Annotated in this window: 204 protein-coding genes, 2 tRNA genes and 2 pseudogenes (2 of these 208 only partly in view); 97 read left to right on the top strand and 111 right to left on the bottom strand. The window is 40.6% G+C overall.

Going from position 1 to position 230,686, the window contains the following annotated elements; genetic code table 11:
* Positions 1-389 carry the 5' portion of a 2'-5' RNA ligase family protein gene (locus AWW68_RS03895; protein ID WP_068216784.1) on the bottom strand. Its footprint begins 166 nt before the window's first position, so the window shows 389 of its 555 coding nt (coding positions 1-389); the start codon lies at positions 387-389; its stop codon lies beyond the left edge, outside the window.
* A 64-nt stretch (positions 390-453) separates the two neighbouring features.
* Here AWW68_RS03895 and AWW68_RS03890 point away from each other — a divergent pair, with 64 nt between their 5' ends.
* The 4 genes from AWW68_RS03890 (at position 454) to AWW68_RS03875 (ending at position 6,657) form a co-directional block, all read left to right on the top strand.
* Positions 454-1,671 carry a hypothetical protein gene (locus AWW68_RS03890; RefSeq protein ID WP_068216782.1) on the top strand — a complete coding sequence of 406 codons (1,218 nt, stop codon included), beginning with the start codon at positions 454-456 and terminating at the stop codon, positions 1,669-1,671.
* Positions 1,661-2,854, top strand: coding sequence for a hypothetical protein (locus tag AWW68_RS03885; protein WP_068216780.1), 1,194 nt, complete (start codon positions 1,661-1,663; stop codon positions 2,852-2,854). The genes AWW68_RS03890 and AWW68_RS03885 overlap by 11 nt, the downstream gene beginning before the upstream one ends.
* On the top strand, positions 2,844-4,043 hold the full coding sequence (locus tag AWW68_RS03880) for a hypothetical protein (RefSeq protein WP_068216778.1): 1,200 nt from the start codon (positions 2,844-2,846) through the stop codon (positions 4,041-4,043). The genes AWW68_RS03885 and AWW68_RS03880 overlap by 11 nt, the downstream gene beginning before the upstream one ends.
* A gap of 82 nt (positions 4,044-4,125) precedes the next feature.
* A complete protein-coding gene (locus AWW68_RS03875; protein ID WP_068216776.1) occupies positions 4,126-6,657 on the top strand; it encodes a M14 family metallopeptidase in 2,532 nt (843 codons plus the stop codon).
* 261 nt (positions 6,658-6,918) lie between these two features.
* Here AWW68_RS03875 and AWW68_RS03870 read toward each other — a convergent pair whose 3' ends face one another.
* From AWW68_RS03870 to AWW68_RS03835, 8 genes are all read right to left on the bottom strand, one after another.
* Complete coding sequence (locus AWW68_RS03870) at positions 6,919-8,832, bottom strand: ATP-binding response regulator (RefSeq protein ID WP_068216774.1); 1,914 nt, start codon at positions 8,830-8,832, stop codon at positions 6,919-6,921.
* Positions 8,829-9,311, bottom strand: a complete 483-nt coding sequence (locus AWW68_RS03865) for a Rab family GTPase (protein WP_068216772.1) — start codon at positions 9,309-9,311, stop codon at positions 8,829-8,831. The genes AWW68_RS03870 and AWW68_RS03865 overlap by 4 nt, the downstream gene beginning before the upstream one ends.
* Positions 9,304-10,146, bottom strand: coding sequence for a hypothetical protein (locus AWW68_RS03860; RefSeq protein WP_068216771.1), 843 nt, complete (start codon positions 10,144-10,146; stop codon positions 9,304-9,306). Before AWW68_RS03860 ends, AWW68_RS03865 begins: the two co-directional genes overlap by 8 nt.
* Before the next feature lie 8 nt (positions 10,147-10,154).
* The gene (locus tag AWW68_RS03855) at positions 10,155-10,544 is read right to left on the bottom strand and encodes a hypothetical protein (RefSeq protein WP_068216768.1); all 390 of its coding nucleotides are present in this window, start codon (positions 10,542-10,544) and stop codon (positions 10,155-10,157) included.
* A 5-nt stretch (positions 10,545-10,549) separates the two neighbouring features.
* Positions 10,550-11,179, bottom strand: coding sequence for a peptidoglycan-binding domain-containing protein (locus AWW68_RS03850; protein ID WP_068216766.1), 630 nt, complete (start codon positions 11,177-11,179; stop codon positions 10,550-10,552).
* A 145-nt stretch (positions 11,180-11,324) separates the two neighbouring features.
* Positions 11,325-14,198 carry a TonB-dependent receptor gene (locus tag AWW68_RS03845; protein ID WP_068216764.1) on the bottom strand — a complete coding sequence of 958 codons (2,874 nt, stop codon included), beginning with the start codon at positions 14,196-14,198 and terminating at the stop codon, positions 11,325-11,327.
* 112 nt (positions 14,199-14,310) lie between these two features.
* Positions 14,311-15,846 (bottom strand): hypothetical protein, encoded by a 1,536-nt coding sequence (locus AWW68_RS03840; protein ID WP_089082261.1) that lies wholly within the window; start codon positions 15,844-15,846, stop codon positions 14,311-14,313.
* Positions 15,847-15,979: 133 nt separating this feature from the next.
* The gene (locus AWW68_RS03835; protein WP_068216762.1) at positions 15,980-16,969 is read right to left on the bottom strand and encodes an AAA family ATPase; all 990 of its coding nucleotides are present in this window, start codon (positions 16,967-16,969) and stop codon (positions 15,980-15,982) included.
* A gap of 456 nt (positions 16,970-17,425) precedes the next feature.
* Between AWW68_RS03835 and AWW68_RS19985 the strand changes: the two genes are divergently transcribed.
* The 5 genes from AWW68_RS19985 (at position 17,426) to AWW68_RS03810 (ending at position 33,856) form a co-directional block, all read left to right on the top strand.
* Positions 17,426-29,014 (top strand): PKD domain-containing protein, encoded by an 11,589-nt coding sequence (locus AWW68_RS19985; RefSeq protein WP_089082260.1) that lies wholly within the window; start codon positions 17,426-17,428, stop codon positions 29,012-29,014.
* A gap of 7 nt (positions 29,015-29,021) precedes the next feature.
* Positions 29,022-30,050, top strand: a complete 1,029-nt coding sequence (locus tag AWW68_RS03825; protein ID WP_068216758.1) for a PorP/SprF family type IX secretion system membrane protein — start codon at positions 29,022-29,024, stop codon at positions 30,048-30,050.
* Between the two features lie 67 nt (positions 30,051-30,117).
* Positions 30,118-31,626, top strand: coding sequence for a TlpA family protein disulfide reductase (locus AWW68_RS03820; protein WP_068216756.1), 1,509 nt, complete (start codon positions 30,118-30,120; stop codon positions 31,624-31,626).
* A 24-nt stretch (positions 31,627-31,650) separates the two neighbouring features.
* Positions 31,651-32,139: an asparaginase domain-containing protein gene (locus AWW68_RS03815; protein ID WP_068216754.1), complete on the top strand. Its 489-nt coding sequence runs from the start codon at positions 31,651-31,653 to the stop codon at positions 32,137-32,139.
* 106 nt (positions 32,140-32,245) lie between these two features.
* Positions 32,246-33,856 carry a S8 family peptidase gene (locus tag AWW68_RS03810; RefSeq protein WP_068216752.1) on the top strand — a complete coding sequence of 537 codons (1,611 nt, stop codon included), beginning with the start codon at positions 32,246-32,248 and terminating at the stop codon, positions 33,854-33,856.
* A 717-nt stretch (positions 33,857-34,573) separates the two neighbouring features.
* Here the strand turns inward: AWW68_RS03810 and AWW68_RS20350 are convergent.
* From AWW68_RS20350 to AWW68_RS03790, 4 genes are all read right to left on the bottom strand, one after another.
* Positions 34,574-35,101 (bottom strand): TonB-dependent receptor domain-containing protein, encoded by a 528-nt coding sequence (locus AWW68_RS20350; protein WP_068216750.1) that lies wholly within the window; start codon positions 35,099-35,101, stop codon positions 34,574-34,576.
* Between the two features lie 92 nt (positions 35,102-35,193).
* Positions 35,194-36,744, bottom strand: a complete 1,551-nt coding sequence (locus tag AWW68_RS03800; RefSeq protein WP_068216748.1) for a TonB-dependent receptor — start codon at positions 36,742-36,744, stop codon at positions 35,194-35,196.
* A gap of 209 nt (positions 36,745-36,953) precedes the next feature.
* Positions 36,954-37,268 carry a hypothetical protein gene (locus AWW68_RS03795; protein ID WP_157717518.1) on the bottom strand — a complete coding sequence of 105 codons (315 nt, stop codon included), beginning with the start codon at positions 37,266-37,268 and terminating at the stop codon, positions 36,954-36,956.
* Between the two features lie 51 nt (positions 37,269-37,319).
* On the bottom strand, positions 37,320-38,015 hold the full coding sequence (locus AWW68_RS03790; protein WP_068216743.1) for a LiaI-LiaF-like domain-containing protein: 696 nt from the start codon (positions 38,013-38,015) through the stop codon (positions 37,320-37,322).
* A gap of 121 nt (positions 38,016-38,136) precedes the next feature.
* Here AWW68_RS03790 and AWW68_RS03785 point away from each other — a divergent pair.
* The 7 genes and pseudogenes from AWW68_RS03785 (at position 38,137) to AWW68_RS03750 (ending at position 43,143) form a co-directional block, all read left to right on the top strand.
* Positions 38,137-38,220: transfer RNA gene (locus tag AWW68_RS03785), tRNA-Leu, on the top strand.
* 499 nt (positions 38,221-38,719) lie between these two features.
* Positions 38,720-39,118, top strand: a pseudogene (locus AWW68_RS03775) (RNA polymerase sigma factor); the annotation flags it as partial.
* Positions 39,118-40,380, top strand: coding sequence for a hypothetical protein (locus tag AWW68_RS03770; protein WP_068216738.1), 1,263 nt, complete (start codon positions 39,118-39,120; stop codon positions 40,378-40,380). The pseudogene AWW68_RS03775 and the gene AWW68_RS03770, both read left to right, overlap by 1 nt.
* Before the next feature lie 153 nt (positions 40,381-40,533).
* Positions 40,534-41,322: a hypothetical protein gene (locus AWW68_RS03765; protein WP_068216736.1), complete on the top strand. Its 789-nt coding sequence runs from the start codon at positions 40,534-40,536 to the stop codon at positions 41,320-41,322.
* 14 nt (positions 41,323-41,336) lie between these two features.
* The gene (locus tag AWW68_RS03760) at positions 41,337-41,732 is read left to right on the top strand and encodes an OB-fold protein (RefSeq protein WP_068216734.1); all 396 of its coding nucleotides are present in this window, start codon (positions 41,337-41,339) and stop codon (positions 41,730-41,732) included.
* A 6-nt stretch (positions 41,733-41,738) separates the two neighbouring features.
* Entirely contained in the window at positions 41,739-42,287 is a 549-nt protein-coding gene (locus AWW68_RS03755; protein ID WP_157717517.1) for a YceI family protein, read from the top strand.
* The gene (locus AWW68_RS03750) at positions 42,280-43,143 is read left to right on the top strand and encodes a DUF5777 family beta-barrel protein (protein WP_068216729.1); all 864 of its coding nucleotides are present in this window, start codon (positions 42,280-42,282) and stop codon (positions 43,141-43,143) included. Before AWW68_RS03755 ends, AWW68_RS03750 begins: the two co-directional genes overlap by 8 nt.
* A gap of 100 nt (positions 43,144-43,243) precedes the next feature.
* On the opposite strand, the gene AWW68_RS03745 is transcribed toward AWW68_RS03750, so the two are convergent.
* A complete protein-coding gene (locus AWW68_RS03745) occupies positions 43,244-43,735 on the bottom strand; it encodes a hypothetical protein (RefSeq protein ID WP_068216727.1) in 492 nt (163 codons plus the stop codon).
* Between the two features lie 171 nt (positions 43,736-43,906).
* Here AWW68_RS03745 and AWW68_RS03740 point away from each other — a divergent pair, with 171 nt between their 5' ends.
* Positions 43,907-44,113 (top strand): hypothetical protein, encoded by a 207-nt coding sequence (locus tag AWW68_RS03740; protein WP_068216725.1) that lies wholly within the window; start codon positions 43,907-43,909, stop codon positions 44,111-44,113.
* A gap of 5 nt (positions 44,114-44,118) precedes the next feature.
* On the opposite strand, the gene AWW68_RS03735 is transcribed toward AWW68_RS03740, so the two are convergent.
* From AWW68_RS03735 to AWW68_RS03710, 6 genes are all read right to left on the bottom strand, one after another.
* Positions 44,119-44,865: a peroxiredoxin family protein gene (locus tag AWW68_RS03735; protein WP_068216723.1), complete on the bottom strand. Its 747-nt coding sequence runs from the start codon at positions 44,863-44,865 to the stop codon at positions 44,119-44,121.
* Positions 44,866-44,877: 12 nt separating this feature from the next.
* A complete protein-coding gene (locus AWW68_RS03730; RefSeq protein WP_068216721.1) occupies positions 44,878-49,551 on the bottom strand; it encodes a hypothetical protein in 4,674 nt (1,557 codons plus the stop codon).
* A 59-nt stretch (positions 49,552-49,610) separates the two neighbouring features.
* A complete protein-coding gene (prmA, locus tag AWW68_RS03725) occupies positions 49,611-50,441 on the bottom strand; it encodes a 50S ribosomal protein L11 methyltransferase (protein ID WP_068216719.1) in 831 nt (276 codons plus the stop codon).
* A complete protein-coding gene (tpiA, locus tag AWW68_RS03720; RefSeq protein WP_068216717.1) occupies positions 50,441-51,202 on the bottom strand; it encodes a triose-phosphate isomerase in 762 nt (253 codons plus the stop codon). Before tpiA ends, prmA begins: the two co-directional genes overlap by 1 nt.
* Positions 51,203-51,464: 262 nt before the next feature.
* A tRNA-Asn gene (locus AWW68_RS03715) sits at positions 51,465-51,538 on the bottom strand.
* A gap of 141 nt (positions 51,539-51,679) precedes the next feature.
* The gene (locus AWW68_RS03710; RefSeq protein ID WP_068216715.1) at positions 51,680-52,939 is read right to left on the bottom strand and encodes an NRAMP family divalent metal transporter; all 1,260 of its coding nucleotides are present in this window, start codon (positions 52,937-52,939) and stop codon (positions 51,680-51,682) included.
* Between the two features lie 213 nt (positions 52,940-53,152).
* Here AWW68_RS03710 and AWW68_RS03705 point away from each other — a divergent pair, with 213 nt between their 5' ends.
* From AWW68_RS03705 to amaB, 3 genes are all read left to right on the top strand, one after another.
* Entirely contained in the window at positions 53,153-53,572 is a 420-nt protein-coding gene (locus tag AWW68_RS03705) for an Hsp20/alpha crystallin family protein (protein ID WP_245660203.1), read from the top strand.
* Positions 53,573-53,728: 156 nt separating this feature from the next.
* A complete protein-coding gene (locus AWW68_RS03700; RefSeq protein WP_068216713.1) occupies positions 53,729-55,177 on the top strand; it encodes a trypsin-like peptidase domain-containing protein in 1,449 nt (482 codons plus the stop codon).
* A 142-nt stretch (positions 55,178-55,319) separates the two neighbouring features.
* Complete coding sequence (amaB, locus tag AWW68_RS03695) at positions 55,320-56,864, top strand: L-piperidine-6-carboxylate dehydrogenase (protein WP_068216711.1); 1,545 nt, start codon at positions 55,320-55,322, stop codon at positions 56,862-56,864.
* On the opposite strand, the gene AWW68_RS03690 is transcribed toward amaB, so the two are convergent.
* From AWW68_RS03690 to AWW68_RS03680, 3 genes are all read right to left on the bottom strand, one after another.
* A complete protein-coding gene (locus AWW68_RS03690; RefSeq protein WP_068216709.1) occupies positions 56,861-57,544 on the bottom strand; it encodes an NRDE family protein in 684 nt (227 codons plus the stop codon). The two genes, amaB and AWW68_RS03690, sit on opposite strands and share 4 nt — an antisense overlap.
* On the bottom strand, positions 57,532-58,047 hold the full coding sequence (locus AWW68_RS03685) for a hypothetical protein (RefSeq protein ID WP_068216707.1): 516 nt from the start codon (positions 58,045-58,047) through the stop codon (positions 57,532-57,534). The genes AWW68_RS03690 and AWW68_RS03685 overlap by 13 nt, the downstream gene beginning before the upstream one ends.
* Before the next feature lie 64 nt (positions 58,048-58,111).
* Positions 58,112-58,630 carry a YHS domain-containing (seleno)protein gene (locus tag AWW68_RS03680; RefSeq protein ID WP_245660202.1) on the bottom strand — a complete coding sequence of 173 codons (519 nt, stop codon included), beginning with the start codon at positions 58,628-58,630 and terminating at the stop codon, positions 58,112-58,114.
* Positions 58,631-58,693: 63 nt separating this feature from the next.
* On the opposite strand from AWW68_RS03680, the gene AWW68_RS03675 reads away from it, so the two are divergent.
* Entirely contained in the window at positions 58,694-60,565 is a 1,872-nt protein-coding gene (locus tag AWW68_RS03675; RefSeq protein ID WP_068216705.1) for a sigma-54 interaction domain-containing protein, read from the top strand.
* Here the strand turns inward: AWW68_RS03675 and AWW68_RS03670 are convergent.
* Positions 60,562-61,380, bottom strand: coding sequence for a hypothetical protein (locus tag AWW68_RS03670; protein ID WP_185101190.1), 819 nt, complete (start codon positions 61,378-61,380; stop codon positions 60,562-60,564). The genes AWW68_RS03675 and AWW68_RS03670 overlap by 4 nt on opposite strands.
* A 358-nt stretch (positions 61,381-61,738) precedes the next feature.
* Here AWW68_RS03670 and AWW68_RS03665 point away from each other — a divergent pair, with 358 nt between their 5' ends.
* The 5 genes from AWW68_RS03665 to AWW68_RS03645 all read left to right on the top strand — a co-directional run bounded on the left by AWW68_RS03665 (position 61,739) and on the right by AWW68_RS03645 (position 65,406).
* Entirely contained in the window at positions 61,739-62,827 is a 1,089-nt protein-coding gene (locus AWW68_RS03665) for an ATP-grasp domain-containing protein (RefSeq protein ID WP_157717515.1), read from the top strand.
* Positions 62,808-63,431 (top strand): LysE family translocator, encoded by a 624-nt coding sequence (locus tag AWW68_RS03660; protein WP_084375561.1) that lies wholly within the window; start codon positions 62,808-62,810, stop codon positions 63,429-63,431. Before AWW68_RS03665 ends, AWW68_RS03660 begins: the two co-directional genes overlap by 20 nt.
* Before the next feature lie 13 nt (positions 63,432-63,444).
* Positions 63,445-64,116 carry a Crp/Fnr family transcriptional regulator gene (locus AWW68_RS03655; protein ID WP_185101188.1) on the top strand — a complete coding sequence of 224 codons (672 nt, stop codon included), beginning with the start codon at positions 63,445-63,447 and terminating at the stop codon, positions 64,114-64,116.
* A gap of 79 nt (positions 64,117-64,195) precedes the next feature.
* The gene (locus AWW68_RS03650; RefSeq protein WP_068216697.1) at positions 64,196-64,873 is read left to right on the top strand and encodes a head GIN domain-containing protein; all 678 of its coding nucleotides are present in this window, start codon (positions 64,196-64,198) and stop codon (positions 64,871-64,873) included.
* Positions 64,874-64,938: 65 nt separating this feature from the next.
* Positions 64,939-65,406, top strand: a complete 468-nt coding sequence (locus tag AWW68_RS03645; RefSeq protein WP_068216695.1) for a hypothetical protein — start codon at positions 64,939-64,941, stop codon at positions 65,404-65,406.
* A 237-nt stretch (positions 65,407-65,643) separates the two neighbouring features.
* Here AWW68_RS03645 and AWW68_RS03640 read toward each other — a convergent pair whose 3' ends face one another.
* Complete coding sequence (locus tag AWW68_RS03640; protein ID WP_068216693.1) at positions 65,644-67,143, bottom strand: RagB/SusD family nutrient uptake outer membrane protein; 1,500 nt, start codon at positions 67,141-67,143, stop codon at positions 65,644-65,646.
* 10 nt (positions 67,144-67,153) lie between these two features.
* A complete protein-coding gene (locus AWW68_RS03635; protein WP_157717514.1) occupies positions 67,154-70,315 on the bottom strand; it encodes a SusC/RagA family TonB-linked outer membrane protein in 3,162 nt (1,053 codons plus the stop codon).
* Between the two features lie 227 nt (positions 70,316-70,542).
* On the opposite strand from AWW68_RS03635, the gene AWW68_RS03630 reads away from it, so the two are divergent.
* Complete coding sequence (locus AWW68_RS03630; RefSeq protein ID WP_068216689.1) at positions 70,543-71,280, top strand: lysophospholipid acyltransferase family protein; 738 nt, start codon at positions 70,543-70,545, stop codon at positions 71,278-71,280.
* 90 nt (positions 71,281-71,370) lie between these two features.
* Complete coding sequence (locus AWW68_RS03625) at positions 71,371-72,483, top strand: hypothetical protein (RefSeq protein ID WP_157717513.1); 1,113 nt, start codon at positions 71,371-71,373, stop codon at positions 72,481-72,483.
* A gap of 55 nt (positions 72,484-72,538) precedes the next feature.
* Here AWW68_RS03625 and AWW68_RS03620 read toward each other — a convergent pair whose 3' ends face one another.
* Positions 72,539-73,966, bottom strand: coding sequence for a restriction endonuclease subunit S (locus AWW68_RS03620; RefSeq protein ID WP_068216684.1), 1,428 nt, complete (start codon positions 73,964-73,966; stop codon positions 72,539-72,541).
* Between the two features lie 29 nt (positions 73,967-73,995).
* The gene (locus tag AWW68_RS03615; RefSeq protein ID WP_068216682.1) at positions 73,996-76,164 is read right to left on the bottom strand and encodes an N-6 DNA methylase; all 2,169 of its coding nucleotides are present in this window, start codon (positions 76,162-76,164) and stop codon (positions 73,996-73,998) included.
* Positions 76,165-76,314: 150 nt separating this feature from the next.
* On the opposite strand from AWW68_RS03615, the gene AWW68_RS03610 reads away from it, so the two are divergent.
* Positions 76,315-77,058 carry a tryptophan-rich sensory protein gene (locus tag AWW68_RS03610; protein WP_068216680.1) on the top strand — a complete coding sequence of 248 codons (744 nt, stop codon included), beginning with the start codon at positions 76,315-76,317 and terminating at the stop codon, positions 77,056-77,058.
* On the opposite strand, the gene AWW68_RS03605 is transcribed toward AWW68_RS03610, so the two are convergent.
* The 6 genes from AWW68_RS03605 to AWW68_RS03580 all read right to left on the bottom strand — a co-directional run bounded on the left by AWW68_RS03605 (position 77,055) and on the right by AWW68_RS03580 (position 82,989).
* Positions 77,055-78,431 carry a pyridoxal-phosphate dependent enzyme gene (locus AWW68_RS03605; RefSeq protein WP_068216673.1) on the bottom strand — a complete coding sequence of 459 codons (1,377 nt, stop codon included), beginning with the start codon at positions 78,429-78,431 and terminating at the stop codon, positions 77,055-77,057. The two genes, AWW68_RS03610 and AWW68_RS03605, sit on opposite strands and share 4 nt — an antisense overlap.
* Before the next feature lie 73 nt (positions 78,432-78,504).
* Entirely contained in the window at positions 78,505-79,485 is a 981-nt protein-coding gene (locus AWW68_RS03600; RefSeq protein WP_068216665.1) for an alpha/beta hydrolase, read from the bottom strand.
* 6 nt (positions 79,486-79,491) lie between these two features.
* A complete protein-coding gene (locus tag AWW68_RS03595; protein WP_068216662.1) occupies positions 79,492-80,418 on the bottom strand; it encodes an aspartate carbamoyltransferase catalytic subunit in 927 nt (308 codons plus the stop codon).
* On the bottom strand, positions 80,418-80,966 hold the full coding sequence (gene pyrR / locus AWW68_RS03590; protein ID WP_068216660.1) for a bifunctional pyr operon transcriptional regulator/uracil phosphoribosyltransferase PyrR: 549 nt from the start codon (positions 80,964-80,966) through the stop codon (positions 80,418-80,420). The genes AWW68_RS03595 and pyrR overlap by 1 nt, the downstream gene beginning before the upstream one ends.
* Positions 80,967-81,019: 53 nt before the next feature.
* A complete protein-coding gene (locus tag AWW68_RS03585; protein WP_068216658.1) occupies positions 81,020-82,585 on the bottom strand; it encodes a hypothetical protein in 1,566 nt (521 codons plus the stop codon).
* Positions 82,582-82,989 carry an EVE domain-containing protein gene (locus AWW68_RS03580; RefSeq protein ID WP_068216656.1) on the bottom strand — a complete coding sequence of 136 codons (408 nt, stop codon included), beginning with the start codon at positions 82,987-82,989 and terminating at the stop codon, positions 82,582-82,584. Before AWW68_RS03580 ends, AWW68_RS03585 begins: the two co-directional genes overlap by 4 nt.
* Positions 82,990-83,088: 99 nt before the next feature.
* Between AWW68_RS03580 and polX the strand changes: the two genes are divergently transcribed.
* The 3 genes from polX to AWW68_RS03565 all read left to right on the top strand — a co-directional run bounded on the left by polX (position 83,089) and on the right by AWW68_RS03565 (position 86,225).
* Positions 83,089-84,801 carry a DNA polymerase/3'-5' exonuclease PolX gene (gene polX / locus AWW68_RS03575; RefSeq protein WP_068216654.1) on the top strand — a complete coding sequence of 571 codons (1,713 nt, stop codon included), beginning with the start codon at positions 83,089-83,091 and terminating at the stop codon, positions 84,799-84,801.
* Positions 84,794-85,807 carry a glycosyltransferase family 9 protein gene (locus AWW68_RS03570; RefSeq protein WP_068216651.1) on the top strand — a complete coding sequence of 338 codons (1,014 nt, stop codon included), beginning with the start codon at positions 84,794-84,796 and terminating at the stop codon, positions 85,805-85,807. The genes polX and AWW68_RS03570 overlap by 8 nt, the downstream gene beginning before the upstream one ends.
* A gap of 148 nt (positions 85,808-85,955) precedes the next feature.
* Complete coding sequence (locus tag AWW68_RS03565) at positions 85,956-86,225, top strand: hypothetical protein (RefSeq protein WP_157717512.1); 270 nt, start codon at positions 85,956-85,958, stop codon at positions 86,223-86,225.
* On the opposite strand, the gene AWW68_RS03560 is transcribed toward AWW68_RS03565, so the two are convergent.
* The 8 genes from AWW68_RS03560 to AWW68_RS20035 all read right to left on the bottom strand — a co-directional run bounded on the left by AWW68_RS03560 (position 86,222) and on the right by AWW68_RS20035 (position 92,654).
* Entirely contained in the window at positions 86,222-87,181 is a 960-nt protein-coding gene (locus AWW68_RS03560; protein WP_068216647.1) for a M23 family metallopeptidase, read from the bottom strand. The genes AWW68_RS03565 and AWW68_RS03560 overlap by 4 nt on opposite strands.
* A 31-nt stretch (positions 87,182-87,212) precedes the next feature.
* Entirely contained in the window at positions 87,213-88,133 is a 921-nt protein-coding gene (locus tag AWW68_RS03555) for a M23 family metallopeptidase (protein WP_068216645.1), read from the bottom strand.
* Between the two features lie 756 nt (positions 88,134-88,889).
* A complete protein-coding gene (locus AWW68_RS20040) occupies positions 88,890-89,048 on the bottom strand; it encodes a hypothetical protein (RefSeq protein WP_157717511.1) in 159 nt (52 codons plus the stop codon).
* 70 nt (positions 89,049-89,118) lie between these two features.
* The gene (locus AWW68_RS03545; protein WP_157717510.1) at positions 89,119-89,649 is read right to left on the bottom strand and encodes a hypothetical protein; all 531 of its coding nucleotides are present in this window, start codon (positions 89,647-89,649) and stop codon (positions 89,119-89,121) included.
* Positions 89,650-89,745: 96 nt separating this feature from the next.
* Entirely contained in the window at positions 89,746-90,270 is a 525-nt protein-coding gene (locus AWW68_RS03540) for a hypothetical protein (protein WP_157717509.1), read from the bottom strand.
* Positions 90,271-90,372: 102 nt separating this feature from the next.
* Positions 90,373-90,897, bottom strand: a complete 525-nt coding sequence (locus tag AWW68_RS03535; RefSeq protein WP_068216637.1) for a hypothetical protein — start codon at positions 90,895-90,897, stop codon at positions 90,373-90,375.
* Between the two features lie 14 nt (positions 90,898-90,911).
* Positions 90,912-92,306 (bottom strand): hypothetical protein, encoded by a 1,395-nt coding sequence (locus tag AWW68_RS03530; RefSeq protein ID WP_068216635.1) that lies wholly within the window; start codon positions 92,304-92,306, stop codon positions 90,912-90,914.
* A gap of 198 nt (positions 92,307-92,504) precedes the next feature.
* The gene (locus tag AWW68_RS20035) at positions 92,505-92,654 is read right to left on the bottom strand and encodes a hypothetical protein (RefSeq protein ID WP_157717508.1); all 150 of its coding nucleotides are present in this window, start codon (positions 92,652-92,654) and stop codon (positions 92,505-92,507) included.
* 298 nt (positions 92,655-92,952) lie between these two features.
* Between AWW68_RS20035 and AWW68_RS03525 the strand changes: the two genes are divergently transcribed.
* Positions 92,953-93,270: a hypothetical protein gene (locus AWW68_RS03525; RefSeq protein WP_068216633.1), complete on the top strand. Its 318-nt coding sequence runs from the start codon at positions 92,953-92,955 to the stop codon at positions 93,268-93,270.
* Between the two features lie 171 nt (positions 93,271-93,441).
* Here the strand turns inward: AWW68_RS03525 and argH are convergent, their stop codons facing one another.
* The 8 genes from argH to AWW68_RS03480 all read right to left on the bottom strand — a co-directional run bounded on the left by argH (position 93,442) and on the right by AWW68_RS03480 (position 102,552).
* Positions 93,442-94,773, bottom strand: a complete 1,332-nt coding sequence (gene argH / locus AWW68_RS03520) for an argininosuccinate lyase (RefSeq protein ID WP_068216631.1) — start codon at positions 94,771-94,773, stop codon at positions 93,442-93,444.
* A gap of 154 nt (positions 94,774-94,927) precedes the next feature.
* Positions 94,928-95,938, bottom strand: a complete 1,011-nt coding sequence (locus AWW68_RS03515) for a M20 family metallo-hydrolase (RefSeq protein ID WP_245660201.1) — start codon at positions 95,936-95,938, stop codon at positions 94,928-94,930.
* 407 nt (positions 95,939-96,345) lie between these two features.
* Positions 96,346-97,122, bottom strand: coding sequence for an acetylglutamate kinase (gene argB / locus AWW68_RS03505; RefSeq protein WP_068216626.1), 777 nt, complete (start codon positions 97,120-97,122; stop codon positions 96,346-96,348).
* Positions 97,123-97,310: 188 nt separating this feature from the next.
* Entirely contained in the window at positions 97,311-98,270 is a 960-nt protein-coding gene (locus AWW68_RS03500) for an N-acetylornithine carbamoyltransferase (protein WP_068216624.1), read from the bottom strand.
* A 74-nt stretch (positions 98,271-98,344) separates the two neighbouring features.
* Entirely contained in the window at positions 98,345-99,478 is a 1,134-nt protein-coding gene (locus AWW68_RS03495; protein ID WP_068216622.1) for an aspartate aminotransferase family protein, read from the bottom strand.
* A 251-nt stretch (positions 99,479-99,729) separates the two neighbouring features.
* Positions 99,730-100,683: an N-acetyl-gamma-glutamyl-phosphate reductase gene (gene argC, locus AWW68_RS03490; RefSeq protein WP_068216620.1), complete on the bottom strand. Its 954-nt coding sequence runs from the start codon at positions 100,681-100,683 to the stop codon at positions 99,730-99,732.
* Entirely contained in the window at positions 100,680-101,879 is a 1,200-nt protein-coding gene (gene argG / locus AWW68_RS03485) for an argininosuccinate synthase (protein WP_068216618.1), read from the bottom strand. Before argG ends, argC begins: the two co-directional genes overlap by 4 nt.
* Positions 101,869-102,552, bottom strand: a complete 684-nt coding sequence (locus AWW68_RS03480; RefSeq protein ID WP_068216616.1) for a GNAT family N-acetyltransferase — start codon at positions 102,550-102,552, stop codon at positions 101,869-101,871. The genes argG and AWW68_RS03480 overlap by 11 nt, the downstream gene beginning before the upstream one ends.
* Before the next feature lie 329 nt (positions 102,553-102,881).
* On the opposite strand from AWW68_RS03480, the gene AWW68_RS03475 reads away from it, so the two are divergent.
* Both AWW68_RS03475 and AWW68_RS03470 read left to right on the top strand, forming a co-directional pair.
* The gene (locus AWW68_RS03475) at positions 102,882-103,385 is read left to right on the top strand and encodes an RNA polymerase sigma factor (RefSeq protein ID WP_068216614.1); all 504 of its coding nucleotides are present in this window, start codon (positions 102,882-102,884) and stop codon (positions 103,383-103,385) included.
* A gap of 3 nt (positions 103,386-103,388) precedes the next feature.
* The gene (locus tag AWW68_RS03470) at positions 103,389-104,036 is read left to right on the top strand and encodes a hypothetical protein (RefSeq protein WP_068216612.1); all 648 of its coding nucleotides are present in this window, start codon (positions 103,389-103,391) and stop codon (positions 104,034-104,036) included.
* Here the strand turns inward: AWW68_RS03470 and AWW68_RS03465 are convergent.
* A complete protein-coding gene (locus AWW68_RS03465; RefSeq protein WP_068216610.1) occupies positions 104,026-104,454 on the bottom strand; it encodes a hypothetical protein in 429 nt (142 codons plus the stop codon). The genes AWW68_RS03470 and AWW68_RS03465 overlap by 11 nt on opposite strands.
* A 21-nt stretch (positions 104,455-104,475) precedes the next feature.
* On the opposite strand from AWW68_RS03465, the gene AWW68_RS03460 reads away from it, so the two are divergent.
* Entirely contained in the window at positions 104,476-105,342 is an 867-nt protein-coding gene (locus tag AWW68_RS03460; protein ID WP_068216608.1) for a formylglycine-generating enzyme family protein, read from the top strand.
* Positions 105,343-105,415: 73 nt separating this feature from the next.
* Here the strand turns inward: AWW68_RS03460 and AWW68_RS03455 are convergent, their stop codons facing one another.
* The 4 genes from AWW68_RS03455 to AWW68_RS03440 all read right to left on the bottom strand — a co-directional run bounded on the left by AWW68_RS03455 (position 105,416) and on the right by AWW68_RS03440 (position 108,266).
* On the bottom strand, positions 105,416-106,285 hold the full coding sequence (locus tag AWW68_RS03455; RefSeq protein WP_068216605.1) for a DMT family transporter: 870 nt from the start codon (positions 106,283-106,285) through the stop codon (positions 105,416-105,418).
* A gap of 98 nt (positions 106,286-106,383) precedes the next feature.
* Positions 106,384-106,860, bottom strand: a complete 477-nt coding sequence (locus AWW68_RS03450; RefSeq protein WP_068216603.1) for a YcxB family protein — start codon at positions 106,858-106,860, stop codon at positions 106,384-106,386.
* A 107-nt stretch (positions 106,861-106,967) separates the two neighbouring features.
* Positions 106,968-107,825, bottom strand: coding sequence for a carboxylating nicotinate-nucleotide diphosphorylase (gene nadC, locus AWW68_RS03445; RefSeq protein ID WP_068216601.1), 858 nt, complete (start codon positions 107,823-107,825; stop codon positions 106,968-106,970).
* A 24-nt stretch (positions 107,826-107,849) separates the two neighbouring features.
* Positions 107,850-108,266: a DUF4783 domain-containing protein gene (locus AWW68_RS03440; protein WP_068216599.1), complete on the bottom strand. Its 417-nt coding sequence runs from the start codon at positions 108,264-108,266 to the stop codon at positions 107,850-107,852.
* 126 nt (positions 108,267-108,392) lie between these two features.
* Between AWW68_RS03440 and gpmI the strand changes: the two genes are divergently transcribed.
* Together gpmI and AWW68_RS03430 are read left to right on the top strand one after the other, a co-directional pair.
* Complete coding sequence (gene gpmI / locus AWW68_RS03435) at positions 108,393-109,910, top strand: 2,3-bisphosphoglycerate-independent phosphoglycerate mutase (RefSeq protein ID WP_068216597.1); 1,518 nt, start codon at positions 108,393-108,395, stop codon at positions 109,908-109,910.
* On the top strand, positions 109,907-110,479 hold the full coding sequence (locus AWW68_RS03430; protein ID WP_068216595.1) for a hypothetical protein: 573 nt from the start codon (positions 109,907-109,909) through the stop codon (positions 110,477-110,479). Before gpmI ends, AWW68_RS03430 begins: the two co-directional genes overlap by 4 nt.
* On the opposite strand, the gene AWW68_RS03425 is transcribed toward AWW68_RS03430, so the two are convergent.
* Positions 110,476-111,402 carry a universal stress protein gene (locus tag AWW68_RS03425; protein ID WP_068216593.1) on the bottom strand — a complete coding sequence of 309 codons (927 nt, stop codon included), beginning with the start codon at positions 111,400-111,402 and terminating at the stop codon, positions 110,476-110,478. The genes AWW68_RS03430 and AWW68_RS03425 overlap by 4 nt on opposite strands.
* Before the next feature lie 137 nt (positions 111,403-111,539).
* On the opposite strand from AWW68_RS03425, the gene AWW68_RS03420 reads away from it, so the two are divergent.
* Together AWW68_RS03420 and AWW68_RS03415 are read left to right on the top strand one after the other, a co-directional pair.
* Complete coding sequence (locus AWW68_RS03420) at positions 111,540-111,863, top strand: DUF6787 family protein (RefSeq protein WP_068216591.1); 324 nt, start codon at positions 111,540-111,542, stop codon at positions 111,861-111,863.
* Between the two features lie 49 nt (positions 111,864-111,912).
* Positions 111,913-112,329: a Fur family transcriptional regulator gene (locus tag AWW68_RS03415; protein WP_068216589.1), complete on the top strand. Its 417-nt coding sequence runs from the start codon at positions 111,913-111,915 to the stop codon at positions 112,327-112,329.
* On the opposite strand, the gene AWW68_RS03410 is transcribed toward AWW68_RS03415, so the two are convergent.
* The 3 genes from AWW68_RS03410 to AWW68_RS03400 form a co-directional block, all read right to left on the bottom strand.
* Positions 112,326-112,556 (bottom strand): hypothetical protein, encoded by a 231-nt coding sequence (locus AWW68_RS03410; RefSeq protein ID WP_068216587.1) that lies wholly within the window; start codon positions 112,554-112,556, stop codon positions 112,326-112,328. The two genes, AWW68_RS03415 and AWW68_RS03410, sit on opposite strands and share 4 nt — an antisense overlap.
* Before the next feature lie 41 nt (positions 112,557-112,597).
* Positions 112,598-114,100 carry a sodium:proton antiporter gene (locus AWW68_RS03405; RefSeq protein ID WP_068216585.1) on the bottom strand — a complete coding sequence of 501 codons (1,503 nt, stop codon included), beginning with the start codon at positions 114,098-114,100 and terminating at the stop codon, positions 112,598-112,600.
* Between the two features lie 126 nt (positions 114,101-114,226).
* Positions 114,227-115,300 carry an anhydro-N-acetylmuramic acid kinase gene (locus AWW68_RS03400; protein ID WP_084375560.1) on the bottom strand — a complete coding sequence of 358 codons (1,074 nt, stop codon included), beginning with the start codon at positions 115,298-115,300 and terminating at the stop codon, positions 114,227-114,229.
* A gap of 299 nt (positions 115,301-115,599) precedes the next feature.
* Between AWW68_RS03400 and AWW68_RS03395 the strand changes: the two genes are divergently transcribed.
* The 10 genes from AWW68_RS03395 to rsmI all read left to right on the top strand — a co-directional run bounded on the left by AWW68_RS03395 (position 115,600) and on the right by rsmI (position 124,390).
* The gene (locus AWW68_RS03395; protein WP_157717507.1) at positions 115,600-116,817 is read left to right on the top strand and encodes a hypothetical protein; all 1,218 of its coding nucleotides are present in this window, start codon (positions 115,600-115,602) and stop codon (positions 116,815-116,817) included.
* A gap of 13 nt (positions 116,818-116,830) precedes the next feature.
* Positions 116,831-118,156: a tetratricopeptide repeat protein gene (locus AWW68_RS03390; RefSeq protein ID WP_068216581.1), complete on the top strand. Its 1,326-nt coding sequence runs from the start codon at positions 116,831-116,833 to the stop codon at positions 118,154-118,156.
* 60 nt (positions 118,157-118,216) lie between these two features.
* The gene (gene lptC / locus AWW68_RS03385; protein ID WP_084375559.1) at positions 118,217-118,762 is read left to right on the top strand and encodes an LPS export ABC transporter periplasmic protein LptC; all 546 of its coding nucleotides are present in this window, start codon (positions 118,217-118,219) and stop codon (positions 118,760-118,762) included.
* Positions 118,759-118,977 (top strand): hypothetical protein, encoded by a 219-nt coding sequence (locus AWW68_RS03380; RefSeq protein WP_068216577.1) that lies wholly within the window; start codon positions 118,759-118,761, stop codon positions 118,975-118,977. Before lptC ends, AWW68_RS03380 begins: the two co-directional genes overlap by 4 nt.
* Positions 118,977-120,260 carry a hemolysin family protein gene (locus AWW68_RS03375; protein ID WP_068216575.1) on the top strand — a complete coding sequence of 428 codons (1,284 nt, stop codon included), beginning with the start codon at positions 118,977-118,979 and terminating at the stop codon, positions 120,258-120,260. The genes AWW68_RS03380 and AWW68_RS03375 overlap by 1 nt, the downstream gene beginning before the upstream one ends.
* 81 nt (positions 120,261-120,341) lie before the next feature.
* Positions 120,342-122,447: a peptidylprolyl isomerase gene (locus AWW68_RS03370; protein WP_068216573.1), complete on the top strand. Its 2,106-nt coding sequence runs from the start codon at positions 120,342-120,344 to the stop codon at positions 122,445-122,447.
* Positions 122,448-122,527: 80 nt separating this feature from the next.
* Positions 122,528-122,797, top strand: a complete 270-nt coding sequence (locus tag AWW68_RS03365; protein WP_068216571.1) for a DUF493 domain-containing protein — start codon at positions 122,528-122,530, stop codon at positions 122,795-122,797.
* Positions 122,797-123,477: a class I SAM-dependent methyltransferase gene (locus AWW68_RS03360; protein ID WP_084375558.1), complete on the top strand. Its 681-nt coding sequence runs from the start codon at positions 122,797-122,799 to the stop codon at positions 123,475-123,477. The genes AWW68_RS03365 and AWW68_RS03360 overlap by 1 nt, the downstream gene beginning before the upstream one ends.
* A gap of 5 nt (positions 123,478-123,482) precedes the next feature.
* Positions 123,483-123,713, top strand: coding sequence for a 4a-hydroxytetrahydrobiopterin dehydratase (locus AWW68_RS03355; RefSeq protein ID WP_068216559.1), 231 nt, complete (start codon positions 123,483-123,485; stop codon positions 123,711-123,713).
* Positions 123,713-124,390 (top strand): 16S rRNA (cytidine(1402)-2'-O)-methyltransferase, encoded by a 678-nt coding sequence (gene rsmI, locus AWW68_RS03350; RefSeq protein ID WP_068216557.1) that lies wholly within the window; start codon positions 123,713-123,715, stop codon positions 124,388-124,390. The genes AWW68_RS03355 and rsmI overlap by 1 nt, the downstream gene beginning before the upstream one ends.
* Here rsmI and AWW68_RS03345 read toward each other — a convergent pair.
* The gene (locus tag AWW68_RS03345; RefSeq protein ID WP_068216555.1) at positions 124,387-124,977 is read right to left on the bottom strand and encodes an RNA polymerase sigma factor; all 591 of its coding nucleotides are present in this window, start codon (positions 124,975-124,977) and stop codon (positions 124,387-124,389) included. The two genes, rsmI and AWW68_RS03345, sit on opposite strands and share 4 nt — an antisense overlap.
* Positions 124,978-125,017: 40 nt before the next feature.
* Here AWW68_RS03345 and AWW68_RS03340 point away from each other — a divergent pair, with 40 nt between their 5' ends.
* The 4 genes from AWW68_RS03340 to AWW68_RS03325 are packed head-to-tail and all read left to right on the top strand — an operon-like array spanning position 125,018 to position 129,151.
* Positions 125,018-125,746: a C39 family peptidase gene (locus AWW68_RS03340; protein ID WP_245660200.1), complete on the top strand. Its 729-nt coding sequence runs from the start codon at positions 125,018-125,020 to the stop codon at positions 125,744-125,746.
* Entirely contained in the window at positions 125,743-127,194 is a 1,452-nt protein-coding gene (locus AWW68_RS03335; RefSeq protein ID WP_068216553.1) for a RimK family protein, read from the top strand. Before AWW68_RS03340 ends, AWW68_RS03335 begins: the two co-directional genes overlap by 4 nt.
* Positions 127,191-128,459, top strand: a complete 1,269-nt coding sequence (locus AWW68_RS03330; protein ID WP_068216551.1) for a carboxylate-amine ligase — start codon at positions 127,191-127,193, stop codon at positions 128,457-128,459. The genes AWW68_RS03335 and AWW68_RS03330 overlap by 4 nt, the downstream gene beginning before the upstream one ends.
* On the top strand, positions 128,438-129,151 hold the full coding sequence (locus tag AWW68_RS03325) for an N-formylglutamate amidohydrolase (RefSeq protein ID WP_068216549.1): 714 nt from the start codon (positions 128,438-128,440) through the stop codon (positions 129,149-129,151). Before AWW68_RS03330 ends, AWW68_RS03325 begins: the two co-directional genes overlap by 22 nt.
* Before the next feature lie 3 nt (positions 129,152-129,154).
* Here the strand turns inward: AWW68_RS03325 and AWW68_RS03320 are convergent, their stop codons facing one another.
* Positions 129,155-130,096, bottom strand: coding sequence for a hypothetical protein (locus AWW68_RS03320; protein WP_068216547.1), 942 nt, complete (start codon positions 130,094-130,096; stop codon positions 129,155-129,157).
* An 83-nt stretch (positions 130,097-130,179) separates the two neighbouring features.
* On the opposite strand from AWW68_RS03320, the gene AWW68_RS03315 reads away from it, so the two are divergent.
* The gene (locus tag AWW68_RS03315; RefSeq protein WP_068216545.1) at positions 130,180-130,968 is read left to right on the top strand and encodes an inositol monophosphatase family protein; all 789 of its coding nucleotides are present in this window, start codon (positions 130,180-130,182) and stop codon (positions 130,966-130,968) included.
* A 215-nt stretch (positions 130,969-131,183) separates the two neighbouring features.
* Here the strand turns inward: AWW68_RS03315 and AWW68_RS03310 are convergent, their stop codons facing one another.
* Entirely contained in the window at positions 131,184-132,692 is a 1,509-nt protein-coding gene (locus AWW68_RS03310) for a sodium-dependent transporter (protein ID WP_068216543.1), read from the bottom strand.
* A 134-nt stretch (positions 132,693-132,826) separates the two neighbouring features.
* On the opposite strand from AWW68_RS03310, the gene AWW68_RS03305 reads away from it, so the two are divergent.
* Genes AWW68_RS03305 through AWW68_RS03295 form a run of 3 tightly spaced genes read left to right on the top strand, consistent with a single transcriptional unit; the run spans position 132,827 to position 134,860 of the window.
* A complete protein-coding gene (locus AWW68_RS03305; RefSeq protein WP_068216542.1) occupies positions 132,827-133,165 on the top strand; it encodes an MGMT family protein in 339 nt (112 codons plus the stop codon).
* Between the two features lie 40 nt (positions 133,166-133,205).
* Positions 133,206-134,120, top strand: a complete 915-nt coding sequence (locus AWW68_RS03300) for a mechanosensitive ion channel family protein (protein WP_068216540.1) — start codon at positions 133,206-133,208, stop codon at positions 134,118-134,120.
* 2 nt (positions 134,121-134,122) lie between these two features.
* Positions 134,123-134,860, top strand: a complete 738-nt coding sequence (locus AWW68_RS03295) for a TerC family protein (protein ID WP_068216538.1) — start codon at positions 134,123-134,125, stop codon at positions 134,858-134,860.
* Here AWW68_RS03295 and AWW68_RS03290 read toward each other — a convergent pair.
* Positions 134,850-135,851, bottom strand: coding sequence for a hypothetical protein (locus AWW68_RS03290; RefSeq protein WP_157717506.1), 1,002 nt, complete (start codon positions 135,849-135,851; stop codon positions 134,850-134,852). The genes AWW68_RS03295 and AWW68_RS03290 overlap by 11 nt on opposite strands.
* A 112-nt stretch (positions 135,852-135,963) precedes the next feature.
* On the bottom strand, positions 135,964-137,388 hold the full coding sequence (locus AWW68_RS03285) for a sodium:solute symporter (RefSeq protein ID WP_068216533.1): 1,425 nt from the start codon (positions 137,386-137,388) through the stop codon (positions 135,964-135,966).
* A 180-nt stretch (positions 137,389-137,568) separates the two neighbouring features.
* Between AWW68_RS03285 and AWW68_RS03280 the strand changes: the two genes are divergently transcribed.
* Together AWW68_RS03280 and AWW68_RS03275 are read left to right on the top strand one after the other, a co-directional pair.
* Positions 137,569-138,156 carry a TetR/AcrR family transcriptional regulator gene (locus AWW68_RS03280; protein WP_068216531.1) on the top strand — a complete coding sequence of 196 codons (588 nt, stop codon included), beginning with the start codon at positions 137,569-137,571 and terminating at the stop codon, positions 138,154-138,156.
* 46 nt (positions 138,157-138,202) lie between these two features.
* Positions 138,203-138,700 carry an acyl-CoA thioesterase gene (locus AWW68_RS03275; protein ID WP_068216529.1) on the top strand — a complete coding sequence of 166 codons (498 nt, stop codon included), beginning with the start codon at positions 138,203-138,205 and terminating at the stop codon, positions 138,698-138,700.
* Positions 138,701-138,791: 91 nt separating this feature from the next.
* Here the strand turns inward: AWW68_RS03275 and AWW68_RS03270 are convergent, their stop codons facing one another.
* The 4 genes from AWW68_RS03270 to AWW68_RS03255 all read right to left on the bottom strand — a co-directional run bounded on the left by AWW68_RS03270 (position 138,792) and on the right by AWW68_RS03255 (position 143,354).
* Positions 138,792-139,574: a LytR/AlgR family response regulator transcription factor gene (locus AWW68_RS03270; RefSeq protein ID WP_068216527.1), complete on the bottom strand. Its 783-nt coding sequence runs from the start codon at positions 139,572-139,574 to the stop codon at positions 138,792-138,794.
* Positions 139,571-140,617: a histidine kinase gene (locus tag AWW68_RS03265; RefSeq protein ID WP_068216525.1), complete on the bottom strand. Its 1,047-nt coding sequence runs from the start codon at positions 140,615-140,617 to the stop codon at positions 139,571-139,573. The genes AWW68_RS03270 and AWW68_RS03265 overlap by 4 nt, the downstream gene beginning before the upstream one ends.
* Entirely contained in the window at positions 140,614-141,642 is a 1,029-nt protein-coding gene (locus AWW68_RS03260; protein WP_157717505.1) for a sensor histidine kinase, read from the bottom strand. The genes AWW68_RS03265 and AWW68_RS03260 overlap by 4 nt, the downstream gene beginning before the upstream one ends.
* 161 nt (positions 141,643-141,803) lie before the next feature.
* Positions 141,804-143,354 (bottom strand): hypothetical protein, encoded by a 1,551-nt coding sequence (locus AWW68_RS03255; RefSeq protein ID WP_221405966.1) that lies wholly within the window; start codon positions 143,352-143,354, stop codon positions 141,804-141,806.
* Between the two features lie 426 nt (positions 143,355-143,780).
* Here AWW68_RS03255 and AWW68_RS20220 point away from each other — a divergent pair, with 426 nt between their 5' ends.
* From AWW68_RS20220 to AWW68_RS03240, 3 genes are read left to right on the top strand one after another with little or no spacing between them, the layout of a single operon-like run.
* On the top strand, positions 143,781-144,890 hold the full coding sequence (locus tag AWW68_RS20220; RefSeq protein ID WP_068216519.1) for a hypothetical protein: 1,110 nt from the start codon (positions 143,781-143,783) through the stop codon (positions 144,888-144,890).
* A 47-nt stretch (positions 144,891-144,937) separates the two neighbouring features.
* The gene (locus AWW68_RS03245; protein ID WP_157717504.1) at positions 144,938-145,315 is read left to right on the top strand and encodes a hypothetical protein; all 378 of its coding nucleotides are present in this window, start codon (positions 144,938-144,940) and stop codon (positions 145,313-145,315) included.
* A gap of 48 nt (positions 145,316-145,363) precedes the next feature.
* Positions 145,364-146,059, top strand: coding sequence for an SIMPL domain-containing protein (locus AWW68_RS03240; RefSeq protein ID WP_068216515.1), 696 nt, complete (start codon positions 145,364-145,366; stop codon positions 146,057-146,059).
* A gap of 49 nt (positions 146,060-146,108) precedes the next feature.
* Here the strand turns inward: AWW68_RS03240 and AWW68_RS03235 are convergent, their stop codons facing one another.
* From AWW68_RS03235 to AWW68_RS03150, 18 genes are all read right to left on the bottom strand, one after another.
* Positions 146,109-147,311: a hypothetical protein gene (locus AWW68_RS03235; RefSeq protein ID WP_068216513.1), complete on the bottom strand. Its 1,203-nt coding sequence runs from the start codon at positions 147,309-147,311 to the stop codon at positions 146,109-146,111.
* A 215-nt stretch (positions 147,312-147,526) separates the two neighbouring features.
* Complete coding sequence (locus tag AWW68_RS03230; RefSeq protein WP_068216512.1) at positions 147,527-148,120, bottom strand: 2OG-Fe(II) oxygenase; 594 nt, start codon at positions 148,118-148,120, stop codon at positions 147,527-147,529.
* 101 nt (positions 148,121-148,221) lie between these two features.
* Complete coding sequence (gene atpC, locus AWW68_RS03225) at positions 148,222-148,470, bottom strand: ATP synthase F1 subunit epsilon (RefSeq protein ID WP_068216510.1); 249 nt, start codon at positions 148,468-148,470, stop codon at positions 148,222-148,224.
* A gap of 6 nt (positions 148,471-148,476) precedes the next feature.
* Positions 148,477-149,985 carry a F0F1 ATP synthase subunit beta gene (gene atpD, locus AWW68_RS03220; protein WP_068216508.1) on the bottom strand — a complete coding sequence of 503 codons (1,509 nt, stop codon included), beginning with the start codon at positions 149,983-149,985 and terminating at the stop codon, positions 148,477-148,479.
* Positions 149,986-150,086: 101 nt separating this feature from the next.
* Positions 150,087-151,328, bottom strand: coding sequence for a 6-bladed beta-propeller (locus AWW68_RS03215; RefSeq protein ID WP_068216506.1), 1,242 nt, complete (start codon positions 151,326-151,328; stop codon positions 150,087-150,089).
* Positions 151,329-151,345: 17 nt separating this feature from the next.
* Positions 151,346-151,660, bottom strand: coding sequence for a hypothetical protein (locus AWW68_RS03210; RefSeq protein WP_068216504.1), 315 nt, complete (start codon positions 151,658-151,660; stop codon positions 151,346-151,348).
* A 13-nt stretch (positions 151,661-151,673) separates the two neighbouring features.
* A complete protein-coding gene (locus AWW68_RS03205; RefSeq protein WP_068216502.1) occupies positions 151,674-152,906 on the bottom strand; it encodes a sensor histidine kinase in 1,233 nt (410 codons plus the stop codon).
* A gap of 116 nt (positions 152,907-153,022) precedes the next feature.
* A complete protein-coding gene (locus AWW68_RS03200) occupies positions 153,023-154,264 on the bottom strand; it encodes a pyridoxal phosphate-dependent decarboxylase family protein (protein ID WP_068216500.1) in 1,242 nt (413 codons plus the stop codon).
* Positions 154,265-154,407: 143 nt separating this feature from the next.
* Entirely contained in the window at positions 154,408-155,730 is a 1,323-nt protein-coding gene (locus tag AWW68_RS03195; RefSeq protein WP_068216497.1) for an ABC transporter permease, read from the bottom strand.
* Positions 155,730-156,635, bottom strand: a complete 906-nt coding sequence (locus tag AWW68_RS03190) for an ABC transporter ATP-binding protein (protein WP_068216495.1) — start codon at positions 156,633-156,635, stop codon at positions 155,730-155,732. The genes AWW68_RS03195 and AWW68_RS03190 overlap by 1 nt, the downstream gene beginning before the upstream one ends.
* A 159-nt stretch (positions 156,636-156,794) precedes the next feature.
* Positions 156,795-157,682 (bottom strand): hypothetical protein, encoded by an 888-nt coding sequence (locus AWW68_RS03185; protein WP_068216493.1) that lies wholly within the window; start codon positions 157,680-157,682, stop codon positions 156,795-156,797.
* Positions 157,683-158,240: 558 nt separating this feature from the next.
* On the bottom strand, positions 158,241-159,356 hold the full coding sequence (gene dnaJ, locus AWW68_RS03180) for a molecular chaperone DnaJ (RefSeq protein ID WP_068216491.1): 1,116 nt from the start codon (positions 159,354-159,356) through the stop codon (positions 158,241-158,243).
* A gap of 1 nt (position 159,357) precedes the next feature.
* Positions 159,358-159,945: a nucleotide exchange factor GrpE gene (locus tag AWW68_RS03175; protein ID WP_068216489.1), complete on the bottom strand. Its 588-nt coding sequence runs from the start codon at positions 159,943-159,945 to the stop codon at positions 159,358-159,360.
* 288 nt (positions 159,946-160,233) lie between these two features.
* Entirely contained in the window at positions 160,234-161,229 is a 996-nt protein-coding gene (gene obgE, locus AWW68_RS03170; protein ID WP_068216487.1) for a GTPase ObgE, read from the bottom strand.
* Complete coding sequence (locus AWW68_RS03165) at positions 161,229-161,702, bottom strand: hypothetical protein (protein ID WP_068216485.1); 474 nt, start codon at positions 161,700-161,702, stop codon at positions 161,229-161,231. The genes obgE and AWW68_RS03165 overlap by 1 nt, the downstream gene beginning before the upstream one ends.
* Before the next feature lie 69 nt (positions 161,703-161,771).
* Positions 161,772-162,347: an adenylate kinase gene (locus AWW68_RS03160; protein WP_068216483.1), complete on the bottom strand. Its 576-nt coding sequence runs from the start codon at positions 162,345-162,347 to the stop codon at positions 161,772-161,774.
* Positions 162,348-162,389: 42 nt separating this feature from the next.
* Positions 162,390-162,935, bottom strand: a complete 546-nt coding sequence (gene hpt, locus AWW68_RS03155) for a hypoxanthine phosphoribosyltransferase (RefSeq protein WP_068216481.1) — start codon at positions 162,933-162,935, stop codon at positions 162,390-162,392.
* A complete protein-coding gene (locus AWW68_RS03150) occupies positions 162,935-163,858 on the bottom strand; it encodes a M20/M25/M40 family metallo-hydrolase (protein WP_068216479.1) in 924 nt (307 codons plus the stop codon). The genes hpt and AWW68_RS03150 overlap by 1 nt, the downstream gene beginning before the upstream one ends.
* Positions 163,859-163,937: 79 nt before the next feature.
* On the opposite strand from AWW68_RS03150, the gene upp reads away from it, so the two are divergent.
* The 3 genes from upp to AWW68_RS03135 are packed head-to-tail and all read left to right on the top strand — an operon-like array spanning position 163,938 to position 165,976.
* Positions 163,938-164,585: a uracil phosphoribosyltransferase gene (gene upp, locus AWW68_RS03145; RefSeq protein ID WP_068216476.1), complete on the top strand. Its 648-nt coding sequence runs from the start codon at positions 163,938-163,940 to the stop codon at positions 164,583-164,585.
* Between the two features lie 4 nt (positions 164,586-164,589).
* Positions 164,590-165,528: a calcium/sodium antiporter gene (locus tag AWW68_RS03140; protein WP_068216474.1), complete on the top strand. Its 939-nt coding sequence runs from the start codon at positions 164,590-164,592 to the stop codon at positions 165,526-165,528.
* A gap of 1 nt (position 165,529) precedes the next feature.
* A complete protein-coding gene (locus tag AWW68_RS03135) occupies positions 165,530-165,976 on the top strand; it encodes a hypothetical protein (RefSeq protein ID WP_068216472.1) in 447 nt (148 codons plus the stop codon).
* Between the two features lie 97 nt (positions 165,977-166,073).
* Here AWW68_RS03135 and sdaAA read toward each other — a convergent pair whose 3' ends face one another.
* From sdaAA to AWW68_RS03120, 3 genes are all read right to left on the bottom strand, one after another.
* A complete protein-coding gene (sdaAA, locus tag AWW68_RS03130; protein WP_068216470.1) occupies positions 166,074-166,979 on the bottom strand; it encodes an L-serine ammonia-lyase, iron-sulfur-dependent, subunit alpha in 906 nt (301 codons plus the stop codon).
* A gap of 190 nt (positions 166,980-167,169) precedes the next feature.
* Complete coding sequence (locus tag AWW68_RS03125) at positions 167,170-167,874, bottom strand: LytR/AlgR family response regulator transcription factor (RefSeq protein WP_068216469.1); 705 nt, start codon at positions 167,872-167,874, stop codon at positions 167,170-167,172.
* Positions 167,871-168,896 carry a sensor histidine kinase gene (locus AWW68_RS03120; protein WP_068216467.1) on the bottom strand — a complete coding sequence of 342 codons (1,026 nt, stop codon included), beginning with the start codon at positions 168,894-168,896 and terminating at the stop codon, positions 167,871-167,873. Before AWW68_RS03120 ends, AWW68_RS03125 begins: the two co-directional genes overlap by 4 nt.
* A gap of 167 nt (positions 168,897-169,063) precedes the next feature.
* On the opposite strand from AWW68_RS03120, the gene AWW68_RS03115 reads away from it, so the two are divergent.
* From AWW68_RS03115 to AWW68_RS03100, 4 genes are all read left to right on the top strand, one after another.
* Positions 169,064-169,798, top strand: a complete 735-nt coding sequence (locus tag AWW68_RS03115) for a DUF3108 domain-containing protein (RefSeq protein ID WP_157717503.1) — start codon at positions 169,064-169,066, stop codon at positions 169,796-169,798.
* Between the two features lie 25 nt (positions 169,799-169,823).
* Complete coding sequence (gene hemE / locus AWW68_RS03110) at positions 169,824-170,873, top strand: uroporphyrinogen decarboxylase (protein WP_068216463.1); 1,050 nt, start codon at positions 169,824-169,826, stop codon at positions 170,871-170,873.
* Complete coding sequence (locus tag AWW68_RS03105; protein WP_068216461.1) at positions 170,870-171,280, top strand: hypothetical protein; 411 nt, start codon at positions 170,870-170,872, stop codon at positions 171,278-171,280. The genes hemE and AWW68_RS03105 overlap by 4 nt, the downstream gene beginning before the upstream one ends.
* 299 nt (positions 171,281-171,579) lie before the next feature.
* Entirely contained in the window at positions 171,580-172,896 is a 1,317-nt protein-coding gene (locus tag AWW68_RS03100) for an amidohydrolase (RefSeq protein ID WP_068216459.1), read from the top strand.
* Between the two features lie 166 nt (positions 172,897-173,062).
* On the opposite strand, the gene AWW68_RS03095 is transcribed toward AWW68_RS03100, so the two are convergent.
* The 9 genes from AWW68_RS03095 to dnaK form a co-directional block, all read right to left on the bottom strand.
* Positions 173,063-174,298 (bottom strand): hypothetical protein, encoded by a 1,236-nt coding sequence (locus tag AWW68_RS03095; protein WP_068216457.1) that lies wholly within the window; start codon positions 174,296-174,298, stop codon positions 173,063-173,065.
* A 3-nt stretch (positions 174,299-174,301) separates the two neighbouring features.
* Positions 174,302-174,601, bottom strand: coding sequence for a hypothetical protein (locus AWW68_RS03090; protein WP_068216455.1), 300 nt, complete (start codon positions 174,599-174,601; stop codon positions 174,302-174,304).
* A 44-nt stretch (positions 174,602-174,645) separates the two neighbouring features.
* On the bottom strand, positions 174,646-175,902 hold the full coding sequence (locus AWW68_RS03085) for a hypothetical protein (protein ID WP_068216453.1): 1,257 nt from the start codon (positions 175,900-175,902) through the stop codon (positions 174,646-174,648).
* A 68-nt stretch (positions 175,903-175,970) separates the two neighbouring features.
* Complete coding sequence (locus tag AWW68_RS03080; protein WP_068216451.1) at positions 175,971-176,294, bottom strand: cupin domain-containing protein; 324 nt, start codon at positions 176,292-176,294, stop codon at positions 175,971-175,973.
* Entirely contained in the window at positions 176,294-177,289 is a 996-nt protein-coding gene (locus AWW68_RS03075) for a bifunctional heptose 7-phosphate kinase/heptose 1-phosphate adenyltransferase (RefSeq protein ID WP_068216449.1), read from the bottom strand. The genes AWW68_RS03080 and AWW68_RS03075 overlap by 1 nt, the downstream gene beginning before the upstream one ends.
* A complete protein-coding gene (locus AWW68_RS03070; RefSeq protein WP_068216447.1) occupies positions 177,290-178,486 on the bottom strand; it encodes a pyridoxal phosphate-dependent aminotransferase in 1,197 nt (398 codons plus the stop codon).
* A gap of 5 nt (positions 178,487-178,491) precedes the next feature.
* Complete coding sequence (gene recR, locus AWW68_RS03065) at positions 178,492-179,097, bottom strand: recombination mediator RecR (RefSeq protein WP_068216445.1); 606 nt, start codon at positions 179,095-179,097, stop codon at positions 178,492-178,494.
* A gap of 18 nt (positions 179,098-179,115) precedes the next feature.
* Positions 179,116-179,433, bottom strand: a complete 318-nt coding sequence (locus AWW68_RS03060) for an ATP-dependent Clp protease adaptor ClpS (RefSeq protein WP_394364962.1) — start codon at positions 179,431-179,433, stop codon at positions 179,116-179,118.
* 236 nt (positions 179,434-179,669) lie between these two features.
* Entirely contained in the window at positions 179,670-181,589 is a 1,920-nt protein-coding gene (dnaK, locus tag AWW68_RS03055) for a molecular chaperone DnaK (RefSeq protein WP_068216443.1), read from the bottom strand.
* A 224-nt stretch (positions 181,590-181,813) separates the two neighbouring features.
* Between dnaK and AWW68_RS03050 the strand changes: the two genes are divergently transcribed.
* From AWW68_RS03050 to AWW68_RS03015, 8 genes are all read left to right on the top strand, one after another.
* The gene (locus AWW68_RS03050; RefSeq protein ID WP_068216441.1) at positions 181,814-182,680 is read left to right on the top strand and encodes a lysophospholipid acyltransferase family protein; all 867 of its coding nucleotides are present in this window, start codon (positions 181,814-181,816) and stop codon (positions 182,678-182,680) included.
* Positions 182,681-182,744: 64 nt separating this feature from the next.
* Complete coding sequence (locus AWW68_RS03045) at positions 182,745-184,322, top strand: peptide chain release factor 3 (RefSeq protein WP_068216439.1); 1,578 nt, start codon at positions 182,745-182,747, stop codon at positions 184,320-184,322.
* A complete protein-coding gene (locus tag AWW68_RS03040) occupies positions 184,322-185,050 on the top strand; it encodes an RluA family pseudouridine synthase (RefSeq protein WP_068216436.1) in 729 nt (242 codons plus the stop codon). Before AWW68_RS03045 ends, AWW68_RS03040 begins: the two co-directional genes overlap by 1 nt.
* A gap of 126 nt (positions 185,051-185,176) precedes the next feature.
* Complete coding sequence (locus tag AWW68_RS03035; protein WP_068216435.1) at positions 185,177-185,983, top strand: DUF6503 family protein; 807 nt, start codon at positions 185,177-185,179, stop codon at positions 185,981-185,983.
* Between the two features lie 146 nt (positions 185,984-186,129).
* Positions 186,130-187,197, top strand: coding sequence for a WD40/YVTN/BNR-like repeat-containing protein (locus AWW68_RS03030; RefSeq protein ID WP_068216433.1), 1,068 nt, complete (start codon positions 186,130-186,132; stop codon positions 187,195-187,197).
* 6 nt (positions 187,198-187,203) lie between these two features.
* Positions 187,204-188,193, top strand: coding sequence for an HNH endonuclease (locus tag AWW68_RS03025; RefSeq protein ID WP_068216431.1), 990 nt, complete (start codon positions 187,204-187,206; stop codon positions 188,191-188,193).
* Positions 188,190-193,010 carry a RecQ family ATP-dependent DNA helicase gene (locus AWW68_RS03020; RefSeq protein ID WP_068216429.1) on the top strand — a complete coding sequence of 1,607 codons (4,821 nt, stop codon included), beginning with the start codon at positions 188,190-188,192 and terminating at the stop codon, positions 193,008-193,010. Before AWW68_RS03025 ends, AWW68_RS03020 begins: the two co-directional genes overlap by 4 nt.
* Before the next feature lie 390 nt (positions 193,011-193,400).
* A complete protein-coding gene (locus AWW68_RS03015; RefSeq protein WP_068216427.1) occupies positions 193,401-195,788 on the top strand; it encodes an ABC transporter permease in 2,388 nt (795 codons plus the stop codon).
* Positions 195,789-195,832: 44 nt separating this feature from the next.
* Here the strand turns inward: AWW68_RS03015 and AWW68_RS03010 are convergent, their stop codons facing one another.
* From AWW68_RS03010 to AWW68_RS02995, 4 genes are all read right to left on the bottom strand, one after another.
* Positions 195,833-196,822, bottom strand: coding sequence for a YpdA family putative bacillithiol disulfide reductase (locus tag AWW68_RS03010; RefSeq protein WP_068216425.1), 990 nt, complete (start codon positions 196,820-196,822; stop codon positions 195,833-195,835).
* 62 nt (positions 196,823-196,884) lie between these two features.
* On the bottom strand, positions 196,885-197,325 hold the full coding sequence (locus AWW68_RS03005; protein WP_068216423.1) for a DoxX family membrane protein: 441 nt from the start codon (positions 197,323-197,325) through the stop codon (positions 196,885-196,887).
* Between the two features lie 84 nt (positions 197,326-197,409).
* Complete coding sequence (locus AWW68_RS03000; protein ID WP_221405965.1) at positions 197,410-197,748, bottom strand: potassium channel family protein; 339 nt, start codon at positions 197,746-197,748, stop codon at positions 197,410-197,412.
* Between the two features lie 12 nt (positions 197,749-197,760).
* The gene (locus AWW68_RS02995; protein ID WP_068216419.1) at positions 197,761-198,996 is read right to left on the bottom strand and encodes a M28 family peptidase; all 1,236 of its coding nucleotides are present in this window, start codon (positions 198,994-198,996) and stop codon (positions 197,761-197,763) included.
* A gap of 59 nt (positions 198,997-199,055) precedes the next feature.
* On the opposite strand from AWW68_RS02995, the gene AWW68_RS02990 reads away from it, so the two are divergent.
* The 6 genes and pseudogenes from AWW68_RS02990 to acs all read left to right on the top strand — a co-directional run bounded on the left by AWW68_RS02990 (position 199,056) and on the right by acs (position 207,888).
* The gene (locus tag AWW68_RS02990; RefSeq protein ID WP_068216417.1) at positions 199,056-200,171 is read left to right on the top strand and encodes a TolB family protein; all 1,116 of its coding nucleotides are present in this window, start codon (positions 199,056-199,058) and stop codon (positions 200,169-200,171) included.
* 157 nt (positions 200,172-200,328) lie between these two features.
* On the top strand, positions 200,329-200,676 hold the full coding sequence (locus AWW68_RS02985) for a PadR family transcriptional regulator (protein WP_068216415.1): 348 nt from the start codon (positions 200,329-200,331) through the stop codon (positions 200,674-200,676).
* Positions 200,663-200,857 (top strand): annotated as a pseudogene (locus tag AWW68_RS20430) (permease prefix domain 2-containing transporter); the annotation flags it as partial. The gene AWW68_RS02985 and the pseudogene AWW68_RS20430, both read left to right, overlap by 14 nt.
* Before the next feature lie 39 nt (positions 200,858-200,896).
* Entirely contained in the window at positions 200,897-203,320 is a 2,424-nt protein-coding gene (locus tag AWW68_RS02980; RefSeq protein WP_157717502.1) for an FtsX-like permease family protein, read from the top strand.
* 122 nt (positions 203,321-203,442) lie between these two features.
* Positions 203,443-205,800 (top strand): ABC transporter permease, encoded by a 2,358-nt coding sequence (locus AWW68_RS02975; RefSeq protein WP_185101186.1) that lies wholly within the window; start codon positions 203,443-203,445, stop codon positions 205,798-205,800.
* 189 nt (positions 205,801-205,989) lie between these two features.
* Entirely contained in the window at positions 205,990-207,888 is a 1,899-nt protein-coding gene (acs, locus tag AWW68_RS02970; RefSeq protein WP_068216409.1) for an acetate--CoA ligase, read from the top strand.
* Here acs and AWW68_RS02965 read toward each other — a convergent pair whose 3' ends face one another.
* The 5 genes from AWW68_RS02965 to AWW68_RS02945 all read right to left on the bottom strand — a co-directional run bounded on the left by AWW68_RS02965 (position 207,889) and on the right by AWW68_RS02945 (position 214,624).
* Entirely contained in the window at positions 207,889-208,782 is an 894-nt protein-coding gene (locus AWW68_RS02965; RefSeq protein ID WP_068218433.1) for a DUF72 domain-containing protein, read from the bottom strand.
* A gap of 130 nt (positions 208,783-208,912) precedes the next feature.
* Positions 208,913-210,451 (bottom strand): YifB family Mg chelatase-like AAA ATPase, encoded by a 1,539-nt coding sequence (locus tag AWW68_RS02960; protein WP_245660199.1) that lies wholly within the window; start codon positions 210,449-210,451, stop codon positions 208,913-208,915.
* Positions 210,438-211,025, bottom strand: coding sequence for a D-sedoheptulose 7-phosphate isomerase (gene lpcA, locus AWW68_RS02955; RefSeq protein ID WP_068216407.1), 588 nt, complete (start codon positions 211,023-211,025; stop codon positions 210,438-210,440). Before lpcA ends, AWW68_RS02960 begins: the two co-directional genes overlap by 14 nt.
* A gap of 64 nt (positions 211,026-211,089) precedes the next feature.
* Positions 211,090-212,922: an ABC transporter ATP-binding protein gene (locus AWW68_RS02950; RefSeq protein ID WP_068216405.1), complete on the bottom strand. Its 1,833-nt coding sequence runs from the start codon at positions 212,920-212,922 to the stop codon at positions 211,090-211,092.
* Positions 212,923-212,962: 40 nt separating this feature from the next.
* Positions 212,963-214,624 carry a hypothetical protein gene (locus tag AWW68_RS02945; RefSeq protein WP_068216403.1) on the bottom strand — a complete coding sequence of 554 codons (1,662 nt, stop codon included), beginning with the start codon at positions 214,622-214,624 and terminating at the stop codon, positions 212,963-212,965.
* A 160-nt stretch (positions 214,625-214,784) separates the two neighbouring features.
* Between AWW68_RS02945 and AWW68_RS02940 the strand changes: the two genes are divergently transcribed.
* The 12 genes from AWW68_RS02940 (at position 214,785) to AWW68_RS02890 (ending at position 224,401) form a co-directional block, all read left to right on the top strand.
* Positions 214,785-215,027, top strand: coding sequence for a type B 50S ribosomal protein L31 (locus AWW68_RS02940; RefSeq protein ID WP_068216401.1), 243 nt, complete (start codon positions 214,785-214,787; stop codon positions 215,025-215,027).
* Between the two features lie 72 nt (positions 215,028-215,099).
* Positions 215,100-216,254 carry a GlmU family protein gene (locus AWW68_RS02935; protein ID WP_068216398.1) on the top strand — a complete coding sequence of 385 codons (1,155 nt, stop codon included), beginning with the start codon at positions 215,100-215,102 and terminating at the stop codon, positions 216,252-216,254.
* The gene (locus AWW68_RS02930; protein ID WP_068216396.1) at positions 216,251-217,384 is read left to right on the top strand and encodes a DNA polymerase III subunit; all 1,134 of its coding nucleotides are present in this window, start codon (positions 216,251-216,253) and stop codon (positions 217,382-217,384) included. Before AWW68_RS02935 ends, AWW68_RS02930 begins: the two co-directional genes overlap by 4 nt.
* Entirely contained in the window at positions 217,385-217,855 is a 471-nt protein-coding gene (locus AWW68_RS02925) for an ATP-dependent zinc protease family protein (RefSeq protein WP_068216393.1), read from the top strand.
* Positions 217,827-218,735, top strand: a complete 909-nt coding sequence (gene rimK, locus AWW68_RS02920) for a 30S ribosomal protein S6--L-glutamate ligase (RefSeq protein ID WP_068218427.1) — start codon at positions 217,827-217,829, stop codon at positions 218,733-218,735. The genes AWW68_RS02925 and rimK overlap by 29 nt, the downstream gene beginning before the upstream one ends.
* The gene (hemC, locus tag AWW68_RS02915; RefSeq protein ID WP_068216392.1) at positions 218,735-219,664 is read left to right on the top strand and encodes a hydroxymethylbilane synthase; all 930 of its coding nucleotides are present in this window, start codon (positions 218,735-218,737) and stop codon (positions 219,662-219,664) included. Before rimK ends, hemC begins: the two co-directional genes overlap by 1 nt.
* Positions 219,657-220,589 carry a peptidylprolyl isomerase gene (locus AWW68_RS02910; protein WP_068216390.1) on the top strand — a complete coding sequence of 311 codons (933 nt, stop codon included), beginning with the start codon at positions 219,657-219,659 and terminating at the stop codon, positions 220,587-220,589. Before hemC ends, AWW68_RS02910 begins: the two co-directional genes overlap by 8 nt.
* Entirely contained in the window at positions 220,570-221,466 is an 897-nt protein-coding gene (locus tag AWW68_RS02905; protein ID WP_068216388.1) for a peptidylprolyl isomerase, read from the top strand. Before AWW68_RS02910 ends, AWW68_RS02905 begins: the two co-directional genes overlap by 20 nt.
* A 2-nt stretch (positions 221,467-221,468) precedes the next feature.
* Positions 221,469-222,371, top strand: coding sequence for an SDR family oxidoreductase (locus AWW68_RS02900; protein ID WP_068216387.1), 903 nt, complete (start codon positions 221,469-221,471; stop codon positions 222,369-222,371).
* 152 nt (positions 222,372-222,523) lie between these two features.
* On the top strand, positions 222,524-222,694 hold the full coding sequence (locus AWW68_RS20425) for a FeoB-associated Cys-rich membrane protein (protein ID WP_084375554.1): 171 nt from the start codon (positions 222,524-222,526) through the stop codon (positions 222,692-222,694).
* A gap of 70 nt (positions 222,695-222,764) precedes the next feature.
* Positions 222,765-224,030, top strand: a complete 1,266-nt coding sequence (locus AWW68_RS02895) for a TlpA family protein disulfide reductase (protein ID WP_068216385.1) — start codon at positions 222,765-222,767, stop codon at positions 224,028-224,030.
* Entirely contained in the window at positions 224,027-224,401 is a 375-nt protein-coding gene (locus tag AWW68_RS02890; protein WP_068216383.1) for a hypothetical protein, read from the top strand. The genes AWW68_RS02895 and AWW68_RS02890 overlap by 4 nt, the downstream gene beginning before the upstream one ends.
* A gap of 68 nt (positions 224,402-224,469) precedes the next feature.
* Here the strand turns inward: AWW68_RS02890 and AWW68_RS02885 are convergent, their stop codons facing one another.
* Positions 224,470-225,492 carry an SPASM domain-containing protein gene (locus AWW68_RS02885; RefSeq protein ID WP_068216382.1) on the bottom strand — a complete coding sequence of 341 codons (1,023 nt, stop codon included), beginning with the start codon at positions 225,490-225,492 and terminating at the stop codon, positions 224,470-224,472.
* A gap of 698 nt (positions 225,493-226,190) precedes the next feature.
* Here AWW68_RS02885 and AWW68_RS02880 point away from each other — a divergent pair.
* Complete coding sequence (locus tag AWW68_RS02880) at positions 226,191-227,381, top strand: lipoprotein N-acyltransferase Lnb domain-containing protein (RefSeq protein ID WP_084375553.1); 1,191 nt, start codon at positions 226,191-226,193, stop codon at positions 227,379-227,381.
* Positions 227,382-227,676: 295 nt separating this feature from the next.
* On the opposite strand, the gene AWW68_RS02875 is transcribed toward AWW68_RS02880, so the two are convergent.
* The 3 genes in view from AWW68_RS02875 to tamL are tightly spaced (at most 57 nt apart) and all read right to left on the bottom strand, a layout consistent with a single transcriptional unit that may run on beyond the window.
* Positions 227,677-229,737, bottom strand: a complete 2,061-nt coding sequence (locus AWW68_RS02875) for a glycoside hydrolase family 97 protein (RefSeq protein ID WP_068216380.1) — start codon at positions 229,735-229,737, stop codon at positions 227,677-227,679.
* A gap of 57 nt (positions 229,738-229,794) precedes the next feature.
* Positions 229,795-230,289 (bottom strand): regulatory protein RecX, encoded by a 495-nt coding sequence (locus AWW68_RS02870; protein WP_068216378.1) that lies wholly within the window; start codon positions 230,287-230,289, stop codon positions 229,795-229,797.
* Positions 230,290-230,329: 40 nt separating this feature from the next.
* A protein-coding gene (gene tamL, locus AWW68_RS02865; protein ID WP_068216376.1) for a translocation and assembly module lipoprotein TamL crosses the window boundary here: on the bottom strand, positions 230,330-230,686 show its final stretch. It continues 1,914 nt past the right edge of the window; 357 of the gene's 2,271 nt are visible here — the last part of the coding sequence; the start codon falls outside the window, past its right edge; its stop codon occupies positions 230,330-230,332.

Below are 230,686 nucleotides of genomic sequence, written 5' to 3'. Positions count from 1 at the left end.
GTAATATGCGGATGAAAACCACCAATGTGGACGGCATGAAAGAGGTTTAACTGCTTTTTAGTGGCCTCAAGAAGCTCCATGTTCATGGCTTCTAACTCTTCACATGGTTTAGGCTGAATAAAGATAGTTCTAGGCGAAAAAGCTCCGAATCCATCTAACTCAACATTGAATGGACTGAAGTTGCTTGTTTGTGCAAGTACATTGAGCAGCCTTTCTTCCTTTCGCTCCTTCCATTGAAAAGGCATGTGTAATGTAATGTGTGCAGGAGACCTCAAAGATGCCTTGGAGTTGTACTTCTCCACAAACTCTTTTTTGATAGAAGTAATCTCTCCTGCCAGTGGCTCTGGTGGAATAATAGCTAGAAAATACTTCTGATCTCCCTTCTTCAATTTATACCGCTGGTTTTGATATGATACCCCAAGTCTTTAGTTTGTTCAAAATTGCAATATCCACATGAATACCATTAAAGAAAACCTTCTTTTATTCTTGTTTCTATGCCTCGCCACTTCTTGCGGTAGTAAGAATTCGTCAGAAGAACTTAGTTCAGAGGCATCAAACTACAAGCTAGCTATAACAGACTCAGTTCAGGTAGACATATTTGGTTCTAGCCTTTCTTTGGTAGATGTACACTCCGAATCAGGAGATTTACTGATCATTCAACCAGACCCGCCAAAGTTATGGATAGTTTCTCAAGAGGGAAAAATCAAAGAAACTTGGGAAAAGAGTGGCAATGGTCCTGATGAGATTGGTTCGCACTTGCTTAGTGCGGAGTTTTTTGGAGAGGGGGTGGCCATGATGGGATATATGCGATTGAAAATTTTCGACAAGAACTTTAGGGCCATCGGTTCATATAAGCCAGGCTTCGATCTTCAGGGCATGGTATATATGGGCTACAATCACCTATTAGCCTTTGAAAGTGGTGGTGATGAACAACTGGTAACCTTCTTTGGTGGACCACAAACAGAGCACCATTGGGACTCGCAAGAATTTTATAATGAATACAATGTGCTGGACGTGATTAACCCTAAGCTGGAAGGCGAGATTGAAAATGAGTTAGGAGAAGCCAAGAATGTATTTAAGCCAATTGGCGGCTTTACAGAAGACAGCCAATTTAAAAAGAGTGGAAGGTCTCACATGTACATTATACCAGTTTTTGATGTGCAAGGCAATGAGCTAATCTATGCTTTCGACAGAGATACGGTTCTCTTTAAACGAGAGCTTCCTAGTGGAGAGTTAATTTCTTCAACTCCAATACCCTTCGATCAATTCTATTTATCTAAAGGCTGGACAATGGGTAAAGGTGTAGCCGAGATGAATTCGGGGAATGTTGCTCCCAAAAATAGAAGAGGAAATATTGAGAGGGTATTTCACAGCAATGGCTTTGATGTTATTTTTTATCGATCTGGTTTGCCTTTGGAAACTATTCAGGCTATCACATTGCAAGGAGCTGAAAAAGCCAGAGAAGAATACAGGCTCGATTATTCCAAGCATCTGATTCTTAAGGAAGGTGAGAGAATTAATAAAGATTTAAAGACAACCGATAAAATCTATGCGCCAAGTATTACAGATAACAGCGGTTTTTTATGGGCCAGGCAAAACGTAAACGCCCTAGATAAGGAACCAGACTTGGTCACTTTTTACAAACTCAAAATAGTTCCAGATGAAAACTAAGCACGCACTAAAAATAAAGGTCGTTTTAGCGCTATTGATCCCATTTGTCACATATAGCTGTGGAGGAAGTTCAGCTCAAGATGAATCAGTTGAATCAAGTAATTATAAGCTAGAAATTGTAGACTCACTGCAGTTTGACATAATAACGCCAGTACTCCAAATCGCAGATGTTGATCCGAAGACAGGTAACATATTGGTGATTCAGCGGAGACCCTCTAAGGCCATTATATTTAATTCTGAACTTGAGGTTTTGGTGGAAAAGGAGTTTCTACCATCGGACCCGAAAGGGCCTGGTGCAGCATTAAAGTCGGGTACTTTTTTTGGTGATGGGGTTGCTTTTAATAGTCCGAATAGAGTATCAATCTTCGATGGAAATCTAGAGTTTCAGAAGGTCTTGCGGCCCCACTATGCCTCTCAAATGTTCGATCAGACTAAAAAAGATATCTATCAATTTTCTACTGATTCTGGAGAACCAAGGTTAGTGTCATTTTTTGGCGAGCCTCAAACCGAGTTTTGGGAAGGAATGCAAGAGTTTTATGATGAGTTTAACGTTGTTGATATCGTAGACCCAGCGCAATACTCAGATCCAAGAGATACCGTATTTATGCCGATTGGTGAGCTTACCGGAGATAGCAGGTACAGAAATGGAAAAGCTCATTACTTCCTAAGCCCTGTTTTCGATGTAAAGGAGAATACGCTTCATTATGTTTTAAATGACGACACGGTCTTGTACAGAAGACAACTTCCTGAAGGAGATATTATTGAAAGCTACACGATTCCCTATGACGAGTTTATTCTTTTTGAAGGTTACACAATGGGTGAAGCTGGAGTGGCTGAACAGAATAAGCCTCATGATAGAGAAGGTAAAGTAGAAGAAGTGTATCATGTAGATGGTTTCGATGTAATCTTTTATCACTCAGGCATGAAGTTGTCTCAAATGATGAATTACAGAGAATCTCCAGATCCTCAAAAAGAATTTGAAAGAATAGACTACAAGAAATACCTGATTATTAAAGATGGCAAAAGAGTAAACCTTGAACTCAAGCTGAACCCTAAAATTCAATCTATCCAATTGGCCGATGAAAATGGATTTTTATATGGTTCCCAAAACACCAAAATGCTGGAAGAGGAACCCGAAAAATACACCATCTATAAACTCAAAATAGTTCCAGATGAAAACTAAGCACGCACTAAAAATAAAGGTCGTTTTAGCGCTATTGATCCCATTTGTCACATATAGCTGTGGAGGAAGTTCAGCTGAAGATATATCAGAAAACTCCGCTTCCAATTACAAATTGGAAGTGTTTGATTCGCTTCAGTTTAACCTGCTGACAAAGGATATTTGGGTTGCAGATGTGAATACCCAAACAGGAGATATTTTGGTTATCCAACCTTCTCCTCCTGTAGCATGGATATATGATAAATCTCTTAATGCTAAAACCAAGTTAGAGCTGCCAGAAGATCATCCAGAAGGTGTTGGTAGTTTTATTCTTAGTGCTACTTTCTTCGATAAAGATATAGCTCTTATGGGGTGGAGAGTGGTTAATATCTATGATAAAGAATTCAACTTTAAAAAGTCTATGAGGCCACACTATGGTCCAACTGAATTGTTATCTCTTGGAAAGAAAAACATCTATCAATTCTATAATAAGGATGATAACCCCCAATTGGTTACATACTTTGGGCAGCCTCAAACGGAATTACATGGCCTATTAGAGGCGTACTATGATGAGTTTAACATTGTAGATATAGTTAATCCTGCAATGTCGAAAACTCCTAGAGACACTGTTTTTAAACCTTTGGGTGAACTTACTCCTGACAGTAGATTTAGAAGTGGTAGATCCTTTACGTCTCTTCAACCAAGAATTGATGTTTCTGAAAATTTGCTTTTCTATGCTCTCAACGTAGACACCACTCTTTTTGTAAGAAGTTTGCCTGAAGGTGACATCATTGAATCATATTCCATTCCATTTGATGAATTCATTCTCAATCCTGGAAAACAAATGGGAATGGCTGGTGCAACAAGAAGTGGAGGATCCTTCGGCCACCCGGGAATCATAGATGAAGTATTCCATACGGGTGAGTTTGACCTAATCATTTATCAATCGGGGCTCAAGCGTTCTGTCTTAGATCAATTTGATAGACAATCACCAGACTATTTTGATAAAACAAGAAAGGCGAATTATAGAAAATATCTAATCGTAAAAAATGGGGAGAGACTCAATAGGGATTTAAGGCTCAACCCAAAAGTTAGCAGTATTCAGTTTGTAGATGATGACGGTGTTTTCTATGCATCCCAGAATTTGCAAGCCTTAGAAAAAGAACCCGAAAAATACACCATCTATAAATTGAGAATTGTGGAAGACAATTAGATAGGTTTATGGCCAATCGTACTGAAGGCCTTGGCCTACATTTCATTTTAGATTATCTTCCACACTTTAACTAAAATCTAAAATGAAAAGACTCGCAATTGTTAACCTGCTATTTTTCTTGGCAGTTTCCCTTTATGGTCAGAACCTTAAAAGCCCCGATGAATTTTTGGGCTACGAGTTGGGTACCCGTTTTACACCCAATTACAAGGTGGTAGACTACTTCGAATATGTAGCTTCTGAGCTATCGAATGTAACACATCATAAATACGGTGAGACTAATGAGCTAAGACCACTTGTTACTAACATGGTTTCTTCACAGGCCAACATAGACAACTGGGAGCAAATAAGAACAGACAATTTAAAGCGAGCTAAAATGATGGAAGGGAGCCCTTCCGGAAAGCAAGTAGGTATTGTTTGGTTGAGTTACAATGTGCATGGAAATGAGGCTAACTCTACCGAAACGGCTATGAAAACCCTGTATGAACTAGCCAGACCAAACAATTCTAAGGCAAAAGCTTGGTTGGAAAATACAGTGGTTATTTTAGATCCATGTGTTAACCCGGACGGAAGAGACAGATATTCTAACTGGATTAACCAAGTGGCAGGAACTACGCCAAACCCTCACCCAGAAGCGGCAGAGCACAATGAGCCATGGCCAGGTGGAAGGGCCAACCATTACCTTTTCGACCTAAACAGAGACTGGGCGTGGCAAAAGCAAACTGAGTCTGCGCAGCGAATGGAATACTACCATACCATTATGCCTCACATTCATGTAGATTTTCATGAGCAAGGTAGCAACAGCCCTTATTACTTTGCACCAGCAGCCGAGCCAATTCACGAACAAGTAACAGATTGGCAAAGAGAGTTTCAGGAAATTATTGGCAGAAACCATGCAAAGTATTTCGATGAAAATGGCTGGTTATTCTTCACCAAAGAAAGCTTCGATATCCTTTACCCTAGTTATGGCGACTCATACCCAATGTATAATGGTGCAATTGGTATGACATACGAGCAAGCCAGTTCAGACCTAGCCATTTTAACTGATGAAGGAGATACCCTAAAGCTTTCTGATGCCATTGCTCACCATTATACCACGGGTATGTCTACCGTAGAAATGGCCTCTGAGAACAATGAAAGAATGCTGAATGAGTTCGCTTCTTATTTCGACAAGGCGGTATCTAACCCAAAAGCAAAGTACAAGACTTACGTAGTGAAGGGTTCTAACCACCCAGATAAACTAAGAAAGCTAGAAGAGTTCCTTCAGATCAACCACATCAGGTACGGAAAGTCTTCTACTAAAAAGCCTATTTCTGCATTCAGCTATCAAGCTGGAGAAACAAAAAATGTTTCGGTTGAAGACAGCGATATCGTAATCTCTTCTTTTCAGCCTAAAGCAGTAATGGTGCAGGCGCTATTTGAGCCAGACACTTATGCTAGCATTACTAATACTTATGACATTACAGCTTGGGCGGTGCCTTATATGATGGGCTTAGATGCTTATGCTACTACAGAAAGACTTTCTGTTTCTGACGGAAAACCAAGCTACGCTGCTCCAGAAATGAATGTAGGTTCAAGACCAGCCGCCTATTTGGCCAAATGGGAAACCATGGAAGACGCCAAGTTCTTGGCAGAAATCCTTAAAGCTGGTATTAAACTGCGTTACTCTAACGATGAGTTTACTGTGAATGGTAATGATTATGGCAGAGGCACGCTTATCATTACTCGCAAAGGAAACATGCACTTGGGCAATCGTTTCGATAGTATTGTGAAAGAAGCTGCTACTAAGTTTGGCAGATCGCTGAATTCTACGCCAACTACTTTTGTAGACTCAGGTAAAGATTTTGGGTCTAATGGAGTGCCATTCTTAGAGGCGCCAAGAATTTTGGCTTTGAGAGGCGATGGTGTCTCTTCACTTGGCTTTGGTGAATTCTGGTACTACATGGAGCAAGAGCTGAACTACCCAATTACTATGGTAAATACCGATGATTTCGGGAGGGTAAATCTAGATGATTACGATGTAGTGGTTATGCCTTCTGGTTCTTACGGTTCTATGTTGAATGAAAGAGCAATGGAGGGTTTCAATTCATGGATAAGAAGTGGAGGAACCGTTTTAGCGATTGAAAGAGCAATGAATACGTTCATGGGCAAAGGTGGTTTCAGCCTGAAAAGATATGCTAGCGATGCAGAACAAAAGGCTGCTAGAAATCAGACTGACGAAGAAAAAGAGGCAGCAGCACTAACTCCTTATGCAGAAAGAGGCTCTAGATACGAGAGCTCTAGACTGCCAGGTGCCATCTTTAAACTGAAGGTAGACAATACGCATCCGTTGGGTTATGGGTATGATAATCACTATTTCACCATTAAGAATAACAGCTCTAGATATGCCTATTTGCCAAATGGCTGGAACGTAGGAATTATTGAGTCTGAAGGATCTTACATAACTGGTGTTGCCGGAGAAGATGCTAAGAAGAACTTGGCTAAGTCTATGGTATTTGGAGTAGACAATGTGGGTAGAGGTGCCGTAGTTTATATGGCCGATAACCCACTATTCCGTGCTTTCTGGGAAAATGGAAAACTCTTTGTGGCAAATGCACTGTTTTTTGTAGGGCAGTAGAAATAAGAAGTACAATTGCGAAAGGCTGCTGGTTCTACAAGGATTAGCAGCCTTTTTATTAGTGACAAAAGGAGTTAAAACTATGCACTTTAGTGCATTACGCTTTAGCTTCTAAAAAGCATACTGAAATTTACCATGTACGCCCCAATAATGCTCGGGGTTTGATTGACGTCAACCGTACATTCTCTAAGTCGGCCATTGAAAGCTAGTTTCAGTTGCTTCTAAAACTATGGTGCTTTCAGCCCATAGTGGTTTATTTAGCTATAGACTCTCTTTTACGTTGGCAAGATCGTCTAGTGCCAATAAAACTCGCTCTTTGAAAGGGTTAAAATCATGAGCTATGGAAAACCCTTTAGTAACCTTATCGTGCAGCATTTGTCTTTCTTTAATGAGGCTTTTAATACCTAAGTAGGTAATGCTTGGTTTGAGTTTGTGAAGCACTCTTCTTGCGGCTTCGTGGTCTTCCGTATTGCTAGCCTGTTCTAGCTTGTTTAAGTCTTGTGGTAAGTGCTCTAGAATGGTTTCAATAAGCTCTACAACAAACTCCATATTGTGCTGAGCAGACTCTTTCAAGCTGGTTAGGTCTACAGCTTCTAAAGGAGCTATTTCTGTAAGTTTGAGCATTTGCCTAACCTTAATGGCTAAGGTAGCAGGGTTCACAGGCTTTAAGAGGAAGTTCCAGTCTGTAAGCTCCTCTAGCATAGGATACCTTTCTTTGCTGTCACCAGATAGAAATACGATGGGTATGTTCTGGTTGATGCTTTCAGACTGTCTTAATCTGGTCAACACATTAATGCTTGTGTCATCTCCTAGGTTAATGTCCGAAATAAGAATGTCGTAATGCTTTCTTGCTAGTTCAGCTTTCAGCTGGCTGGCACTAGATACAAAATGGCCTTTGACCTTCCACTGGTTAGCGTGCTCCTTTAAAATAAGGGCGTTCATGGCGTCATCTTCTGCAAAAAGAAAGGAGAATTCGCTTAGGTCTGAATTGTCTTTCGTTGGCTGCTTTCCATTAATACTATAGGTGGCACGTTTTGAAGCTTTGCACTTCAATTCAAAAGACATAGAAGTGCCTTTACCTAGACTGCTTTCAATGCTCAGCTTGCTGCCCATTACTTCTATTAGCCTCTGAGCTATGCCCATGCCCAATCCGGTTCCGCCATACTCGTAATAGCTTTGCCCTTCTACCTGAGCATAAGGTTCTAGAATCTTCTGAATACTCTCGGCAGACATACCAATGCCAGTATCCTTAATGTCAAAGTTGAGTAAGAACTCGTTTTTGGCTGTGGCTTCGGCACTAATTTTTATGGTGATACCTCCCTTTTGGGTGAACTTAATGGCATTTCCTACAAGATTATAAAGCACTTGAGACAACCTAACAGGATCTGCCTCAATGTATTGAGGAAGCGTAGAGTCTATCTCTGCTTTCAGATAGATATTCCGTTGCTTAGAAGCCATTGTAAAGCCTCTAATTATAGAATTAACAACTTCTCTTAAATCGAAGGAGAATTTTTGTAACTCCAGTTTGCCTTCTTCAACCTTAGATAAATCTAGAATATCGTTGATAATGTGGTTGAGATGTTCTGAGGTTGCCTTTATAGAATGCAGGTAGTTTTCAGTTTCTGAAGAATCGGCTTCTTCTAGAAGCTTTACTAAGCCAGATATACTATTCAATGGCGTGCGCATTTCGTGGCTTACTTCTGCAAAAAAGCGCTTTTTGAATTTATGAACCCTCAACAGCTCTTCGTTTTTATAGCCTAAAAGCTGCTTTTCTGCTTCAAGATATTTCTGTCTGATCTCCAGTAGTTCTTCATTAATGGCAGCGTTATTTCTAGACTGCTGAACAGATGAAATATGTGCTCTTTCGTGAGATCTATCTATAATAAACCACTGTATTGTTTTAGTATCTATAAGTTGAAAGCTCATGCTAAAAAGAGCCTCCTTTTGCTCGTGCCACTCTACTAAGTCGAAGTGTAGTGGTTCTTCGGCCTCAAGGTTTTGTAAAACCTCCTGAATGCTCAACAGAAAATCGAACTGATTAAAGATGGGGTGCTCTGCTGAGGTTTGTAAAAGGGTGTCGCAGCTCTCGGTAACTTTTCCCTCAAGATCAAACAGCGTTACTTGGCAGCTTGAGCCTAGTTTCTGAAGTTTGATTTGGTCGAGGTTCTTACTCATTTGGTCATTTTTTGAGTAAGTTCTTCAAAAGCTTCGTTTACTAACTCACCGGTTTTAGCACTAGTAGCAATGGCGTTATAAGGTTGAATTTTGCTGAGCGTTTCGTTCAGTTCTTCAGTAGAAACTAGGTCCTTTTTATTGGCCATTACCAAAATGGGTAAGTCGGGCATTACCTCTTGTAGTGCCTTTATTTCTTGGTGCATGTTTTCATAGGTGGCAGGCCTGGTAATGTCGAATACGTAGAGCGCTCCATGTGCCCCCAGCCTGTAGCTCTTAGGAACTTTTTGTTGGGAGTTTTCGCCAGCAATGTCCCATATCAATAGGTTAACGATAACACCATCTACGGTCAATGTTTTCTTGTCTATCTTCACACCTATAGTGGTAATATATTCCTCAGAAAATTGGCTATGCACAAAGCGCTTAACCAAAGAGGTTTTACCAACTCCAAAGTGACCGATAAGGATTACTTTTTTATTCATTTAGGTCTTCAAAATCTTGAAAATACTCCGCTAGACCTTGCTCAATTACATCGGGCTGAACTTCTTCTTTGTCTGGGTGCTTTGCTTTGTTCAGTACTTTTTCAGAGAAGCTCAGCAGTTCATCATCAATTTTATCTTTAAAGGCTGCATTGAGCTTTCCAGTGCAAACCACTGCAATAAAGAAAGAATTAAAGCTTTTGATGATGATTTTGTAGTTCTGGTAATCGATGCTTTCCAACTCTTGGGCTTCTGTTTCAAAGGCGTCTTCCACAAAAGATTTTATGGCCGTAAGCATGCCTGCTACCATGTCTCTGTCTAGTCCTTCTTTTTTGGTGTAGCTGCCCATGAGCATGCCAGAGTTCTTTTCTATGACATGAATTTCTTCAATTTTAGGCTCTATGAGCTTAGAGAGCATCAGGTCTTTTTGTGGTGTACCTGAAATCCAGGCTTTGATTCTTATCTTCCAGCCCTCCCAACTAAAAGCCATCTCCATTTGAGCGTCTATCTGGTCAGAAAGCTTCTGTATTTCACTGGTGATATACTTTTTAATCATCCGACCTATAATCGGATAAAGCACCTCTACTACTTCGTCTTGAGACTCTTTAATCTGCTTTTTAATAGACTCGGTAATTTGAGGCCCAAAAAGTACTGGAAACTCCCGCTGAATTCTAGCTTCTTGGTCTTGTAGAATAGGGTTTACCCGTTCTTCGAGCTTTTCTCGGGTATTTAGCTCGCTGTCTAGTTGCTCGAGTTTTTGGGCAAGCTCTTTCCTATCTTCCCAATCTTGTTCGAGAAGTAATTTTCTAAGCTGCTGAAAGCCTAAGCCTTGCCCCATTTCTCAGACTATTCTGCTATTTGTTTGCCCATTTCTTGCAACAAAGTGCCTAAGAGCTTACGGTTGAGTTTTCTATCGTCTAAATCGGCAACAGACTCGTCCATATCGGCTCTTAATTGAGTGACTTTCTTGTTCATGTCACTTCTCAGGTCCTGAATTTCGTTGGTGAGAGAGTCTTTAGTTTGATTGATGAGTTTGTTGAGCGCATCTCTGGTTTCGTTCAACTCGGTTTCAATCTCAGTACGGGTCTTTTTAATCAGCGCTTTTATTTCGTTAAACTCTGAATCGTACTGTTGCATGTTTTCACCAAAAATGAGTTGCTTAACCGCTTCAATTTTTGGGTCACCAGACATACCAAGTGGGTTGGCTTGTTTAGCTTCTTCTTCTTTCTTTGCCATAGTATTTATTTCAAAAGTGCTTTTAATGTCGGTTCATCAACCTCTCCGCTAGGGTAAAGGTTGTTTTGTTTTTGAAAATCGATGAGTCTTTGTCTGGTCAGTACGTTAAAGATGCCATCTTCTGGAATACTGTCGCCCTTAGTGTTTAGCAACTTTTGTAGTTCCCAGACCTCAGCACCAGATAGACCAATATTGAGCCCAAGTAAATGACTGTGATTTTCTAGCGTTATCTCTTCTGGGCTTATGCCCATTTCCATTATTAATCTTACTTGTTCTTTACTGTAGCCAGCATTGCGAAGCTCTTGAGAACGGATAAGCTCGTTTTCGAGCATCTTTACGTTCGACTTAAGCCTGTTATAATAGTCTGTGGCTTGGGTAGACTCGTAATTTTCACGGTCCATCATAAGCACATCTATACCATCATTGAACCAAAGCGACCGGGCATAAGTGCCTACATCGAAGGCCAGTTTATAGTATTCCTGAAGAACTTCAGGTTTGTAAAAGTCTGTGTCTATTTCTGATGAAATGGGATAATCATAGTCTGAAGGTGGGTTAAACCTTCTGTCTTTCAAATATTGAACGGCTATGTATGATCCAATTCCGATGATTAAGACTATAGCTATGAGCCTTTTCATAATGGAGTCTTTTTTTCAAACTGCTATAAAAATAAAAGAATTTTGACAGCTTAATGTTTGAAGGTCTATCTATTGCTGTTTAGACATAAAAAAACCCCGATTCCAGAAATAGGAACCAGGGTTCTATATGAATTGAACTTAAGTTCTAGAAAGAATATTTGAACCCAAAGCCAAAGCTCATTCCAGGGCTAAATATTGTAAATGGTTGGTCGTTGGTTTCAAATCCTCTGTATACCTCTTCTCTCTTATCGTTAAGAATATTAGATACACTGAAGTTGAAAGACATGTTTCTTTCAGCACCAAAAGTTTTGTTCAGGTTGAAGTTTAAGCTGTGGAATTGCTCAGCATAAACATCTGGAAACAAACCGCCACCAACAATGAATAAGGTAGAACCTTTAACATTGTAGAATAAACCGGCATCTAAACCAGTTTCGAAGTTCTCGTAGCCAAGGCTTGCATTAATGATGTAAGGGGCTTGGCCAGCCATGTTACGTTTGTTGTCAATCTCTTCACCGTCTTTTTGGAAGGCTAATCTTGAGTTGTACTCGGTATCAGTCATGGTAATTCTAGACTCAACAATGGTTACGTTAGAACCAACGTAGAAATTAGAAAGAGCATCTGAAACGAAAGACAAGTCTTTCTTGAATTCAATTTCTGCTCCAAGCACCTCGCCATCACCTACGTTTCTAGGCTGATATTCAGTACTTGCTTGCTGCTCAGGAATTCTCACTAATTCGATAGGATCTTTGAAAGACTTGTAGAAAGCACTTACTGAAACAATTTCAGAACCAGGTAAGAATATCTCCCATCTAGCATCTAGGTTGTCAATTCTTGTAACTCCCAATTGACCGTCCCAATCGCCATACTGGAATAAACCACCATTGAAAATTCTATTGGTTAGTGGGTCTATAATTTGAGCGAATGAAAGCTCTTTAAAAGAAGGTCTGGCAATGGTTTTAGAGTAAGATAGTCTTACGTTTTGTTCTTCTGTAAGTGCATAAACAAGGTTTACACTTGGAAACAAATCGAAGTCATCGATTACCAATTCATCTTCTAGGTTGTTACCTGTGCCAAGCTGAGCATATTGCACATCTCTACCAGTGTGTCTCTGCTGATACTTTTCTCCTCTAAGACCTACAATGGCTTTGAGTTTTTCTGTAGGGTTCAATTCTGTCGAAACATATAAACCAAGGTTTCTACTGTTTGAATTGAACTCGTTTGAATTAGGTGTACTGTTAGCAGAGTTGTAATAGATAGTTCCATCAGGATAAAGGTTCTGATCTAGAAGAACTCTATTTGGGTCAATACCAAAATCTGGTTGAGCTCCGAAGAACTGAAGGTCATAGCTTAAGATTTCGTAATCTCTTTCTTTATAGATGTAGCTTGCTCCAAACTTGTACTTAGCGTCTCTACCAAAGGCTTGAGTATTGCGCGTAATATCGAATTTGCCTACTAAATTCACTTCTTCTAAGTATCTCCAAATTCTGCTTGGGTTTCCTCCCGCGCCAGCAGAGAATGTAGTGTCAGTATCGCTATAAGTAAAAGCTGTTTTTCTTACGTCTGGGTCTTCTATTTTAGAGAAGGTTGGAGATATTCTCCAATCAATATCCCACTCACCATCTTTTAAGTGGTGCTCACCATTTAATAGAACGTTGGTTAAGCCTCTCTGATTGAATTCAAGGTTATTTGAAAACGCTTTGTAACCAGATTGTCCGATGGCTTCACCATCGTTATCGATGTAAAATTGGCCAGCGCTATTGATGCCATTTTGAAGGTGCATACCCATTAGCTTGTACTTAGAGTTTTCAGTCTTGTACGCTAAACCAGCTAAGGCACCCACTAGCACATTTCTTTCGCTTTCTATACCGTTTTGAACAGTAGCATATCTCAATCCGCGGTCGCTGGCGTTCACTCTTTTTTGGTACTCTCCATAAGTTACATCGTCATAGAAAGTAGAGTTGCTCTTGTAACTAAGTGAGAAAATATATCCCAATTTATTAGCTCCTGCATCAAATTGGTTAGCAGAAGTAAATGAAAGGCTGTAATCCATGAAGCTAGTTTGTGGAGTAGCTCCTAAGGTTTTGTTAAAGCCTTTTAAGAAAGTGTTTACATCTCCGTTGCTGTCACCAGAAAGCGGGCTCGGAATGTTTTCTCTTCTAGCTCCATTAGGAAGTGCCCTATCTCCATTATCGAAACCTAAGAAGTCTGTAGAGCTAGTATTACCCATAATAAAGTCACTATTAAAGTGCATAGAAGGGTTATAAGTAACACTTAAAGAGAAGTCTAAAATTTTATCATCAGGTAGGTCTTTGGTTTCAATATTTACCACACCACCTGTAAAGTCTGCAGAAAGCTCCGCTACAGCCGTTTTGTACACCATCATGTTGTCAATAAGGCTGGTCGGGAAGATATCCATCTGAATACTGTTACGGTCTGGGTCAAGACCTGGGATATCTACATTATTAAGAATAGTCTTAGTATATCTGTCACCAAGACCACGAACGTAAACATATTTGCCACCTTCTACTGAAACACCTGTAATTCTTTTTACGGCATCAGAAGCGTTTGAATCTCCAATTTTCTCGAAGCTAGCAGCAGAAAGGCCATCAACTAAGTTAGAAGCCTTCATTTTAGTAATAGCAACAACCGCTTCAGAGCTTCTAATGGCTTCGGCAGTTACTACTACTTGTCCGAGCTCAGAAACAGCTTCTTTCATTACAATATTGTTGAATACCACTGGTTCTGCTTGCGTAACGGCTACACTATCGATAATGATTGTTTCAAAACCAGCAAAAGAAAACCTAACAGAGTATGTACCAACAGGAAGCTTAATCTCAAACTTTCCATCAAAGTCTGTAATAGCACCAGTTTGAGTACCTACTGCCATTACAGTAGCACCAATAAGTGTCTCACCCGTTCCTTCATCGTAAACGGTTCCTCTTATCACCCCTTGTTGGGCTACTGCTGGTGCAGCAGCCATTAGGAGTAAAAACAAAAAACTTAAGTAAAACTTGTTCATATAGTTAATCAATTAATTTCTCTCGAGTGTGTGATTTGTCTTATTGGAATGCTTTCAAAAAAATAGCTTGATCGCCACTAGGACGATCAAGCCAAATTTCATTTAATCTTTATTAGTTACCAGGCCACTCAGTTGAAGTAGAAGCCCAAGTCCAAGCGAATGCTGAAAGGTCAGCACCGACACCTGTACTAGGAGTTGAAGCTGCAGTGATTCCTGCAGGAACATTTCCTGAAACGTAATCTGCAAGTGAACTACCAGCAGGAATATCTAGCTCAATACCAGTGAAAGTGGTTAAGAAAGTTACATCTGTATCATCTGACTCAGTTCTGTTGATGTCTTGATCGGCAGAGATACCAGTAATGAAGATGTTAGATAAAGTTGCGTTAGTGTTGTTATCTACATTGATTAGATCTGTTGCCTTACGGTCACCAACGGTAGCTACAACTGTACCTTTAGTAATTGTATGGTTTCCATTAATGTAAGTACCTTCTGGTCCATCTAACTCAAAGCAATGAGCTTCTGCAGTATTTGGAGCAATAACTACGAAGTTTTCTAATTTTCCATTCCAAGCCTGATCAGTGTCAATACCGTCATCATTGATGTTCCACACAACTGCATTAGTTACGCTTACAGTACCACCGAAGAACTCAATTCCATCGTCTTGGTTGGCAACAACTTCTACGTTAGAGATAGTAGTTCCAGAACCAACACCACCAAGAGTTAAACCATTGATTTCGTTTCCAGAACCGATGTTTGAACCACCGTGTCTGATAGAGATGTAAGTGATAGTACCAGAGTTATCTTCGTCATCAGAACCACCGTAAAGGCCATTAGTATCTGAAGTAGGAATACCATCAATTTGAACTTCGCTAAGTTGAGCACCGCTCGTTTTGTTTTTAGTTGAGATTTTAGCTTTACCAAGGATGATAACACCACCCCAAAGACCGCTTACATCAGAAGCAAGGTTAGGGCTAGCAAAGTTACCAGCAGCAATATCTTCTGGAGAAATTTCGTCAGCAATTGAAGTGAAGATGATTGGCATTTCTGCCTCACCTGCAGCATTTAATGTACCACCTCTTGCTACAAGAAGAGCAGTAGCGTTAGCACCAGTACCTGCCTGACCTTTTACTACAACACCTTTTTCGATGTTCAAAACAGCACCATCCAATACAGTAATTCTACCTGCAAGAATGTATGTTTTTCCAGTCTCCCAAGTAACGGTACCTGTAATATTTGAAGAAACAGTTACAGTAGTAGCTTCTGCCTCTACAGTAAGTACAACTGTGATGTCGTCAGAGTTACCTTCTGCATCGTTAACAGTAAGTTCTACACTACCACCACCAGCAGTAGTTCCTTCGAACTCTACTATAATAGTTCCAGAAGTGTCGCCAGTATTTAAGTCAGTGATAACTTCTGCATTACCGTTGGTTCCAGTAGCTGTAGAGCTAGCAAACACACCAGGCACAGTAATATCAAATGAAAGTTGAATTTTTTCTCCTACTGTTACAGAAGAAGGGTTTGTAGCAACAGCAGCTATAGTTGGAGCAGCAGCAGATGGCGTAGGCTCGTCATCTGAACATGCAGCTACAACCAAAATAAGAGCCGCAGCTACAAATAGGTTGATTAAACGTTTAACAGAGTTTTTCATGTCTTTGATTAGGTTTAAAATTTGACACAAAAAAACCCGATTGCGCTCAGAAAGCGTTTACGCCTTTGTTAAGAATAGTTGTCATTCCGTTTATTAAAAAGTTAATTGTATTAACGGAATGTTAACTGCGGAATTAATGGTTGATAGGAATCTTTTTAAGCAGCTTTTCTATGATTTGCTCGGTAGAAATACCATCTGCTTCAGCCTCATAATTAAGGATAATTCTGTGGTTCAACACATCAGTGGCTATTTCCTTAATGTCTTCTGGTAATACGTAATCTCTCTGGTTAAAGAAGGCAATGGCTTTTGCAGCAAGGTTTAAGTTAATACTTGCTCTTGGAGAAGCTCCAAACTGCATATAGTAGGCTTCATCGTTTAAGCCATACTCTTTTGGGTTTCTGGTAGCAAAGATTAACTCTATTATATACTTCTCTAAAGATTCAGAAATAGACACTTGGTTTACCTCTTCTCTTATAGAGAATATATCTTCTTTAGTAAGGAGTGTTTCTAGTGATGGCTGAAAGTTCATGTTGGACATTCTACGCATTACCTCTAGCTCTTCTTGTTTAGAAGGATAGTCAACCTTTACTTTCAGCATAAATCTATCTATCTGTGCTTCTGGTAGGCTGTAAGTTCCTTCTTGATCTACCGGGTTTTGCGTTGCCAGTACAAGGAATGGTCTATCTAACTTATAGCTTGTTTCGCCAATGGTTACCGTTTTCTCCTGCATAGCCTCTAGCAATGCAGATTGCACTTTGGCAGGCGCACGGTTTACCTCATCGGCTAAAATTACGTTGGAGAAGATTGGTCCTTTCTTTACTTCAAACTCTGCCTTCTTTTGATTGTAAATCATTGTACCAATCAAATCGGCAGGTAAAAGGTCTGGAGTAAACTGAATTCTCTGAAAGTCTAAATGAAGTACATCGGCTAGTGTATTTACCGTTAGGGTTTTGGCAATACCCGGAACACCTTCTAATAAGATGTGCCCATTGGTGAATAAACCAACCATAAGTCTATTAACCATGTAGCTCTGGCCGACAACTATTTTGCCTACCTCTGCTGCTACTCTGTTGATTTTTTCCTGATGCTCTTTTTTAAGTTCTTGAGAAACTGCCTCTTCCATGATCTTATGCTTAATGCGCGCTAAAATAAAGAATTACCTTAAACCACATACATTATACTTATATGAGTGTTCAATGTTGTTGGTTTTTAGGTAAGACAATGACAAATATGCTATAAATGACTTACCATTGAGAAACCACTGATTTCATTTAACAACAATTAACAGCGAAAAAAATTAGAAATTTTTTCTAATCAATAGATCAGAATTTTGCTGTTCACTCCTTAATTAATCCTAGCATACTGATCTCGTCCCTTTTGTATTTTACATTTTCATTTTTGTTGCCTGAATAAGCTTAACCCCTATAAGTGTTTTTAGGTAAAATACTGAGAGAATAGAAATTGTATAATTTCAATATTGTCCCACCAAGTAGGTCTATTGCTAATACTTCCTCAAAACTATAATTTCGATAGTAGCCAAGCTATTTGATAATGTAATTAGGAATTACCTAAACTGTCAATGACATCGCCTAAACAGTCGTATAGTAGGATTATTTTGCTATTCATCATGCTATTGATGATTGGTGGTGGCGAGCTATATGCTCAGTGTACCAACTCTTGCCCTGTTATAACTAATGTTAACATCAATAGCTGCGAAGGGGTAATTTCCATCAGTGTTACAGGAGATGGCCCTTTTACTTACGACTGGAGAGATAGCGGAGGAACACAAGTATCTACTTCTTTTGTGGCTGGCGGCCTAACGCCAGATAACTACACAGTAGTTGTAACAGATGCCGATGGTGATACGGAAACGGCAACCTATACTGTTACCAATCCACCAAACCTTAATGGATCCGTAGTAGTGAACGATGTTACCTGCCGGGGCGATGCTGATGCTCAGGTGGTGGTTACTATGAACAACGGAAACCCAGATTACTCATGGGAGCTCTTTAATGGAGTGGGGGCATCTATAGGCACTGGTTCTGCGCCTCCTTTTTCAACCACAATTACACTTAATGGACTTGGTGTAGATAATTACACCTTAACAGTTACCGATGACAACGGATGTACTGGAAATATTACCTTTTCAGTTACTGAACCAGCAGATTTTTTAGGATTCTCTATAGGTTCTTCTAATGACGCCACCTGTTTTAACTCAACAGACGGTTCCATTTCTGCCACGGGTACTGGTGGTTGGGGAAACTATGTCTACCAGTGGGAAAGGGTTTCTGATGGCGCTGTTGTAGGAACAAGCGCAACAGTTACAGGTTTGGCTCCAGGAGATTATCGTTTAGTCATCACCGACAGAAACGGAACCGGTTGTACAATTACTACTCCTATTCAAACCATTGGTTCACCTCCTGAAATTGTACCTACCGCTGTGGTTAATGATGCTCAATGTAATGGCGCTTCAGATGGTGCAATTAACCTCTCTGTTACAGGAGGTGTTGGCCCTTTTAGCTATAGTTGGTCTAATGGTGCAACAACTCAAGATATTTCGGGGTTAACAGCAGGAAGTTACACCGTCACAATTACGGATAATGCAGGCTGTTCTGATGTAAGTACTTATGTAGTTGGAGAGCCTGCGGTTCTAACCATCAATCCTAATGTAACTAATGTGGCGTGTTTTGGTGACGCCACTGGTGTGATAGAGAGTAACGTCAGTGGAGGTACAGCTCCTTATAATTATGTCTGGTCTAATGGAGCTACCTCCGCTGACATCTCTTCACTATCTGCAGGAACTTACGACCTCACCGTAACAGATCAAAATGGGTGTTCAACAACCTTAAATAATATTACTGTTACTGAGCCAACATCGGCCTTATCTAAGCAAAGTGATGCTCTGACAGACCCTTCTTGTGCTGGCTATAATGATGGTTCCGTCACTATTACTATGCAAGGAGGTACTGCTCCTTATTCTTACTCTTGGTCTAATGGAGATAATACAGCAACAGCATCTAATCTTACAGCTGGTTTACATACCGTAACAGTTACTGATAATGCTGGATGTACATTTTCGGAGACTTTCACCCTGACAGATCCGCCATCAATTACAGTGAGTTCTAGTTTAACAGAACCTACTTGTAACGGAGCTGCCGATGGTGAAATTACGGTTTCAGCTTCTAACGGAATCGCCCCATACATTTATAATTGGAGTACTGGAGATACTGGCCCTACCATTAGCGGGCTTGTTGCTGGAACATATACAGTTACCGTAACCGATCAGAATGGTGCAGGGTGTACAGTGGTAGAAACCATTAACCTTGGCCAGCCAGCTGTTTTAAATGACAATGCTACAGTAAATGATATTTCATGTAATGGAGCCAATGATGGAAGCATATTTCTTGCTGTAACAGGTGGAACAGGGCCATATAGTTATTCATGGAGTAACGGGGCTACCACTAACAATATCTCTGGTTTAAGTGCAGGGCCTTACTCTGTTACTATAGAAGATGACAATGGCTGTACAATTGTTCGCAACTATAATATTGTAGACCCTCCGGCCATTGGAGTATCTCATACCCAAGTAGATATTCTTTGTAAAGGAGCGTTCACTGGCGAAATAGATATTACCCCATCTGGAGGAACCGCTCCATATACATACTCATGGTCTAATGGAAGTACTGCTCAAGACTTAGTGAATGTGGCCGCTGGTAGTTACACCGTAAGGGTAACTGATGATGAAGGTTGCTTTGTGGATTTAACAGTTACACTTACTGAGCCAGCTACTGTTATGAACTTGTCTGGTACAGAAACCGATGGAACATGTGCTGGATCGAATAATGGGTCTATAGACCTAAGTGTTACTGGAGGAACAGGACCATATACCTATTTGTGGAATACAGGAGCTACTTCCGAAGATATTTCAGGACTTGCACCAGGTAACTACTCTGTTACTGTAGAAGATGCAGGAGGTTGTGTTAAGTCCATTGGGTTTACCATTTCCGAGCCATCTCCAATAACTGTCTCCAAAACACTTAGCAATGTTACTTGTAACGGAAATGCTGATGGAACCATAAGCCTTTCAGTAGGTGGAGGAACAGGTTCTTATACCTACAGTTGGGCAGATGATGGAAGCATTACCACTAAAGATAGAACAGGATTAGGGCCAGGCAACTATACTATTACGGTAGAAGATGCCAGTGGCTGTCTCTATGTTGAGTCTTTCAACATTACGGAGCCAGCAATTTTGTCCTCAACGGCAACACAACTCAATGTTAGTTGTTTTGGTGAAAGTACGGGGTCAATAGATCTTGCGATAAGCGGAGGATCGACCCCGTATACTTTTTTATGGTCTAATGGCGCACTAACCGAAGACCTTACCAATATTCCTGCAGGTAATTATTCAGTAACCATAACAGATGCTAAGGGGTGTACTGACTCTAAGTCGTTCACCATTACAGAGCCAGCCAGTGCTCTTTCAGTTACTAATTCAGTAAGCCAAATTACTTGTAATGGTGCTGCAGATGGAGCTATTAACCTAACTGTTTCTGGAGGTTCAGCTCCTTATTCATATAACTGGTCTCATGGCAGTACAGCCGAAGATCTAAGTAATCTTTCTGCCGGAAATTATACAGTAGTAGTAACTGATGATAAAGGGTGTACTTATACCGAAAGCTTCCTTATAACAGACCCTCCAGTGCTCACACTGACTAAGGTTCTTACAGATGTAGACTGTAATGGAGCTGCGAATGGCACAATTGATATTACTGTAGGTGGAGGCGAAGGTCCTTACACTTTTGCTTGGAGCAATGGTGCAACTACGGAAGACCTTACCAATCTAGGTCCAGGAAGCTATTCAGTAACTGTAACAGATGTAAGAGGTTGCACTATTAGCGATAGTTATACCATCAGTCAGCCAACAGCTTTAGGATTTAGCTATACTTCTGATGATGTTTCTTGTTTTGGTTTTGCAGATGGCGCTATCGATATCACTGTTACTGGAGGAACAGCGCCATACAACTACAGCTGGTCTAATGGTGAGATAACAGAAGATATTAATGCGCTTTCAGTCGGTGACTATACTGTAACAGTTACAGATTTTAACGGATGTACCTTTCAGCAGACTATTGCCATAACTCAACCTGCTGCCCCCCTTTCCGACACTGGAATTGCCACAGACATCAGTTGTTTTGGTGGAAGCGATGGAAGAATTGAATTGAACCCTGCAGGAGGAACAGCCCCATATACTTATTCATGGAGTAATGGAGCTACTACTAAAGACATTTCGGGCTTGGTAGATGGTAACTATCAGGTCACCATTACAGACGACAATAACTGTAGCATAACTAAGAGCTTTACCATTAGCATGCCTCCTGCCATGTTGGCCTCTGGCACACAAACCAACATTCTTTGCAACGGAGATGCTACTGGTGCCATTGACTTAACTGTTTCTGGAGGAACTACTCCTTATACCTATACATGGAGTAATGGAGCCACTACTCAAGACTTGAGCAATATAACAGCAGGTAATTATCAGGTAACCATTTCAGATGCTTCTGGCTGTACACTGGTCAGAAACTTTACCATAACTGAGCCATTGGCACTTTTGGTGGGCGAAAATGTTCAGGATGTTTCTTGCTTTGGCGTGTCAGATGGTTTCATAGACCTCTCTGTTTCTGGAGGAATAGCGCCTTACAGTTATTCTTGGTCTAATGGTGCTACCACTCAAGACCTTTTCAATATTTCGGGAGGAAATTACTCTGTAGACATTACAGACGGCAATGGCTGCGTCACTACAAAGAACTACACCATTGCAGAGCCTGCTAGTGCCTTAGGAGTAACAGGTATTGTGACCGATGAAAATTGCTTTGGAGACAGCCAAGGTGCTATTTCTCTCACCGTTACTGGAGGTACTGCCCCATATTCATACAGTTGGAACCATGGCCCTACCATAAAAGATGTGGCAGGTTTGGGAAGAGGAGCTTACCAAGTAACAGTAACAGATAACAGCGGATGTTCAGTAACGACTAACTATACGATATCGGGCCCAGATGCCTTGCAGCTTTCCGCTGTACCTACTCAAATTGACTGTAATGGAGCGGCCAATGGAGAGTTAGATGTTACGGTGTTAGGAGGAACCGCCCCATATACTTATACATGGAGTAACGGAGCTTCAGTAGAAGATATCAATAACCTTGCTCCAGGTAATTATTCTCTCACTGTTACTGATGATAATGGCTGTACCATCTCTGGTAGTTGGACAATCACACAGCCGCTGGCTATTTCAATTGGTCAGACCACTACACACGTAAGCTGTTTTGGTGCTTCTGATGGTGCTATTGATATTACGGTTTCTGGCGGAATTTCTCCATATACCTACAATTGGTCCAATGGAGCCACTACTCAAGATTTAAATGGAATTTCTGGAGGGAATTATACCTTAACCGTTACAGATGCCAACGGTTGTGTTTCTTCGGGAACTTACACTGTGGTAGAGCCTTCAGCAGCTCTTACGGTCAATGGTAGTGTATCTGATGAAATATGCTTTGGAGATAATCAAGGTGCCGTTAGCCTTACTGTAGCTGGAGGTACTGCTCCTTATACCTATAGCTGGAATAATGGTGCCACCACTAAAGATATTGCTGGCTTAGGCACGGGCACTTATCAAGTTACGGTTACTGATGCTAATGGCTGCTTTGTTCAAACCAATTTCACCGTTGGTGGCCCTGCTGCTTTAACTGCTACTTCGTCACTAACCAATGTTTCATGTAACGGGGCCACGGATGGAGCTATTGATATTACTCCAACAGGGGGTACTGCTCCTTATCTATTTAGCTGGTCTAATGGAGCCACTACAGAAGACATTACTGGTTTAGCTCCTGGCAATTATTTGGTGACTATCACAGATGATAATGGTTGTGCCATTAACCGAAACTATACCATTACGCAACCTACAGCTATCGGTATTACTTCTTCCAAGGCCGATGTTACTTGCTTTGGCGCTGGTGATGGTTCAATTTCAGTAAGCGTAATTGGAGGGACACTACCTTATACTTACAGCTGGTCTAACGGGCAGACTACTAAAAATCTCTCTGGCCTCTCAGGAGGAAGCTACACGTTGACTGTAACAGATGGAAACGCTTGTACATCTACCTTAACTGTAGTTGTAGACGAACCTACAAACCCATTAGCTGCAACAGGTATTGTCACCGATGAAACCTGTTTTGGGGACAGCCAAGGCGCAATTGATCTAACGGTTTCCGGAGGTACTGCCCCATATTCATACAGTTGGAACCACGGGCCGAGTGGCCAAGATGTAACTGGTTTAGCTAGAGGGACATATCAGGTAACTGTAACAGATGCCAATGGTTGCTCAGTGGTAGAGAGCTTTGTAGTATCAGGTCCAGATGCCTTGCAGCTTTCAGCCATAGCTACCCAAGTCGATTGTAATGGAGCCGCAAATGGCGAACTGGACGTAACTGTTTTAGGTGGTACAGCACCATACTCTTACAGCTGGAGCAATGGATCTACCAGCGAAGATTTGACAAGGCTCTCCCCCAATAATTACAACCTTACAGTAACCGATGCTAACGGTTGTACAGTGTCAGGCAGTTGGACAATCACTCAACCGCTGGCCATTTCGGTAGGAGAAAATATAACCGATGTGGCATGTTTTGGAGAGGGTGATGGAGCTATCGATTTAACCGTTTCTGGAGGCGTTGGTGGCTATACTTACTTATGGTCAACTGGTGCTACAACTCAAGATATTTCCGGGCTTTCTGGTGGTAACTATTCTGTTACCATTACCGATGCTAACAGTTGTGTTTCCGTTTACAACTATACGGTAAATGAACCAACAGCAGCCCTTTCAGTAACAGGCTCTGTTTCTGATGAATTATGCTTTGGCGATTCGCAAGGAGCAATTACGTTGACAGTTGGTGGTGGTACAGGACCCTATACCTACCTATGGGATCATGGCTCTACTTCCAAAGATGTTAGCAATTTGGCCAGAGGTAATTATGAAGTTATCGTAACTGATGCCAATGGCTGTTCAGAAACTGCCAATTTTACCGTAGGTGGCCCAACAGCACTTCAGCTTTCAGCAGTAACAACTCAGGTTAATTGTAATGGAGCCGCAAATGGCGCCATTGATGTTACCGTTACTGGTGGTTCAGGACCTTATACTTATCTATGGAACAATGGAGCCACCACTGAAGATATTTCGGGTCTTAGTCCAGGTAACCGATCATTAACTGTAACCGATGCTAATGGTTGTACAGTGTCAGGCAGCTGGACAATCACTCAACCGCTGGCCATTTCGGTAGGAGAAAATATAACCGATGTGGCATGTTTTGGAGAGGGTAATGGAGCTATCGATTTAACCGTTTCTGGAGGCATTGGTGGCTATATCTACTTATGGTCAACTGGTGCTACAACTCAAGATATTTCCGGGCTTTCTGGTGGTAACTATTCTGTGACAATTACCGATGCTAACAGTTGTGCTTCCGTTTACAACTATACGGTAAATGAACCAACAGCAGCTCTTTCAGTATCAGGCTCTGTTTCTGATGAGTTATGCTTTGGCGATTCGCAAGGAGCAATTTCGTTGACAGTTGGTGGTGGTACAGGACCCTATACTTACCTATGGGATCATGGGCCTACTTCTAAAAATGTCAGCAATTTGGCCAGAGGTAATTATGAAGTTATCGTAACTGATGCCAATGGCTGTTCAGAAACTGCCAATTTTACCGTAGGTGGTCCAACAGCACTTCAGCTTTCAGCAGTAACAACTCAGATTAATTGCAATGGAGCCGCAAATGGAGCCATTGATATTACCGTTACTGGTGGCACAGGACCTTATACTTATCTATGGAACAATGGCGCCACCACAGAAGATATTTCGGGTCTTAGTCCAGGTAACCGATCATTAACTGTAACCGATGCTAATGGTTGTACAGTGTCAGGCAGTTGGACAATCACTCAACCTTTAGTAGTATCTGTAAGCAGAACGATTACAGATGTTACATGCTTTGGTGCTTCCGATGGCGCTATCGATTTAAGCGTTTCAGGAGGTATTACACCTTACAGCTATAGCTGGTCTAATGGTGCTACAACTCAAGATATTTCTGGGCTATCGGGAGGTACGTATTCTGTTACCATTACTGATGGTAATGGCTGCACTAGTCTGAAGACGTATGTTGTTTCAGAACCTTCGGCAGCATTGTCTATTTCTGGAACAGTCACAGATGAAAACTGCTACGGAGATAATCAAGGAGCTATTAGCTTGAACGTAACCGGAGGTACTGCTCCATATTCTTACAGTTGGAATCAAGGTTCCATAACAAAAGATATTTCGGCCTTAGGCCAAGGTGTCTACCAAGTAACAGTAACCGATGCCAATGGCTGCTTTGTACAGAGTGACTTTACGGTGTCTGGACCTGCTGTTCTTTCAGCAACAGGCTCAACCACCCAAGTTTCGTGTAACGGAGCAGCAGATGGTGCAATCGATATTGAGGTAGTCGGGGGTACTTCGCCATATACCTTCGCGTGGGGTCATGGCGAAACCTCCGAAGACCTCTCCGGCTTGAGCCCTGGCAATTACGCTGTGGTAATTACCGATGCCAATGGTTGCAGCATTTCCAGAAATTACTCCATTACTCAGCCTAATGCATTGGGAATTACTCATACCGTTACCGATGTAGATTGCTTCGGAGCAAACAATGGAGCTATTTCCGTAAATGTTGTAGGAGGCACCTTGCCATACACCTATTCATGGTCTAATGGAGCTACAAGTAGAAACATTTCATCTCTGGCAGGTGGTAGTTATGATATAACGGTTACCGATGGTAATGGCTGCTCACTTGTTCAAACCATAGTAGTTGAAGAGCCTACAGCAGCTTTATCTCTGAATGCAAATGTTACTGATGAATTATGTTTTGGAGACAATCAAGGTGCTATAGACTTGACCGTTACAGGAGGTTCTGCACCTTATACCTTCCAATGGAATAATGGTTCTTCTAGCGAAGATATTTTCGGTTTAGAAAGCGGTAGCTACTTGGTAACTGTGACCGATAAAAACGGCTGCTCTATTTCAGAAACGTATACTGTTAGTAGCCCTAACATGCTTTCCGTCAGTGGAGCAGTATCTCCCATTTCTTGTAACAGTGCCGATGATGGAACACTGGATATTACTGTTACGGGAGGCACTGGTCCTTATACCTACTCATGGAATCACGGAGAAACTACTGAAGATCTGACAAACCTAAGTCCTGGTACTTATGTGCTTACAGTTACTGATGCCAACGGTTGTATTGCTGCTGGTAATTGGACACTGACTGAACCGCTTCCTCTTACCATTAATCATGTGAAAGAAGACGTTACTTGCTTTGGTGCCGATGACGGATATATCAATCTCACTGTGTCTGGTGGCACACTTCCTTACACTTATGCTTGGAGTAATGGAGCGACAGGAAAAGACCTTACTGGTTTAGCAGGTGGTACTTATGAGGTAACTATTACTGATGCTAGAGGCTGTCAGCAGGTAAAGCAGATAGTTGTAAATGCTCCAACTGCAGCACTTTCTGCCACACCAACCATTGTAGACGCGTTGTGTAATGGCTTGCCAACAGGCGAAGTTCAGTTGGCCGTTGCTGGCGGAACTACACCATATAGTTACCAATGGTCTAACGGCTCTAATCAGCGAGATTTGAAGAATGTTTTCGCAGGAAATTACGCTGTAACTATTACCGATGCCAAAGGCTGTAGCATAGTAGAAAACTATACGGTTGGAGAACCAGATGAGCTAGACGTAACTTTTGACGTTACCAACACTTCTTGCCAAGGCGATTCTGATGGAGCTATTGCAGTTACTACTACTGGCGGAACAGCTCCTTACAACTACGTTTGGTCTAACGGAAGTACCAGCAAAGATTTATCGAACATTGCAGGAGGCACCTATAACCTTACAATTACTGATGCCAATGGCTGTTCCATAACTCGAAGTGTAGAGGTAGACGACTCTAAAAACCTAAGTGTAGAGGTTCAAAAAGCTGATGTACTCTGCAAGGGAGAATCAACAGGGCAGATTTACTTAAATATTGCTGGCGGAACAGGTGTCTATGACATTAGTTGGAGCAATGGAAGTACTTCAGCCGTACTTGAAAACTTACCTGCTGGGGTTTATTCTGCAACTGTTGCCGATGCCAATAACTGTAGCACTTCCGTTACTGTAGTAATATCGGAGCCTTCGGAAGAATTGTCGCTGACCCTTTCAGATTATAAAGACCTTTTGTGTTATGGAGATGACTCTGGTTTTATGAGGGCTAACCCACAGGGAGGTGTTGCGCCTTACACATACCTTTGGAGCAATGGTGCAAGAACAAGCCAGATTTCTAACCTGAAAGCAGGAACATATACCGTAACAGTTACTGATGCCAATGGCTGTATTGTCCAGTCTCAAGCTACCATTAACCAACCCGATAAGCCAATTACTATTTCCTCTCAAGGAAAGTTGAACCTGAGCTGTAAAGGAGATAATGATGGCCGCATAGTAGTAGATGTTGAAGGAGGTACAGGCCTTTATGAGTTTGTCTGGAGTACAGGTGCCAGAACATCTTCTATTGAGAATTTGAGCGTTGGCGATTATACCCTTCGGGTTACCGATGCCAATGGCTGTGTTCAAGAGCGGGTTTTCACCATTAATGAACCAGAAGAACTAACTATTGAAGATGCTTTGGTCAATGAAAGTCAGTGTTATGACGATAGAAATGGATCCATAGAGCTAGATATTAGCGGAGGGGTAGAGCCTTATTCATACCAGTGGTCTACAGGGGCGACCTCAAAAAATCTAATAGGTATTACGTCAGGAGACTATTCAGTACTTATTACCGATGCCAACGGTTGCCAGATTCAGGCCAACTACACTTTAGATGAGCCGGCATTGTTTAGAATGGAGCCAACAATGACAGATATCAGTTGTATTGGAGCCAATGATGCCTCTATTTCTCTCAATATTGAAGGAGGCATTGAGCCAGTGGCAATAAGGTGGAGTACAGGTGAATCTTCCGAAACCATTTCAGAACTAGGGCCAGGAGAATATAACGTGCTAGTAACTGACGATAAAGGTTGTACTATTCAGCAAACGTTCAATGTCATTGAACCACTAGACCTCACTTTAGATGCCTACATAGAAGATGCCACAAGGTGTAATGACCCTAGAAGTGGAAGAGTAAATGTTATTGTTTCTGGCGGTACTGAGCCATACACTTATCGCTGGTCTAATGGTGCTACTACTTCAGAGATTACCGATGTACTGCCAGGCACCTATGTAGTGCGAGTAAGAGATAAATATAACTGCGAAGTCCAGGGTACTTACACTGTTCTTCAGCCAGAACCACTTCAAATAGGGCTAAGTACTGAACCCTACATAGATTGCGAAAACCGTATTGCGGGCATGTTGGTAAAGGCCAATGTAAAAGGTGGTGTTGGCAACTACCGATACGAGTGGTCTAAAGGCAATAGTGTTAACAGTGAAGTGCTAATGACCGAGCCTGGAAGGCTAACCATTGAAGTATTTGACGATAGAGGCTGTTACCAGCAAAACTCTATAGATATAGATGTTCCAGAGCTAGGCGTTGCCGATTTTGAGTACAATGCAGAATCTATTGATCGCACTGGAGACTTAGCCTCTAATGACCCTGTCAGCTTCTTCGATTTATCCGAAGGCGAGGTTATTGATTGGCATTGGGATTTTGGAGATGGCTTCCACTCAGATGAGATTGATCCTATTCACACCTATGATGCACCAGGTACTTACATAGTTCGCTTAGTAGTAACCGATAGAACAGGATGCGAAACCGAGAAAGTATCTGTGTTAGAAATTACCGAAGGCTATAAAGTAATTGTGCCGAATGCCTTCACCCCAAATGGAGATGGAAATAATGACTTCTTCAGGCCTAGAATGCTCGGCTTGGTCAAGTCTAAGCTCATCATTTATAACACTTGGGGCGAAGTAATATTCAGTACCGATGATATTGAAACCAAAGGATGGGATGGCACCATCAAAGGCCGCAAGGCGGAAAATGGAAACTATGTATACAAAATAATTGGCCTCAGCTTCAACGGTTTGAAAGTTGAACGAGAAGGCATTTTCGCGCTAATCAACTGACAAGCCTATGAAAAGACTTTTACTCGCAGCAACCTTTATTATAGCATTATTAGATGCAGTAGAACTTAAGGCACAAGATCCTCAGTTTTCACAATTCTATGCTTCACCTTTATATCTGAACCCTGCACTCACAGGTTCTGCCGATAGAGGTAGAGTTGGGGTGAATTACAGAAATCAATGGCCATCTCTTTCTCATTCGTTTACTACAACTTCCGCCTATCTCGACTATTTTTCTAAGGCAGCCGAAAGTGGTGTGGGAATTATATTCAACGAGCATAGAGAAGGTTTTTTAGACTTTCGTTCTACAGAAATTGGAGGCTTGTATTCCTACAAATTAGAGGTTTCTTCTGGCTTGATTTTACGAACTGGCGTCCAGCTCTCCTACTTTCAAAAAGACTTGAACTTTGAAGATCTAGTCTTCGGAAATCAAATTGATATTGTAAATGGGCAGGTTTATGGCCCTAGTGGTGAGGTATTCGAAAAGGGGGCGAAGGTCGATTTTATGAGTGCCTCAGCTGGTGCGCTTTTGTATACCAACTTAGCTTGGATAGGCTTTTCTACACACCATATCAATGAGCCCAACCAGTCATTTATAGACCAAGAGAGTAGGCTTTCAAGAAAGTATTCTATACATGCAGGGTATAAGCTTATGTTTGCCAAGGGCAGAAGGCTAAGAACTGTGGCTTATCAGTTTCAGGAGCGTTCTGCCACTTTTGCGGTGAACTACAAAAAGCAAGGTGGCTTCAACCAGCTCGATGCCGGAGTACAACTATATTTTCAACCCTTGGTAATAGGTGGCTGGTACAGAGGTATTCCAATTCAGAGTGTTAATAAGGTTTTCAAGAATGAATCGATTATTGCGCTCGTAGGCCTAGAGTTAAACGCAAACCTTTCATTTGCATACAGTTATGACTTTACGGTTTCTCGCTTAGCAGGAGCTACTGGAGGAGCACATGAATTTTCTCTCACCCTCAACTTTGGCAAGGTGGTAAAGCGCACCAGACGCGATACCATTTTGCCTTGTTTTAAATACTAAAAGAATAGTTGTTCCTTTCAATCGTTGTCATTATTTGATAGATTAAAGGAAAAATTAAAACTATTCAATGATGCGCAAACCAGAGATAATCTTCGCTCTCTTTCTCGCCCTTTGCATTTTTGCTTGTTCAGGTAAAAAAGAACCGTACGTTTTGGCGGGTAAGGTGGTTAATACCGATGCAGATTCTTTGTTTATTCAACTACCAGTAGACGGTAAATTTTTCTATCGAGTAAACTCTGTAAAGGTGCCTATTGACAATGAAGGCAACTTTTCTGCAATCATAGACCAAGAGACTTCAGGTTTTACTTCCATCAGTTTCCCTAAAACCAGAGGAAGTATAAGAACATGGATTGAGCCAGGTTATTCAGACACCGTTTTCATTGATTTTGAAGATTTTTCAAAACTCGCATTCACTGGAGACCATGCCGATGCCAATTCATTGCTTAACAATTTCGAGCGAATTCCTTATTTCCATGCGTTTGGTGGTAAGGATGAAAAGTATCAGAAAGACTCTGTGGCTCAACGAGTCTATGATCAGGTGATGGATCTTAATGAAAAAGAACTGGTTGAAATAGATGGATTGAAGGTGAAAGATAAAATCACGGACTCTTTTGCAAAAGCCATGGCCATGGAATCTGACTTACACTGGAAGAGTGTTTTTGCATCTGCTACCTGGCGCCATTACTATTTCAAAGAACAGCTCAAAAGAAAGTCGCCATACAATGATGAATGGAAGGAATTATACCTAAAGATGTTTGATGAAACAGACCTTAATAACCCGGAATACTTGGTGAGCAATTATTACAGAACGTTTGCAGAAGACTATATGAATCTTTACCCAAGGGTGGCGGGCATAGAAGACCAACCAGATACTACCTTGAGTCAAGACGAGCGCATCAGAGCATATCATCAAGACAGAATAGATAACATTAGAGAGAAGCTTTCTGGCGAAAACGAAGAATTGATGTGGTCTTTTTACTTGTATAACGCGGCTATTCAGAAGCAATACGAGAAAGTGATCTTAGATTCTTATGAAGAATTAAAATACAACTATCCCGAAACGTTATACGACCCTGTGCTCAAAGAGCACATAGACCCTATTAGAGCTTATCATACCAAGCTTGAGCAGCCAATGTCTGATAAGATTATAATGATAGAAAATGCCGATGAGTACACCACTTGGGAAGAAATGGTGGAGCCATACAAGGGCGAAGTGCTTTATGTAGACTTATGGGCCACTTGGTGTGGGCCTTGTAAAGATGAATTTGAGCATAAAGAGGGGCTCTATGAGTTTTTAGATGGCAAGCCAATCAAGATACTTTATGTATCGTCCGACAGAGATGAGGCCGAGGGCAAATGGAAAGAGATGGTTAATTTCTATGGTCTGGAAGGCGTTAACATGCGTATTTCTCAAGAACTCTTCTGGAAGATTTGGAAAGATATGCTCGGCAGTAATACAGCAGCTATTCCTCGTTACATCATTGTAGACAAAGAGGGGAATATGATTGTAAAAGAAGCCGCGCGCCCAAGCGAAGGCCAAAAGTTGTATGATCAGTTGGCGAGCTATCTAGAGTAGCAACTTTCTTTTTAACTTCCTCCCGTGAAAATTCTGATTATTCAAACTGGAGGAACCATAGATAAGGATTATCCTAAGACTAATAATGGCTATGCCTTCGAGATAAACGAGCCGGCATCAAAACGCATTTTGGAAAATGCTTTTCCCGGTTTCGAATATGAAATCGTGAGTCTTTTCAGAAAAGATTCTCAGGAAATTACCCGAGAAGATAGAGACAAGCTAAAGAGCTATCTTCTGAACCATTCTGCAGATAAAATACTCATTACACATGGTTCTGATACCCTCATTGAAACGGCCCAATTCGTAGGTAATATTTCAGGCAAGGCCATTGTACTTACAGGAGCTTTTATACCCGAAAGATTTACCAATTCAGATGCTGCTTTTAATATTGGAGTGGCTATTGGAGCACTCAACCTAATGCATGAAGGCACGTTTATTGCCATGAATGGAATGGTTTTTCTGGCAAACCGAGTAGAGAAGAACGCAAATACTGGTATGTTTGAAAAGCAATAACACTCAATGTCAAACACAAGAGGCAACGGTTCAAATTTCGCCTGTTTTAGCAGATTGAGTTGATTTAAGTAGAAAGACACATAAGCATTTTAAGAATAATTGATATATGAAAAAGTTGATTTTCGCGCTGCTATTTTTGGCAGCATTCGCACTAAACGCACAAGATACTCCTCCGCCAAAAAACTGGTTCAACTTAGACCCTGTTAAAGATTCAGTGAATGGGGTGAGTACAGAAAAGGCCTATGAATACCTGAAAGGGAAAGAAAGTAAAAAAGTACTGGTAGCTGTTATAGACTCTGGAATAGACATTGAACATGAAGACCTCAAAGATGTGGTCTGGACTAATGAAGATGAAATTCCTGGTAACGGTATAGACGATGATAACAACGGTTACATAGATGATGTGCATGGCTGGAACTTCCTTGGAGGAAAAGACGGTAGAAATGTAGATAAGGAAACTCTCGAAATCACTCGTGAATACAAAAGGTTGAAGCCTAAATATGAAGGTGTGTCAGAATCTGATGTAAAAAAGGCCGACAAAGAAGAATATGAGTATTGGAAGGAGATTCAAACTTCTTTTGAGAAGACTTATAATGAAGCTAAAGGTCAGGCTATGATGATGGAGAACATCCAATCTCAGCTTATCAGATACAACAAGCTTTTTGAGGCTTACCTTTTAGATGAAGAGATTACTTCAGAAGATATCAATAAAGTGAGCTCTACCGATGAGGTAATTATGAGAGGTAAGCAAATGCTTACTCAAATCTATAACATGACAGACAACTCTCTGTCTTTAGATACGCTCATCTACTTTGTGCAACAAGACATGGAGAACATCAAGAAAGATGCTGAATTCAGTTACAACCTAGAGTTCAATCCTAGAGAAATAGTTGGTGACGATCCGAATAGAATGGACGATATCGGTTATGGAAATAACGATGTAATTGGTAAAAACACAGATAACTTCCATGGTACTCACGTGGCGGGAATCATTGCTGCCACAAGAGGGAATAACTTGGGTATTGATGGTGTAGCCAACAATGTAGAAATTATGGCCATCCGCGCTGTGCCCGATGGTGACGAAAGAGATAAAGATGTGGCCAATGCCATTCGCTACGCAGTAGATAATGGAGCTCAAGTTATAAACATGAGCTTTGGAAAAGGATATTCACCAAATACACAGTATGTGTATGATGCTATTGAGTATGCAGCCAAAAAAGGGGTGCTATTGGTACATGCCGCAGGTAATTCAGCAGAGAATATAGATGAAGCCAATAACTTCCCTAACGATAAATTCGGTAGAAAGAAAGATTGGCCTAACTGGGTAGAAGTGGGTGCTTCTTCTTGGGGTTCTGAGAATAATTATGTTGGCGTTTTCTCTAACTATGGCAAGAAGTCTGTAGACGTTTTTGCTCCAGGTGTAGCTATCTATTCATTAGCTCCTGGCAATGAGTATCAAGACGCACAAGGAACAAGTATGGCATCTCCAGTAACTGCTGGTGTTGCAGCATTGCTACTTTCTTACTTCCCAGACCTTGAGGCAGAACAGATTAAGGATATACTAATGAAGTCTGTAAGAGGTGTTGAAGTAAAGGTAAACGAGCCAGGTACTGGCGAAGAAGTGAAGTTCTCTAACCTTTCTGTTTCTGGAGGAATCATCAATGCGTATGAAGCCGTGAAAATGGCGGAATCAATGAGCCTTAAAGGGAAGAAATAACTCTGAGTAGAGTAACCAGAAATCTGTTGATCAATAAATCAGGAAAATCACCTCTTATATACTGATTTTCTAATTACTGATCTTATTTAAAGAGTATACTTATTAGAAATAGCCCATGGTATAAACCGTGGGCTATTTTTGTATATGCTACAATCGCAGTCCTTATCTCAATCAGAGTCTCTCCTAGAGGACTCTGATTTCGCTTTAGTCAGTGTTTTTACCGACTGCCATAATCGGTGTCCTCACCGATTACTAGAATAGAGATCGAATTGTCAAGGTGTAGACGCCTTGATTGGCTAAGATTCTTTTCCAGAAGTCTCACCTCTAAGTTATTCTGAACGAAGTGAAGAATCTTATCCATTCAGAAAGACATGTATAGCTCGATAAGATGCTTCCACCGATACTTCGGAGCCTCAGCATGACTGTGACCGATGTTTTGGTGGTTGCTAAACCGAGTGCCTTTCACTCGCTAGACTACAAAAAAATGTTGGGATCGATGCCTCAGCGTGTAAGTCATTCTGAACGAAGGGAAGAATCTTATCCATTCAGAAAAACATGTATAGCTCGATAGGATGCTTCCCCCGATACTCTTTCGGTTCTTAGGTGAGATGCAAATCAACCTCACTACAGGTTTGCTGTGAAAATATTTAGCCCACGATTTAAATCGTGGGCTAAATATGCTAGGCTACCTGATTTTCTGCTAGCTGTTCTACTGACCTAGAACTCAAGAATAATTCCTCCATTCATAATGAATCCGTCCATTGGAGCCCAAACTTCTAGCGCTTCAGGGTTCATGGCATTAGAAAGGTTAATGTTCTCAAATCTCGACTGTCTGGTATCAGAGAAATTCTCAAAATTGAGGTAGAGGCTAATGTTCTTAAACTTCCTCAAAGCCATAAATCCTACAATCCAGTAATCATCTGTTTCGGTATAGTCGCTTCTAAATTGCTTCCCTGTATAGTAGCTTTCCAAGCCAATTCTCCATTTTCCATGTTCCTCGTAAACCAGCACAGCTCCAATATTGTGTTTGGCGGTTAACGGTTTTTGGAGCTCATTATTATACCCTAGTTCAGTATCGATAAGCGCATAATTCAGGAACAGCTTAAAGTCTTGGTAAGTCAGCTTCATGTTAGTCTCCAAACCTTTAGAGCTTAGATCACCATTAGCGTTTTGAAAAGCATATGCACCTCCAACTGTCGGGCCAGTCAATACCACAGGGTCGTTTAACTGAGTGTAGTAAAACAACTGATTGAGGCTAAATGTCCATTCATCGCCAATGGCTGTTTTATAGTTAATGTCAAAGTTACCACCGTAAGACTGTTCCGCATCTAAGTTATTCAGGTTGAAAGATTGTAGGCCCTAAAAGAAAGCCTTTCCGTTTCTTCCGTAAAGATGGTAGGCAGTTTATAGCCTAATCCGCCTCCCATTCTGAAAGTCAGTTTTGGATGCGCCTTATACATTACAGAAAGCCTTGGTAAGGTTTGCAAGCCATAGTCTTTACTTTGATCTAACCTAAGGCCAGTTTCCAAAGACCAGTCTTCAGAAAGCTGCGTGTTTTGCTGAATGAAGACACCGGCCGTAAACTGCTCATAGCTTCTGTCACTGTTGCTATCATGGCTCTCGTTAAATCGGTCAGAGTAAATGTTCATACCTACTAACCAGCTGCTTCTTGCTTGACCAAATGAGTAAGTGGCTTCACTGAAAGTAGCGACTTGTTCACCATCGAACCCATATTGAAATTGATGAATACCTCTATCGAAATGAAGCAAGCTATTCTTTAGAGTCAGCCGCCTGTTTTCGTCCCAAGTTTTGGTATAACTCAATTGATAAGACATTCTCCTCGATTCATTTTCTTGAAGATAGTTCTGAGCGTTTGGCTCTCTATCATCTACAGCATTGAGGTTTCCGCCCCATCTGTCTTCAAAAGTTCCATTAAGGGCTAGCCTAAATTCATCGGTTTCTGAAGGCTTAAAGAAAATTGTTGGGTTAAGGGTAATGCTCCTTGTTTCTGGCAAATCAGAAAAGTTATCATCATTGGCATCGTAGGCGGTTTGTCTATGCCCCGAACCAAAAAGGGTGTATGACCATCGGTTTTCAGCAGAGGCGTAGAACGCGTTTAAGGTGGTTCCTCCTGCCGAAGTTTGGTCTACCATTACTTTGGTTAAAGCCTCTTCTTCAGGTCGAATGCTTACGAGGTTAACGAGTCCGGCAATTGCTCCACCTCCATAAAGTGTAGAATTACTTCCCTTAATTACTTCCACCTGTCGCAGGTCTAACGGTGGAATCTGCATAATGCTCAAGCCACCAGAAAAACCACCATAAAGTGGAAAACCGTCTTTCATCAACTGAGTATACCTACCATCTAAACCCTGAATTCTGATGCTCTGATTGGCCGAACTTGGTGAAGTAACCTGCATCTGAATACCTGTGCTTTCGCGAAGCAACATGGCAATATTGGCCGATCTCATTACGGCTTTTTCTTGCAGTTCTTCAGCGCCTAAAAACTCAATTCTTGTAGGAATATCCTCAATGCTCCTACTCGTTCTGGTAGCGGTAACCACCATTTCTTCCACTTCCTCATGGTGATGCTCCATTTTAATTTCTATGGGCATTTTACCTTCATATGGAATTGAATACGTGTTTTTAATAGCTTCATAGCCTACAAAAGAGATTTTAACAGTAATGCTTTCCCCCTCAATATTGTTGATGGTAGCTAAGCCATTATTGTCGGCAATGGCGCCCATAGTAGCCGAAGCGTAGACAGTTGCACCAATCAATGGTTCACCAGTTTCTTCATCGGTTATTTTAAAAGTAATAGAGTTTTGAGCCTGTGCTAAACTGCCAAAAGACAGCAGAAACACGGCTATAAATAGTTTTATAGTGTTCATGTGAATTTTATTAAATGCTAAAAATGGCCTGACTGGGCCGAAATATTCGCTTGAAAAACGAACCGTGACAAATCTCTGACTGAGCTAATGAGTAGATATAGTTTCCTCACGCAGCCCTTTTATTCCCTTACAGTTCAGCTATACTTTAGGGCTAGGGTAATAAACCGCAGCTAAGGTAGAGATGTATGACAGTCAAAGATTTGCAAGAATTATGCTCGCGGGGGTTGCCAGATTTCTCGGCTGTGTTTGACTGGTTCTGAAAGAAGAACCGAAGAAAAATATGCTGAATTGGTAGAATGAGCCAAGTCTACATTAAACGCTTTTTGTGAGATGGTGAAGTTGCAACAGGCGCAGCAGAATGGGGAGCATTCTTCTACATCATCGGCATGAGCATCTTCAACTGGAGCCTGAGCGGTCAGCTCTTGATCATTGATTACATCTTCGCCATAACAGTCGGTGCAGGGCGCCAAACTTACCGCAAAGATGATCAAAGAAAGGCAAAGGCTCTTCTCATGATGCGTCAAAAGTAATCATTAGAGCAATGCAACAGGATAACAATTCTGATTAGAAAAGCGCTAATTAGAAATTTCAGCCCCACCGAAAATAACTAGACCTTTTACTACCAGTCGTTTTGGCGAATCTCCCAATGTGTCTGTGATTAATCTCTTGTCAGACATTCCGCCAAAAATATTGGTAACCCTCATATCTACTTGCCAACCTTTGGGCACCCTGATTTTCGACCCACCAAACATGTAGAAAATCTCAATTTCAGCTGAAGGTTGCTGAATATCGCTCATAGTAAGGTCAATATTAGAGCCTCCAAACACAGCAGTTAAAGACCCTCCTTTAAAGTTTTTAGTATTAACAACTTTGTCGCCTCCGCTAAAAACCGCTATATCTTCCACACGGTCTCCATCATCGGTAGATTGCTCAGAGTAAGGCTCTCCTGCCGCGGGTTTTTGTACCGTTCTTCTTATGAGATGAATTCCTGCAAAGACAAAAATCAATGGCCAGAGTTCCCAAATGGAAATATCTACGCGCATCCAGTCGTCAATTACAAAGATTAGCCCTATCACCAGCACAACTAATCCAGCCTTTCTATTCTGGTCTGAGAGAATTAGAAAACCTCCAATAAGGATGAGAATATTTTCCCACTGAAAAAGGTAGTGTCTCAGTCTCCATGGTATTAAATCAAAGTTGCCGAGTACAGCCAGAGTACCAACTACTATAAAGATGAGGCCAATAAGTTTATTCGTGCTTTCCTTGTTCATGAATTGCGAGATTAGCTAAAAGTAGAAAAAAGCAGGGTTTAGGCAATGGTGAATCTTGCAAAGGCTCCTTGTAATTATTTGAAATAGCTGAATTCTTATTTACTTTTGCCAACCTTTCCAAGCGCACGTGGTGGAATTGGTAGACACGCCATCTTGAGGGGGTGGTGCATTCAGTTGCGTGGAAGTTCGAATCTTCTCGTGCGCACAAAAACCCTGACGAACTCGTCAGGGTTTTTTTATGCCCTTTTTTATTGGTCGCGTAAGGAGTTAAAACTGTGCCCTTTGGTGCAATTGGCTTTAGCTTCTAAAAAGCTTCCTGAAATTTACGATGTACTAATTTTGATTGACATCAATCGCACATTTTCTAAGTCAGCCATTCAAATCGACTTTCAGTTGCTAAAAATATGGTGCTTTCAGCACGTAGTGGTTTTTTCATTACATAACCATCTCTATAATAATAACTTAGGTTATTTTTAATAAAAACTTTCTAGCCACGCAACCATTTCTCCGCTAGGCTAGGTACTACTAAATAAAGGACGGCAAAAGAATAACACCTCATGCCAGAGAAGTTGAACCTTAAGCAACTGATAGAAGGCTGCATAAAGCAGAAGAGAGCCTCGCAGAAAGATCTGTACAAGGCCCTATACAGTTATGCTTTGGGTATTTGCATGAGGTATACCGACTCTTAGGAAGAGGCTCAGGAGGTAATGAATGATGGTTTTATGAAAGTGTTTCAAAGAATTAAGAAATACGATAGGCAGAGGCCATTTAAACCATGGTTTACCAGAGTACTAATTAATACAGCTATAGATCACTTTAAGAAAAAAGAGAAATATGCTTTTGAAACACCTTTAGATGAGTCGGTTGAGCCAGGGTCTGAACAGACTATTGAAGGTAATATGGCCTATGAAGAAATTTTGGAGATGGTAAGAAAACTGCCTCCACAATACAGGGCTGTGTTTAATCTGAGAGCCATTGAGGGCTATCAGCACGATGAAGTTGCAGAGATTTTGGGTATTTCGGTGGGTACTTCCAAATCTAACTACGCAAGAGCAAAGGCAAAGCTGCAACATTATTTAGACGTCTATTTTGAAATTAGCTGATGCAAGAAGAGAGAGACGATATTGGTAAATTCTTTAAGAATCGCTTGAGTGAAAAGGAGTTTCCATTTGAAGAAGAGCAGTGGGATATTCTTGCGAATAAACTTGATGATGCCGGATTGGTTAAAATTCCATTTTGGTTGAGGTTTAGGAAACGAATAGGTTACATTCTTATACCTATACTCACCTTTTTAATAGGTTGGTATTGGCACAAGGTGGCTGAAAAAAGCCATGTACAAGACACCCTACCTGCCAGTAAAGCGCCAATAGAGCTGCCTGTCAATGAGGAAGGTGAGCCAGTGATAACTGAAACGGATGAATTAGGGCAGCAGGAATCGGTTGCGGATTTAGAAACCCAGTCGAAAGCAGTACAGGAAGCAAAACCTAATGCGTTATTGCTTGCAGAAAGAGTTAAACCAGAAGAGGAAACAGAACTATTCAATTCTTCCAGCTTGGTACAGAATAGTAAGTTGAATACAGGCAACGATGAGTTCACGCAAGAAGGAAAGACACTCACGGTTCCACCAATTGGCAATAAAATCCTTTCTTTTTATGAAGTAGCTCCACTGAGTTTACTAGAGTTGAACTTTCCTCCTGCTCAAGTGCAAGGTTGGATTGAACTTCCGAAAGGTGATTCGCTTATGGTGGAAGAAAAGACATTCAATCCGTTTTGGTCTACCACAGTTTTGGTTGCTCCAGACTTCAGCAGCACCAATGCTAAAGACCTCTTCAACAGTTTGGGTCAAACGGTTGGCCTCCAGTTCAATAGACACTCCAAAGAAAAGAGTGTATGGAGTTTTGGACTTTTATTGAATAACAAAATTTATACAGCTGGAAAGGGTGAATATTCACCATCCTTAGGCTATTCAAGGTCTGGTGTGGAGCCAGATTTGACAGATGCTAGGTGCTTGGTATTGGAGATACCAGTGTCTTTTGGCATGCGATTGTTCAAAACGAACAGGGGTTCTGTTTGGACAAACTTGGGGCTATCTTCTTTTCTGTTTTTAACAGAGAAGTATAGCTATTTCTATGATGAGTATGATCCGAGCCTGTCTACAGGTTGGGAGGGTAAAAATGAAAACAAGCACATAGCTGCAGCAGTAGGTATTTCATTTGTCTATGCGCATCAGTTGTCTGAACGTTCATCTCTCATTTTTGAACCGTATTTTAAAACTACTATTCAGCCCGTTGGTCATGGTAATGTCGACTTACTGTCTTCTGGTGTGAATGTAGGCTTCAACTATAAACTTTTCTCTAAAAACTAAAAGCGAGTAATAACAGGAACACTAACCTTCAGTAATTCAGCCTAGCTATTTATCGGTTTTTACGCTAAGTCTTAAACAGCACTTTGGTGCGTATATAAAAATCGAAAGGTAGAGGGGCCGACTGGGAGCGTGTTGTCCATAAAATTTAAGCATATGAAAAAAACGTATTCAATTATCGGTTTACTGACAGTGCTGCTAATAGGAATTAGCTGCGAATCTTCAGTATTAGAGCCAGCTGTTGATTGCAGTAGCAGCACGCTTATTCTAAACTTGGTTGCAAAATCAGATGCCCATTGTGGCCAAGCAGATGGGAGCCTAGAAGTACAAGGAAATGGTGGAGAGGGGCCTTTTCAGTATTCCTTAAATAACGGTTCTTTTCAGTCTGGTGGTTTGTTTACCAACCTAACTTCTGGCAACTACACCGTAAACGTTAAAGATGCCAACGAGTGTACATCTACGCTACAGGTGAGTATTCTTAATGAAGATGGTGTAAACATGAGCACCAATATTGCCGATAGTGGCTGCGGAACTGCTGAAGGCCAAATTGTAATAACGGCAACGGGAGGAGTAGAGCCCTATACTTACAGCATCAATGGCGGAGCCTTTGGGTCTGACAACACTTTTGCTCAGTTAGAAGCTGGTAGCTATACAGTAGTTACAAAAGATGCCTCCAACTGTGAAACTTCAGAAAATGTAACCGTGCTCAGCGGAATTAGCTTCAATAGTAGTGTGGCCCAAATTATATCTAGTAGCTGTGCTACCAGTGGCTGTCATGCTGGTTCTCAAAGCCCAAACTTATCTACCTTCTCCAATATTCAGCAGTTTGCTGATAGAATTAAGGCTAGAACTTCAGCCAAAACTATGCCGCCAGGTGGAGGGCTCTCAGATGCTGAAATAGAGGCTATTGCCTGTTGGGTAAATGATGGTGCCTTAGACAACTAACCCATTCAGTAGCTATGAAAAAGATACTAATAGTTGCTGGCCTTTTGGTGGCCGCGGGTATTGCCTATGGGCTATATGAGTTCAACAGAACAGGAAAAGACACTTCTAAAAAAGCTTCTGATTTTGTGTTGCAAGCCACAGCACTTTCGGCTGCATTTGAAATGGATGAAGTAAAGGCTAACGATGAGTATTTGGATAAGGTGATTGAAGTTGAAGGCGTCTTATTGAGCCAAGAAGTTGGAAACCCGACCATTTTAACCATTAAAGGAACTGATATGGTGAGCCTAAGAGCAGAATTAACCACCAATGAGCAGTTAGAAACCAAGGCAGGAGATTTGGTAAGATTAAAGGGTGTTTGTACTGGGCTCTTGTTGGATGTAGTACTAACTGAATGTGTGATACTAGACTAAATGAACATGAAAAAACTACTTCTTTTATCGATGGCCATTGTGCTAGCTCAGTCTAGCGCAAAAGCACAGTCTAGATTAATAGACAGATCGGGAACAGTGAGTTTCTACTCTTCTGCCCCTATGGAAGATATTGAGGCAACAAATAATTCGGCCTTAGGTATTGTTGAAATTCCTTCGGGAAAGGCAGCAGTTTCCATTCTGATTAAAGGGTTTAAGTTCGAAAAAGCCTTAATGCAGGAGCACTTCAATGAAAACTACATGGAGTCTGATAAGTACCCTAAGGCTACATTTTCTGGACAAATTGCTGACCCTTCAATGCTAGCTAAGCTTGGAAGTTTTCAAACGGAAATCCAGGGTCAGATGACCCTTCATGGAGTTACGAAGGATCTGACAATGCTTTGTCAGTTCAATGTGAGTGAGAAAGAGATTACCGTTAAATCAACATTCAACCTAGTGGTGGCCGATTATGACATAGAGATTCCAAAATTGGTGAGAAATAATATTGCCAAAGAGGTTGAAGTAACCGCCAACTTTAAATTCCAGAGAAATGACTAGATACATTTTTTGTCTATTGCTGCTGTTGCCCTCTGCTATTTGGGCGCAAGAAGATCTACTGGCTATTCTAGATGAAGAAACCGAAGAGGTTGAGACTAAAGTTGAAGCTATTTTTAAAGGTACCAGGCTTATTAATGGGCACACGGTAGAAACCAGAGATAGAAACAATTTAGACTTTATCATTTCGCACCGTTTTGGGAGGTTAAATGGCGGAGCGTATGAGTTTTTTGGCTTAGACCAATCTAACGTAAGGCTTGGCTTGGATTATGGTCTAACGGACAACATCAACCTAGGAATAGGTAGGAGTTCTTTTGAAAAGACTTTCGATGGATACTTTAAGTATGCTTTTGTGCATCAGACCAGCGGAAAGCGCAATGTACCAGTGTCGGCTACTTTGCTGTCATCAATTTCCATAAAAACACTAAGACAGCGCGAGTTTGAAGAGCTTACGTTTAGCCAAAAGATAGCTTATACTCATCAGGTGCTTATTGCCCGAAAGTTCAGTTCTGCTTTTTCTATGCAAGTAATGCCAACGTTAATTCACTTTAATGCTATAGAACCAACGGATGAGCGCAACAATGTTTTTGCAGCAGGTATTGGTGGCCGAATAAAGCTTAATAAACGTGTTTCGTTAAATGCAGAATACTACTATCAGTTTCAGAGAAAAGATCCGCTATCTAAAAATGTGATCGCGATTGGGTTCGATATAGAAACTGGTGGGCATGTGTTTCAGTTGCAGCTAACCAATGCTCAGGCAATGATTGAGAAAGGTTTTCTGGCAGAAACCACAGGCGATTTCTTCAATGGAGATATTCACTTTGGCTTTAATATTTCCAGAACTTTTCAACTGAAGTAAGGTAAAAGAGGATATCTCGCGAGCTATTAGAGTTTCCCTGGATTAACGGGGAATAGCATAACTAATAGCCTGTAAGATATCCTCCTGTATGGTGAAGTAATTACCTATTTATTCTTTTTAGGTAAACTTCTTTACGCTCCATTCGGCCTCTTGAACCTCTTTCGAATTGAACGATATGGCCATCATCCATAAGCCATACATCATCGTCATTACCAAAGCTTACATGTCTGTTGCTCCAGCGATGATTATCCTCATCAAAAATTCTTAATTCTCCGTCTCTGCTAATTGCCCACTCTGCATATTCTGTTTCTCTTTCTCCGAATGCCTCTACCATAATCTTTACCTCTCCGTTGCTTCTGAAGTCCATCCGAATGTCAATCTCTTCTAGAATATCACTGACCAAACCGGTGACAGAGCCTGCTATTTTTCTGGCTAGCCAGTTTTCGTCTTCTAATTCCTCTTCTACCTCATCCAGGTCAATGTCTATGACCATTTGCCATTGACCAATGAGGTCTTTTTCCTTCACTTTAGACTGAGCCAGACTTAATGTGCTGATTGCCAGTAGGCATAATAATAAACTGAGTTTTTTCATGGTGACCTTTTTGTTTGTTGATGCTAAAAAGACGATCATTAGTGAGGAAAGTTACAGGCTGCCGGTCTGCGGGCACTCAGGTGCCTGAATGGCATATAGTAACAATCAGTTCATCTGTACTTGAACTTTAATTTAACTTACCAGTTTATCTTTCAACATAGATTGAGTACGATGAAGGTAAAACTCGTCAAATCAAAATCAGAAGACAGATGGTACTCCAATACCAAGGAGAATTTGTTTGGAAAAACCTTTAAGGTACACTTCTCAGAATTGGCTTCTAAAGACCTACAAAGAAGCGTTTATGAAATTCTTACTGGTAAACATAAGGGTAAGCTTATAGATGTGCGCGATACCCAAATTGTTGTTAAGCTTAAATAGGCCTATTACTTAAGTGCATCTTTCAACTGCTTTCTCAGGGCGTATTTAAGTCCAGGAAAGTAACCTACTTGCGAAAATATTACTTTGCCCTCTTCATTTATAAGCAGGTGTGTAGGGTAACTGAAAATACCATAATCTGTGGCTACCCTTCTGCCATTGGGAAGTAGCTCGTAATTGAATTCATGTGTCTCTAGGAACTTATTTACTCTTGCCACATTGTCTAAACCAATGGCTAAAAATTTGACTCCTTTTGGCTTAAATTCTTCTACTAACTCGTTGAGTTCGGGCATTTCCATTATACATGGCTTGCAGCCGACAAACCAGAAGTTGAGCAATACCACTTCACCTTTTAAGCTTTCTAGGTTTATTGAGTTTCCTACTAAGTTCTGAAGCTCAAAATTATTTGCTTGTTGGTTGAGCATGAAGTCGCTGCCAGTCATATTCTCAAAACGCTTAATCTTCATGGCCTTTGCTTCTTCAGAAGCTTTCTCGAAAATGATGGCCTTAGGGTCGTTTTTACTGTCCGAATAAATTGCGGCTTGGTATTCAACCATCATCAAATAGTTCATTATCTCGCCTTTAGACACTTTCTCTCCAGTGTGTAGGTAGGCGTCTAAACTCATCGGGTCTATTTGAATATTCCGATTTATTGTCATTCGCTTAAGCTCAGACCCTAGAAAGTCGTAAGTCTGTGCTTGGGAAGCAATAGATAAAAGGCATAAAGCCAGAAATGTTAGTGTGAGTTTTTTCATGTAGCAAGTTAATTAGAAACCTTCACCCTGAACAGCTCCTTTTTTCTTGAGTGTTTGATTAGACTCAGAAGCCATCAATAGCTGATAAGGTTCATCAATGCCGAAGTATAGCTTTTTAAAGTCAATTACCCACTGAATAATTCGCTCTTTAGAGCTCGGAATGGTTCTAAAGCTGCCAACTTTACCCTTACCAGTGTTGATGTTAGGAATTTGAGCATTATATGCATCGTTTGAAGAAAATGATTCAAGTACAAAACCATCGTACATAAAGTAATACCAGGTGCCGTCAGTCATTTCTAACAGAAGGTTCATAATATCTCCTTCTGGCGTTTTTCTAATTTCCATGTAGCCGTCTAGCTCCATGTTAAGGTCTACATTAGAGACATTAGATACGCTTATCTTACCCTCGCTGTAAAATGCTTTATTCTCTTGAGACCAGTTTAAATGAATATTACTGATAACTAAATCTTGGTTTAGGAGGCCTCCAGAAGCATTTACAAGGGGTATTGGAAGAGATTGATATGAGTTGTCCCATTTTCTGGTGGCATCATCTCCAATAAACTCTGCTACTCTATATATGAGCTCCGAACGGTCTTCATGGGCCTTCGGTACGCCCAATTTCTCTCCCATTTCTTTAAGGTTGCCAGCAAAAGCAGTTTGCGCTTCTAAAGGCATTCCAAAGGCCATGGTAAACATGGCGTCTACCTCAAATTTGGCAGAGTCTAGGTTGCCTTTTCCTTTTCCTGCGGCCTGAATATTGTTGAGGCTGTTGCCAGCCATAAAGTTTAGCTTACCTTCAAAAGAGACATTCTGAAGCTCTTCATTGTAGCTAAACATGCTCCCAGAGAAATACTGAGATGGGTCTTGCTTCTTGTTAGGGTTATCTATTCTGAAAGAGCTGTTGTTGGCATCGTAATAAAGAACCCCACCACGAGGAACGAAGAAATCATCGTCTACAATGCTTCGTTTTTCTGTGATAAACGACATGTAAGGTTGTTGTTTATCAAAGTGAATTCCCGCATTTAATGGTTGACCTTGTCTTGTTCTAGCCTCATCGAAAGGAATGATGACCTCCTGAATGTCGTCTGCAGAAGAGTATTCGATCCAAATGTTTCTTTCATTCAATTTTTCAAGGTCTACTTTAACAGCTCCATCTAGCTCTAGGGCTTTTTTATAAGCATACATGGTCACTTTTCCCTCATAAATAAAGCCTGGAGAAATTCTAATTCCTTCTTCGGCAGTAACTCTTCCGCTAGATCTCGTGTGTGGGCCATGCTCTTTGTCCTTAGCTATAAATTGAAAATCATCGAACTGTATAGCGAATGTATCTTGCACTGCGTTAATCAGCTCGTAGGTTCCTCTACCTTTAAAGCTGGTCCTAGAGAGTATTTCTATATCTGCATCGTAGAGTCTGTGATACGCTCCGGCAGTGTCCATTAATATGACTGCATTCTTGAGCCTATCAATTTTTGAATTCTCTAGAATGGTAAGCTCCTGGCCTTCTGGTGTAATGAGGGCATCGGCTACCTTAATGAAAGGAATACCAGTAACATTTAGCTCCTTGCTCTCAATGTCATAAACAGCATCTGTGGCCATAAAGGCCAGTGAGTCTAGTCGCTTATTGGTAGAGTAGAAGAAAGATTGTTCCAATGGCACCTCGTCTGGCTTACTCATGGTTACCATCTTATTATTTACATCCCAAACGGCAGAGGGAATTGAAGTTTTAAACTGTGCAAAAGGAAATTCAAGGGCAGCTGCTCCCGCTACTTCAGGCTCAATACTGGCTTGCTGATTTTCTACATCGAAATTGATTCTAACCTCTTCAGAGCTCAGTATCGGTTTTACCGAATTGTCTGCATTGAGTAAAAAGTTACTGTTTCTGGCCTCAAATGCATTGATAGAATAGGCAATGGAGTCTGAGTTTAGAGTTGAGCCTGCTATCTGCATTTCTCCCTTGCCAAAAAGCCCCGTCTTACGCAATGTCATTTCTCCTCTAAGCTTCGCCTGATCTTCAAAAATGCTGAAGGGTTTTTCTTTTTCGAGGTTGCGCAAAATCATGCTGTCTTTCTTAGCCAACCAGTTCATTTCATAGGCTTCTATAGACATAGCTGGGTAAGAAACGGTGTCTATAAAACCTGCCTGTAGGCCTCCCTTAATTCCTTTTTCAGCCACTAAAGAGTCTAGAAACATGGTGGCCCGTTCATTGTCGAAAGTTCCTGTGAGGTAGTCAATAACTCCTGGCGAGGTAATACCATTTTTATCTAACTGCACTTCCCCATACAGCCTACCTCCCGTGCTGTAGAGGTTGTAACCACTATCTGGAATAGCGTGGATAAACCCGAAACTTTTATCGGGCATAATCTTCAAGTTTTCATTGAAGTCTGGGAGAATTCCGTTGGAGTAGAAAGTACCTTCAAAAGCGTATTTCGATGGGTCGGCATCGGCCACACTGTCTAGTTGAAAAGGAGGGACATCAAAATATACCGTGCTGTCGTAAGCACCTTTGAGTACATCTGACTTATCGAAAACCACGCTGGCATTTTCAGATGAGCTGAATATTGGAAACTCCGGCATAGACTTAAGAGCCGATTTATTATTGGGGTCGTTAATGCGCAGAACACCAGAAGTTTTTTCAAGCTGATTGCTTAGTGTTTCACTTTGACCAGCATCCATTTCAACCCTTAATTCTATGGAATCGATCTTGGTTAAGTTTACCAAGAAGCTGTCATATCGAAAGGTAAATTGCTCTCCGTTAAACTGAAAGTTTCCTGCATCTAGGGCACCATCGAATTCAATGTCTCTGTTTTTTAAGACTCTGATTTCTTTATTGGTTGGGGTAATAATTACGTCTAAGGAATCACTGAGCAGAAACTTGTCTACCCCCCTAACTGTCAACACAGAATCTTTAAAGCTGAAGGTGGCGTTGGGTGCGTTGGCAATTACCGAAGAAATAATTAGGTCGTCATAGTCTCTATTGCCTTTGCTAGACTCTAGGTAGTGATAGCCCTTCTCCAGAATTTCTACAGCCCCAGTAACCTCATCGTACTTAACCATGCCACGAGACATGAGCAATTCCATTGCTTTGTTTACCAGACCTTCGTTCAGTTGATACTGCCTGGCCATGGTGCTGGTATAAAATATGCCTCCACTTTTCTTAGCCATGTTGGCTGCGGCTATTAATGGGTGAAAACTGAATATTTGAGACATATCGAAGTACCTGTCGGCACTATAGAAATCTTTAGACTCTAGAGAGAGTGGTACATCTGCTCTGGCAGAATTAATGGTTATGTTCAGTGAGTCACTGTTCAGGTCCCAACTTAATAAGTCGCCAGAAAGGTCCATGTTGTAGTATGAAGACCTGAATGGAGTAGTTTTGTAACCGTCTACGCTAGTCTCCATTTCTAGTAAGTCTTTCTGGTAGTCATAGTTAAACTCTACTGCTGGGTGAAAGATAGAGTCATTGTTATGATACAGAATAACATCGGCCTTGGCTGCAGATACAATAGAGTCTTTGTTGTTGAAGACAAAACCTTTGCTCAGGGCCTTGAACTTCTTTTCGCCATTAACAGTGCCAGATAAAGTGGAGGGCTCGTCATAAGCAGTTTTAGAATAAAAATTCATTCCCTGATAGTTTACCCCTCCTTTAAATGTGAGTTTTTCGGAGCCTAAACCCTTAATTGGAGTGTCGGCATTGTAAGAAATAAACCTCGGATAGGTGCCCTGTAGGCTTCTGCCTGGCCTAATGTTCAAGTCTAAAACACCAGAAATAGGTTGGTCAATTTTTGCTGGTTGTTTGAAGTAAACATCTTCAAATTTGAATTCGTGAGCATTTACAGGAAACTCATATTGCTTTAGCCTTACCTGCATTGCCTCTTTGGGTTGTCCTAAAGTAGACCAGTCTACAAATCCATCTTGACCTCTAAACAGCTTTTGATCGAAAAGGAAAAAACCTTCTGTCCCTATAATCTCAAACGTATCCGACTGACTGGCCAAGATTAAATCGCCTCGCTTTAGATGTATTACTGAACCTAACTCCTTGTACATGTCTAGCATTGGTTCAGTAAAAGGGTCGGTTACCACTTGCTCAGGTTCCTCATACTCTCCTCTGGCTTGCGCTCTCAAGGTCTCTACATCTACTGGCTCAGATTCCTGATAAACAATTGGTTCTTCAGCATTGTAATTATCCTCGCTAAATAGCACCTCGTATTCGGCATTTCTAAAGCTTATAGACTGATATCGGTCTTTGTAAATGGCTTCGTGTTTTAGAAAGGTATAGAGGGTTTCGAAGTAATAGTTCAGATGAATTCTGTCATAAGCTTCAGCTGCTTTCTGAATGGAGTAAGCCAAATTCTCCATGCTTTCTTGGCTGAAATTTCTTTCTTCTTTAGCCAGCTTAAGGCCATCGAGCAGTTCCTTGATATCGTAACGAATACGAACCTTTTTTTGATCTAGGGCAATTAGGGCTTTGAGTAGTCTTTCTTTAGTGGTTGCAGACAACTGATTATTCTGATAGGCCTCAATAAAGAAGTGATACTCTTGCGGAAAGATGGCTGGGTTTTCTGCTTCCACAATCATCTTAACGTTCGGTGGAATAACCAACGAGTCGCCTTCAGTGGCGGTTTGAGCATGTACCGACTGTAAAGCAATAAGCACCAGCAGAAAAGACAACTTTATGCCTTTGAGCATGTTAGTTCGCATTTGGTTATGTTAAAAAACGAAGAAAACGCAAGAATCTTGAATAAACGCTATACTTTCTCTAGTAGTAACGCAACCCAGTTTTTCTCTGTTGTAGATTTAACCTCTTTTAAGCCAAGTTCTGTAGCTAAAGCTATTATCTGCGGTTTGTCGGTTTCGTAAAAACCGCTTAAGAAAAGATGACCATTTTCAGCTAAAAGCTTATTGTATTCAGCCATTTCATCTAGCAAAACATGGGTGTTAATGTTCGCCAGAATAATTTCATATTGCTCTGTTAAATCGAGTTCGTGAATAGTGCCTTGCTTAACAAATTCAGGCTCAATATTATTCAGGCCGAAGTTTTCGAATGCATTTTCAATACACCAATCGTCAATGTCGGTAGCTGCTACTGACTGTGCGCCTAGCTTGGCCGCCATAATGGCTAGAATTCCAGTGCCAGAACCAACATCTAGTATCTTTTTATCTTGATGATCAACTTCTAGCTGAAGAGCTAAAAGCTGGTGAGTGGTTTCATGGTGCCCAGTGCCGAAAGACATTTGAGGGTTAATAATGATCTCATAAGGAACATTCGGCTTTGCTTCATGAAAAGTAGCCCTAACATAGATCTGGTCGCCAACAGCTATGGGGTCATAGTTTTTTTCCCACTCTTCATTCCAGTTTTCTCTCGGAACTTTCTTTAGCTCGTACCATATTCTGGTTTGTTGACGATACCGATTAAATAGCGTTTGCAGAGCTGGGTGATTAAAGGTCTCTTCAGCAATATATGCTTCAAACCCGACTTCGGTTTCCATAAAGGTATCAAAGTCTAGCTCACCCATTTCCGCGATTAGAATTTCCGCAAATGGCGGATCGCAGTGTACATTTATTTGTATAAAGTCCATTAGTAAGACTTAGCTATGTCAATGAAATCGCGAGATTTTAGAGAGGCTCCGCCAATAAGGCCACCATCTACATCTGGCTGTGCTAATAATTCTTCTGCATTGGCTGGTTTCATAGAACCACCATATAGAATCGAAATTCCTTCCGCTACATCTTCACCAAAGTTAGAGGCCAAAGAAGTACGGATGCTCTTATGCATTTCTTGCGCTTGGTCTGAAGAAGCAGTTACGCCAGTTCCGATGGCCCAAATTGGCTCATATGCAATTACCACCTGACTCATTTGCTCTGCAGATAAGTCAAAAAGACTTTCCTTTAATTGATTATTCACGAACTCCACATGTTCGTTGGCTTCACGAGTTTCTAGGCTTTCACCACAGCAGAATATTGGGGTTAAACCTTTAGCTAGTGCAAGTTTTACTCTTTCTGCCAGCTGAGTATTTGTTTCAAAATGATACTCTCTTCTTTCGCTGTGACCTAGAATAACAAAGCTAGCTCCAGCTGATTTGGCCATGTCGGCAGAAAGGTCTCCGGTGTAAGCTCCAGACTCATGCTCACTAATATTTTGAGCACCTACAAAAACAGTCTTTGCGTCTTTAGCAATGGCAGAAACTTGAGATAAATGAATAGCAGGAGTACAAAGCACCAAAGTTACATCAGATGGGGCTTCATCGTTGGCCATGTTTACAACTTCAGAGGCTAATGAAAGGCCTTCTGAAAGGGTTTTGTTCATTTTCCAGTTACCAGCTATTATCTTTTTTCTCATGATTTCTGTTTTGCCTCAAAGATAGAAGAGTTCAAAAGATTTGTTCAACGAAGGAATTGAAAATTAGGACTACGATTGCAGGTAACATCTTCCAAAGGCTGCTCTGTTCTTGTTAAGGGTTTGCTTCTGATGGGTTCGTTGTGAAACTCAAGTCTACTCTTCAAGAATGGAAGAATACTCAACCTAGAATTTGTGGAGTACAGTATTTAAGCTTTGCATAGGCCTATAAACAAAAAAAGCCGGCTAATTAGCCAGCTTTTTGCTCCTCCTCTTGGGCTCGAACCAAGGACCCTCTGATTAACAGTCAGATGCTCTAACCAACTGAGCTAAGGAGGAATATTTCTTTTACCAACTGTCCCGATAGCTATCGGGAAAGGAGGAATTTTATCTTCTATTCAGATCGTTTTCCGAATGGGTGTGCAATATTAGCAGATGCTAATTTATAATGCAAAATGTTTCAGCAGATTTTAGCGAAAATCACACAGAAATAATTCCGAAGTAGACCATTATGTAAATTATGGCGAACACAGTAAGAAAAATTAGGCCAGCAAGAGCCAAGTTTTTCAACCATGGCTTTGGCTTGTATTCGTCCTTAATCTGATCGGACATAATTACTTTATAATTGATGTAGGCGAATACTGGAGCAATTACAAAAGATAAAGTAGTAGCCAGATCTACCAGATCCTTAAGGTTAGAGGCCAAAAGCAAAATGAATATGAAAGAGACTCCCGCAACTATTACCATCATTGCGGTATACAGTGTCTTAACTCCAGCATTTTTGAAGAACATAAGCCGAACTGTTTCGCCCATGGCGCGTCCAAAACCATCTACTACGGTAATGGTGGTGCTAAACATGGTGGAAAATGCGGCAATGGCAATTATAAGGTATGCCCAGTCTCCAATAGCACTGGTGTAGAGCCTTACCACCTGATCTGAAAACTCGGCACTATTACTAGATAGCTCCACACCCGACCCATACATTACGTATGCTCCTAGCGTAAGAAAGCATAAAGCCAAAAAGGCGGTGATGATGTATCCGAAATTGAAATCGAAAAGTATTTCTTTCAACTTAGGTTGATAGCCGGTTTGCTTCATCCTCTCTACCGCCCACAGGCTATTCCAGGTACTCAGGTCAACCGCAGTGGGCATCCATCCCATAAGAGCAATAAGGAATATAATGCCTTCTCGTTCCATTAGTTCTTTCGGAACGAAGCTTTCTATGGGCTGAATTTGACCTTTCCCCAATACCCCAAAGAAGGCCACCAAGGTAGATATAAGGAGTACTGAGCCAATAATTTTTAATAAGCCATCTAGCAAGCTATACTTACCAAAAGCCAGCAGTAGAGTACAAAACGCTAAAATACACCCAGAGAGAATGGTGGGGTCGAAAGACCAACCCATGAGGTTATTGAGCATGCCAGCCGTTACAAAAGTAACTGCTGCCGTAACGGTGAACATAGAAGCTAAGCTCAACAGAAAGTAGACCCAAAGCACCCACTTGCCTTCTTGCTGATAGCCCTCTAAAATGCTCTTTTTTGTAGCTCCTGCATACCTGCTTCCGAATTCAAAGAAGGGATACTTGAACAGGTTGGCTAGAATTATAAAAACAATGAGCTGAAATCCATAGTCCGCACCAGCTCGAGTAGATTGAACTAAGTGCGAAACGCCAATACAGGTGCTGGCAAACAGAATTCCAGGCCCCATGGCCTTGAGTAGGTGTTTTCTATCGAGAGACATTTCAAAAAAATTAATCTTCCTAAAATATGGAAAGTGTTGATGATCTCATAAACAAGTTGGACGGCTGAAAACTGCCAATGTGACCGAATGATCCTCCGAATTTGCAAGAATCAAGACATTATGGCGCAAAAAATACGAAAAAATCGCTTGGTACGATTTTCACATATACTGGGGCAAATGATTGATAAAACTAAAAGCTCAAAAGATATGAATATGATAAAAAGAACCCCAAGCATGTTTGTTCCAAACACAATGGACAAATTTTTCGACAAATTCTTTAATGAAGGTTTAGAGAATGGTGCGAACACTTTTAACCCGAGAACCGATATAGCCGAGACTGAGAAGTCTTTCGAAATTGAAGTAGCGGTTCCTGGTTTCAATAAAAAAGATTTCAACATCGATTTGAATGATGGTCTGCTTACTATCAGTGGTGAAAGAAAGTTTGAGAAAGAGAAAAGCGAGAAGAACTTCTACTCTATTCAGACCGAGTATGGTTCTTTCAAAAAGTCTTTCCAATTACCAGATAATATTGTGAGCGACAAAATTGAGGCAAGCTATGAAAATGGAATTTTAAGCTTGGTAATTCCAAAAGATGAGACCAAGAAGTTAGTGAGTAAGATAACCGTGAAGTAGGTTTGTGTTGTTGAGGTTGATTAGGGGCCACCAGTTTTGGTGGCCTTTTTTCGTGGTGAAAATTGTTAAATGGAGTTAAGAACTGCTTTATTTTGAATAAATTAAAACTTGCGGTTTTACAGAATCGTTATGAAGTCACATTAGAACGGTAAGTGTATGGTTTCGAGAAGACAGTTTTTTCTAGGTTTATTGGCCTCTTCTTTATTAGGAGGCATAATTGTGTTGGTGGGAATGAGCCTTATTGGTTCTGGCGGAAACGGACAAAACATTGGCCTCGGCAATCCTTCAGCAGTAACCACCTCTTTTGGAGAGATAGATAGCTCTACTAAAGACTACATAGTTCCAGAGGGTATTAATTTCATCAAGGCATCTAGGGCAGCAGTTCCTGCGGTGGTTCATATCACAAATACTTCTACCTACAACAGGTCTGGTTCATTTTCGAAATGGTTCGGAAGAGGCGAAAGAACTCGTCAGTCTACTGGCTCTGGCGTTATCATTTCCAAAGACGGATATGTAGCCACTAATTATCATGTGGTAGACGGAGCCGATGAGCTTGAAGTACGCTTAGACGATAATAGAAGATATGATGCGGAGCTAATTGGAGTAGATGAAGACACTGATTTGGCTTTGATCAAAATCAAAACCGACAACCTTCCTTATGTTGAATTTGGTGATTCAGATCAGGTAGATATCGGAGAATGGGTGCTTGCCGTGGGAAATCCATTCGACCTAAATAATACCGTTACAGCAGGAATTGTAAGCGCAAAAGCTAGAAACATCAACCTGATTCAAAGTGGAAGAGAAAGAAACTACGGTATTGAGTCTTTCATTCAGACCGATGCCGTTGTAAACAGAGGTAATAGCGGTGGAGCACTTGTAAACCTTGAAGGTGAGCTTATCGGAATTAACACCGCAATTGCTACCAATACAGGAACTTTTAATGGCTACTCATTCGCGGTACCCTCTATTCTTGTAAAGAAAGTAATGGACGATTTACTTGAGTTTGGCGAAGTGCAGAGAGGCTTGCTAGGAGTTACTATAACAGATGCTGATGGAAGAACAACCGATGAGTTAAGTGGGGTTCTTATTCGCGAAGTAAACCCAGGAGGCGCAGCCGATAAAGCAGGAATAAAGGCGAACGATGTAATTGTGGGAATCAATGAAAGAGCTGTTAGAACCACAAGTGAACTACAGGAGTTGGTGGCTAGACAAAGGCCTGGTGATCAGATTGTAGTTAAGTTCAAGCGTAATGGAAAGCAAAAGGAAACCAATCTTACACTTAGAAAGAAAGATGATTTTGTAGCAGATCTTTCACCAGAAGAAATTCAGTTGAGCTACAAAATTGAAGGTTCTACTTTTATAGACATCAATGATAGAATCAAAAGTAGACTGAGAGTAGATGGTGGCGTGCAGCTACTGGAGTTAGGCGAAGGTGCTTGGAGTGAAGCAGGAATTCTTGAAGGCTTCGTAATCACTAAAGTGGGCGATGTGGACATCGAGAACCTTGAAGAATTTCAGCAGTTGATTGACGCTAAAAAGAGAGACTTCTATGTAATGGGTAAATACCCTGATGGAGAAAAGGAGTATTTCAGAATAAACTGGTAAAATATACTCAAGAATTTTAGCCTCCTTTCTGAAGTATCGGAAGGAGGCTTTTTTATTGTCTGCAGAACCAAGTCGCTCATTTTTTGCAGACCTCTAAAAATACTTGTAATGTTGAGCAAAGAACTAATCTAAGGAAACAGAAATGGAGAATTTTGGTATTGAACAGGTTCTAAAGAACCTGGGAGTTCAAGAAAAAAATAATGGAACATCAACAGGCTCAAAGTCTACTGGAAATGGCGAAGAGTTAAAATCTTACACGCCTGTTACTGGGGCATACATTGCTTCTGTAACTGCAACTACACGTGCAGAATATGACCAGGTGATAGATACTGCACAGCAGGCATTCTTGCAGTGGAGAGATGTAACTGCTCCAATGAGAGGTGAAGTTGTACGTCAGTTCGGAGAAAAACTGAGAGCACATAAAGAAGATTTAGGCAAGCTTGTTTCGTTTGAAATGGGTAAGTCTTACCAAGAGGGCTTAGGCGAAGTTCAGGAAATGATCGATATCTGTGACTTTGCAGTAGGTCTTTCTCGTCAGCTGCATGGCCTAACCATTAAGTCTGAAAGACCAGGACACCACATGCAAGAGCAATGGCATCCGCTAGGAGTAGTTGGAATCATTTCAGCCTTCAACTTCCCAGTTGCTGTTTGGGCCTGGAACACTGCTTTGGCTTGGGTTTGTGGCGATGTTTGCGTTTGGAAACCTTCTGAGAAGACCCCTCTTACTGGTATCGCTTGCCAGAACTTGATCACCGAAACATTGAAGGAAAACGATATGCCAGAAGGTATTTCTTGTCTAATCAATGGTGATTACACCGTAGGTGAAATGATGACTAAAGATGAGCGTGTACCATTGATTTCAGCAACTGGATCAATCAGAATGGGGAAAATCGTTGGGCAAACTGTTGCCTCAAGACTAGGCAAGTCCATTCTTGAGCTTGGTGGTAACAATGCAATCATTGTCACTCCTGAGGCCGATCTGAAAATGACAGTAATCGGAAGTGTTTTCGGTGCTGTAGGAACTGCAGGTCAGCGTTGTACCTCAACCAGAAGAATCATCATTCACGAGTCTATTTACGACAAAGTGAAAGACGCGATTGTAAATGCCTATAAGCAACTTAGAATTGGCAACCCACTAGATGAAACAAACCACGTAGGTCCACTTATCGATACAGATTCTGTGAATAATTACTTGAATGCCATTGAAGCTGTTCAAAAAGAAGGCGGTAAAGTAATTGTTGAAGGAGGGGTACTTGAGGGCGAGGGCTACGAAAGCGGTTGTTATGTAAAACCTTGTATTGTTGAAGCTGAAAACAGCTATGCAACTGTTCAAGAAGAGACTTTCGCACCAATTCTGTACTTAATGAAGTACTCAGGTGATGTGAATAATGCCATTGCTATCCAGAATGGTGTGAAGCAGGGTCTTTCTTCAGCCATTATGACTAACAACGTACAGGAAGCCTATACTTTCCTATCAGCCACTGGTTCAGATTGTGGAATTGCCAACGTGAACATTGGTACTTCAGGAGCAGAGATTGGTGGTGCATTTGGTGGTGAAAAAGAAACTGGTGGCGGACGCGAGTCTGGCTCAGATGCTTGGAAAGGCTACATGAGAAGACAAACCAATACCATAAACTATACTGACAAGCTTCCGCTTGCTCAAGGTATTAAGTTCGACCTAGGCTAAACCAAGCTTTTATGTTGAAAATGGAAAGCGTCACTTTTCTTGTCTAGAGAGGTGACGCTTACTGTTTGTACCCTTCCTTCTCGATTCATTACAAAATCGTTCCAAGCATCTCCCTTACCACCAAACTGGTGGAACTCAAGAATTTCGCCCTGAGAGTAGCTCTCTCTCCCTACCAGCCATTCCTTAAACCACCTTCTTCTTTCATCTCTAACGGGCTGCGGATAAAGCGTAGACGATGACCAAATATGAGGAGTGTTTTTGAGTTGCTGATGATCCAATTCTTTGCCAGACCAAACCAACTGGTGCAGTTTGACTTCATTTCCTGAATGATCTATCAGAACAAGAGTGAATGGTTCTATTCCATCGAAATTATAAAGCTCTACAAAGTCTTTGACTGAATTGATTTCAAAGAATTGCAAAAGCATAATTCCTCTACTAATACGGTATGGTGGTTTATGGCTATGCTTCTCAAAACCACCATTCAATAAAACCAGAGTGAAATTTTCTTTATCTGTGGCAAACCAAGTGCCCCCAGCTTTGGGGTCTTGAGGAAAATATACCAACCTGCCGCCTAGATTCTGAGAGGTGAGTTCGTGTGTTGCCCTTTGAGGGTCTTCATCACGATTAGAAGTAATAATGAAATCTTCTTCGCCCTTAGGCAAGAAAGTTACTGTGCACATGCAAGCTGTTTTTGATACCTAACTGTAGAATAGGCAACACCAAAGTTGGCCGGAAGTTCCACTTCGGTGAAACAGGCGCCAATGGCGATTTTGATAATAGCCATATGATGTATGGCATGTTCAATATTATACTGAAGCTCTCTGAAGTATGAGCTGTTCATAGTCTGATTTTTACCTCCCTCGGCTCCATAATTAACCTGTAGAGTGATCGGAAAATCTTTTGTTATGGCATCAATCTCTTGCTTTAGCGCATGCATCTTTTCTATGGCCAACTGAGAGTTCGACTCAATCACTTTATCATGGCTCCGCTGATCATAGTTCACAAAGCCAGAGGCCGAACCAAGCATCATTAGGTCGAAAAATTCAATAATATGTCTAACATGCTTTCCAATTGTATTGCCCGAAAGCACATTGAGTCGCTCACTAAACTGATCGCCTTTAAGTTGCTTAGAAACGTCTATAAGCTGATTTAAGATAGATTTTGATACTTCTTGAAGTTCCATTTAAAAAAGTCTTGATTAAAATTAGGGCTTTTTGAGAGCTAAAAAAGGGAAATAGTGTTCTGGCTTAGTTTTTAATAATTTTCAACCATTCCATTTCAGCCTTAGGCAGCAGTTCTGTTTCTTCTTTATTCCAAAGTTTGAGAGTGTTTGTAAGCCTGAAATTGTAAAACAAATAGAGCTTGCCATCTACAATCTTGAATGTCTCCGGGTCAATTTTCACCTTGTCTCCATCTGCCATGGCATAAGCACAATAGCCCCCATATTGTGGCTCATATTTAGCTGGGTTTTCAATAAATGCTTGCTTGTTGGCTTGCGAGCTGAAGTAATAAACAATCCCATTATGGTTATAGGCTATTGATTCTTTACCCTTTTCTGCTGAGTCCGCTTTAAAATAACTTACAGGATCGTAACCCTGAATAGCCACGCCTTTCTGCAAATTGTAGTGCTTTTTAGCGTATGGTGGGTCTTGTGCCGAAAGTTGCCAGCTTGAGAGTAGGAGGAGTAAAAAGACGACTTGTTTCATGGTATTTGTTTCGGCAGATAAACGAGAAAACTGTTTGGCGCGGTTGTTCTTAAAGATCATTTGGCCGACAATTCAGGTTGAAATAAGAACAGATTACTTAAATTAATCACGAAATTTCGGGAAATGAAATTCGAGAGTAACATATCGGAGCACCCTCTATTGGCTCAGTTTACTGTTGAGCGCGCCTTGGCTTCTATTTTCTGGATGGATGAAAATGGCAGGATTCACTTTGCCAACGACACTGCCATAAATCAATATGGTTATTCGCTGAAGGAATTTCAACGGCTATCTATTCTCGATATCAATCCAAATTTTGACGAGAAGCGCTATGCAGAAACATGGGCGAAATCTAAGGAAGTTCAGAACCTTAGCTTTGAGTCTAGCCATGTAAAAAAGAATGGTGAGGAGTTTCCGGTAGAAATCTTTATTAATCACATTGAGTTCGAAGGAGAGGCGTACAACGTAAGCTTCATTCTGGATATTTCTCAAAGGCAGAGGCAAGAGCGACTCTTAAAGTCTATAACTGAGGCTACAGCCACCAAAATTGGGACTGACTTTTTCCGCACTTTGGTAGAGCGCATTTCGGAGGCACTAAACGTTCACATGGTTTTAGTTTCGGAATGTACAGATCATACCAAATCGAGGCTTAGAACACTGGCCTTTTATAAAGGAGATGAGATTAAGGAAAATGTGGAGTACGATGTGGCCGGAACCCCATGCGACATTATACTTAGAACCAATGAACCGTTGCTCATCAAAGAAAAAACGGACAAGCAATACACCAGAGAAGCTGGGGTTGAGGGCTATTTTGGTGCGCCTATTACCAACAGAGCGGGCGAAGTAATCGGTCATATTGGTCTTTTCAACAACAAAAAATTGGACCTCTCTCCAGGCGAGCAAGAAATCATTAAGATATTCTCTGATAGGGCTGCTGCAGAAATTGAGCGAAATATTTCTAGCGAAAAATTGCTTTCTGCAATGGAGGAGGTCAAAAGCCTAAAAGACAAACTAGAGGCCGAGAATACTTATTTACAAGAAGAGATTCAGCTAGAACATAATTTTGAGGAAATCATTACCCAAAGCGATCGTTTTAAATCGGTTTTAGCTACCTGTGAGCAAGTGGCAGCAACAGATGCGACAGTTCTGATTCTGGGAGAATCTGGCACAGGAAAGGAGTTGTTGGCAAGGGCGATTCACAATATTTCACCCAGAAGAAATAGGCCTTTAGTAAAAGTAAACTGTGCCGCACTGCCAGCCAATCTGATTGAGAGTGAGCTTTTCGGCCACGAAAAAGGAGCTTTTACAGGAGCTATCAGTCGTAAAATTGGCCGTTTTGAACTAGCCGATCAGGGTACACTATTCCTGGATGAAATTGGTGAGCTTCCACTGGAGCTGCAATCAAAACTATTGAGGGCATTGCAAGAGGGTGAGTTTGAAAGACTCGGAAGCACCACCACTCAAAAAGTAAATGTTAGAGTCATTGCTGCTACCAATAGAAGACTTGAAGAAGAAGTAGAAGAAGGCAGGTTCAGAGCAGATCTGTTTTACAGATTGAATGTGTTCCCTGTATATAGCATTCCGCTTCGCGAGCGAAAAGAAGATATAGCGCTTTTGGTTAAGTACTTCACAGAGCGCTTTGCAGGCAAGCTAGGTAAGCGAATTACCAATATTCCTAAAAGAGCGCTAAACGCACTTTTGGCTTATGAATGGCCTGGAAATATTAGGGAGCTAGAGAATGTAATTGAAAGGGCTGTAATTCTATCGCCCGAGAATAAGCTAGAGCTTGGAGATTGGATTCCTAAAAAAACCAAAGTTTCTAACTCTGTAGAATTAGAAACTTTGGCTCAGTTTGAAAAGAAATATATCCTTGAGGTTTTAAACCGAACATCTTGGAGGGTAAGTGGCGAAAAAGGAGCTGCAAAAATCCTTGGTATGAAAGCCACTACGCTGGAGTCAAGAATGAAAAAGCTCGGAATTAAAAGAGGCTCTGTTTAAAGTTTCAGTACAATATCAATTGCAGGAAAACCTCCCTCAAAGTACATCAAATCTATGGTTAGCTTTTTGGCTATGTACCTTAAGCCTCCCGAGATTATGGCCTCTTCACCAGAAGTTAAAATGTAGTTTTCCGTTAGGAGGGCAACCCTTTTATTCAGTCTGGTAATGCCGCCAATAGTGAGAACTCCACTACTATCAATTTCACCGTTTGCAAAAGCATAACCAGTTCCAACTGTTAAATGATGCTCTTTGCTACCGTAAGTAACTAGGCCATTTATTGTACCAGCACTAAGTTCAGCAAGAGATCCGGCAACCGTTAGGTAAGAAACAGATGCTGCTAAATTAAGCTTTGGTGCTACGGGAATACCATATTTGGCATTGGCAAAAAGTATAGGGTTCCCGCTATATAAGGAGATCAATTCTACTCCTCCAATAACACTCAGGCGGTCAGTTATTCCGTAGCTAACTAAGTTAAATAGGCCATAAATATTCTGATAATAGCCTTCGCCCTTCTCATGCGTATAGGCCGATTGGCCAATAAAGTATCTAGTTGGGTTTGGGTTAGGCATTCTGCCCTTTCCATCTAAATAAACCACTCTTTTAACTTCCGATTGCTGAAAAGTAAGTAGTCCGAGACTAACGCTGTTGATTACGATTTCTGTTTCGTTCTCAGAGATCAATTCACCTGTAATCTCCGATTTGTCTTCTAGATATACGATGACTAGTTGTGTGTCTTTTGAAGAGTTTTGCTCTTGTGCGTGTGTAAAGTTGATGGTTGCCAAAAACAGGCAAATCATCGTGACCATTGTTTTCATTGAGTTTCCTGATATTTCGTGAATATTTATTTGAATCGGTTAAGCTTGATCAATAATGACACCAAAATAGCTAAAGCGGTTGATTTTAATAATCTTTTCTTATTCACGAATATTTGTGTATTTCATGATATATCAGGAAAATGAAATTGATAGTTGTTGTCTTATTTTTAATTAAAAAACTGTATTTCAGATAGTTATATTCATTGTTTTCGCTTTGGCACATCAATTGTCAATTAAGTGACGGTTTTGCAGACGGCAGAATGACATTGTATTGAAAGACACTTATTTCTTGTTGGATGCACATCGTACACAAAGAAACTTCGTAAATCTTGAACCATTGATTACATTCAATTGACTAATGAGAACTAAGCTTCCACTTTTTTGGGTCAAAGTATTCTACTATGAGTACTGGCCATTCTGGTTTTTCTTTCTGCCCATGGTACCCTATTGGCTGTACCTGGCAATGAAAGCCAGGTCTTTGACCTACTTTACTGCGGCTAATCCAGGCATTGAACACAGCGGTGTATTTGGTGAATCTAAGATTGATATTCTTAAGAAGATCGATCCACAGTTCTTACCGAAGACACTCCACTTCAAAGCCTCAGAAGATTGGTTGAAAGTGCTAGAGGCAATAGAAACTCATGGTTTCACCTTTCCCATAATTGCTAAACCAAATGTTGGGGAAAGAGGTAGTCAGGTTGAAAAGATTGAGGATGAAGCAGCTTTAAGGAAGTACATGGAAGCTAATCCGGTAGACTTTCTGGTTCAGCAATTCATCGGCTATTCCTTGGAGCTTGGCGTACTTTACTACCGAATTCCTGGGACAGAAAAGAGAGGCATCTCTTCCATAGTGATGAAAGAGTTTCTCACTGTTACGGGAGATGGAAAGTCTAGTATTAGGCAACTCCTTCAGAAAAATGAGCGATACCATCTCCAGATTAAAAGCTTAGAGAAAAAGTTAGGTGTTAAAATGGAAGAGGTTCTTCCTTCTGGCCAAAGCGAATTACTTCAGCCTATTGGTAACCACTGTTTGGGAACCAAGTTTGTAAGCGGACAGCATCTAATTAATGAGCAGACAGTTGAGGTGTTTCATCAGATAGCCTCTAAAATTGAAGGTTTCAACTTTGGCCGATTCGACCTAAAAGTGAGCTCACCAGAAGATTTAATGAATGGAAAGAATATAAAAATCATGGAGCTGAACGGAGTTACTTCCGAAGCAGGCCATATCTATGATCCGAAGTTCAATCTTCTTCAAGCTTACAGAGATGTGGCTAAAACCATGAAAGTGATGTTTGAGGTGAGTCAGCAAAGCAGAAAGCTCGGAGCAAAAGTTACACCTGCTGGTGAAATGATTCGATTGATTAGAAGTCATTTTTCGAGCAAGCCTAATGTAACTAAATCACCCACTACTAACCTAAGTTTGCCAAATGCTTTGGATGGTATTTAGTAGTTTGCTGTTAGCAACACTCATTAGTTTTGCAGGTTCTGTGCAACTAGGGCCAGTAAACTTTGGTACCATTCATACCGCACTCAATAAGAATAAGAAGTCTGCCATACGATTTGGTTTCGGAGGTAGCCTACCTGAATTGCTCTACTGTGGCCTGGCGTTTGCCAGCGCCAATTTGCTAGACCAGTTTGAAGGCTTTCAAAACACTCTGAAATATTTGACAATTGGGGTACTGCTGATTTTCGGCACCTTTCTGATTTTTCAGAAAAGCTCTTCCACTAATTCTAAACTAAACATGAAAAGTGGTAATGAAGTATGGCTAGGGCTTACATTCGGACTTTTAAATCCACAACTATATCCGTTTTGGTTATTTGTAATTACAAACCTTAAAACGAATCAATTACTCACTTCAGACCATTGGCTGGTTCAGTCGGCATTTGTGTTTGGAGCGGCACTTGGTGCCTTTCTTTTGCAGTATCTCGTAGCAGAATTCACCTCTAGAAAGAGGGAGTTCATTTACATGAGATTAACAAAAAACTATAATCAAATATTGGGTGCAATCATTATTGCTATTGCCCTGATACAACTTTTAATGAATCTGTAGTATGCAAAAGGAAATGAAATATTGGTATCTGAAAAACTTCGATTTGTTTTCAGACCTCAGCAAAGATCAAATCAATGACCTTTCGAGTATTGCCCGTTTTGTGCGAATGAAAAAAGGTCAGGCCATTTACTTTAACAATGAGCCAAGTAAGAAGCTATATTTCCTCATTAACGGAAAGGTAAAAATTAGTGAGATTGATGGTTTCGGAAACGAACTGATCAAAAGTATTGTGCTTGGAGGAGACCATTTCGGTGAAATTTCTAATGCTGCTTATAAACAAACTCAAGAGTTTGCAGAGATACTTTCCAGCGAAGTAATTGTTTGCATCTTCAATCAAGACGAGTTTGAAGTTCTAATGCAGAAACACCCTGTTTTGGCACTTTCGTTTGCCAGAAGAATGGCCGAAAAACTGAGAGGGCTAGAGACCAGATACACCAACTTGGTTTTTAAAGACGTAAAGGCCAGACTTAAATCTTTCATTTTCGATTGGGCCAATAAAGAGGGCAAGCAAGACGAAGCCGGTCTTGTAATTAAGAACTATCTAACCCACGGAGAGATTGCCAACATCATTAGTTCTTCACGGCAAACGGTTACCACACTTATTAATGAATTGAAGGAGGAAGGTGTAATTGTGTATTCGCGCAAAATCATCACCATTCCAAATATTCATGCTTTTGCAGCCTAAGTTTTAGATTTCTTTGGTGTTGATGCAACCTGTAGAAGTGAACCCATGTCTCTCTTCTAGGTCATAAAAACTCAATACCATGAAATACTTATTCACTTTTTTCTGCTTAGTAGCAGCATTATCACTTTCGGCACAAGACACAGAGACTAGAAGCTTAAGGAGTTTCGATGAAATTTCTGTGGCACAAGGCATAGATCTTATTGCTGAAAAAGGCTCTGAAAACTCTATTAGTCTGGAAGTATCACGCATCGATTTAGAAGATGTAATTACTGAGGTGAGAGGAGATAAATTGTACGTAAAACTCTCTAGGGGCAACCACAGAAGTAATAGAGTAAGAGCAAAACTAACCTACACCGATGAAATAGAAGAAATTCACGTTTCTACCGGTGCCGAAGCAGATTTTAGGTCTGAAATTAAAGTGACAGACCTGAAGGTAACTACTTCAACTTCCGGAACGGTGTATCTTAAAACTGAGGCTAAGTCAGTTGATTTAGGAGCTACCACTTCAGGGAGAATTAAAATTCAAGGAACCACTGAAGAAGTCGATGTTTCTGCCTCTACTGGAGGAAGCATTGATGCCATGGACTTAACAGCTAACGATGCTTACGCAAGGGCCAATACCGGTGCAGATATTAGGTTGAATGCTGAAGAGAGATTGAGAGCTAGCGCGGGTACTGGCGGTTCGGTACGCTACAGTGGCAAACCAAGAACGGATGTTAGAACCAACACAGGAGGAAGCGTTAGACGCGGAGGATAATTAGCAATTATGAAGCAGCCATACTGAAAATAGATTAGTATTTTCAGTTTTTAAACGCTTCAGATATGAATAGAAAAGTACTATTTGGAGCCCTTATCGGGCTCTTTTTATTGGCTCCCTCTCTTCAAGCTCAAGACGATATTGCCGAAATAAAGAAAACCATCACCACCATGTTCGATGGTATGAGAGCCGGAGATTCCTCTATGGTTCATTCGGTAATGAAAGACGATGTGATCTTTCAGCGAGTCACTCAAAACAGAGAAGGCAAAGCCGTTGTACAAACCAGCAGCTTCCAAAACTTCCTTAACGCAGTTGGCACTCCTCATGACAAGGTTTGGGACGAGCAAATTGAATTCGGAACAATATCTATAGATGGAGATTTGGCTTCTGCTTGGACTCCCTTCAAATTCTACTTGGGCGGAGTGTTTTCGCACTGCGGTGTCAATTCCTTCAAGCTTTACCGTACAGAAAATGGCTGGAAGATATTCCATTTGGTAGACACCAGCCGGAAAGATAATTGCGCCATGAACTAAAATGAAAAACCCCGACTCGAGGTCAGGGTTTTGCAAGCAAAGAGTTAGGTTTCATCCATTTTTTAAAGACACTGAGTTGGATGATTGCTCAGCACCTTGTTTCATTAAATTCAGGGTCAAAGCTAATGAGGCATTCGACTTAAAAAAACTATTTTTAAAGAATCTTGGATTATAAGGAAAAGAAAAGAGCCGCTTAAAAACGGCTCTTTTCATTTGTTAATATTGAACAGAACAAAATCAAGGATTCTGAACTAGCTCTTTATTTACGTTCATAGCGCTGATTGGCAATAAGAACTGCCATTCTGGAGAACCAGCCGGAACCTCTGTAATTCTTGCCTGAGTTAAGCTAAAGCTTCCTCTCTGAGGTCTGAATAATGGTAGGTCTAAACGCTTTAGATCTAAAAAGTTGAAACCTTCTCCCCACAACTCAATTCTTCTTTGTACCAAAATTTCATTGAGAAGTGCTGCACCAGAATTTAAGCTTATTAAGGCATTCGGATCTCTTTGAGAAACTAAGCTGAATAATGCTGTTCTAGCTGCTAAATCGTTGCCCAGGTGAGCATTTGCTTCTGCTTCTATTAAGATCATTTCATCTGCTCTCATCAGTACAACGTCACCATCGCCAATAGTTCCAGAAGGAAGTGCCTCGAACTTCACGTTCATGTACGGATATTTGGCAAAGTTGCTTGGAATATCTATTGCAGCCATCTCTGCAGGAGTAACTGCCCAAAGACCTTTTCTAACGTCAGTGTCAGCAATAAGATCATACAAATCTGCATTGATACACTTAGGGTCGTTTCTGATGTGAGACGAGCTGTAGTTATAAGACATATAGGCAAAGAATGACGCAAAATACTCACCTTGATCTGGAATAACATGGCTGGCCCAAATCCAAGAAGGAGTATCTTGGCTATTGAATCCGTTGGTCATTTGTGCGCTGGTTGTAGCGCTAAAGCCTTGTCTGGCAGCTTGAGCATAGGTAATGGCATTGGCCCACTCTCCCTTAGTAAGTGCAACTCTTGCTAATACACCATTTACTACATTGGCACTAATCTGCGATTTATCGCTAGCATAAGTTTGTCCAGAAGCAGTAATGTTTTGCAAAGAAGAAGTAAGGTCTGTCTGAATTTGAGCATAAACCTCTTCTACTGTAGATCTAGCTTTAGAAGTACCAATACTATTAAGGTCGTCTAGGTTAATTACCACACCTAGCTGGGTGTTGTTTTGGCCTGGCACATACCTTTTTCCATAAAGTTGAACAAGGTTGAAGTGACCAAATGCTCTATAGAATAAAGCTTGTCCTTTTATGTTCTGCTTTTCAGATTCATCACCTTCAATAGCATCAATAGAATTGATGATGTTGTTGGCGTTTACAATCATGGTATAGTAATAGTCATAAGTATGACGAACCAAAGAGCCAGAGTTGTTTCTGTGGTCAATCCACTGATACGCACTAATGAACCAACCACTACCTCTTTGCGGGTTTACTACATCGCTACCAAGAAAGTCGTAATTGATCATGAAGTTGCCATAGCCAGCCCTTTCACCTTGAGAAGCGCCAGGCATGCTATACATATGTCTGTGCATTCCCTCTAGAGCTGCTCTTTGGTTTTCTATGGTGCCCAATACCTGATCGGCTGCTTGCTGATCAGTAGGGAAGGTGTCTAAATAATCTTCGGCACAAGCACTTACCAGTACTATTGCCAAGAGCATTATAATTCTTGAAATGTATTTCATTGTCTTAGTTTTAGAAGTTTAGGTTAACACCCAAAGTCATGATTCTAGATGGAGGGTAAAGCCCAACATCTTGTGTACCGTTGAATGTTTCTAGCGGGTTCATACCTTTTCTAGCGCTAACGAAGAATAGGTTTTCGGCCGATACGTACATTCTTAGGTTTGAAATACCAAGTGATTGAAGAGATGCCTTATCGAAAGTATAACCAAGGTTAATGTTTCTCAGGTTAAGGAAAGAAGCATCAGTTAACCATCTGTCTGATGTGGCAACAATGTTTACATCATTGTTTACAGATACTTTAGGTACATCAGTGATATCGCCTGGTTGTTTCCATCTGTTGGCAATGTCTATATGAACTGCTGCACCGTCATCTGTACTCATTAAGCTCTGATAGTTGGTATCATATATTTTGCCACCAATGCTATAGGCAAAGAGAACAGATAAATCGAAGCCTTTGAATGAGAAGTTGTTAGTGAATGCACCATACAAGTCAGGAATTGAAGATCCGTTATAGGCAAAAAGCGCATTGTTTTGCTTATTGGTAAGCTGAACACCATCGATAGTAGTAAAAAGGTTGGCTGGTGTTTCTTCAGAAGCTGGGTCATACACATAAAGCGGCTCTCCAGTTGCAGGGTCTACACCCCACCAATCTCTCAGCCAGAAGTCATAGATAGATCTGCCTTCAAGCAATTTTTTCGAACCGCTAATAATACCGTTTTCTCTAGAGTCTTCCGGAAGCTTAGTGATCTCATTGGAGAACATAGTACCGTTTAAGCCAAAGTTCCACTCAAAGCCATTGGTGTTAGATCTTACAATGTCTACGTTCACATCGAACTCAAGACCTTTGTTTACCATTTTACCAATGTTTCTGTTTTGAGAAGTGTAACCAGACTCACGAGCAATTGGCACTGAGAACAATAGGTTGTCTGAGTAACGGTTAAAGTACTCAACAGTACCTCTTACTCTATCCAATACTTCAAAGTCTACAGCAAAGTCTACAGAAGTGTTTTTCTCCCATAATAAATCGCCATTACCCACATTGTAGCTAAAGAAACCAGCATTGTTTGCGTTGTTTCTACCAGCAGAATAGAGTGTTTGAGAAGGATAGTATCCACCAACGTTGTCATTACCTGTTTGGCCATAAGAAGCTCTAACTTTTAATTCGTTAAGCCAACCGAAGCTGTTTAGGAAGTCTTCTTCAGAAACTCTCCAGCTACCACCAACAGACCAGAAGTTACCCCATCTTACATCTCTAGCAAACCTTGAAGTACCATCTCTTCTGAAAGAAACAGAAGCATAGTATTTTTCATTATGAGCGTAGTTTATTCTAGAGAAGAAACCCTCAGTTCTGTATTTATCAATTTGAGAGCTTACAGAAGCAATGGTGGTATAGTTATCTAGTACAGGGTTGTCTAGAACAATGTACCCAGTTTTAGCTGCACTAAAATCGTTTATCTTTTCTCCGTAATTCTCATGTCCCACAAGAATGTCGAAAGAGTTAGCTGCACCAATATCAAACGAGTAGTTGATTAGCTGGTTGAAGTTGGTAGTAATATCGAAGTTGGCACTTTTTGTTGCTCTACCTTCAGGAATATAGTCTCCAACATATGGGTTGCCATAGAACTGACCGTTAAATGTACCAATATCAACACTACCACTAATTTTAATACTTAAGTTTTCAATTGGAGTAAAATCTGCGAAACCAACAGTTCTGAAGAACAAGCTCTCATTGTAGTTGCTGTTTAGCAACATTTCTTCAGGAGCATGACGACCCGAAGTGTTGTTTGGTCTTCTTGGAATGCCAAAGCGAGCATCACCTCTGTCAAAGGCTCTTGAGCCTGTTAATGGGTCAATTATGTATTCTCCGTTGGAATCTATAGCATAAACAGGGAAGATAGGGCCCATTCTTCTTGCATTATAGAAAGCGTTAGCGAAGCCAGACCCGCCACTGGTAACGGTGTTCTGAAGTCTTACGTCTCCAGAGTTGTTCATGCCAATTTTCAACCAATCTAGCACTTTAACATCAATATTGGTTCTTAGGGTATATCTCTCAAAGTCTGAGTTTTTGAATACACCTTTCTCGTCTAGGTAGCCTATTGATGCGTAGTAGTTTACTTTTTCTGTGGCACCTTGAGCGCTGAAGTTATACTCTTGTCTGTAGCCTAGCCTTTCAATTGGGCTGAACCAATCCAGGTCATCTTCAGAATATCTGATAGAAGCATTAGGGTTAATAGAACCATCTGTTCCAATAATTGCATTGTCTGCAACATTGGTAGCGTTGTAGAACAAGAAAGGAATTAGGCCATTAGTAGACTCTGTTGCTGCTTGTTCAGGAGTACGGCCTTGAACTATTAGGTCGTTTCTTCTTGCCTCCCAATAAGTTTGGTAGTAATCTAGAGGTGCTTGTCTATCATATTCTTGAATTCCTCTGGCTGTAATTCCCTGCTTAGTTGAGAAAGAGAATTTTGGAGGAGCACCTTTTTTACCTTGTTTGGTGGTGATGATTACCACACCGTTTGCTGCTCTTGCACCATAAAGTGAAGTTGAAGCAGCATCTTTCAAAGTAGAGATAGACTCAATATCGTCTGGGCTTATCCTGTTGATGTTTCCGCTGAAAGGCACACCATCTACTACAAAGAGAGGGTTGTTGCTACCATTTATTGAACCGATACCTCTGAGCCTAATAGCTGGGTTATCTCCAGGCTGACCTGTTGAGGTGGTTACCTGAATACCCGGAGCAGAACCACCAAGAGCAGAAATAGGGCTAGTTACTGGCCTTTCTTTAATCTTTTCTTCAGTGAGTTGTGACACAGAGCCGGTAATGCTTTTGGTGTCTTGTGTACCATAAGCCACAACAACTACCTCTCCAGCATCTACAACATCTGGTACCATAGAGATATTTATTGTGGTTCGGTTGTTCACCGTTTCTTCAATGGTCCTGTATCCTAAGAATCGGAAAACAAGCACATCGGTGTTAGAGCTAACGCTGACCGTATAACGGCCTTCTTCAGTGGAGATCATACCATTAGTAGTGCCCTTAACAGAAACACTTACACCTGGCAATGCTGCACCGAACTCATCAAGAACAGTACCTGAGATGGTACGGTCTTGCCCCATCAAACTACCGCCTAGCAGTAGCAAAATGAAAGAAGCTAAAAGCTTAGTTTTAAGCATTACAGTTAGTTTAATATTGCCTTTAGACAACCAACTCAAATCACATATACAAGAATGTACACATATGGCTATTAGGTGTTACAGATGGTAAAAAGTGTTGTATGATTGGAAGAATTATTTGAAGTGATAGAAGAAGTTTAGAGGGCGAGACTTTATCTGCTGGTTGGCAAAATTCACTTCGTGCTTATTGTTAAATTCTGACTATTTTAGCGATACATTCACTATGTATGATTAAGAGAATCATTCAGTACATTTACACAGGCTGGTGCGCCTTTGCTTTCGTAGTTCCTATGCTGGTTTTTGCCTTGCCAATGGTTATTCCCATTGTCATTTCTCGGAAGCTAGACAACATCACCTACTTCTTTATTCGTGTGTGGGTTTACATTTTCAGCCTACTTACTGGTATTTGGTTTATCGGTCACAACAAAAAAGTGGTAGACAGAAAGAAGTCATACATTTTTGTAATTAATCATACCTCTTTTTTAGATGCGCCTGCCATTCCCATTGCTATCCCTAGTAGTCTAGTAGCGCTAGGGAAAAAAGAGCTTTCCAAAATTCCAGTGTTCGGATGGATAACAGGCAGATTTGCTGTTTGGGTAGATAGGTCAGATACCGAAAGTAGAAAAGAAGGGAGCAAAAGATTGAAGGAGTTGCTTTCTGGTGGAACATCCGTTTTGGTAGCTCCAGAAGGAACTAGAAATAACACGGATGAACCTTTACTTCCTTTTCGCTACGGCCCATTTAGATTGGCTATAGAATCACAGATTCCAATTATTCCGGTCATCATTCATGATGCGGGTAAACTGATGAAGCGAGGCAGTCTATTGCTTCGCCCAGGGGTTGTGCATTCTTATTGCCTCCCAGAAATATCGGTTGAAGGTCTTACCGAAGATGATCTAGACAACTTGACCCAAAGCACCTATGAGCTGATGAGAAATAAAATCATAGAGCTAGACAAAGGCTAAATAGTTTTGGCACTATTTTCGACAAGTCAAGATCAAAACCAAACATTAAAGCTTATGAACACTTTTTACAAACAACTTCTAATGGGGTTCATGGCGTTGGTATTAATAGGCTGCGCCACTGGGAAAAACGCCTTCGACAAGGGCGACTACGAAACTGCTCTAGATAGAGCCGTAAACCGACTTCAGTCTAACCCTTCTAACAAAAAGGCGCAAGATGTACTGATCGATGGTTACCGAGTAGCCTCTCAGTATCACCTGAAGAGAATCCAGCAAATGAACAGAAGCTCAGACTCCTTCAGGTATGAGTCGATCTATAATGAGTATGCTGCCTTAAACAGATATTACAGAGATATACAGAGATGCCCTGCTTGCTTAGACCTGGTAAACCCTAAAGAGTATTTGCAAGAGCAAGAAGCTGCTGCTCAAAATGCGGCAGAGGTTCAAGTTTCTCTTGGTGAGGATGCCCTAAGCACGAATACCATTGAAGGTGGAAGACAGGCTTTTGGCCACTTCCAGTCAGCTCTTCGATACACTAACAATTTACCAGCAATTGACAGCCTTTTGACAGAGGCAAGAAATATGGGTACAGTTAGAGTTTTGGTTGAACCAATTCCAGTTCACTCCAGAAGTTTGGAGCTTACCAATGAGTACTTTGCCAATAGAATGTTTGAATTCTTAGATGGGTTCAGCAGAGATAGATTCGTTCAGTTCTATTCTCAGGGCGATATGGAGGCTTATGACATAAGCCCGGACCATATTCTAAGCATGGAATTCGATGACTTTGTTCTTGGACAAACTAGAATAGAATCTAAAACCAAAGAGATTAAACGAGACAGCGTAGTGGTAGGTCAGTTCAAAGACAAAGATGGTGTGTCACATGATGTATTTGGTACGGTAAAAGCCGATTTCACTACTTACAGAAAGACCTTGGCTTCTACCGGCATGCTGAATTTCGAGATCAGAGATGCTTACAGCAACCAAGTATTAGTTCAGAGAAAATTGGGAGGCGAAGACATCTGGCAGTACGAGTGGGCCTCATTCAACGGAGATGAGCGAGCGCTGACTAAAGATGAAATCAGAATGTCGAAGCAAAAGGAGGTTCCTCCTCCAAGTCCGCAAGAGTTATTTGCGGCATTTATAGATCGGGTTTACGATCAGGCATTCACGCAGGTACGAACGCTCTATAGAGACACAAGATTATAATTTAAGGCTCCTTCGGGAGCCTTTTTAGCTACAACCGTGAAATACCTTTTCTCATTTAAGAGACTCTCCCTCTGTCTTTTGTTTGTTCCTTTATCCAACGCATAGCTCTTTCCTCATCTTGTTCTATCGCCATTTCTACGGCTTGTTTCGCTATTTCTAGTAAATGCTCGCTTTGTTTTTTACGGTTGAAGCTTTCCTCTACCAAATCTGCTATTTGTTGTTGTTTGTCTTGGTCGATAATTGGGATAACCAAAGTTTTGATGGAGGTTTGAGTTATTAAGGGTTGTACAGACCCTCCAGCTAGTTTTTCAAGTAATAACTGGTAAGGTTGTGATGAAAAAAGGATAGAATAAACATATGGATTGAGATCATCAACCAACTTAAAACAAAGTATATTATCTGAATACACTGAATTGACTAAAGACTCATTAATAACCCCAAATAGACCGATAGTTCCAACCCTTGATGTCAACACTTCATTGAGATTCGCACTACATTGAAATTTTGTCGAGTCTACTGAATAGTTCTCGTCTGGAATTATTTCTCCTTTCGAAATATTAGTGTTTCTGAGATAATATGATGAACCCTTTGATTTAGAAATGTATGAATCAGAATATTCTCCGGTTTTGATGTAATCAATTTGATTACCTAATGTTGAGTATCCGTTTTTATACGAAATAATCTGATTTTCAACATCATCATACTTCACCTGATAATACTCTGCATCCAAACGCCCAGAGCTATCAAAGGACTCTGAAAAGTTTTTGACGTTTACAGGTTCTTGACTGGGTTGGAAATCGGCTAGGTTGAGTTCTTGGAGTAGGAGTTGTTCGGCTTGGGTGTAGGCCGATTTTGAATCAATCAAAAGCTCAAATGCCTTATCAAAGCATTCTTTTAAGTTCTCTTGAAAAGGTTTAGAGAGAAGAGGTATTTCAATTTCTTTTACCTCTTCAGGGTTTACATTTGTTTGATTAATGGATTGTCTAGCTCTCCTCTTAATGTCCCAAACTCCTTGTTTACTATTTAAAAAAGCAGAAAGATATTCTGGAAAGATCAAATCTTCATTCGGTATAAACCTTACAAGATATGATGCAAACACAAAGTCTCGATTGTCCAGCTTTTTATATAAACCTGTCCGCCCAACCCATTCAAATGAATTAGTCCTATTAAAAACTACATCCCGATCATTTAAAGTGAATGTTTTGAGCTCATTTTTTGAAATATCAGCGAATTTTGACACTTCCATATCACAGAGCATGTTATGGATTTCATTCATTCTGTAAATTGGATACCCCACTCCATCTTCATTCATGGCAATGGAAACACCATATTGAGCTTTTTTTATTATGTTACCGATCTTTTCATATTTGAGTTTTGAATTTTTAGCAGGCTCTTTTGTATAAAATTGACTATCAATTCTAAAGTCTTTGTTTAAATATGTTGAGCTAAAATCTTTTTCTTTTATCTCTAGCCCTTCTAACAAATCCCTGTATCGGGACTCATTAAAAGGGCTTAGGGCTTTCCCACAAACGAGAGTTTCTCTTTTTTAGCAAATTCCAGAAATGCTTCTGCTATGCCGTCTTTGGTGAGTCCGTCATGGTTAAAGAGGTCGTGTTTTACCACAAGGTGTCCGTGTGAGTCAAGTAGGTATTCTTCAAGGTTCGAAGGAGTAGAGTCGTAATTGTCTATGGGTTCTGCCACTTGTTCTGAGCCCTCCAAAAGTTCAGAACTTTTGGAGGGTTGTGCGTTTGGAAAATCTTTTTTTCGCACAAAAATCTTTTCACCACTGTTGTCTTTGCTTGACTCTTGCATGGTAGCAAAGAAAATCGGGTAATCTTCTACTTTAGGGCAAAGGGTATCATCCCATTTCTGTACAAAAAGGACAGATGTCTTCGTACCTGTATGTGGTTTGAATACATTGCCATGAAGCCCTACCACTGCTAGAATTCGGCATCTCTCAGCAATGTAGTCTCTAATGGCTTTGTCGGAGCTGTTATTGAATCGTCCCTGAGGTAGTACCACCGCCATACGGCCTCCAGGTTTTAAAAAATCCAGGTTGCGCTCAATAAAGAGAATGTCTCGCCCCACTTTGGTTTGGTACTTGCCGTTGGGCTTTTTACCTAAATCGTATTTCGCAAGAATTCTACTTTCCTTGATGTCGCCTGCAAATGGAGGGTTTGCCATCAGCACATCAAATTGAAAATCACGGCATTCGTAAATCTCTTTTTCCTTCACATAGATTTTACCGTTTCGTTCCTCTTCAATTGTTACTGTTTTTGGTTTGGGATTAGCCAAGTGTTTTCGAATGTTCTTCCAACCGTTACCGTAGACATCATACCAATCCTTGTCATTGTAGTTGTTGTCCCATCGGTCATAGTCCAAGGTGTTCATATGGAGCACGTTAGTTTGTCCGTCACCTGCAATCAAGTTGAGCGTTCTGGCAACACGTACCGCCTTTTCGTCAAAGTCTATCGCAAAAACTTTGTTTTGTACATAATCTGTTTGTTCTGGTAGTTTCTCTTCAGCGGTAAACAAATGACTTTTAGAAAGTCCTTTAGCCTTCAGCTGCTTTTCCCATACATGGAAAATAGAGTGAACGGGGAAACCACAGCTACCAGCGGCTGTGTCAATAACTGTTTCATCAGCTTTAGGATCCATCATTTTTACACACATGTCAATCACAAAACGAGGCGTAAAATATTGTCCCTTTTCACCTTTACTATCCTTGTTGATGAGGTATTCAAAGGCTTCGTCTACAACATCCAGATTAGAATTAAAAAGCTTAATTTTTTCCAATGATGAAACACAAATAGCTAAGTGAGATGGTGTGAGCGTTATTTTTGAGCTTTCTGTAAACACCCCTTCCCATTTCTCTTTGGCTTTTTCAAAAAGCGCTTGCATCTTTTGCTTTAGCTCTGTTTCGGTTTCGCCATAGTTTCTGAATTCAAGGTATCTGGATTTGTTACGAGTGCTTTCAAGTTCGTCATAGAGTTTAGTGAAGATGAGCTGAAAAATCTCTTCGAAGACATCGACTCCTGCATTGGCAAGAACCTCATCTTCCATCTCCTTTACTTGGTCTTTAAGTGATTTACGCTCTTTTGAAAGTTTATCATTCTCAATTAAATCGTCAATCGTCCAACGTTCCGTTAAGATGTCAGTTAGCTTTTCAGTAGCTTTTGGAATATCCGGAATATCCTTGAAGTAATTTGGGTCTCTTCGGTTGTAATAAGAAATGGACTCTCCATTACTCCATATTCCAATTGGAGCACCAGTAGCGTTACAATAAGACTTCAATTGCTCTTTACCGTCTTTCAACTTAGGCTTCTTCAGCTCTACCATTATAAAGACAGCTCTAGCATCTTGCTTATCGAAAACAACTATGTCTGCGCGTTTCTTTTCTCTACCAAAGCTTACGGCATACTCAATTTCCATTCGCTCATAGGAATAACCATACTCTTCATGTAGCACCATGAGATAGAGTTGCCTTACTGCTTCTTCTGGCTTAAGCTGAACTTCCTTTCTTCTTACTAGGCAAGTGATAAAGGGAACGTATTTGCCTCTAGTCTCTCTTAAAGTGATGGACTCTTCAAGTTTCGAAATCTGTGAATCTGAGAATTGAGTGAGTTTGTAATTTGAGTCCTTTAAAATTTGAGCTAATGTTGGTTGCTTGGCTATTTCCATCGTAGAACTTTTCTAAAGTCACAAGTTAATGCTAGCGGTATGAATTTTCATACTTATTTATGAAAAGGGCTCAAGCATTGGTGATTACATGATCTATCTTGAACAAGTAGATAAATGATTGGTTTCTTAACAGTACTTTAACTGTTAATAATGAAAAGTAGATTTTGGCCTGTTTTGAACTTATTGGTTGTTTTCGCCACCATTTTTCTTTCCTACTACTCCAATACGGGAGCCATAAACGGAAATACAATGGGGAGCTTGAGCAATGAGTATGATAACTATTTTACCCCAGCGGGTTATGCCTTTTCTATTTGGGGACTCATTTACATAGGCCTAATCGGAAATGCTATTTACTTACTTAGAAACACAGATAAGCCAACTACAAAAACTCAGGCCATAGGACTTACTGTTGCAAACCTTGCTAATTGTACTTGGGTGTTTTTATGGCTTTATGAATACACAGCTTTGAGCACTCTTGCTATGTCTGTGATTCTTATTGCTCTAATTTCATTGACTGTTCAATTGCGAGTCGGATTTCAAAAGCAATCGCTATGGGTTTGGTGGCCAATATCCATTTATGCTGGCTGGATTACCGTGGCCATTGCTGCCAATATTACTGCCTACCTCTCAAAGATTGGTTGGAATGAAATACTTTCTGAACCTAACTGGGCGTTGGCATTGATTGTCATTACTACGCTCATTTTCACTTTTCTAATTTTAAAGCGAAGACTAGCCTATGCTGGCTACGTAGGTGTTTGGGCATTGGTAGCCATAGCCATGAAGCAATGGGGAGAACAAACAACAATACAATGGTTGGCCATTGCCTGCGCTGTACTGTTGTCTGTTCAGTCAGTCTATAAAGACTATGAATATAGAACTAAGGTACTGGCTTAATTATTCGTCATGGCATTCAGCAAATCGTGACGAGTAAGGATATGCACCTCATTCTTTTCGTCACGAACCAATACCGCAGGGTTGTCCTTCGTAATCACTGAAGAAAGAACATCTAGCGTATTATCTGGCGAAACAAACTGGAAAGAAGGATCCATAACCTCTGAAACCGGCTTGGTTTTCAACTCAGGATCTTCAATCATCTGAGCTAAGAGTTTAGAATCAATCAGACTACCAACAAACTCATTTCCATTTGTTACTGGAAGCTGAGAGATAGAGTTGCCAGTCATCAGTTTAACAGCTTCACCAACAGTTGCAGATTGCTCAATAGTGGTAAGCTTACCATTTCCGTTCTGATGGGTGATTATATCTGCTGCAGAATCAAAGCTTCTGTTCTCCACGAAACCACGAGCTTTCATCCAATCGTCATTGTAGATTTTACCTAAGTAGCGAGTACCATGGTCCGGAAGAATGATTACCATTACATCATCCTCTTTCAAATTCTCCTTGGCGTATTCTAAAGCACCTGCCACCGCAGAACCACAAGACCATCCGCAGAACATACCCTCTTCACGAGCCAACCTTCTGGTCATGATTGCACCGTCTTTATCAGTCACTTTCACGAAAGTATCTATTAGGTCGAAGTCTACGTTTTTCGGTAGAATGTCTTCACCAATTCCTTCAGTTAGGTATGGGTAAATTTCCTTCTCATCGAAAACACCAGTCTCTTTGTACTTCTTGAAAACCGATCCGTAAGTATCGATTCCTACAGAAACGATATCTGCATTTTGTTCTTTTAGGTATTTGGCTGTTCCACACATAGAACCACCAGTTCCTACACCGGCAGCCCAGTGAGTAATTTTGCCTTCAGTGTCTCTCCAGATTTCAGGCCCGGTAGTTTCGTAATGCGCCTGAGCATTTGAAGTATTATCGTATTGGTTCGGGTAGAACGAGTTTGGAATATCTTTATTCAGCTTTTTAGCTACTGAGTAGTAAGAGCGCGGATCGTCTGGCTCAACATTAGTCGGGCAAACAATCACTTCTGCCCCAACTGCCTTCAGAATATCGATCTTCTCTTGCGATTGCTTATCGGCTAAGGTGAATATGCACTTGTATCCTTTTGAAATTGCAGCTAGTGCAAGGCCCATTCCTGTGTTTCCAGAAGTACCTTCAATAATGGTTCCGCCTGGCTTAAGGAGCCCAGCCGCCTCAGCGTCTTCAACCATCTTTAACGCCATTCTGTCTTTCATGGAGTTACCTGGGTTAAAGTATTCCACCTTAACCAAAATAGTACCCGGAATGCCTTTATTTACAGAATTGAGCTTAACCAAAGGAGTATCGCCAATGGTTTCAATGATTGAATTATAGTATTTCATTTTTCCTTTTCTATTATAATTGGTGCAAAGCTAACTTTTCTTCGCTTGCTAGTAAAATCAAGTATTTGTTAAGCTATAAATCGTTAGACCTTAAGAACATATTCACCCTGCTGGTGTAGCGCTCTTTGTATTCAGGTCTTGTGTAAATCTGTACGTGATCGCAGTCTTTGAATAACACTGGGTACACATTCATTTCTCCTTCTATTTCTTCCTCCAAAATTGGCGCTGGTGTCATGGCATCTGAATCGCTATATAAGATGAGCGTTGGCAACTTATTGTTCGAAAGCAAATAGGAGAACTTCATTTTGTCGCTCCAATCATCAACTTCATTATCGAAGCTGCCCCATGCTAGGTTGAAAATGAAGTCAGGAATGCCCATTTCTTTACCTGCCAAGCGAGAGGTTTCTTTAACATTACTCAAAGGACTGTCTAAAATAAGCTTGTGAACCTTAAGTCCGTTGTCTTTCTGGAATTGTACCAAATCGGGACGATTAACTGCGATAGCACTGGACATTGCCCCCATTGAGAAGCCATAAAGCACGAAATCGGTCTGTTCGAACCGCTCGTTTAGCATCTTCATACTGCCTACTATATCTTCAGCAAACTCATAACCCAAGGCTGTTTTGGCTTCTTCCGACTTTCCAGAGTTTCTTAAATCAGGAATGAAAATATTGTACAATGAATCTAAACCTTGCTCTTTCACTAAGGCTAGATATTTCATGGTTTTCAATCGGTTAGATGTTCTACCATGGTTAATCATTAAGGTCTGTTTAATGCCTTCTTTACTGGCTGGAACATACCATCCGTTGAGAGCCAAACCATCGGTTAAAGTTTCATAGTCTATCTCCTCATAATTTGGGAAACCATAATCGGCAGGGTTTCTATTAGAGCCAATTCCATAGTTCTCAACCATTTCTGGGTTGCTAGTAACATACTCAAAAGTATAGCGATCGTAATCTGTGATTAGGCTTACGAACTTAGGAATGGCTAGAAAATAGAAAGCGAGGACTATCAGCACTATGCTGATGGCCAGAATTCGGAGAAACTTTTTCATATGAGCTTATTTAGAAACTGAAGCTAAAAGGTAAAGAACAGCCATTCTTACAGCCACACCATTTTCTACCTGATCTAAGATGATGGCATGGTCAGAGTCGGCAACATCACTGCTTAATTCTACCCCTCGGTTTATTGGCCCAGGGTGCATGATGGTAATCTCTTTGTTAAGCGAATCGAGGAGCTTTTTGTTCACTCCATAGTACAGTGAGTACTCCCTTAAAGACGGGAAGTATTTGATATGTTGTCTCTCGAGCTGAATTCGAAGAATGTTGGCTACATCGCACCATTCTAGTGCTTTACGAACGTCTAGTTCAACCTTAATTCCTAGCGTATCGATGTATTTTGGCAAAAGGGTAATTGGTCCACAAACCATTACTTCGGCACCAAGTTTTTGAAGGGCAAAGATGTTGGAAAGCGCTACTCTTGAGTGAAGGATATCACCAATAATTGCCACCTTTTTACCTTCAACATTTCCTAACTTCTCTCTGATTGAAAAGGTATCTAGTAAAGCTTGAGTAGGGTGTTCGTGAGTGCCATCACCAGCATTGACAATGTTGGCGTCTATATGCTTTGAAAGAAAATGCGGTGCTCCCGGGCTAGAGTGGCGCATTACAATCATATCTACTTTCATAGATAGAATGTTATTAACCGTATCGAGGAGGGTTTCTCCTTTTTTAACGGAACTGCTACTGCTAGAAAAGTTGATTACATCTGCAGAAAGCCTTTTTTCAGCAAGCTCAAATGAAAGCTTTGTACGTGTAGAGTTTTCAAAGAAAACGTTGGCGATTGTAATGTCCCTTAAAGAAGGAACCTTCTTTATGGGTCTGTTAATTACATCTTTGAACTCTTCAGCTGTCTGAAAAATGAGCTCTATATCTTCTCTAGAAAGATCTTTTATCCCGAGGAGATGTTTAGTGCTCAATTTATCCATTAGTCTTCCTTATTAATTAGCCACACGTTATCTTCTTCTACACCCTTTTGATGCTTCCATTCAACCAATACCCTTTGGCTTTCTATGGTGTTAACCTGTTTGCCCACATAGTCTGGGAAAATGGGTAAATGACTGGAATACTTTCTTTTTACCAAAACCAATAATTCTACTTTGCTTGGTCTGCCAAAAGCGTGCATTGCATCTAAAGCGGCTCTAACGGTTCTTCCGGTAAAGAAAACATCGTCAATAAGTACTACTTTTTTGTTTTCCACCAAAAAATCGATTTTGGTTTCATTGGCACGAACTGGGTTGTCTCTTCTTCTGAAATCGTCTCTATAGAAAGTAGCATCTAAGTAGCCGAGTTGAATATTGCTGTTGGTAAGCTCTAACAGTTTTTCTTTAATTCTTTCGGCAAGGAAAATACCTCTGGGCTGAAGACCCAATAATACTGTGTTCTCGAAATTTTGATGATTTTCTATCAGTTGCTGACAGAGACGGCCAATGGTTATGGCTAACTGAGGATGACCTAAAAGAAGCCGCTTTTGCATTTCAGGATACAAATATAAGAAAAGGAATTGCTCGTGGAAGAAGGTGCCTAATTTTAATCTTCGGTTGTGGCTAAGGCTTTAATAGAATTAACAAAAAACACTCTTCTGTTCTTAGCATTTGTGTTACCAGGTTTAATAGTTTGGACTCCATATACTAAGAATCTGTTGTCGTACCAACGGGTTACGCCTTGATACCCCTCCTTTGTAAAATTCACCTTATCACCAGGCTCCATTAGCACCAGTGGTTCTACTGAAGGTTCTTCATCTAGACCGTTTAAGTTGCTTAATCTCAATTCCTCTTTATGATAAAGCGCATAATAGACTTGACTTCCTTTTATTTGAAAAGCTCCAAAGTTATCTAAAACGTCTTCCTTTGATTCGTCTATAGTTGCGCTTCTATCCCATACAAGATTTCCCTTTCTGTCTACCATTATGGCAAAGGCATGAGTAAAATCCCAATTAACCTGCCTTGCCGATTGATTGTAGTTCATTAGATTAGGATCGTTTGTTGATAAGTTTCTTGTGGGAAAGCTATTGCGAAAATGTGGACTCAGCCCTGCCTGATTTCTCATATAGCTTTGTGTGTTCATACTTAATGGTTTAAAAAATTCTCCTACCATTATAAGCCCTTCTGGAGTTTCTATTAATTCGCGAAACAACCCATCGGTCTTATATCTCCAATCTTTCGATTCTTGCCTAGCCTTTAATGCTCGCTTTTTGAGCTTTTCGGCTCTTCGTTCTCCGTTGTGGTCTAAAAAAGTATCAAACTCTCCAAAGCTCACATATTTCATACTTTGTTGGCCGGTTCTATCTACATGATTAATAAAGATACCTGAGGGAAATGTTCCTGCTTTGATGGCATATAGGCCAATCACTATTTGTTCTTTATTATAAATGGAAGAAGAAATAGCATTCAGCAGATGATGATCTCTAATGGTTTCTATTTCATAGTCGCGAACGGCATTGCCTCCAAAATCATAGGTATTAATGTTAATCGTTCGATCCTTCTTACTGTCATTCTTTGAAGAAAGCACATTGAAGGTCACACTATCTGCATTAATCCTTACCTCAAGAAGTTCAGAGTTGTTTTGATAAACATTAGATAGCGTTCGAACTTTTTGATTGTCTATATCATATGCAAAAACAGCAGGCCTTTCATCTATATATCCGCCAATTATTGCCGTATTTCTCAATACTTCAAACTCTTGAATCTCCAAGTCTACGATGCTACGAGGTTCAAAAGCTTCCATCTTTCTAGTCTCCTGATCGATTACCACCAGTTTTATCTCTCTAGATACCGATGTGTTTTGGAATAGTAGATAGGTTTTTTTCTGAGCATAATGATATCCCTTAAGAAATAGCTGTCTCTTAACGTCTAGTGTATCTGTCCAATCAAGCTTGAGGTCATTATTCAAATGATGGAAAATAATTGGGTAATCTTTGAGACCAGACTGTATTACTGGTTCAATAATTAGTGCCCCTTGCTCTTCTTTAGAAACTACTATATAATCATCATTATTCCAGTCATGAGGTATTTCATATCTGGCCAGGTGATTTATCTGTGCATTTAGCTCTAAGCCCACCAAGACTAGAAAACATAGAGAGAATAGTTTTTTCATGCCTCAGACATCTTGATAATATAATCGAACTCTTCTTTTTTAACTGGCTGAACAGATAGACGAGAGATCTTCAAAAGAGTCATATCTTTTAAAAACTCTTCTTGCTTTATCTCATCTAGTGAAACTGATTTTTTAAGTTTCTGTTTAGGAGCAAAGTCTACTACTACCCATCTATCATCATCGGTAGTGGGGTCTGGATAGTATTCAGTTACGCATTCGGCAATACCTACAATAGATTTTTCTTTTACGCTATGATAGAAAAACGCTAGATCCCCTTTCTTCATCGCCTTCATATGATTTCTGGCCGCATAGTTCCTAACGCCATCCCAGTGGTCTTTCCCCAGCCTTACCAAATCGTCATAAGAATATTCATTTGGCTCAGATTTTATCAACCAGTAGTTCATAATCACTTATTTTTAACTTTGTAAGGCGTAAGACAATAGTTAGTCTTTCCAGCTATAAAAAGCAAGTTTTATACACTCTCATTAACAAAGCATAGTCAATTGGATAACTCAACAATTCTTAAACAACTCAAACTGCAGGCTGCACTTATGGAGCTTCACGATGAAAACTCTTTCAAGATCAGGGGTTATCAGAACGCAGTCTTCCAACTCGATAAATCTGATTTCGATTTGGTGAACATGAGTTTATCAGATTTAGAAGGTTTACAAGGAATTGGAAAAGGAATTGCCACTACCATTCATGAAATAGCCAACAAAGGGGTATCACAAGCCTTGGAAGAATATTTGGCCACAACACCCGAGGGTATTGTTGAGCTGTTAGACATGAAAGGAATTGGACCGAAAAAGATTAAAGTGCTTTGGAAAGAGCTGGGTATTGAGAGCGGCCACGAATTAAAGGAAGCAGCCAACTCAGGTTTGGTAGCTAAATTGAAAGGCTTTGGTGAAAAGACTCAACAGACCATTATTGATGCGCTAGAGTTTAAAGAAGCTAACGCGAACAAGCTCCATTATGCCGATGCAGAAGTGCTTGCCACAGAGATCATCGAAATCTTAGGAGCATTCAAAAATGCCGAGAAAGCCGAGGTAACCGGAGATATGCGCAGAAAGCTAGAGGTGGCCGATACTATAGAAATTCTAGTGGCTTCCAATGATTTCGATGCTCTGGAAGATGAGTTAAATGATAGTGAAGACTTCAGCCAATTATTAGAACTGAGCGGTCCAGTTATCTGGAGAGGCCTTTTCAAAGAACATAAAATCACTGTTGAGCTCATTCTTTGCAAACCTGAAGACTTTGTGAGAGAGCAGTTTTTGAAAACGGGTAATCAGCTTCATTTGAGCATTCCTATTGCGAACAACAAGTCATTAAGAGATATGGCTTATTTGGAAAAATATAGTTCGGAAGAAGAGCTTTATGCTTCGCTGAATATGGCTTATGTTGAACCAGAAATGAGAGAAGGTGGCTTCGAAATTGAACTAGCCAAAAGCAATAAACTGCCTAAGCTGGTTGAAATGGAAGACCTCAAAGGTATTCTACACAACCACTCCACTTACTCCGATGGAAAACATACGCTGCGGCAAATGGCGGAATACTGCAAAGAGTTGGGCTATGAATACCTAGGCATTTGCGACCATAGCAAATCAGCTTTCTACGCCAATGGACTGGACGAAGAAAGAGTTGCAAAGCAGCATCAAGAAATTGATGAGCTAAACAAAGAGCTTGCACCATTTAAGATTTTCAAAGGGATTGAATCTGATATTCTAAACGATGGAAGCCTAGATTATTCTGATGAGGTTTTAGCCAGCTTCGACTTTATTGTCGCTTCTGTTCACTCGGTGTTGAACATGAACAAACAGAAAGCAACCCAGCGATTATTAACTGCCATAGAAAATCCATATACCACGGTTCTGGGTCACCCAACTGGACGACTTTTATTGAGAAGAGCGGGTTACCCGATAGATCATAAAGCGGTGATAGATCATTGTGCAAAGCATAATGTGGTGATTGAAATTAATGCCAACCCATGGCGGTTAGACTTGGACTGGAGATGGGTGAACTATGCGCTGGAGAAAGGCGTTAAGCTTTCCATTAACCCTGATGCTCACCAAATGGAAGGTTATCATCATATGAAATTTGGTTTATTGACTGGTAGAAAAGGAGGGTTAACAGCCGAGATGACCTTCAATGCTTTGAGCCAAGAAGAGATAGAAAAACATTTTGCTGAGAAAAGAGCGAAAGCTCCTGCGCATGCCTAAAAAAGTACTGATTATCCGTTTTTCCTCCATTGGGGATATAGTGCTCACTACTCCAGTCATCAGAGCTATCAAAACTCAGGTAGACGATGTTGAGGTACACTATGCTACTAAAAAGCAGTATCACTCTGTATTGGAAGCAAACGCCTATATCGACAAGTTTCATTTATTAGATGGTGACCTGAAAGCCCTGATTGAGGACTTGAAAAAGGAGAATTTCGACTTTGTGGTTGACCTTCACAATAACCTCAGAACAAGAAGAATTAAGTCTGGCCTCAGCACTGAATCTGCGGCTTTCCCCAAGCTGAACTGGGAAAAATGGTTGATTGTAAACCTTAAGATTGATAAGCTCCCTAATGTTCATATAGTAGATCGATACCTAGAAGCTGCAGCACCTCTAGGGGTGAAAGTAGATGCTCTGGGCTTGGATTACTTCATTCCAGAAAAAGATGAAGTAGAGAAAGATTGGCTACCCGAAACTCATAGAGGAGAGTTTGTGGCTTTTGCAATTGGTGGTAATCATGAAACCAAGAAGCTTCCATTAGATAGAATGATAGAGCTTTGCGATAAAATCAATAAGCCCATTGTTTTATTAGGTGGAAAGGAAGACGCTGAAAATGGGGAAAAGATTGCCGATTTCTTCGATAGGAAGTATGAAACAGAAGACTTTAAAGAACCATTGAATGAGCTAGGTAAGAAAGCCTTAATCTACAATGGCTGCGGTAAGTTTTCCATCAATCAGAGTGCCTCAATACTCAAACAAGCTTCTTATGTTTTCACTCACGACACGGGAATGATGCACATTGCAGCCGCACTGAAGAAGAACATATTTTCCATTTGGGGAAACACCATTCCCGAGTTTGGCATGTACCCGTACCGAACCAAATTCACAATTCTAGAGAAGAAGGGACTCAGTTGCAGGCCATGTTCTAAGATTGGGTATAAGAAGTGCCCTAAAGGACATTTTAAATGTATGAATGAAATTATCTTCGACTTCTGGCTACCTTAGCGATTATGGCTAGCTCAAAAGTATATCGTCATTCCCGACAACGATCGGGAATCTCCTTATTATGTTCTAAAGGCTAAAAGTAGATCCCCAATCAAGTTGGGGATGACGGAAACAATTACTTTTGAGCTAGCCTTATTCAGATTCTTCTATGAAACACAAATCACTGCAAACCATATCCCTAATTCTGGTATTAATCTCACTGATCATGGAAGTGGGTTATAATCAGGCGTGGTATGAGTTTAACAACCCGCAGGCGCTATTTGGTATTTCACTTGCCCTGGTTTTGGTTTCCATGTCGCTTAATGTTAAGATCATCAGAACAATGGGCATACAAGCTCATACTCGTAAAACCAGTCAATTAGCCTTGGTAGTCACTGCCATTTACGCTGTGGCTGTATTTGGCTTTGAGCTTATTTAGTTCCTGCCCGATAGGTACTTCTTTCTCTGCCTTTTGCTCATTTCTTGAGTGATGAGAGCTGCAGGCTGAGACGAGGTATAGCTTTCTCCAACACGCCATGGCTTTTTAGACTCTTTCGTTCTGAAAGAAGGGTTAATAAAAACAGTTTTAAGCCACTCGTTATAGGGTAGTTTGCGATCTACTTCTAAGGTCTGATAACCTATTGAAAGAAATAGTTTACGATTTATATCTACCGTACCAAGGGGTTGACCCGCAAGTATCTTATCACCAGTTTTCACATTTATGCCCTTTTGGTCAAAACCTAAATAATCTGCAAAACTTCCATCGAGATGAACTATTCTTAGCCTGTTTTTCATTTCCCCACCAGGGAGCTTATCTTCCACATACTCAACCTTCCCTCCTCTAACAGCGGTGATTGTGAAGGAGTCTTTCACTTCGAACTCAACTCCGTAAAACGTAGAAATTCCGTCATGATACTTTATGGGAGTAACGAAGGGTTCTTCAGTCTTTAAGTTAGAGCTGGTGAGAGTAACCGATTTGCCATCAGGGACAGGCAGAACGTAGGTATGTCTAGACAGTTTTGGGTTAACTATTCCTTCTGTGTAGTAGAACGAAAAACTACAGTGTCTTGGGCTCGAGAAAAATTCAAACAAATGGTGGACACCTGGCCTGAAGTCACTTACAAAAGGTAACGGAACCGAAGCCTTCAGTCCAACTGTATTTTCGAAGTCAATTACTATTGAGACCGTGTTTGTTCTGTTACTTTTAAACCAGAAACCTTTGGATCTCTCGCGATATACCTCCATCTGATAGGGAAACCCTTCTTGCCTTAGAGAATATGTTTCTTTATCAAAAAAACCTACACCTTCCTTAATAAGTGGCTTTTCAGATACTATGGTTTGGGCTTGTGATAGTATAGGAAGTACAAGAAATATAAATATTGCGGCATTTTTCATGTTGATTATCAATCAATTACCGAGCCAGAAACTACTTTGAACTCTTCAAGTACTTTTTCTTTTCTCGTTTTCCCATTTCTTGTGTTATTAAATCGGTGCTTATGGTTGAAATATAGGTTTTTCCAGGTTCAAGCAACCCTTCATAATTCTTAGTCTTGAACTTTGGCCTTACATATTTATTACTACTCCAGTCTCTATAATTTTTTCCATCATCTGGGTCGATATGCAGATGGCTGACAGTGATCAATAAGGTTGCATCTCCCATTTGATTAGTTTGGGTAGCAATGGCCAGCGGATCTCCAGGGTTTACTTCATCTCCTTCACTTACTTGAACACTTTCATTTCTAAAATTACTGTAGCGGGCTACAGTACCATCTTCATGCCTAATTTTTAAAAAATTTCTATTTTTAGTGTAAGTGTATTTGAGAGTATCAGTTTGATTTTCTTGCTGAATTGCTTCAACAATTCCTTTACGAATGGCGGTGATAGTATCTCCATCTACCAGCTTGAAAGCAAGACCATAGTAATCGGTATCATCCTTTTGGCCAAGAACATCCTTTACCGTATTCGTATTAAAAACGGCTATCTTAGTGCCAGCAGTAGTGGGAAGTAAATACTGTACATCTTTGACCTTTGCATTATGTGTCCCAAACCAATACACCCATCCATAATCGAAGCTGGGTGTATTTGTTCCCATCTTTTCTAAAGTAAATAGTCTTGTTGTACCTGTTCTAATTGTTTTAACGGCTGGTAGTGTTGTACTGGCATTTAGGCTACTAAGCCTGTTAAAGTATACTACTAACGTAATGTATTCATTGGTAGAATTTTTTGCTTCAAAAATATATTTTTCAGTCGTTTTATCATATTTATAAGAAACGCTGACTGGCCTTTGAGCGAAACCTAATGAACTTATTGAGACTAAAAAGAAAATTAGAAGTATTCGTTGTGTCATTTTTTCTGTTTTGGATGCAGATTAATGGAAACAACTTTAACAGACAAGATTTTCTATCCTCTTTTCCCAATAATTAAAGTTGAAGGAGTTCAATTGTTTGTCCATGGAAGCACGAATGGCGTCTGTCATTAGGTTGCCTATACTGCATTCATGATTGTGATCTACCTTTCTATCGGCTTTGAGTTCTTCAGCATTAACATCACGGCCTCAGTCCCTAATGTGAGCTTGGATATATAACATTTATCATTTCATCGAAAATAAGACAACTTCCCGCATCGCAGTTTCGAACATTGTCTGGCGAAAGGCTTTGGTGATATTTTTGAAATTTCTCGATAAGATCAGCCCAATCGTAATACCCGGAAATGTAGGGAGGAGTTTTTTTGCAAGAGGGGTATAATGATGTTCAATGTTCCTACACCTTTTGGAACGTTTGTGACCTTCCATTTAACTGAGGTGGATCTGACCCACCGTTCAAACAATTGATTAAAGTCTTCTTCCTCAGCTTTTTCTACAAAATCGACTTGGAGCACCTTCCCTTCCAAGTCAATTGTCAGATTTAGGGTTGCCGAGTGGTAAGTAAGGAGCTCTTTCTTTGAGTTTCTTGGCTTCCTCACGGCTCATTTGATAAACTAAATATTCTTTTAAACTCCTTTCATCCTCAAAGTATATCGAAAGATTTTGTTGCGAAAAGCAATGGAGGCAAATAAAAATAGGATTAGAGTTAAAATTTCTTTTCTCTTCATTTTAGTGAGCTTTTCAATTACAGTTGGTTCCTTTAGTGCCTGTTCTATGTTCAGTGTTGATCGTATTTCGGGTTGGGTTCAGTGCCTCAATGCCGTATAAAGTGAGTGCTTCCAGTTCATTGGCTGGTAGGTTGGGGTGTAGCTCCAGCACCGCGTTCCTTAAGTCGGTCATATTATTGTTGAGCTGTAATGTGTATGGAATTGAATCTATGATTGACTTTATTAATTCGGTCTTTTTTTAGTCATTCATTTTTGAAGACAGGGCCTTTGTAATTTCTAATTTCTGGTAAAATAACGCAATTCGTTTGGAAGCACCCGCTAATCTTATTGATGGTCAAGGATTTGTGATAGTCCTGATATTTTTTCACCAGGTCCAGCCTATCAAGTTTTGGATCCATTGGCGTGGTTCTTTGCAGGAATGGTATAATGATATTTACAGAATCAGTATTCGTTGGAGCGTTGGTAATCTCCCATTTTCCAGAGGTCGACCAAACCCACTTTAAAACAAGATTATTAAAATCACTATCCGTGCTGGATTCTATAAAATATATATTACTAACACTTCCATAGAGATTTAGGCTTACTCGCACAGTGGCCGATTGTACGTAGGGTTCTTTCTCAGTGAAAGACTTGGCCAGCTTGCCATCAAATTGTGAGGTCAAATACTTCTCTAGACTGTCATCGTCATCGAATTCCACCCTTAAAGCCGTTTGAGAATAACTGACTCCTAGAATCAAGAAAAACATGAGTATCCATATATAACTATGTTTCATAATATGATCAATTACAATTGGTTCCTTTAGTGCCCGTTCTGTGATTACTGTTAAGTGCACTCTGAGTTGGCGTGAATGCCCTGAAAGCCGTTGTAACTAACGCACAGGAGCATACATGCCATTTACGATTTCATTTAAAATAATACAGCTCCCCTTTTCACAGTTCTCTATATTGTCAGCGGAAAGACTTTGATGGTATGTTTGAAATTTTCTCGAAAGACTATCCCAACCTTTTAAGGCTGGGTCTGGGGGCGTTTTTTGTAAAAAAGGTATAATGATGTTCAACGTCTCCACCCCTTTTGGAACGCCTGTAACCTTCCATTTACCTGAGGTTGATCTGGCCCACCGTTCAAACAATTGATTAAAGTCTTCTTCCTCAGCCCTTTCAACAAAATCGACTTGGAGCATCTTTCCCTTAAGGTCAATGGTCAGATTAAGAGTCGCTGAATGGACGTAGGGAGGTCTTTCTTTCAGTTTCTTAGCTTCTTCACGGCTCATTTGATAGACTAAATATTTTTTTAAACTCCTTTCATCTTGAAACTCTATTGAAAGATTCTGTTGCGAAAAACAGGAGAGGGTATTTAAGAGTAGAATCACACTTAGAATAGCTTTTCTTTTCATATCAATCATTGTTTCTAATTACAATTGGTTCCGTGAGAGCCGGTTCTGTGATTACTATTAATTGTACACCAACTCGGGTTCTACTCCTGAAAACCATTGTAACTAACGCACTGCAGGATACATGACATTTACAATCTCATGAACAATAATGCAACTACTAGCTTCGCAATTCTCAATATTGTCAGGCGAAAGGCTAGTGTGGTAATTTTGAAATTTTTCAATCAGATCAGTCCAATCTTTATATCCAGCATAAGGGGGGGTTTTTTGCAAAAAAGGGATAATAATGTTTAGAGTTTCCACTCCTCCGGGAGCATCTGTGACCTTCCATTTACCTGAGGTTGACCTGACCCATCGTTCAAACAATTGATTAAAGTCTTCTTCCTCGGCCCTTTCAACAAAATCGACTTGGAGTATCTTCCCTTTCAGGTCAATGGTCAGGTTAAGAGTTGCTGAATGTATATAAGGAAGCCTTTTTTTCAATGGCTTGGCTTCCTCTCTGCCAAGTTGAACTACCATATATTTTGCTAGACTCATCTCATCTTGGAACTCTATTTTCAGTTCTTTTTGCGAAAAACAGGTATTGGTTAATAAAAACATTAGCAAAAACAATACTTCTTTTCTTTTCATAATAATGGGTGTTATTAATTGCAATTAGTTCCTTGACTACCAACTCTATGGTTATTATTTGTTATATGCTGTGTGGGTGTTAATGCCTGAAGACCGTGTAAGGTAAGTGCTTCTAATTCATTGGTCGTAAGATTTGGATGAACCTCTAGTACAGCATTTCTGAAGTCAGTCATATAGTTATTGAGCATGATATGATGTTGTACATCCTTGGGGTTCATCCCATTAGCTATTAAGGAGTCGAATAACTGGAGGTATTCATTTGAAAAACTAGGCACGTGCCTATCCCTAACCATTTCGTAGAATAAGAAAGTAGCATGCAAAAATTCATGGTATAGGGTTGCTGTGACATACTCTTGCGAACTAGAGGTTAGATCAGGGTTAATATAAATTTCAATTAAGAATGCGTTCCGGTTTTCCGTTTCTCCATCAGTTGTAGTCCCAGCATAACTATTGTCCGTAAGTATTTCCAGCTCAAACTCTCCACCACCTATCAATCCCATAGCATTTTCTAGACTGTCCATCAAGTTATTTGTTAGGGTGTCTTGAATGGCATTGTCTATTTTTTCTTTCAGGCAAGGGTCCGTTACGCTGTTCTTTATTTCGGAGATAGGATCTTCCATAGGAGGCCCATCGCCACTGCCCCAATCATCATCATCTAGGTAGTCCATTTGACACTCGTACCAGGTGTATGTACCTATGGGCTGCCACTCGGTACACTCTTCCCAACCTGAGGCATCATAGTCACAATACCTTTCGTAAAGGGTCATTACCTGAATTACACAACCGCCTTGGTCTACATTGCCACCGTTATTAATACCAGAACGGACAATGTCTAAGTTAACATTGGGTGTTCTTTTGAACAGTTTTATCTTGGATGTAGCCACTCCGTTTTCAAAAACGTGCCCTCCTCTAAGGTTTCCAGAAAAGTCTGAGTAAATCATTTTTCCGTCAAACCCTTGCTCCAACAAACTTAGGTAGCCATAGCCTTCTTTTGGCATATCAAAGTCCTCTTCCGGTATAATATTCAATACCACCAAAGTATATTCTTCTTCTAAGGCAATTAACGCAGAGCGATGCACCTTTGCCCCATCAGTAGTATTGACAACGTCTGAAGATGTGTTTTGTGTTACGTTGTCTATCCTATAGTATTGCAAAGGCACATCTATATAGGTTTTACCATTTCTTTCCGATACAATAGCCCGTTCCCAAACTGGTTGCTTAGCCTGATTCGTATGTCCAACAACGGTTGATCTAGGCTTTGATCCAAAAGAGTTCTCGTACCATTGCTTGGCCCTGGAAACTTCATCGGCCAGGTTAGTGCTGGGGCTCAGCTCTGGAGCCTGTTCACAGGCGGTTGCTAGAATTAAAGCAAGCGAAAGGAAGATTATGGCATTGCTGTATTTTATCATTACTTTGTTTTTATTGAATAGGCCAAAGAATAAAAATATTTTTCAACTTATATATCAAAAGGTAATATAATGTGATTATTACAATTTTAGTTTAAACTAATAAATTTAGAAAAGTACTTGGTCATACCCTTGAAAAACCTGTTGCTCTCAAAGCTTGGTGGTAGAGGGAACGCTTTTGGAAACTCCCGCATTTAAATTTCAAGTGGAAACCAGTTCCTCGACTTTTTTCTGCCAGTGCTCAAATCTAAAGGCATTGAGTTGCTTCTCCATAGAAGCGCGAATGGCATCTGTCATTAGGTTACCTATGCTGCCTTCATGATTATTATCTACCTTTCTGTCGGTTTGCATTCTCCTGCATTTACCTAATTGGAAGTAGGCTTCGAGGAAGGATATATCTAAAAGTAAAGTTGGTTAATGCAGCATTATACTCAGTAGCTTCTTGGTTGATTATAGGGAAAGAGGTGTGATTGGTGGGATATGTAAGAGGGGCCATAGAATGGACTGATAACAATCAATATTTTTACTATAATGATTTGGGATACGTGTTTTTTACTGATACGGAGAAGCAATACGTCATAATCCTTCGGGGTTAGCAGACTATTTCGTATGATGAGGATAAGAAAATAGATTGGACAAACTCTAAAAGATGGAACTTCTAGTTGAGAACAAGTTTAAGATCGTAATTCTATTGTTGGTATTGATACTACCTACATACTTTCTAGTGCTAAGTCCAAAAGCTAGAAAGGCTAGACTCAACGTAACTAATTCAAAACGAATAGAAGTTGATATGGATATTGATCAGGTGGTCAAAATAATGGGTTTGCCTAATGAAAAGCTTTCGAGAAAAGAAAACCAATACGAACTTGAAACTTTCTATTATGCCCCTCCCGCGTTTGCCTCAGACGGAATTTTCATCAACTTTAATAAGGAAGGAAAGGTCGAGAAGATCGTTCTATATGAATAGAAAGTTTTGTGTATTTCAATTATTACTAGTAGCTCTTATGCTTCTGTATATACTTCGTTAGGTAATACCAATACTAAAAAGCTAACAACTAATTGTTCTTCTCAACCTATCGACAACATATTATGAATTTGCATTGCATTTTTTCTAATCGAATGAATTGTGATCATTAACTTAATTCACAAGCTTTTCAATCCTCTTTTCCCAATAATCAAAGTTAAAGGAGTTCAGTTGTCTGTCCATTGAAGCACGAATGGCGTCTGTCATTAGGTTGCCTATGCTGCCCTCGTGATTGTGATTCACTTTTCTGTCGGCTTTAAATTCTCCAGCATTTACATCTTTCCCAACTTGGATGTAAGCTTCGCGAAAAGGCACTCCTGAAAGTACTTGTCGGTTCACTTCTTCCACTGTAAACAGGTAATTGTATTTGTCTTGATCAATTTTTGACGCATTAATCTTGATATGCTGAAGCATGTATTCGGCCATTTCCAAACAGGCTTTCAAATCTTCCAGAGCCGGGAAAAGCAATTCCTTGAGCAACTGCATTTCGCGGTGATAACCCACAGGAAGGTTAGCTGTGAGCATAGCAATGTCATTCGGCAGGGCCACAATACGATTGCATTTACCACGTATCAGTTCAAACACATCTGGATTCTTTTTGTGAGGCATAATGCTCGAACCGGTCGTCAGTTCATCTGGGAAAGTAAGGAATCCAAAATCTTGTCCCATGTAAAGACATACATCCATCGAGAATTTACCCAAAGTGGCGGCAATGGATGCCATTCCGCTGGCTAATTGTTTCTCTGCCTTTCCTCTAGACATCATCGCATAAACCACATTATGGTGCATGGCTTCGAAGCCTAACAAGTTAGTTGTCAATTGGCGATTCAAGGGGAATGACGAACCGAAGCCTGCTCCTGAACCTAGAGGGTTTTTGTTGACCATTTGATAGGCCGAATGAAGCGCATTCAGGTCATCGACCAAACCTTCGGCATAAGCTCCAAACCATAGTCCGAATGAGCTCGGCATAGCCACCTGCATGTGCGTGTAACCCGGGATTAGGACCGATTTATATTCTTCGCTCAAAGCGGTCATTCTATCGAAAAGGACCTTTGTTCCCTCCACAATTTCTTTGACCTCGGAACGCATGAAAAGCTTCAGATCCACTAAAACTTGGTCGTTTCTGGAGCGACCACTGTGAATTTTCTTACCAACATCACCCAGCTTTTCGGTGAGCATAAACTCAATTTGAGAATGAATATCTTCCACATCCTCCATCATCTCAAACTCACCAGATTCCATTGTTCTGTAAATGGCTTTGAGTTCGGTATGTATGGCTTCTTTTTCTTCTGCTGTCAGTAAGCCGATAGACTCCAACATGGCAGTATGAGCCAGTGACCCCTGCACATCAAATGGTGCTAGGAATATGTCGAATTCAAGGTCTCTTCCTACTGTAAACTGCTCAACCTTGGCCGAGCTTTCTATGTCTTTTTTCCAGAGTTTCATGTGATGAAGTTGGAAGACGGAAGACGGAAGACGGAAGTATTACTTCGGTCCTCTGTCTTCGGTCTTCATTTAATTTTAGTTGTTACCGTCATTGCGAGAAACAAACTGAGCGTCCCGAGACATCGGGAGCAGAAGTTTGTGACGAAGCAATCTCCTACATTCTCGCAGTGACGTTCATAAATTTCGTTATCAGTTCAATATACAATTCTATTCCCTGCTCAATTTCCTTCAGGTAAATATACTCATCTGCCGTGTGTGATCTTGCAGAATCTCCCGGGCCTAGCTTGAGGCTTGGAAAAGGCATTAAGGCCTGATCGGACAATGTTGGAGACCCATATTTAGTCATTCCGAGGCTTTCTCCAGCTTTCACAATTGGATGATCTGCCTGAATAGACGATGGGTTAAGTCGGGTGGATCTGGCTACCACTTCGCAATCAATCGACTGCTGAATAAATTCCAGCACCTCCTGATTGCTCATGACATCCGTAGTCCGAACATCTACCACGAACTGGCAAAGATCTGGTACTACATTATGTTGAGTTCCGGAATTCACCTGAGTAACAGACATTTTAATCGGTCCAAGCCACTCAGATTCTTGTTCAAAACGATAAGTTCTGAACCAATCAATAACAGGTAAAGCGTTGTAAATGGCATTTTCTCCCTCATTTCTGGCGGCATGACCGGCCTTTCCTTTTACAGAACAGTCAAGCACCATCAATCCTTTTTCGGCAACAGCCATTTGCATCAAGGTAGGTTCTCCTACAATGGCAAAGTCGAGCTTTCCCAATTCTGGCAAAGCCAGAGCAACACCGTTCTTACCAGAAATCTCTTCTTCAGCTGAAGCCAGCAAGATGATATTGTAAGACAATTCCTCTTCATAAAAATGAAGGAAAGTGGCGATTAAAGAGACCAGGCATCCACCAGCATCATTACTTCCTAGGCCATAGAGTTTTCCATCTTCTACAATGGCTTTGAAGGGGTCTTTGGTATACCCTGCATTGGGCTTCACCGTATCGTGATGCGAGTTGAGCAATAGCGTTGGTTTTGAAGCATCGAAACGTTTGTTCTTCGCCCAAATGTTATTCTGTAGTCGCTCTGTTTCAACACCATTAGATTTCAACAGCGATTCAATCAAATCCGCTGTTTTATCCTCCTCTCTGCTCATTGAGGGAGTTTCTATCAGCTGTTTGAGAAGCGATATAGCTAGTTCTTTCAATTCCATGTCAGCAAATCTTTATAGTTACCGTCATTGCGAGGCGCAAAATGAACAAAGTGAAATTTTGCAACGAAGCAATCCCTCGTTGAGTCTCGAAAAGCGATTAGGAGACTGCTTCGTCCTCTCGAATTCTCGAGAGTCCTCGCAGTGACGTTCTGATACGTTATTGCCAGAAACAATCTCTCTGTTTGAAAGCACAATGCAACGGATTCCGTCATTCAGAGTGGAACGTAGTGCAGCGAAGAATCTCCAAGTTCCAGAAATGAGCCCCCATCTCTCATCTTCCCCCGAGGGGGAAGACGGCACATTCTGCTTAGAATGACACTTTTGAAGGCTGATATTTAAGCTTGATTCTTTCATAATCGAATAAGAGTTCCTGCTTCAGCTTGATTCAGGTCAGAGAACTGAATAATTCTTACACTTTTCACTCCTGCATTCAGGGCATCAAAGGCATTGTCCAGCTTTGGAATCATCCCGCTATTGATTACTCCTGAATCCTTGTATTCCTGATAATTTTTAGGCTCAAGCACCGGAATCACTACTTTGTTTTCAAAGTCAGAAAGCACTCCCGGTTGCTCGAAGCAATAAACCAGTTCCACCTCAAATTCTCGGCTCATAGCAACAGCCAATACCGAAGCGATGGTATCTGCATTGGTGTTGAGCATATGCCCTTCACCATCGTGAGTGAGTGCACCGAACACCGGATTCACTCCTTGATTTAACATGCTTTGAAGTAAGGAAGTGTTGACACCATCTGCTGTAATATCACCTACAAAGCCGTAGTCAATCTTCTTGACAGGTCGCTTTTTGGCTAGCATGACATTGCCATCAGCGCCAGTTAATCCAATCGCATTGAAGCCTTTGGACTGCAACTGAGCCACAATTTTCTTATTGGTTAAACCACCATAAACCATGGTCACCAGATCGAGGGTTTCAGCATCTGTGATTCTGCGTCCATCCACCATTTTCGCTTCAATACCCAGCTTGTTCCCAATCTGCGTAGCGATTTTCCCGCCACCATGCACTAAAATGGCCGGCTCAGTTCGTTGAGCAAAATCAGTCAGAAACTGATCCAATGACTTGGGGTCATCGATCACGTTCCCACCTATTTTGATTATGGTTAGTTTGTTCATTTTGTTTCTTTTCTCTGTCGGATTCTGTCATTCAGAAGGAGACCCGCTTTAGCGGTCGACTGAAGAATCCCCAATTAGATGCACCTCTTGGAGATTCTTCGGTCGCCTCATCCCCGATATTCATCGGGATGATTCTCCCTCTGAATGACGCGTACCTTTTACTCTAGCACTACCGTTAAGCTCCTCCTTTACAAGGAGGAGTTTGAGGAGGTAAATAACTCCGCAAACACAGCCTGAGCGCTATACACTCTGTTCTTAGCCTGTTGCAGGTGAATGGCATTTGGGCCATCCAGAATTTCATCTTTAATCACCAAACCTCTTCTGACCGGCAAACAGTGCATCACTTTGGCATTGTTCGTCACGGCCAGTTGCTCATTGCCAAAACTCCAGCTTTCATCCTGGCTCAAAATCTGACCATACTGCTTGTAAGATGACCAGTTCTTCACGTATACAAAGTCAGCACCTTCAAGGGCCTTCATCTGGTCATATTCAACAGGTACTCCACCAGCAAACTCTTCTGCCAGCTCATATCCTTCGGGATGAGTAATGGTTAGGTCTACAGGTGCCTCTCGCATCCATTCTACAAATGAATTAGGAACGGCTTGAGGCAATGCCTTAACATGCGGAGCCCAGGTGATTACCACCTTTGGTCTTTCAGATTTTTTCCAGTTCTCTTCGATAGTCATCCAATCCGCAAGGCTTTGTAGAGGATGTCTGGTGGCGCTTTCAAGGCTGACTACCGGAAGGCCAGAGTACCTTATAAATGCATTCAACAACTGCTCGGAATAGTCGGTATTTCTGTCTTTCAGCTCAGGGAAAGTACGAACCCCCAACACATCGAAGTACTGCCCCATTACGCCAGCGGCTTCTTTAATATGCTCGGCTTTGTTGCCGTTCATCTTCACTCCATCTTCGAATTCGAGTGCCCAGCCATCTTTTCCAATATCTAGCACAATGGCTTCTGCACCAAGGTTCTGAACAGCTACCTGCGAACTCAGGCGTGTTCTCAGACTTGGATTGAGAAATATCAGTCCAGCCCTTTTTCCTCTGGCAAAATCAGGAGTGAAAGGATTAGTCTTGATTTCCAGGGCCCTTTTTACCAGACCACCCGGGTCTTTTACATCTTTGACAGAAGTGAAGTTTTTCATACAAAGTTTTTGTGTTGATAGGTTTCGAAGTTTGGAGGTTGATTAACTTCTAAACTTGTGAACACCTCAACGACTCAACATAAATTATTCAATTCAATTTTTAGTGCTTCAAGGAATTGGATTAACTCCTCCTTGCTAACGGCCAGTGAAGGCAATAATCTCATCGTGTTTTTATCGCCAGCTGAGCCGGTAAATATTTTATGAGCGAAAAGCAGATTCTTTCTTAGCTCAGCTACCGGAAAATCGAAGCTCATGCCCAGCATAAGACCCATTCCACGTACTTCTTTAATTTGTGGAATAGCCTTGAGTTCTGCTATCAACCATTCTCCCAATTCAGCGGCATTCTCCATTAGCTTCTCTTGCTCGATTACTTCAAGTACGGCCAATGAAGCGGCACAGGCCAAATGATTTCCACCAAAAGTAGTGCCCAACATTCCATGCCAAGGCTGAATGTGAGGAGCAATCAAAATCATAGCTACGGGAAATCCATTACCAATTCCTTTCGCCAGTGAAATAACATCAGGTTGAATGCCACTGTGCTGATAAGCGAAGAACTTTCCTGATCGACCTGCTCCAGATTGCACTTCATCCATGATTAACAAGGCACCGGCTTCTCTACAAAGTGCCGAAACCTGCTGCAGATAATCATTGCTTGGTACATAGATGCCCGCAACTCCTTGCATGCCTTCAATAATGACAGCAGCTGTTTGATCATCAAGCTCAGCTTTAAGTGCCTCAATGTCATTCATCGGTACAAAAACCACCTGATGATCTGCATTGAATGGCGCAACAATTTTAGGGTTATCAGTAGCGGCAACAGCACCTGAAGTACGACCATGGAAGGCTTGCTTCATGGCAATCACTTTTTTTCTTCCAGTGTGGAAGGAAGCCAGCTTCAAAGCATTTTCATTCGCTTCGGCACCCGTGCTACAAAGGAATAATTGATAGTCTTCGCAGTTTGAAATTTCACCCAATTTTGCAGCCAGCTCCTCCTGAATAGAATTCTGTACCGCATTGGAATAGAAACCAAGAGCGTTCAACTGATCGGTCAGTCTCTTCACATAGTGTGGATGTGTGTGACCAATTGAAATTACAGCATGCCCTCCGTAGAGATCAAGGTATTCTGTTCCGTCTTTATCCCAAAGCTTTGAACCCAATGCTTTTACTGGCTCAATATCGTAGAGGGGATATACATCGAATAATTTCATTTTCTATCTCTTTGCTGTCATTCCCGTGATTCTGATGCTTCGGAACGGGGATCTCCCAATTGATAGAGAGAGATTCCCGCCTGCGCGGGAATGACGTACTTTCTTAGTTGTTTTTATGGCCTCACCCCAAACCCCTCTCCATGGAGAGGGGCTTTTGCGATGTGCTAGTTTTATATTCTTCAGTCTACTCTTGCAGACTGCTAAGCCTTCCCCCTTGGGGGAAGGTCCCGAAACATCGGGAGGATGGGGGCTCAAAAAGCACTCGCCTTCAATTTCAGCCCGGTGGTTTCTTCTAACCCGAACATCAGATTCATGTTTTGTACGGCCTGGCCGGAAGCTCCCTTTAACAGGTTGTCAATAGCTGATTGAACCATCAGATAACCATTGTGCATTTGTAAGTGAATGAAGCATTTGTTGGTGTTAACCACCTGCTTTACGTCTAAAGGGCTATCGGTTACCCAAGTGAACGGGTGTCCGTCATAGTATTCCTTATATACCCTCACGGCTTCTTCCAAAGGCCATTCGCAGTATTGGTAGGCAGAGATCAGAATACCTCGGGTGAAGTTTCCACGATAAGGAACAAAGTTGATGTTGTTTTCAAACCAAGGTTGATACTGCATCAAAGACTTTCGGATTTCCGCTAAATGCTGATGCTGAAATTCCTTATAAGTAGAAATATTGTTATTTCTCCAGCTAAAGTGAGTTGAGTCTGAAGGCATTACACCGGCACCGGTAGATCCAGTGGTTCCTGAAACATGTACTTCCTTGAGCATACCGTTGTGAGCCAATGGAAGCAAGGCCAATTCGATGGCTGTGGCGAAACAACCTGGGTTGGCTACAAAATTGGCCGATTTGGTGGCTTCTCTGTTCAGCTCAGGTAGTCCATACACTTTGCTGTCATCCAATCTGTAGTCATGAGCGAGGTCAATGATCTTTACGGAATCATCCACTTGATTGGCTTCCATGAACTTCATAGAGTCGCCATGACCCATGCAGAGGAATAAAACATCTAGATCGCTGTGCCATTCTGGTACGAACTCCATTTCGGTCTCACCCAACAGATCATTGTGAGAAGAATAGAGCTTTTTACCCGCCTGACTTCGGCTTTGAACGAAGCTGATTTCAGCTTCTGGATGGTTCAGTAGCAGGCGGATGAGCTCTCCACCTGTGTATCCAGCACCACCTATAATTCCAACCTTAATCATATCTCTTCTTCGTTTACCTGATGGTAAATGGCGTTCTGGTTACCAAATATTTTGGCAAAGCCTCTTACATCGTCACCAGTCCATGATTTATTCATTTCTCCATAATGACCGAATTTAGCAGACATCAGGTCATGAGCTGATTCAATACCGTTGACCTGATATCTGTAAGGGAATAGTGTCAGGAATACATCGCCTGAAACATTACGCTGAGTGCTTTTCAGCATGGCCTCAAGGTCACGCATTACAGGGTCCATGAATTGGCCCTCATGCAGCCAGTTGCCATAGAAAGCTGAAACCTGATCCTTCCAATAAATTTGCCACTTGCTGAGCACGTGTTTCTCCAAGGCCTGGTGAGACTTGATCAACAGTACACTGGCTGCGGCTTCAAAACCAACGCGGCCTTTGATACCGATGATAGTGTCGCCCACATGAATGTCTCTTCCTATTCCGAAAGGACCGGCTATTTTCTCCAGTGCCAAAATGGCTTCGGCTGGTTTGTGGTATGCTTTGTCGTTAATGGCTTTGATTTCACCCTTTTCGAAAGTCAGTTTTAATTCCTCTGCCGCTGTCTTTGTAACTTGAGTAGGGAAAGCAGATTCCGGCAGGTTACCATTAGATTTTAGGGTTTCCTTTCCTCCAACAGAAGTACCCCATAGGCCTTTGTTAATGGAATACACAGACTTGGTAAAATCCCAGTCTACACCTTTAGATTGTAGATATTCAATCTCTGCCTCTCTAGAAAGCTGCATGTCACGAATAGGAGTGATGATTTCCGCTTCAGGCATAAAAGTTTGGAAAATCATATCGAAGCGAACCTGATCGTTTCCAGCCCCTGTGCTACCATGAGCAATGGCCTTGGCACCAACTTCCTTGGCATACTGCGCAATGGCTACGGCTTGGGAAACACGTTCAGCACTTACTGAAAGAGGGTAAGAGCCGTTTTTTAGAATATTTCCGAAGATGAGGAAGCGAACTACCTTTTCATAGTAGTTGTCCGTTTCATCTATGGTTTTGTGCGATTTTACGCCTAAGCTTTTCGCTCTATCTTCAATTCTTTTGATTTCCTCAGCATCAAATCCACCAGTGTTTACTACCACCGAATGAACCTCCAGGCCTTTATCTTCAGATAAGTACTTCACGCAAAATGAAGTGTCTAAGCCACCGCTGAATGCTAGTACTACCTTATTATTTTCCATTTTCTTTGTTCTTTTTTCTTTCGTCAATTTTCAACATTACGCTCTTCTTGAACTTGATCCATCGTTCAAAAAGCTTCAGGTCTTTCTCCAATTCCCTTTCGGTCCAAACTGTCCTCTTAGGCTTAGCATTTTTCTCCCAAGCAGGGTTATAGAGCATGGCGGTACAGATACAGTTTTTCCTATTCTTAGCGGTGAGTATATCGAAGTTCACACAGGTTTTACAGCCAGCCCAGAAGTCTTCGTCTTGTGTTAATTCTTCGTAAATGACAGGCTTGTAACCCAGTTCTGAGTTGATTTTTAAGACAGCTGCACCAGTGGTTAAGCCAAAGATTTTTGCTTCAGGAAATTTCTTTCTAGAGAGTTTAAAGACTTCTGCTTTAATGCGTTTGGCCAGGCCGTGACCTCGAAACTCAGGATTAACAATTAGGCCAGAGTTAGCCACAAATTGCCCATGACTCCAAACCTCTATATAGCAGAAACCGGCCCATGTTCCATCTTGTGTATGAGCAATTACTGCCTTTCCCTCGTCCATTTTTTTGGATACATATTCAGGGGTTCTTTTGGCAATACCAGTGCCTCTTTTGGCTGCCGAGGCAGCAATTTCATCGACTATGGTCTGTGCATAGTGCAGATCTTCTGAGGTTGCGGGTCTTACGGTAATTTTTATTTCCATTTTGGATTTAGACTCTAGCTGACGACTGAAGTCACAAGCTAACAAGTAATAAAATAAGGATAATTAAGAAATATAGAAGGTTATGTCACCACGTAGGTAACAATGGAATATGTAGGCGACTAGCGCCTATCTTGCCTGATAGTGCTCACAGCCCTCACTCCTCTAGCGATATTAGAGGCTCCTGGTGGGGTTAATATGTTGGCTGCGTTTTGCATTTGAGGGAACAAAGGAAATAAAAAGTTTGAACTTTGAGTGAATTGCAGAATTTTTTTTGATACTCGGTGTGATTTTTTTCAAAAGCCTGCGATAAATAGACCAAACACAAAACATTGAAAGCAAGAGAAGAAGATTTCTTAGAACTCATCAAGCAGCACGAAAGACTGATTTACAAGGTCAGCTTTAACTACTGCCGCTATGCAAAAGACAGGGAAGATCTGGTGCAGGAAATCATCTTTCAGCTGTGGAACTCTTATCCGGGATTCAAACCTGATTTTAAGGTGAGCACCTGGATGTACAAGGTGGCTTTGAACACAGCGGTGAGTTTTTATCGGAAGCATGGAAAGAAAAAGGAGCAGGAAATTGCTCTGGACGACAGCAATATACACAGTCTGCAAACAGCTTCTACTGATAGCAAAGATGAACAACTCAAAATATTGGAAGGCTTTATTCAGGAATTAGAGCCAGTTAATAAGGCTCTGATTATTCTTCAGTTGGAAGGAGAGAGTATTGCCAGCATTGCTCAGATTGTTGGCCTCTCAGAAACCAATGTGGCCACTAAGCTCAGCAGAATCAAGAAATCATTAGCTCAGAAATTCAAAAGTCAAAATATCTAAGTCATGGAAAACAACGAATTACTACAACTCTGGAAAGGTTATGATCAGAAACTCGATCAGCTTTTGGAGATAGACAAAAAGAGAACCTATGAGAAAGCTCTGGATTCAGCCAAAAAGCGCTTCCATAAACTTACTTATGAACCAATTTTTGAGATTGTTCTGGCCGTCATCTTTATGTCATTCTCCGGTAGGTTAATGGTAGCCGTTTGGGGAGTTTGGCCTCTTACTGTAATAGCTGTGGCATTTCATGCCTTCCTTATCGCCACCATCATTTTCGATTTAAACCTCATTTACAGAGTGAAATCATTGAATTATGATTTACCGATGGCAGAATTGCAGAAGCAGATTCATCAACTCAAAAAAGCTAAAATACTCGAGATAAAGTTGATTCTCTGGGGAGTTGCCACCTTAGCCGGACCATTCGTATTTGCCTTTTTATATGTGCTTTTAGGTCAAGGGTATATTGGTGAAATTCCGAATCAGTTTTGGTACGTGAATGGAAGCCTTTGTCTGATTCTGGCCTTTGTGGCAGTACACCTTTCTGCAGGGCTTTCAACACCTAAAACGAAGCTGCAAAAGTGGTTTACTTCCAAATTAAAGTTTGGAGGGCTTGATGAGTCTACAGCAATTTTAGCTGAGCTCAAGGCTTAAAGAAGATGGACAGAATACGCATTAAAAAGTAGCCGGCAAATGGCAGAATTGGTGTGGCATAAGTGTATGCCCACCATATTTTGGACTTGGTGTCTTCTCCATGAAATGTTGCTGACCAATTGCCCGAAAGAGCATAGGTCATAGGAATCCACAAAACACCCAACACAAGGCTGATCAAAACACAGATTCTAAATACTTTGAGAGGAATAGGGTGAACCTTTCTGGTGCTTCTAATGATGAGGAAATTCAGCGGAAATAGAATGAACATCAGAGCTGTCATAAGATTACCCCACGGTAAACTCCCTCCTTCTACTACTGACATTGTAAGCAATGGTGAACCCGTTGCTAGTGATGTAATCACAAACATTTGGATTAGCACCGAAGCAAGAAAGAAGTATTTGATTCGTTTTTTGTTCATCTTAAACTCTAACTTAAAACAATGAACAAAGCTAACACACTTTTACTGGCAATACTGCTATTCTCAACATCATCCTTCGCTCAAAGGAAGGCTCCTAAAATTCCTGACATACTTTCCGAGAAACACTGGGCATATATTCCTAGTCAAGCTGGAGAAAATGGGTTTTATATGGCAAAGTTTGAAACCACGGTTAAAGACTATCGAGCCTTTTATATGGGTACAGGAGAAGAGTCTGCAGATCATTCACCAAAAACTAAAGTCTGGAGTTTCCAAGATGGATGGGATCAGCCCAATATGGAGTATTACTATAAACACCCTAGTTTCGACAATTATCCTATTGTTGGTGTAGACTTAAGCGATGCGAAAGCCTTTGCCGAGTGGCTTACCGTAGAATATAATAATCAACCGAAACGTGAGTTTGAAGAAGTCATTTTCAGGTTGCCAACTGAGCAAGAATGGGAATGGGCAGCGCGCGCAGGTAATGATATTGCTCCGTTCCCTTGGGGAGGACCCTATATTAGAAACTCTAAAGGAGATATTCTCGCCAATATTTTAAGAGTGAGCGACACAAACATAATCAGCCAAGTTCAAGACGATGGTTCAATTAAATTTAGTCTTGCTCAAGAACAGATGAAGAGTGTACGACCTACTAGCTATTCCACTCCAGTAAATCAATTTATACCAAATCGCTATGGCCTGTATAATATGAGTGGCAACGTGAGTGAGATGACTACTTCACTTTATGTCGAAGGGCGAAACTCAACTGTGGCTAAAGGAGGAAGTTATCTCCAGACTCCTTATTGGGCAATGATCAGTTCAAGGCAAGAGTTTGCAAAGCCAACAGCCTACACTGGCTTTAGGTTGGTGATGGAGGTGGTTGAGAAGTAGACCTCTTTCTTGCATTCAATATCTCGAACTGATAAAGAACCTTATATGGTTTTGATCCTGAAATTTATCTAGCTCAATTTCCTTCTGAGGAAGTTTTATAGCTGGTTCTTCTCCGCATTAGAACGCCAAAGATGTTTGCTGAAATAATTAAGCAGGCACCTATTACTTTATTAGTGTTCATGGTTTCGTTTAGAAAAATGTAACTAGTAAGCATAGCTATTGGCGAACCAAGGTAGAATATCAGGCTAGAATTGGTTGGTGGAAGCATTGTTGTAGCTCTTAACCAAAGTGTATGGGCTACAACAGTACAAATTACTCCGAGTATGGCTAGGTAAATCCAATCGAGCTGGGAGAGTTCCCAATTTGTTTCAGGGGTGAAAACTAGAAATACGAGCATGGCAAACGCATACTGACCAAAAGCACGAGTCATAGAGTCTATGTGTTGGTGGCGTTGCTGAACGAAAGGTAGAATGGCAAATACTAAGCCACTAGCCAAACCCACCAGAATGCCTGCAGTTACATCGTTCTTTAAATTGAAGTCTGGAACAATTAGGTAGATGCCTACCACGGCAATAAATACAGCTATTAGATCTACAGGTTTTGGTTTAACTCCTTTAATGATCCAGTTTAGGTATATCATATGTAAGCCAAAAGAAGAAACGCTTAGTATGGCCATTGAAGGAGTGGAGAGCTTTACGCTTATAAAGTAAGTAACCCAGTGCACTCCAAAGAGTAGACCTATCCAGACTAGTGCCCTCCATTCGCTTTTTCTTAGTTTGCTGATTTTTGAAGGTCCGGCTAATAGATATAGAAAAACCATACCAATAGACAAACGAACCACGCCTATGGTGAAGGCATTGGCTGCTACTTCCTTGATAAATATTGGAGTTATTCCGAAAATAAAGACTGCTATAAGCCCTTCTATGTAATAGCGAGAATTCACTGATTCAAGTTAGTGTTTAGAACAACTGCCTCCGAGACTAGAGCTTTAATAAAAAAAGCACAACCTGTGGCTGTGCTCTCTCTTCAACTAGGTTGAAATTATTCTTTTATAAGCCCCTTACGTTTCAAAATGGTCTCAATGAACTTTACCTCGTTCTGAGTCTTAAATACCGTGTAAGGAAACATCATCATTTGAGCCTTATTAATAACCAGCACAAATTGCTTCTTATCGGCCCAAGCCCTTTTCACCTGATCCCACTTCATAGGCATACCTTGCTTAGAGTTCAGTTTTATCAGAATCTGTCGGCTATCTATTTCGTAACTAAGTTTGTCAAAGAGCATTTTACTCTGCTCTAGTTGGGTTACACCAGCAAACTGAATTACCCAAAAAAGCACATAAAGTGTAAAAGCTATGAGGGCACCAATCCACCACCAGTTTGAAGGCACTACGAATGTCATGGCAGAAATAGCCAAGGCAATGAGTATAACCCACCATTGGTCGATGAAAACATTTTTAAGGCCTGCCTTCATATAGGCCTTTTTATCTAGAGCGTACTTCTTGGTTTTAACTATCATTTTTATGCTCCTTATGCACAGTGTCTAAAAAGGAACACAAACATAATGATCAAAACTAAGGCTTCAATCAATAGAACTAAAAAATTGCGTTTTGGCTTAGTCAATTACTATTCTGCTTTTAAACTTATATCCAAACTTTTAATAGAATGGGTAAGTGCTCCAACGGAAATATAGTCTACTCCGGTTTCGGCAACTGAACGAATGGTCTTTTCGGTAATGCCACCGGAAGCCTCTGTCTCTGAACGTTTTGCTATTAGTTCTACCGCTGCACGCATATCTTCATTGCTCATATTATCGAGCATAATTCTGTCTACTCCTCCAGCATCTAAGGCTTGCTGCACTTCATCTAGGTTTCTAGTCTCTACCTCAATTTTAAGTTTTAAGCCTTTTGCCTTTAAATACTCCCGAGTAGAATAAACAGCCTTTTCTATTCCACCAGCAAAATCTACATGGTTATCTTTTAGCATAACCATATCATAAAGCCCATATCTATGGTTTACCCCACCTCCTATAATTACTGCCCATTTTTCTAGCATGCGCATGTTTGGAGTCGTTTTTCTGGTATCCAAAAGTCGGGCAGAAGTTCCTTTAATCAGAGTATTCAGGTAGGCTGTTTTCGTGGCAATACCACTCATTCTCTGCATGCAGTTTAATAATAACCTCTCTCCAGATAGTATTGCCCTAACTTTTCCTTTAAGCCTAAGTATTATATCTCCCTTTTTTACTTCTTCCCCATCTTTCGCCAAGGGCTCAATGGTCATGTTAGGGTCAAGTTTATGGAAAATCAATGGGGCTAAATCCATACCGGCAATTACACCCGACTCTTTCATTAAAAGGTAGGCAGATTTCTCTGCATCTGCAGGTATGCTCGCTAAAGTTGAATGATCTCCATCACCCAAATCTTCCTGAAAAGCTCTGTCTATAAAATCGTTGAGTAATTCGCTAGTGACATAAGGTGGTCTCATATCACAAATGTAGCTAAAACCGAATTATCGTTCTTTAGTGAACTCCAATCGATATACTTTAAATACGTTGCTGAATTTTTTTGCACGAATAACCACTCTGTGATTTCCGCTAGAAGATGCGTAGGTACCAATAGCATAGATGATTCCACCAGCCGTGCTAGTACCGTCATGATTGAACTCAAAGCCTGTTGATGGATACTGCTGAAAAAACTGCTTCAACATGATTTCCGCTTGGTTTGAACTATACTCTTTCCGTTCTCCATCAAGTTTAATTTCAACCTTACTGTGAAGGTATTTGATAAGTTCTTTGGAGCTACTAGCCTTTAGCGACTCTTCAACTTTAACGATAATTACGTTATCGTCCTCTTTTTTCTGAGCAAAGGCAGAAAGAGAAAGAAACAGAGTCAGTACTAATACTGTGTATTTCAGATAGGTCTTCATGATTTAGAACTTGCTTCCGTATAACGAAAATAATGCCAATTATTCCACGGAGGGTTCAATGATTCGATCAAATTAATAGAATGAATGTTCTCTTACAAACCCCCTTGAATTTTTATATTTGCCCTTATGGAGAAACGCGTTTTATTGATGATTCTGGATGGCTGGGGACTAGCCTTAGACAAAAAGGTTTCGGCTATAGACCATGCCAACACACCAGTGATGGATAAACTATTTGAAACTTACTCACATAGTAGGTTAGAAGCTTCTGGACTAGCTGTTGGTTTGCCCGAAGGTCAGATGGGAAACTCTGAAGTTGGCCATATGAATATTGGTGCTGGAAGAGTGGTTTACCAAGACTTGGTAAAAATCAATAAAGCCGTAGAAGATGGCACCTTGGCTGAAAATGAGACTTTGAGGTCCACTTTAACCTATGCAAAAGCCAACGGAAAGAAAGTACACCTTATCGGTTTGGTTTCAGATGGTGGTGTTCACTCGCATGTTAACCACCTAAAAGGTCTTTTAAGTATATGTGCCGAAAATGACCTCAAAGAGGTGTTTGTTCATGCTTTTACTGACGGAAGAGATACTGATCCGAAGGGAGGAAAAGCCTATATGAACGATGTTGTTGAGCATTGTAAAAACACCACCGGGCAAGTTGCTTCTGTGGTAGGTAGGTACTATGCCATGGATCGGGACAATCGTTGGGAGCGTGTAAAACTAGCTTATGATGCCATGGTAAATGGTGTCGGTCAACCTTCTGAAAACATTCTTCAGTCTATTGAAGACTCATATACAGCAGGGGTTACAGACGAGTTTATTAAACCAATCATTCAGGTTGAAAATGGAAGTCCAGTTGCTAAAATTGCCGAAGGAGATGTAGTGATCTGCTTCAATTTTAGAACGGATCGTGGAAGACAAATAACTCAAGCCCTCACACAGGTAGACTTTGCAGACCAAGGCATGACAAAGCTTAGTCTGAAATATGTCACCATGACCAATTATGATGATTCCTTTAAAGGGGTAGATGTCATTTTTGGCAAGGATAATTTGAATAACACTTTGGGTGAAGTCCTTGAAAGAGCTGGTAAAAAGCAGATCAGAATTGCTGAAACGGAAAAATACCCACACGTTACCTTCTTTTTTAGTGGAGGAAGAGAGACTGAGTTTGAAGGCGAGAAAAGAATTTTATGTCCTTCTCCCAAAGTAGCTACTTATGATCTTCAACCAGAAATGAGTGCTAACGATATAAAGGAGGCCATCATTCCTGAATTGAATGCAAAATCTTCTGACTTCATTTGCTTAAACTTTGCAAATGCCGATATGGTAGGGCATACAGGCGATTTCGATGCCGCAGTAAAGGCCTGTGAAACTGTAGACACTTGTGCAGGAGAAGTTTTGGAAGCTGCTTTGGCTAGTGATTACACCACCATTGTAATTGCAGACCATGGAAACTCAGACATCATGGTTAATGCTGATGGCTCGCCAAATACGGCTCATACCACGAACCTTGTCCCTTGTATTTTGGTTGATAATGACTTAAAGCTTGAATTAAAAGACGGTAAGCTGGGAGATTTAGCACCAACTATTCTCAAATTAATGGGTGTAGAAGTGCCTTCCGAAATGACAGGTGATACATTAATATGAAGCATTTCCTTTTATTTTCACTAAGTACACTGCTATTACTCGGGTGTAATATCAGACCCGAGAACAACATTGAAGAACTCTCTTACTTTAACATTGAAGAGCTCTTAGAGGCTGAAATTCAGTATTTAATTGATGAGAATGCAGGCTTAGAGAAGACGGTAGAGTCTAATGGCAATACAGACCTCCTTGAGATTCACCCTCAAACTAAGGACGAATGGGAATCTCAGTTTAGTTTGTTTTATGAAGCCAATATAGCTCAGCCTGGCCTAAGAGATGCTTATAGAGAGGAGGAGTTGACTCCACTTGAAGGAGTACGCACCAAGATTTTTAGTGCTAGAGCTAAAAAGAGCTTCGTTCAGACTTTTGAAGTGATTTATAATCAGGACAAGTTGAGTCAGATTAATATTCAAACTCAAGAGGAAAACGAAATATATTCTAACTACAGAACCCTAAAACTTTTCTTCGATGCCGAAGGCAAGCACATTGTGGGGTTTGATGTTACCGGAGATGAGGATATGCGCCTGAAGGAACCTATGAAGATTCACATTCAGGCGGTTATCACTTATTAGATTCTGAAAAGGGCGTCTAAGAAACTCATGTTTTCTTTGCCCATTTTCACTATCATTATGGGAATATCATTGCCTTCCTCTACTAACTTTTCAGCTACGGAGCCAATTAGTACAGAGGCTGGTCCAGAGCGACCTTTAGAGCCAATCATTATAAGATCTACCCCTTTTTCTGCTCCTGTTTTATAGATTTTATCCGCTGGATGAGGATCGTCATCTAAAGCAAAAGTATGGTCATACTCAACGCCTTCTAAGTCCATCTTCTTGAAGAATCGATCGCACTCCTCCTTAGTGTTTTCAAGCATTATTTCGGCAAACTCTTCATAAGTTTTGCCCGACTTATAATAGCCTGTAGGCACTTTATAAACATTGTTACTTAAGAGCTGAGCACCACACTTTTTCTGAATGGCTGCACCAATTTCGAAAGCCATTTTTGAGTGGTCGGAATAGTCTATAGAGACCATTATCTTATTCCACTCCAATGGAGGGTTTTCAGTAACAAAGATTACTGATGAACTGATAGATTTGGCGATTTTTTTAGAGTTGAGCCCAGAACCTCCATGTTCAGCCTTTCTACCCAAAAGAGCCAAGTCAATCACTTTTACTTTTGCAAGTTTGAGTATCTCTTCTGTTACCTTGCCTGTAGTTACAATTGTTTTTGTATCACAGTTAGGTGGAAGAACAAAGTGCTCGTTGATCTCTTCTTCCATTTCCTTTTCAATGGCTTCGTCTACAGGAGCAAATACATCGGCATATTTCTCCTGAATCTCTTCGGGTAGCTCTAATGAACTGGCAATGTTTACAAAGTAAACAGTGTCAATGTCAAATACTTTGGCTGCCATTGAGGCGTATTTTAGAAGATATACATCCATTTGGCTCAGGTCTAGAGCCACAAGCATTCGCTGGTACTTACTTAAGTCTTGCATAGTTGTTTTAGGATTCCACTACAATTTATTGAATTAATGTGCTCCTACAGCAGCCATTCTTAAATTTTTGATGGTTTTAGAATATCATTCCCGAATAACTAACTGGCTTTTATATATTTGCCGCCCAAACCGAAATTATGGCTAAGCAGAAGTTTCTGGAAAGATTGCAGGAGAAGTGGGGATTGAAGTCGGCTTTTCAAACGGTAATGGTGCTCATTGTTTTCGCTTTTACCGGATCTACAGTACTATTTATTAAACCTATTGTTTTCGACTTAGTAGGTTTCGAGAACGTACACGGCTTTTGGGGACTTCTATTATATGTAGTCTTGATTTTCCCTCTATATCAAATATTAATTCTCATTTATGGGTTTATATTTGGGCAGTTTGCATTCTTCTGGAACTGGGAAAAGCAGTTCGTAAGCAGAATGGGCAAGCTGTTTAGTAGACGAAAAAAGCGTTGAACCATTTAGTTCTAATTGGGCTTATCTGATTGTATTAATATATTTAATTGTGAATTCGGAAGTAAAAAGATTATTGAAAGATCATTCGCTTAGACTTACCCAAAGTAGAGGCGATGTGATTTCCGTTTTCCTAGATAAAAACGTGGCAGTTAGCCATGGTGATATTGAATCAGAGATAGACGGAAAATACGATAGGGTTACTATCTATAGAACACTAAAGTCATTCATTGACAAAGGACTTATACACAGGGTTTTAGATGATTCTGGTGCTACGAGATATGCACTTTGTCATGACAATTGCTCTGAAGACTCACACAAGCACAATCACATTCACTTTAAGTGTCAGAAGTGTGATGAAACTACTTGCATTGAGCATGTAGATATTCCTGAGGTAAATTTGCCTAATGGTTTTCAAGCCATAGAAAGCAACTATTTGGTATCGGGTATTTGCAAGAAGTGCAATTAGTAAGTCTCTCTTTCTAATTCTTTCGAAGGCATTGAGCCACCAGAGCCATCTGGCCAAACTATACCAGGAGGTAAATCTATTTTTGGCCCAGAATCAATACTAATACCACCATCATTATTATCAGTTCCACTGGTTCGTTTCCTGCTTCTCATAAGCGTAAATGCTAGGTAGGTTAACAGCACGTAAGTTAAACCAGATAGAATAAGATCGTAGTAAAAGCTATTCATGAGTAAGTAATATACTCATAAATGGGGCTTGATGTTTTGAATTACAGCACAAAGAATATCAACCATACCAGAATAAATACTGGAACTAGAATTGGAACTGAATACCTAAGAATATAGCCAAAGAAAGAAGGCATGTGAATACCAGTTTGCTCGGCAATAGACTTAACCATAAAATTAGGCCCGTTTCCAATGTAAGTCATTGCTCCAAAGAATACCGCACCAATTGCAATGGCTTTAAGGTTAACTACCGATTCTGGATAAACACCACCAGCAGCATACGCCTGAACATCTGCAATAACGCTTATATCTCCACCCTGAGAAGCTAATGCAGCCGCCAAGAAATTAAGATAGGTAGGTGCATTATCTAAGAAACCGGAAAGAAGACCTGTTCCCCAGTACAATGTATTGGGGTTAATTAAGCTCACACCTGCTTCTGATTGAGCAAACTCAGAGACCAAAGCCAAAGCTGGCATCATAGTTCCGAAAATACCGATAAAAATAAACGCTACTTCCCTTATAGGCTCGAAGTTAAATTCATTGCCATTAATGGCTTCTTTGCTAGCAAACTTGTAAGAGAAAATTCCCACAGAGAACATAATGAGCTCTCGTAAGAATGAGAACTTCTGTCCATCATATACAATGGCAGGAACTCCATCAATTACATTAGGATCTAGGAAAACAGATGCTATTATTATGGCTAACCAAATAAAGTTCTTGCCACCTACAATGGTTGTCTTGCCCGAGAATTCAACAGTCTCATCTATGTCATGGTCTACGTTTCTTTTATCTACTAGGTAGAACATTACTGCCAAGAAGGCCAGAGCAAATACCCAAGGTACTGCGTTATGCACAACAGTCCACATAAAAGGCACTCCTTTTAAGAAACCTAAAAATAATGGAGGGTCACCAATTGGCGTAAGAGCACCACCAATATTACTCACCATAAAAATGAAGAAGATAATATGGTAAGGACGAATTCTACCTTGATTCAACCTAATAAAAGGACGAATCAAGAGCATAGAAGCCCCTGTGGTTCCTATGAGGTTGGCTATAACAGCTCCAACCAACAATAGGCCCACATTGGCCATTGGGGTAGCTCGTTTGTCTACTTTAATCATTATTCCGCCAGAGGCGATATAAAGAGAAGAGAGCAAGGCTATAAATTGTACGTATTCGGCCAATGCATGCACTGGTGCATGAGTATTGTGTAGACCAAATAGATAGTATAATACTACAATAGCTGCTAAACCAACTGCTACTATAGGATAGTTCTTATGCCAGAAATGTTCGTAGAAAAGTGGTCCTGTAGCAATCATTCCTAACAATAGAACGAAAGGAATAACCGACCAGCCCGGAGGGGCAGAATCATGATGCTCATCATCTACATGAGCCTCTACAGCATGCCCTTCAACCTCATCTTGATGCTCATCTTGATAATATGAAGGAGCGTTTTCAACGACAACCACTTCTGCTCTTAGCTGATTTATGGGGGCAAACAATGCCATCATAAGGCCTACCAAGAATAGAAAGACAGTTTTTTTCATCAAAATTGGAGTGAGTCGCTAAAATAAAAAGGGTTCAGACAATTATCAAACCCGGTCATTAGGGCGCCAAGATACATTAAGGATCAGAAACCTTCATTACCTCAAAATAAAATAATTGATAATCGGTCAAAATCCAATCAAATCACCTGCACTAACATCATACTCTGCTCCGGTAACTGAAGAAAGACAGTTAGGCCTTCCCTCAAGCCTAAGTAAGCCTAAATAGGCAAATATTAGTGCTTCTTTAAATTCTATGATTTTACTTTCTGGTAACACAATATCAGCTCTAGAATAAGTTTTAAGCCTAGAAATGAAGAATTGATGATAGGCTCCGCCACCAGTTACTAGTACTTTTTTACCCTTGTTTTCATTGATGGTAGAAGCGATTTCCATGGCTGAATGCTCTATAAAAGTTGCCATTTTATCTTCCAAACTAATCGAGGAGTTTTTTAAAAGTGGTAGCCAGTTTTTCTGATAATCTTCAATTCCTAGCGATTTTGGGCCCCGTTGACTTAAATAAGGGAGTTGGCTAAGTTCAGACAATAGCGATTCATTTATACGGCCAGTAGCCGCTATCTTTCCTTCCGAGTCGTAAGGAAGTCCTTTTTCATTTGCCAGATAATTAAGTGCCATATTAAAAGGGCAAATATCGAAAGCCACTCGTTTACCTTCTTTTTCGAAAGAGATATTAGCGATACCGCCAAGGTTAAGAGCGAAATCGTATGTGGCAAACAAATCTCGATCACCAATAGGTACCAAAGGAGCACCTTGACCGCCAGCTTTTACATCGGCAACTCGGAAATTATTGATTACTGAAATTTGACAATGGTTATAAATCTCTTCTCCAGAACCAATTTGGACAGTAATTCCCTTTTCAGGTTGGTGAAAAACAGTGTGCCCATGAGAGGCTACGCAATCAACCATTTGTGATCTTGTACCTAAGAATTTATTTATTGACTTCCCGATAAAAACCCCGAGATCGATATCTAGCTTTTGAATACCTTCTTCAGATAGCTCGATGGCATGTCTTAAGCGATGGCTGAGTTCCTTCGGATAAGGTATAGTCTCACACTTATTCAACTCAAAACTCCACGAGGCTTTATTACTTTCCCTGGAGAAAAAGGTCTCCGCCAAGTCTAAGCCATCTAAAGAGGTACCTGACATTATACCCAGTATGGTAATTTGATTCTTCACCATCATCTTTTATTAAACCTCGTTTACTAACCGTAATTAGGCAGAATTCTCTGATTTCTAGTAGGTTCCATTAACGGACTCAATAAGCAAACGATTGCCTTTCTCAAATTTTGTTAAAAAAGCTGGCAATTAGCTCATTACAACCTCCATCAATATGAAAACATTTGAATCTAATTGAAAAACTGACATCTTTGTAACCCTCAAAATTGTGCATGTTGGAAATTTCTGTGTTAAGGCGTTCGAAGTTTAGGTTGAGATATATAAATCTGGCTTTTATACTAAGTTTTGTTGCATTCCAAACAGCAATGGCTCAAGGCGATCAGTCTAGTTATTCAGCCCTTGGTGTTGGGAGTTTAAACTGGAGTGGTTTTGCTCAAAATGAAGCCATGGGAGGTTTAGGTGTAGGTTACAATACCAAATACTTTTACAATGATCTGAACCCAGCCCTATTGGGCGCCAACTACGAGGCAGTCTTTCAATTAGGCACTACTGTAGACTATCGAAATATAACGAATGGCTCTGACTCATATAGTACCGTATCTGGTGGGTTTAAAGAATTTGCTATGAGCGCTCCATTGGTTTATGGAAAATGGAATTTAGGAATATCTCTTTCTCCTTACACCTCAGTTAATTATGGGTTTACTCAAGTACAAACCGGACCTGAAGGAGGGGATACTAATATTGATGTAACTGGTCGAGGAGGAATAGATCAAGCAAATCTTGTAACATCATTTAAAATTGGTGATTTGTCAATAGGCTTAAAAGGGACCTACTACTTCGGAATTATTAATAATGAAGACAAGTTTACCCTTACAGATATCAATTCAAATTTTGCTACTACAATTGTAAATGAGAGAAGAAGCTTTGGACAACTGGCAGCAAGTGCAGGCCTTTATTATAACTTGAATTTAAGTAATAATAAGAGACTTAATTTTGGAGCCTATTATAACCCTGGTTTTAACCTGAGGCAGGAGAGGTTGGTAACATTTGAGAACGAAACCCCTAATGGGACAACAACAAGTACCGACACATTGGCCTATAATAAAGATGAGTCGCTCTACATTCCTGAGAAAATGGGGTTTGGTATATCATATGAGAAATTCAGGTCTTTCGCGGTAGGTTTAGATGTTCAATTTCAAAATTGGCGGTCATACCGAAACTACCAAGGTTCTACCGAATCCTACTACGGAAATGCCATAAGAGTCGCCTTGGGTACAGAATATATTCCTAATGCAGAACAGCCTACTAAATTGATAAATGTAACTAGTTTTAGGTTTGGTATACATTACGAAAAGACGCCATTTTTGATCAGCAATGAGGTGGTGAACGATTTTGGTATAAATTTTGGAGTTTCAGTACCGTTGAGTTCATTTTGGGGATTATCTCATTTGAACGTTGGTGCGACATTAGGTCAGAGAGGAAATATCTCAACTACTGGCTTAGTTCGAGAGAATTACGTAAAATTGAACCTTGGTTTCTCTTTACAAGATATAACCTGGTTCTCAAAGCAAAGATTTAACTAAAACTACTGATATTATGAGATTAAAAGCTCTAATGATAATAGCCTTCTTGGCTATCTGCTCATCAGCCAGTGCACAATTTGCATGGCCAGAAGATCCTGAGCAGAGATCTGAGGCGCAAACGCTTTGGACTTTATTTGACGATAATTACCGACAAGGTAATTACGAGGCTGCAAAACCACACCTTGCCAAATTAGTTGAGAAGTTCCCTACTTTGAGCACAGCCCTATACATTAATGGTATTAAGGTTTGGGAAGAGTCTTACGACAATGCAAAAGTGGATGCTGAAAAGGATAAAGCTGCAGAAATGGTGCTTAAGCTTTACGATATGCGTTTTGAAAACTTCGAAGGTGAAGAAGAAAAAGCTATCGATAGAAAAGCTATTGCTGCATATAAATTCTATGTTAGAGATGCAGATAAGACTCAAATGCTCCTCGATCTTTTTGAGAAGTCATATGAGATCAAGGGAATGGACGCTTTCTACCCGTTAGGAAGATACTATATGCAGGTAGCGGTATTAGCCTTTGCTAGGTCTAATGTTGAAATTAGCAAAGATCAGATTCTTGAAATTTATGAGCAGAGTACCAAGCACATCGATCATGAAATTGCTCAGGTGAAAGCTGCGAATAAAAGCACTAAGCGTTATGAGGAGATAAAAGAGTTCATCGATGGTAAGCTTGCCGACATGGGCATCATTGATTGTGATTTCGTTGTAGAAAAGCTAGTGCCTGAATTTGAGCAAAACCCTAACGATGCTGAGTTGGCCAATAAAATTTTCGTATTCGCTTATGAAGGTGGCTGTACAGATGCTGAATGGTTTGTAAAGGCAGCTGAAACTCATTTTGCAAATAGCCCTCAGTATGGTGTTGGTTATCTGTTAGGTGTGAAGTTTGGTGCAGATAAAGAGTACGAAAAATCTAAAGAGTACTTCATTAAGGCTGCAGAATTAACCGATGACAACACAAGTAAGGGTAAGGCATTGAAGCAAGTAGCTGCCACTGAAAGAATTAATGGTAATTATTCTGAAGCTAAAAAGTATGCGCTTGAAGCAGCTGAAATTGACCCTACTCTAAAAGCTGAAATGTATGAGCTTATTGGAGACATGGTTATGGCTAGCACACAGTGTGACAAAAAAGTTAGCCAAGTAGATGATAGAGCAAGATACATTGCTGCCTATGATTACTATGCTGTAGCTGGAAACAGCACAAAAATGGCTCAGGCTAAAGAGCAGTTCCCTACTATGTCAAGCATCTTTACTGAAAACAAGAAAGAAGGTGATTCTATGACTGTTGGTTGTTGGATTAACAAAACGGTTAAACTTCAAAGAAGACCAGAACAATAGAAATTGTATAACGTATATAGAACGGTCTTTTCTTCAGGGAAAGACCGTTTTTTATTATCAATGAACAAACTAAACCTCTTCTTATTCCTATTGCTTTCTGGAGTTGTCCTTGCGTCATGCTCGTCAGACCAAAAACGACTGGCAGACATGGAAGTATATGAAGGGCCTATGTATGAGTCTGAAGATGTAAAGATTCTTTTTACAGACTCAACAGTGGTAAGAGTAATTGTATACGGAAACAAGCAACTACAGCATCAGAATGGAGACATTGAGTTTCCTGATGGCATTAAGATCGAGTTTTATGGCAAGAATGGTGAACAGACTTCCGAATTGACTGCACAAAGTGGTTTTAAAGAGAACGGTAGTAATGTATACAGAGCTAATGGAGACGTGTTTGTAAACAATCTTCAGGTTAAACAGACTCTTAAAACAGAAGAACTATTTTGGAGTCCAGAGTCTGAAAGGATTTTTACCGATAAATTTGTTATTGTAGAGTCAGAAAGTGAAATCATTCAGGCAGAAGGGATGACAGCCCCTCAAGACTTTTCTAGCTATGAGTTTACTAACCCGAGAGAATCAACCACCATTTTAAAAGACGACTTTTGAAAAATTTAGGAGACACCATTTTATTCTCACTGAGTGTAGTATTCTTTGTAATAGGAGTTCACCAAACAATGAATTTTGGTATAGCCTCTTCCTATTTCATTTTCATGATATCACTTGGTTTGCTATTTTTAATGAGATATAGAAGAGCCAAGAGAAAAGAAGAAGACAAACAAAACCAATCTGGCTCTTCAAAAAAGACTAAGTCTAAGCGCTAATGGATACTTACCAACTGACCATGATTTTGGTCTGTCTTATTTTTTCAGCCTTTTTTTCTGGAACCGAAATAGCTTTTGTAAGTGCCAGTAAACTACAAATTGAGCTTCAGAGCCAGCAAGGCAAACTAGCGGGGCGAATATTGGCCTTTTTTACCCAAAAACCTTCTAGGCTTATTAACACTGCACTGGTAGGCAATACCATAGCGCTGGTCATATATGGTATTTTTATGGCAAGTGTGCTCGAGCCGTGGATTGCCAACAAGCTTCCTGAAAACCTTAATTCTCAGAGTACGGTGGTTATCTTACAGACTCTTCTGTCTACTATCATTGTACTATTTACAGCCGAGTTTACCCCAAAAAGCATCTTTCTGCTCAACCCCAATAACCTCCTGAGCTTATTGGCCATTCCAATGATTATCATCTTCTTCATCATGTTTCCGGTGGTGTGGTTAATAGAACAAATGTCTAAGTTCATTATTCTCTTTGTGTTGAGACAGCCATATTCTGAAGATAGACAAGTTTTCGGACTGACAGACCTTAGCAATTACATTAAGCAGAATACGCGTGACGATATTAAGAAAACAAAAGTAGAGCTAGACACTAAGATTTTTAACAATGCACTTGAATTCAAAACAGTAAGAGTTCGGGAGTGTATGATACCACGCACAGAAATTTCTGCCATAGATATAGAAGACAGTGTAGAAGATCTTAAAACTGAATTTATTGAAAGTGGCCACACTAAAATTCTAGTGTACAGAGAAAGCATAGACGATGTAATAGGCTACTGTCATGTTCTAGATTTATTCAAGAAACCTCAAGACATTGGTAGTATGCTCACACCAATTATCATTGTTCCTGAAACTATGCTTGCCAATGAACTGATGATTCAATTCATACAAGAAAGGAAAAGTCTTGCACTGGTAGTAGATGAGTTTGGTGGTACTTCTGGCATAGTTAGCCTAGAAGATGTTATTGAAGAAATTTTCGGTGAAATTCAGGACGAGCATGATGAAGATGAAGACTGGGTAGAGCAGAGAATTGATGAAGACAAATACATACTTAGCGCCAGACACGAAATTGACTACTTGAATGAAAAGTATAAGTGGGACATTCCTGAAGGAGATTACGATACCTTAGGAGGTTTCATTTTATCAATAACCGAGAGTATACCTGAGGTTCACGACATTATAAAGCACGGGTTGTTTGAAATAAAGGTTGTCTCAATGGAAGATGCTCGAATAGACAATGTTTTATTTATCTATAACCCCGACCAAGAGGACTGATTCTTAGGTAGTTTTACGCCATTTTTCCTTTGACTTTCGGGCATAATTGAATTATGTTTGCGCCTATTTAAAAATTAACCAATGTCTATAATCAATACGCTTCGTGAGAAGATGGGACGACTGTTAGTGGTCGTAGTGGGATTTTCGATTTTAGCTTTTGTATTAACCGACCTAGCAACCAACCAAAATCTTTTTGGTGGAGGCGCTAGAAACGTAGGGGAAATTGATGGAGAAGAAATTTCTCAAGAAGATTTCTCTGTCATGGTAGATAATGCCATGAGAAGTTACGGTTACCCTACAGGCAACCCTCAGCTTACTCAATACATGAGAGACCAAGTGTGGCAACAACTTATCAATCAGGTTGCTTTCTCTAACAAGTTAGAACAGCTTGGGTTAGAAATAAGCAAAAATGAGAGAGTTGATATGGTTCAGGGTAAGAACCTCTCTCCTGTAATGCAAAACTTCTTCAACCAATATCTTGGTAGCACTAACCAGGCAGACATCAAGAACTTCTTGGCCAATATTAATATGTATGGACCTGAGGCACAGTTCTACTTTGCCAATGCAGAGTCTCAAGCCATGAGTAGCAGACAAAGCCAAAAGTTCGAAAGCTTATTGACTAAGACACAATATGTAACTCTTGCTGAAGCACAGAGAGAGTATAGATCTCAGTTTACCATTTCTGATGTAGACTATCTACACGTTCCTTTCAGTAGCGTTAGTGATGATCAGGTTGGACAGGTAACGGATAGTGAGATTCAAAACTACTTGAATGAAAACAAGGAAAGATATACTGTAGATGAGTCGAAAGATTTAGAGTATGTTTCTTTTCCTGTAGTTCCGTCTGCTGCGGATTCTGCCATGTACAGAGAGCAGATGAGTGAAATTAGAGCTGCCTTTGAGGACGAAACTACTAATGATTCAACTTATGCCCTAAGCATGACTGAGCAAGGCATAGGGTTCACCACTTATGACCCAAGCGCATTGCCAAACTCACTGGCTAATAACCTTACTACTTTAAGTAAGGGAGATATAGTTGGCCCAGAATTGCAGAATGGAATATATACCATTCATAAAATCAGTGACATCTTACCTACTGAAACAGCCTTTGCTAGAGCAAGCCAAATCGTATTCTACCTTCAAGGAAAGACTCCTTCAGAAAAGTCTAATGTTAGACAAACTGCTAGAGAGGTACTTAGAAGAATCAATAACGGTGAGGCTTTTGAAGCCTTAGCAAGAGAATATAGTGACGGGCAGTTCAGTACAAGTGGTGGAGATCTTGGATGGATAAGAGAAACCGACTCTAAAGTTGCAGACGTAAAAGATGAAGTTTTTGGAGCAAGAAGAACTGGTCTTATCAATAGGTTGATTGAAAAGAATGACAAAATCTACATTATCAACGTAAGTCAAACTGCAATTAAGCAAAGATATAAGGTTGCTCAGGTTATCGTTGAAATGGTTCCATCATATGAAACTAGTAATGAGGTTTACCTACAAGCTGCTGAGTTTGCCGCTAGCGTTAGCGATGCAGAGGAGTTCAGAGAGTACGCTGCTAACAATGGCTACTCGGTTTTCCAAGGAACAAAAATCGACAAGAACGCTAACTCAATCGGTCAGCTAACCAACGCGCGTCAGGTTGTAACTTGGTTGTATGGTGAAGCGTCTATTGATGATGTTAATGAGTTCGACTTAGATAACGAATATGTTGTAGCTGTTTACACCAATGAAACTGAAGAAGGTGTTCAGTCTATAGAAGAAGTAAGAGCTGAAATCACTCAGATTCTTAAGAACCAAAAGAAGGCTGATTTTATAAAGTCTAAGCTTAGCAGCCTTTCTGGTAGCGTAAATGAAATGGCTACTGCTTACGGTCCTGAAGCTCAATACTTCGCTAAACAAAGTGTTAAAATGGAAGATACCTCACTGGGGAATCTTGGAGTTGCACCAGAGGCAATCGGTGCTGCTTCTGGTCTTCAAAACCCTGGTGACAAAACATCTCCAAAGGTAATTGAAGGTTCTGGTGTTGTTGTTATTCAACTTAATGCTAGATCTGAAGCTTCTGAACTTGGCGACTACACGCTCTATGAGAATGAGCTATTACAAGAGGCCGCCAATAGAATTGCTCAAAGCTTGTTGCTTTCAATTTCTGATAAGATTGAGGTAACCGACCAGCGTTACAAGTACTTCTAAGAGCTTAATAAACCTTAAGGAACAAAGAGGCTTTTGATAGAGCCTCTTTTTTTGTTTAACTTTTAATCAAAGCCCGAACTATGGCAGGTCAGAAATACGATACTGAAGAATTCAGAAACAAATTAGAGGCAACTCATGACTTCCCTACTCTGTACATGTTTAAGTTCATTGTAACCGATGACAAAAAACAAGAGGTAGAAAATTTATTCCCTATGAATGAAGTGAGTTTCAAGCCCTCAAGTAAGGGGAAATATATTAGTGTTACAGCCAAGGTAATGGCTTCTTCGAGCGATTACGTCATAGATATCTACAAAAGAGCCAAACAAATAGAAGGTATTATAGCACTTTAATGAAACGGCTTTTACTCTTTGCTTGCTTACTGATTTCTGTGGCTTGTAACAATAAAGGTGACCGAAAGGCATCTGATACCGTAGAAAACCCTGCGATTAGCAAGCCTACTAGACCAGAAACTGTTCAGCCTATCTTCGATATGGAGATAGAGGAAGATAGAACCGATTGGCAGAATCCCGAGATTGTCTTAAAGGCGTTTGGCGACCTAAGCAATAAAACCATAGCAGATATAGGTGCAGGCGCTGGTTATTTCAGCTTTAAGCTTGCTAGGCAAGCGGGTAAGGTTATTGCCCTAGACATTGACCCGAATGCCCTAGAATACATCAATGAGCAAAAGGAAATAGTTGGTAACTGGGCCGAAAACATAGAAACCAGACTTACTCCGCCCGATGTCCCCAACTTGCTTTTAAATGAGGCAGACGCTGTTTTAGTGGTTAATACTTTCAGCTTTATTCCTCAGCCTGAAAATTACTTCAATAGGTTACGAGAAGGCATGAAACCAAATGGAGAGCTACTAGTTGTAGACTTTAAGAAGGGAAAAATTCCCGTTGGGCCTTCAGATGATAGGAAAATGGAAGCTTCAGAAATAAGGAGTATTCTTAGAAGAGCTGGCTTCCGAAGAATTTCAATAGACCAGAAGAGCCTAGAGTATCAGTATATTATTAAAGCGATAAACTAGAACCTATGTGGACAGAAAAGGATAATAAACTTACTAGAACATTCGAATTTAAAGATTTTACCGAAGCCTTCGGGTTTATGAGCAAAGTTGCCATAGAGGCTGAAAAAATGAATCACCACCCCAATTGGTCGAACGTATATAATAAGGTAAGCTTTGAGTTAACAACGCACGATGAAGGCAATACGGTAACTGAAAAAGATCGTAAATTGGCCGAAATCATAGACAAACTGGCCTAATGCCCGATAAAATCAACCTCTACTTAGTACCTACCCCTATTGGTAATTTAGATGACATTACGTTAAGAGCCATCAAGGTGTTAAACGAGGTTGATGTTATTTTAGCTGAAGACACCAGAACTTCTGGTAAACTGTTAAAGCACCATAACATTAGCAAACCGCTTCAGAGCTATCATATTTTTAATGAACACCAGGCTGCTACCAAGCTGGTAGACCGAATGAATGCTGGAGAAACCTTTGCCTTGATCTCTGATGCAGGAACCCCATCTATCTCAGACCCTGGTTTTCTTTTGGTAAGAGAAACCATTGCAGCAGGTTTAGAAGTGAATTGCCTTCCAGGAGCCACAGCTTTTGTCCCTGCCTTAGTAAACTCAGGCCTACCTTCCGATAAGTTCGTGTTCGAAGGCTTTCTTCCACACAAAAAAGGCCGCCAAACCCGGCTGAAGAAGCTGGCTGAAGAAGAAAGAACTATCATTCTCTACGAGTCTCCTCATAGACTGATTAAATCGCTTGAGCAGCTCAAAGAATTCTTAGGAGATCGTCAGGCTTCCGTCTCTCGTGAAATCTCCAAAATGTTTGAAGAAACCGTAAGGGGTACATTTACTGAGCTTGTTGAGCACTTCACAAAAAACGGAGTGAAAGGTGAGTTCGTAATGGTAATAGAAGGGAAGAGTTAGTTATCCTTCAGTTGCTTTTCATAGAGTTTGTTGATTTTCTCCTTAGCTCTTAGTAACCTCATCTTTGCCGCACTTTCCGAGATATTCATGGAAGCCGTTATGGCCTGAAGACTTTGCTTTTCTTTGTATTTCAGAAGTAGTAAAAGTTTCTCCTCTGGAGTAATTTGCTCAAGCAGCAGCTCTAAGGCATTCATCAGTGACTCCTTATCTACTTCATCGGCATCTATTACATCTTCTAATTCAGACGAGAGCTTATCTGATATTACCTGATGGGTACTTTTCTTCTTCTTTCTTAAATAGTCTATGCAGGTATGATAAACTATGGTGTAAAGCCAAGTTTTAAATTTTGCTTCAGACCTAAAGTTACTCAACTGCATAAATACCTTAATGAATACCTCTTGGCTTAGGTCTTCTGCTTCATCATCGCTCTTTACATAACCCTTACATTTCTTCTTTACATAGTCTTGGTACCTATCCGCTAGGATAGAGAAATACCGCTCCGGACCTCCATTCTGAAGAAAGTGAACTAACTCTTCGTCAGTCAATTGGGGCTTAATATTATCCTTGAATATTTTCTCTGAAGACATGTGACTTTGCGTTTTGGACGCGTCTAATCTTCACTAAAGTATGAATAAGATGCTTCTTTCAGAAAAAGCACTACTAGATATTAATATTCTCCCTCAGCCAAACGATGTTACCTGCGGGCCTACCAGCTTGCATGCCGTATATCAGTATTATGGAGATAACATTCAATTAGGCGAGGTAATTAAGCAGGTAAAACAACTCAAATCTGGTGGAACCTTGGCTGTAAACCTTGGCAACCATGCCCTCAAAAGAGGTTATGAGGCCACCATATACACCTATAACCTACAGATTTTTGACCCTTCATGGTTTGCCGATGAAGAAACCGATTTAGTGAACAAGCTAGCAATGCAATGTCATTACAAGCCACAAAGGAAAATTAGGTTTGCTTCTACTGCTTATCAGAAGTTCTTAAGCCTTGGTGGAAAGATAAAGTTTAAAGACCTCACACCAGACTTAATTAAGTCTATCTTATTTCAAGATCAACCGATTCTTACTGGCTTAAGTGCAACCTACTTGTACCAGAGCCCAAGAGAAATCGGAGATTTGAAAGTTGAGTATGATGACCTAAAGGGCTTGCCGACAGGTCACTTTGTGGTGGTACAAGGTATTTCTGCAGATGAGAACACTGTCTCAATTGCAGATCCATTGAAGAATAACCCAATGGCATCAAGCCAATATTACGAAGTAGATATTCACCGATTAATCAACTCAATCATGCTGGGTATGGTAACATACGATGCCAACCTGCTCATTATTAGACCAAAAAAATGAACAAACTAATTGTTATTGAGAAGCCACATAAGTGGCAGTTGGATATTCCCAATGTAGATGTCATAGCTGCACAAGATTACCTATCTGAGTCAGCTGGTCAATTCGGGAAGAATACAAAAGTGATCAACCTATGTAAATCCTATCAATACCAAAGTGTTGGCTATTATGTGTCGCTTTTGGCAGAAGCAAGAGGGCATAAGGTTTTACCAGAAGTCGCCACAATTCAAGACTTCAGGTTTCCTTCAATGATTAAAGATGATGCTCAAGACTTCGATGCCATCATACAGAAATGTTTGGGCAGCAGTTCAGAAGCTAAACTAGAATTCAAGATATATTTTGGATACACAGATGAATTAGCGCTGTCTAGTTTGGGTATGCTGCTGTTCAACCTATTTCAATCGCCAATACTTAAAGCCGTTTTTGTAAAACGCGAAAAATGGGTGCTTGAAAACCTAAGGCCAATGAACATTTATGACCTTACAGGAGAAGAAAGGCAAAAGCTTCAATCGTTCCTTGGGTTGTTTTTGAGCAACAAAAAGGTGGTGAGAAAGAATCACCAGAGAAGAAGGTTCGACCTTGCCATATTGGTGAACCCAGACGACCCGAACCCTCCTAGTAATGCAAAGGCGCTTCAGAAGTTTGTAAAAGCTGCTGAAGAAGTGGGCTTCAACACGGAGATTATTACCAAAAACGACTATGGTAAGATCAACCAGTTCGATGCACTCTTCATAAGAGAAACCACAAACGTGAACAACCACACCTTCCGCATTGCTAAAAAAGCGCAGTCAGAGGGCTTGGTGGTAATTGACGATCCGGTTTCCATAATGCGCTGCACCAACAAGGTGTACTTGAATGAACTGATGAGAAACCATGGTATAAATACGCCCAAGGCAGCCATCATTTCTAAAGAGAATCCAATGGCTGCTATTGAGAAAATTGGCTTCCCATTCATCTTAAAAGAACCCGATGGTGCCTTTTCTAAAGGAGTCAAGAAGGTTCAAAATGAAGAAGAGTTTAATGAGTTACTCAAAGGCTTTTTTAAAGGCTCTGAGTTATTGATTGCGCAGGAATTTATGCCGACCGACTTCGATTGGCGTGTGGGAATTTTCAATGGAGAGCCCTTGTACGTATGCAAGTACTTTATGGCCAGAAATCATTGGCAAATTATTGAATGGAAAAAGAGCGGGAAGGCTCAGGAGGGTAAAGCCGAAACCTACCCGGTAGAAGAAGTGCCAAAGGCACTTATTGCTACTGCCACCAAAGCCACCAAGCTAATTGGTAATGGCCTTTACGGAGTAGACATTAAAGAAGTAAATAAGAAATTCTATGTAATTGAGGTAAACGATAACCCAAACCTCGATGCAGGAATTGAAGATAAAGTTTTAAAAAACACGCTCTACGAAACCATAATGGAAACCCTGATGGAGCGAGTAAAAATAAAGCAATGAAGGTAGAAGATAACCACTTGCACCTATTCCAGGCCTATGGAATTGAGCTGGAATACATGATTGTTGATACAGAAACACTCAACGTGAAACCTATTGCCGATGAGGTTTTGAAATCATTAGCTGGTGAAATCACCAATGAAGTTACTTTCGGCAATATCACTTGGTCTAATGAATTGGCCTTGCACGTAATTGAGCTTAAGTGCTCTGCTCCAACAGACGATTTAGTTCAATTAGCTGCCGATTTTGAGGAAGCCATTCAGCAAATGAACAGAGTGCTGGCTGAGTTCAAGGCTCAACTTATGCCTTCTGCAGCTCATCCATGGATGAACCCAGAGACAGAAACGGTACGTTGGCCGCACGACAATGCCGAGATATACGCTACCTACGACCGCATCTTCGATTGCAAAGGTCACGGTTGGAGCAACCTGCAAAGTATGCACATCAACTTACCATTCCATGGCGATGATGAGTTTTCTAAGCTGCACGCTGCCATTCGTTTGTTGCTTCCAATTATGCCGGCTCTTTCGGCCAGCTCAGCCATTTTGGATGGTAAAGACACTGGCTACTGGGACAAGCGATTGGATTACTACAGAAAGAATCAAAAGGCAGTACCAATTCTTACCGGACAGGTAATTCCTGAAGCTGTGTTCAGTAAAGAAGATTATTATAGCCAAATTTTCGATCAGATAGCCAATGACATCAAACCTCATGATCCAGAAGGGATTTTAGAGCCTATTTGGTTGAACTCTAGAGGTGCCATTGCGCGCTTCGATCGTGGGGCTATTGAAATTAGAGTGCTAGACGTTCAAGAGTGTCCAGAGTCAGATTTGGCTATTGCATCACTCATCATCAATGCACTGAAACTTTTGGTAGAAGAATACTTTGTTCCACTAGAAGAGCAGAAAAAGTTCAAAACCGAAAGCCTAGCAGCCATTTTCAAGCAGGTAATAAAAAGTGGAGAACACACGGTTATAGATAATACCGATTACTTAAAGGCCTTTGGCTTAAATGCAGTAGATGAAATGACAGCCGTAGAAATCTGGCATTTTATTTCCAGAAAAATAGATAGGAAGTATCCTCAGGCCTTAGACCATTGGAGAGATGAGCTGACTCTTCTTTTTGATGAAGGAACGCTCTCTACCCGAATTCTAAATGCCTTAGAAACTAACCTAGAATTTGAGAACCTTAAAATGGTCTATTCTGAATTGTGCGATTGCTTAGAGAACAATCAAATGCTTAGGGAATGTCTAGAAGAAGCTTTTTAATCACATGCGAGCATGCAGGCAACTTTGTGCCTGCAAACTATCGCTACTTATTTTTGGGTAATGAAGCCGTATTGGATACGCACAGAGGTATTGATATTGGAGCAGGCGCTTTGGCCGAAAACCTGGCCGACTCGCTAAAGCTTCCTCTTTACGTAAACGTGGTTTCGAGGCTATTGATCGATTCGAACAGGTCAAAATTCAACCCAGAACTTTACTCTGAGTTCAGCAAAACGCTGGACCCAGTGGTAAAGAAGTTTCTGATGAAGAAATACTACACCGCTTACAGGCAGCAAGTGTATGAATGGATTAAAGAAAGAGCCCGAAAAACGGACTCGGTGGTTCACCTTTCCATTCATACTTTTACCCCTGTTTTGAAAGGCGAAGTACGTTCGGCAGACATTGGTATTCTTTACGATGAAAAGAGAGAGCCTGAGGCTAAAATATCGAAGCAGTTGGTAAATGAGTTGGGTATTTTTGCCCCTCAGTTTGTTACCAAACACAACTACCCATACTTGGGCACTGCCGATGGCTTTACCACTTACTTAAGAAAGGAGTTCAGGCCACAAAATTACTCAGGCATCGAAATAGAGGTGAACAACAAGCACCATAGTAAGCCGCAAATGGAAGAAATTAAAAAGGCTTTGCAAAGCGCTGTGAGATCGGTAATGAGCGAAGAAGCAGCTTTGTGCTAAGCCCTAACATTGAGCCGTTAGATACATTATATTGGACGTGGGCTCCCAGAAAACATAAAGGAAGCCCACGTCCATAAAGGTTAAATAATCTCCGAAGACGGACGTGCCTTCAATAAGTTCGTTTTTAACGTTTGACTTAATGGTGGTAACATATCTCATCACATTTCCTGTTTTAGGGCAAACAGGAATATCAGGTGCCTGATACCACATAGGAACTCCGCAAATGTGAGTATCTCCAAATTCATCCTTTAATAGGTTAACATCAACGTCATCGGTGCTTTTATAGTTGATTCCTTTAAATACTCCAACCTCTGAACCATCAACATAATTAGTCCTCCAAGCATCGGTCATTACTTCTGGGTTGAGCACAATTGGTTCTTTTTCATTTTTCCAATCGATAAATAGCCCGCTAAGGCAGCAGGTATTGAGAGGATAAAAGATGTTCAATTCGTCCGTTTCAACCCAACTAAAAAATGGATCGGTACCGTCTATAGATGCTATGAAACTAAAGCCATATTTACTGTCAAATACAATTGGTTTCGGGCATTCACCTCCAATCTGATGTGGACCTCCCTTATCTGGAATAAGAAAAAAATACTTATGGTCAGGCCAGTCCTCAATAGGTAGATCATATTCTACATTCTGTCCAACACTCTCAGCCTGATCCGCGCAGTGTTCAATGACCTCTACCACTTTATTATCAATAATTCTTAGCTCATTGGTAAATTGTAGGTGCTGGCCAAATTTTATTTGATCTTCAGAAATACCTTGAATCATCAGAGCTCTTCTGAATCGCTCAGGGTCTCTGTCGAGAACTTCGTGGCCATTGAGATAGCGAATAGATGTGAATCGTAATGGATCTGATGGAGAAAACTTTGTTTCTGTTTTTAAGGATTCAATAAGTTCAAGAAAGTCTTTAAAGGGTCTTTTTAATTTATCGAACATAGCGTTTATCGAAAAATGATATTATCCAAAGTCTTCTACTTCCCCAAATAGCAAACCGTATATTTGCAACAAATCACCTACCCATGCAAAGACTACTTCAAGACCTTATTGTTCTAGTAAAAGAAACTGGCGACTTCATTCGTGAAGAGTCTCTGAAATTCGACCACTCCAAAATTGAGTACAAGGGCAAGAATGATCTTGTTTCTTATGTTGATAAGGAAGCTGAAAAACGTCTAGTTAAAGGGCTTTCTGAAATGCTTCCTGGTAGCGGTTTTATTGCTGAAGAAGGAACTTCTACCAAAAAATCTGACAGCTATAACTGGATTATAGATCCGTTAGATGGCACCACAAACTTCACACATGGCTTACCGATTTATGCTATTTCCGTAGCCTTAATGAAGAGGAATGAATTGGCTCTTGGCGTGGTGTATGAGTTGAATAGAGATGAGTGCTTCCATGCTTCTAAAGGTGAAGGTGCTTTTCTTAACCATATGCCAATTAAGGTTTCTCCTAGCAGGGAATTAGATAAAGCCCTTTTAGCCACTGGCTTTCCTTATTATGATTTTGAGCAGATGAATAATTACTTGGCCATTCTCAATGATTTTATGCAAAATACTCACGGGCTGAGGAGAATGGGAAGTGCTGCGGTAGACTTAGCCTATACTGCCTGTGGTCGTTTTGAAGGCTTTTTCGAGTATAACCTTAATGCTTGGGATGTGGCAGCTGGAGCACTGATTGTGCAAGAAGCCGGAGGAAAAGTGACCGACTTTAATGGAGGGAATGACTTCCTGTTCGGTAGAGAAATTGTAGCAGGCAACGCTACTCAACCTAAAATGCTAAAGACCATCCAAAAGCATTGGAAGAAGAAGTAACGATTCAGCCCAAGCTATAATTTTTGGCAGGGTAGTCAGTACCCTCAGATATATTTGAAAGTACCGACTATTGTTTTGTGCCTTCTGATTAAGAAGGAATAACCAATTCTATTTTTTACTCTTCTTATCAGCATTTAATGCTATCCAAAGAAAGGTTAAGAAGCCCCCCAAAGTAATTGAAAGGCATATTATCATTCCTATTATTGCTTCACTGCTCATTTCTTCACGAATTTTCGGTAGAACCATCCATTAAATAATACGGCAATAACTAGTGCGATTGCCCACTGTGTAACTATTGTAGCGTTACTGAACCTATCGAAGAGGTTCCAATTACCCTCAGCATCGAACCACGGGTATTCACTATAACCTTGGTTCATCCACCAATACACTAAGAATAGACCTGCCACAAAGTTGAAGTAGATCATTCCTGCGAAGTATAGCTTAGATACTTTAAAGTCAGAGTTCTGGTCGATAAAGTCCTTTTTGAATTTCATTGGGCCATAACGGATAATGAGGAAGGAGATGAAAATTCCACTCACCAAGAGTCCTACACCCCAAACCCAATCCTGATTCTCGAAGAAATCTAACCACCAAGCTGAAGGAAAGCCAACGATAAAACAGGCTGCTCCAGCAATAATGGCTGCTTTCTTTTTCGGTATTTCGTAGTCAGTAAGGTTCTTTATAATCAGCTGCATCATTGGTAAAATGGAGCTGAATGCTGCCATGGCAAAGGCGCCAAAGAATATCCAAGAAAGGAAAGGCCCCCCTGGCATTTGCGCAAAAAGCTGCGGCAGAATAGTGAATACTAGTGCTGTATTACCTCCATGCAAGAAGTCTATGGCTTCAGTAGGTGTCGCAGCCATGGCAAAAACAGCTGGTAATATGGCCATTGCAGCCAAAAGTGCAGCAGTGTTGTTACCAAATGCACCTAGGAAAGTATTTAATGTCACATCTTCCTTCTGTCTAGAGAAAGAACCGATGGTAATCATCAAACCCCAACCTGCACCAGTACTCCATGCAGAGTCCGTAATGGCTTCAATCCAAATAATTGGATCTTTGAACTTCTCAACGTCTATAGTGAATAGATATTCTAGCCCTTCAACCCCACCTGGCATTTGAATGGCAAAAGCGGCCACAACAAGTAAAAGAGTAAAAAGTGTAGGTATTAAAATTCTATTGGTTTTTTCCAGTCCTTTTTTGATTCCTTTACCCAATACCCAAATGGCTACGGTAATGGTGATCATGTAACAAACCACGGCTTCCCAACTAGAATTGGATAGGTTTGCCCAGAAGTTATCCATAAAGTTTACTGAAGGGTCGGCAAACTTGTCGTTCATGGCACCAGAGCCAAAAATATAGTCAACAAGGTTTTGAGTGTTCAATAGAAAGTACCTCAAAGACCAGCCCGTTACTACCGAATAGTAAAAGGCAATACCCACCGTTACTAGGGTAACGAAAGTACCCATCCAGTTAAATTTTTTACCAGAAAGGCTACCTAAAGAGCCTATTGTGCCTTTTCTATAATACTTACCAATGGCCAGTTCTGCCATAAGTAATGGAATGGACCAAATAACCAGAAAAAACATCCATAGAATAATGAATGTTCCTCCGTGTTCTCCAGCAATTCTAGGGAATCTCCAGAGGTTTCCAGCACCAATCGCCATTCCTAATGCGGCAAGAATAATTCCCCACCGATTACTAAATTCTTCCTTTTTCTCTGCCATACAGATGTTACTAGTTTGTCTCAATTTACGATAAGCGTGGGAAACTAACCTATTATAGCAGAAAGCCAAGTTGTCTTTTACTAAGCTGCTAAAGAGTTATGTGTTAAGTAAATATCTTTTATGTTTGCCTGTGTATGGCGAAAGATCACACCAATTTTTTTAATGACGTTTATGAAGTTGTCAGGCTAATTCCGGTAGGCAGGGCCACTAGCTATGGAGCCATTGCCAACTATTTAGGAGTAAAAGGAAGTGCCCGAATGGTTGGTTGGGCTATGAATGCCGCTCATACTATACCAGATGTGCCAGCACACAGAGTGGTTAATCGAGCAGGTGTTTTAACCGGAAAACATCATTTTGAAACGCCCAGCCTCATGCAAGAACAATTGGAGGCGGAAGGCGTAGAAGTTGAGGGTGATAAGATTAAAGATTTCAGCAAAATTTTTTGGGATCCAAGCAATGAACTTGCCCTTTGATTTGTTCTTTTTCAACTAATTTCGTTTCTGTAATTTCATTATGGTGAACAAACCAAAAGTCAATCGGCCGTTAGATCAAACTAAGCGTGAGAAAAGGAGAGTTGTCTACTTTTTTATCAAGCTAATACTGTTGATTGCTGGCCTATTTTTACGCTACAAGTATCCTGATGCCTTCAAGAACCTGAGGGAAGAAGGTAATATTGTGCCTACCATTCTCTACTATCTCATTGGGGTACTTATAGTTTCTTCTGTTCGTATTTCTTTGGTGTATTTATACCTGAAAAGAAGGCAGCTCGAGTCTGACTTTAAGGATAACTACATTTTGGGTATAAATAGAATTGCCTCTATTCTTTCAGTTTTTGTTACTTTTTTGGCCATACTCTATTACTTCGATGTAGACCCAACAGATTTTCTAACCTCTATAAGTATTGTAGCTGCGGCCATTGCCATTACCTTCAGAGAGTATATCGTTAACAGTATTAATGGTATAATCTGGATGTTCTCTAATCAGTTTTCGCTCAAAGACTATATTAAGGTAGATGAGTTCGAAGGTAGAATTATGGACATAAACCTGATGAACGTAGTTCTGCTGAACGATGAAGACGAGATAGTGTATGTGCCGAACTCTTTAATGGCTGCTTCTTCTGTAGTGAATAGTTCTAAAAAGGACTTTAAAAAGCTTAGCTTCGATTTTGAAATGCTACCCGAAACGCTCGGGGATATAGATCATTTTGAAGATTACTTGATCGATTCTTTAAAAAGCGAATTCAAAGATATTAACCTCGAAAATTTCAGCCTGAAGGTTGATATGATTAAGAAAGATGCTGTGGCATTGAAGTTAAGAATTACAGTAGACCGCAAACAAAAGAACCTTGAAAGGCCTGTTAGAAGGTTTATAAATAAATCGATATTGGGTTACTCCAATGAATTTAAAGTAGAAAAGAAGACTAACTAAATATGGAAGTTTTATTGTCATCAGAAGGCATTATTGCCCTCTTAACCCTTACATTTTTAGAAATTGTTTTGGGGGTAGATAACATCATTTTTATCTCCATAATTTCTAATAGGCTACCAGAAAAGCAGCAATCAAAAGCTAGAAATTTAGGTTTGGCTTTGGCGCTTATTATGCGTGTGGGGCTGCTTTTAGGAATCAGCTGGATTATCGGATTCACAGAACCATTGTTTACAATGTTCGATCATGATGTGAGCATCAAAGATTTAATTCTTATGATAGGTGGGCTATTTCTTATTGGAAAGAGCACCACCGAAATCCACGAGTCGCTAGAGGTGCAAGAGCATGAGTCTAAAACAAAAGTGGTGGCTACCATGGGCAAGGTTATTCTTCAAATTGTAGCACTCGATGTTGTCTTCTCTTTCGACTCTATTTTGACAGCAGTTGGTCTTACTGAGCACATTTTGATTATGATTGTGGCGGTAACCATTGCCATGATTGTGATGATGACTTTTGCCGGAAAAATCAGTGCGTTCATCAATAAGCACCCTACACTTCAGATGTTGGCAATGTCTTTCCTAATCTTGATTGGTTTTATGCTTGTACTCGAAGGTCTAGGCAAGCACATTGAAAAAGGCTACATCTACTTTGCAGTATTTTTCTCCCTAACGGTTGAAATCCTGAATATGAGGAGAAGAAAGAACGCCTCTAAAATTAAGCTTAGGAAGAAGATTACGGAGTAATTCGTTCAGAAACTAACTCAAAGAATTTATCACTATTATCTATAGAAAGCACCAATTTATCGGTGCTTTTTTTAATGCCATAAATTCCCTGAACCTTTGTTTTTTCCTTAAGACTGATGACAACATTGCCAGCCCCAAAAGAACTCAGGTTAACAAATTTCTCGCTATGCTCATCTCCTTCTCTTAATTCAATTCTCTTGATGGATTCATAAGGAAGCTCAAACGCCCATCTAATGCCTATGTTCATTTTTATGTGGTCTGCTTCTAACTCTATTGGTCGGTGTCGCATTGCGTTTCTGTCACCAAAAACGAAGAATAAACTATAAAGGCTGAGCCCTGTAAGAACCCAGGCTAGCACGGGGCTAATGGTCATCAGCCAATAGTGCAATACGAAGGTCTCCACAGGAAGGAGAAATAGCACCAGAACAAACACAGATTTGTAACCAGACTTTTGATAATAGCTAAACTGAAGCTCATCTAGAGCTGTCGGCTGCTTCCATCCCATGATGGTGTAGTAAAAGAGAGATGATTCTGAGGCAGCTACATTGGCTAATAATGGTTTTGTTTTTAGATCTATTAGCACCTCTTTAATTCGCTCTGGAAAATCTCTAAGTGTTGCTTTTGACCTTTCCAACTGTCTGTTGATCTGACTCACCTTGTAGATCAGAAATCCTATGATTGCCAGCTCTAATGGTGCAACCGTCATCTCAATAATGCTTAAGGTATTATGGTAATTGGACGGAATTATTTGGAATGCCAAAGTTAGGCTGAGAATAAAGACAGGCACCACAGTGATTTTCGGAATAGAAGTCTTTCTGATGAATAGAAAGTAGACCAGTGGAATAATCAGAACTAGATCTACTGAACTACCAAAGGCAATTAATGAGCGATTGCTAACGAACTGAGGAGAGTTCATTAGCCATATGCTTAGGAAAATTATCCCTGAAGCTATCAGAATAAAGCTGGGTATGCGAATTGCTGCAGTTTTCATACAGCTGTCAATTTAGAGCATTTCCGTTTTGCCTTTGTTGGCCAGTGAGTAAGTGGAAGATCCTCTGGTTCAGTGGTTTTCTAACCACTTATGCCCATGCTATTCAAAGTGTTTACCCCTTTTTTGAAATCAAGAACAACCCTATAAAAGTCAGTGCTCCGTTCAGTGCCAGAATAAAGAACCCAAACCAGCTTCCACTAGCTAAATCTATGAAATAAGAAAGTATAGGTGCGGCCAAGCAAACAGGAAGCACATACTTATCCATTACCGATCTTTTCGTTAACAAGCCAAAGCTGAAAAGGCCCAAGAGTGGTCCGTAAGTATAGCCAGCAGCTTTAAAGATAGAGTTGATCACGCTATCATCATTAATAGCATTGAAGACTAGAATGACTAGAAACAACAGTACAGAAAAGCCAATATGAACTTTGAGTCGAGTCTTTTTCTTTTCGGCTTCTTCCTTCTTTTCGAAGTTCAAAAAGTCTACACAGAATGCGGTGGTTAAGGCTGTCAGTGCTGAGTCTGCGCTAGAATAAGCTGCGGCAATAATTCCCAATAAAAATACCACTCCCGCAAAAGTACCGAGATGGTTTAGAGCCAATAGTGGGTAAAGGGTATCCGTTCTGGCAGGGATTTCAATTCCCTTACTCTCAGCGTAAATAAACAAGAGGGCACCCATCCCAAGGAATAGTAGATTAGCAAAAATGAGCACAACACTGAATCCGAAAATGTTTTTCTGAGCCTCTTTCAGGTTTCTGCAGGTCAGGTTTTTCTGCATCATATCTTGGTCCAACCCAGTCATTACAATGGCAATTAAAGCACCAGAGATAAACTGCTTTGGAAAAAACCTCGCACTACCCCAGTCCCAATAGAAAATCTTCGACATTTCACTCTCTTGAATATTGCTGATAGCTTCTCCAAGTGACCAATCCATTTCGCGTATAATGATGAATATGGTCACTGTCACTGCAGTCAGCATAAAGAGTGTTTGTAAAGTATCCGTCCAAACTATGGTTTTGATGCCACCCTTAAAGGTGTAAACCCAAATGAGCAGAATAGTGACCATTACACTTACCCAAAACGGTATGCCAAAGGCATCGAACAAAGCCGTTTGAAGTACTATTGCTACTAAGAAGAGCCTGAAACTTGCTCCAACTACTCTTGACAGTAAGAAGAACCCAGAACCTGTCTTGTAAGACCAAAAGCCGAAACGCTGTTCCAGATAGCCATAAATAGAAACTAGATTGAGTCGGTAATAAAGTGGCATTAGGACGGTGGCAATCACTAAATAACCCAGCAGGTAACCAATCACTACCTGAAAGTATGAAAAGAAGCTATTACCCACTTCGCCAGGAACAGAGATGAATGTGACCCCTGAGAGTGAAGCGCCAATCATTCCGAAAGCCACTAAATACCAAGGGCTTTGTCGGTTAGCAGTAAAGAAAGTCTGTGTGTTGGCACCTCTAGAAGTCAATCGTGCAATAATGATCAGCATCAGAAAGTATCCGCCAATTAAGGCAATGACAAGCGTTGGACTCATGGGGTAAATATATCAGTATATAAGGGATCTGAAAATAGTAGGTAAGAATTCCAGGTAGGCTGCTGATCGCTTGATTGCTTAGCACATTAGGGCGAAAGGGTTTTGTACCACTAGAATTAAAACTAGTTTGTAGTGTGTCAAAGAAGGATTGCCTACTAATTTATTAAAGGAATGACACGAATGTCTAGACCTTTTGGTCTAATTGTGTATGTTTACATCATGAATACCCGTGAGCGCTTAATTAATGTCACTTCTGACTTAATCCGAAAGAAAGGTTACTTCGGCACGGGGATTAATGAGGTACTCAAACAAGTAGGCGTTCCTAAAGGTAGCTTGTATCATCATTTTCCTAAGGGCAAGGATGAGCTCATCCGTGAGGCCGTTTATTATGGAGGAGAAAATCAGATGCAAAAATACGGAGAAGCCTTAAGAGGAAAGACAGCCGAACAAGGTTTATCTGATATGATAGATGTAATGGTGGACGAGCTGCTAAAGTCTAATTTCGAAGATGGGTGCCCTATTGCTGCGGTGGCTATGGCGGCAGGTACTATAGATGAAGAGATTCGAGAGGCCTGTGCAAAGGTGTTTATTGGCTGGCAAAATAACTTGGAAGGGTATCTGGAAAGAAGGGGGGTAAAGAATGCACAGATTAAGGCGGAAGAACTTTATTCTATGTTTGAAGGAGCCTATGTTTTAAGTAAGGCTCATAAGGATGTTAAATATCTGTCGTTACAAAAGCGCTTTATAGAAACCATTCTGAATTCATAAAAAATTTGACTTATAATAGACCGACTGGTCGGTAAAATTTAATCTAATGACATATAACAAGCAACCCATTACTGAGAAGATAATTCGCTTTCAAGATTGTGATCCATTTGGTCATTTGAATAACTCTAAATACTTGGACTATATGATCAACGCTAGGGAAGATCATCTTATAGAAGAGTATGGTTTGAATATCTTCAACATGGCAAAACAGCATGGTAAGTCTTGGGTTGTCGGTCACAGTGAAATAGTTTATCTGAAACCAGCTGTGGTAATGGAAAAGGTTAAAGTGCAAAGTAGGTTGATTGACTTTTCTGATAGATCAGTAAAAGCCGAGATTGTAATGCTAGACTCAAATGAAGAGCATATTAAGGCAGTGCTTTGGTCTAAGTTTGTGCATTACGACTTAAAGGCTTTGAAAAGTACAGCACACTCTGCTGATTTAAGCGAGTTGTTAGAGAAAGTACATGTGCCTATTGAGGAGCAAACTTTAGAACTTAGAGCCAAAAAGTTGGTAGAAGAGGTAAGGCAAGTTCAAAAAGTATAATAAGCTCATTCTCAAACTGAGATAGAGTTTGGCAAAAAGACCATCACACGGGTGGTCTTTATTTTTAAAAAATGACAGTTAGGCTTCTAAATCATGCCTCACCATCAAACCAAACCTTAAAGGCATTTACCTTTTCCCGGCTTACAATGATTTCTCTGTCGAAACTCTGTTTAAGGATAATTTTTAGACGGCTATTGGAGTAGACAAGAACATCTTTAATGGAGTCTATTTCTACAATAAAAGTTCGGTTAACGCGGAAGAACTTCTTCGGGTCGAGCATCTCTTCCAAAGTCTCCAGTTTGTAGTCTATGATCAGTCTCCGGCCCTCATTGGTAACTATGTAGGCGTTTCTGCCTTCAGCATAAAACAGGTCTATGGTATCGGTAGTCACCGACTTAATGTGCTCCCCAATCTTCACCATAAAGCGAGTTTTATAGTCTCGCTTGCTAAGCATCTGCAAGGCACTTTGCAGGTCTATAATAGAGTTTACTTCGGCCTGACCTTGATCTTGTAATCTATTTTTAAGCGACTTGAACTTCTCAATACTTTCAGAAATGGCTTCAAAAGAAATGGGTTTCAGCAGATAGTCAATACCATTGGCCTTAAAAGCCTCAATAGCGTATTCATTATAGGCAGTAGTGAAAACCACAGGAATTTCCAGGTTCACTTCTTTGAAGATGTCGAAACTTAAACCATCAGTAAGCTGAATGTCCATGAAGAGTAGGTCTGCTTCACCGTCATTCTTCACCCAGTCAACCGCTTGCTTTACGCTCATAGCACGGCCAATTACTTCTATGTTTTCATCATAGCGCTTGAGAAGTCTTTCTACTTTTTCCGCTGCTGGAATTTCATCTTCTATTATGTAGACCTTCATATTCTGTCGTTTATATCGAGCAAAGGAAGCTTCACAAAGCCACTGCCGTACGCCTTTATTTCTATCACCGGTCGGTCGGAGAAAAATGCAAAGGCATTGTGCACGTTTTTACATCGATTCTTTATGTATTTATTCTGGCTTAGCCTCTGATTATCCGAATATTGAATCACCAAATAGCCTTCATCTCCATCCTCGTCTAAAGTAATTGTTAAGGGTTGATGCACGCTAATTATACTATTGTTAATTACGCAGTCTAGCATGGTGGGCAACGCATTCGGCACTAATAGCTTTTCTGAGTTTTTCGATTCGTTCTTTACATTAAAGTACAACTGGTCTGGATACCTTTCTTGAAAAAGATACATCAGGTTTTTTGCTGCTTTTATTTCGTCCTTAACAGTAACCAGCTCACGTTTGCGGTTTTCCAGAATATATCGGTAAACCACAGCAAGCCTATCCACAAAGTCTTCCGCCTTATCTTGATTATAATGCACTAAGGTGATTAATGTCTCAAGGCTTTGAAAGAGCAAATCTGGGTTGATTTCATTGTTAAATATCTCCAGCTGATGCTCTAGGTTTTGACGCTTGAGGTCTTCTTTCTTCAGTTCAGATTCATTCTTTACAGACAGAAAGTGAGTGCTGAGAAAGAACATAGTAAATAGCAGTCCGCTAATTCCATACACTATGACCATTTTGGTGAGAATGGCCTCGTATATGTATCCCTCATAGTACGTGAAGTAACTGTATGCGGCTAGCAATATAATGAGTGAACCAACCAGCAAATTGGTCACCAGTAGAGCTGCGATAGTGCTGGAGCTTCGTAGTCCATCATCAGATTTTCGTTCAAAACCCCGAATGATCAACCTAAGAGGTTCCGAAATTAGATAAGCCAGAATAACACAAACGAGTAATTCTGTGGTGAAAACGGTATCGTCTAATTGGGCCAAACTATTGTTGAGCAACAAGATGAGCATGTACATCATTATGCCGTAGATTGGTGGTACCACCAATCGGAATATGGGCTGATGTATCAGGTTCTTTTTCATGCAGACAACATGGGTAAACGTACCTCGAAATAGTCGTTATTCTCTATCGAAATCTCCTTTGGAGTAAAAAAGGCATATCGATTTTTAATATTATCGAGCCCTACTTTATGGCTAGCGGTTTGGCTTGGCGTACCTGTTTTATTGTTCAGTACAATCACTTCTTCCTCAGTAGCTCGAATATGAATCTTCAATGGTTCATCAGAACTGATCACATTGTGCTTTACAGCATTTTCAACCAACAGTTGAAGCGTTAATGGAGGAACAGGTTTCTTATTATATGCTGAATCTACCTCAATATTGAGCGATATAGCATCTGCATATCTAATGGTGAGCAAGTATCCGTAATCTTTTAGTGCTTCAATTTCCTCTTCTAGTTTTACCAATTGCACCTCTCTGGTGTTTAAAACATAATTGAATGTTTCGGCCAAGTTTCGAATGAAGTTTTCAGCAATGTTCGGGTCGCGATACACAAGAGATGAAATGGTGTTCATTGAGTTGAACAAATAGTGTGGGCTCAGCTGGCTTTTTAGTGCTTCAAATTGTAGCTCTAGTTGCTTTCTTTGAGACTTTAGTTTTCTGATTTGCCCAACTGTAAATTCATTGTAACTGAACCTGTTGAATTCTACTAAAGTAACAATGAACATTGTGATGAGCGAAAGTACTATGAGCTTAAGCTCAATTTGGCGAATGAACATATCTTCTGGAAACATGTCGTAATCGATTAGGCCTAAGACATTGGCCAACCAGCCAAAGAGCAACAAAGTGGCTCCTAAGAAAACAAAGTCTAGTGAAAGTCCAGCTACGAAACGGCCCAATACATTACTTCTCCAAGGTATTTGCTCATTGAGCCAGCTATTAATAGTTATTATGCCGAAGCCAATTCCTGAAGCAGCCAAAACTGTAAAACCATACAAATTCGCATCTTCCACCAAATGCGGGAGCGCGTTATTATCTGCGTAGAAAAGATAGAACAGAAACAACACTCCTATCACTACAAAGAAAAGCAGACGAAACAGTTTGGGCATTAAAATGTATTTGACTGAAGATAGGAAAAAATGAGGGTGAGCTTCAAGTCTTGCCATCGTCACCCTGAATTTATTTCAGAGTCTATTCTGAATTAGATGCTGAATCAGGTTCAGTATGACGAGTTAAAGCTCTTTAGAGGCTCACCCAAGGATAGAAAACACTAGTCGATGCAACGTGCTACACGACCATAGTATGTATCTGAGCGGATAGATCTCGCTACCGAACGAAACTCGTCTTTCACCTGATCATCGTTCAATTTTCTTACTGAGTCGCAAGCGCCTCTTAGCACCTCAGACTTGTAGTAGTCAGAGTCAATATTATCAGCAGCTTTTAGTAGGCTCATCATATGATTCTTGGTTAAGTCACCTTTAATCACATCTTTTAAAATCTTCACCTTGTAGTGGTCAGAATCGATGTTTGCCACTCTATCTAGCACTTTAGTGTATAACTCTTGAGACAGTTGCTGGTCTTTCAGTAAAGACGATAGAATTTCACTGGCATAATGATCTGAATCCATGTCGGCCACAGTTCTTAACAGCGATTCAAAGTGCTTTTCCGAAACCTGCTTGTTTTGAAAAAGGTCGTTCAAAATAACTCGTCTGTAATGGTCAGAGTCCATATATTCTATTCTGTCCATTACAGCAGCAACTACCTTATCAGACACTTCCCTTTGTCTGAGCATTGAACGGAAAGTCTCCGTAACATAATGGTCAGAATCTATTCTAGAAATAGCATTCATTAGGTTGTTGAAGGCTTCATCAGAAAGGTTTGGCCTATCTAAAGCATCCTTCAAAATGATAGTAGCATAATGATCTGAGTCTATATCTGAAGCAGATTTAACAATTAGATCTACTGTTTTGTCGTCTAAATCTCTTCTATCGAGAAGTTGCTTGAGTACTTCCGTTTTATAATGGTCTGAGTCCATACCAGAAGCAGCTTTAAGCACTTTAGCCATGGCATCTGAGTCTAAATCTTCTCTAAGCATTCTTTTTAGGATGATAGAAACGTAATGATCTGAATCCATTCTGGCTACTGCATCTAAAAAAGCAGAGGTAGACTCAGCGTTCTTTAAAAACTTATCTCCATGATCTTTAAATAGCTCTGAAATGTAATAGTCAGAATCGATCTCCTTTGTAATGTAGGCGGCTACATTTACCAATTCCTTGCTTTTAAGGTCATGGTTTTCCATTAAGGCATCGAGGTAAATTTTAGAAACATGGTCGTTTCTGATGAGGTTGACCTCCTCCATTACGGCACTGACACCTCCTTTTTTATAGAACCTTTCCACTCGGCTTTCTGCACCCATTCCTGTGGTGCGAATCACTTCAATGAGCACATTGGCTAGGAATTCTTGACCCTCTTTGCCCCAATCTTGGCGGCTTCTACCTACTCGGTATTCATAATTGATTGTTCCATCAGAATTGGGCTCAGCCAGTACCTCTCTTCTATCGCCAAAAGTGGTTTTTCTAATGAGCAGGTAACCGCCTCTTGAAATAGATTTGATGGCTTTGTCGTCATCGGTGAATACTATTTCTCCTTCATACTCAAGGTTAAGGCGTTGATTTCCGCTCTTATGAGAAACCGTGTGAACTCCACGGTTTACGGAAATTGAGGTTGATGTTTTTGATACTTGCGATTGTACATCGTGTGAAAATGAAAGTAGGGCAAGTATTGCTATTGCCACTCCCATTACCAGGCTTCTGTTCTTCATTCTTTGAGTTTTCATCTTAATAACATTTTGTTTAAGCTCCTTTAAGTGGGAGACCAATCCCACTATTTCTTGAACCTAGGCTCAGATAGAACTTAATAGTTTTTGACCTTTGGCAAATACCACGTTGCTTCAGCGGTATTGACATTACAATGATGATAAGATTGAATACAACAAAAAACCTGATCGACATGAACCGTAAGGTTTCTGGAGTGAACCGTTGAATGGTGGTAAAGACTTATATAATTAATCGTAACATATACACTGTATTGCCTTTGTGAACAATATGATATGAAATTCTATTACTGAGAAATAGACAGAGTTAGTGGCACTATACATCTTTCTAGTTTACTCATGTGTACTTAATTCAGCATGGAAATGAAAGAGTATTGGCTTTCTTTTATTTTTCTCTCGTTAACTTAGTTAGTTATGAAAAGAACACTTCGCATTGTAAGCATAGTCTTTCTCGGGCTCATCTTCTTCCTCTTTATTTTCTTTATCACCCAAAATGAACAACTCCCAGAAGGCACTTCAGGGCCAGAAGCTGATGCAATGGCGGAGAAAATGATGGAGTCTTTGAATTATGAAGCTTGGCAAGTTACACCAGAAGTTAGCTGGACATTCAAAGGAATCCATTCATATAGGTGGGATAAGATGGAAAACGTTGTGAATGTAAAATGGGACAATCATGAAGTAATTCTAAAGCCAGAAGACAAATCGGGGATTGTTCAGAACGGAGAAAACTATTCTTCTCAAGAAATTGAAGAGCTTATCAATACCTCTTGGGACTATTTTAATAATGACAGTTTTTGGCTTTATGCACCATTTAAGGCCTTCGACCCGGGAACAGAAAGGAGCATTGTGCAGCTTAAAGACGGGCGTCAAGGGCTGAAAGTCACCTACACCTCAGGTGGCTCCACTCCTGGAGATTCCTATGTATGGATATTGGATGAAAATCATCGGCCAACATCAGTCAAAATGTGGGTTTCCATTTTACCATTAGGAGGAATGGAATTCACATGGGAGAATTATAAGACTTTGGAATCTGGGGCGATGATTGCTCAAGATCATTGGCTTTATGGTAGTGTGAATATTGATATTAGCGACCTTGACTCAGATATGAATTTCTATGAAGGTTTTTATGAAGTAGCATTTAGCGATATCATTGAGGGATTAGGGAAGGAATATAGCCTGCTTTTTGAAAGTTATACATTTGACCAAAGAGATTTAAATATGTTTGCTAGCTCAATCAGCAATACCTTTCAAAAGCAATTCTCTTTAGATAGTACTCAGCAACATGTTCTTGATACTATTACTTGGAACTTTGAGTTGATCGAAAACCATGATAATTCCTCAAGAAAAACTGTTTCGATTATGTATTCCTCTCCAATGTCTATAGGAAATGGAATGTTCATGACGTCCATCGATTTTCAATTTGGAAATGAAAAGAGAAGAATAGGAAGTATTGGCTATATAGTAGTTAGGAAAGAGAATGGTAGCTGGAAAACCTTGCATTCTGAGAGTGTTTTGGAGTTCTGACAGTATATCAATATCATTCGTGCTGATTTTAAATTAGAAAGGTTATTATGAAGTTGCATATAACACACAAGTCTTTGATAATGATGATGTCTCTGATTATGATATTGCAGTCATGTTTTCCTAAAGATGAACCATCCATTACTATCATAAATAATTCAGATGATATTATTCGAGATGTCTACTATTGGCCTAGTCGGCTAGATACAATCAGTGCTCAAATTTCTATTGAATCTGGTAATAAGATTCAGGATAAATTTAACCTTGAGGAAGTTGAAACTGACGGAAGTTACCTAGTTAGCTTTCGAAGAGGGAATAACACTGATTTAGAGAAGGTAAACTTTGGTTATTTTACTTTAGGAGCCTCTCTAGATAGGAGTTTTACTCTCATAGTGATGTCAGATACTGTCCTGGTCAACTCCAAATAGTAGATCATGGCAAAGTAATTGCAAGTGCCATTGGAAACATTGACACTTATGAAAAAGCAGATATTAATACTCGCACTATTTTTTGTGGTAGCTCTGGTAAAAGGGCAGGATTCTAAAAATTTTATCGATCAGAATTACATTGAGGTAACAGGGATTGCTTATAAAGAAGTAGTTCCTGATGAAATCTATCTGAAAATTCGAATTGACGAAAAAGACAATAAAGGTCGCGAATCTATCCAAAGCTTAGAGAGAAAGATGCTCAGAAGACTAGAGTCAATCGGCATCGACATAGACAAGCAGGTAAAACTCAACGATTTCTCGAGCAATTTTCAATTCTATTTTTTAAAGCGCACTGATGTGTTCGAAAGTAAAGAATATACCATACAGGTAAGTACTGGTGCTAAAGCTGGTGAAGTAATAACAGAGCTTTCTGATATGGGTATTTCGAATGTGACTTTAGATAGAGTTGCTTATTCAGATGAGGAGGGGCTAAAGCTAGAGGTAAAAGCATTGGCTATTAAAAATGCCAAAATGAAAGCTGCTTCGTTGGCCGGAGCCTTAGATCAAACCATTGGTAGAGCTATACATATTCAGGAGTATGATAGCCCGAGAATGTTCAGGAGCAATAATATGGAAATGAAGGTAAGAGGAGCTGGTTCAATGAATGATCAATCTCTACCGGAAGTTGGTTTTGAGAAGATAAGAGTTGACGCTAGCGTTCAGGTAAAATTCATATTAAACTAAAAGAGGGAGCACTTGCTCCCTCCTTTCACTTTTACTTACTCTAAACTAATTAATGTTCGTGATCGTCATGAGCCAAGTTTCCCATTAGCGCCATCCTAGCTGGTTTACCAGGTAGGTCTATTCTTGAAACAAACTCAAGGTTTTCCTTTTTGTACATGCTAATAGAGCCATTTATACCATCTGAGATATATAGAAACTCTTCACTCGCAACGTATGTAGGAGCGCCAGTTGAACCTGACTCAGGGAAGTTGATTTCTAAGTTTTTAGAAGCGATAGTTGTAAAACCGTGTCCATCTAATACTTTAACTAGACCATCTGAGTAAACCAAGATGAGGTTATGACCTTCCCAGTCGAAAGTAGCGGCAACCAATTTGTCGTTTTCTTCAATCACTTCTATGGTTTCAGTAGCTAGGTCTATCTCATAAACACCTCTACCAGAATCGAAACCGATAAACACTTCACTTTCGGCACCATAAAGAATTGAACCGATCCACTCATCGCCAAACGAAGCAGGATTAGCAATTAAAGATTGAGTTCCATCTTGATTTACTCTAAGAATGCCCTCAACACAACCGAATAGCACAGTTTCACCATTACCCGCTTCTCCATGAATACCTCCAGTTTGTATTGTGGAAGCGTGAAGTTCGTTGCCGTCCATATCAATGACTCTAACCCTTTCAGGTAAAGTCCAGGCAGTACTACCGTCTTTTTGGGTAACGGCAATAGTACCGTTCTTGAACAATGCAGGTGCACCATGATGGGCCGTACCAATGCTAAAGGTTCTGGCCGATGCTTCAGAATGAAGTGTACTTTCTTTAAAATGGGAAATAGTACCATCACCATCGTTGAAAACAAGCATGTTGTCACCTCTTCCATAGAAGTGAACAGGTCTGTTTCCAGTAGATTTAGTCAAGGCCCATTTGGGAGTACCTTTAATATGAGCATGGTCTTCATGCCCTTCAATGCCACTGTCGAAGAAGGCAGCTGAATTTTCAGAAGTATTGATTACTGAAACATATCTGCCGCTGGGGCTGGTATATAATCTTCCTGCAGCATATTGCCCAGCAACGGTCTCCAAAGTTCCCTCACTAGGATTAATTACGTAGTAATTGCTAGCCTCTACATCCGAAGCAAGAATTCGGACAAATTGTCCTTCAGTATCAATCTCAATTGGTTCATTTCCATTATCATCATCGCATGATACCAACATTACAGCAGCCAGAGCCACTAAAAAAAATCCCTTTTTAATCATTTCTAAAATTTACATTTGCAACAATGATGCAAACATAAAGTATAGACTTTTAATCGCAACAACGTTGCAAGTAAATTATTTTAGTGGTAATCTGGCCTGATGTGATTTACAGGGATTATGGAAGGGACATCATTATGCGCTAAAAACGAAGTTCAGCTTTTAGCATCCTATTAGGTGCAAAATCAAAGCTGGGGCGTCTTCCGATTGAGTAGCAATTATCTATAAGGAGGTCCGGCCAGCCATGCTACAATGGACTGCCGGACTCCCTTGGTAATGGGAGTTACCCGGTGCATAATAAATGAAGGGAAGACAACCACAGTGCCCTTAGTTCTTGGAGCATTATGATAGTTTTTGTTGATCATGAATTGAAGATCTCCACCTTCATATTCTTCTGGGTCAGAAAGTTGGACGGAGATACTGAGCTTTCGGTGTGAAATTTCACCGGCACCAAAATCCAGATGCCAATCGAAGAAATCACCCTCACCATATCTGGCCAATTGTAGTTCATGATGAAAGCCTAAGAGGTCGTACCCATATCTTTCATGGTTACACTGAATACCTAATTGCCCAATTTTTTGATAGAGCCAGATATTCTCTTCTGAATCTTTGATAAAAGTGAGTTTCGTTTTACGCAATGTCTCATCCGTTGTCTTTCCTCCTCCGCTTAGGGTAGCATCTACTTCATTCTCAGAACTCCAGAGGTTCCTAATTTTATCAACTTCCTGAGGATTAAAGAACCCTTCATAGAATACAAATTCGGCAAAATGAGGTCTGGTGGCTTGTTGGAATGGGAATACGATTGGATTCATCTGGCGTTTATCAATTCAATAAAGAAAGTCAGAAATTTTTAGCCAACAAAAAACCCTGACCATTACTGATCAGGGTTTCTATTTATGTTTTGTTTGAAGTCTTAGTCTTCTATAACAGACTCAGCAAGTACTACTACTTTGTTGTTCAGTACCTCCATAACTCCTCCATCTATTACTACCACTTCTTCTTTTCCAGAAGCTTTGATAGTCATCTTACCCTTTCCAAGGGAAGAGATCATAGGGGCGTGATTGCTGAGCACTTGAAACTCGCCATCACTACCAGGGAAGGTTACTGCAGAAGCTTCTCCTTCAAAAACCTTTTTGTCAGGTGTTACAACTTCTAATAGCATACTCAATTATTTAGCGGCATCAGCCATCAACTTCTCACCTTTAGCTCTTGCTTCCTCGATAGTACCTACCAAGTTGAAAGCAGCTTCAGGAAGATCATCGTGCTTACCATCAAGAATTTCGTTGAAACCTTTGATAGTATCTTTAATGTCTACAAGCACCCCTTTCAAACCAGTAAATTGCTCAGCAACGTGGAATGGTTGAGAAAGGAATCTTTGAACACGTCTTGCTCTAGATACAGTTAGCTTATCCTCGTCAGACAATTCGTCCATACCAAGAATTGCAATGATATCTTGAAGTTCTTTATATCTCTGTAACGTTTCCTTCACTCTCTGCGCACAGTCATAGTGCTCATTACCAAGAATGTCTGGAGTCAAGATTCTTGAAGTAGAATCTAGAGGATCTACTGCAGGGTAGATACCAAGCTCAGCAATCTTTCTTGAAAGTACGGTAGTAGCATCCAAGTGAGCGAAAGTAGTTGCAGGAGCAGGGTCAGTTAAGTCATCCGCAGGAACGTAAACGGCCTGTACGGAAGTAATTGAACCATTCTTAGTTGAAGTAATTCTTTCTTGCATAGCACCCATTTCAGTTGCTAGAGTAGGCTGATAACCTACAGCAGATGGCATACGACCAAGAAGGGCCGATACCTCAGAACCTGCCTGAGTGAAACGGAAAATGTTATCGATAAAGAATAGAATATCTTTCCCTTGTCCATCACCTTCACCATCACGGAAGTACTCAGCAATAGTAAGACCAGAAAGGGCCACCCTTGCTCTCGCACCTGGAGGTTCGTTCATCTGACCGAACACGAAGGTTGCTTTAGACTCGGCTAATTTGTTTTTGTCTACTTTAGAAAGATCCCATCCGCCTTCTTCCATAGAGTGCATAAAGTCGTCACCGTAAGTTACAATGCCAGACTCAATCATCTCACGAAGCAAGTCGTTTCCTTCTCTAGTTCTTTCACCAACACCAGCAAATACAGAAAGACCTGAATAAGCTTTTGCAATGTTGTTGATCAACTCCTGAATCAATACAGTTTTACCTACACCGGCACCACCGAACAATCCAATTTTACCACCCTTTGCATAAGGCTCGATAAGGTCGATTACCTTAATACCAGTGAAAAGAACTTCAGTTGATGTAGAAAGATCTTCGAACTTAGGAGCAGGTCTGTGAATAGGGAGTTTTTTATCTCCTTTAGGCTGATCGATACCATCGATGGCCTGACCTACTACGTTGAAAAGTCTACCTTTAATGTCGTCACCAATAGGCATAGCAATAGCAGTACCAGTGTCTACTACGTCCATTCCTCTAGTTAGACCTTCAGAAGAGTCCATTGCAATGGTTCTCACTCTGTCTTCACCAAGGTGCTGCTGACACTCCAGCACAACCACTTGGCCATTTTCTTTTGTTACTTCAAGTGCATCTAAGATGTTCGGCAACTTGGCTCCTTGAGCGTCAAAACTAACGTCTACAACCGGGCCAATTACCTGCGTGATCTTTCCAATATTCGCCATCTGTTATTCTTTATAGAAAGGAAAAACGGGGTTATTTTTTCTGCGTGCAAAGGTAAGCGGATAATGTGTTAAACCAAAAGGATATTGTGAACAATAATTGTCTAATCGATAGATTTATACCTGGTGAAAATGAGAACAGGATTTTCGCTAATATTTTTATCCTTAGTTTCTTTAAATAGCTGGTAATCTGCTAGCTCCTCTAATTCTTTTTCAGAAAACTTACTCTCAAAAAAATTAACGAGATTTAGAATTCGCTCTTCTGAAAGAATCGTCACAAAGTTGTCCTTAAACACACCTGATGGTCTCATTCGAAAGCTTCCTTTGTCACGAATCAAATGTCGATAAGTCAAGCTTTTCTTACTGTCTTTATCATATACAGTTTGATAAAATTCCCCTGACATATAGAAGGTAAAGTACACAGTTGTTCTTGTTTCGTAGAAATCGGATACTGAATAGACAAGTCCTGATTCAATTATGTATTGATGAAATTTTATCATTGGGCCGTTAAAAGATTTTAAAATATTATCATTTAAATTTCTAGGTCCAAAATCTAAATAGTAATGTGGTTTTAGATTGAAATTTTCCGTGTGCAGGTTATATATTGTACTCGAATAAAGTGGCACATAATTCAAATTGAGATTCTCATAGCTTCGAAATATATTGTTCTTTGTTACTAGCCGAATTTTGTCCAGCGATTTTTCCGATTGTGGGAAATGGGTTTTCAATAGATTGTTTAATGAATCTGTGATGTATACAACACTATTGTTGTAGTTATCTCCATTAAATTGCCCGTTAGGTATAGTGCTATTATGGAAGAGTCTACCACCATTACCTATTGGAGAAAATGATTTTGTAAAAAAATCATAGCTCTTCGCTGACACGAAGGCTCCTGTGCTTAAATCATACTGTACAATTCTTTGTCTTCTAGTATCTAAGACCTCAAGTGTTTTATTGATAAAGTTTACCCCTATGTCATCGATTTCAATATACTCTTCTGGCCCATATCCAGGCTTTTCGATAAAGAATTTCATTTGGCCATCCAAGTCAAAGCAGAATATACGATCACCAAAATTGTCCGATATAAAAAATGATTGATTAGAGAAGACTAGTTTATCGACAGAGAATACAGGAATTGAGTCCGATTTTAAATAAACAATTTTAACAGAACTGTCAATTACTTCTGATTCTAGAGCTGTCTCCAGATCGAAATTAATTTTTATAGTGTCTATTTTAAACCCTTCAACAACACTATATCCTTTCTTATCCCCTTTTCTACAAGAATAAATGGAGCAAAAGATAAAGCAAAAAATAATAAGCCCTCGCAGCTTAAGAGTGTTTGTCATCTTTAAGCTTAAGCTAACTATAGGTCTTCTATACAAACGGTCTCTATAAGTTCTCTATCTGCAACGGATAGTTGAGTAGGGGTACACTTATTCATTGCGTACTCACATCTGTAAGCAGTGTAAGTTATTTCATACTCAGCAAAACACGCAGAATTTCCGGGGCCAGAATAATCAACAAATTCGGTTGTTGTTACTGCCCAAAGCTCATACCATCCCCATTCATGTGATTGAGCTTTTAATTCTTGACCTAATTCAAATGAATCAGTTTGAGAATTATAAAATGGAGTGATAGAAAAGAGGACAACTAGAATAGTTATACGTATGTGTTTCATTTCTAAAAATAAGTCAAATATCTTTATATATCAAAACAATTCGGAATGTTGTGCCAACGTCTGCGTGTGAGGACTTTACAAATATTTTACCTTGATGATAGTTTTCAATAATTCGTTTGGCAAGTGCTAAACCTAGACCCCAGCCGCGTTTCTTAGTGGTAAAACCTGGTTTAAATACGTTCTTCACTTTTCCTTTCGGAATTCCTTTACCGTCATCAGATATATCTACAAATACTTCGTTAGACGATTCTAAACCAATTGTAACATTAATGTTGCCAATGCCACTCATAGCATCCACTCCATTTTTAACAATATTCTCTATTACCCATTCGAAAAGAGGCTTATTAATTTTGGCTTTTAGGTCGTGCATATCGGTCTCCACGTTCATGATTACCTTTGATGATAGCCTTGGTCTTAAATAGTTGAGGCAGTTGTTTACCACCTCATAAACAGGTTCATTTTTTAGTACTGGAACAGAACCTATATTGGAAAATCTAGAGGTGATTCGCTCTAAACGCTCTATATCTTTATCGAGCTCAATAATAACCTCCTCCTTTTCCTTCATTTCTGGCATGGCCCGAATGTATTCCATCCAAGCCATGAGTGATGATAGGGGAGTGCCTAGCTGATGTGCAGTTTCTTTGGCCATACCAACCCAAACACGGTTTTGCTCCGCTGTACGTGAATAAGAGAAGGCCAAATAGGCAATAAATGCGAATATGGCAATTACCGAAAGTTGAATAAATGGATAGGCCCTTAGCTGCCTAAGTATGTATGAATTGCGATAGTAAACATACTGAATGTCACTAATAGAACCATCGTTGGCATTGCGTACCATTATGGTGAATGGCTTATTCTCCCTTTTCATCTTCTCCAACGTTGTTTCTAACTGAATTTCTCTTTGAGAGGTACTTGATAAAGAGTCTACCACATTCCTAGACAATAGTATCTCTTGCGATGCAGAGTCTACCAAAATGACTGGTAAGGTATTGGAGGGAGTAATAATATTGTTGGTAATAAAAGTAAGTGAAGATTCGTCTGCTAAGACTGAGCCCGAAAACTCAATAGCCTTTGCCCAAAGCTCAATTTTCTCTTCCTCTCCTTCCTTGAGTCTGTCTACTAACTGATCGGTATAAATAATTGAGCCAGAACCAATGATCAAGGCAACCACTAAGATGAACCATTTAATCTTAGATTGATTGGTATAGAAGTCTATCTTAAAGCCGCCTTTGAAAGGGTTTTGCATATGGTGTTAACGCTCAATACCTCACTTTTGCTGTTTGGTAAAAATGAAATTTAATGATAATTCATCACTTCACTAGTGGCAACCATATTTGGTCGAATAGTGAGTCTTGAGGCTTTTCACTTACGGGTCTGCAACTCAGCGTCTAAATCGAGCAAAAACCTATCTAGCAATCCTTGCTGAACATGATCCATTACTACAATCTTGAACCACTTGGCATTATCGCCATGAGCATCTGGAACCAGAAGGTACTTTTCGGCCAATTTAGGAGTGATGTATTTAGATTTTATAGTAACGATATTCACATCTGGGTTTCGGAAATATTCAACCCCTCGTTCGTCCAAATTGCTGCACAGTCTATCGGTTTTCTTTTGAAGCTTCTCAATCTTGGCCTTCCAGCCGGCAGAACCATAAGTTCTCATAATCATCCAAACGGCAACAGCATTCGCTCCCGATCTACTTCCGACTAAAGTGTAATCCTTCCCTTTAACGTAATTGGCTTCTTCTGTTAGGGCGTATTCCATAAACCCTTTGCGGGTAAGGTAAATGCCAGTTCCATAAGGAGATTGTAGCATTTTATGTCCATCTAGGGTGAAAGAGTTAATCTTTGGGTTTTCGAAAGTGTAAGATTTACTTTCAGTTAAAAAAGGATAGATGAAACCACCATAAGCACCATCTATATGAACCTTGTAGTCAACGGCCAGATCATCTAACCAACCCGTGATTTCGTCAATATCATCTACCGAGCCAAACATGGTAGTAGACATGCTCATGATAACGATGAAATGCTTTACCCCACTTTCTTTGGTCGTTTTGATACACTCTATCAAACTCTCTTGAGTTACTCTTCTGGTTTCCTCATCTACTTTGGTTACGTAACTTTTGAGGCCTAGCAGTCTGCAAGCTTTGGGCATAGAATAATGAGCATCTTCAGAATAAAGTACAGCTACCTCATTTGCATTAGCCTCGAACTCTATTTCATAATAGCGCTTAAGAATCCAAATGGCTTGAATATTAGCTTCAGTGCCTCCAGAAGCCACATAACCATCAAAATCTTCTTCTCCACCTTCAAAGATTTCTTTCGCGCAAAGGTCAATTAGTTCTCTTTCAATTTGGTGAGTACCGGTAAAAGCTGCTTCCGACTCATTCAGCGTATGGCAGCCAATGTGGTTAGGATTGGCAATGAGTGTAGAAAGAAAGGGAGCATCTTTTAAGAAAGGAGCATCGTCATAAAAAACTTCAGGATCTAGATAAGATGCAGGCAGTCCCAGAACAGGTTTTTCCCTATAATCTAAATTCTGCTTCAGCGCATTACTGACAACCTCTTTAATCTTTTGGTGCGAATAACTCTCCCAGTGCATATTTTCTATATTCAATTAAAATGCAAATATATAAGGCTGAGTTTAGATTTAGCCCTCGCTTCAGTTATGAACATGTCGTGAAAAGAAAAGGCCGAAGCTCCATTCTAGAACTTCGGCCTTTTAATAATTTTTATAGCTTGAGGTTACACCTTCATGGTGAACCACTTTTTCATCACTTTCCAGTTCACTTTAACTCCGTACATCAAGATTCCGATTCTGTAAATTCTACCAGCTATATAGATGGTACCCACAAAACCTGCAATCAATAACACCATTGAAAGTGCTAATTGCCAATCTGGTACTCCAAATGGAATTCTAGCCATCATAATAATTGGCGAAGTAAGCGGAATCATTGATAGCGTTACTGCCAAACCTCCATTTGGGTCTTCCAACACAAAGAACATGGCCATAATTGACACAATGATGGGAATGATGATAGGGAACATAAACTGCTGAGCATCTTGCAAACTATCTACCGCAGAACCTACTGCTGCATACAATGCTCCGTAGAGGAAGTACGCACCTAAGAAGAAGAATAGGAAGCAAAGAAGAATTTTCACCACCGGAACTGAAGCAATCATACCCTGAATATTGGCTGCCATTTCCTGTTGCTGACTCATAGCCTCCTGAGGCATTTGTTGAGATGCAGCTTCCATCATTACATCATTTCCACCAGATAGGATCCCCAATCCAAGTGTAGAAAGGCCTCCAATTAGCACAATCCATATCAATAGTTGTGTGAAGCCTACTGCACCAACACCCAGCACCTTACCCATCATTAGTTGGAAAGGACGAACCGAAGAGACAATTACCTCTACAATTCGGCTGGTTTTTTCATCGAGTACAGACTGCATAATTTGGCCACCATACACAAAAATGAACATGTATATCAGGAAGCCCATTCCGTAGCCAATAGCATAGCTTAGTCCACTATTACTTTCTTTTGCTTCTCCTGTTTCGGTGATATTAAAAGTATCTAAGCCTACTCTAGCTTGAAGGTTGGCTACTACATCGGCATCTAAACCAGAGCGCTGAAGCTTGAGATCTTCAATGCGTCTTTCCATAGCCCTCTCTATAGATTCAAGGGTTCTAAAACTTGGGTTGGTGGTAGAATAGAACTCAAACCCTTCGAAGCGAGATACAGAAATATCTGACAAATCTAGCTCGGGAATGTATAATAAACCGAAGGCGCCTTCATCGTCAAACTTAGCTTTCTGGTCATCTAATGAACCTGTAACGAAAGTAAAGTCGTACCCACTTACATCAAATACATTCTCGAAATAACCACTCTGATCTAATACTCTTATTTCATCGTGACCAGAGTCTTTATCTCTAGTAGCAAAATAGGCTATAGCGAAAATTATGGTTGGAATTACTAGTGGAGTTAAGAGTGTAGCCAATAAGAATGACTTCTTTTTTACCCTGGTTAAGTACTCTCGCTTTAGGACTAAAAATATTTTATTCATTATTGGCCTCCTTTCACTAAGCTGATGAAAATATCGTTGATTGATGGAATGATTTCGATAAACGAGTGCACCTCGATTTTACCGATAAGCTCTTGAAGCAGAATATTTGGAGACTCTCCGTTTTTGGCCTCAATGGTGGCCTTGTTTAGACCTAACTCAGAGATAGAGTTATTCAGAATTTTGATGCTTGGGCTCTCTGCTAAAGATCCTTTGAAGATTACTTCATACTGATTAAGCTTGTAAGAATTACGGATGTCATTCTTTTTGCCATCAAGAATTTTCTGCGACTTGTTAATGAGTGCTATATGATCGCACAACTGCTCTACAGATTCCATTCTATGCGTAGAGAAAATAACGGTTGCACCTTTTTCGCGCAGCTCGAATATTTCATCTTTTATCAGATTGGCATTCACTGGGTCGAATCCTGAAAATGGCTCATCTAGAATAAGCAACTCTGGCTCATGAAGCACGGTGGCAATGAACTGAATTTTTTGGGCCATACCTTTAGAAAGGTCTTCCACCTTTTTTCCGGCCCAATCGCTTAATCCTAGTTTTTCTAACCAGAACTTAATGCGTTTTCTGGCTTCGGAATTAGAAAGGCCTTTGAGTTGAGCTAGGTACATGAGCTGTTCGCCCACTTTCATTTTTTTGTAAAGACCTCGCTCTTCCGGAAGGTATCCAATTACACCAATGTGCTTTGGGTCTAGCTTTTCGCCATTGATGAGTACTTCGCCCTCATCGGCCATAATAATCTGGTTAACAATACGGATTAGAGTGGTTTTCCCTGCCCCGTTAGGTCCTAAGAGCCCAAAGATGGACTGCTTTGGGATGCTGATGCTTACGTCATTCAATGCAGTATGTTCAGCATACCGCTTGGTGACATTATTCGCCTCTAGAATGTTCAAAACAGTTTGAGTTTAAGTTGTCTTTGAAGTTAAAGGCTTTTGGAGACACAACTCTAAAAAGCCCAAACTAATTTGAACAAAATCAATAAATGACTGAGTACATATCTATTAAGCGGAACAATTGACCGCCCTATGGAATATGAAAGGCCTGAGATTAAATTACTTGTTGGTGAAAACTACGCTACCCATAGAAAGGTCTATATTGAACGTAAGCACATTAGGTGCATTAGGAGAGTAGCTAGAGCTCACAAATACATTCTCTTTAACTTTTTCAAAGCCTTCAGGTACTTTGAACTTTCGGTAAGAGGTGTCTTTCATTCTAACTATTACAGGTATATCTTCTAAAGGAAGATTAATGGTAAGGCTACCAGCACCAACTCTTGCCCAAATATCACTAGGCATTAAAGGTTGTTCATCAAAATCTAATGTAAGACTTCCAAAGCCTACCTCTGCCAAAATGTTCTTGGCCCTAGCTAGGTCTAGTCTTTCAATTTCTACATCTCCCATATCTACAGAAACAGTCATGGTATCCATTTCCATTCTATTCTGCATTTTAGATAAATAACCAACCTTCACGTGCGCATTACCCGAGGTGATTTTGCAGTTTTCTACTGCTATATCTGAAAGGTCTATATAGGCTTTTCCTACACCGTAATTCAAGTCTAATCGGTAAGGCTTGTAGTCAGTGAAATAGATATTCCAGTAATTTTCGGTATCTGTAGTTTTCTTCCCAAAGATTTTTGAAAGCTTTGAACCGAGCCCCTCTTTACCATTATCTTTCAGATTAAGCCAAGCATGAAGCGTTTCTCCACTCATTTGCTTGCCAAAGTCTGAGGTAATGTATTCCTCATTATGGTTACCCATAATATTAATAGGTAACTCTCCCATACGAGTACGAATTTCACAGGTGCCAGAAGAGGCTTTCAGTTTGAAATAAACCTTTTCACAAGATTCATCACCTTCTACAGTGAAGTGTTTCTTTGTCTGTGCCAGCCCTTCTATACCAACTGCTCCTACGATGGCTAACAGAAAAAGTAATTTTTGCATGCTCTAGCTTACGGTTTGTTTAAAGATTGGGTTGCAATCTGTTATAAACCGAATAATACGGGAATTAACTGAAAATAGTTAGGAGTTTTTTGTGCTGGGTAGTGGCCTCATCCTTTTTCTGTTCTAAATTCAATAGAATGCATTCAAAACTTGCAGCCTGCAAGTCTTCCCCCATCCTTATAGTAATTTCCTAGCAAGTGGCATATCTATGAAATACTACCCAACGATGTTTGCACGAGCACTCCCCCTTGGCGTTCCGCCCCGAAGTCTCGGGGCATCGGAAGAGGTTGGGAGGGTTGGCTTTTGAAGAGATGAATATGTTTGTTCTAATCCCCCTAGCCCCCTTTTCAAAAAAAGGGGGAATGGCACTGCTAGAGTGAAGGGCAGTACATTTAAGGTATCTCTATTGTTGTTTAGTCCAATGCCTTTTTCTAGGAAATCACTATCCTTAGGGGGGTAGTAAATGCAGCCTGTCATTCCCGCGTAGGGGCGGCATTTAAGAGGACAACGGCTTTAAAAAGAAATCCCCGACTTGGTCGGGGATTACACTTATAGTATTTAAAAGAATTCCTTAATCTTTTCAAAGAAGCCTTTTTCTCCTTTACCCGGAGCAGGAGCAAAATTCTCGGAGGCTCTTAGCTTCTCGAGCATTTCTGTCTCTTCTTTATTAAGCTTCTTAGGCGTCCAAACGTTTACGTGAATCAGCTGATCTCCTTTGCCGTAGCCGTTGATGTCTTTGATACCTTTCCCTCTAAGGCGAAGAATTTTTCCGCTTTGAGTTCCTGGATCAATCTTAATCCGAACCTTTCCGTCAATAGTTGGCACTTCCATGCTTCCACCTAAAGCAGCGTCAATGAAGCTTACGTAAAGATCGTATACCACATTGTTGCCATCACGCTTGAGTTGCTCATCTTCAATCTCTTCGATTACAATGAGTAAGTCACCCGGAACACCTCCACCCGGAGCCATGTTTCCTTTGCCCGACATAGAAAGCTGCATTCCGTCACCAACACCCGCAGGAATTTTGATTGGAATAACTTCTTCCTTCATTTCCAAGCCAGTGCTATCTACACCAGGAGGTCGCTTATCTATGATTTTACCTGAACCACTACAGGTTGTACAGGTGCTGGCAGAAACCATTTGGCCGAGCATGGTATTCACCACTTTCTTCATTTGGCCGGTTCCGCCACAAGTATTACAAGTTTTAAAAGTTACTCCGTCTGCGTTGATCAGACGGTTCACTTTTATTTTCTTTTCAACACCGTTGGCAATTTCTTCTAGGTTAAGCTTCAGCTTGATGCGCAGGTTGGAGCCTTTGCGCTGGCGTCTGCCACCACCGCCTCCACCAAAGAAGCTTTCAAATGGGCTGCCGCCTCCACCGAAGATATCTCCAAATTGAGAGAAGATATCGTCCATGTTCATGCCGCCACCTTGGCCACCGAAACCACCACGCATGCCATCATGGCCAAAGCGATCGTACTGAGCTCGCTTTTCTTTGTTGCTTAGTACATCATAAGCTTCTGCAGCTTCTTTAAACTTGTCTTCAGCGGTTGGGTCGTCTGGATTTTTATCAGGGTGATATTTAATAGCCAACTTACGATAAGCTTTTTTCAACTCATCTTCAGTAGCTCCTTTGCTTACCCCTAAAATTTCGTAGTAGTCTCTTTTTGCCATATTAAGCTCCTATCACCACTTTAGCGAAACGAATTACTCTTTCTCCTAAGTAGTAACCCTTTTCTACGGTATCAATAATTTTTCCTTTTAGTTCCTCATCCTCTACTGGGAATTGAGTAACAGCTTCGTGAAGGTCTGCATCGAAAGGAGTGCCCTTTTCTGTTTCCATCACTTTTAGCCCTTTAGACTCGAGTGTCTTGAATAACTTAGTCGAAATAAGGCCGAAACCTTCTTTCACTGATTCAATATCTTCCTGATTTTCGTTTGCCTTTTTGGCTCTCTCGAAATCATCTATAGTTGGAAGCAGCTCCACCATAAGATCAGAAGAAGCTGTTTTAATCAGGTCAATGCGCTCTTTAGCATTTCTTCTTCTAAAGTTTTCGAACTCAGAGTAAAGTCTTAGGTATTTATCTTTGGCTTCTGCCAACTCAATTTCGAGCTTTTCTTCGGCAGAAAGTTCTTCTTGCTCTTCAACCTGCTCCTCTTTTGCAGAATTATCTTCTACTTGATCTTCGGTAGCAGTTTGGTTCTCAGCTTCCAATACTTCGTTCTCTTCTTGATTTTTGCTTGCTTTCTTATCCTTTGCCATTGTTTCACTTATAAACCGCCAGCCCATGCACAATTTTTTTGCCAAGCCATACTATGGTGTCATTATGGCATAAAGCGCTTTGGGAGGCGAAAATAGATGTCAGTTTATTGATTGATATATGTATTCAAATACTCCAAATAGCTGAAAAGTTGACTAAGATGGCCTCTCTGTTTTTACCCCGCCCCTAAAGGGTGGCATAAGCTGAATAACAGACCCCTTTAGGGAATCAAAGGGTAGCTGGCTTAACTTTTCAGCTTCCTTCACCAAGACCAACTTTTAGACTTTATTCTATTGATTAATTCTTTTCCAAATCAGGTCTTTCAGTTCTTGTAAGCCCATTTGAGCGACTGATGAAATGAAAACCGTTTCGATATCTGTAGGAAGAAGTTCTTTCATTTCTGCGATCATCTCTTCATCGAGCATATCGCATTTAGAAATTGCCAGTATTCTTTCTTTATCGAGCAGTTCGGGGTTGTACTTTTTCAGTTCGCCTAGCAGAATGTCATACTCTTTTTGAATGTCAGTGGCATCGGCTGGAACAAGGAATAGGAGGATAGAATTTCGCTCTATGTGCCGAAGGAAACGAATACCTAAACCTTTGCCTTCAGCAGCCCCCTCAATAATTCCTGGTATATCGGCCATTACAAACGACCTATGGTCACGATAAGAAACCACGCCAAGATTAGGAACAAGTGTAGTAAACGGATAATCTGCAATTTCTGGCTTGGCAGCAGATACTACCGAAAGCAAAGTTGACTTGCCAGCATTTGGAAAGCCTACTAAACCTACATCGGCTAAAAGCTTAAGCTCGAGCACACAAAGTTCTTCTTGGCCAGCTTCACCAGGCTGAGCATGCCTTGGGGCTTGATTGGTAGCTGTTTTGAAATGGGTGTTTCCAAGACCACCACGGCCACCAGGAAGTAACACTACTTCTTGCCCATCTTCTGTGATCTCACAAATTACCTTTTCTTCAGGCTCGGTAAACTTGGCCACAGTGCCTAACGGAACATCTAGAATTATATCCTTACCATCGGCACCAGTACTACCATGACCACTTCCACCTTCACCATTTTCTGCATAAACGTGCTTTTGGTATCGTAAGTGAAGCAGGGTCCACATTTGCTTGTTGCCTCGCAAAATAATATGGCCTCCTCTGCCGCCATCGCCACCGTCAGGCCCGCCTTTAGGTACGTGCTTTTCTCTTCGGAAGTGCACAGCACCTGCGCCTCCGTTTCCAGAACGACAATACAGTCTTACGTGATCTATAAAGTTGGAACCAGCCATTATTTTTCTAGTTTTTCTTTAATTTCTTTCAAAAAAGAGACTCCCCTATCTTTTGCAAAAATAGCTGAAGTTCCATTCTCAATTTTTGACATTATTTGAGATATGTCGATTATCTCATTCTGTAAAATTAAGACAATAGACTTTGATATATTATTCTGAGTAGCCATTCTCCAGTCATCCCAATGCTGCTCTCTAAAATAGACTACCAATATTTGATCACCATCAAAATTACTTTCAACTATCTCTAATCGGTCTATAGCGTCTGTTGCTAAGACAGGTTCTGGGTCGATGAAGAAAAAGTCATTTTCAAGAAAAGGATTATTAAGGAGTGGATTTCTGAATTTGTCTTTTGTCAGAATGTAAAACCCATCTTCCAACTTAAGTTCTCCTTTGACAAAAGTAGAATCGACCTGCGCCTGAGCCAGGTTACTTATAACGATAAGCAAAAAACCGAACCTTAAGCACTTAATCATGAGATTGTCAATAAAACAAAAAAGATGACCAAAACGGTCATCTTCAAAGATTTATATTTTGAAAAACGGTTAAACGTGTGACTTGATGGCACTCTCTATTTCCTCGAAAATTCCATCTATAGTTCCTACACCATTTACTTTGCATGCCTTGCCTTGCTCTTCATAAAAGGCAGCAACTGGCAAAGTTTTATTCAGGTATTCCTGAATTCTAACGTTTATTTTTTCTTCGTTCTGATCGTCTGCTCTGCCAGAAGTTTTTCCTCTTTCCAAAAGCCTTCTTTTAAGCTCATCTTGAGGCACATCTAACATAATCATGCAATCAATTTTTGTATCTCTTTTAGAAAGCAGTTCGTCTAAGGCTTCGGCCTGAGCTACAGTTCTTGGGAAACCATCGAAAATAAAGCCTTTGGCGTCTGTATTTTCGTTCAGGAAGTCATCAACCATTCCGATTACTACCTCGTCTGGAACTAACTTTCCATTATCCATGTAAGAACGAGCTTCTTTTCCTAGCTCTGTTCCTTCACCTAAATGCTTTCTGAATAAATCGCCTGTAGAGATATGCTTTAGCCCAAACGTGCTTATAATTTTCTCGCTTTGAGTTCCTTTTCCCGCACCTGGAGGGCCAAACAATACTAGATTAATCATGTAATTGATTTTATAACAAGGGCACAAATATAAGGATAATCGCTACTCCTGCTTTAATTGATAAATATCTTTCAGGTTTCTGCCTAAACCATCATAGTCTAAGCCATAACCTACCACGAATTTTTCGGGGATTTCGAAACCAGTGTATTTCACCGTAACATCTCTCTGGAGACAGTCTGGCTTAACCAAAAGAGAAGCAACTTCAACACTAGCAGCCCCCATTTTGTTTAACTCATTTACTATGCCTTCCATCGTAATTCCTGTATCTACAATGTCTTCTACCACAACGACCTCACGGCCTTCAATAGCTTCATTTAAACCAATCAGCTCTTTGGTTTTTCCTTGGCTTTGCATGCCGCTGTAAGAAGAAACCTTAATGAAAGTAATTTCTGCATCTATGTTGATGCTCTTCATTAAATCGCTAGCGAACATAAAGGAACCATTGAGCACACCTATTAGCAGAGGCTTTTTGCTGGCAAAGTCTGCAGATAGCCTTTGGCCTAACTCGGCAATTTTAGACTGAATTTGCTCATCTGAGATGAAGAGTTCAAAGGTTTTATCGTGAACAGTAACTGAGGGTAAAGGCATTATAATTTCTGCATCAAAGTTGAATATAACTGAATCATACTAGCAATATCAGCTTTATGAACAATTTCGTCTGGGCTGTGCACATTATCTTCTGGAGCACCCACAAAACACCAGTCGAATGGATAGGGAGCAGACTGTAATTCCTTACCATCGCTTCCTCCGGCACCTTCAACCTCTAATTGAAAAGGGATACCTGATTCTTCAGCAATGTTGATGATTTTATTGACGAAAGATCTTCTTGGAATGCTTCTATCGCGCATAGAAATAGCAACGCCTTCACCATGAACCACTCCTTCGGTTATCCAAGTAATGTCAGAAATCAGCGATTGCATTACACCCCACTTTTCTGCCATATATTTGGCTAAATAGGCCACTGAGCCTCCGCCATGCTCTTCCCAGCAAGAAAATACAATGAGTCCATTTTCTAAGGTTTCGGCTACCTTTAGCGCATTGAAAACTCCCAATCTGTTATCTAAATAACAAGACTGCACAAAGTCTTCAGTTTCTCTAAAGTCTGACTTGAATACAAGCTCAGTGCCTCTCTCGATAGCCCTACCAAATTTGTAATGTAAGTCACCATCGTTTTCAACTAGCTCACACTCTATTGGGCCCAATTTATCTTCACCAACAAGTTTATAACCAGTTTCAGCTTTGGGTCCTCCAATAGGAACCAATTGATCGTGGTACCTAACCGTGAAGCCAATACTATCAACATGAGCGAAAATGGCGGTTTTTGGTTCGCCAAACTTCAGCATAAGGCAGTCTTGAAACTCCGGACCGTGTATTACTTCAGGTTGAACTTTCCAACCAGACTGATTCTCTTTAACATAGTTCAGTAGGAAATCTTTCATGGCCACCTCATTACCAGAAGGTGCATGAACCTTGCAGAGTTCTTTCAGCAAAGAAAAGTCGAGCTTTTGCATGCTGCAAAAATAGGGTTCATGCCTAGAATATTGGCAGCTACCTTAATAAAAGTATAACTTGCGGTCGATTTTGAAGAGCATGTTCATACTAGACCAGCACAGTTCCATTGCCTGTCAATATTTGGCCGAAATAAGGGATGTTGAAACCCAGAAAGATCCGTTGAGATTTAGACAGAACTTGAGAAGGCTGGGACAGTTACTGGCTTACGAGATTTCAAAAACACTTCATTTTGAATCTCGAGAAATTGAAACTCCTCTTACTAAAAGCAGTGCAAAGTTTTTGAAAGATGATGTTGTGGTGATAAGTATTCTTAGAGCCGCATTACCTTTTAGTCAAGGTTTTCAAGATTTGTTCGACAGGGCAGAGTTTGGCTTTATTGGTGCTGCTAGGCTACCCCATGCCGCCAATGAACCTGTAGAAATAGGGTTGAACTATTTGGCCACACCAAACCTTAACGAGAAAACCGTAATAGTGGTAGACCCGATGTTGGCAACAGGAAAATCTATAGTAAAGAGTATTGAAAGCCTTTTTGAGAATGGCAAACCAAAGTCTCTTCATATTGCCACAACAATTGCTGCCCCAGAAGGAGTTAGTTATGTGAAGGACAATCTCAACACGGCATACAACCTGTGGTCATGTGCCCTTGATGAAAAACTCAATGAAAAGTATTATATCGTGCCGGGATTAGGGGATGCCGGAGATCTTGCCTTCGGTCAGAAACTGTGAGTTAATGCTGCTAGAAGTTTTTTTACTGATTATTGGACTCGTACTATTGATTTTTGGAGGTGACTTTCTTGTGAAAGGCGCTTCTAGAATTGCCTTGCGTTTTAACGTAAGCCCTATGGTAATAGGTCTCACCATAGTAGCCTTTGGAACATCTGCCCCAGAGTTGCTTGTATCGCTTAATGCTGCTTTTAAAGAAGTGCCAGACTTTGCAATGGGTAATGTGGTTGGCTCTAATATTTCCAATTTAGGTTTGGTTTTAGGAGTGACCTGCCTGTTGGGTTATATACCCATTCATAAAGGAACTGCCGCTCGCGATTGGCTGGTGGCCATGGTTAGCAGTATTCTACTCTTCATTTTTGTGCAAGATCAGGCGCTAGAATTCTGGGAGGGACTCATCTTGTTCATATGCCTAATTATTTACCTGATCGTTCTATTTATAAAAACCAGAAAAGATAAAGTAAAACTAGATTACACTATTGAGCCAGATAAGGACTCCAAGTTCGAAAGAATGAAAGATGTCTTCCTTTTAGCTCTAGGCGGTGTTTTTCTTTATTTCGGATCGAACTGGTTTATAGATGGTGCGGCAGATATAGCTACTGATTTTGGCGTTTCTCAAAGAATTATAGGACTTACTATTTTAGCTATTGGTACCAGCTTACCCGAACTTTTCACCTCAATTATTGCCGCAAGAAAAGGAGAAACCGACTTAGCTTTAGGCAACCTCTTGGGCTCTAACATTTTCAACGTTCTTTCCATTCTAGGAATTACCAGTATTATTCACCCATTAGAGGTGAATGAAATGATTATTTCTAGCGATATGATTTGGATGCTCGGTATAACCCTGTGCATTCTTCCGTTAATGCTTCTACGTAAGAGACTAGGCACGCCATCGGGTATTATCTTGTTGGCAATTTACGTTACCTACATTGTTGTGATTCTTTAGAATGGCTGCCGAATTATTAAAATACCTTGGCTTATACTTACTGGCCTGCCTTAAGTCGATTTTTCCACCGCTGCTTGGGCCAGCGGCAGGTTTAAGTCCTCTAGAAATTATTCTGATAACGCTGGCAGGGCTTATGACAAGCGTTCTGGTTTTTAACTTTCTGGGTGAAAGAATAAAGAAGCAAGTCATTCCTATTTTCGTGAAGAACCCGAAGAAATTTTCACCCAAAAGCCGAAGAATGGTGAGGATCTGGAAAAAATACGGTGTGATTGGCGTGTGCTTTTTAACACCACTTATTCTATCTCCTCCAGGTGGAGCATTGCTTGTGGCTTCAGTTGGAGCACCACGCAAACAAGTATTCCTCTATATGTTTCTTTTTGGCATCTTCTGGTCCGTAATCTGGACTTTCTCCGTTGATTGGCTGATCCAGATTGGCTTGGTTGGTTAAAGTTTGGAGGTTACTGTGTTTAGAAGTTTCTAGGTTACGAAGTTTTGAAGTCGACTTCTCTAACATCAAAACATCAACACATACAAACATCGTAACATTACTCCTGATCTTCGTCAGGTAACATCTCAATATCTTGAATTAGCACCCTTTTGGAAATGGCCTGACCTGTCATTGTTGCGGCAAGTCCGCCCATGGCAGTTTCTTTGTAGCGCGTTTCCATACTTTGGCCTACCTCGCCCATGGCTTCAACACACTCATCTACTGGAATAACTCCGCTTACATCGGCCAGAGCTATTTGTGCCGAACTATTTGCAATAGCTGCTGCGCTAGCATTTCTCACTACGCATGGTACTTCTACCAAACCTGCCACCGGGTCGCAAATAAGCCCGAGCATGCACTGAATGGTGATTGCCACCGCATTGAAAACCTGATCGACAGAGCCTCCCATGCAATACACCATGGCACCAGAAGCCATAGCAGCAGCACTTCCTGTTTCTGCCTGGCAACCACCAACAGCCCCTGCAATTGATGCTCTTTTTTCCATAATCAAGGCAATACCTGCACTCACCAAAAGGCCTTCATGAATCTTACGGTCTTCTACCTTGTGTAACTCCTGGAAAGTTACCATTACCCCAGGAATAATGCCTGAAGCGCCAGCTGTTGGAGCTGCAACCACTCTTCCCATACAGGAGTTGACTTCCTTGGCCGCGAGTGCCCTAGAAATAAGCACTTGAAATTCTTTGGAGAGAATCGGTGTCGGATAGTTGAAAACCTTTTTTGCTCCATTATTAATCATTCCAGAGCGTGAAGTCATATCTTGACTTAGGCCAGTTTGAACAGCATCTTTCATCACCTTATAGGCATTGTCTAAACCTGCCCAAATCATCTCTTCAGATGCCTCCTTTTCAGAAACTTCATATTCAATTACGGCTTCGTAAAGCTCCATTTCATGCTTGGCACAATAGTCTTTCCAGCCTTGAAAGTTTTCGAACAAAAAACACATAATTTCCTCCTTTGGCACAAAGCTAATGAATAGATGGGAAACGATTGAATAATGATGGAGGAGTCCTGATTTAGATAGGGATTGAGCTAGCGCTGCCGTTTTTTCATTCTAGATTTATGGAGAAAACTACCCACTTGGCCGATCCCTCCGCTACGGTCTCGGATTGAAAAGGATAATAGTCACAGACAACCTATTGAAGCTGCTCAATAAAACTTCGAAATCTAAGTTTATAGCTCTGGCTAATGGGTAGGAACTCTTCTCCAATTTTTACCCTATCGTTGGAAATGGACTCTATGTGCTGAGCGTTTATGATGAAAGATTGGTGGATTCTTACAAATTGTTTTCCCTTTAATTCTTCCTCCAGATTCTTCATATTCATAAGGCTCATTACCTTTTTATCGCTAAGCATGAACATCACATAATCCTTCTGCCCTTTTACATAGAGAATCTGGTTCAATTTGAGCTTAACCAATTCTCTTCCATCCTTAACAAAAAGAAAGTCTGATTCAGTTGCTTGAGGTAAATCAATAGGCTTTGGCTGAAGTGCAGTCTGGACTTTATTCACCGACTTAAGAAATCTAGGAAAGTCGAATGGCTTCAGTAGATAATCCACAGCGTCTAGCTCGAATCCATCTATGGCATATTCAGAAAAAGCGGTTGTAAAAACCACCTTAGGTGCATTTCTCAGACTATTTAGCATTTCAATGCCAGTAATGCCCGGCATCTTAATATCTAGAAAAATGAAATCAACAGCTTGAGTATTTAGATACTGGAGAGCCTCTACACCGTTTGAAAAATCTCCCTTCACCTCAAGGTTCGGCACTCGGCTGCAAAAGTCTAAAAGGAGCTTTCTAGCGAAGGGTTCGTCATCAATAATCAGACAAGTCAAACTCATGAGTCCTTCAAAGTTAGTTGAACAGAAAACTTATGAGAAGCTTCTTGAATACTGAGTTCATGTCTTTTGGGGTAGCTCAGCTCCAACCTCTTTTTAAGATTCTTCAACCCAAAACCCGAAGCTTCATCATTTCCAGCTGACTTTTCTTTCAAGCTATTTTCAACCTTAAATTCCAATCTTCCTTTTTCAGAATGAAGCGAGATATTTATCCAGTTTTCATCTTGTTGATCACTGATTCCATGCTTAAAGGCATTTTCTACTAAGGGAATAAAGATGAGTGGAGCTATTTCCATCTGCTTGTCTATCGTTGAAATATCGAACTTCAAATCGAAAGCCTTATTCAGTCTGATGGCTTCCAGGTCTAAATAATCCTGAATATAGTCAACCTCCTTGGCCAGTGTCACGCTCGGCTTATTCGACTCGTAGATCATGTAGCGCATAATATTGGAAAGCTTCATAATCACTTCTGTAGCCTGATCGCTCTTAATCTGACTGAGATAGTTCAGGTTGTGCAGTGTATTGAAGAGAAAGTGCGGGTTAATCTGAGCCTTTAGGTAATTGAGCTCTGCATTCAGTTTTTCATTCTCCAATTCCTTCTTCTGACTTTCCAGAACAAAGCGATCTATGGTAAACTTGATCAGGGAGATAAACACAATGAAGGAAATCAAAGTCCAAAGCATGCTGAGCACCCTGGCCAAAGTCCACTCATCGTAGTATGTTGTTTGAAAGATTCCGCTAATTAGCTGACTCTCCAACCAGCCTCTGCCTATGATGCAAAGTGCCAATAGAAGAATAAGACCTAGAGCATAGATTACCCCTTTCCTCTTCTGAAAAAGTAATGGTAGCAGTAAGAAATAATGGGCATAAGCTCCAATAAGACTAAAAATATTCTGACATACTACCAGCCTAACTGCCAGATTGGTTGGAATGTCATTCGCATAATCGAATACCTTGAAAAGGGCGAAAACCACCCAAAAGGAGACATGTAGAAGAACAATATTGCGCCTGTCGACCCATTTCATTAATTGCAAATAACGCATTCTCAGCATTATGAGTCACGTTACTCGACACTTCCTGCAATTTGATCGACATCTGACATCAATCTACTGAACCAGTCTGATTGCCGATTTTAACTTGGAGAACATCTATTAGCTGGACATTGGAAAATTGGAGGGTGCTAATTGGCGCCATGAAAAGGTTAGCAATACTAATTATGATGATGCTAGCGAGTCTAGCACAAGCCCAAAAGGTCGATACCATACGAATGGGGCATCGGTTCAAACAGTTCAAGAACTTAGAATTAGGTACCGTAACCGATGCCGTTTACAACGAGATGGGTGGAAAACTCAACGCTTCAATCAAAAAGCGAACAACGGAAATTGTCAAGATCAATGGTAGTGAGTTTGTGAAAATCACTCACGAATGGAATTCGCCCAATGAGCAATGGTCTGGTAAGTTTGAATACCTCTGCGAGCCATTCACCATGAAGCCGGTTCAGCATATTCGTGAAACGAAGATGCAGGGACTGGAAGCTTTTAGTTTCTCTAACAATTCTATTTCAGGTCTGGACAGTGCTCAAAACAACAAGCAGAAAGACTTTCGACTTGAAATGGCAGAACCCACTTACAATTGGGAAGTCGATTTGGAAACCTACTCGCTACTCCCAATGAGTGAAGGAAAAACCTTTGTGATGAATTTTTATCATCCTGGAAGCCCAACACCTCCTGCATTTTACAACCTAAAGGTTGAAGGTAGCGACAAACTCACGCTCGCTAATGGTGAAACGCTCGATTGCTGGGTGATTTTCACAGATTATGGTGGCACCCAACCTACTCGATTCTGGTACACAAAGAAGGGTCAAAACTTTGTGAAAATGGAAGGTCAGTATAATCAGGTCAAGATTTACAAAACGCGGCTTTACTAGCGGAAACAATTTTTATCTTTGCGGCATGGAATTACAGAACGATCTACTGATCAGAGCGGCAAAGGGTGAAAAAGTGGAAAGAACCCCGGTTTGGCTTATGCGCCAGGCCGGTAGAATTCTTCCTGAATATAGAGCAGTAAGAAATAGACTTAGCGGTTTTATTGAATTGGCTCAAACGCCTGAACTAGCGGCAGAAGTTACTATTCAGCCTGTAGACATTCTGGGTGTTGATGCAGCCATTATCTTCTCAGATATCCTTGTAATTCCGGAAGCCATGGGTCTTCCATATGAAATGGTTGAGAAAAAAGGGCCAAGATTCCCTAAAACCATTTCTACCGATGAAGATTTAAAGGCACTTAAAAAAGCTGATGCTAAAAGCGACTTGGGTTATGTACTTGAGGCTATCAAGATCACCAAAAAAGAGCTTAATGGCAGAGTGCCTTTAATTGGTTTTGCTGGTGCTCCTTGGACTATCTTCTGCTATATGGTAGAAGGACATGGCAGTAAAACTTTCTCCAAAGCCAGGAGAATGTTGTACAACGACCCGATGATGGCCGATCAGCTTTTGAAGCTGATAACAGATTCAACCATCGAATATCTGAAAGCACAGATAAAGGCCGGAGCAGACATTGTGCAGGTTTTCGATTCTTGGGCCGGAATTCTTGGGCCAGAGCAATACCAGAGATTCTCAATGAAGTACATTGCTGAAATCTGTGATGCGATTACCGAAGTTCCTGTAACCGTGTTTAGTAAAGGCGCTTTCTTTGCCCGTTCCGAAATGAGACACTTGAATTGTGAAACCATCGGTTTAGACTGGAGTATGGACATTCAAAACTCTCGCAGACTGATTGGTGAGAACAAAACCCTCCAAGGTAATTTAGACCCTTGTGCGCTTTATGCTCCAGATGTGGAAATTGAAAAAGCCACGAAGAAGATGCTCGATGAGTTCGGTACCAGCAGACACATTGCCAACCTTGGCCATGGTGTTTACCCAGATATCGACCCAAATAAGGTTAAAGTCTTTATTAATACGGTGAAGGAGTATAGCGCTAAGTTGAGGTCTACCGAAATATGAGTTTCCTGAGTCTTCTTTTAATTACAACTCAACTAATCTCTTCTGAACCTACAGTTGAGAAGATAGAAGACTCTGAACTGATTTCACTTTTCAACTCTCTGAAAACGGAAAACCGATATACCAATGAAGATATCTCATTGAGCATATTTAAAAAATCGAATCCTCCGGGTTCAGCTGGTATTTCAGGAGGACACGAAATAAGTTACTCCTTTTACCTAGCTGTTTCTGAATATGATGAATATCCAGCTCAGAGTTTATTCCTTATAGGTGGTTTTATTAATCCTCAATATACAGTGGAAACAAACGAAAAGTATTTGGCTTTAAACGTTAAGTATGGTGTTTTTAATGATCGAAAGTCAAAAACCTATAAGGTTACACTAAACAAAGTTTCAGTCCTGAATCCATAGTTTTCATCAACGAGATTTAAGGAGTCTCTTCCTCATTATCTCCATGAGAGTCTCCTAATGATCGGTCTTAACCCAGTCTGCTCAGCGATAGACTCTGAACGGGAAAATGTAACTTTTAGATACGGAAAACCGCCATTGATTGTGTCTTCACAATTAATTTCTGGAGACCCTATGGAGGCACAGCTTATGGCAGGTGTATTAAGACTCCTCAAAAGCTGTCGTTTCAGGTTATTTAACCCGCTGCATATTCTTTGTTCTTCTCTTCGATTGAAGTATATTCCATATTCAACCTTAGTATTATGAAGAAGACCTTATCCCTGTTTTGCCTTTCTTTCCTTTTTTTCGGACTAACCTCCATCTCGCCTAGCAACGATTCTAAACCCAAACTTTCAGACGAAGTGCTAGAGCTTGCCAAAGAAGTTGAGCCTAAAGTAATCGAATGGAGACATTGGATTCACGAAAACGCTGAACTCTCTAATCGCGAATTCAAAACCGCAGCTTATATAGCCGCACACCTTAAAAGCTTAGGTATTGAGGTTCAAGAAGGAGTTGCCAAAACAGGAGTAGTAGGAATTCTGAAAGGAGGGAAGCCAGGGCCTACTATTGGCTTACGTGCCGATATGGATGGGCTTCCTGTAAAGGAAAGGGTAGATCTGCCATGGGCTTCTAAACAAATGGGAGAATATAATGGCGAACCCGTTCCTGTAATGCATGCTTGTGGTCACGATACGCATGTGGCCATTCTAATGGGTGTTGCCGAAGTGTTAAGTCGGGTAAAAAAGGATATTCAAGGCACTGTAAAGTTCGTATTTCAACCTGCGGAAGAAGGTGCTCCTGCTGGTGAAGAAGGTGGGGCAGCACTTATGGTGAAGGAAGGAGTAACCAAAGGAATGGATGTGATTTTCGGTCTGCACATCAACTCACAAACTGAAGTTGGTAAAGTTATGTACAGACCCAATGGCATTATGGCTGCCGTTAATAGCTTCGAAATCAAAATTAAAGGGAAACAAACGCATGGTTCAACGCCCTGGACAGGTATAGACCCTGTAGTAACCGCGGCACAGATCATCAATAATGCTCAGACTATTGTTAGTAGAAGTTTACCGCTCACCACCGCTGCTGCCGTTCTCACCTTCGGTAAAATTGAAGGAGGTGTAAGAAGTAACATTATACCTGAAGAGGTAAATATGGTGGGCACCATCAGAACTTTAGATGCAGATATGAGGGAAACACTTTTCGAGCGATTCAGAACCATAGTGCAAAATACAGCCGAAAGCAATGGTGCGGAAGCTACGCTTTCTATCGATCAGGGTTATCCTGTAACTTACAATGACCCTCAGCTTACGGCAATGATGGGCAGTACATTTGTTGAAGTTATTGGTGCCGAAAACGTCAACTCAAATATGAACGCCATTACTGGGGCAGAAGACTTCTCATTCTTTCAGCAAGAAATACCGGGGCTGTTCTTCTTTTTAGGTGGAATGCCAAAAGGCCAAGACCCTGCAAAAGCTGCTCCACATCATACGCCAGACTTTTATGTAGATGATGCCGGAATGCTAGACGGTATCAAACTCATGAGCAGATTAGTGGTAGACTATGCTGAGAAGGTGAATTAAGAGGTAATGTAAAAGGCGGTCTCAAAAGCTAACTCTCATTCCCGACCCCGTACCGACATATCGGGAGGGAATCTCCCAAAAGTGGCTCCAAAGGCCAATAGAGATTCTCAGTCAAGCTGGGAATGACGATAATCGTAACTTTTGAGACACCTCTTTTCTTTTGGTGCTACTTCTTTTTTGTTGCGCCAATTAATGACTCAAAGTCTGTTAGTAAACCAATAGTCAGATTACTGTCATCTAAGTTATTAACATCGACTTGACCATCCTTATACTTGAAGAGCGTTTTAAATGGAGTTTTAGGTAACTCTACTCCAAGTGCAATGCTATAATTCAGCTTTATTTTCTGGTCAGGGTTTATCGATTCACTGAAATCGTAATATGCATTTGACTCTAGAATTAAAGAGTAATTATCGAACACGGGAATGTTGTAGTACAAGTTGGCATATACTTGGCCAGAGAACTCATTTTCAGACTCAGCTCCCATCCGCATATTTTCGAACTCATTATAAATCTTTCCTCCAACATTAAGCACTGGCTTTAAGCGCAATCTATTGCTTCCGTAGGTTAAGTTTACCAAGTTGCTGATCAGCTTCTCATAAGAAAAATTGAAGGCAACTCTGCCACTGGTGAATGTTTGATTTCCTTCCACCCCTAACCTAGCCATTATTTGAGCGTCACTTTCTCCAGAAATATTGAAGTTGACAGGGTACACATAAAGGTAGTTGAGCGAATCTTTAGCATTTGTGCTAACTCTTCCCTTTGCGTAAAACACAATGGGTTTTGCATCAGATTTTTTAGCCTTACCACTACCTAATGAATAACTCTGGTGAAAGCTGAAGTCGGCATTCAACTCCATATTGTCTATATCGCTTTCACTTTTTGGAGTAAAGCTCCAATTGAAGGAGTTGTTAGCATAGGCATAATCTCCTCCAAAGGCAGAGAAATACATATCCATGATGCTTTTGTCAATACTAATCTTTCCTAAAGACTGCGTTTCTAAATCCGCTTTTTCAATGGTTGCTGTTGTTCCGCCATTTAATGTAAGGATTATGTCACTTTTAGGACTTAGATAAACATTAGACTTTGTGTTCTGCAGAAGGACTAGTTCATACTTAGAGAGTCCACTAATTTCCACCTGAATATTCTGGTTCTGAAACCTCGTCTTTACAGAAATATCAGGGTTTTGAAATAACTCTTTACCATTGGCATAGAAGGCAAAACTGTTTTCACTTTTGTCAAACGCCAAAAGAGTTGCAAGCTGATTAATATTAGAATTGATTCCCAGATCACCTATTAAGACGTTGATTTTTGGAGGATTTGGGGTGTCTACCACTGTTTTAAAGGTATACTGAGCCTGTGCTTGAGCACAAACCAACAGTAAAATTACTATTAGCTTCTTCATGACTTATCGGGGTCCTGTACTATAATTAGTAGAAACATAATCGATGCAATCTTTTACAATGGTCCATCCAGAAAAAATGGTTGGGTTGAGGATAACATCATACATATACTGGTTATAAGTAGTATCTCCATCAGTCACAGGAATGGACTGAATATTCGTTTTTATCTTCTCTAGAAAGACACTTTGGTATGTAGGCTGGAAGTTATTGAAGCTGAACTCTTCAAAATCACCATCAAAATCGCCTACCGATTCTAAGGCAGGCTTAACTACCTGAATTTTAATAACATCGCGTGTTAATGACATTGGTTTGTGGTTTAATTGTTAGAATAGTTGAATGAATTGAAATTTTAAGTGGCCTGTTTCTCTTCTGTCTCATGCCTTTTGGCCACCAGCGTAGTGAGACAGCTGGAGCTGTTGAGTTGATCTTCCCAGTACATTCCATGTGCACGAATACCAGAAAGCATTATAAACCCTATAAGGTTGAATCTTTTCTTTGGGAGCACATTAAAAGGTAAGTTCTCTGGAGTGACTCCGTTAGCTGTAACTGATAAATTGGCAGGGCCAACCTGATGATCTTTCCTAAAGTTGGAAGAGAGAATGTCTGCAGCAGAATATATATTATACCACTTTCTGAGGTTAATAGCCTTAAACTCTCTTTCTTCATAATAACTTTTCCAATACAGTCTTACAAAGTCGTAAGGACACCCGATAGTGACTAAGTGAGTAATTTTGGCTGCAACTCTATGGCTTGTTGCTCCAACCATTGGAAACATTGTATCAAGAGCCACCATGGTTCCGAAACTGTAGGCAATGATTGTAACCTGATCGTAATCATTTTCATCTTCACACACCTTTTCAAGTAGCTCTTCAAACTTGCCTGTAAGGTTCAGCCTATTTTTACCAGCACTGAAATACCTGATCATGCAAATAAATTGGGTAGCCATTTCGGTGATAAAGAACTTGATGTCTGGCATAACCAAATAGAAAAGAGCAAAGAAGCCAATCAGGTACTCTGCTTTTCCTCTTAAGAGGGAATAGAATGATTCTATTGCTTGGCCTAGCTTATAGTTTTCTAAAAAATGCTTGAACTGAGGAAGGTTTTTTACATCAACAAGATCGCCAATTGCTACAGGAAATGACGCCACCAATAGTACTCCGAACAGTGTAAGAATTCCCAAAATAAAGGCTGCATATAAAAACTGCCCTGAATGTCCTTCTGAAATACCACCACGCTGTTTAAAGAGCTTGCGTATGGTGTGCCACATTACTTTCGGTCCGTTAAGGGAAAGAATAACGCTCAGCAGAAAGGTTTTATAGATAATACTGGTCTTTCGAAACTCAGTGGTTAGCTCTTCTATATAGCTATACTCATAGATATCAATGATGTGCTTGGTTTCCTGATTGAGTTCTTCGAATAGGCCAGCAACCTGAGTTTTGAGGGAGCCATCTATCCCAAAGTTTTCCTCTCTAATTTTTATGGAATACTTTTTCTTCTCGTTAGGCTCATTGATGTCTACCGCCTTTACATATCGGTAGGCAAATGTGTTGAGGCTTTGGTCTGACAAACCTGAGCCCAATCCTGGCATATAGATTATGGCCTCCATGTGGTGTGTGTTTGGAGACCAAAAGTTATAAATTTTATGCGACTAATTTTCTACCCTTAAAAGGTGATTTACATGTAGTCTTCCCTAGCGGGACTGAATACATCTAATAACTGACAGTCTGTAATGGCTTTTCCAGAATGAATTTCATTGGAAGGAATAATGGCTACGTCTCCGGCTTTTAAGACTTTTGTTTCGCCTTGTAGGGTCATTTCAAATTCACCAGAAATTACTTGGGCAGCTACTTGCTCATGAACGTGAGAGTGCTCGGGCAAAACACTTCCAGCTTTGATGTCCCAATACGCCAAAGTCATATTTTCAGTATGAATCATTTTACCAGAGAAGCCTGGTAGTAGCTCTTTAGATGGAACGTCTTTGAGGTTGACAAATGGCATTAACTGAATATTTTTTGCTCTACAGCTTCTTCCAATAGGTCTTGCTTGTTAATTGGTACCACACCAACATACTCACAAACCAAGCCGCCACCAAGGTTGGCTAAAGCCGCAGTTCTTTTAGCATCTAAGCCTGCAGCTAAGGCGCAAGCCACAATACTAATTACTGTGTCACCAGCACCAGAAACATCCGAGATCTGTCTAATGTGCGCAGGAATGTGATGCGTTTCTCCATTGTCTTTGATGAAGACTCCATGCTCAGAAAGGGTTACCATAACCATTTTAGCACCAAGCGCCTCTTGTAGTGCTTTGGCTCCTGATTTAACAGAATCCATGTCTTTCGGATCTACATCGATCTTCATGCCTTCTCTTAGCTCCTTCAAGTTCGGCTTAAAGAGCGTGGCTCCTTTGTAATCTAAGAAGTTGCGCTTTTTCGGGTCCACCACGGTAGGAATACCCAGCTTATTGGCTTCTTCTATGGTTTCTGAAATGATAGCTTTATTGATTACTCCCTTATCGTAGTCTTCGAAAATGACCACATCGCATTCTGGAAGTAAGTTTCTGATGTGAGCAAGTAGGCTTTTCTGCTCAATTTCACTCATGTCTTTGTCAGACTCAGAGTCGACTCTAAGCATTTGATGAGAGCCTGCCAAAATTCTCTCTTTTACTGTGGTAACACGTTCTGAACTTGTAATGACCCCTTTGCTCGGAATACCTCTTTCGTTGAGTCTTTCAATAAAAAAATCACCATCTGCATCATCTCCAACAATGGCACAGGGAATGGGAGTAGCCCCTAAAGACTGTACATTGAGCGCTACGTTAGCAGCACCTCCAAGTCTTTTTTCTTTGCTTTTGGCTAAGACAACGGGTACAGGCGCTTCTGGAGAAATTCGGCTTACAGAACCCCAGATGTAGGAGTCTACCATTACATCGCCAATAACCAAAACCTTCAGTTTGCTGAATGCCTCAAAAAGTGATTCCGCGTTGTTAAAAGTCATTTATTTAAGTTTTGCTAGAGCTTCTTTCATTTGGCTGATGGCATTTCTTAAGTCTTCTTCTGAAGCGGCATAAGATAGCCTGATGCAGTTAGGCGCACCAAAAGCACCACCAGTAACTACCGATACTTGAGCATTCTCTAAAATATACATAGCAAGCTCATCGGCATCATTTACAGTAGTTGTTCCATCAGATTTACCAAAGTAGGCGCTCACGTCTGGAAAGAAGTAGAATGCGCCTTGAGGGACATTGGTTTTAAAACCCGGAATTTCATCGAGTAGGCCTTTTACCAAGTCTCTTCTTCGCAAGTATTCTTTGGCCATTTCTCTGGTTGGCTCTAAGTCTGTTGTTAGGGCAGTATATGCTGCACGCTGAGCAATAGAACAGTTGGCAGAGGTAAATTGTCCTTGCACCTTATTGCAAGCTTTGGCTAGCCAAAGAGGTGCGCCAATATAACCCACTCTCCAACCTGTCATGGCAAAGCCTTTGGCCATTCCGTTTACAGTTGCTGTTCTTTCTAACATGCCAGGGAGTGCACCAATGCTCATGTGAGCACCCGTATAGTTTATATGCTCATAGATTTCGTCAGAAACCACAATCATATTTTCATGTTTCAACACCACTTCTGCGATTGGTTCTAGTTCTTCTTTGGTGAAAACAGAACCAGTAGGGTTGCAAGGCGAAGAGAAAATCATGGCCTTGGTTTTTGGCGTTATAGCTGCCTCAAATTGCTCGGCAGTTACTTTGAAGTCGTTTTCGATTCCACCATTCACAAAAACAGGAACACCGCCAGCCAATTCGATTAGAGCAGAGTAGCTCACCCAGAATGGAGAAAACACCACTACCTCATCGCCTTCATTGATGATAGCTTGAAAAATGTTGGCAATAGATTGCTTCGCGCCATTAGAAACCACAATCTGATCGGCTGAGTAATCTAAACCATTTTCATTTTTGAACTTGGCAGAAATAGCCTCTCTTAAATCTTGGTAACCATTTACTGGAGGGTAAGCGAAATACTTGCCTTCATCAATCGCTTTTTTAGCACCGTCTTGAATATGCTGAGGAGTCTTAAAATCTGGCTCACCCAAACTCAAGCTAATTACATTAATACCTTTAGCTTTATACTCTCTGGCTTTTGCTGCCATGGCCAAGGTGGCCGACTCGGCCATATTCTTGATGCGGTCTGAAACAATGTTCATGTTTTCTAATCGTATATCGTTCTTGTCAAAATACTTCTACCCAGAGTAACTTCATCGGCATACTCTAGTTCTCCTCCAATAGGTATTCCTCTTGCAATAGTAGTGACTTTTATGCCTAAAGCCTTCAATTTTTTAGTGATATAAAAGGCTGTAGTATCACCTTCCATTGTTGGGTTCAACGCTAAAATTACCTCTTCAATTTTAGGCTCACTTGTATCTATTCGCTTAAACAAAGATTCAATATGTAAATCTTCTGGTCCAATGCCTTCTATTGGAGATATAACGCCTCCCAGTACATGATATAGGCCTTTGTATTGATGCGTATTTTCAATAGCCATAACATCTGGAGTGTCCTGCACTACACAAATGGTGGCTAAATCTCTTGTGATGGTTCTACAAGTACAATCTGTAGTATCTGAAATCATATGACAGGTGCCGCAATACTGCACATCTTCTCGTAAGTGAGAAAGTGCCGCAGTAAGGTTAGAGGTGGCATCTTTGTCTTGTTTGAGCAAATGCAAGACTAATCTTAAAGCTGTTTTTTTACCGATACCGGGCAGCTTTGAGATTTCTTCTATTGCATCTTCAACAATTTTTGGTGGGAAGTTCAATGTCTAGAAGGAGAAAATTTACATTACTGTTGCGGTAATTCCCGCATCCAAAATACTTTCACACATAGGTCTCAACTCGGTAAATGAGCCGTGCTTAACCGTACATTTTCCCTTGTAGTGAATGAGGAGCGTACATTGTTCCGCTTGTTCTGCAGAGTGTTTACACACCTTCATTAAGATATTGATCACATGCTCAAAAGTATTCACATCGTCATTAAAGACTACCAGATCGCACAGGTCTTCTTCAACTACTTCTTCTAACACATCAACGCTTTCTTGCTCTTTGTAGCTTAATCGCATATCTCTGAATTTTGCCTCAAATTTAATGAAAATCATTGTCTTAACCAGTTGTGAGGGTAATGGTTAATCAGAAATCAGTGTATCAGTAATTTGTCTCGTCTCCGACTTTGCGAGGAATAAACTTCGCGTCCCTAGATATCAGGAGCAGAAGATTGTGACGTGGGTCAAACTTTCTCCTAGCAATGACGGGTCAGAGAAAGATTAGGGCATCAAAATAAAACCCTGACCTCTTCTGAGATCAGGGTTCATTTATAATTTATCGAGTACTAGGTTTATTTAACCTCTTCGTACTCTACGTCTGATACATCACCAGATCCGTTGTCCGAACCAGAAGTATCACCTGCGTTAGCATCAGCACCTGGCTGTGCACCTGCAGCATCGCCTTGAGAGGCAGCGTACATCTCTTGAGCAGCACCTTCCCAAGCTTTATTCAATGCCTCAACCGCTGGGTCAATAGCATCTAAATCTTGTTTCTGGTGTACTTCTTTTAAGTGAGCAAGTGCTTCTTCGATTGGCTTCTTGTTACCTTCTGAAAGTTTGTCGCCATATTCTTTCAGTTGCTTTTCGGTTTGGAAGATCAAGGAGTCAGCAGTATTGAGTTTCTCAACTCTTTCCTTCTCCTTTTTATCCGCATCAGCATTAGCTTCAGCTTCTTGCTTCATCTTTTGGATTTCCTCATCTGTCAAGCCTGAAGAAGCTTCAATCTTAATCTTCTGCTCTTTTCCAGTTCCTTTGTCTTTAGCAGACACGTTCATGATACCGTTAGCATCAATATCGAAGGTTACCTCAATTTGAGGAACTCCTCTTGGTGCTGGTGGAATATCACTCAGGTGGAATCTACCGATGGTTCTGTTATCCTTCGCCATTGGACGCTCACCTTGTAATACGTGAATTTCTACTGAAGGCTGGTTGTCAGCCGCTGTTGAGAACACCTCAGACTTCTTAGCCGGAATAGTAGTGTTAGACTCAATCAGTTTGGTGAATACACCACCCATGGTTTCGATACCCAATGAAAGCGGAGTAACATCCAGAAGCAATACATCTTTCACTTCACCTGTTAACACACCACCCTGGATAGCAGCACCGATAGCCACAACCTCATCTGGGTTCACACCTTTAGAAGGCTTCTTACCGAAGAACTTCTCAACTTCTTCCTGAATCTTAGGAATACGGGTTGAACCTCCTACCAAGATTACTTCATCAATATCTGAAGTGCTGTAACCAGCATCTTCCAACGCCTTCTTCACAGGAGCCATTGATCTCTTCACCAGGTTATCGGCTAGTGATTCAAACTTCGCTCTTGAAAGAGTTCTTACCAAGTGTTTTGGCACACCATCAACAGGCATAATATATGGCAAGTTGATCTCAGTTGAGTTTGAAGAAGACAATTCAATTTTCGCTTTCTCTGCGGCTTCTTTCAAACGCTGAAGTGCCATTGGATCTTTAGTTAGGTCAAGACCCTCATCATTCTTGAACTCGTCAGCCAACCAGTCAATGATCACCTGGTCGAAGTCATCACCACCCAGGTGAACATCACCATTGGTAGATTTTACTTCGAATACACCATCTCCCAACTCAAGGATAGAGATATCGAAAGTACCTCCACCTAAGTCGTATACAGCAATTTTCTGATCTTTATCTTTTTTATCGAGACCATATGCTAATGATGCAGCAGTCGGCTCGTTGATAATTCTTTTTACTTCGAGACCTGCAATCTGGCCAGCCTCTTTAGTCGCTTGACGTTCAGCATCATTGAAGTAAGCAGGAACGGTAATTACCGCTTCGGTCACTTCTGTTCCAAGGTAATCCTCAGCAGTAGACTTCATTTTCTGAAGGATCATTGCTGAAAGCTCCTGAGGAGTATAATTTCTGTCACCGATTTTAACTCTTACGGTGTCATTGTTTCCTTTTTCTACTTTGTAAGAAATGCCTCTTAGTTCATTTGAAACATTTGAGTATTTCTTACCCATAAATCTCTTCACAGAGCTAATGGTGTTCAAAGGGTTTGTGATGGCCTGACGCTTGGCAGGATCACCTACTTTTCTTTCTCCATTACCATTATCCAAAAATGCCACAATGGATGGTGTGGTTCTTCGGCCTTCACTGTTAGGGATCACAACAGGCTCATTACCTTCCATCACCGCAACACATGAATTGGTAGTACCTAAGTCTATTCCAATAATTTTTCCCATGATCTATCTGTAATATTTTCTAATTCAAATCCGACTCCCATTACACAATGGTTATGCCAATCGAATTTTTCTGACAGATGGTGACACATTGACAGAAAGTAGATTTCAGAACTGATGACTTTACCGTGTAATGGACGAAAAGTCACTTGCCCTTCAATGCAGGTTGTCAGACTAAAAATGAGTAAACTGCACAGTCTATTGATTTTACTAAGTCAATTCTAGTTATGATTCTTTTTTACTACCTCGTTGTATTTCCTATCTCTCGCATGCCTTGGTGGATGGTCTATGGATTTTCTGACTTCTTGTATTGGACAGGCTATAAGATATTTCGTTATCGAACGAGAGTAGTCAACACCAATTTGAAGAAGTCCTTCCCCGAGAAATCGGCAGCAGAAATAAAGGATATTAGAAGGAAGTTCTACCGACACTTTTGTGATGTCATGCTGGAAGGTATCAAGATGCAAACCATGACAGCTGAAGAATTAGCGATCAAGCAGACCGTTTCAAACCCCGAAATTGTCGATCACCTGTTCGAACAAGGCAAAGGACTAATCATCTGTACAGGGCATTATAATAACTGGGAGTATGTAGCCACAGGTATTAACCCCTGGTTTAAACACCAGACACTAGGCATTTACCATCAATTCAAGTCTGAATTCTTTGAGCGCAAAATGTTAGAGGCTCGGTCAAAAACCGGAATGCTACTTGTCTCTAGAAAGGCTATTCGAGAAGGGTTCTTTAAAGAACACAAAGATCCGTATGCTATTTTCTTTGGCGTAGATCAATCTCCAACCATTGCCAAAAAGGTATACTGGATGGAGTTTTTAAATCAGGAAACCCCAGTAGCCTTTGGAGCCGAAAAGTATGCTAAAGAAAGAAACTACGCAGTGGTATTTGCAAAGAATGAGAAAGTCAAAAGAGGACATTACTGCATGACTTTAGAAATTCTTACTGAAGATCCGCTGAATACGGCACATGGAGAAATCACCGAACTGCATCATAAGACCTTAGAAAAAGTAATTCAAGAACGGCCAGAGTATTGGCTGTGGTCTCATAAACGCTGGAAAAGAAAGAGAAAGGCAGGGGAATGACATTTTAGGCGAGGTTATGTCTAGACGGAGATTTTAAGTACTTTTGCAGCTCAATTTCAACGAGATGAGCATAGCGCAGGAGATAGAGAAACGTAGAACCTTCGGAATTATAAGTCACCCAGATGCGGGTAAAACCACGCTCACTGAAAAGCTTTTGCTTTTTGGAGGTGCTATTCAAAAAGCGGGAGCGGTGAAGTCGAATAAAATCGATATGCATGCCCGTTCCGACTGGATGGAGATAGAAAAGCAGAGAGGTATCTCTGTGGCCACCTCCGTGATGGCTTTTGAATACGAGGGCTCAAAAATCAACTTACTCGATACTCCTGGTCACCAAGACTTTGCCGAAGATACTTACCGTACGCTTACTGCAGTTGACTCCGTAATTATGGTGGTTGACTGTGTGAAAGGAGTTGAGATTCAGACAGAGAAACTCATGGAGGTTTGTAGAATGAGGAGCACTCCGGTGATCTCATTCATCAACAAGCTTGACCGTGAGGGAAAAGACCCTTACGATTTGCTCGATGAAATTGAAGGTAAACTTGGTATCGAAGTTCATCCACTGAGTTGGCCAATTGGAATGGGTAAAACTTTCCAGGGTGTTTACAGCCTTTACGACAAAAGCTTGAGGCTTTTTAAAGGTGGGCAGCAACTCCACGAAGAGGCTACTAAATTCTCAGACATTAACTCTCCAGAGTTAGAAAAACTAATAGGGGAGCGTTATGCAAATCAGCTGCGCGAAGATGTAGAAATGCTGCAAGATCTTTACGGTGAGCTTCCTGTGGAAGACTACCTTTCTGGGAAAGTGGCTCCTGTCTTCTTCGGCTCGGCAGTAAATAACTTTGGAGTGAAGGAGCTACTCGATACTTTCCTTAAAATTTCGCCTAACCCAAAGCCAAGAAAGCTGGATGAGGAAATGATTACTCCAACTCATAAAGAGTTTACAGGTTTTGTGTTCAAGATTCACGCAAACATGGATCCGAAACACAGAAACAGAATCGCATTCCTAAGAATCTGTTCTGGTAAATTCGAAAGAGGTTCTAATTATTACCACACCCGTCAGGATAAAAAATTCAGAATATCTCAAGCCACAGCCTTTATGGCTCAGGATAAAGAAACCATTGATGAAGCCTACCCAGGAGACATTATTGGTTTGTATGATACTGGTAACTTCAAAATTGGTGACACCCTGACTGAAGGCATGAAAGGTATTTACACTGGTATTCCTGCTTTCTCTCCTGAAATTTTCAGAGAGGTGATCAACAAAGACGCCATGAAAACCAAGCAATTAGATAAAGGCTTGAAGCAGCTAATGGATGAAGGTGTTGCACAGCTCTTTAGCTTTGAATTAGGCTCTAGAAAGGCAGTTGGTGTAGTTGGTCAGCTTCAGTTCGAAGTAATCCAATATAGATTGAAGCACGAGTACGGAGCTTCGGTTGAGTTTGCTCCAATGCAGCTTTATAAGGCCTGTTGGATTTCGGCTAAGGATCCGAAAAAATTGAATGAGTTTATCAGCTCAAAGCAAAGGCACATTGCCAGAGACAAAGACGATAAACTTGTTTTTATGGCTGAATCAAAAGCTTGGCTTCAAATGGTTCAAGACAACTTCCCCGATATTCAGTTTCACTTTACAAGCGAATTCTAATGGAAAGCATCGTTCAACCTCTATATGAAGACAATCACCTACTGATTGTCAATAAACCAGCTGGTTACCTTGTTCAAGGTGATCACACTGGCGACAAAACCTTATTAGATTATTGTAAGGAGTACATTGCTGAGAAGTACAATAAGCCAGGGGCTGTTTTCCTTCATCCGGTTCACAGACTAGACAGACCTGTAAGTGGTGTCTTGGTTTTTGCTCGTACGTCTAAAGCCTTGGAGCGAATGAATAAAATTTTCGCTTCTAGAAAGATTCAAAAAACCTATTGGGCTATTGTAAAGAAAAGGCCAAGTCAGCAAAAAGGTAAACTAGTAAGCTGGCTGAAGAAGGATGGAGCGAAAAACACCGTGACTGCTTATGCTGAACCGATAGATGGTGCTCAGAAAGCCGAGACTAACTTTAAGGTGTTAGGTAAGCTGAACAATCATTACTTAGTTGAATTAGAACCGTTAACTGGAAGGCCACACCAACTGAGGGTACATATGTCGGAGTTTGGTTGCCCAATTCGTGGTGATTTAAAGTATGGCTTTAAAAAACCTAATGAGGACAAGAGCATCAACCTACATGCCCGCAGATTGTACTTTGAGCACCCAGTAAAAAAAGAGCCTATCGTAATTGTAGCAGGTTTACCAAATGAGCAGTTCTGGGAACAGTTCTTAACATTAGATGAGGTAAAAGTAAAGGAAAAGAACATCAACAATATGTTTTCATAAGAATATTGTTGAAAGGTTTGTTTTAGCGGATTTGGGGTGTTGAACAATTCATCATTCTGAAACGATTATTTATTAGGTATTGGCGGTAGCCAATGAAAGGCTTAATTTCAACCCAAATCCTTATCTATGAAAACCTTAACTCAACTCACCTTATCTCTTACACTTACGCTTTTCTTGTTCAGCTGCGGAGAAACCAGTCAAACCACTCAGGAAGAACCCTATGGAAACCCTGCAGCTGAAGGCTTTAATGAAGCAGAATCTGATGCAAAAGCCATTGCCATTGCCGATGAAGTAATGGAGGCTATGGGCGGCCGAGAAGCATGGGATAATACCCACTATATTGCTTGGAAGTTCTTTGGCCGTGATGCATTGGTTTGGGATAAGTGGACAGGCAATGTTCGCATTGATGCCGGTAATGGAATGACTTACCTCACCAACATTAATGATGGCACAGGAAGAGCCTTTATGAATGGCGAAGAAATTATGGATGCCGACTCGGCTCAGAACCTAATGCAAAGAGCCAAAAGCACATGGATCAATCACTCTTACTGGTTAGTGATGCCATTTAAGCTGAAAGATTCTGGCGTTACCTTAAAATATGTGGGTGAGGAAGCCACTGTTGACGGAAGAGCTGCTGACAAACTGAACCTGACCTTCGAAAATGTAGGCCGAACTCCTCAGAATATGTACTATGTATGGGTAGATAAAGAGACTAAGTTAGTTAGCCAGTGGGCCTATTATTCATCTCAAGAGGCAGAAAAGCCAGGCTTCACCATGCCTTGGCTAGACTATAAAAAGCATGGAGAAATTATGCTTTCTAGCAGTAGGGGCGAACGTGGAATGGAAGACGTTATGGTTTTCGATGAACTTCCAGAATCAGTTTTCACTTCTCCAGAAAAACCAGATTTAGCAAGTTTAGCTTCTCAGGAATAAGAATCCCCAGATTTGCTTCCCTAGCTGTCATTCCTGCGAAGGCAGGAATCTCTGTGAGATTAGTACAACCGAGGAGATCCCCGCATGCGCGAGGATGACAGATTTAATTATTTTAGGGAAGCTAAATGCATTATAATAGCTCACTAATGAAAAAGACCATTGCTCTCATGCTTCTTGTTTTGCTAGTCTCATGTGGTTCAAAACAAGACGATCAAAAAGAAACCAACCAACAAAGGCCTACACCCTATTGGCAACCGCAAGAATCTGGGGTAACTGCAGGGTTCCGTGGTCTTTCTGCCGTTTCTGATGATGTAGCTTGGGCCAGTGGAAGCACAGGAACTGTGATCAGAACTATAGATGGCGGAACCACTTGGGAGAATGTTTCTATTCCCGGTACTGATACGCTTCAATTCAGGGATATTGAAGCATTCGATTCCAACACGGCCATTGTGCTCAGTGCAGGCCTTCCAGCAGTGATTTACAAAACAACGGATGGCGGCCAGAATTGGGAACAGAAGTATTTCAGTATGGTAGAAGGCACTTTCTACGATGCCATGGATTTCTGGAATGATAAGGAAGGCATTGCTTTTGGCGATGCTATAGATGGCAGACTTTTAATCCTCAAAACATCCGATGGTGGAGAAACCTGGAACGAACTTCCATTTGAACAAAGACCGCAAGCACTTGATGGTCAGGGAGGCTTTGCGGCCAGTGGCACTTGCCTGAGAACTGTTGGTGAAAATCAGGTTTATATTGGTTTGGGAGGGCAAGAAGCCAGCCTTTTCTACTCCTTCGATAAAGGAGAAACCTGGCAAAAAACCATCACCCCGATGCAATCAGGAGAATCTACAGAAGGTATTTTCTCAATCGACTTTAAAAATGAAATGGAAGGCCTAATGGTTGGTGGCGATTACCGTGGCGATTCGCTCACCAAAATCAATGCGGCTTATACCACAGATGGTGGCAAAAGCTGGTTTCCGGTAATGGCCGGTATGAAGCCGAATGGTTATCGCTCTGGAGTAGCCGTTTACGACAACAACCTAGTATTGGCCGTTGGCCGAGAAAGCTGCGACTATTATTACGATGGAGACAAAGCCTATACTCCAATGGAAGGAAAATACTACGCTGTATCCGTTTCCAAAACAGGCAAATCAGCCTGGGCCAGTGGCCCGGGTGGAGCTGTAGCAAAGTTGGGATTTAGGTATATTGAGTAGAATTGTATGGAAAAACACTCAACAATAAACGGCACACCACAGCAAAATGAGTTTCTTACGAAATACCTTAAAGTCTTTCGTAAACTACGAATCGATCGCTCTCACGGCATTGCCCCGCACAAGCCGATTCTTCTTCTTTCTATTATTCAGGCATATGAAACCAAACGAATATCAGAACCTAAGATTTATCTGACACCTGAATTGGTTGCTCTTTTCAAAACCAACTGGAATAAGCTTGTTCAAACCAATCATGATTGTCGGATATCCTATCCCTTTTTCTATATGAAAAGCGAGGGTTTTTGGGTGTTGAAGCCAAAGGCTGGATTTAGCAACCTGAATACAATGGGTTCGTTAGTCAAGAGCTTTGCGAACCTAAATGCTGCGGTGGAGTATGCCGAGATCGAAAAACCCTTATTTGAGTTACTTAATGATGCATCTTCTAGAAAGGCTCTCTTGCAGGTTTTGTTAGAAGAATATTTTCCAAACACTAAGGGTTACTTTTCTGAACAAGACCCTGTCTCACTTTTCAATGATTTAGAATACAGCTTTTTAAACGATCCTTCCGAATATTATAGAGATAGAACAAAGGAACTGTTGACTCAAAAAAATGACGAGGAAATCTTTCTTAGAGGGTCAGTTTTCAAGCGTGAAATTCCAAAAATATACGATCATTCTTGCTGTATTTCAGGGCTGAGGGTCAGCTCAATGCATAACATCTCGATGATAGATGCTTGCCATATAATACCCTTTAGTGAAAGTTATGATGACACGGTAACCAATGGAATCGCCTTATGTCCAAACTTGCATCGTGCATTCGATAGAGGGTTATTGAGTATTACTCCAGACTTCCGAGTTAGGGTTTCTGAAGGGTTCGTGGAGGAAGGCAAACTTACGCTTAGGCAATTCGAGGGCCAGCGAATAAGTCTTCCAGCGAATAAAAAATACTGGCCAAATAGAGAGAGCCTAGAATGGCATGGAGTTAATGTTTTTAGATGAAAAATATAGTCTTCATTGATACAGAAGTTGACCCAAAGAATAATCGAATCCTCGATATAGGTGCTATAAAATCAAATGGAGATTCATTTCATTCAAACTCTATACCTGACTTTATCCGATTCCTGACTGATTCAGAGTTTATATGTGGTCATAATATTCTAAGCCACGATCTTAAATTTATTCGCAACTCCTTTTCTCAGGATTTCCTTGAATCAAAGAAGGTAATAGATACACTGCATTTATCGCCTTTACTATTCCCTTCAAAACCATATCATAATCTATTGAAGGATGACAAACTTCTCACAGAAGAAATTAATAACCCACTTAATGACTCAATAAAAGCTAAAGACCTCTTTTTTGATGAACTCACTGCATTTCAAAAAACAGAAGGTCATTTTAAAGAAATCCTCTACCTGCTTTTACACGACAAAAAAGAGTTTTCCTCTTTTTTCAATTTTGTTGACTATAGATCGGAATATAAAAACCCTACAGAATTAATACATGGATTCTTTCAATCGAAGATCTGCACAAGCTCCAATCTGCTTAAGATAAGCTCTGAACACCCTGTAGAATTAGCTTATGCATTGGCTTTGATTAATTCTAAAAACAAGTATTCAATTACCCCACCATGGGTATTAAGAAACTATAGGGAAGTAGAACGAATTGTATTCCTTCTAAGGAATAAACCCTGTATAAAAGGCTGTGTTTATTGTGATCAGGCATTAGATATTCATGCTGGCTTAAAAAGGTTTTTTGGTTTTAACTCATATCGAAGCTATGGCGGTGAACCATTACAAGAAAAGGCTGTAAAAGCAGCAATCGACAACAAATCAATACTAACCGTTTTTCCAACAGGGGGAGGAAAGTCAATTACATTCCAAGTGCCTGCCTTGATGAGCGGGGAAAACACAAGAGGTTTAACGGTGGTTATTTCACCTCTCCAATCCCTGATGAAAGATCAAGTAGATAATTTGGAAAGGGTTGGGATTACCGAATCTGTAACAATCAATGGGCTATTGGATCCAATTGAACGTAGTAAGTCGTTTGAAAGGGTTGAAGATGGTTCGGCATCCATCCTTTATATATCCCCTGAATCCCTGAGATCAAAGAGTATAGAAAGATTGATTCTGGGTAGAAAAATCTCACGTTTTGTCATTGATGAGGCACACTGTTTCTCTTCTTGGGGACAAGACTTTAGGGTAGATTATTTATACATAGGCGATTTTATCAAGTCAATTCAGGAAAAGAAGAATTTAGAAGAGGGAATACCAGTTTCCTGTTTCACGGCTACTGCCAAGAGAAAGGTTATTGAAGATATAAGAGAGTATTTCAAGAATAAACTGGGATTGAGTTTAGAGCTTTTCAGCTCAAAAGAATCAAGAAAGAACCTTCATTATCAAGTGTTTGAAAAGGAGAATGAAGAGGAAAAATACAATACAGCAAGAGATTTAGTGGATGAAAAGAATTGTCCTACAATAATCTATGTCTCTCGGACCAGAAGGGCATATGAACTTGCAGAGCGCTTGGTAAAAGATGGGTATAAAGCCAGGCCTTACCATGGTAGAATGGAGAAGCAAGAAAAGTCTGCCAATCAGGATGCTTTCATAAATGGAGAGGTACAAATAATGGTCGCTACATCTGCCTTTGGAATGGGGGTTGACAAGAAAGATGTTGGCATGGTTATTCACTATGAAATCTCTGATTCACTAGAAAACTATGTTCAAGAAGCTGGTAGGGCAGGAAGGGATCAAAGCATTACGGCTGATTGTTACGTGCTTTTCAATGAAGAAGACCTTAGCAAGCACTTCATTCTACTCAATCAAACCAAATTGAGTATCAAAGAAATTCAACAAATCTGGAAAGCGATTAAGCATATCACAAGGTTTCGTTCAACAGCCTCTAACTCCGCTTTAGAAATCGCTAGAAAGGCAGGGTGGGATGACAATATAAGAGATATAGAGACCCGGGTTACAACAGCTATTGCCGCCTTAGAAGATGCTGGCTATCTGAAGCGAGGACAAAATATGCCGAGGATATTTGCTAACAGCATTCTAGCTAAGAATGCACAAGAGGCAATCGATAGAATAAACGCATCTGAAAAGTTTCAGGAAAATCAAAAGGAGAAGGGAGTTCGAATAATTAAATCCCTTTTCTCAAGCAAGAGCAGAAAACAGAGTAATGATGATGTAGCCGAATCTCGTGTTGATTACATATCTGATCATCTTGGAATTGTCAAAGAAGAAGTCATCAATATTGTGAAACTTCTTAGGGAGGAAAAAATTCTAGCAGATGCGAAAGACTTGACAGCTTTTATTCAGAAAGATGAGAGTGTAAATCGTTCACTTCATATAGTTCAAGTATATGCCAAAATTGAAAAGTTTCTGCTGTCCGTTTTTCAAGAGGAAGAAAGAACTTTTCATATCAAAGAGCTGAATGAAACAGCTGAGGAAAATGGCTGTAATGAAGTCAGTCCTCAAAAGTTGAAAACAATCATCAATTTTTGGGCGATCAAGAACTGGATTAAAAGGCATCTAGACCCATCCAAAAACCACATAACCGTATTGTGTAGTCAATCAAAATTGGCACTTCAAGATAAACTGGAGAAGCGCCATGAGTTGGCTCAATTCATAATTGAATTACTCCATCAAAAGAGTTCTTCTTTAAAACCGAGTAATGAAAAGGAACAGGTATTAGTAGAGTTTTCTGTTCAAGAGTTAAAAAAAGCTTATGAAAACCGTCAGGCGCTTTTCAGGCTAAATATTTCCACTGACGACATAGAAGATACTCTGTTTTATCTATCACGAATTGAAGCAATAAAAATTGAAGGTGGGTTTCTTGTAGTATACAATAAATTGACGGTAGAGCGTATCGAACAAGACAATAAGAAAAGGTACAAAATAGAGGACTATCAAAAACTCAATCAGTTCTATGAATCCAAAGTTCAGCAAATACATATTGTAGGGGAATATGCTAAAAAAATGATCAGCGATTATAAAGATGCCTTGCAATTTGTGGAGGACTACTTTCAGTTGAATGATCAATCTTTTTTATCTAAGTACTTTAAAGGAAGTAGACAAGATGAGATTAAGAGAAATATTACACCCTCCAAGTTCAGACAGCTCTTTGGAGAACTGTCTCCTACCCAGTTAAAAATTATAAATGATAGAGAATCTAAACAGATTGTAGTTGCAGCAGGCCCTGGGAGTGGCAAAACAAGGGTATTAGTCCATAAGTTGGCTTCACTGCTTTTGATGGAAGATGTAAAGCACGAACAATTATTGATGCTTACATTTTCAAGAGCAGCTGCAACAGAGTTTAAGAAACGCCTCTTACAATTAATAGGAAATGCTGCATTGTATGTAGATATAAAGACGTTTCATTCTTACTGTTTCGATTTATTGGGCAAGGTTGGAACTCTAGACAAATCAGATGGTATACTCAAAAGAACTGTCGAGCGAATAAGAGTAGGAGAAGTAGAGTCAAATAGAATAGCTCGTACAGTCTTGGTTATTGATGAAGCTCAAGACATGAATTCCGATGAGTTTGAACTCATTCAGGTTTTGATGGAGCAAAATGAAGAAATGAGAGTGATTGCTGTTGGCGATGACGATCAAAACATCTACGAATTTAGGGGGTCAAGTTCCAAATATTTAGAGCAATTCATTCGAACCAATAAGGCTGTAAAGTATGAACTAGTTGAGAATTATAGGAGCAAATCAAATTTGGTAGAATTTACTAATCAATTTGTTAGAACAATTCATCATAGATTAAAGAACACTCCGATCATTGCCAGACAAGCAGGCCTAGGCGTTATAAAAATTATTCAATATCAAAGTACAAACCTGATTACACCCTTAGTTCAAAGTATACTTGAAAGTGAACTGATGGGCACAACCTGTGTTCTAACAAAAACCAATGAAGAAGCAATGTTTGTTACCGGATTGCTTCTTAATAATAAGAGGAATGCCAAACTCATTCAGACCAATGATGGATTTAGTTTATATAACCTTGTGGAGGTTCGGTTTTTCATTGGTCAATTAAACTTGGACGAATCTTCTTATATAGTCCATGAAGAAAACTGGGAGGAAGCGAAAAGAGAGCTACGCAACCAATTTGAAAGCAGTACTACTTTAGAGATTTGCCAAAATATTATAAGAGACTTTGAAGTCACTAATCCTAAAAAGAAATACCGTTCTGACTTTGAGGTTTTTATTAGAGAATCAAAGTTGGAAGACTTTTATGGTGAGGATGTCGAGACAATATTTGTATCCACTATTCACAAAGCAAAGGGAAAAGAGTTCGATAGTATATTTCTTCTTCTTGATAACTTTAATCTAAATACTGATGAGGCAAAAAGGCAAGTATATGTAGCCTTAACTAGAGCAAAACAAAATCTTTCCATTCATTTAAATAGCCGCGTGTTTGAGCATATTAATAGTCAAAACATAATCAAGACTATTGATCCCTCTGTCTATTCACCACCGGATGAAATTCTCCTTCAATTGACACACCGAGACGTTCAACTAGGATATTTTGAATTTGTACAACATCGAATTCGTGAACTATTAAGTGGAGATGCATTATTACTATCCGAAGAGGGTTGCCTTAATACTAACAGAGAGTTTGTTCTCAAGTTTTCAAAAAGCTTCAAGAAAAAGCTCAAAGAACTCGAAGAAAAGGGCTTCAAAACCAAAGACTGTAAGATAAACTATCTTCTTTTCTGGAAAGCAGAAGACTCCGATCGAGAAGTGGGAATTGTACTGCCAGAGATATATTTCGAGAGAAATGATCGAACTTCTCTTCCTAATCATGAATAATCATAAGCTTATAATGCTTCACTCTTAATTTTAGAGACTGCTTCAGTCGTACCTCCTTCGCAGTGACGAAAAGTAAAGACAAAAAAAACCGAAGGTTAACTACTCCTTCGGGTCACTAAACAAATAAACTACTAACTGTATGAAGAGAACTACTGACTAGTCCTCGTTTTTCTTTAATCTATCCTTTCAATTATCATACCAAAATCGATCTTCACGATTTTACTATATAGACGTTTTTTTAAGCAGAATAGTTTAAAGCGCTACGTTCCTTTAACTATAATTAACTTCTTGCTACACAAGCATTAAACACCGTCTGTCTCTTTCTTATTGGTATTGCAAAATTAGATTAATGTATGCATCTTTAACGAAGGACTTAGTTAACAAATTGTTATGCTTAAATTTGCTCTTCGAATTCTTTGGAAAAACCGTCTATTCAGCCTTTTAAACGTTGTTGGGCTTACTTTTGGTCTTGCCGCTACCATTTGGTTGGTTATGTTTCTTCAGAACGAATTAACATTCGATCAACATTTCAATAACCATGAGAGAATCTATCGGGTGAGCCATGTGCTTTCTGCACCAGGTGTAGAGTTCAACACAGCCTACTCCGCTTCTGAGCTGATGCCAAAGATGAAGGAAGAACTCCCGGGAATAGAAAGTTTTTCTCGATTTGGTTTTGTTGGCCAACCAGAAATTAAATACAACAACCAATCATTCAGCCAAGAGCGAATGTATTACACCGATCCTACCGTGTTCGATATTTTCAACTTAAACCTGTTGATTGGCAATTCGGAAACTGCCTTAAAAAACCCGAATGCTGTGATTATTTCTAAGTCTGTCAATGACAAGTTATTCGGTGATGAATTAGGATTGAATGAAACCATCAGAATTGATAACCAAGACTTAAAAGTTACTGGGGTTTATGAGGACCTCCCAAAAAACACACACTTTGAATTTGACGTGCTGATTGCAGGCATTCAAACCAGAGAGTTTGCCATGCAAGACGGTGTGTTCAACTCAGAGGTGTTGTGGAATGCTGACGGACTTAACTATGTGTTACTAGAAGAAGGCACCACCAAAGAAGACATTTTAGCCAAGTTCGCTCCGTTCAATGAAAAGTATTACATGCCTTTTGGTAATCAGATTAATGGGAATCACAAACTGAGACTTCAGCAGCTATCATCCATTCATTACGATAAAGAGAGCATTGATGATGATTTTGCTAAAGGCAACCCAACCAATTTATTGGTTTTCTCCTCTGTAGGCTTGGCCATACTCTTTCTAGCTTGTATTAACTACATCAATTTGGCCACGGCTAGAGCAGGTTTAAGAGCGAAGGAAATTGGAATCAGAAAGGTTTTAGGAACAAACGTCAACAGCCTGAGAGCTTCTTTGCTTACCGAGTCTTTGGTACAATCCATTGTATCTTACCTTCTAGCCATTGTTATGGTGTGGGCACTTATTTCTAACTCTCCTTTACAAAGCTGGCTTGGAGTAAGCTTCGATTTTACACTCTTCCAAAACCCTCCACTTTTGCTCGGCACATTGGCCATTGTGCTACTTACTGGCCTGATAGCTGGCATTTATCCAGCTTTCTATCTTTCGCAGATCAAGTCAGTTTCTGCACTCAAAGGAACATGGACAGCCTCAAAGTCTGGACAGATGGTTCGCCAAGGTTTAGTGTTATTTCAGTTCGTTATATCTATAGGCGTTCTGCTCAGCACATTGCTCATGAAAGATCAGATCTCCTTTATTCAGAATAAGGATATGGGCTTTGAGAAAGATCAGGTAATGATGATAACCACAAGTGATTCAGTAACTCAGAGCAGGTATACTGCCATGAAAAATATTTTAGAGACTTATCCTATGATCGAAAATGTCACTTCATCGAACTTCTTAGTGGGTTCAGATATTGGGCAGATAGTTTTTAAGGTCGAAAAGGATGGTGAGATGAAGCAAATGGAGTTTAAGTACATCCACGGAGGAGTTGACTACCTCAAGACCTTTGGTATCCCCTTGGCTGAAGGAACATTTTTCACCAAAGACGAGACAAGTGGTAATGCAAAGTTTGTGATCAATGAAACAGCTGCTCGAGAAATAGGCTGGGATCAACCTGTTGGGAAGAAGCTAGGCTTTTTTCACCAACAAGAGCCTGGGCAGGTTATAGGAGTAATGAGAGACTTTAATCACTTCTCTCTCCATAACCCAATTGAGCCTTTGGTTTTCGTTTACAACCCCAACCCGGGCAGGCATTTAATTGTGAGATTTAATCAAAATCAAGCTTCGGAAGCTTTAAAGGCTGTGGAGGCAGTATGGAACGAACAGTTGCCTAATTACCCGTTTGAATACAACTTTCTTAATGACAGGCTGAGCACATTATACGAAGCCGATAGAACACAAAGTAAGCTAATCACTTTTATGACCCTCCTTTGCGCCATCATATCACTTATTGGATTGATTGGGCTTACGGCCTTTAACATTGATCAGCGTAGAAAGGAAATCGGAATTCGTAAAGTATTGGGTGCCATGTCTCCACAGATTGTCGGGCTTATGTATTCGGGCACCTTCCGCTTGCTACTAATTGCTAGTGTAATTGCTGTTCCATTGGCTTATTTAGGCATCGACAAATGGAGTCAAAACTTTGAATACCAAACGGGAATCAATTTTGGCCTGATCGCTTTAGGAGTTGGTGCCGCCTTAGTACTCACTTTTATCTTGGTAGGAGGTTTAGTTTTTAACTCAGCTCAAAAGAACCCTGTAAAGACTCTAAGGCAGGAATAGGCTAAAATCCTTAATAGCCATTAAACATAACTGCTAATAATACACTAACCTAAATTGACTCCAACTACAGAGTTCTTTTTAGACAAGATGCTCTGTACAATCAATCTGGAATGAACGCGAGTGTTTTCTATAAAGAGTTTACTGGTTTGCATACCTGCATTTATTACGCCAGCCACGTACACTCCAGACAGCTCTGTTTCTAGCGTTTTTTCATTGTGCAGCGGAATTCTATATTCATCAGTGCTCACAGGGATTCCTAGCGATTCAAAAAGCTGGTAGTTTGGCATATAGCCAGTCATGGCAAGTACAAAGTCGTTCTCTAATACCACCTGACCATCGGCAGTCTGAAGCACAACTTCATTGGGTCTAATCGCTGTTACTGAAGTATTAAAATAAGCCTTTATACTACCTTCTTTAATCCGGTTTTCAATATTCGGACGAATCCAATATTTTACTTTTGGGTAAATCTCAGATTCGCGAATGGCCATAGTCACATCTGCTCCTTTGTAGTAAGTCTCCAAGGCAACATCGCAGGCAGAGTTAGCTGCTCCTATCACTAATACTTTCTGATCTACGTATGGGTGTGGGTCGTCATAGAAGTGCTTGACTTTCTTCAAGTCTTCACCAGGTATATTGAGCATTCTAGGGGTATCATAAAAACCTGTGGCTACAATAACATTGCTGGCCTTATACATGCCCTTGGTAGTTTCTACTTGATAAACCTCACCATTATGATCCATAGATTTCACTTCTGTATACAAGTGAACTTCCAAATCCCAGCTATCCTGAACTCTTCTGAAGTACTCAAGCGCCTCTCTTCTAGTCGGTTTATCGTTGTGAGCAATAAACGGTACGCCCCCAATTTCCAATAAATTAGAGGTAGAAAAGAAGGTCATATTTGTGGGGAAATTATAGAGTGAATTGACCAGAACACCTTTCTCCAAAATAACATAAGAAAGACCTGCCTTCTTAGCTTCAATGGCACAGTTTAACCCAATAGGTCCTCCTCCAATAATTATTACATCGTACTTCAAAGCATCAAAATTTACTTATTAAAGTAAATCAAATGGGTAAGGAAAAGTTCGGTAAATGTTTTCTAATTATGAATTCGATTGCTCTTCCGTTGAAAAACCAATACAAAAGCTGCACTAATAATCACAATATTCTTCACAATGTATTGACCTTCCATAGTAAGCTGAAACGGAAAGCTTTTGAAAGTGACTTCGGTAAGAATAAAGAGCGGCATAATAGTGCAGGCCATGTGAAAGAGTAAAAGCCAAAAAGTGAGCCTAAACTCTTTTGAGAACACTAGTAAAAGGCCTAAGCCTACTTCCATAGTGGCTAGACTTGGCATAATGAGCCATTCAGGGAACAAGTGAAATGAAAGAATTTCTACTGTGGTTGAAGCTAGTCCTTCTGCAGGGCTTAAGCCGGGAAAAAATTTGAGTCCACCAAACCATAAAAATAGAATGCCAATGCAAACTCTAAGAATACGAAATTGGTGACGCTCCAGAAAAAAAGTGATATAGCGCGTCATAGTTTAAAAAATCAGTCCTCTAATATATCATTTTAGAGAAAAGTAAAACCTGACAAAGCTTAGTTTAAGTGAATATATGATGGCTTACTGCTTCTTTTTTCCTTTAATGACGTTCGGATACTCCCGACTTACTTGCTGAAAATGTTTGTAAACAGCATTGATGAATGCCAGAATGAGTCCAACTCCTATGCCTATGTATATTATAGTAAATAGCTTTCCTAAATCAGTCTGAGGAGAAAAATCGCCATAACCTACAGTGCTCAATGTAATAGCCGCAAAATACAGGGAGTCTAAATACGACCAGCCTTCCAGATAATGGTACACCAACGCACCACCAAATAAGATGCCTATAGAGGCTCCTAATAGACTGCGATAATGCTTGTCTTTGAGAAATTCAATAAGGGTGTGAAATACGAATTTCACGCAAAAACCAATTTAGAACTTAACCTTAGCTGTTTTTATTTCTTCTCCACGCTTGAACTCTACGGTGGTTTCATCGCCAGATTCAAATGCGCTTAATGCTCGCATATAGCCCATCATGTCTACAATGGTAGAGTCTCCTAACTTCATTACAACATCTCCTTTTTCCATTCCGGCTGCAGAGGCGGGTTTTCCTTCGGTTACTCCGTCAATACGCATGCCCTTTCCATCATATAAGTAATCTGGAACCACTCCGAGGGAAACCGTAAACCTTGGAGAGTCGCCAGAATCATCTTTAGTTTTGGTAAATGCTAGCCTCTCTTTATCATCTAGGTTATCTATCAGCCTTTCTATGTATCTGATCACCTTAATCATACCAGGGTAATTAATCTTATCCTCATCATCAGTAGGTCTGTGGTAATCTTCATGCTGACCGGTGAAAAAGTGAAGTACTGGGATGTCTTGCAGATAGAAAGACGTATGGTCAGATGGACCTACTCCAGATTCGGTGGTAACAAGCTTTAATGAATCGTAATTCACTTTATTAATTACCTCATTCCACACCGGACTAGTTCCTGCTCCATATATAGCCAAAGAGTTGTCTTCCTTCAACCTACCAACCATATCCATATTAATCATGTAGTTAATGCTATCTATCGATACCGTTGAGTTCTTTGAGTAATAGTTAGATCCCCAAAGACCATTCTCTTCACCAGAAAAGGCTACGAACAAGAAGTTGTAATTAGCCTTTTTGCCAGCATAAATCTCTGCCAATTGAATTAAAGCAGCTGTTCCACTGGCATTATCATCGGCACCATTGTGTATTGCCTGACCTTCACCTCTGTACAAAGAGCCTTCATTGCCGTAGCCTAAATGATCGTAATGCGCACCCAGAGCAATGGTATACTCAGCACCATTGTCTATATAGCCCACTACATTTCTGCCAGAAATACCTTCTCCATTCGTTCCAATTACGGCCTCTTCATGTGGGTTTGAAGGCTTATTCACCTTAAAAACCTGAAAGTATCTATCGGTTCCTTTTGGTTCCAGACCTATTTCCCTGAATTTATCGGCAATATATTTTGCAGCTAACACCTCACCATCGGTACCAATAGCTCTGCCTTCCAAGTCATCGCTTGCTAAATAAGTAATGTCTTCCTTTAGGCCAGTCATCAACTCTTTGTCGGTGGTAAAGTCTGTACAAGCCGATGCTAAAAAAGCCAAGGCGAGAATGGTATAAAGTCGCTTCATATGCTCAAGATTTAAGTCAAAGATAATAATGATTATCTTCGCGGCATTAATTGCCCATCATGATTAGACATTATCTACTACTATTAGTAACCCTTGTAACATTAGCTTCTTGTAATCAGGAAAAGTCGAATAGCACTACCACAACCGATGCACATTCTGCTGCTGACTCGCTTCTTCTTCACCCAGAAGAAATGAAGTATCTGAAGAATATTAAACAACTGACCTTTGGTGGAAACAATGCAGAGGCTTATTGGAGCTTTGATGATAATTACTTGGTTTTTCAGTCAGATTACAGCCAATGGGGAGCAAACTGCGACCAAATTTATGTTACAGACTGGAGAAATGATGACCTGAAGAATAATGCTCCAACCATGGTGAGCACCGGAATGGGCAGAACAACTTGTTCTTACTTTTTGCCAGATAATAAAACAATAGTTTACGGCTCCACTCATTTAGGAGATGAGGACTGTCCTCCTGTTCCAGAAAGAAGAGCTGATGGCAAATATGTTTGGCCTATTTATCCGAGCTTCGATATTTTCACTGCAGATCTTGATGGAAATATCATTAACCAATTGACTAGTGAGCCAGGTTACGATGCAGAGGCCACGGTTTCTCCAAAGGGAGACAAAATTGTTTTCACTTCCATGAGGACTGGCGATTTGGAGCTTTTTACCATGAATATTGATGGCTCGGATGTAAAGCAAATCACTAGTGAATTAGGTTATGATGGAGGAGCTTTCTTCTCTCCTGATGGTAGTAAGTTGATCTTCCGTTCTTCGAGACCAAAAACTGAAGAAGAGATAAGAGAGTACCAAGACTTGTTGGCCGAAGGCCTTGTAATGCCAACCGACATGGAGCTTTACATTTGCAATGCAGATGGCAGCGACTTGAGAAAACTTTCAGACTTAGGACAGGCCAATTGGGCACCGTTTTTTCATCCCTCGGGCGAGAAAATCATCTTTGCCAGTAATCATACGGCAACCAGAGGTTTTCCTTTCAACCTATACATGATTAATACTGATGGAACTGGTTTAACCAGAATCACCCATGATGAAACCTTCGATGCTTTCCCTGTTTTCTCAAATGATGGCAAGTACATTGTGTTCTCTTCTAACCGAAACAATGGCGGAACAAGAGATACCAACCTCTTCGTAGCTGAGTGGATTGGGGGGTAAGAGGTATTAATGATTGCCCGAGAACGCCTTGAAATAGCGCATTTATTGAATAAAGCAGGATGGTATGTCCTGCTTTTTTTATGTCTTCTTTGAAATCAAATTTCATAATTGTAGAATTTGTTTCTATGTTTGTTCTACAAATACGAAAATTGGATAGATGAAAGGAACGCAGTTAGGTGAGTTTGAAGAGTTGGTGCTTTTAATTGTTGGAGTGCTTTATCCTGAGGCTTATGGTTTGAGTATTCGGGAAGAAATTATCAATCAAACCAAAAGAAAGGTAGCTATAGGTGCTGTCCATTCTGCTCTGAGCAGGTTGGAAGAAAAGGGATTCTTAGATTCTAATTTGGCTGATGCGACCCATGAAAGAGGCGGCCGTAGAAAGCGCTTGTTCACTATTACTGCCGAAGGTAAACGGGCATTGGAGAAAAACCATGAGCTGCGCAATAGCTTGTTCAGTCAGATACCAGATGTAGCACTCAAACTAGCCAGAGTTGTCTCATTCTAAAAACTTTTTTGAGCCACCTAAAATTGGCAGTCGGCTGTTGCATTGGTTCTGCAAAGGGCGATTGTTAGAAGAAATAGAAGGTGATCTCTTTGAATATTATCAAGCAGAGCGAGAGGAGAACTCTAAGTGGAGGGCTAACCTTCATTACTGGTTCCACTTGTTCAATTTCCTGCGTCCTTTCGCGGTTAAAAAAATCGGTCAAAACTCAAATTTAATCATCATGTACAGAAGCTATTTCAAATTTGCCTGGCGCGGAATAATGCGTCATAAAATGCAAACGAGCTTTCATTTATTAGGCCTCATTCTGGCCTTTACCGTTTGTGGATTTATTTATTTACACCTGAAGTTCGAGACGTCTTATGACTCTCATTTCGAAAATGCCGATGACATTTATCGCATTGCATGGATGAATGAAAATCCTCAAACGCGTACGCCTCACCCAATGGCACAAGCCATGGTCAGTGATTTTCCTGAAGTAGTTCAAGCAGTAAGTCTTTCTCCTATTTATGGTCCTGGCCTAACCAAAGCAAGTGTTTTGCTTACCCATAGGCAGAATAATGTTGAACATGAGGTGAGTGACGGGTTCTTTGCAGACAGTACTTTTTTCGATGTATTTAGCTTTAAAACCATTCAAGGTGATGCTAAAGAGGCATTGAAAACCTCATGGGCCATTGTGCTTTCAGAGTCAACTGCTAAGCGATTTTTTGGAGATGAAAATCCAGTTGGGGAAAGATTAAGCTTCAACGGGATGGAAGACATGCTAGAGGTAGCAGCAGTTGTGGAGGATGCTCCTAAAGCGTCTCACTTCCACTTCAACTTTATTATTTCTTATGTGAGTATAAAGTCGCTAGACTTTAATGACCCTTGGATGTCTTGGGACGATTTTGGGCACTTCAACTACGTTAAGTTGAGTGCTGGTGCATCGGCTGAAAACCTAGAGGCCAAAATTCCCGATTGGGCGCCTAAGTACCTCAATTGGTCGGATGATGATATCGAAAGCCTGAAGGCCAGAGAAGTTGGTTTCGAACTTCAGCCTATTCAAGACATTCACTTACACTCTAATATTCGCTGGGAGTTGGAGCCCAATGGTAGCTTTAGTTACCTGATTATATATGGAGTAAGCGCACTATTCATCCTACTTATTTCTATTATCAATTTTGTAAACCTGAATACAGCTAGAGCGGCCCAGAGACTGAAAGAAGTAGGGGTGAAAAAGACGCTTGGCGCTTTCCGATCACAAATTTTTGCTCAGTTCAGTGTAGAAGCTTTAGTAACTACTTTTCTGGCATTGTTTATCGCTGTTTTCGTTATGTATTCGCTCGAAACGCCTTTCAATCACCTAGTTAATGGAAGTGTTGTCATTGAAAATTTATGGCAAGCAGATGTTGTGGTTTTCATGGTTTTGATTGCCGTGTTTACTGCTGTGGTTTCAGCGCTATATCCTTCTGTCTATCTGAATTCTTTTGAGGCTGGTAGTATTTTGAGAGGCTTAAAACTATCCAAGCTAGGTGGTTCAAATTTGAGAAATGGTCTGCTGGGAGTTCAGCTGGTGGCAACAGTTATTCTCATTAGCGGAAGCCTGATTATTCGTAATCAAATTCAGTTTTTGAAGGATAAGGATTTAGGCTTCGATCAGGAAAATCTAATGGTGTTGGAAATTGTAGGGCAAACAAGTAGTCAGAAAATTAAGGTGCTTAAGGATGAGCTGACGGCCATTCCTGGAATTAGCCAAACTTCGGCTGTTTCTAATGTTCCTGGAGGGCAATTCAATCAGCATCCTTTATACTTAGAAGAGAATCCACAGTTGAGGGTAGATGCTTCTGAAATGTTTGTAGATAAAGATGTTGCCAGCACGCTGAGTCTGGAAATGGCAGATGGCAGAATGCTAGACGATGTGTTTGCGGCCGACTCTGCCGGAACAGCTTTTGTGTTGAATGAAACCGCTGTTCGCGACCTGAATGCTGAAGACCCTGTAGGGAAGCAGCTGTATTGGGTGAACAATGAGGAGTTGGTAAAAGGTACTGTTGTCGGGGTGGTAAAAGACTTCCACTATAATTCTTTGCATGTTCCGATTAGGCCAATGATTTTGATGGTTAATGAGAATGCTACAAATTATTTGGTGACCAAATTCAGCCCGAATAATTTACCTGAGATTATGGAGCAGGTTGAATCTAAGTTCACGGAAGTTGTTCCTGAAATTGACTTTAGTTATAGATTTCTAGATAGCCAAATTGAAGAGCTATATCAGGAAGAGGCACGAACACTTAGGCTTACGGTGATTCTTTCTGTCATTTCAATATTCTTGGCTTGTGGAGGTTTGTTAGGTGTTATTTCTTTGGTCATCAAGCAGAGAGTAAAAGAGATTAGCATCAGAAAAGTGTTAGGAGCATCGGCTAAGCAAATCCTTTGGTTGATGAATATGAAGTATCTTTTTATTGCTGGAGCTTCGTTAGTTGTTGCCATTCCAATATCCATCTATTTTATGAGCGATTGGCTTAGCAATTTCACTTATCAGTCGGGTATTAGCCCAATGGTTTACGGTGTCACTGCCGCTGGAGTAGTCTTGTTGATTGGCGCAACAATCAGCCTGATCGCTTTCAAGACAATAAAAAATAATCCTGCGAATGCTTTACGAATGGAGTAGTTCTTAGAGCGGTTCTTGATTTTTCTTTGCAACCAACTAACATTTTTTGAGTCTGTGTAATGAGTTCTCTAGGGGTTCGTCTTCCTAGTGAATTCATTTTTTTAGGTCTAAAAACTCAAAACATGTTTAAAACAATCATTAAAACCGCTCTTCGGGTTTTCTGGAAAGAGCGCGCCTATGCATTACTCAATGTATTAGGCCTTACCGTTGGTATTACAGCCAGCATGCTATTGCTCATTTATATTCAGGGCGAAAAACAATACGATCAGTTTCATTCAGATGTAGACCGAATCTATCAGATGATGGAAAATCAGGACTATTCTGGAACGGTTTTCACTACATCGGCTAATCCTGGCCCGCTGAAAGATGCTATGAAGGAAGCCATGCCTGAAGTAGAGCATTTTGCCCAATTCACTTGGGAGCAAGAACGATTATTCACTAATGGAGATCAGAGCTTTAAAGAAACTGGTCGTGTAGCGAGCGAAGATTTCTTCCATATTTTCTCCACCAAATTTATCGAAGGCTCAAAAGAGAATTCATTAGTAGAGCCGACCGTTCTTTATTTATCGCAGAGCTTAAAAGAGAAGATATTCGGAGATAAAACTGCCCTAGGCCAAAGCCTTTCAGTTAATGGCTGGGGAGAATATCAAGTAGGCGGTGTTTTTGAAGATGTGCCTACAACTTCTTCAATGACCTTCGATTTTGTAATGCCCTATGAACCTTGGCTCAGACAGAATGATTGGCTGGAAGACTGGGGTAATAATGGCATCAGAGGAATGGTGAAACTTCAGCCAGGAGTAGACCATCAAGCCTTTAACGAAAAGATAAAAGGGTTTGTAAAAGAGCGAAACGAGGGCTCAGTGGTCGATCTATTTCTTTTTCCACTTAAAGATCTTTACCTAAAAGGCAGCTGGGAAGATGGCAAGCAATCTGGAGGCAGAATAGTATACGTTAGGCTATTTTCTGTAGTAGCCATTTTCATTTTAGTAATTGCTTGTATCAACTTTATGAACCTCGCCACGGCAAGGTCTACCAAAAGAGCAAAAGAAGTTGGGGTGAAAAAAGTGGTTGGGTCGTCTCGAAAGCAATTGGTTTTTCAATTCATTGGTGAGTCCACCATTATGGCGCTCATTTCGGCATTGCTGAGTGGCTTATTTATTTCCTTACTTATCCCTTCATTAAATGAACTGATTCAAAGAGAGCTGACATTCAGCTACCAAAACGTTAATCAAATCGGACTGCTGATTGGAGTTGGGCTAATAGTTGGTGTTTTGGCAGGCAGTTACCCAGCCATGATTCTATCCAGCTTTAAACCTGTGAGCGTTCTCAAAGGAAGTTTTAAAACTTCGGGCTGGTCGAACGGAATTAGAAAGGGCCTTGTAGTTTTTCAATTCCTAATCTCTACATTTTTGATCATCTCAACTTTGGTCATCCATCAACAAATGGAATTTGTGAAGAATAAAAACCTAGGTTATCAGAAAGAAAACATTGTTTACCTGCCTATTGAAGGAGATTTGGCCAATGAACAAAGTGCTGAGCTTTTCATTTCTCGGGTTTTAGATAACCCCAGTTTTACAAATATCACAGTAGCTAGTAACACCCCAATTAATATTGGTTCCTCTACTTCTGGTGGGTATAGCTGGGAAGGAAAAACGGATCAAAATGAAACACTCTTTAATGTATTGCAGGTAGGCGAAGGCTTTATTGAGACCTTAGGGATGGAAATGCTAGAGGGTAGAACCTTCGACCCTAACTTAGTTAGCGATACGCTCAACGTGATTATAAACGAGCAAACGGCAAAAGCCATGAATGTTGAAGATCCGTTGAATTACCCAGTCACTTTTTGGGGTAGAACCGGCAAGGTGATCGGGATTGTTAAAGACTTTCACTTCAGCTCTCTTCACCAAAACATCGACCCGATAGTTATCTCGCTTCGGCCTGAAAACGCCAATTACTTTATCGCTAAAATGAATGGTAATACGGAAGCTGGAATTGGCTATTTGGAAGATCTAACCAAAGAATTGAACCCCAACTACCCATTCACTTATAGGTTTCTAGACGAAACTTATGAAAACCTATACCGAGGAGAAACTACCATTGGTTTGTTGGCCAACTACTTTTCTGGTATTGCCATTTTCATTTCACTTCTCGGTCTATTTGGCTTGGCGAGCTTTGCCGCAGAACAAAGAATAAAGGAAATTGGCATTAGAAAAGTCTTGGGAGCTGGCATTCTGAATCTGATGCTTATCATGTCTAAAGGCTTCTTGGTTCTTGTAGGCATCGGCTTTTTGATTGCAGCACCTTTAGCCTACTTTTTTATGGATAATTGGCTTGGTGATTTTGAATACAGAATTCAAATCAGCGCCATTGTCTTCCTCATTGCAGGAGTAGCTTCTTTGCTAATCACCATAATGACCGTTGGCTATCACTCCATCAGAGCAGCTAGTGCAAACCCAGTAAAGAGTTTGAGGTACGAGTAAGGTCGAAACAAAGAAATGTCAGATGCGCTCTCACGAAACAGTATTTTCGTTGGGAGCGCATTTTTGCATCCAAAACCTGAACAATACTGCCATTTTTACCAATAGCATTGGGCTTAAAAGCGGAATCCATTAACTTATTCGGCCAATTGATTATTGCTAATTTCTAATTGACAATTCAACTCAGCACCTATGAGCCATAAAATTCAAACCCTTTCAGGATATATCCACGAATACCAAAAAAGTGTACTTGAGCCAGAAGCCTTCTGGTCTAGAATTGCAGAGTCTTTTCATTGGCGCAAATCTTGGGATAAAACCTTAGAATGGGATTTTGAGGGGCCAGACGTAAAGTGGTTTGTCAATGGCAAGTTGAATATCACGGAGAACATCTTTGAAAGATACCTCTACACCAAAGGGGATACGCCTGCAATTATTTGGGAGCCGAACGACCCGAATGAAACCAACCGAATTGTCACTTATCGAGAGTTGTATGAAATGACCAACCAATTTTGCAATGCTTTGCAGTCGCAAGGAGTTGGTAAAGGCGACAGGGTAATTATCTACATGCCAATGGTGCCTGAGGCAGCAGTGGCTATGCTGGCCTGTGCTAGAATTGGAGCCATTCACTCGGTAGTTTTTGCGGGTTTCTCCTCATCTTCTCTAGCCGATAGAATCAATGATTGCGAAGCCAAAATGGTGCTTACTTCAGATGGCAACTTCAGAGGAGCCAAGCAAATTGACGTAAAAGCAGTGGTAGATGAGGCTTTAGAAAAGTGCTCCTGCGTAGAAAAAGTAATTGTTCTGAACCGAACAGGGCAAGAAGTAACCATGGAAGAGGGCCGTGACATCTGGTGGCATCATGCCATTGAAGGTCAACCTAAAGAATTTAAGGCGGTTGAAGTAGACTCTGAAGACATGCTCTTTATTCTCTACACTTCTGGCTCAACGGGTAAACCAAAAGGTGTGGTTCATACTACTGGCGGCTACATGGTTTACGCACAATATTCCTTTGAGAATGTGTTTCAGTACACTCAGGGAGATGTTTATTGGTGTACTGCAGACATTGGTTGGATTACAGGTCACTCATACATTGTATATGGTCCTCTTTTGTCTGGAGCAACTACCCTGATGTTTGAAGGGGTTCCAACCTTCCCTCATGCAGGTAGGTTCTGGGAAATCTGTGATAAATATGAAGTGAATCAGTTTTACACCGCTCCTACTGCCATAAGAGCTTTACAAGCGCACGGCCTAGAGCCAGTAGAGCCTTATAGCCTTCAGTCATTGAAAGTAATAGGTTCGGTAGGTGAACCTATCAACGAAGAGGCATGGCATTGGTATCACGATCATATTGGTAAGGGCAATTGCCCGCTAGTAGATACTTGGTGGCAAACGGAAACTGGAGGAATTATGGTTTCGGCCTTGGCAGGAATTACCCCGAACAAGCCAGCTCATGCTTCGCTTCCGCTTCCAGGCATTCAACCCATCATTGTAGATGCTGATGGAAAGGAACTCACAGGTAACAATGTGGAGGGAAATCTCTGCATCAAATTCCCATGGCCTTCTATTCTTCGCACAACATATGGCGATCATGAAAAGTGTAAAAATGTCTATTTCTCTACCTATAAAGGCATGTACTTTACTGGAGATGGTGCTAAACGCGACCATGATGGCTACTTGAGAATTCTGGGTCGAGTAGATGATGTAATTAATGTTTCTGGCCATAGAATGGGAACGGCTGAGGTGGAAAATGCCATCAACGAACATCCGAAAGTGATAGAGTCGGCAGTGGTGGGTTATCCGCACGATGTGAAAGGACAAGGCATTTATGCCTATGTAATCTGCGATATGTCTGGCAGAACCGAAGAAAGCCTTAAAGATGAAATTAAGGATACGGTTCGTAAAATCATTGGGCCAATTGCCAAGCCAGATGTGGTGCAGATTGTGCCAGGCTTGCCAAAAACTCGCTCTGGAAAAATCATGCGTAGAATACTCAGAAAAGTAGCTAGCAAAGACCTTTCAAACCTTGGTGACACCTCCACGCTTCTCAACCCTGAGGTAGTAGATGATATCATTAAGGGAGCAGGGCTTTAATCAGAAAAGGTTCGTTTGAGTGCTTTGTGTTTCAGGGATATGTAAATCATATCCTAACTCCTCGTTCAGCTTTTTAATGAAGTAGCCAGAAAGTAATGGAGACGCTTTTTCAAGATTCTGATGAACGAAGAAGTAGATATTTCTCAAGCCGCCAATTTCAACCCAGCTTTTAATGCGCTCCAACCAGTCGTCTAAACGAGTGTAGTCAGAATCGTGATTGGCACCCACATAGCGGATGAAAATGTCTGGTGTGGTTAGGCGCATGTGTAGCAGGTCTCTTCGGCCAGCGGTATCAGTAATGATATTCGTCACATTATTCTCCTCTAAAAGCTTGTAGAATGAATCCGCTACTTCTGGATCATTCAACCAATCGGTATGGCGCACTTCTACAGCCAGAGGAATTCCCTTTGGAAATTCAGTCAGGTATTTCTCCAGTCTGTCAAAGTTCTTGGGCGCGAAATTGTTGTGAAGCTGGAGGAAAACCATTCCTAACTTCTCTTCTAGACCTGCTAATGCATGAACATATTCTTCGGTATAATGACCTACGTCATTCAGCCTTTTCATATGGCTGATCATCTGATTTATCTTCGGAAAGAATTTAAAGTCATCTGGAGTTTTATCTGCCCATCCTTTGTACTGCTCCTTGTTATAGAAATTATAAAAAGTCGCGTTCAACTCAATGCTATTGAACTGAGTAGCATAGTAGGTCAGCTCATCCTTAGTGCCTCTTGGATAGAACCCTTTCAAATCGGAACGATTCCATTTCGCGCAGCCAACGTAAACAGCAGGCTTACCTTTAAAGTCTGATTTTTTTAGAACAGAGGCAGTTCCCGAATGATCTTTCGGTAAAGTAAAATCTATTTCTTCTGGGTTGGAGACGCTTCCGAATTTCATATCTAGAGGTTTAGAACCCAAGTTAATACGATAAAGGCAGATTTTCGATCTTATCTTACCCCAACCTTGCAGGGTAATAAGTTCGAAAATCACTAGATCCCCTTTAGGGTTTGGGTAAATAGAGGGTAGACTACCCCGCCCAGCCTTCTCTGTCGAGGCTGCGGTATTGAATAGCTTCGGCTAAGTGTTCAATGCCAATGTTCTCTTTGCCATCAAGGTCGGCAATGGTTCTACTAACCTTAAGGATTCTATCATAAGCTCTGGCAGAAAGTCCGAGCCTTTCCATAGCAGTTTTGAGTAGTGTTTTTCCTGCTTCGTTAATCTGACAAAGCTCTTTTACCATTTGGCTGCCCATCATGGCATTGGAATGAATGCCTTCAGTTTTAAATCGCTCTTGCTGAATTTTTCTTGCGGAGATTACTCTTTCACGAATTACTTCGCTGCTTTCCGCCTTTCGGTTCTGAGTCATCTCATCGAATGAAACAGGAGTTACTTCCACATGCAAATCGATTCGATCTAAAAGAGGTCCACTTACTTTGTTCAGGTACCGCTGCACTTGTCCTGAACCACAAACGCATTCTTTTTCTGGGTGATTGTAATAACCGCATGGGCATGGATTCATGCTAGCGATGAGCATAAAATTGGCAGGAAAGTCTACCGAAAGTTTTGCTCGGCTGATGGTCACTCTGCGTTCCTCTAAAGGCTGACGCATAACTTCCAATACAGTTCTTTTAAACTCTGGAAGCTCATCAAGAAATAACACCCCGTTATGAGATAAAGAAATTTCACCAGGCTGTGGAACGCCACCTCCACCAACTAAAGCCACATCTGAAACCGTATGGTGAGGGCTTCTATAAGGTCTTTTAGTGATCAGTTGAGCATTAGAACCTAGTTTTCCAGCTACACTATGAATCTTAGTGGTCTCCAAAGCTTCCTGCAAACTAAGTGGAGGAAGAATAGACGGAAGCCTTTTGGCAAGCATGGTTTTACCGGCTCCAGGAGGGCCAATCATGATCACATTGTGTCCGCCAGCGGCAGCAATTTCTAGCGCTCGTTTTATATTCTCCTGACCCTGAACGTGTGCAAAATCAGCTTCATAGTCGTTCAGGTGGTTGAAGAAGTGCTCACGAGTATCATAGGTAATCGGTTCAATTGGTCTGGAGCCATCCAAAAACTCAATCGCTTCCACCAAATTGGTAACTCCAATAATGTCTAAGTTATTGACAATGGCGGCTTCGTTGGCATTCTCCAAAGGAAGTATAAAACCTTTGAATCCATTCTTTCTAGCTTCAATGGCAATGGGTAAAGCGCCTTTGATTGGACGAAGTGTTCCGTCTAAGGCCAATTCACCCATGATGACATACTTCTCTAAATCATCGGCAATGATTTGGCCCGATGATTTGAGTACGCCTAGAGCAATGGGTAAGTCATAGGAAGAACCTTCTTTACGGATATCGGCCGGAGCCATATTCACCACCACCTTCTTGCGAGGCATTCGGTACTCAAAATACTTGAATACCGACTCAATGCGGTGCTCACTTTCCTTTACGGCACTATCGGGCAGACCAGAAAGCCAAAATTTGGTTCCATCAACAATGTTGACTTCAATAGTAATTATTTGCGCATCTACGCCAAATACTGCACTTCCATATCCTTTAGACAGTTCCAATTGTGTGTTTTTCTATTAATTGAATGATGATGTGAATCACCTTGATGTGTATTTCCTGAATTCTATCGGCATAGCCAAAGTGCGGAACACGGATTTCAACATCGGCTAATTCCGCTAACTCACCGCCATTTTTGCCTGTAAAGGCTACCACCTTCATTTTCTTTTGCTTGGCCATGGCTGCAGCTCTCAAAATATTGTTTGAGTTTCCGCTGGTGCTTATGCCTACCAATACATCGCCTTCTTTTCCTAGCCCTTCAATATATCTTGAGAAAATAGCATCGTAACCAAAGTCGTTAGAAACACATGAAATGTGGCTTGGGTCTGAAATGGCAATGGCTGGCAATGCTTTTCTGTCTTCTCTGTACCTTCCGGTAAGTTCTTCAGCAAAGTGCATGGCATCGCAATGAGAACCTCCATTACCGCAGCTAAACAGTTTGTTGCCGGCATTTATGGCATCGGCCATTAGCATAGCAGCATCATTAATAGCTTGAATATTGGCATCGTTAGAGAGAAACTGATCTAATACTTTAGCAGCTTCTTTTAACTCGTTAAGAATAAGGTCTTGGTTCTCCATTTGGTTTGAGTAGAATAAATAAAACGAATTGGCGAATAATAAGCCAAAAATTACTTGAATTAATCTAAACTGATTGCATGTGAATCAGCTTGTGATAAATGCCTCCCAGTTTTAAAAGTTCTTCGTGAGTGCCTTGTTCAACAATACGGCCTTTATCCATTACTACAATTTTATCGGCATGCTGAATGGTGCTCAGGCGGTGGGCAATTACCACAGAAGTTCTGTTTTTCATTAGGTTGCTCAAGGCTTCCTGAACCAGCTTTTCTGATTCGGTATCTAGGGCAGAGGTGGCTTCATCTAGAATCAGAATTGGAGGGTTTTTCATTATAGCTCTGGCTATGCTGATTCTTTGTCTTTGTCCTCCTGAAAGCTTGCCACCACGCTCTCCAATGTTGGTTTGGTAGCCATGCTCCAATTCCTTGATGAAGTCGTGCGCATTGGCAATTTTAGCGGCCTGAATAATGTCTTCTTCCTTAGCATGAGGCATGGCAAAGGCAATGTTGCTGGCCACAGTATCATTAAATAGAATAGACTCTTGAGTCACTATACCCATTAAATCTCTCAGAGAGTTAATTTGAATGTCTTTGGTTGAAGTGCCATCGATATTGATTGTTCCCTCAGTAGGATCATAGAATCTTGGAATCAAATCGGCTAAAGTAGATTTTCCTGCTCCGGAAGAACCTACCAAAGCAACTGTTTCACCTTTCTTAACCTCCAGATTGATGTTCTGCAAAACAGGTTCCTTCTCATAAGTAAAACTCACATTGTTGAAGCTGATGGAGTTCTTAAATTCTTCGACTAGAACTGGGTTTGGTACATCTTCGATTTTTGGCTTTTCGTCAATCAGCTTGAATATTCTTTCTGCAGAAGCAAGGCCGCGCTGAATGTTACTGATGCTTTGAGAAATACTCTTGGCAGGATTCAAAATCTGGCTGAAGACTATAAGATAGGTGAATAGTTCCTCAGGCTGAAGATCATCTTCTGGGCTCAATACTAAGTTACCACCAACAACTAAAAGAGTTGCCACCACAATTATTCCAAGAAACTGGGAAACCGGAGATGCAAGTTCGTTTTTCCGAGACATCGACATGCTGATCTTCTTGTATTGGTTGGTTTCTTTGTTGAAAAGATCATTAATGTAATCCTTAGCATTGAAAGCTTTAACTACCCTCATACCACCAAAAACCTCATCCATTAGGTTAACTATTCGACCCAAAGATTCCTGACTTAAAATGGCTTTTTTCTTCAGTCTTTTGACAAGCTCTGAAATAATAGTTCCCATTACAGGGAAGAATATCAAAGTAAAAAGCGTGAGTTTTACAGAGGTGAAAAACAGAAACGTTAGATAGACAATAATTGTGGCAGGTTCTCTAAAGAAGACTTTAATGGAACTAACAAGAGTTACCTCAATTTCCTGAACATCGTTAGTCATTCGAGACATAATGTCTCCCTTTCTTTCTCCGGCAAAGAAGCCAAGGTGAAGATTTGTTGTATTACCGAATACCTTGTTTCTAAGTTTTTGAACAACCTCAGCTCTCAAATAACCCATTAGAACATTTGAGAGATAGGTAAAGAGATTGGATAAAAGTGCAGAAGTACCAATTACAGCACTTACATAAATGAGCATTCGGCTCTTTCCGTAGCTCTCTCTTATTTCAATCAATTTTTGATAGAATAGACCCTTGAAATAAGATCCACTAAAACTGAACTCCCCAACTGAAGCAAGTTCTGCAAGTTCCTCCTTTGTTTTAGTTTCGAAAATTACTGTAAACAACGGCTCTAAAAGGGCCAGGTTTAACAGTCCAAAAATGATCGCTAAAAGGGCAAAAACTATGTATTGCGGGAAATACCTGTGGTAAGGTTTAGCAAATGAAATTATCCGACCGTATGTACTCATGAGTTAATCGGCTGGCAAGTTATGTAAATAAAAGCTTTGTTTAGAATTCGTGCTCTCTTTGCGGAAGGTTCCAGCGTAAAGAAAGCATGGTCATAAAGCTGCTGGCCGAGCGTGCATCAATCTCGCTATCTTTCTTTCTGTAGATGTTTTTCCAGTCTAAGAACACGTTGTGCAACAGCATGTAGCTTCCGGTTAGTTCCAAATAAGTATTGGTGGTTGCCACTCCTTGGCCGATTTCAAAGTCACCATTTTGGACTCTGTTATCTGTGTCGCTCAAAACATTTCCACCATAATTTATTCCATTTTCGTCTTCCCCATACTGAGTACGAATAAGTTTGCCTGTCACAAAAAGCTTAGGAATTGGCTGGTATCTACCCACTAGTGCAAGTTCTTTAAGATTAGCTCCCATAGGATGTGCGAGAGGGTTTCTGTAGTTAGAAAAACTAAGGGCTGGTCTTTCATAAGCATAGAGGTAAGGCCTAGCTACGTTGAACTCTGCCTGAAGATCGAGATTTGAAATATTGAACGCATTGAGATATTTACCACCTAATTGCACACCAAACTTGTTTCTCCAGCTTCCACCGGATCTGAGTTCGCTAATGACAAACTCATCGAAGATAAACTGTCCATAAATCTGGTATTGCTTCTTTAAGTTCAGCTTAAAGTCCATACCTATTAATGTATTGTCAGGGCTGCCTTGTTGCTGCTCAATAGACCTGTAGAAAATTACAGGGTTGAAGTAGTTGATATTGGCACTATCGGCCATAATTGCCTCGAACAAACCTACTTCTAGGTTGGGCAGAATGCTCACATCAATTCTGTGTGAGGCTAAGAACTTCTTCGGGTACTTTCCATCTCCTGGGTTTTGACCCGCAAACTCAATGTCTTCCGTTAGCTCAGCAAACAGATTAGTAAGTCTAAAAGGGCCCAATTGAGTGGTGATTTTCCCGAAAAGCATTGGGCTAGAGAAGTCGGAAAGCATCAAAGAACGCATTCCATTTCCCATAAAATGCTTGTCGTACCCGGTTTGCACATTAATGCTTTTGGTTAGGTTGAAGGTCAAATAACCTCGGGCATGGAAGAAATCCCACGTTCTGCTGTTTCCTTCACCGTCTTTCCAGAATCCTTCATTCGGGAAAGCTCGGTTGGTTCTTATGAAGTCATGGACATACATAGGAAACCTTGCCTGAGTAGTAGAAAGCATGGAGTAGAAACCAATCTTTCCATCTATCTCGCCCTGAATTTCTGCTCCCCTGGTGTTGGTATATAAAACCTGGTCTTCATCGCTACCTTTTCCTCCAGAAAAAGTGAGGGCTGGGTTTATTCTCAGAACAAAGTCATCCGTTTTATACACATAAAAGTCAGACTTTCGCTCGTACATTAAGTCCCACCAGCTTTTTGGGTTGTCATTGAATTTCGACTTGGTGTTATACCAGTTGTCATTCATAAGGAATTCATAGTTGAACTTGTCTAGCTCAGACATGCCCTCATATTCTCCTTCAATGTTTAATAGAAAGTTCGATAGCGAAGCTCTTCTAATGGGTTTCAATGTGGTTTGCAGCAAATTATCTTTGCTGGTGTACATAATCTGAAACCTGTCTATTAAATGATAATAGTCTCTGTTATAAGGAATGAAAGTGTTTTGAGCTTGCAGATCGAAGAGCAGAAAGCCCAATAGCGTGGCGATGAATAGCTTTTTCATAGTTGAAATTCAAGGTGAAGATAATAGTTACTGAGGCTAGAGCGATAGAAAAAACTCAATTCATTGATTTTTATTTAATTATAAAAGAAAGATGTTTGTGTGGTTTAACGAAAGTCACTACATTTGCAGTCCTTTTTGAGGGAGATATAATTTAGACGCCATGAAGAAAGACATTCATCCTGATTATAACACAGTTGTATTTTACGATACTTCAAGTGAGCACAAATTCTTAACTAAGTCAACTATGACTTCTAGTGAAACCATTGAGTGGGAAGATGGTAATTCTTACCCTGTGATTAAAGTGGAAGTTTCTTCTGCATCACACCCTTTCTACACTGGTAAGAAACTATTTGTTGATACTGCAGGACGTGTTGAGAAATTCAACAGACGTTACAAAAAGTAATCAGCTTAAAAATACTTTAAGACATTATCTAAGTCTCCATTTTTTCAGATGGAGACTTTTTTATTTTTGTGCATGGATATTGCGCTTTTCGATTCCCCCGAAATAAGAACACAATTACTGCCATTCACATTTACTCGCCCAGTCGCAGAAATTAGGGTTGGTATTCTTACCATCACTGAAAAGTGGGCTAAGCGTGGGTTCAATTGTGGCTTTTCTACCCAAGACTACCTTCAAACCAAATACGCAAAGAGTGACGCTTCACTAGAAATTAATGGTGCTCTTTGCCCTAACAGTGGTTTGGTAGATGCTATCAAAGTGCTAAAAGCGGGAGAGGAACTTGTTTCTGGTGATACAGTTTTAGCCCGACATTCAGGTGGAGGTAAAACAATCGCATTTTCTGGCGAATTCACGCTTATTGAACATACTTGGGACATTTTCAAAGAAAATAGAGGTGAGATAATCGCTGATTTTCAGCTGCTGACTGCGGGCAGAACATCACAAGAAATTACTGATCCGCACACCATTGTGTATGGCAAGGAGAATCTATTCATTGAAGAAGGTGCGAGCATTAGAGCCGCCATTATCAATGCTGAAGGTGGGCCTGTTTACATTGGCAAAAATGCTCAAGTGCATGAAGGTGCCATTATAAGCGGAGCCTTTGCACTTTGCGAGAGTGCTCATTTGAATATGGGAGCGAAAATAAAAGGTGATACTACCATTGGTCCTTTCTCTAAAGTTGGTGGTGAAATTGGCAACTCAGTAGTTTTTGGCTACTCCAACAAGGGGCACGATGGCTACATGGGTAACTCTGTTTTGGGTGAATGGTGTAACCTTGGTGCCGACACCAATACCTCTAACCTTAAGAATAACTACGCAATGGTGAAGCTCTGGGATTATGCTTCTGGAAGATTTGCCAATACTGGTTTGCAGTTCTGTGGCCTAATGATGGGCGACCATTCCAAGTGTGGAATCAATACCATGTTCAATACTGGCACTGTGGTTGGCGTAGGTGCTAATATTTTCGGAGCGGGTTACCCAAGAAATTTTGTTCCTTCATTCTCATGGGGCGGAGCGAATGGTTTTGTTACCTTTCAGCTTAGAAAATTTGCTGAGGTAGCGCAGGCAGTAATGCAGCGTAGAAGCAAAGATTATGATCGGGTAGAGCAAGACATTATTCAGCATGTATATAATGAAACTGCTCAATATAGAATTTGGGATAAAGCATGAGGTTTCAGGATATTCCGGGATTAGAAAACACTAAGAGCCAACTCATAGAGGCGGTAAAGGGTAATCATGTGGCCCATGCTCAGCTATTCGTTGGTGCAGAAGGTTCGGCCAATTTGGCAATGGCCTTGGCTTTTTCGACTTACCTTAACTGCGAAAACCCAACTGATACCGATGCTTGTGGTGTATGTGCTAGCTGTGAAAAGAACAGCAAATACATTCACCCAGATGTTAACTTCGTTTTTCCTTCGGCAGCCACCCCAAAATTTAAGAGAGAAGATGCTACTAGCGATAAATTTTTGGTAGAGTGGAGAGGTTTTCTTTCTCAAACGCCTTACGGAAATGTGACCGATTGGAGTAATCACTTTGGCTGGGAGAACAAGCTACTAATGATTCCTCGGCAAGAGAGTAGAAATATTGTTCGTGCTCTTTCACTCAAGTCTTTTGAGGGAAAGTATAAGGTAATGATCATTTGGCAGCCTGAATTAATGAATGTTAATGCTGCCAACGGAATTCTAAAAATATTAGAAGAGCCACCCGAAAACACCATTTTCATTCTGGTTTCTAACGATTCAAATAAGCTCCTAACTACTATACTTTCCAGAGCTCAGCAACTTAGGGTACCTTCTTTCGAAGATGAAGATGTTAAGTCTGTTCTCACAGAAAAAAGCGCTCTTTCAGCAGCAGAAATAGACCAGATAGCCTATCGAGCAAATGGTAGCTTAAGAAAGGCCTTGGCAGAAATTGATGGCACAGGTAATGAGGCCAATGATTATTTCAAAGACTGGATGAGACAGTGTTTTACTTTCAACTTTGAAGGGCTCATTAAGCAGGCTGATGATTTTCAAAAGAAGGGAAAAGAGTTTCAGGTGGGGCTAATGGGTATTGCTAGTAACTACATGCGAGAAACTTTGCTGCAAGGCGTAGATTCATCTTCAATTTCAAGGTTACCAGATCAGGAGCGTGGTTTTATAGAAAAGTTCGCGAGTGTTTTTGTGCCTGAGAAAATTGCTAGAATATCCCCTCAGTTCGATGAGGCACAATACCATATTGAACGGAATGCCAACCCGAAAATTCTCTTTCTTGATTTATCGCTTTCCATTGCCCAAATTGCAAGAGCCAAAAGCAATTAAATGTTTAAAAAAGCCATTACCATTGGAAGGGCAGATAAAGTAGATTTGCCTGACTTTATGCTGTTTAACATTGATGCAAAGGTCGATTCAGGTGCTTATACCTCAGCCATAAACTGTTCTAAAGTAAAGGTGAAAACGGTAGACGGTGAAAAAGTCTTGTGCTTCAGTATTCCTGGAAATAGAATCCATGAAAAGAAAGCCAGAAGTTTTTCTACTACCAATTTTGTTCAAAAGAGAATAAAAAGTTCCAACGGGTCGATAGAAGAGCGTTATGTTATCAAAACACACATTGAGCTTTTTGGTCACAAAATACTTACAGAGTTTTCGCTTTCCGATCGCAGCAAAATGAAGTTTCCAATCCTTTTGGGAAGAAAGTTGCTAAGGCAGGGCTTTGTAATTGATGTTAGAAAAAAGAACCTATCATTTCAAAAGAAACATAAAAATGAAGATAGCAGTACTCTCAAGAAATAGCCAGTTATACTCAACAAGGAGACTGGTTGAGGCTATCAAAGCAAAAGGTCATGAGGCCTTGGTAATAGACCACCTAAAGTGTGACTTAACCATTGAAGAAACGGGACCAAAAGTTTACTATATGGGTGAAGAACTCACAGATATCGATGCTGTAATCCCTAGAATTGGTGCTTCTGTTACCTTTTATGGTACCGCTGTAGTGCGTCAATTTGAAATGATGGGCGTTTTTAGCGCAACTTATTCCCAATCAATTGTCCGCTCACGAGATAAGCTGAGGAGTTTACAGCTCTTGGGAGGAGCTGGTTTACCTTTGCCAAAAACTGCTTTCACCAACTATTCTAGAGAAGATAAAAGCTTGCTCGAACATGTGGGTGGAGCGCCAGTAATCATTAAGTTGTTAGAGGGTACTCAAGGTTTAGGTGTGGTTTTGGCCGAAACCAGAAAAGCAGCTCAGTCGGTTATTGAAGCCTTTCATGGTCTTAAAGCCCGAATTATAGTTCAGGAATTTATCAAAGAAGCTAAGGCTTCTGACTTGCGTGTGTTTGTGGTAGACGGAAAAGTAATTGGAGCCATGAAGCGAACTGGCCAAGAAGGTGAGTTCAGAAGTAACCTGCACCGAGGAGGTAAGGCCGAAGTAGTGAAACTTTCGCGAAGCGAGAAGTCTGTGGCTATCAAAGCGGCCAATGCAATGGGCTTGTCTGTGGCAGGGGTAGATTTGTTGCAGTCTAGTAGAGGGCCGCTTATACTCGAAGTAAATAGCTCACCTGGTTTAGAAGGTATAGAAAGAGCGACAGGAGTAGATATTGCTGGAAATATTATTGAATACATTGAGAGAAATCAGCCGAAGAAAAAAGGCACAATTTCTAAACTGAAAGCTTAATGAAAGTAAGAATAGGCACGAGGGGAAGTAAACTAGCACTTTGGCAGGCATACCATGTTCAAGACAAGCTAGAAACTGCTGGTATAGAAACAGAGATTGTTACCATAGAAACCAAAGGGGACAAAATCCTAGATGTTTCTATTGCCAAAATAGGTAGCAAAGGAGTATTCACTGAAGAGATAGAAGAACAGCTGGCCAATGGAACAATAGACATTGCGGTGCACAGTGCCAAAGACATGCAGTCTTCATTACCAGAAGGGTTTGAGTTAATCGCCTTTATGGAGCGTGAGGAGGTAAACGATGTGATGGTGAGCCATAAAGAAGGTGTTTCTCTTGAGAATGATGATTTAGTATTGGGTACTTCAAGTACAAGAAGAATAGCTACGCTAAGGCATTTTTATCCAAACATTAAAACTGTTCCGGTACGAGGAAATCTTCAGACCAGAATTAGAAAAATGGAAGAAGGAGCTTGCGATGCACTGCTTTTAGCTTACGCTGGTGTTCACCGAATGGGCTACAATGAGAAGATTAAATCTAAGCTTTCATTGGAAGAATTTATTCCTGCGGTAGGTCAAGGCAGTGTTACTGTAGAAGTACACGAAAGCCTAGATCCAGCAAAAAAACTAAAGATTTCAGGAGTATTAGACCATCCAGAAACAGCGCACTGCCTTAAAGCAGAAAGAGCATTTTTGAAAACCATGGATGGAGGCTGTAGTATTCCTGTTTTTGGTTTAGCTCAGCTTGATGGAGAAGAAATTCAAATGAAAGGCGGAATCATTAGCTTGGATGGGAAGCAGCGGATTTTAAAAGAGAAAAACGGTCCGGTTCACCAAGCAGAAATACTAGGTTCCGAACTTGCCAATGAAGTACTATCTTCGGGTGGAAAAGAGATTTTAGAAGAGATTAAAACACGACTTAATAATGAATAGAATAAAAGCTCTAGGCCTTTTGATGGCCTTATTTTTAGTGGTTACAGCTTGTGGAGATGGTTCAAGTAGTGAGTCTACTAATGATTCTGATCTGCCAGAAGTAGATCTTTCTGGAACTGATTATTTGGTAACCATTAAGACAGATTTGGGCGAAATGAAGGCTATTCTTTACGACCAAACACCTCAGCATAAGGAGAACTTCATTAAGCTTGCTAAAGAAGGTTTTTATGACAGCCTTATTTTTCATAGAGTTATTCAAGGCTTCATGATTCAAGGTGGAGACCCTGAATCTAAAAATGCTGGGCCAGAGAAAAGGCTAGGCTCAGGTGGACCGGGATATACTGTTCCTGCGGAAATTCGTGATGAATTGTATCATAAAAAAGGAGCACTCTCTGCTGCTCGGAAAGGTGATGGTATAAACCCTGAAAGAGCTTCAAGCGGAAGCCAATTCTATGTGGTTCAAGGCGAAGTGTTGAACGATGCGAGCATAGCTCAATTCTCAGGGCCAAACTTTGCTGCTATTGGTGGAGCGCTTCAGTATTTAAGAAATAACAAGCCAGATCATGATTTGAATAAAACCTACGAAGAAGCTTATAATCAAGGTGGAGATCAGGCTTATGAGGCCAAGGTAATGGAGACGCTAGATCAACTAGAAGAAGCTACAGGTATTTCACTTAATAAGCCTGAGATGTCAGAGGCTAAGAAAGAAGCCTACCAAACCGTTGGCGGTACACCATTCTTAGATGGCGATTACACCGTTTTTGGACAGGTTATTTCTGGTCTTGAGGTAATCGATGCTATTGCAGGGGTACAAACTGCTCCTGGCGACAGACCTGTAGAGGATGTAAGAATGTATATTTCTGTAGAAGAAATGCCAAAGAAAGAAATTGCTGAAAAATATAGCTATGACTACCGTATTCAATAAAAACACTTGGATAAAGGCTCTTTTAGGAGCCTTTATTTTTTTGAGCTTCTCTTGTGAAGAGAAAGATGAGTTAGTAGTGATCTCAACACCATATGGTGATATGACTGCCGTTCTGTATGACGATACTCCTATTCATAAAGAGAACTTTTTAAAGCTTACCAAGTCAGGTCAGTACGACTCAGTTCTTTTCCATAGAGTCATTGAAAACTTTATGATTCAGACGGGAGATGTTTCCACAGGAGTAGCGGAAGAAGCTGTTGATTACACGCTAGATGCAGAGTTCCTCCCTGAGAAATACATTCATGTAAAAGGGGCATTAGCAGCAGCCAGAACGGGAGATGCCGTAAACCCTCAGAAGAAGTCGAGCGGAAGCCAATTCTATATCGTTCAAGGCGAATCCTATGACGATGAAGGTCTGGCCACCAGAGCCGAGCGCAGATATAGCTTGAAAATTAATGGTCTGTTTACCAGAATGTATCGCTCTGATAGATACCCAGAATTAAGAGAGAAAGTGGAGTATCACAGAATGAAAAGTGAAGAAGACTCTACCTACGACTTTAACGCGGCTTACCAACAATTAATTCTAAACTCTATAGGTCTGATAGAAGAAGAGTTCGGAGATCAGACAGATCCGGGCTATCCTGATTGGGCCAAGAAAATTTATGCCACTACGGGAGGTGTACCTCATTTAGATGCCGAATACACGGTTTTTGGTAAGGTGGTTGAAGGTTTGGAGGTAATCGATAAAATTGCCGCTGTTCAGACTAACCAGAGAGATAAGCCTTTGGAAGATATTAGAATGACGGTGAAGGTAGTTGAAGTACCTAAGTCACAGGTTACCAAAAAGTATGGAATAGAGTACCCTGAAAAGAAATAGCCATGAAGATACTCATCACAGGTTCTAACGGATTACTTGGCCAAAAGCTGGTTAAACTACTTTTAGATAAAGGAGAAGACACATTAATTGCAACTGCAAGGGGTGGTAATCGACTTCCTTACCCGGAGACTGACTATGTTTTCGACCAAATGGATATTACCGATAAGCAACAAGTGCTTGAGGTAGTAACCAAGCATAAACCTGAGGTAATTATTCATACTGCTGCCATGACCAATGTAGATCAGTGCGAGACTGAACGAGAAGCTTGCTGGGATCAGAATGTTAATGCAGTGAACTACTTGATTGAAGCATCGGCTAAAAATAACTGCTTCCTGCTTCATCTGTCTACTGACTTCATTTTCGATGGAGAAGATGGCCCGTATGACGAGAAAGCCAAAGCCAATCCTGTCAGCTATTATGGTGAAAGTAAGCTGGCAGCTGAGAAGCTTTTAGAGAATTCAACCATTAATTACGCCATTGCCAGAACGGTTTTGGTGTATGGTATCGCTCATGATATGAGCAGAAGCAACATCATTCTTTGGGTGAAGAAGAGTTTGGAAGAGGGTAAGGAAATCAAGGTCGTTGATGATCAGTTAAGAAGCCCAACACTTGCAGAAGACTTAGCCATGGGTTGCTATCTAATTGCTAAGCAGAAAGCTCCAGGCGTATTCAATATCTGCGGCAAAGATTTGCTCAATCCGTATGAAATGGCGCTCAAAACTGCCGATTTCTTCAACTTAGACACCAGTACCATGCAAAGGGCCGATGCTAGTAGCTTTACTCAAACGGCTAAGCGTCCGCCAAGAACTGGGCTGCTCATAGAAAAGGCCCGAACCGTGTTAGGGTACGAGCCTCATTCATTTGATGAAGGTATAGCCATTGTAGCTGGGCAGATTGAGAAATAGGGGTTTAAAGTAGTTTGAGTGGTGTTTATTTTAATTGGATTAGAAGTCAATTTATAAGTAAGACCAATGGTGTAAATTTCTATTCACCTTTTGAGCACTATTTCTCAATAACTATACTGAACTTTGTTACCACAACTACGGTTCACTAGCTAATGCAGGAAGTCATTATCGGCATATTATTTTTAGCGGCTCTGTTCTTTATGGGCCGAAAGCTTTACAGACAGTATAAAGCCAAAGACAGCAGCTGTGCCTCGGGTTGCGACAAATGCTCACCAGCTCCTTCAGCGAAGCCTTTCAAAATGCCTGATCACTTAAAAGGTTAGTTAAAAAATGTCAATCCCTTGTAGGGATATGAATATTCTTCTAATTTATTTTCTCATTTAATAGAAGGATATGAGACACACAATAACCTTTCTCTTAGTCTACTTGATTGCATTCAATGCATCGGCACAAAATATAGGAGATACCATTACAGTAAAACTTCAAAGGCATGTTGGTCCTGGTCCATTCTCTCAGGGTATGTCAACATTCAAGGCAAACCCAACTAGTGAGAGCCAACCTTTTTTTGCTCTACATGAAAAAACTTCTGGTTTACCAATAGAATATACCGAATTAAGTGTTGGCTCACTTTCATCTGATTTCAGGCAAATGGCGTATTATGCCGTAAAAAATGAGGTCTTAGACTCAGCTGAAAACTTTAATAAATGGTTCTCAAAAGAATCTCCAGAAGAGTTAGCTCAATTAACCACAGATTATGTCGATACCGAGGTTTCTATGGCCTATGGAAAAGTGAATTCTGAACACATTCTTATCATTGACAAAAATAATAATGAAGATTTTTCCGATGACGAGGTAATTAGCCTAGATATAGATAAGTACGGGTTTGAAGAATTTCAAAACCCACCAATATACTCCGCACTTATTGAGCGCTATAATAAAAAGGCCATAATTAAGGACTCAATTTACTTTGCCTTTGTTCCTTTAAAGCAAATGGGAAAGGTATACATGTCTTCATCAGAATATAGGTCTGGAGCTTTTACAATGAATGGTAGAAAGCATCACATTTTTGTCAATAATTCATTCTATGGAATTCAATATACCCCAGCTACCTTAAAGGTTCTTTCATCTAATGAGCCGTACAACAAGGGAGAACCTAAAGTTTCTAAAGATGATCAAATATCATTTAATGATTTCATTTTTGGAGATGAATTCGATTTTCAGATTGTCGGTATAGACTTAGAAGGAAATCATCTCAAATTATTAGTCAGTGATAAAAAGGAACGTAAAGGAACCTCTGTTGGACAGACTGCCCCAGATATAGTTGGAGTTCAATTGGATGGAACACCTTTTAAAACTCAACTGGGCAACACCGTTTTGTTAGACTTCTGGGGTACGTGGTGTGGGCCTTGCATTGGCGAAATTCCTTTCCTTCAAGATGCTTACAAGGTGTTTAAAAGTGAGGGGTTAGAAATTGTAAGCATTGCCAATGATAAAAAGGAAACCGTTGAAAAATTCTTAACTAAAAATGATATGCCATGGAAGCACTTGATGGAGAGTGAAGCTGGAACTGCAAAAAGTGACTTCCGCATTAGAGGCTACCCAACCACATTTCTTCTAGACAAGGAAATGAAAGTTGTCGAGAAGCAGACAAGGAAATGAAAGTTGTCGAGAAGCAGACAAGGTTAAGAAATGTTATGCTTATAAGAACGCTGAGCAAACATTTTGACTTGAGCTTGGAAGAGGTTCAGAACAGGCTAAACAGCGGTAATGTAGTACTCAGTTTTGTTGGAAAAGACTTGGTTAGCCTTAACGTTGAGGCTGAATTTATAAAAGGAACATCGCGGTTTTATCGTATTTCAGAAAAGAGTCAAAGCTTAGAAAGAGGCTTCGATATTGAGCCAGGTAATTATGAACTCAAAATACGAGCGTTGAGGCGGAATACTAGTGAGGTAATGGAAATTACACACAACATTAAAGTAGAGAAAAGGAATATACCACAAAGAATAGTGATTGACATAGATGAAAAATGAACTCAAAACTCTCTTTGGACTGGCATATTAATCCGTGAGCTAAATTATTAATGGTTTTAACCATTTCATTAAGCCCAAACCCTAGTGCCTTCTGAGCAGTTTTTGCACATCTCTATTTCGCTTCTCGATTTGATAAGGCTTTGGCGAAACCGTGTGTAAGATTCGCCTCGCCAGATACTTTCAAAAGTCTGTTTCTTCATCTCACCTAACTGATAATGGGCATCTTTATCGAAGCAGCAGGGCACTACTTTTCCATCCCAAGTGATGACACATGAGTGCCACATCTTCCAGCAATGATTGACAAGCCTGTTTTTGATTGCCCATTTTCCACTAGAAAGCTGCTTGTATCGGCTATATTTTTCAATGGTTGGGATAAGCTCTGAACCGTCTTCATAATCGTAAATCTGAGCAGTTTTGAAAGCCACTTCGTCAACCTCCAATTCATTGGCTAGCCTTTTCACATCATCAAGCTGATGCTCATTCGGTTTTACCACTAAGTATTGAAAAATGATATGAGGCGTCTTCGAGTTCAGCTCCTTCTTCCACCTTACAACGTTCTTAGTGCCTTCAATCACCTTTTCTAGCTTTCCGCCTACCCTGTATTGCTCATAAGTTTCTTGAGTGGTTCCATCAATAGAAATGATGAGCCTGTCTAAACCCGATTCTACGGTTTTCTTGGCCACTTTATCGTTCAAATAGTGAGCATTCGTGGAAGTAGCGGTGTAGATTTTCTTTGAGTGAGCGTATTTAACCTGATCTAAAAAACTTGGATTTAAATAGGGTTCGCCCTGAAAATAAAAAATGAGATAACTCAACTTGGGAGCCAGTTCATCAATTACGGATTTGTAAATGTCATCTGCCAACATGCCCGTTGGACGGGTAAAATTCCTAAGCCCACTGGGGCATTCTGGGCAGCGAAGATTGCAAGATGTAGTAGGTTCTAGCGAGATACTAGTTGGCAAACCCCAGTGTACTGGTTTTTTGGTTGCCTTAGAGACAAGATAGCTACTTACTAGCTGAACCATGTTCCAAAACCTCCTTGGAGTAATTTTGGAAGCGTAATTCAGTCCATCGCGCCAGTTGCTATTCATTTTGTGAAGTTAGGGCGTGGAATGAACGGAGCAAAACAGAAGGAGATATTTGATGTATTCCTGCTGCCTTTCTTCGTAATAAGGCCTTTTATAAGACCCAATGAAAATATTGCACCCGTAGCTCCACCTTCTAAATCATTCTGAGCTGAGCGAAGAATCTTATCAAAGCAGAAGAAATGCATCGTATATGGTTGAATAAGATGCTTCCCCCGATAATTCGGGGCTTCACCATGACAGTGACCGAAGCTACGTTGCCGCTCTTCCTTCGTTCATCTTGTGACCAACAAACTTATTCAAAATTGCCTCCGAATGCTTGTGGATGATAACACCAATAAGAGCTAGAAATTGATCACATACGGTTCAGTGAAATAACATAAAAAAACCTTGAACCTGATGTTGCAACGTCTAAGTCATTCTGAACGCAGAGAAGAATCCTATCCAAGCAGAAGAAATACATCGTACATGGTTGAATAAGATGCTTCCCCCGATACTTCTGGGCCTCAGCATGACGGTAACCGAAGCTACATTGTCGCACTGCCTTTGTTCATCTTGTGACCAACAAACGTATTCAAATGTGTCTCCGAATACTTGTTGATAACACCAACAAGGGCGAGTTATGCTTATTCGTGAAAAAGGGGAAGAGCAAAATTGAGTCGTATATTTGCAGCTTTAATCTGGAAAAGAAATAGTTTTAATCTATGAAGCTCAACTTACTACTGCTTGGCCTAATTTTTAGCTTGAACCTGTCGGCACAATTTGCACAACTTTCAGAAGATGCAGAGGTAAGTTTAATCACCGTGGGGCCGGGGCCTACTCTGGTAGATTGCTTCGGCCATAGTGCCTTGAGAGTGAAAGACCCTGCACTGAACTTAGACAAGGCCTATAACTACGGAATTTTCGACACTACAGAAAGTGGTTTTTATCTACGCTTTGCTGCTGGCACGCAACAGTACATGGTTGCTGCCTACGAATTCATCCGCTTTTTCGATAACTACAGAAGCCAAAACCGTTGGGTAACAGAGCAAGTACTGAACATTAACCTAGAAGAAAAACAGGCCATTTTTGAGTTTCTAGAAAACAATATTCTACCTCAGAATAGACTCTATCTATACGATCAGTTCTTCGATAACTGTGCTACTAAGCTCAGAGATATTCCAAAAAGTGTTTTGGGAGATAGGCTTGTTTTCAATGATGATCACATTACAGAAGAGGCTACTTACAGAGATTTGGTCGATGAAAACTCATTCAACCACCCCTGGATGGATCTTGGCATTGACATTGGTCTTGGCAACGTGGTGGACAGAAAAGCTGATGTAGAAGCTAGAATGTACTTGCCAGATTATGTGCTTTCTGGATATAACCACGCTACCATAAAGCGCAACGGGCAACAGGTGCCAGCCATTAAAGCAACCAAGCAACTATTCGAATCTGATTATTATGAGCAAAAACAAGAGAAGTTAAGCCCGACTTTGCTGTTCTCTGTAATAGCCTTGATTGTCATTATTCTGACGGTTAAAGATTGGCTTACCAAGAAGCGATCTCGCTGGCTCGATTTCACCTTGTTCTTTATCACAGGACTCATAGGCCTTATTGTTTTACTCCTATGGGTGGCTACTCATCATACTACCACCATCAACAACTTGAATGTACTTTGGGCTTTCGCTCCTAACCTCATTATTGCCTTTTTTATGGTGAAAAAGGAGCCTAAGAAATGGTTGATGGTATATGCTCGTTTTCTAGTGATCTTACTTATCGCTATGACATTCGTATGGATTGGTAAGTTGCAGGTTTACAACACTGCACTTATTCCTATGATGATTATGCTCACTGTACGCTACGTTTATCTTTGGCAAAAAGGGCTTGGAGGAACTAGAAAAAGGGCTTTTTAAGCTATTTCTCAAAGTCACCAAGTAAACCGGGTTTCCGTCTCCTACTTTTGGCAAAGCTCTAACGAAGACAAGGATAGGTTCTGTGACTGGTGAGGCAGCAACGTCTAAGTCATTCTGAACGAAGAGAAGAATCCTATCTAGTATTATAACCACTGAAACAGACTACGAATTTCCCTTGCGCAGCTTGATAAGATGCTTCCCCCGATACTTCGGGGCCTCAGCATGACTGTGACCGAAACCTCTTTCTATTATCAACAAATTAATCAAAACACATGCATAGGAATGGTTGTCTGTTCTACAGCGCCTTAAACCTTACAGCAACGCCTCCACCTCGGGCCATTTTCAGCGTTAGCTTGTCTTTTTTAGTCACTATCCGCTTTTCAATCTCATATGCTGCCTGATTGGTCTCAAAATCTGCATCAGCAGCATCTTTATAAATCTGAGCTTCGTATTGAGCTCCATTTTGCAAAAAGTCTAGACTAACTTCCAGTTCTCTGGCATTCTCATCTGTTAGGCCACCCAAGTACCAATCGAACTCATTTTTGCCTAGCCTGGCCATCACTATATATTCGCCAATTTCAGCAGCCAGCACTTTGGAGGCATCCCAATCGGTGGGTACATCTTTTATAAACTGAAAGGCAGCCTCTCCCTCGTAGTGTTCAATCAGGTCGGGGGCCATTTGTACAGGACTGTATACTACTACGTATTCGGCCAATTGATGAGCCAAAGTGGTGGGCACATAAGCCCCCTCTTTGTATTCATTCAAGTTCAGCTTAAATAGGCCTGGTGTATAGTCTATAGGGCCACCGAGCATTCTGGTAAAAGGTACAATGGTGAGATGCTCTGGCGGATTGCCTCCACCCCAAGGGGAATTAAACTCCGAGCCTCTGAGTCCTTCTCTGGCCATCATGTTTGGGTAAGTTCTTCTTAAGCCAGTGGCTTTAATTGGCTCATGCGCAAAAACCATTACCTCAGATTGAGCTGCTTTTGAAAGCACTTTTCTATAATGATTCACCATCCACTGGCCGTGATGGTATTCGCCTTCGGGAATAATTGGCCCGACATATCCTGTTTTCACTGCATGGATGCCAAGGTTTTGCATCAATGCATAAGCGGTGTCTAATTGTTGTTCGTAAGTTCTAGGTGCGGCAGATGTTTCGTGGTGCATAATAATTTCTACTCCCTTTTGCTTACCATAAGCTACTACCTCTTCTAGATTGTAGTCGGGGTATGGTGTTACAAAATCAAATACTCCTTCTCTGTCAGGAAAGCCTATCCAGCGTTCCCAGCCAGTATTCCAACCTTCTACTAAAACACCATCGAAGCCATGTTTGGCAGCAAAATCTATGTACCTCTTAGCTTTTTCTGTGGTAGCACCATGCTTGCCACTGGCCATGTCCCAAGAAGAAGTTTGTAGGTGCATTTCCCACCAAATACCTATGTATTTACCAGGCTTTATCCAGTCGGTATTCTCTAGTTTGTTGGGCTCATTTAGGTTTACAATCAGCTTAGATTCAATTAGGCCTCCAGCTTTTTCAGCTACCTGAACTGTTCTCCATGGGGTTGAAAAAGGTGCGTTTACTTTCGCCTTCCATCCGTTTAATTGGGAGGGTACTAAAGAACTGGTCAAAGTTCTCTTATCGTCTTCAACCCGGAGGGTCATTTCAGAATAATTGGTTAATGAAGCCTCGTGAATACTGATGTGCAAACCGCTAGCGGTTTGCATAGTAAGCGGTGTATTCACAGCATGCCTTTCCATTATGGTAGAGGCGGCTAGCAAACTGCTGTCTACCAAAGAAGAGTCAATTTCGCTTACTTTGGTGGTTTTGTAAAGGTGCTCGTAGCTGTCGTAATCTGCAGGAATCCACCAAGCCGTATGGTCACCTGTGAGTTTGAACTGACTGAACTCATCATCTATTATTAATTCATCTACTCCTTCTTGTGGAGGAAATTCGTATTTGAAGCCCATGCCATCAGCAAAAAGCTTGAAATGAACATTCATTAAAAGGTCGTTTTTCTTGCTACGGAAGTAGAAGGTATAGGCCTTATGGTCATCAATTATAATTCCGTCTTCACCCCAAAGTGGGTTCCATGGTCTGGTATTTCTTGTGCTGTCTACTCTGAGCAGCTCCATCTCTTTTCCCAACAAACCATATTCCCTAAGTTCAAGGCCTAAAGTGCTTTCCAGTAAAACCGGATTGCCTTGAAAATTCATGATGTAGGCCAGTTGACTTTCTGAGTTTTCAAAAAGCTGAACGGAAACAACCTCTTTTGGAGAAGTGAGTGTTATGGAGAACTTTTCGCCCCCACATGAAAACATTAACAACGGTAGAAGTAAAAGAAAAGCTTTCTTCATGACTAGTCAATTTGACGTCAAATCTAATACAAAGCAGTGTTCGTTCAGCGGGAGAAACTAATCCTTAACGATTTGTTCAACTGCTTCGCGAATGAGGTCGGACTCAAAGCCCTTGGCATATAAATGTTGGGTCAGCTTGCCTTTTATAATGTACGGAGAGTTGCCGCTGAGCTGGGCGTACTTTTTTTCCGTATGTTCTAGCAGTGCCTGCCAATAGTCTTCAGGATCTATCTCTTCCATGCCTTTTCTAATACAGTATTCGGAGATTTTATGAGGCCTTAGGCTTTGGAGAATCTTCTGCTTTCCCCACTTTTTCATTCTAAACTTACCACCAATAAAGGCTCTAGCAAATCGCTCTTCATTAATGAAGCCCTCCATAATGAGCTCTGTGAGTATTTCTTCCACTTCATCGAAGTGCAAACCATAATCATAGAGTTTATCGCGAACTTGCTGTTGAGATCTTTCCTGATAGGCACAAAAATCTGCGGCCTTGAGCTTGGCTGTTTTTCGATCGTATGTCTTTTTAGGTTTTTGCCTATCGGAATCAAACATTGGGTGAAATTACGAATTCGCAGCAATTAGAAGACTCTAGCTAGAAAGGATAACCGATTGCGAAGTTGAACAAGAACTCCTTAAAGTCTGCAGAGAATCGCTCTCCTCTAGGCAAATAAGGCTTGTTTAGCGGAGTAGCAAGGTCGAATCGGATTACAAAGTTTTGAATATCTACTCGCATACCTGCACCAACTCCAACTCCTAGCTCATTCATAAAGTCTGAGCTAAATTTTCCTCCAGGCAGGTCAGAGTTCTCCTTGGTGAGCCAAACATTACCAGCATCGGCAAACAAGGCTCCTTTTAAGAAGGAATAAATAGGGAAACGGTATTCAATATTGGCCTCCAAACGAATGTCTCCAGACCTGTCGAAGAATGAGCCCTGGTCGGCATCTGAAGG

The sequence above is a fragment of the Roseivirga spongicola genome (assembly GCF_001592965.1).
Taxonomy (GTDB): domain Bacteria; phylum Bacteroidota; class Bacteroidia; order Cytophagales; family Cyclobacteriaceae; genus Roseivirga; species Roseivirga spongicola.
Note: the sequence above shows the minus strand (reverse complement) of the source record. Positions and strands in the feature narration are given on the sequence as shown.

Coding starts and splice junctions, on each gene's coding strand:
- AWW68_RS03315 (WP_068216545.1), top strand. CDS start 130,180: ATGCAAAGACTACTTCAAGACCTTATTGTTCTAGTAAAAGAAACTGGC.
- AWW68_RS03040 (WP_068216436.1), top strand. CDS start 184,322: ATGGAAAGCATCGTTCAACCTCTATATGAAGACAATCACCTACTGATT.
- AWW68_RS03660 (WP_084375561.1), top strand. CDS start 62,808: ATGCTTTGGATGGTATTTAGTAGTTTGCTGTTAGCAACACTCATTAGT.
- AWW68_RS02885 (WP_068216382.1), bottom strand. CDS start 225,492: ATGAATAGCAACTGGCGCGATGGACTGAATTACGCTTCCAAAATTACT.
- AWW68_RS03085 (WP_068216453.1), bottom strand. CDS start 175,902: ATGGAGGCCATAATCTATATGCCAGGATTGGGCTCAGGTTTGTCAGAC.
- AWW68_RS03645 (WP_068216695.1), top strand. CDS start 64,939: ATGAATAGAAAAGTACTATTTGGAGCCCTTATCGGGCTCTTTTTATTG.
- AWW68_RS03265 (WP_068216525.1), bottom strand. CDS start 140,617: ATGAAAAAGAACCTGATACATCAGCCCATATTCCGATTGGTGGTACCA.
- AWW68_RS03025 (WP_068216431.1), top strand. CDS start 187,204: ATGGAAAAACACTCAACAATAAACGGCACACCACAGCAAAATGAGTTT.
- AWW68_RS02985 (WP_068216415.1), top strand. CDS start 200,329: ATGAAAGGAACGCAGTTAGGTGAGTTTGAAGAGTTGGTGCTTTTAATT.
- AWW68_RS03430 (WP_068216595.1), top strand. CDS start 109,907: ATGAAGCATTTCCTTTTATTTTCACTAAGTACACTGCTATTACTCGGG.
- AWW68_RS03320 (WP_068216547.1), bottom strand. CDS start 130,096: ATGTTCGATAAATTAAAAAGACCCTTTAAAGACTTTCTTGAACTTATT.
- AWW68_RS03880 (WP_068216778.1), top strand. CDS start 2,844: ATGAAAACTAAGCACGCACTAAAAATAAAGGTCGTTTTAGCGCTATTG.
- AWW68_RS03175 (WP_068216489.1), bottom strand. CDS start 159,945: ATGGCAAAGGATAAGAAAGCAAGCAAAAATCAAGAAGAGAACGAAGTA.
- AWW68_RS02925 (WP_068216393.1), top strand. CDS start 217,385: ATGTTTAAAAAAGCCATTACCATTGGAAGGGCAGATAAAGTAGATTTG.
- AWW68_RS03050 (WP_068216441.1), top strand. CDS start 181,814: ATGATTCTTTTTTACTACCTCGTTGTATTTCCTATCTCTCGCATGCCT.
- AWW68_RS03205 (WP_068216502.1), bottom strand. CDS start 152,906: ATGCAAAACCCTTTCAAAGGCGGCTTTAAGATAGACTTCTATACCAAT.
- AWW68_RS03195 (WP_068216497.1), bottom strand. CDS start 155,730: ATGAATAAAATATTTTTAGTCCTAAAGCGAGAGTACTTAACCAGGGTA.
- AWW68_RS03800 (WP_068216748.1), bottom strand. CDS start 36,744: ATGAACACTATAAAACTATTTATAGCCGTGTTTCTGCTGTCTTTTGGC.
- dnaJ (WP_068216491.1), bottom strand. CDS start 159,356: ATGGCAAAAAGAGACTACTACGAAATTTTAGGGGTAAGCAAAGGAGCT.
- AWW68_RS03310 (WP_068216543.1), bottom strand. CDS start 132,692: ATGGCAGAGAAAAAGGAAGAATTTAGTAATCGGTGGGGAATTATTCTT.
- AWW68_RS03120 (WP_068216467.1), bottom strand. CDS start 168,896: ATGAAATGGGTCGACAGGCGCAATATTGTTCTTCTACATGTCTCCTTT.
- atpD (WP_068216508.1), bottom strand. CDS start 149,985: ATGGCGAATATTGGAAAGATCACGCAGGTAATTGGCCCGGTTGTAGAC.
- AWW68_RS03015 (WP_068216427.1), top strand. CDS start 193,401: ATGCTTAAATTTGCTCTTCGAATTCTTTGGAAAAACCGTCTATTCAGC.
- AWW68_RS03630 (WP_068216689.1), top strand. CDS start 70,543: ATGATTAAGAGAATCATTCAGTACATTTACACAGGCTGGTGCGCCTTT.
- AWW68_RS03235 (WP_068216513.1), bottom strand. CDS start 147,311: ATGATTAAAAAGGGATTTTTTTTAGTGGCTCTGGCTGCTGTAATGTTG.
- AWW68_RS03340 (WP_245660200.1), top strand. CDS start 125,018: ATGAATAAGATGCTTCTTTCAGAAAAAGCACTACTAGATATTAATATT.
- AWW68_RS02980 (WP_157717502.1), top strand. CDS start 200,897: ATGTACAGAAGCTATTTCAAATTTGCCTGGCGCGGAATAATGCGTCAT.
- AWW68_RS03140 (WP_068216474.1), top strand. CDS start 164,590: ATGCTGCTAGAAGTTTTTTTACTGATTATTGGACTCGTACTATTGATT.
- AWW68_RS03580 (WP_068216656.1), bottom strand. CDS start 82,989: ATGAACTACTGGTTGATAAAATCTGAGCCAAATGAATATTCTTATGAC.
- AWW68_RS03610 (WP_068216680.1), top strand. CDS start 76,315: ATGAAAAGTAGATTTTGGCCTGTTTTGAACTTATTGGTTGTTTTCGCC.
- AWW68_RS03535 (WP_068216637.1), bottom strand. CDS start 90,897: ATGAAAAGAAAAGAAGTATTGTTTTTGCTAATGTTTTTATTAACCAAT.
- AWW68_RS03570 (WP_068216651.1), top strand. CDS start 84,794: ATGCCTAAAAAAGTACTGATTATCCGTTTTTCCTCCATTGGGGATATA.
- hpt (WP_068216481.1), bottom strand. CDS start 162,935: ATGCCTTTACCCTCAGTTACTGTTCACGATAAAACCTTTGAACTCTTC.
- AWW68_RS02880 (WP_084375553.1), top strand. CDS start 226,191: ATGAAGCTCAACTTACTACTGCTTGGCCTAATTTTTAGCTTGAACCTG.
- AWW68_RS03035 (WP_068216435.1), top strand. CDS start 185,177: ATGAAAACCTTAACTCAACTCACCTTATCTCTTACACTTACGCTTTTC.
- AWW68_RS03230 (WP_068216512.1), bottom strand. CDS start 148,120: ATGAATCCAATCGTATTCCCATTCCAACAAGCCACCAGACCTCATTTT.
- AWW68_RS03555 (WP_068216645.1), bottom strand. CDS start 88,133: ATGACACAACGAATACTTCTAATTTTCTTTTTAGTCTCAATAAGTTCA.
- AWW68_RS03255 (WP_221405966.1), bottom strand. CDS start 143,354: ATGAAGAACAGAAGCCTGGTAATGGGAGTGGCAATAGCAATACTTGCC.
- AWW68_RS03820 (WP_068216756.1), top strand. CDS start 30,118: ATGATGCGCAAACCAGAGATAATCTTCGCTCTCTTTCTCGCCCTTTGC.
- AWW68_RS03890 (WP_068216782.1), top strand. CDS start 454: ATGAATACCATTAAAGAAAACCTTCTTTTATTCTTGTTTCTATGCCTC.
- AWW68_RS03845 (WP_068216764.1), bottom strand. CDS start 14,198: ATGAACAAGTTTTACTTAAGTTTTTTGTTTTTACTCCTAATGGCTGCT.
- AWW68_RS03105 (WP_068216461.1), top strand. CDS start 170,870: ATGAGTTTCCTGAGTCTTCTTTTAATTACAACTCAACTAATCTCTTCT.
- hemC (WP_068216392.1), top strand. CDS start 218,735: ATGAAAGTAAGAATAGGCACGAGGGGAAGTAAACTAGCACTTTGGCAG.
- AWW68_RS03625 (WP_157717513.1), top strand. CDS start 71,371: ATGGCGTTGGTATTAATAGGCTGCGCCACTGGGAAAAACGCCTTCGAC.
- AWW68_RS03635 (WP_157717514.1), bottom strand. CDS start 70,315: ATGCTTAAAACTAAGCTTTTAGCTTCTTTCATTTTGCTACTGCTAGGC.
- acs (WP_068216409.1), top strand. CDS start 205,990: ATGAGCCATAAAATTCAAACCCTTTCAGGATATATCCACGAATACCAA.
- AWW68_RS03655 (WP_185101188.1), top strand. CDS start 63,445: ATGAAATATTGGTATCTGAAAAACTTCGATTTGTTTTCAGACCTCAGC.
- AWW68_RS02995 (WP_068216419.1), bottom strand. CDS start 198,996: ATGAAGCGACTTTATACCATTCTCGCCTTGGCTTTTTTAGCATCGGCT.
- AWW68_RS03045 (WP_068216439.1), top strand. CDS start 182,745: ATGAGCATAGCGCAGGAGATAGAGAAACGTAGAACCTTCGGAATTATA.
- AWW68_RS03325 (WP_068216549.1), top strand. CDS start 128,438: ATGTCTAGAAGAAGCTTTTTAATCACATGCGAGCATGCAGGCAACTTT.
- lpcA (WP_068216407.1), bottom strand. CDS start 211,025: ATGGAGAACCAAGACCTTATTCTTAACGAGTTAAAAGAAGCTGCTAAA.
- AWW68_RS03770 (WP_068216738.1), top strand. CDS start 39,118: ATGCAAGAAGAGAGAGACGATATTGGTAAATTCTTTAAGAATCGCTTG.
- AWW68_RS03440 (WP_068216599.1), bottom strand. CDS start 108,266: ATGAAGACCTATCTGAAATACACAGTATTAGTACTGACTCTGTTTCTT.
- AWW68_RS03285 (WP_068216533.1), bottom strand. CDS start 137,388: ATGAGTCCAACGCTTGTCATTGCCTTAATTGGCGGATACTTTCTGATG.
- AWW68_RS03675 (WP_068216705.1), top strand. CDS start 58,694: ATGAAATTCGAGAGTAACATATCGGAGCACCCTCTATTGGCTCAGTTT.
- lptC (WP_084375559.1), top strand. CDS start 118,217: ATGAACAAACTAAACCTCTTCTTATTCCTATTGCTTTCTGGAGTTGTC.
- AWW68_RS03095 (WP_068216457.1), bottom strand. CDS start 174,298: ATGAAGAAGCTAATAGTAATTTTACTGTTGGTTTGTGCTCAAGCACAG.
- AWW68_RS03270 (WP_068216527.1), bottom strand. CDS start 139,574: ATGAAGGTCTACATAATAGAAGATGAAATTCCAGCAGCGGAAAAAGTA.
- AWW68_RS02950 (WP_068216405.1), bottom strand. CDS start 212,922: ATGAGTACATACGGTCGGATAATTTCATTTGCTAAACCTTACCACAGG.
- AWW68_RS03690 (WP_068216709.1), bottom strand. CDS start 57,544: ATGTGCACAGTAACTTTCTTGCCTAAGGGCGAAGAAGATTTCATTATT.
- AWW68_RS03275 (WP_068216529.1), top strand. CDS start 138,203: ATGACATATAACAAGCAACCCATTACTGAGAAGATAATTCGCTTTCAA.
- AWW68_RS03260 (WP_157717505.1), bottom strand. CDS start 141,642: ATGCCCAAACTGTTTCGTCTGCTTTTCTTTGTAGTGATAGGAGTGTTG.
- AWW68_RS03300 (WP_068216540.1), top strand. CDS start 133,206: ATGGTGAACAAACCAAAAGTCAATCGGCCGTTAGATCAAACTAAGCGT.
- AWW68_RS03860 (WP_068216771.1), bottom strand. CDS start 10,146: ATGGGGCAAGGCTTAGGCTTTCAGCAGCTTAGAAAATTACTTCTCGAA.
- AWW68_RS03290 (WP_157717506.1), bottom strand. CDS start 135,851: ATGAAAACTGCAGCAATTCGCATACCCAGCTTTATTCTGATAGCTTCA.
- AWW68_RS02910 (WP_068216390.1), top strand. CDS start 219,657: ATGAATAGAATAAAAGCTCTAGGCCTTTTGATGGCCTTATTTTTAGTG.
- AWW68_RS03150 (WP_068216479.1), bottom strand. CDS start 163,858: ATGCAAAAGCTCGACTTTTCTTTGCTGAAAGAACTCTGCAAGGTTCAT.
- AWW68_RS02905 (WP_068216388.1), top strand. CDS start 220,570: ATGACTACCGTATTCAATAAAAACACTTGGATAAAGGCTCTTTTAGGA.
- AWW68_RS02975 (WP_185101186.1), top strand. CDS start 203,443: ATGTTTAAAACAATCATTAAAACCGCTCTTCGGGTTTTCTGGAAAGAG.
- AWW68_RS02935 (WP_068216398.1), top strand. CDS start 215,100: ATGGATATTGCGCTTTTCGATTCCCCCGAAATAAGAACACAATTACTG.
- AWW68_RS03470 (WP_068216612.1), top strand. CDS start 103,389: ATGGAAAACAACGAATTACTACAACTCTGGAAAGGTTATGATCAGAAA.
- AWW68_RS03075 (WP_068216449.1), bottom strand. CDS start 177,289: ATGACTTTTAACAACGCGGAATCACTTTTTGAGGCATTCAGCAAACTG.
- AWW68_RS03135 (WP_068216472.1), top strand. CDS start 165,530: ATGGCTGCCGAATTATTAAAATACCTTGGCTTATACTTACTGGCCTGC.
- AWW68_RS03840 (WP_089082261.1), bottom strand. CDS start 15,846: ATGAAAAACTCTGTTAAACGTTTAATCAACCTATTTGTAGCTGCGGCT.
- atpC (WP_068216510.1), bottom strand. CDS start 148,470: ATGCTATTAGAAGTTGTAACACCTGACAAAAAGGTTTTTGAAGGAGAA.
- AWW68_RS19985 (WP_089082260.1), top strand. CDS start 17,426: ATGACATCGCCTAAACAGTCGTATAGTAGGATTATTTTGCTATTCATC.
- AWW68_RS03885 (WP_068216780.1), top strand. CDS start 1,661: ATGAAAACTAAGCACGCACTAAAAATAAAGGTCGTTTTAGCGCTATTG.
- AWW68_RS02875 (WP_068216380.1), bottom strand. CDS start 229,737: ATGAAGAAAGCTTTTCTTTTACTTCTACCGTTGTTAATGTTTTCATGT.
- AWW68_RS03525 (WP_068216633.1), top strand. CDS start 92,953: ATGGAACTTCTAGTTGAGAACAAGTTTAAGATCGTAATTCTATTGTTG.
- argG (WP_068216618.1), bottom strand. CDS start 101,879: ATGGAAAATAATAAGGTAGTACTAGCATTCAGCGGTGGCTTAGACACT.
- AWW68_RS03390 (WP_068216581.1), top strand. CDS start 116,831: ATGAGATTAAAAGCTCTAATGATAATAGCCTTCTTGGCTATCTGCTCA.
- AWW68_RS03030 (WP_068216433.1), top strand. CDS start 186,130: ATGAAAAAGACCATTGCTCTCATGCTTCTTGTTTTGCTAGTCTCATGT.
- AWW68_RS03560 (WP_068216647.1), bottom strand. CDS start 87,181: ATGAAAAATGCCGCAATATTTATATTTCTTGTACTTCCTATACTATCA.
- AWW68_RS03495 (WP_068216622.1), bottom strand. CDS start 99,478: ATGAAATTATTCGATGTATATCCCCTCTACGATATTGAGCCAGTAAAA.
- AWW68_RS03375 (WP_068216575.1), top strand. CDS start 118,977: ATGGATACTTACCAACTGACCATGATTTTGGTCTGTCTTATTTTTTCA.
- AWW68_RS03330 (WP_068216551.1), top strand. CDS start 127,191: ATGAAGGTAGAAGATAACCACTTGCACCTATTCCAGGCCTATGGAATT.
- AWW68_RS03565 (WP_157717512.1), top strand. CDS start 85,956: ATGAAACACAAATCACTGCAAACCATATCCCTAATTCTGGTATTAATC.
- AWW68_RS03425 (WP_068216593.1), bottom strand. CDS start 111,402: ATGCAAGACTTAAGTAAGTACCAGCGAATGCTTGTGGCTCTAGACCTG.
- AWW68_RS03335 (WP_068216553.1), top strand. CDS start 125,743: ATGAACAAACTAATTGTTATTGAGAAGCCACATAAGTGGCAGTTGGAT.
- argB (WP_068216626.1), bottom strand. CDS start 97,122: ATGAACAAACTAACCATAATCAAAATAGGTGGGAACGTGATCGATGAC.
- AWW68_RS03355 (WP_068216559.1), top strand. CDS start 123,483: ATGTGGACAGAAAAGGATAATAAACTTACTAGAACATTCGAATTTAAA.
- dnaK (WP_068216443.1), bottom strand. CDS start 181,589: ATGGGAAAAATTATTGGAATAGACTTAGGTACTACCAATTCATGTGTT.
- AWW68_RS03700 (WP_068216713.1), top strand. CDS start 53,729: ATGGTTTCGAGAAGACAGTTTTTTCTAGGTTTATTGGCCTCTTCTTTA.
- AWW68_RS03420 (WP_068216591.1), top strand. CDS start 111,540: ATGGCTAAGCAGAAGTTTCTGGAAAGATTGCAGGAGAAGTGGGGATTG.
- AWW68_RS03705 (WP_245660203.1), top strand. CDS start 53,153: ATGATAAAAAGAACCCCAAGCATGTTTGTTCCAAACACAATGGACAAA.
- AWW68_RS03070 (WP_068216447.1), bottom strand. CDS start 178,486: ATGAACATTGTTTCAGACCGCATCAAGAATATGGCCGAGTCGGCCACC.
- AWW68_RS03640 (WP_068216693.1), bottom strand. CDS start 67,143: ATGAAATACATTTCAAGAATTATAATGCTCTTGGCAATAGTACTGGTA.
- AWW68_RS20425 (WP_084375554.1), top strand. CDS start 222,524: ATGCAGGAAGTCATTATCGGCATATTATTTTTAGCGGCTCTGTTCTTT.
- AWW68_RS03090 (WP_068216455.1), bottom strand. CDS start 174,601: ATGTCATTAACACGCGATGTTATTAAAATTCAGGTAGTTAAGCCTGCC.
- AWW68_RS20220 (WP_068216519.1), top strand. CDS start 143,781: ATGAAAAGAACACTTCGCATTGTAAGCATAGTCTTTCTCGGGCTCATC.
- obgE (WP_068216487.1), bottom strand. CDS start 161,229: ATGGCTGGTTCCAACTTTATAGATCACGTAAGACTGTATTGTCGTTCT.
- AWW68_RS03855 (WP_068216768.1), bottom strand. CDS start 10,544: ATGGCAAAGAAAGAAGAAGAAGCTAAACAAGCCAACCCACTTGGTATG.
- AWW68_RS03745 (WP_068216727.1), bottom strand. CDS start 43,735: ATGAAAAAACTCAGTTTATTATTATGCCTACTGGCAATCAGCACATTA.
- AWW68_RS03160 (WP_068216483.1), bottom strand. CDS start 162,347: ATGATTAATCTAGTATTGTTTGGCCCTCCAGGTGCGGGAAAAGGAACT.
- AWW68_RS03615 (WP_068216682.1), bottom strand. CDS start 76,164: ATGGAAATAGCCAAGCAACCAACATTAGCTCAAATTTTAAAGGACTCA.
- AWW68_RS03370 (WP_068216573.1), top strand. CDS start 120,342: ATGTCTATAATCAATACGCTTCGTGAGAAGATGGGACGACTGTTAGTG.
- AWW68_RS03750 (WP_068216729.1), top strand. CDS start 42,280: ATGACTAGATACATTTTTTGTCTATTGCTGCTGTTGCCCTCTGCTATT.
- rimK (WP_068218427.1), top strand. CDS start 217,827: ATGAAGATAGCAGTACTCTCAAGAAATAGCCAGTTATACTCAACAAGG.
- AWW68_RS03125 (WP_068216469.1), bottom strand. CDS start 167,874: ATGAGTTTGACTTGTCTGATTATTGATGACGAACCCTTCGCTAGAAAG.
- AWW68_RS03740 (WP_068216725.1), top strand. CDS start 43,907: ATGAAGGTAAAACTCGTCAAATCAAAATCAGAAGACAGATGGTACTCC.
- amaB (WP_068216711.1), top strand. CDS start 55,320: ATGGAGAATTTTGGTATTGAACAGGTTCTAAAGAACCTGGGAGTTCAA.
- AWW68_RS02990 (WP_068216417.1), top strand. CDS start 199,056: ATGATTAGACATTATCTACTACTATTAGTAACCCTTGTAACATTAGCT.
- gpmI (WP_068216597.1), top strand. CDS start 108,393: ATGGAGAAACGCGTTTTATTGATGATTCTGGATGGCTGGGGACTAGCC.
- AWW68_RS03765 (WP_068216736.1), top strand. CDS start 40,534: ATGAAAAAAACGTATTCAATTATCGGTTTACTGACAGTGCTGCTAATA.
- AWW68_RS03115 (WP_157717503.1), top strand. CDS start 169,064: ATGAAAAGGTTAGCAATACTAATTATGATGATGCTAGCGAGTCTAGCA.
- AWW68_RS03410 (WP_068216587.1), bottom strand. CDS start 112,556: ATGAATAGCTTTTACTACGATCTTATTCTATCTGGTTTAACTTACGTG.
- AWW68_RS03395 (WP_157717507.1), top strand. CDS start 115,600: ATGGCTCAAGGCGATCAGTCTAGTTATTCAGCCCTTGGTGTTGGGAGT.
- AWW68_RS03540 (WP_157717509.1), bottom strand. CDS start 90,270: ATGAAAAGAAAAGCTATTCTAAGTGTGATTCTACTCTTAAATACCCTC.
- AWW68_RS02870 (WP_068216378.1), bottom strand. CDS start 230,289: ATGTTTGATTCCGATAGGCAAAAACCTAAAAAGACATACGATCGAAAA.
- AWW68_RS02895 (WP_068216385.1), top strand. CDS start 222,765: ATGAGACACACAATAACCTTTCTCTTAGTCTACTTGATTGCATTCAAT.
- AWW68_RS03405 (WP_068216585.1), bottom strand. CDS start 114,100: ATGAAAAAAACTGTCTTTCTATTCTTGGTAGGCCTTATGATGGCATTG.
- AWW68_RS03245 (WP_157717504.1), top strand. CDS start 144,938: ATGAAGTTGCATATAACACACAAGTCTTTGATAATGATGATGTCTCTG.
- argC (WP_068216620.1), bottom strand. CDS start 100,683: ATGATTAAGGTTGGAATTATAGGTGGTGCTGGATACACAGGTGGAGAG.
- nadC (WP_068216601.1), bottom strand. CDS start 107,825: ATGAGACCACCTTATGTCACTAGCGAATTACTCAACGATTTTATAGAC.
- AWW68_RS03825 (WP_068216758.1), top strand. CDS start 29,022: ATGAAAAGACTTTTACTCGCAGCAACCTTTATTATAGCATTATTAGAT.
- AWW68_RS03465 (WP_068216610.1), bottom strand. CDS start 104,454: ATGAACAAAAAACGAATCAAATACTTCTTTCTTGCTTCGGTGCTAATC.
- AWW68_RS03670 (WP_185101190.1), bottom strand. CDS start 61,380: ATGAAAACAATGGTCACGATGATTTGCCTGTTTTTGGCAACCATCAAC.
- AWW68_RS02945 (WP_068216403.1), bottom strand. CDS start 214,624: ATGAAAAAGCTATTCATCGCCACGCTATTGGGCTTTCTGCTCTTCGAT.
- AWW68_RS03865 (WP_068216772.1), bottom strand. CDS start 9,311: ATGAATAAAAAAGTAATCCTTATCGGTCACTTTGGAGTTGGTAAAACC.
- hemE (WP_068216463.1), top strand. CDS start 169,824: ATGGAATTACAGAACGATCTACTGATCAGAGCGGCAAAGGGTGAAAAA.
- AWW68_RS03650 (WP_068216697.1), top strand. CDS start 64,196: ATGAAATACTTATTCACTTTTTTCTGCTTAGTAGCAGCATTATCACTT.
- AWW68_RS03360 (WP_084375558.1), top strand. CDS start 122,797: ATGAAACGGCTTTTACTCTTTGCTTGCTTACTGATTTCTGTGGCTTGT.
- AWW68_RS20035 (WP_157717508.1), bottom strand. CDS start 92,654: ATGCAAACCGACAGAAAGGTAGATAATAATCATGAAGGCAGCATAGGT.
- prmA (WP_068216719.1), bottom strand. CDS start 50,441: ATGGACTTTATACAAATAAATGTACACTGCGATCCGCCATTTGCGGAA.
- AWW68_RS03345 (WP_068216555.1), bottom strand. CDS start 124,977: ATGTCTTCAGAGAAAATATTCAAGGATAATATTAAGCCCCAATTGACT.
- sdaAA (WP_068216470.1), bottom strand. CDS start 166,979: ATGTGTTTTTTGTTCGAAAACTTTCAAGGCTGGAAAGACTATTGTGCC.
- AWW68_RS03790 (WP_068216743.1), bottom strand. CDS start 38,015: ATGAACAAGGAAAGCACGAATAAACTTATTGGCCTCATCTTTATAGTA.
- upp (WP_068216476.1), top strand. CDS start 163,938: ATGTTCATACTAGACCAGCACAGTTCCATTGCCTGTCAATATTTGGCC.
- AWW68_RS03810 (WP_068216752.1), top strand. CDS start 32,246: ATGAAAAAGTTGATTTTCGCGCTGCTATTTTTGGCAGCATTCGCACTA.
- AWW68_RS03875 (WP_068216776.1), top strand. CDS start 4,126: ATGAAAAGACTCGCAATTGTTAACCTGCTATTTTTCTTGGCAGTTTCC.
- AWW68_RS03735 (WP_068216723.1), bottom strand. CDS start 44,865: ATGAAAAAACTCACACTAACATTTCTGGCTTTATGCCTTTTATCTATT.
- AWW68_RS03295 (WP_068216538.1), top strand. CDS start 134,123: ATGGAAGTTTTATTGTCATCAGAAGGCATTATTGCCCTCTTAACCCTT.
- AWW68_RS03280 (WP_068216531.1), top strand. CDS start 137,569: ATGTCTAGACCTTTTGGTCTAATTGTGTATGTTTACATCATGAATACC.
- AWW68_RS03450 (WP_068216603.1), bottom strand. CDS start 106,860: ATGATAGTTAAAACCAAGAAGTACGCTCTAGATAAAAAGGCCTATATG.
- pyrR (WP_068216660.1), bottom strand. CDS start 80,966: ATGCAAAAGCGGCTTCTTTTAGGTCATCCTCAGTTAGCCATAACCATT.
- AWW68_RS03665 (WP_157717515.1), top strand. CDS start 61,739: ATGAGAACTAAGCTTCCACTTTTTTGGGTCAAAGTATTCTACTATGAG.
- AWW68_RS03545 (WP_157717510.1), bottom strand. CDS start 89,649: ATGAAACATAGTTATATATGGATACTCATGTTTTTCTTGATTCTAGGA.
- AWW68_RS03020 (WP_068216429.1), top strand. CDS start 188,190: ATGAAAAATATAGTCTTCATTGATACAGAAGTTGACCCAAAGAATAAT.
- AWW68_RS03755 (WP_157717517.1), top strand. CDS start 41,739: ATGAAAAAACTACTTCTTTTATCGATGGCCATTGTGCTAGCTCAGTCT.
- AWW68_RS03760 (WP_068216734.1), top strand. CDS start 41,337: ATGAAAAAGATACTAATAGTTGCTGGCCTTTTGGTGGCCGCGGGTATT.
- AWW68_RS03605 (WP_068216673.1), bottom strand. CDS start 78,431: ATGAAATACTATAATTCAATCATTGAAACCATTGGCGATACTCCTTTG.
- AWW68_RS03730 (WP_068216721.1), bottom strand. CDS start 49,551: ATGCTCAAAGGCATAAAGTTGTCTTTTCTGCTGGTGCTTATTGCTTTA.
- AWW68_RS03835 (WP_068216762.1), bottom strand. CDS start 16,969: ATGGAAGAGGCAGTTTCTCAAGAACTTAAAAAAGAGCATCAGGAAAAA.
- AWW68_RS03480 (WP_068216616.1), bottom strand. CDS start 102,552: ATGGAAATAAAAATTACCGTAAGACCCGCAACCTCAGAAGATCTGCAC.
- AWW68_RS03530 (WP_068216635.1), bottom strand. CDS start 92,306: ATGATAAAATACAGCAATGCCATAATCTTCCTTTCGCTTGCTTTAATT.
- AWW68_RS02965 (WP_068218433.1), bottom strand. CDS start 208,782: ATGAAATTCGGAAGCGTCTCCAACCCAGAAGAAATAGATTTTACTTTA.
- AWW68_RS03365 (WP_068216571.1), top strand. CDS start 122,528: ATGGCAGGTCAGAAATACGATACTGAAGAATTCAGAAACAAATTAGAG.
- AWW68_RS03595 (WP_068216662.1), bottom strand. CDS start 80,418: ATGGATAAATTGAGCACTAAACATCTCCTCGGGATAAAAGATCTTTCT.
- AWW68_RS03460 (WP_068216608.1), top strand. CDS start 104,476: ATGAACAAAGCTAACACACTTTTACTGGCAATACTGCTATTCTCAACA.
- AWW68_RS03870 (WP_068216774.1), bottom strand. CDS start 8,832: ATGAGTAAGAACCTCGACCAAATCAAACTTCAGAAACTAGGCTCAAGC.
- AWW68_RS02940 (WP_068216401.1), top strand. CDS start 214,785: ATGAAGAAAGACATTCATCCTGATTATAACACAGTTGTATTTTACGAT.
- AWW68_RS03710 (WP_068216715.1), bottom strand. CDS start 52,939: ATGTCTCTCGATAGAAAACACCTACTCAAGGCCATGGGGCCTGGAATT.
- AWW68_RS03515 (WP_245660201.1), bottom strand. CDS start 95,938: ATGAGCAGAGAGGAGGATAAAACAGCGGATTTGATTGAATCGCTGTTG.
- AWW68_RS03400 (WP_084375560.1), bottom strand. CDS start 115,300: ATGATGGTGAAGAATCAAATTACCATACTGGGTATAATGTCAGGTACC.
- rsmI (WP_068216557.1), top strand. CDS start 123,713: ATGCCCGATAAAATCAACCTCTACTTAGTACCTACCCCTATTGGTAAT.
- AWW68_RS03080 (WP_068216451.1), bottom strand. CDS start 176,294: ATGCCATTTGTCAACCTCAAAGACGTTCCATCTAAAGAGCTACTACCA.
- AWW68_RS03210 (WP_068216504.1), bottom strand. CDS start 151,660: ATGAAACACATACGTATAACTATTCTAGTTGTCCTCTTTTCTATCACT.
- AWW68_RS02900 (WP_068216387.1), top strand. CDS start 221,469: ATGAAGATACTCATCACAGGTTCTAACGGATTACTTGGCCAAAAGCTG.
- AWW68_RS03200 (WP_068216500.1), bottom strand. CDS start 154,264: ATGCACTGGGAGAGTTATTCGCACCAAAAGATTAAAGAGGTTGTCAGT.
- AWW68_RS03680 (WP_245660202.1), bottom strand. CDS start 58,630: ATGATCTTTAAGAACAACCGCGCCAAACAGTTTTCTCGTTTATCTGCC.
- AWW68_RS02930 (WP_068216396.1), top strand. CDS start 216,251: ATGAGGTTTCAGGATATTCCGGGATTAGAAAACACTAAGAGCCAACTC.
- AWW68_RS03685 (WP_068216707.1), bottom strand. CDS start 58,047: ATGGAACTTCAAGAAGTATCAAAATCTATCTTAAATCAGCTTATAGAC.
- AWW68_RS03500 (WP_068216624.1), bottom strand. CDS start 98,270: ATGAAAAACTTCACTTCTGTCAAAGATGTAAAAGACCCGGGTGGTCTG.
- AWW68_RS03185 (WP_068216493.1), bottom strand. CDS start 157,682: ATGCAAAAATTACTTTTTCTGTTAGCCATCGTAGGAGCAGTTGGTATA.
- AWW68_RS03600 (WP_068216665.1), bottom strand. CDS start 79,485: ATGAAAAAGTTTCTCCGAATTCTGGCCATCAGCATAGTGCTGATAGTC.
- AWW68_RS03585 (WP_068216658.1), bottom strand. CDS start 82,585: ATGAAAAAACTATTCTCTCTATGTTTTCTAGTCTTGGTGGGCTTAGAG.
- AWW68_RS03100 (WP_068216459.1), top strand. CDS start 171,580: ATGAAGAAGACCTTATCCCTGTTTTGCCTTTCTTTCCTTTTTTTCGGA.
- AWW68_RS02890 (WP_068216383.1), top strand. CDS start 224,027: ATGAAAGTTGTCGAGAAGCAGACAAGGTTAAGAAATGTTATGCTTATA.
- tpiA (WP_068216717.1), bottom strand. CDS start 51,202: ATGAGAAAAAAGATAATAGCTGGTAACTGGAAAATGAACAAAACCCTT.
- AWW68_RS20040 (WP_157717511.1), bottom strand. CDS start 89,048: ATGACCGACTTAAGGAACGCGGTGCTGGAGCTACACCCCAACCTACCA.
- argH (WP_068216631.1), bottom strand. CDS start 94,773: ATGAAACTCTGGAAAAAAGACATAGAAAGCTCGGCCAAGGTTGAGCAG.
- AWW68_RS03005 (WP_068216423.1), bottom strand. CDS start 197,325: ATGACGCGCTATATCACTTTTTTTCTGGAGCGTCACCAATTTCGTATT.
- AWW68_RS03850 (WP_068216766.1), bottom strand. CDS start 11,179: ATGAAAAGGCTCATAGCTATAGTCTTAATCATCGGAATTGGATCATAC.
- AWW68_RS03215 (WP_068216506.1), bottom strand. CDS start 151,328: ATGACAAACACTCTTAAGCTGCGAGGGCTTATTATTTTTTGCTTTATC.
- AWW68_RS03240 (WP_068216515.1), top strand. CDS start 145,364: ATGAAAAAGCAGATATTAATACTCGCACTATTTTTTGTGGTAGCTCTG.
- AWW68_RS03305 (WP_068216542.1), top strand. CDS start 132,827: ATGGCGAAAGATCACACCAATTTTTTTAATGACGTTTATGAAGTTGTC.
- AWW68_RS03165 (WP_068216485.1), bottom strand. CDS start 161,702: ATGATTAAGTGCTTAAGGTTCGGTTTTTTGCTTATCGTTATAAGTAAC.
- AWW68_RS03060 (WP_394364962.1), bottom strand. CDS start 179,433: ATGATTTTCATTAAATTTGAGGCAAAATTCAGAGATATGCGATTAAGC.